The organism is Nonomuraea sp. NPDC050404 (genome assembly GCF_040655495.1).
In the GTDB taxonomy this organism is placed as follows: domain Bacteria; phylum Actinomycetota; class Actinomycetes; order Streptosporangiales; family Streptosporangiaceae; genus Nonomuraea.
Map to the genome: position 1 here is coordinate 57377 of NZ_JBFAKB010000001.1, position 227113 is coordinate 284489.

Genomic DNA, 227113 nt, shown 5'->3' on the forward strand with positions numbered 1-227113 from the left:
GCGCGACAGCTCGGAGACCGAGGCGCGGCTGGTGCGGCTGGCCGACGGCGACGGGCTCGCCGAACTCCAGGTGGGGCCGCTGTCGGAGCAGGATTCCGCGTCCTTGCTCGACGAGAGCGCCCCCCGGCTGGATCGGCGGCTGCGCGCCAGGATCCTGGCAGAGGCGGCCGGTAACCCGCTCGCCCTCCATGAGCTGGCCGCGACCGTCGCGCGGTCAGGTGAGACCGGGCTGCTGTCGGGCTCGCTGCCGCTGACCACGCGCCTGGAACGGTCGTTCGGCCGGTCCATCGCCGAGATGCCCGCGCCGACCCGCGCGCTGCTGCTGGTGACCGCGTTCGACGACGATGGCCGGCTCGACCAGGTGCTCGCCGCCGCGACCGAGACGGCCGGCGTCCCGGTGACCGTCGAGCACGCGGAACCGGCCGTGGCCGCCCACCTGGTGGACGTCGACGACGGCTTTCTCATCCGCTTCCGCCACCCGTTGATGCGCTCCGCGCTGAAGCAGGAGGCGACGCTGTCCCAGCGCCAGCAGGTCCACGCCGCGCTGGCCCGCGCGGTGAGCGATCCGGAACGCGCGGTACGCCACCGCGCCGCGGCCGTCGTCGGCACCGACGAGCACGTGGCCGCCGACCTCGCCGGGCTCGCCGATCGATTACTCAAACAGGGCGCGGCGGGAGCGGCGGCCCCCCTGTGGGTGCAGGCGGCCCGGCTCACCGGCGACGCCCGCCTGCGCGCGAGCCTGCTGCTCCGGGCGCTGGAGGCGACGCTGGAGGTCGCCGACCACGAGCAGGCGGCCCAGATTCTGCGGGACATCGCCGCCCGCGACCTGCCCGCCGAGGACCAGACGATGTTGCAGTGGCTGCAGGAGGTGGCCGGCGGCGGCTGGTCCGGCGCCACGCGACTGCTCGGCCACGTCACCGCCGCCGAACAACTCCGCCGGGCCGGCCACGACGAGCGGGCCCTGTACGTCGTGCACCGCGTCGCCGTGCGCAGCTACTACTCCAGCCCCGGCCGGGACGTGCGAGAAGCGATGATCGGGCTGCTCGACCGGCTCGACCTGCCTGCGCTGACCCCCCGGCTGGTCGCCACGCTCGGCCTGATCGCGCCGGTCGAACGCAGCGCCCAGGTCATCGAACGGCTGGAAGCCATGCAGGGCGGCCCCGGCCTCAACGGCATGGACCTGACGGAGCTGGCGGCCGGCGCGGTCGCCGCGGGCGCGCTCGGCCCGGCCACCAGGCTGGCCGCCGACGCCGCGGCCGCCAACCGCCGGCAAGGCAATCTCGTCTCCCTCACCTGGGCGCTCGCCTACCAGGCCTGGTGCGCCGTCCAGCTCGGCAACCCCTCCCTGGGCCGGGTCGCGGCGGCCGAGGCGCACGAACTCGCCGTCGAGACCCGGCAGCTCAACTACGTCTATCCCAACATGCTCAACCACGGGCACGCGGAGGCCCTGCGCGGCGACTGCGAGGCCGCGCGCGCCATGGCCGAGGAGTGCGAGCGGAACCTGCTGTCCAAGGGCGCGCACACCATGCTCGCCCTGGTGCAGGTGGTCCGCGGTGTCGCCGCGCTGGCCGAGGGCCGGTACGCCGAGGCCCATGACGAACTGGACCAGATCTTCCGGCCGTCCGCGGCCGAATACCATCCGTTCGTACGGTTCTCCGTCATCGCCCACCTCGCGGAAGCCGGCCTGCACTGCGACCGCCGTGACCTGGTCGCGGCCCGCATCCGCGAGCTGACACCCTTCGACGAGGCAGGCGCGCAGCCGGTGCTGCGCGTGGCCCTGCGTTGCGCACGGGCCCTGGTGGCAGAGCAGGAGGAGGCCGAGGCGGAGCTGCGGACGGCACTGGAGAGCGACCTGTCCGCATGGCCCTTCGAACGAGCGCGCCTCCAACTCGTTTACGGCACCGTGCTCCGCCGCCGGCGACAGCCGGCCGCCGCCCGGCCGGTGCTGCGTGCCGCCGCGGGCACCTTCGACGCGCTCGGCGCCCGTCCCTGGGTCGAGCGCGCCCATCGTGAGCTGCGGGCCTCCGGCGAGACCCGGCGCGGCGTGCCGTTCGGCATCGACCATCTCACCCCGCAGGAGTTGCAGGTCGCGCGGCTGGTGGCGCAGGGGCTGAGCAACCGGGAGATCGGCGAAAGGCTCTTCCTGTCGCCGCGGACGATCGGCTCCCACCTGTACCGCATCTACCCGAAGGCGGGTGTCGGCTCCCGCACCGAGCTGGCGACCGTGATGTCCGGCAGTTACCTCGTCTGACGTCAGTCGCCTACCGTCGATCTGGAGGCAGCCATGGACATCGCGGTCTGGAGGCAGCTATGGACATCGCGGTCTGGCTGAGCGGCCTGATGGCTCTGGCGGGAGTCGGGCTGGGCGGTCTGCTGGCGTCCCGGGCGCAGGAACGGGCCTGGAAACGCGAGGAACAACGACGCTGGCGGGACGCGCGCCGCACGGCGTACGGGGAGTTCGTGGCCGCGGTCAGGGAGTATCGGTCATTCGTCTCGCGGCCGGACGCGCGGGTCGAGGTGTGGCTGCGCCCGGACGGGACACGTCTCATCCCCGCCATAGGGCCGGAGGGCGCTGAGCACCAGACGAAGATGGAGGCGTCCTTCACCGCTGTCCAGATGGTCGCCCGAGACCAGGAGACCGTGAACAAGGCCCATTACCTCGCCGGCCTCGCACGCCGGGTGGCGGTCGCTCGTGCCGTCCACCGGCCCGGTCAGGTGCCGGGCGATCTGGATGAGAGCCTCTTCACCGCGGAGCACGACTTCCTCAACTCCGCGCGCCGCGACCTCGGCCTCCTCGACATGGACGAAGTGCCCTTCCCCGAGGCTCTCTCGGCCATCGACGACACCTTGAGGGAGGCGTACCGGCGTCAGGCCCGGCCGTGATGGCGGCGGATGTGCGCGGTGAAGGCCCGCGGGTGATCGCGCAGAAACTCCGCGGTGGACGGCGCTTTGATGTCGCCGTTCTCGTCGAACGGTTCGTTCGTGTGCCGGATGTAGGGCTCGGGCTGGCCGAGTACGGGTGAGTTGGTGAAGGCCAGGACCCGGCCACGGCCGTCGCGGAGCCCGGTGCCGCGAAGGAAGAGGACAGCGCTCGGGGGGAGGTCGCCCGCGTACCCGTAGAGCGGCGGCCATATCCGAAGGCGACGCCTGACCAGTGTCTTTGCGCGGATCCACGCTGTGTGGTTTCCGGCTTCAGCGGTTACGGACGTCGTTCTGGTCGATCGCGGAACACACGCGCTCGCCAATGGCGGTCAACTGACGCTGCTGGGCAGGGGTGAGCGCGTCGAAGACGAGCCGACGTGCGGTGGCGACGTGGCCCGGCGCGGTGCGGGCCATCTTCTTCCGGCCGGCCGGTGTCAGCGACGCGAAGCTGTAGCGGCTGTCGTCCGGATCGGGGATGCGCTCGATCCAGCCCTTGTCGTTCAGGCGGCGCAGCAGGTGGGAGAGGCGGGAGAGAGAGCTACCGACGGCGGTGGCGAGGTCTCTGGGGCGCAGGGTGCACTCGGGCGCCATGCCGAGGACGGCCATGACGTGGTACTCGAAATGAGTCATTCCGGCGTCGCGCTGCAGTTGGCTGTCGAGGGCGGCGGGCAGGCGGCTGGCGAGGGTCACGAGCGCGTGCCAGGTGCGCGTTTCGCCTTCGTCCAGCCACTGCGGCTCAGTTGCGTCCATGACTCGATTCTATCCGCGTACGCCGAGGCGAAGGCCACCAAGCAGGTTGTCTCTTCAAGCTCATCAGGTTGACGCTTCAATCTGGAGCTGCCTATCATCAGCTTGAACATTCAAGCTGTTGGAGGGTTCGCTTCAGCACCGGGACCACCCGGAAATCCGGTGATCTCCGGGTGAGGTGCCGGCCACGGCTCTGGGCCGAACACCGCCAACGCGATCAGCCACATGGACAACTCACTTGAGGAGCTCGTATGTACGTCGTTACCGGAGCCACCGGAAACATCGGACGCCCCCTGGTCCGGCTGCTGACCGAGGCGGGTGCGGAGGTCACCGCGGTGAGCCGGAACATCACCGAAGCGCCCGCAGGAGCCCGTGCCGTACGGGCCGACCTGACCGACCCCGCCGCGCTGAAGGCGGCCTTCAGCGCGGCCGATGCCGTGTTCCTCATGGCCGCGGGCGACCTGCTCACCCAGGAGGCGAAGCTCGGCGAACTCGTCGGGGCGGCCGGCGGCACGGGCCGGATCGTCGCGCTGTCTTCCCAGGCGGTCATCACCCGGCCGGACTCGCCGTACCACGGCGGGTTGGTCTCCGGGTTCGAGCGCGCCATCAGGGCATCGGGCGCCGAGTGGACGCTCCTCCGGCCGGGCGGATTCGCGACCAACACCCTCTCCTGGGCCGAGCCGATCCGCGCCGACCGCACGCTGTTCGCACCGTTCGGCGACGTGGGCATGCCGATCATCGACCCGGCCGACATCGCCTCGGTCGCCGCCGCGGCGATGCTCGAGCCCGGTCACGGAGGCCAGAGCTACGAGCTCACCGGACCCGAGCAGGTGTCGCCGCGGATGATGGCCGCGGCCATCGGCGCCGCGATCGGCGAGCCGGTCGAGTTCGTCGAGCAAACCAGGCAGGAGGCGCGGACCCAGATGATGACCTTCATGCCCGGGCCCGTCGCGGACGCCACCCTGGACATCCTCGGCAAGCCCACGCCGCGCGAGCAGCAGGTGAGCCGGGACGTGGCACGCGTGCTCGGCCGTTCCCCCGGCACATTCGCCAGTTGGGCCCAGCGCAACGCGGACGCCTTCCGATGACCGGTCCAGGCGAAACCCGCCGGCCACAAGCATGCCGGATCGCGGCGCCGATCGGAACACGTACCGTGCCCCGCCGAAGCCCGGCGTCCATGCGTACGCCTTGAGGAAGCCGTACGACAGCAAGGCCGTCGAAGGACTGCTGTTGCGTCGTCCGGGGCCTGGCGACGGCGGCGAGCGGGTCCCGCTGGGTGAGCGGGCCGGGTGAGACCGGCTCGGGGCTGTTGAAGTGCGGGCGGCTGGCGCGGGACGCCCCGGGCACGGTGGCGGCGGAGCGTGGCACCACGCCTGCCTGCGCGGCGCATCGTGGGCCCCATGACGACGAACGTGCCGCCGCAGCAGGCTGCCGCCGGACGCGGGCAAACTGGGGAGGGCGACCGCGACCCGATTGGACAGTCCTGGCGCGATGAGCTGCGGCCCTGGCCGATCTGGCGAGAACGATCCTCGCCACCCTGGAGTGACAAGTGAAGAGCTCACCCGCCCCCAGCAGGGCGGGTGGGCTCATGCGTGGCGCGCGGCGCCGCGTTCGCAGGAGCGACGGCTCAGCGCATGCCGTCGGCCAGCACCTGGTCGACGTGGTCCGGCATCTCCCCCGTCGCGGCCGCGATCAGCGGCACCAGGCCGCTCACTGCGGAGATGTGCTGCCCGTACGGCGGGCCGAACCCCACGTGCGGGGCGTCGGCGACCGGATCGTCGGGCAGATCGTTGCGCCACAGCTGCGCCCACCAGCTGCCCGTGCCCTCATCCCATCCCCACACGCTGCGGTTCTCCCAGCCAGGCAGGAGGAATCCGAAGGGGCCGGGGTTGTTCACGCTCGACGTCCTTTCGCCAGAGGGTGCCTGTGCCCGAGCCGGTGAACCAGCGTTCTCAGCGAGAGGTCTCTTGCGCTCCGACGGCACCCGCTGCCGGATGTCTTCTTCGAGGTTGCCCATCGCCATGCGGAAGATCTCCGACTGCCCGGCGCCGATGAACGACAGGTGTCCGAAGACCTCGAGCACCACCAGGCCGTGCAGGTGCCCCCACGCGCTGATGAACAGCGCGGCCGCCGGGGCGGGAAGGACCCCGAGCTCCTCATGCCCGGGCAGGCTCTCCAGGAGCCGGCGCAGTGCGGGGCTGAGCTCGGGCGCGTCGGCGCGGGCCAGCTGGTCGGCGGTGTAGCCGTCGAACAGGGCGCGGTGGAACACGGCGCTGATCCGTCGCGCCGCAGACGTGGTGGGGCCGTTCGGGGCAGCCCGGTAGCTCGGCAGCGGCGTCCCGTAGATGAGGTGGAACAGCTGGACGTTCTCCAGTGCCCACCCGCGGTAGCCCTCGGCGGCGACGAGCAGGGCGGTTGATCCCCGGCCGTGCCCGGCGCCGGCCTCGGCGGCCGCGGCGAGCTCCTCGTACGCCTCCACGATCAGCGGCGTCAGCAGGTCGCTCTTGCTGGGGAAGTAGTGATACAGCGCCTGCACCGTCATGTTCAGCTCGCGGGCGACGGCACGCAGAGACAGGGCGGCGGCGCCCTGGGCGGCCACATGCCGCCGAGCCGTCGCCAGGATCTCGGCCATCGCCACGGCGCGGCGCCGCTCGCGCACCGATCGCTGGCTTGTCACGCCCGCGCCTCCTCCTTGACGGTGTCAAGAAAACCTAGCACTGCTACGGCCGGGACAGTCGCTCGTAGCCTGGCGTGGCCATCACCGACCGATCCTATCCGGGGCGTTCCCACCACGCCCAAGCGCTCGGCGGCGCGGCCACGCACGCCGACCGCATCGGTCGTCCATTCCGTACGGGCGAATTCGACGACGCGGTCAGCCGAGAAACCCACAAGGGAGACAACGAAAGTGTTCCGAAACAATCAGATGAGCCGACTTCACCGGAGCCGGCGATGGACGCTTGCCGTCGCCGTGGCTGCCACAGCGACGGTCACAGTGGCAGCCACTGTGGCGACACCCGCAGCCGCGGTAGTGGCGCCGGCCGGGCGGCAGCACTCAACGCACCAGATCAGGTGGAAGGCCTGCACCGATCCCGTCTTCGCCGGCAAGCAGTGCGGCACGATGCGAGTTCCCGTGGACTGGTCGCGGCCTCGCGGCGCTCACCTCACGCTCGCGCTGGTCCGCCAGCCCGCGCTCGACCCCGCACACCGCATCGGCACGCTGCTGATCAACAACGGGCGCGGCCTGTCGGCGATCGAGCAGTTCCGGTACGCCCTCGAAGGAGTGACACAGATCGGTGGGGCGATGCCCCGGCGCTTCGACCTCGTCGCCGTCGACACCCGCGGCGCCGGGCACAGCACGCCCATCCGCTGCGCGCAATCGCTGAAGCCCGCCGGCATCAGCTACTTTCCCGAGAGCAAGGCAGCCTTCGACAAGCTGGTCGCCCATAACCGCACGCTCGGGCGAGACTGCGTGCGCCGCAACGGTTCCCTGGTAGCGCACATGGACCAGGCCGGCACCGCCCGCGACCTCGACGCCGTACGGGTCGCGCTCGGCGAGCGGCAGCTCAACTGGTACGGGATCGAATACAGCGATCTGCTCGGCCGCACCTACGCCAAACTCTTCCCCGGCCGCTTACGGACCATGGTCCTCGACACCGCCATCGACGACACGGTGCCGCCCGCGGACCGGGCACTCCAGGAAGCGGGTGCCGCGGAGGATGCCTTCAACCGGTTCGCTGACTGGTGCGCCACCTCGCAAGACTGCGTCCTGCGAGGGCAGGACGTGGCGGCCAGGTACGACGCGCTCGTTGACCGTGCGAACCGCCGGCCCATCCCCGCGGGAGCCGTGCGCCACCCCATGACCGGCGAGGACATCCAAGAGGCCACTCAGCCGCTCCTCCCGGTTGTCCAGATCGGCTGGCCGCGGCTCGCCGCAGCGATCCTCCAGGCGGAGTCCGGGGACGCCACCCTGTTCGCCACCGCCGGTGACCGGACGGCGCTCGATCCCGTGCACGCGCGGGCGCAGGCGTGCGCGGACGACCCGAGGCAGATCCGCTCGTTCGATCAATTGTCCCGGATGCAGCGACGGCTCGTCGAAAGGTCCCCGCATCTGGGTGGAGCAGTCTCCTCCGCCATCGCCCTGTCCGGCTGCATCGGCTGGCCGGTCCCGCCCCAGCCGGTGCCTGCCGGCAAGCCGGTAGGGGGCGCGCCACCCACGCTGATCGTGCAGTCCACGCACCAGGCCTTCGCACCGCACGCGGCGGGGTACGCCCTGGCACGCCAATTGCCCGGCAGCGTGGTCCTCAGTCGTGAGGGCGACGACTACAGCATGTTCGCGATCTCGCAGTGCGTCCGGGACGCGACCAATCGCTACCTGACCGAACGCGCCCTGCCTGCCCGGAACACCATCTGCACAGACTGATCTCCCCCACCCATGGCTTCCCGGCGAGCGACCTGGTCGCGGCGGCGATCCAGCCCGCCGGCTGGCCTGACCAGGCCCCAGTTGCCCACCGAAGACCCGGGCAACTGGGCCACGCACGCGAGGGCGTATCCGCTGGAGCGCCTGCCGGCGGACATGCGGGCCCCACGCCGTGGTGCACGAGCCCCGCCCGCGCTGACCTGGCTGGCCGACGGCACGGATGCGGCGGTGTAGCGGCGACTGCTCAAGTGGGAGGACCAGGTAGATCGTCAGGCTGGGCGCGCCCTGTCCCAAAAGGCGTCCCGAAACAAGCGCGCACCGCATCCCTTTTCGGGACTAGTTTCGGGACGGCTTCAAGAATCGTTTCCCGGCGCCACCGAGCGCGTCCTGATAGTGAGCGTTTTCGGGACGGCTCTCGAAGCGCCGCAGAGTGTCGGTGGCGTCGGATACCGTGCCGGTGCCCCGTCTGACCGGCCCAAGATTGGGGGCTCGATCGAAACGCCTCAACGAGGTCGTTGCAGACTTGACTCGGCGGCGATAGCACATCGACCCGCAGCCCGATGAGTCCAGGACCTCCGGCGCATCCCTCACGGGGTCCCGCCCGCACGCCCGCGCTCGGCCCCGGCCCCGCGCCGGTTCCCGGCGAGATCGGTAGCGTGGTCAGCGCGGTCGGCAACGGCACGATCCCGCTCTGCGCGCGGAACTACGCGACGCTGGGCAATTCCTTGCAGGTAACTGGTGTCGCTCCTCTTCTGTATAACCTCTGCTAGGCAAGTTGCGGACACGCTGACGGGGGTGGCCCAAGTGTCGGCCGGCGGGTGTCTCTGGCCCGTGATAAGCGTCGATCGCGGGACAAGGTCACCTCAAACGGCAGGAGGGCCCTTGTTGCTCGCTGGTATCGCTATTGGCTGCCAGTCCCGAGGCCGGGCACACTGCCGAGCTCACCGTCGCTGAAGTACCGGATTACGAAGTGCGACATCCACTGGGGAGGCGTGGCGATATCCAGGCCCAGAACGGTCTGACCAACCTTTGGCGTCCAACGGCCGGTGTCTGCGCGGGCCTGCTGGGCGTGCTCACCCCCAGGTCCCCCAGCCGCTGATGCGCCTGTTCATTTTCATGGAACGCAGGTTCCACCATGAAACCCCCTCACCATGTACAGGTCCTCACGCGCGGATTTTCCGTTTGAGCTGGCAGATCATCTGCCGATATGTAGCCTGACTACAGGTATTAACGCCATTAACGGTCTGGGCCGCCACCCAGCCATCACCGTGCGCGCGACCACGGATTGCCCGGTGATGCGACTGGGAATGGCGCTCGGCGCGATCGTCCCCGTCGTTTGGATCAGAACGGGACAGCGACTGCACCCCCGCACGACGAAGCCGGAAGACCCGCCGTACCCGTCAGGGACCCTGCGGTCTCGGCGCGTCCGGCCGGGGCATCCGACCGTACGGCCTTGCAGGCCGACGGCATTGGGCCGCTGCCCGCTCAGTCATGCGTTGTGGGGCGAGGGGATCACCGTCGTGAGCCCGCATGCGCGTGAAGCCGCGTTGAAGCCGCGGCCGTGTTCGACTGCCAGCCTGCGGACATCCCGGATGGGAGAGACCATGCGCTCAACGCGTTCCCCGCAACGGCCCGCCACGCCCCGATCGCGCCCGCTCCGACTGTTCCTGGGCCGACCGTGCCTGGCACTGGCCGCGCTCGCCGTGCTGGCCGCGAGCATGCTGCTCGCCGGTGCGCCGGCCGGTGCCGTCGCCGCCGGCCGCACCCTCTACGTCACCAACGGCGACTCCAACGACATCTCGCTGTTCCGGCTCGGCTCGACGGGAAAGCCGGTGCTCGAACCGCCGCTCATGCCGACCGGGCAGCAGCCGCGCCAGCTCCAGTTCTCCGGCGACGGCCGCACCGCCTACGTCGCCACGGCGCTGGACGACAGCGTCCACCAGTACCGCGTCGGCGACGACGGCAGGCTCACCGTGCTCGCGCCTCCCGTCCGTACGGGCGACTTCCCGTTCGGCAGCCTCGTCGCGACGTCGGGCAGGACCTTCTACACCGCCAACACCGCTGACGGCACCGTGTCGGCGTTCTCAATCGGCCTCGACGGCCGCCTGAACGAACTCGGCGAACCGGTCGCCACCGGCGAGAACAGCCCGCGCGGCCTCGCCATGACCCCCGGCGGCCGTTTCCTGTACGTCAGCCACGGCCGCCCGGCGATCACCGAGGATGACGTTGAGCCGCCCGGCCTCGTCGTCATCTTCGCGGTGGGTCCGAAGGGCGAGCTGAGCAGGGTCGGCAAGCCCGTGGAGGTCGAGCGGGGCGGGCTCGGCATGTCGGTCACCCCTGACGGGCGTTTCCTCTACGTGGCCTGCGAGGTGCTGACGAGCGTGTCGGATCGCCAGCTCTTCGGCTTCGCCATCGGCGCGGACGGCTCGCTCACGCCCGTGCCGGGCTCGCCGTACCGTGCGCCCGACGTGCCCATCAGCACGGCCGTCACCCACGACGGCAAGCACCTCTACGTCACCAGCGGTGGCCTGAACGCCAACCCCGACATCGCCACCAAGGTGTGGGGCTTCGCCATCGCCGCCGACGGCTCACTGGAGCCGGTGCCCCATGCCCCGTTCGAGGCGGGACGCGGCCCGGTCGGCATCGCGCTGGGCCCCGACGGGCGGCGGGCCTACGTCAGCACGCTGCGCTCGGAACTGCTCACGTTCGCCGTCGAGGCGAACGGCGACCTGACGCTGATCCACGGCCCGATCAAGACCGCCGGCCTGCGGCCGCTGTTCCAGTCCGTGGCCATCGGTGGGCTCGGGCCACACTGACACGTGATGCCGGTGTCGAGTCCTCCGAGGTGTTGTCCCGGTTCCGGAACGACGTCTATGCCTGCCTCAGGGCGCGGGCCGATGCGTTGTTCGAGCTGGCTGATGCGGTGTTGTGCGAGCCTGGGACCGGTGCACTCGCAGGTGGGCCCGTCCTTGTCGCCGGAGTACCGGCGCGGGCATGGCGCCTTGTACAGCGGGCTCAACCACGGCCGGATCGACGTGGAAACGACTGCGGCAGGTGCCGGCCGGACTACCGTTACCGCGCTGACCGGACTGGCGGATCGTGCTGGCGGTGGAGGTGTCTCCGTGGCTGCGCACAGACGCGCCCTGCTCGGCCGAGCGACTGTTGTGCCACGTGTACGGCCGGGCCAAAAGCGCCTCGCAGTTCATCCCGGGCTGGCCGTACTCCTTCGTCGCGGCGCCGGAGATGGGCCGCACCTCGTGGACGGCACCGCTGGATACGGTGCGGCTGAGGCCAGCCGATGATGCCACCGCCGTCACCGCCGCCCAGCTCCGGGGAGCCATCGAGCGGCTGATCGCGGCGGGGCAATGGCACAGCGGGGACACCGCCATCTGGAGCTGGGAGCCGCCGTCCCCGGTGGTGCGCCGCAGTGAGTCACCGGCGGGCGCGGGTGTCTGCGCGCCCCGCCGGGCGGGGGTGTCAGCAGCAGGCCTACCCCTGGGTCTGCCCAGCGCCCTGGGCCGCCTCGGCCAGGTCCGGCCCCGCGGTTGACGCTGCGGTCGTCGCGTCGTCCGCCGAGGGCGTGGCGCAGCAGATGGAGTCGGGCTGCTTGGTCAGGGTGTCGGCGTCGGCCTTGACCACGTATACCTCCCATGGCTCGGCGCCCGGGCCGTGCACCCACACCTTGTCCTGCAGCGCGTAGCAGCAGGAGGTGTCGTTCTCCTCGAAGGTGGCCAGCCCGGCGTCCTTCAGCCGCTGGGTGGCGGCGGTGACCTGGGCGGTGTCCTCGACCTCGACGCCGAGGTGGTCGATGCGGGTGTCCTCGCCGGCCTCGCCCTCGATGAGGACAAGCTTGAGCGGGGGCTCGGCGATGGCGAAGTTGGCGTAGCCGGGGCGGCGCTTGGCCGGTTCGGCGCCGAACAGCTTGGAGTAGAAGGCGATCGAGCCTTCCAGGTCGGCGACGCGGAGGGCGAGCTGAACACGGGACATGACGATCTCCCATCACATTGTTTCGACAAACATCTAAGCAGTGCCGAGTTTGCGCCACTGCTTAGGAATCTGTCAAATTAGATGCATGTCGAAGCGAGAGTTGCCGGTGCTGCCCTCCGGGTGCTGCGCGCCGCTGGTCGCCGAGCCGGTGGGCGAGGCGGAGGCGGCCGAACTGGCACGGGTGTTCAAGGCGCTGGGCGATCCGATCCGGGTACGGCTGCTGTCGCTGGTCGGCGCGCACCAGGGCGGCCTGCACGAGGGCGAGGGGGTGTGCGTGTGCGACCTGACCGTCGCCTTCACGGTGACCGCGCCCACGATCTCGCACCACCTGAAGGTGCTGCGCGAGGCCGGGCTGATCGACAGCCGGCGGCGCGGCACCTGGGTCTACTACTGGATCATCCCGGCCGCGCTCAAGCGCCTGACCGGCGTGCTCGCCCTGCCCGAGACGCTCGCCGCGGGCCCCGGGTGAGCCCGACCCCCGCGAAGAACCCGGTGAGCCTGACCCGCCGGGCGCTGGCCGAGCTGGTCGGCACCGCCGCCCTGGTGACCGTGGTGGTTGGCTCCGGCATCATGGCGGCCGAGCTGTCGCCCGACGCCGGCGTGCGACTACTGGCCAACAGCCTGGCCACCACGGCGGGCCTGGCCGTGCTCATCACCGTCCTCGGACCGGTGTCCGGCGCGCACTTCAACCCGCTCGTCTCCCTCGCGGCCTGGCTGCTGACCCGCCGGCACGCGGTGGCCGCCGTGCGCGGCCGGGACCTGGCCGCCTACCTGCCCGCCCAGGCGGGCGGAGCCGTCGCCGGAGCCATGCTGGCCAACGCGATGTACGCGCTGCCCGCCCTGCAACTCTCAGCCCAGGACCGCTCGGCGCCGCACCTGCTGCTGGGCGAGATGGTGGCCAGCGCCGGACTCATCGTGGTCATCTTCGCCCTGGCCCGGCAGGGCCGCGACGCGCTGACGCCGGTCGCGGTCGGCGGCTACATCGGCGCCGCCTACTGGTTCACCTCCAGCACCAGTTTCGCCAACCCCGCCGTCACCCTCGGCCGGGCCGTCACCGACACCTTCGCCGGAATCGCCCCCGCCTCGGTGCCCGGCTTCGTCGCCGCCCAGCTCGCCGGGGCGGCACTCGGCGGCCTGCTCCTGACCGCCCTGTTCCCGAACACCCCGCGGCCCGCCCCTGACGCCGTACGCCCGGCGGTCACCGCCGACCTGCCCCGATAGGAGAACACATGTCCGACCAGCCCGCCCCACCGCAGGTGCCGGCGCTGCCGCAGGTGTTGTTCGTGTGCGTGCACAACGCCGGCCGCTCCCAGATGGCCGCCGCCTTCCTCACCCACCTGGCCGGCGACCGCATCCGCGTGCGCTCGGCCGGATCCGCGCCCGCCGACCAGGTGAACCCCGCCGTGGTGACGGCGATGGCCGAGGCCGGCATCGACCTCACCGGCGAGATCCCCAAGGTGCTCACCGCCGACGCCGTCGCCGCCAGCGACGTGGTCATCACCATGGGCTGCGGCGACGCCTGCCCCGTCGTCCCCGGCAAACGCTATGAGGACTGGGTGCTGGACGACCCGGCCGGGCAAGGCGTCGAGGCCGTACGACCGATCCGGGACGCGATCGAGACCCGCGTGCGCGCCCTGATCGACGACCTCACCACCACGCCCGCAACGACCAGGTGAGCAACCCCGCGCACAACGACGTGACCACGCGCGGGCCCCTGATCGCGCCCATGACGGCCGAGCACGCCGAGCAGGTGCCGGCCATCTGCCAGCTCGGCATCGACGAGGGCCAGGCCACCTTCGAGACCACCGCCCCGACCTGGCCGCAGTTCGACGCGGCCAAGCTGCCCGGCCACCGCCACGTCGCCCTCGACGGCGCATCGGGCCGGGTCCTCGGCTGGGTCGCCACCTCGGCCGTCTCAGCGTGCGCCTGCTACGCCGGGGTGGCCGAGCGCTCGATCCACATCCACCCCGGCGCTACTGCAGGCGCTGATCGCCTCCACTGAAGCCGCGGGCATCTGGGCCATCCAGTCCGGGATCTTTCCCGAGAACACCGCCAGCCTGGCCCTGTACGTCCGCGCCGGGTTCCGGACGATCGGCCTGCGTGAGCGCATCGGAACCCGTTCGGGGTGCGGTACATCGCCCTGCTGGCCTGCTGGGCAGTAGGTATGCCTTGTCGTCCTCAAGATCAACTGATGACGGTGGGGCTGCTCTGGAACATGCCGAGCAGGTCCGTTACGGTCGAACAGACTGCGGCCATGGTGCTCACAAGTCCCACGGATGGAAGACGCCGTCTGAAGCTTTGGCAGTCAGCCCGCGTCCGCCCCGGACGCCGCTCACGTACACGACTCCAACGCTCGGCGGACGTCACTGGCCGTGCGGAGGAATCACCCGCAGGAACGCCGCGAGGGCCGGGGCCTCGCAAAGGGGTCCGGCCCTCGCGGGCGCGCTTCAGGCGATCAGGTTGACAAAGTGCCGGTCGCTGTCGCCCAGGTCGACGAGCCGGGTGCCGACGCTGCGGGACGGGGTCACCCCGATGCCTATGCAGGAGTCGAAGGCATGGTTGACGACCATGATGTAGTTGCTGTCGCTGGTCCATACCGCGCCGTTGGCGGCTTCGGCGTAGAAGGTCGCGTAACGGTTGCCGGTGTTGAGGACGTGGACCTCCCCGCCGGGGTCTATGCACCACCAGCCGCGGGTGCCCCACTGTCCGTAGTTCCGGCAACCGTCGGGGCTGAAGAACATGATGGCGATGCAGATCTTGGAGGTGTATCTGTTACGGAAGTGCAGTTGCATCGGTTACTGCCGCCCCTCGTCTTCGGCGAACCGCTGGGCGAGCGGCCGCGTGTCACCGTCTCCTCGTCCTGCGGGCGGCAGGGCCGCCGTCCTGCCCGGAATCTCCGCGGCCTCGGGGGGTGTCGCGGCGGCGACTCCGGGGGACTCGGAGCTCTCCCTCACGGTGGCGCCCGGGTCCGCAGTGGGGGCCGTAGTGGGGGTGGTGGTCGGGGCTGAAGACGGGGCGGGGGTCGAGAGGTCGAAGGCGGACGTCGTGGCGGGCGGCGGTTCAGGGACGGTTGTGGCCATACTGCGGCACCCTTTCAGCGCTCAGCGGAGATGAAGGAACGCCTGCGGTCGTCCTCGTGCCAGCGACGGCCGCGAGCCAGGAATAGCACTCTCAGTATTCAACGCGGCACAGATCGCCATCAAGCGAGTTTCGGGCCGGCCCCTGCATAGCTCCAAGAGAGTGGCTCTCTGTACGATCTCAAGGACTTCAGCCCCCTGCACTGTGCGACTACGTGGTCAATGGCCGGTGATGGTCCACGGGATCTCCCGGTTGTCCAGCCGGTCGGGGTCGAGTGCGCCCTGCGCGCAGCGGCGGCCCTGGTCGCGCAGCGAGTTCGTGACCGAGGTGATGCCGATCCGCCGGCCGGCCGGTGAGGCGTCCCAGCCGAGGTAGGCGGCCTGCGGGCAGGTCTCCCTGAGTGCCTGGTGGGCGCCCAGGGCGAGCTCGTCGCTCATGGCGATGACGAGCGCGCCGGGGGCGAGCCCAGGGGCGAGGTCGCGCGCCGCCGCGGCGCCGTCCTGCTGGGTGTTGCGGGCCACGACGACGACCGGGGTGCCGGCCCAGCTCAGCCCGGCCCGCTCGATCGCGGTGCGGTAGCCGCGCAGGCGCGCGTCGGTGACGGGGAACGGCACATGGGGCGGCAGGCCGGCGCCGGTCGTGACCATGCGGCTTCGGTCGCGGTCGAGCGGGAAGGAGATCACCACCGGCGTACGGCCCTCGCGCAGCCCATGGGAGGCGACGGCGAGGGCGGCCCCGTAGTCGTCCTGGGTGACGCACGCCAGCCCCTGGCGCCCCGGCCCGCCCTGGATGACGGCGGGGCGGGGGTCCTCGGCGACCGCGGCCAGCACCGGATCGTCCGCGGCGGTGGTCCACAGCACGAAGCCGTCCACCGCCGCCGACAGCACCCGGCCCGCGTCGGCGGCGTCTCCTCGCGTGGGGATGAACGTCAGGCCCCGGCCCTGCTCGACGCAGACCTCCGCGACCCCGGCCAGGAACCGCGCCGCCGCCGGGTCGTCGAAGGCGTAGGCCAGGTGTTCGCTGAAGACGACCCCGAGCTGGTGCGTCCGGCCGGATTTCAGCGCGCGGCCCACGGCGTCGGGACGGTAGCCCAGCTCGTCGGCCGCGCGCCGCACGCGGTCGCGGGTGGCGGCCGCGACCCGGGCGGGCCGGGTGAAGGCGTAGGAGGCGGTCATGGGCGACACCCCCGCACGGGCCGCCACGTCCTTCAACGTCACGCGTCTGCGGTTGTTCGGCACGGGACCATCCTATTTGTGTAGCGTTACACAAATGTCGACAGTGATCATTCGTCCCGCGCGGACGCTGCGTGCCGCCCCGTTCCTGGCCTTCGCCGGCTTCGGCGCCTTCTGGGGGGTGTGGGGCGCCGGCCTGCCCCTGCTGCGCGCCCAGGCCGGGGTGAGCGACGCACGGTTCGGCGTCGCGCTGCTGCTCGTGGGCCTCGGAGCGCTGCCCGCCATGCTGCTGACCGGGCGGCTCGTCGACGCGCTCGGGCTGCGGGTCGCCGGGGTGCTGCTCGTGCTGCTGGGTGCCCTGGGCGTCGTGCTGTCCCTCGCGTCGGTGAGCTATGCCGGGTTGTGCGCGGGCATTCTCGCGGTGGGAGCCGGTTCGGGAGCGGCCGATGTGGCGATCAACACGCTGGCGGCGACGGTCGAGAAGCGGACCGGACGGCCCGTGGTGGCCCGGTCGCACGCGGCGTTCTCCGCCACGGTCGCGGTCGCCAGCCTGGGCGCGGGGGCGCTCACCACGATGGCGGGCGGCCTGCTGGTGATCTTCACCGCCGCCGCCGTGATCGTGATGGCGCTCGGCCTGGCGGTCATCGCCGCGACCCGCTCGACCGCAGCCCAGACAACCGCCCCGGAAGCCGCTCAGGAAACCGCCCGGGAAGTCGCCCGGGAAGTCGCCCGGGAAACCGCCCGGGAAGTCGCCCGGAAAACCGCCCGGGAAGCCGCGCAGGAAACCGCCCGGGAAGTCGTCCGGGAAGTCGTCCGGGAAGCCGCTCAGGAAACCGCCGGAGCAGGAAGCCGGGATGTGCCGGCGCGTCGCGCCGGTCGGGTGCCGTGGCGGGTCGCCCTGCTGGTCATCGGCATGATCGGCGCGCTGGCGTTCGCGGCCGAGAACGCGTACCAGACCTGGGCCGCCGTCCTGCTGACCGACGCGTTCACCGCCGCGCCCGCGCTGGCCGCCGTCGCGCCCGCCGCGTTCGCCACGACCTCCGCCCTGGCCCGCCTCACCTTCGCCACGGCCACGTTGCGCCACCCGGTCGCCACGCTGGTCGCGGGCGGTGTCATCGCCACGGCCGGCGGCGTCCTGACCGCGTCCGCGGTCACTCTGCCGCTCGCCCTGACGGGCATCGTCGCGGCGGCCGTAGGCACCTCGGCGCTCTACCCCACCCTCCTGTCGTACGGGTTGCGCCCCGTCCCCGACGCCTCACGGGGACGGGCCACCTCCACCATCTCCACGGTCGCCTACCTCGGCTACCTCGCGGGACCGGCGTACTTCGGCCTGCTCGCCGACGCCATGGGCGTGCAGCGGGCGTTCACCGGTGTCGCCGCGTTGACCGCCCTGTTTCTGGCGACGCTCCCGGTGCTGGCGGCGTTGAAGTCCCAGAGTCGGTGAGGGGGTCAGCGGGCGGCCGGGGTGCCGTTGCCCGCCGAACGGATTCCCGCGCCGACGCGTACCGCGTAGTAGTTGGAGCGGAACCGGTCGAAGATCGTGTTGTCCCCCAGTTGCCCGTGTGAGCGCGGCCAGGGCCACCGGATGAGACGGTCGCTACGGAGTGGGCCGTACCACCGGTGACAGGAGGCCGTGCGGGAGCCAGCCGCCGGCGAATTGGCCATTGTCGATCTGCACCCAGTCGCCGGAGCAGCCTTTGAGGCCGGCGGGGAACCCGGTGGCGTGTTGCGGGGGATCCGCCGATGGGCGGCCCCGTACGTCAGGTGACGGTGATGGTCATCCCGTCGGTCGCGGTGTAGCCGGAGGCGTCCGGGTCGTCCTCGCAGTAGCCCATGACTTCGTGAGTGCCCTTGGGCGTGGCGGCGGCCACTGTCCGTGTCACCGTGGCCGTGCCGTCGGTCAGCGTCACCTCGCCGCCGCCGAAGGAGGTCGGCCCGTCGATGATCCCCCTGGCGGTCGTGGACGCGCACGTCAAGGTGATCGTCACGGGCTGGCCTCCCTTGACGTCGAGGGGCGTCACGTCGATCTCGCCTTGTGCGTGTGCGATGGGCGAACCGGCCGCAGCCGCGAGAACGCCTGCGCTGAGCGCCGTCACCAGCACCGCGATCACTCGCGTGTACATTCGGACCTCCCTCGTTGCCCGCCGTGCCCGGTGCGGTGCCGCAGCCCGGCCTCGGCGGTGGCCTTGACGAACCCGGCGGGCCGCCGATCGCCCGCCGGCCCCCTTGACGCACTCGATGACGTCCGCCGATTCCGCCGTGGCGCTGCTGCCGGTGGTCAGGGCGCAGGCCGAGAAGGAACGACAGACGACGGAGTCCATGCGAGCATCTCCGAGCGTGCGGACTTTTCCTGCTCCGTCCAGGATGACCGCACCGGCCGGGGGCACGGGCAATGACGACACGAGGTCCTGCCCAAAGAGCCTTTGACAGCGGCTGGCAACGGCGATCCAAACCACAAATGTGGCCAGGCAAGGACAGGAACAAGACGGTGCACGCACGCCGGCCGGAGGCATCGCCGGGAGCTCCATGGTGCGCGCGATGGGCATCATCACCGCCCGGGGGCTCGTGCGAGTCCTTCTACACCAAGCTGTCCGGGGTGCGGGCCTGGGACTCGTCCATCACCATGCCTGTGCACTGACGGCCGCAGGACGTGCCGGCGATGCCCAAGGGTGAGGAGCTCTGGTATCGCCAGCCGATGGTCAAGGGCGCGCAAGGATGGGGGCGTCGCCCGACGCGGGTTCCCGCAGCGCGTCGGCTCGGGCGCGGGCGCGTTCGATGTCGGGGACGTGGCTCTCGGCCCATTCCCGGACGGCACGCAGGGGTGTCAGCAGTGACCGGCCGAGGCCGGTGAGGGCGTACTCGACATGCGGAGGGTTCGCCGGAGTCTCCGTGCGGGAGACCAGGCCGTCGTACTCCATCGCGCGGAGCGTCTCGGTGAGCGCCTTCGGTGTGATCCCCCGGATGCGCGCCTTGAGCTCGGTGAATCGCATCGGCCCGTTGTCCAGCGCGTTGACGATGAACACGGTCCAGCGCGCCCCGATCCGGTGCAGAACGGTGCGACTGGGGCAGGTCGCGGCCATGACGTTGTACGCCTTACCCATGCACGACTCCCGGTAGCGTTGTAGATACCGGTATAGAATCTATACCGTCCCGGGTTGTGTCCATTCCCGATTGCACATCGAAAGCTCGGCACGGCCGTTTCGTCGCGGCGATCATCATCGACTCGATCGGCACCGGTGTCTTCGTCCCCGTTTCCCTGCTGTACTTCCTGGCCACGACGCCGCTGACGCTGGTGCAGGTCGGCGCGGCACTGACGACGGCCGGGCTGCTGGCGCTCCCGGCGGGCCCTCTGGCCGGAGGACTGGTCGACCGGTACGGCGCCAAACCGGTGCTGCAGGCGGCGAACCTGGCCCAGGCGCTCGGCTTCGCCGGCTATCTCCTCGTTGACCAGACATGGCAGATCGCCATCTGCGCCTGGCTGAACAGTGCCGGGCGGGCAGTGTCCTTCAGCTGCTACGGCGCGATCGTCACGGCGCTGGCCGCGCCCGGCCGGCGCGAGCGCTGGTTCGGCCTTCTGGGGTCGGTACGCAACCTCGGCTACGCACTCGGCGGCCTCCTCTCCGCCGTCGCGGTCGGTTTCGGCACGCACGGCATCTACGCCGGGATCGTGCTCGTCAACGCCCTGTCCTATGTCGCCGCCTTCGTTCTGATGCGCGCCGTGCCGAACGTCCGCGCCGAGGCGGGCCAGGACGCCGCCGGAGGCTGGGGGCACGTGCTCCGGGACCGGCGGTACCTGTCGCTGGTCGCGCATCAACTGTGCTTCGCGATCTCCCTGTTCGCCCTCAACGTCGCGATACCGGTCTACGCCGTGGAGGTGCTGGGACTGCCCGGCTGGACCGCCGGCGCGGCCTTCACGCTCAACACCCTGATGGTCGGCTTCGGCCAGGGCGTCGTCCTCAGGTGGCTGAGCGGGCGGATCCGCAGCCGCGTCCTCGTCGCCGGACACGCCTGCTTCGCGGCCGGCTACCTCCTGTTCCTCGCCGCCGACCACGTGGCCGCGCTCGCCCTCGCGGTCGGCATCGTGCTGCTCGGTGCAGGCAGCTACACCTTCGGTGAGATCCTCGGCGGCCCCATCACGTCGACCGTCGCCGCGGAGAGCGCCCCAGACGCTCTCCGCGGCCGGTACCTGGCCCTCAACCAGCTCGCCGTGACCGTCGCGGGAGCGGTCGCTCCGGCCGCGCTGTCCGGGTTACTGTCCGCCGGGGCAGCCACGATCTGGCTGACCCTGGCCGGCGTCAGCGCCCTCGGAGCCATGCTCGCCACCGCGATCGGCAGAGTGGTGCCGGCGGCGCGGAGCCGCATCGGAGCTTCCTAAAGACGGGCCCACGACCAGCGGGCGGGCTTCACTTGGAGTCGATCCGGCCCATCGGGGTGGCCCTGTCCGACAACGCCTCCCGCGCCGCCGCCCAGCCAAGGAGTGCCCGGCGGCGGCGATGCGGCTGCGGTCGAGCCGCCCGCTGAGACCGGGTACGGCGGCTTCCACAGATCGAGCTGGTCGAGAACGCGCTTCATTCATGTCCTCGACGCGGTAGCGCCAGACCCGGCGTGCGCGGGGATCGTCCGGGGCGAGGCTCACCCTTCTGGAGTCGAGGTGGGTGGGCTGGATCACCACGAAGCCGTGCGCGGCCCAGAAATCGCTCAGGGGGCCGTAGCCGTCCAGCGACGAGCCGTACCCGTGCGAGAAGAGGATGATCGGCAGGTCGCGCCCGGTCGCCGGCACGGACACCCTCACCCGCAGCGCCCGCCACCGCCATCCCCGCGGGCCGGTCCCCCGCGGGGCTGCCGGTGGGAGTGCAGCTCATCGGCCCGATGTTCGAGGACCGCACGCCCCTGCGGCCGGCCGAACTGCTCAAGCGGAAGGTTGGCGGCTTCCACGTACCGAAATAAAGCCATAGTGCCGGGCGTGCAGATCAGTCTCCTGCCCGCACAACGGTGCCGGCCGTTCCGGGCTCCTGTGCGGGCAGCCCGCGCAGCAGTACGTCGAGGAAGAGGTCGAAGCGGGGTGCGTCGGGGCCGAGGTCGTGGCCCATCTGCTGGGCCCCGAGCCACTGCACGACGCCCAACCCGAAGATGTGCCAGCTCTGCACGGCCAGGTCGTCGGAGACTCCGGCGAGCTTGAACGCCGACACGACGCAGTCGCGCAGCCGGCTGAAGGCGTGCGGGTTGTGGCGGTGCGGCATCGCCACGTGGGCCGCGTAGCCGGGTACGGCGAGAAACTGGTCGTGCATCCTCCAGGCGAGCTCCGACAGCCACTCGCGCCAGGTGCCGGCGGTGGGCCCGGCCGTGGGGAGGATGCGTTCGACGACGACCTCGCTGACGAGGTCGAGGAGCTCGTCACGGTTGCCGACCCACCGGTAGAGGGCCGAGTGGGAGACGCCGAGCCGCTCCGCGATGTCGCGCATGGTCACGGTCCGCAGGTCGCAGCCGAGCGCGGCCTCCACGATCTGCTCGCGGCTCAGTCGCGCGGGGCGGCCGAGCTTGGGTGTCCTCGCCTTCACGGAGCCAGTCTATGGGCCGTCCAAGCCAACTTAGTGACCAATGGTCTTAAATGAGTTAGGCTCCCCTTGCTTATCACAGAGGAGGCAGGAGTGAGTCGAACCATCGAGCCCGCGTTCGCGCCATGGCCGTCGGTAGTCCTTGACGTATCACCCTTCGCGGCCGTGCTCACGACGCCCGAGGGCGGGCCGCGTAAGGCGCCGGACAGCAAGGAGGGACACTGATGTGGGTCGCCGCCGCCCTGACCGCCGCGGCCATGTTCGTCACACGCAAGCTCCGGCGAGACGGCGCGCGCCGGCCCGCCGCAGGCGGAACGCCGGTGCTGCTGCTCGCGGCCTGCGGCGTGGCGGTCGCGCAGACGATCGTGCTCGCCGCGCTGACGGTGTTCGCCGGTGAACTCGACGTGTCCGCGACGGGTGCCACCTGGCTCCTGACCGCCTTCATGCTCGCCTCCGCGGTGGCGACGCCGGTGGCGGGGCGGCTCGGTGACCAGTTCGGCCACCGTCGTGTCCTCCTCATCGGGCTCGCGCTACTGCTGGCCGGCTCGGTGGTGGCCGCGGTGAGCACCTCGCTGGGCTCCTACCCCGGGGTCCTGACGGGCCGGGTGCTGCAGGGGCTCTCCGGCGGGGTCTTCCCCTGCGCCTTCGGGCTGGCCCGGCAGACCGTTCCCGCCGAGCGACTGGGAGGCGTCGTCGCGGCGCTCAGCGCGATGTTCGGCTTCGGCGGGGCGCTCGGCATGGTCGCCGCCGGTCCGCTCGTCGATGTCACCGGTCCCGCGTCGCTCTTCTGGCTCGTCGCCGTGCTGGCCCTGCTCGCCCTGGCCGGGGTGGTCCGCGTGCCGTCGCCGGTCACGTCCGCCGCCCGGCCCGGCCGGGTCGATCTGGCGGGTGCGGTCCTGCTCACGGGCGCGCTGGTCGCCCTTCTGCTCGCTGTCAGCCAGGGCCGCGCATGGGGGTGGTCGTCGCCGGGCATCCTCACGCTGTTCGTCGCCGCGGTCGTGTTCGCCGCCGCGTTCGGGCTGGTCGAGCGACGCGTCGCGGCACCGCTGGTCGACCTGCGGCTCCTGGTCGGGCCGCGGCTGCTCACCACGAACATCGCCACGCTGGTCGTGGCCGTGGGGATGTTCGCGGCGGTCACCCTCCTTCCGTTGTTCGTCCAGACACCCACAACTCTCGGGTACGGCTTCGGCTACTCCCCCGCCCAGACCGGGCTCGTGATGGTCCCGATGGCCGTCTGCATGCTCATCGCGGCGCCGCTCGCAGCGCGGATCACCCGTTCCTTGGGCGCGAAGGCCGCTTTCCGGGCGGGCGCGGTCCTGGCGGCGGTCGCGCTGGGAGGGCTGGGCGTGTCACATGAGCACATCGCGGAGCTGCTCATCTGGTGCGCTCTTCTGGGTCTGGCCTACGGTCTTGCCTTCGCCTCGCTCGGCGGCCTGGTCGTCGGGGCCATCGGCCAGGAGGCGACCGGCGCGGCCACGGGGATCAACACCATCCTGCGCACCGTCGGCGGCGCCGTCGGCTCTGTGCTCGCGGCCGTGATCGTGTCATCGGCGGCCGTCCCCGGACAGCCGCCGGCGGAATGGGGATACACCGCCGCGTTCGTCGTCTCCGGCGCGATCGCACTCTGCGCAGCCGCCGTGACCGCCACTCGTCGTGCCGGCGACGCACAGCCCGGGCGCCGTACGCGGCGACGGTCAGCGGCTCAGCCGGAAAATGATCGGCTGTAGTTCGCGGTTGGCCGTGACGCCACCCGAGGAGGTGAGACCCACGAACGTTGTTTCGATGTGGGTGCTCCCCCTTCCCGTCACGGTCGGGCGATTGACGTAGGTGTCGCCGGGAGTGCCACGCCGACCAGGCACTCCCGAAAGGCAACACCTCTGTGCACGCTCAGGGTCGCGCGCCCTTCATGTTCGACGTGATCATCGTCGCCGCGTCAGCACCAGGAGCACTGCGATCCATGACGGCGCCGGCCAACTTGGCCAGATCACCCGCCGTAGACCAGAAAGCACCGCCCGCCCCCGCATTGCCATGATCACGCCACGGATCCATGCCCGGACCATTCCGCGCCCAGCCCGCGGCATGACGAGCCGGAAGATCCTCCTCAGGGCGCAGAACGGCGGTCGATGTCATCCCCAGCGGATCCAGCGGACCCCTGCGAAGAAGATCGGGATACGTCGTACCAGAACGCTCGGCCAACGCCAGACCCAGCACAGCCATACCCAGATCCGAGTACGCGCCCTCACCCCGGCCCTCCGACCCGACCGCCGCCGCATCGGCCACCACCTCACCAGGCCCGGCCTCACCGTACGGACTACGACCGGTGTAGGAACTCAGCAGAACACCGGCCAGAAGCGACGGCGTCATACGCTGACGCGGGGTCAGGAGTGCCGCCAGGAAGAGGCGGTCTTCGGGGGTGAATCTCACCCCGTCCCCGAGAACTTCCCGGGGGCCAGTTCCTTCAGATATTCATATGAGGCACGCCAGTCATCTCGTGCGGGAACAGTGGCCGCGGCGGCGGCCCGCGCGCGACCGATCGTCCGCTCGGAACGAGCGCCACCAGCAGCGCTCCGCCGGCAAAGGCCCTACGGCTGACAACCATGGAGAGAATCCTTACAAGAGTGCATGGACAGGGGACTGCATCGCGCGGTTGCCGCCGAGGCCCCGTCTATCGGGCGGCGGAGAGCAGGGACAGGGCCTTGGCCATCGCCGGGTCGCGGCGCTGGCGCAGGTCCTTCGCGGTCAGCGGCAGGTAGTGGTCGGGTGCCACGCCGATGCCGTTGATCAGTTCGCGGTTGGGGCCCACCTGGTAGGCCGCGGGTAGAGACAGCGTGCTGCCGTCGTCGAGGGTGAACATGCGGGCGGGTCCCGACACCATGCCCGACGTACGCGACCCGATCAGCGGCCCGACCTTGAGGTCCTTGACCGCGGCGGAGAAGGCGTCGCAGGCCGAGGCGCAGATGCCGTCGATGAGCACGGCCAGGGGCAGGCCGAGCAGCGGGACCGCGTCGTCGGTGCGGTTGGGGGAACACGTGTCGTCGGGGGCGCAGTCGTAACTGTGCACCTTGCCGTGGACGAGGCTGCTGAGCAGCTTGACGACCTCGGCGGACGAGCCGCCGTTGGTGCCGCGCAGGTCCAGGACGAGGCCACGCAGTGCCTTGTCCTCGCGCAGTCCGGCGATGGCGGCCAGGACCTGGTCCGCGGTCCCGGGCTGGAAGCCGGTGAGTTTGATCGCGGCCACGTCGCCGTCGAGCCGGCGGGCCGTCACGGGCGGCGTCGTGGGCGTGAACACCTTCGGGCGCAGCGTCGTCTTCCTGACGCGGCCGGTGGAGGGGTCGAGCAGCGTCAGCCGCACCGCATTCGGCCGGTCAGTGGAGTATTCGGGGTTGAGCAGGTTCATGACGCCGCTGGACAAGACACCGTCCACGAAGACGGGCGCGCCGTTGACGGACTGCACGATCTCGCCCGGACGGATCCGGGCGGCGGCGGCCGGGCCTCCCTGCACGGCGTTGACGAACAACGGAGCCATCGCCTTCTGCGGTGCCCGGTAGGTGATCGAATAGCCGGGTGAGGTGGTGAAGCCGAGCCCGTAGGTCTCACCCGGCCCACCGGGTGGTCGCGCCCGGCGGCCCCACCGCGAATGGTTGTCGTGCAGGCTGCCCACCATGGCCTTGATCGTCGCCCCGGCCACGGCCTGCCGCAGCGCGGAGTCGTCCGGCAGTTCGGCCACCACCCGCTCGTACACGGCCGCGAATGCGTCCAGGTCGGTCATGCGGTCCCCTGCCAGCGGCGGCATCGCGGCGTCGGGCCGGTCGGCGCCGCGACGGTTCAGCTCCTCGGTGAGCCCGGCGAACCCGGCCGCGAGCACCACCCGGTGGTCGAGCCGCTCACGGCCGTAGAAGCCGGTGAAGATGCAGGCGTACGCCTGCTTGATGGTGCTCAGGCCGGTGGCGACGGGTCGGCTTGGCTTGGCGTCGCACACGGCCGCCTGGCTGCCCGTGGCGGTCCCGGTCCGGGAGGCTGCCCCGATCCGCCCGTTCACCGCGGCGCAGGACGTCGCCAGTGTCAGGACGCCGGTGCAGGCCAGCGCGGTCAGCAGTGAACGCTTCACGTTGACGGTTTCCCTCACTCGTGGACGCAGGTCGCGTTGATGGACGGCACCGGTTGTCAGCTGGGGCAGAGCATGGTTGCGGCGGCCTTGTTCATGGCGTCGTTGACGGGCATGGCCCGCTGGTTGTCGATCTTCAACGTGGTGGACACCGCGAACTGGAGCCGGCCATCGGATGAGGTGTAAGTCACGGCCAGGAAACCAGGGCCGCTGCCCGCAGCCGCCGCGACCGTTCCGCCACACAGATCGGGCCGCGGCTGTCCCGCCGCTCTTTGCAGGTCCGCCGGCAGCAACCGGCCCTGGTTGAGCGCCCGGTAGAAGGCGCTGAGGTCGTGGGAGGTGGAGACGACCCCTCCGGCCGCGCCGCCGAAGCTCGCGTTCTGCCGGTCGATGTCACGCGGCCTGCCCTTGTCGTCGGGGTAGTAGCCGTGCCCGTGCGGGCCCTTGATCCCCTGAGGGGGCTTGGTGGTCAGATAGGTGTGCTTCATCCCCAGAGGCCGGAAAAGACGCCGGTCCAGCTCGGCGGACAGGCTGCGGCCGGTCACCTTTTCGGCGATCAGGCCGAGGAGGACGTAGTTGGTGTTGGAGTAGGCGAATCCCGCGCCCGGCTCCCCCGTGCGAGAGACCTTGCGCGACGCCTTCACCAGATCGATCGGGGAATAGTAGGTCGTGAAGTCGAAGGGGTCGGCGAACTTCCCGGAGGCGAAGAAGTCAGGGACGCCGGAGCTGTGGCGGAGCAACTGCTGGACGGTGATCTCGCCGGCCCGCTCGACCAGATCTTGCCGCGCCACCTGCGGCAGAACGTCGGCCAGCTGGTCATCCAGACTGAGCTTGCCCTCCTTGACCAACTGCAGCACCACCGTGGCCGTCATCAGCTTGGTCTGGGATCCGACCCGGTAACGGGAAGCGGGGGGAATGCGCCCGCCCTTGCCGCCGAGCAGGCGCGTTCCCGCGCTCCCCTTGTCCACCCGCTTGCCGTCGACGTACACCTCGCCGATGGCGCCCACCACCCCGTCGGTCTTGGCCAGGCTTTCGATCGCCTGCTGGACGTTTCCCAGCCGGGCCTGGTCGGCTGCGAGTGCGGGTGCGTGGAGACCCAACGCCAGCATGACGGAGGCCAGCCCGGTCGTGCCGGCCGTTCGTGCACGGCTCATTTCCTGTGATCCTCTCTACGGAAACTTCGAGGGTGATCACATCTACCGGCCGGCACATATCGGCAGGCGATCGCCGGACCATATGCGGTCCATATGCGGACGTTGCGATACTTCCCGGATGCGTGTGCTCCTGGTCGAAGACGAGCAGCCCCTGGCCGGTTACATCCAGGCCGGGCTGCGCAAGCACGGCTTCACCGTCGACGTCGCCCTGGACGGCCGGAGCGCCCTGGACAAGTGCGAGATCACCCCGTACGAGGTGGTGGTCCTGGACCGCGACCTGCCCGTCGTGCACGGCGATACGGTGTGCCGCCGGCTTGCCCAGCGGGGCGGGTCGCGGGTGCTGATGCTGACCGCGTCCGACGCCGTGCAGGACCGGGTCGGCGGGCTGATGCTGGGCGCCGACGACTACCTGGGCAAGCCGTTCGCCTTCTCCGAGCTGGTCGCCCGCGTGCACGCCCTGATACGGCGCAGCGCTCCGGCCCGCCCACCGGTGCTGCGCGCCGGCGACGTGATGCTGGATCCGGCCCGGCGCGGCGCCGAGCGGGACGGCCGGCTGCTGCGCCTGACCCCCAAGGAGTTCGGCGTGCTGGAGCAGCTGCTGGCCGCCGGCGGCGACGTGGTCAGCGCGGAAACGCTCCTGGAGCGGGTATGGGACGAGCACGCCGACCCGTTCACCAACGCGGTGCGGATCACCGTCGGCACGCTGCGCCGCAAGCTCGGCGACCCGCCGCTGATCGAGACCGTCATCGGCGCCGGCTACCGGATCGGCCCGTGAGGCTGACGGCCCGAGCCCGGCTCGCCCTGCTGCAGACCGTCCTGGTGCTGGCTGCCGGGGCCGCGCTGACCGGTCTCACCTATCTGCTGATGCGGCGCCGCGCGTACTTCACCCGGCTGGACCCGACCGGCCCGGACCCCTCGGGCGTACCCTCGCCGATGCCGGCACCGTCCGAGGACCTGCGAGCCTTCGCCGACCGGGTGCAGACCGACACCCTGTCCGCGCTGCTGTCCCAGGCCGGTTTGGCGCTCATCGTGGTGACCGCGCTGGCCGCCGCGCTGAGCTGGCTGGTGGCCGGACGAGTGCTGCGGCCGATCCGCGTCATCTCCGCCACGGCCCAGCGGCTGTCGGCCGAGAATCTCACCGAGCGGGTCCCCGTCACCACACCCGCCGACGAGTTGTCGGCACTGGCCGGCACGGTCAACGACATGCTGGACCGCATCCAGCACGGCGTCGCCGAGCGCGACCGGATCCTGGACAGCCAGCGGCTGTTCACCGCCAACGCCGCCCACGAGCTGCGCACCCCGCTGACCACCGCGCGCACCGCCATCGACGTCACCCTGGACGGACACCCAAGCCGCGCCGACCTGCTCACCATGGCCGGCGATGTGCGCGACGCCGTCGCCCACATGCAGCGCGTCCTGAACGGGCTGCTGCTGCTGGCCCGCAGCCAAGCCGGGTCCGGCGCGCGTGAGACGGCCGACCTGGCCGCCATCGCGGCAGCCGCCCTCGACACAGTCGAGGGGCGGGCGGCAACCGCAGGCATAGCCATACGCTCCGGGCTGCGGCCCGCACCGGTCACCGGCGAGCCCGTCCTGCTGGAACGGGTGATCGGCAACCTGGTCGACAACGCGCTCCGCCACAACCACGCCGACGGGCACCTCATCGTCGATACGTACACAGCGGGCGCACGCGCCGTCCTGCGGATCTGCAACACCGGCCGCGAGATCATACCCGAGGAGGCGCAGGCGTTGCTGGAGCCGTTCGTGCACGGGCAGGGCAGCCGCATCCGAACCGACGGCCAGGGACTGGGCCTGGGACTGTCCATCGTGCGCGCTATCACCCTCGCCCACGGAGGACACATCGCGATCACGGCCCGCCCAGGTGGCGGCCTCGACATCACCATCGACCTCCCGGCGCAACTCAAGCGACCACAGAGCGGCCGGCACGACGACACACTGCGGTCACCGCTTACATTCGGAATCCACCATGCGCGCGGCACCACCAAGGAGCCGTCCCGCTGAAATGAACGCACCCGGCGCCTACGGGTCATCACCGGTCGAAGGAACGCAGCGGCCGGTCACCGTTCCCCCAGCCTCGTTGCAGCGGCTGAGCCCCAAGCCTGAAGTGATCCCTGCTCACGGCGTCTCTGTCATCACGCAGCTTTACTTTGCTGCTGGTGACGCCGACCCGAGTGGGGAGCTCAGAAGGCCCAGAGTTCACGCGAACTGAAGGTTCTTCAGCGGGAACTCACGTGGCTTCGGCATCTCAAGGCCTGTTTGCCTCGTGGGTTCAGCGCATTGAACGTCGCAAAGAGTGTCAGCGGAGAGCGGCTTCGACCGCGTCCGGCAGAGCAGTGTCGGTGATGACCAGGTCGTCGCCCAGGTTGAGAATGCGCACCTCACCGTGATCGAGTTCGAGCCGCAGGCCGATCTCGGTCTCGATCCGGTGGTCGATGATGCGGTGAACGGCTCGGATTGACTGGCCGATGAATCGGCTCATCAGAAAGTTCTCTGCGGCGGGACCGACGGTGACCTGGCCGTACTCGTCCATGTCATAGGAGTCGTGTGGTTGATCGAGCGTCAGCTCGAGCGAGGCGTCGGGGGCGGTGTGGAAGCGGACCGGACCGAGATCGCTCAGGTGTAACCACATGTGCACCAGCGAGGCTTGATCATCGCTGGGATGGGTGTGCCAGGACGTCGTCACCTGGAGCAGCCTTTTGCTGACGAACTCATCCGCGGGGATCACGACGCCTATGGTGTCACGGTGGCCGCAGACGCCTCCCGCGAGGAACTTCTGCTCCGAGGTGTCACCCTGTCTATTTTCCGGCTGCGGTAGTTGAGATAGCCTTGTGATCATCTCGCTGACTATCGCTCGGTTATCGAGGTCGCCGGTGCCGGTCACCACTACATCGGGCAGCCGAGCACCACGCTCGCGCGCACCATGATCCCCTGGATGAAGATCTTCATCGACAACGACACTCGCTACAGCCAGTTCCTGTGTCCGTCGACAATCGGAGCGGCATCTCGCAGTACCGCAATGGCTGCCCGTTGATCTGACCGTCACAGTGCCGCGCCTCACCCTCTGGGAGGCGCGGTGCTGTCCCGAATGGTGAGCGTCGTGGCGATCTCCAGACCGACCTGAGCCGGCTGCTCGCCCCTCCCCAGTGCCAGCGCCAACTCCGTGGCGGCCACGGCCATCTCCGTCAGCGGCTGGTGGACGGTGGTCATGGGCGGGTCGACCCATGCCACGACTGGCAGGTCGTCGAAGCCCACCACGCTCAGGTCGCCCGGGATGCGCAGGCCGAGCTCGCGGGCCGCCTTGTAGACCCCCAGCGCCTGCAGGTCGTTGGCGGCGAAGATGGCGGTGGGGCGGTCGGGGCGGGCCAGCAGTTCCAGGGCCGCGATGCAGCCGTCCTCGCGAGTGAGCGGGGCGTGGACGATCAGTTCGTGGTTCACGGACAGGCCCGCCGCTTCCAGCGCCGAGCCGTAGCCCGCCTGCCGGGCCCGGAAGCACGACACGTCTTTCGGGCCGCCGATCATGGCGATGCGCCGGTGTCCCAGCTCGATGAGGTGGTGTGTGGCGGAGCGGCCTCCGCGCCAGTTGGTGGCACCGACGAAGGGCACGTCGTCGGGCAACTCGGCGGTCGGGTCGAAGACGACGAACGGAATGCCTTTGGCTCTGAGCTGGTCACGCTCGGCCTCCGAGAGCTGGGCCACCGACAGCACGCAGTTGGGGCGCCGCTCCGTCACGTCGCCCACGGTGCGGCCGGGAGCGTCGTGGAGACCGAACTCCGAGACCATGACCCCGACGCGGTTCTTGCGAGCCACCCGCTCGACGCCCCGGATGATCTCCACCGCCCACATGCTCTCCAGCTCGCGGAACACGAGCTCCACGGTGTTGTTACGGCTACCGGGGGGCTTGCGGTAGCCGTACCTGTTGATCAGTTCCTCGATGCGGGCTCTGGTGTCGTCGGACACTCCCGACCTGCCGTTGAGCACCTTGGACACGGTGGGAATGGACACGCCCGCCGACTCCGCGATGTACGCGATGGTGACCGGCCCCTGTACGTCGTCCTGGCTGTTGTCCGCCGGCACCGCCGATAGGTTGTCCGCCACGGCCGCCTTCCCCTGTCACCATCTCGTTGCCGCCCAAGGTACAGAAGGCCATCCGGCCCATTTCATACTGGCAGATTCGCCGGCCAGCCCGTGAATCATGATCGTCGCGGTGCCCTGCCGCCCGAGGAGTTCCGGACGACGAGTCTCGGCGGGATCAGTGTGGCTCCGGTAGTCGGGTGACCGGACAGTTGCGCCATGGCCAGCCGGATGGCGCCGCGACCCATCTCGTCGGCTGGGATCGGCACGCTGCTGAGGGGCGGCGAGCAGCCCAGCGCCACCTGATCGGGACAGATGGCGACGACCGAGACGTCCCGTTCGCAGTGCCGGAGCAGGTTCGTCAGCGGACCGGCGGCCTCCTCGTTCTGGACGGCGAACCCGCTGGTCCTGGGCCGTTCGTCGAGGATACGGGCGAGCGTTGCCACGACCGAGTCGAAGGTTCCGTCGCACGGCCGATGCGTGGCGCGCAGGCCGCGCTCGCGCGCGCGGCTCAGGAAGCCGCTGAGCGTGCGGGCGGCGAATCCGATGTACCGGCGGTAGACGCTGTGGCTGACGCCGATCAGCGCCACGTCGTCGTGGCCGAGGTCGGCCAGGTGGTCCGCGCAGAGCGCGCCGGCCGCCTCGAAGTCCAGGTCGATGCAGGCCAGCTCGCCGGGCTCGGCGGGGAGCCCGACGGCCACGGCGGGCATGGCCAGCTCACGCAGTATCGGGATGCGCTCGTCGTGGAGTTCGACGTCCATGAGCACCGCGGCGTCGGCAAGGCCGCTGGCCGCGACCCGCCGCACGCCGTCCGTTCCCTCGTCCCCGGTCAGCAGCAGGATGTCCTCGCCGTACGTGCGCGCGGCAGTGGTCATGGCCATCAGGATTTCCATGATCACCGGCACGTACATGCCGGGGCGCAGGGGCACCATGACGGCGATGACGTTCGAGCGGTTCGACGCCAGGGACCTCGCGCCGGCATGCGGGTGGTAACCGAGGTCGGCGACGGCCCGCATGACGCGTTCCCTGGTCGGCCCGGAGATCCGGCGTTTGCCGCTGAGCGCGTACGAGACGGTGCTGGTGGACACGCCGGCGCGGGCGGCCACGTCCGCGATCGTCACCACCGGGCCGCAGGCGCCTCCCTTAGCCCTTGATGGCACCCGTGAGCGCTCCCTTGGCGAAGTGCTTCTGCATGAAGGGGTAGACGATCATGATGGGGATCAGGGTGAGGACGACCACCGCCATCTGCAGGGCCAGCGGCGCCGGCTGCGCGTGACCGGCCACGTCGTGCGCGGCGGGGGCGCCGGGCATGAAGGCGCCCTGGTTGACGTATTCGTACAGCACGTACTGGATGGGCCATTTGCTCTCGTTGGCGGGCATGTAGAGCATCACGTTGAACCAGCTGTTCCAGTAGCCGACGCCGTAGAACAGGGTCATGACGGCGGTGACCGCCTTGGACGTGGGCAGGACGACCGACCAGAGGATGCGCCAGTCGCCCGCGCCGTCGATCCTGGCGGCGTCGATCAGGTCGCGGGCCGTGCTCATGTAGAACGCCCTGATGATCAGGATGTTGAACACCGACACGGCACTGGGCAGGATCAGCGCCCAGTACTGCTCATAGCCGTTGAAGAGGTTGGCGACCACGATGAACGTGGGGATCAGGCCGCCGCCGAAGAACATGGTGACGATGAAGGTCAGCAGGATCGTGCGGTGGCCGAGCGAGTTCTGCCGCGACAGGCCGTACGCGCAGAGCACGGACACGACCATGGAAACGGCCGTGCCGGCGAGTGTGACCCCGAGGGCGATGATCATGGCTCTGGTCACCACGCCGCCGCTCAGCATCTCGCTGTAGGCCTGGAGGGTCAGCCCGTGGGCAGGAAAGATGACGATGCCGCCGGCCTCGTTGATGGAGGCCTGGGTGGAGAAGCTGGTGATGATCACGCAATAGAGGGGAATCAGGATCAGCAGCAGCACGACGGCCAGGCTGCCGCCCTTGCCGAGTTGCCCGAGGAAGGTGGGTTTCTCCTCCCACACCGGGCGGGCGGATGTGGTGGTCACTTGCTCCTCCTGTACAGGCCGTCCTCGCCGAGCGCGTGTGCCACCTTGTTGGCGGCGAGGATGAGGATCAGTGACACGACGCCCTTGAAGAGCCCGGCCGCCGCGCCGACTCCGTAGTTGTTGCCCACGACGCCGTAGTAGTACGAGTACGTGTCCAGCACCTCGGACACGCCGGCGCCGACGGCGTTGCGCTGGATGAGGAACTGCTCGAATCCGACGCTGAGCGCGTTGCCGAGGCGCAGCACCAGCATCAGCACGATGACGCCGCGCATGCCGGGCAGCGTGATGTGCCACATGCGGCGCCAGCGGCCGGCGCCGTCGGCCGCGGCGGCCTCGTACAGGCTGGGGTTGATCCCGGCGATGGCGGCCAGGAAGACGATGATCCCCCAGCCGGCCTCCTTCCATACCGCCTGCGCGGTGACCAGGTACTTGAAGGTGTCCGGGTTCGTCATGACGTCCCAGGTGCCCAGGTCGTTGATGCGCAGGAAGTGGTTGAGCACGCCGGCGCCGCCGAGCATCTCCTGGAACAGGGTGATGACGAGCACCCAGGAGAAGAAGTGCGGCAGGTAGACGACCGCCTGGAAGAACGAGCGGACCTTGGAGCTGAGCACCGAGTTCAGCATGATCGCCAGGGCGATCGGGACCGGGAAGTAGAGCGCGAGCTGGACGAAGCTCAGGAGCAGGGTGTTCTCGAGAGCGTGCCAGAAGTTCGCGTCCCTGAAGAGCTGCCGGAAGTTGTCCAGGCCGGCCCAGGGGCTGGCGAAGAAGCCGGAGATGTAGTCGTAGTACTGGAACGCCGTGACCGTGCCGAACATCGGCAGGTAGTTGAAGGCGATGATCAGAGCCAGGGCGGGCAGTGTCATGATGATCAGCGACTTGTCGTGGCGCAGCCGGACGCGCCAGGTCATTCTTCGCCGTACGTCGTCGCCCGCCTCGGCCTTGACGTTCCTGGTGATCGTGGCTGTCACTGGCCGGTGCCGTACTTGTCGAGGACGTTGGTCTGGTACCAGGCGACGAGCTGGTCGCCGCCGGCCGCCTTCCAGGTCTTGACGGTCTCCTTGAAGTCGGCGACCGTCTTGGTCCCGCAGGTCACCTGGGTGATGATGTCGTTGACCTGCTGTGCGGTGGAGACGCTCGCGAAGCGGCTCGGCACCGTCACGTTCATGTTCCAGAACACCGGCTTGGCGGCGTACTTGGCCGCGTCCGCCGACCAGGCGCAGTACGCCTCGGTGATGGCGTTGTGGCCGGGGTTGCTCACGATGCTCTCGGGGGCACACAGGAACTGGTAGGTGACCTGGCTGGCTTCCTTGCGGCCCTTCTCGGTGTATTCGGGGCCGTTGTCTCCCCTCTTCCAGTGCTCTCCTTCGACCCCGTAGTTGAGCAGCGTGTACTCGTAGGTGCCGAACGGGGCGGCCAGGAAGTCCGCGAGGCGCAGGCACTCCTCGATCTGCTTCTGGGAGAGGCTCTTGTTCAGGTAGCTGATCTGGCTGGTGGCCGGGCCGAGCCAGATGACGGGCGTGGAGCCGTCGGCGGAGAAGAGCTTGAACGCGCCGCGGACATAGGCGGCGTCGGCGGCCGTGCCCGCCTGGGCGTCCATGACGTTCCAGCCGCCGGTGCCACCGGGCTGGACCAGCTCCTTGCCGCTGTAGAAACGCTGCGTCGCGCTGCTGGTGTCGTTGGCCAGCGCGTCGGGATGCATGTATCCGGACTTGGCGAGCTTGTACGCGAACTCGAGCGCCGCCTGCGTCTGGGGCGAGTCGTAGCCACTGCGGAGCTTGCCGCCTTCGACATAGAAGCCGGACGGTACCTTGAACATCTGCTGGATCATCAGCCAGAGGTTGTCGAAGGCCCCACACGTTGGACTTCTCCGCGGTCAGCTCGGCACCCAGGCTGTACAGGTCGTCGGCCGACTTGACCTCGTCGGCGTTGATGCCCCGCCTGTCGAAGACGTCCTTGCGGTAGTAGAGGACGCCGGCGAACGCCTGTTGAGTCGCGAACGAAGGTATGCCGTAGAGCTTGCCTTCCCACGCGCCGGCCTCCCAGCCGCCGGCGGGGATGGCGGCGAGGTTGGGATATTTCCGGATGTTGGCGCCCGACAGGTACGGCGTCAGGTCGGCGAACCTCTTGGCGGCCAGTTCACCGGTGTTGAAGGTGGCGTTCCACCAGGTGGGGAGCTGGATCCAGTCCGGCAGCCGGTCGCCTGCGACCAGGGTCGGGATGGTGGTGGCGTACGTGTTGCCGTTGGCCGGGCTCACGACGAGCTCCGCTCCGAGCGCCTTGTTGACCGCCTGGTAATAGTCGTTGCCGGAGCGGGGGATCGAGCCCCAAAGCGGCGTGATCGCCTTGTAGGTCCCGCCGGCCCCGGGGGTCTGCCGTACGGTCTTGACCAGCTCGGCCGGGTAGCTCAGGTAGCCGGGGGTGGTTCTGGCACCGGCGGCGCCCCGGACGCCCGGGAGATCCGGCTTCACTCCACCGGTCGAGGGCACGTACTCGGGCAGCGCCGCCGCCAGGCCCTTCTTGTCGCTGACACCCCCGGCGGTGCCGGAGCCGCCGCACGCCGCGAGCAGGGGCGTGGCCAACGCCGCGGCGCCCAGCGTAGCCGAGTCGCGCAAGAATCCTCTGCGGCTGAGCCCCGTGGAGTCATTCCCCATCGGATGAGCCTTTCTTGTCGAAACTTTCGCACAGTGGCAGCCGATCGCGAAGGGCCGTGTCGGCACGACGAACCGCCTCAGATGGGCCGCGGCCTGGCAGGAGGGGCGGCGTGGCTGTCGAAGCGCTTGAATGTTGCCGAGAGGTTAAGCACGCCGCCCGGCACGACGCAATACTCTGCGCGAGAAACATAAACGAGAAAGCAAGGAAACTTTCTCTTGACAGGGCAACCATTGCGTGCGAGCTTCGAAACGCTTCGCCGACTCGCCCTCCGCGGGCCGCGTCGTGCAGGCTCTCAGGCGAGCGGCCGCCGGCCTCCCTTGAGGTGCCGTCCACGGGCCACCGTCATGCCCGGACCAGCATCACCGCCGGGCTGCCCGAACACCTGTCCGGCGTCCACGAGCCGCACGTGATCATGACCGGCGAGCGGCGGCCGCGGACGCCGTCCCGCACCGCCCGAACCCCAACCGAAAGGATGCGGATGAGTGCTGTCCACGCGGCGGCCATGACGAACCCGGTGATCCCGGGCTTCCACCCCGATCCGACGATCTGCCGCGCAGGAGAGGATTACTACCTGGCGTGCTCCAGCTTCGCGTACTTCCCGGGCGTCCCGATCTTCCACAGCCGCGACCTGGTGAACTGGACCCAGATCGGCAACGCGCTGGAGCGGCCGAGCCAGTTGCGCCTGCCGCTCACCGGCTCGTTCTCCGGCGGCGTCTACGCCCCCACCCTGCGCCACCACGACGGGCGGTTCTGGCTGATCACCACGAACGTCGACGACGGCGGAACCCTGCTCTTCACCGCGAAGGACCCTGCCGGCCCCTGGTCGGACCCCATCCGGGTCCCGGGGGTGACCGGCATCGATCCTGACCTGGCCTGGGACGACGACGGCACCTGCTGGTGCACCTACGCCGGGATCCGGCAGGTACGCCTCGATCCGGAGACCGGCCACACCTTCGGCGAGCCGCGACGGCTCTGGTCGGGCACCCCCGGAGCACTCGCCCCGGAAGGACCGCGTCTGTACCGGATCGGCGGCTTCTGGTACCTGCTCATCGCGGAGGGCGGGACCGAACGAGGCCACAGCGTCTCCGTCGCCCGCGGCCCGAGCCCGCGGGGCCCGTTCGAGCCGTGTCCCGCCAACCCGATCCTCACGCACCGCGGCACCGACCGGCCCATCCAGAACACCGGCCACGGCGACCTCGTGGAGGGCCCCGACGGATCCTGGTGGATGGTGCTGCTGGGTGTCCGGCCACGCGGTGGAACGCCCGGCTGGCACGTACTCGGCAGGGAGACGTTCCTGGCGCCGGTGCGCTGGGAGGACGGCTGGCCCGTCATCGGCGAGGTGACGCCCGCCCTCGACGTCCCCTGGCCGCCGCACCCGGTGCCCGCGCCGCCCGTACGAGATGACTTCGACCAGGAGGAGTTGCACCCGCGCTGGCTGTCACTGCGCAACCGCCACCCGGAAGAGTGCACCACCGCGGAGCGGCCCGGCTGGCTCACCCTGCACGCCCGCGGCGGCTCGCTAGAGGAGCCCGACGTCACCTTCATGGGACGGCGCCAGCAGCACCTCTCGTGCCGGACCCGCACGCTGGTCGACCCCGCCGATGGGATCGGCGGGCTCTGCGTACTCCAGGACGAACGCCACCACTACGAGATCGAGGCCACCGGAACGGAGGTCCGCGTCACGGCCAGGGTCGGATCGCTGCACACGACGCCGGCCACGCGCGTGGTCGCCCCCGGCCCGGTGATCCTGCGCATCGACGCCCTGGCGAACAAGGGCGGCGGCGACGCGCGGGCCGAGCCGGACATCCTGGAGCTCGGCGTGGAGGACGAGGACGGCGCCTTCACGGTCCTCGCCATGCTCGACGGCCGATACCTGTCCACCGAGGTGGCGGGGGGCTTCACCGGCAGAGTGATCGGCATGTACGCGACCGCCGGCACCGTGCGCTTCGACTGGCTCGACTACGAGCCCGCCGACTGACGGACCAGGACGACCATCCTGAAACTTTCACGCCCGAGGCCAGGTCGGTTCCGTGTCCGGTGCCCGCTCGTTGACGGGCTCGATCCTCCTCATTACGCTCCGCTCGAAACTATCGGGACACAATTCGAGAAAGTTTCTCCATGCGCAGGCTCTTACTCAAGCGTGTCATCGGGATGATCTCCGTCCTGGTCCTCACCGCCGGCCTGACGGGCACGGCGCCGGCCTCCGCCGCCGCGACGGCCACCGTCTCGATCGACGCCGCTCAGCGGCTGGCCACCATCCACGACCTCGGCGTCGGCATGAACGTCGCGGTATGGGACGGCCGCATGAACGATCCAGTGACATCCACGCTGCTGAAGGACGCCGGCGTGACGGCCGTCCGCTACCCGGGCGGCAGCTACGCCGACGGCTACCACTGGCAGACGCACACCACGGAAGGCGGCTGGTACATGGCCGCCAACACCGAGTTCGACAAGTACGTCGCCACCACCCGAGCGGCAGGCGCCCAGCCGATCGTCACCGCCAACTACGGCTCGGGCACACCGCAGGAGGCCGCCGGCTGGGTCCGGTACGCCAACGTCACCAAGGGATACGGCATCAAGTACTGGGAAGTCGGCAACGAGGTGTACGGCAACGGCCACTACGGCGCCGAATGGGAGCTCGACAAGCACGAGAGCAAGAGCCCCACCACCTACGCCACCAACCTCCTGCAGTACGTGACCGCGATGAAGGCGGTGGATCCCACCATCAAGATCGGCGCGGTGCTGACCACCCCCGGCAACTGGCCGGACGGCATCGTCGGGCCCGGCGACACGCAGGACTGGAACAACACCGTCATGTCCATCGCCGGCTCGCGCATCGACTTCGTGATCGTGCACCACTACCCGTACAGCACCAACGAGGGCGAACTGCTCACCAAGCCGCAGGCCGAGATCGCCACCATGACGCGGGCGCTGCGCGACCTCATCAACCGCTACGCCGGCGCCAACGCCCCCAACGTCGGCATCGCCGTCACCGAGGAGAGCTCCAACTACGCGCTGAACACCTCGCCCTCCGGGCTGTACGCCCCGGACGCCTACCTGACCTGGATGGAGAACGGCGCGTTCAACATCGACTGGTGGAACCTGCGCAACGGCACCGACTGCCAGAACGTCAGAACCATCCAGGGCGCGACCGACTACAACGACGGTGGCATCGTCTCCAGCGGCGAGACCTGCGAACCGCCGGCCAACACACCGTTCCCGCCGTACTACGGCCTCCAGATGATCACCAAGCTCGGTGGCCCCGGCGACGCGCTGATCCGGGCGGCCTCGTCCGGCTCGCTGCTGTCCGCGCACGCGGTCAAGCGCGCCAACGGTGACGTGAACGTCATGCTGATCAACAAGGATCCGGACAACGAGGTCACGGTGGACCTCTCCTACAGCGGGTTCACGCCGTCGTCGGCGACGCCGACTGTGTACTCGTACCGCAAGAACGCCTCGTCGATCGGCTCGGCGGCCACCGGCAGCGCCACCACGCAGACCGTTCCGGCCTACTCCATCGTGGTCGTCCAACTCCGCCCGGGCAGCGGCGGCGGCACCGCCGCCTGCCGGGTCGACTACACCAAGAGCCAGTGGCAGGGAGGGATGACCGCGAACGTGACGATCAGGAACACCGGCACCAGCCCGGTCAACGGATGGCGGCTGTCCTTCGGCTTTCCTGGTGACACCAGGGTGACCAACGCCTGGAACGCGAGCGTGGCCCAGACGGGCGTGGAGGTGACCGCCACCAACGCGTCGTACAACGGCACCATCCCGCCGGGCGGTTCGCAATCCTTCGGCTTCCAGGGGACCTGGACCCGCGACAACGCGAACCCGACCGGCTTCGCTCTCAACGGATCCGCCTGCCGGACCGGCTGATCCGGCCGCTGTCCGGAGCGCCCGCGAGGCGACCGCACCAGACCGGTGACGGCCTCCTCCCCATCGCGGAGACCGCCGGGCCACCCGCGGCGACCTGACGGAACCCGTCTTCGACGAGATCGAGAACGGGTTGGGTCGCGGCGGGGCCCGGCAGCACCGCGTGGGAGTTGTTCTGCCGGGTTCGCCCGGAGCCCGATCTCCGGGACCGCAGGCAGAGATCAGGTGTGCTGTCCCACCGGCATAAGGATCTTCGCGTCCGGGCCCCGCTCCACCACCGGCTGATCGATCACGCTGAGGACTCCCGGTGATCGCGGAGGAACCGCAACGTGGACCGGTGCGGCCGGGTGCGGTCGTGACGCGCCCACCACCGCCATCACGATCGAAAGTCCGCTTCCCAGCCTTCCAGATCCGCGGAGAAGCCAGGCTATTGTCTGAGACCACGCAGGCGACCGCCGCGAACATCGCGAACGGCCCCCAGGGCACGGTCAAACCATGCCGCGCACGTCGATCATGGATGTTCCCCCTTCAGGTCGAGTACTTTGATCATCCCGTCCGGACCGGAAGCACACCCAATGAGAGGACAGAATTCGTGAGTGAGTGGCAGCTTGCCGAGACCTTCCGCAGCACGTCGGGAGAGGTCCGCTGGGGCAGTCTCGGGCGAACCGGCCAGGATCCGGTCGTGCTCCTGCACGGCACGCCCTTCTCCTCCTACGTCTGGCGCGCCGTCGCCCGCGCGCTCTCCCCCCACCACCAGGTGTTCGTCTGGGACATGCCCGGCTACGGAGCCTCGGAGATGTCCGCCGGGCAGGATGTCTCCCTGGCCGCCCAGGGCAAGGTCTTCACCGAGCTCCTGGCGCACTGGGGTCTCGTGGAACCGCTGGTGGTCGCCCACGACTTCGGCGGTGCCGTCTCCTTGCGCGCGCATCTGCTGCACGGCGCCCGCTACCGCGCGCTCGCCCTGGTCGACCCGGTCGCGCTGGCCCCGTGGGGTTCGCCGTTCTTCCGGCTCGTCGGCGAGCACTCCGACGTCTTCGACCAGTTGCCGCCCGCACTGCACCAAGCCCTGGTACGCGAGTACGTGAGCTCCGCCAGCAGCCCCGGCCTGCACCCTGCCGTCCTCGACCGGCTCGTCCAGCCCTGGCTCGGCAACCCCGGCCAGGCCGCCTTCTACCGGCAGATCGCCCAGGCCGACCAGCGCCACACCGATGAGGTACAGGTGCGCTACGGCGAGATCGCCATCCCGACGCTGGTGTGCTGGGGCCAGGACGACACCTGGATCCCAGCGGCGAAGGGAAACGAGCTCGCCGCCCTGATACCGGGCGCCCGGCTGGAGCCGATCGCCAACGCGGGCCACCTCGTCCAGGAGGACGCACCCGCCGAACTCACCGCCGCCCTCATGACCTTTCTGCGGCGGCAACGTTCGGCGGACTGACGGCGCGACATCGTGGAAGTCCTGCCGGAGCATCGTGTGCTGCAGTGCCTCGCCACTGCCCTGACCCGAACTTCGGCACTTCACGGCGCACCGCGAAAAGAGCTACACCATCGCCAATAACGGCGCACTACCGTGATGGCGCATTCTCCGGCCCTGACACTAGGAGGCCCGTGTGGTGGACCGAGGTGGAATGCTGGACGAGATCCGAGCCGCACTGTCCCATGCCTCGGTGCCCGAGATCCGCCGTCGCACCGCCCATCTGTGGCTCGAACTGGGAGACCGGCCCGACGAGCTGTTCGACATCCTCCTCCAGCTCTGGCACCGGTCTCCGGGCGACGGCGGGCGCGAGGTCCGAATGGGCATTGCCCTGTTGCTCGGGGCGGTAGGGACGAGGTCCGGTGCGGCACTCGATGTCCTGGCCACCGCCTGCGCCGACGACCCGGATTGGCGCGTACAGGAGGCACTGGCCAAGGGCCTCGACTGGCACTGCGCGCTACGCGGCTGGCAGGAATGCCTGCCTCTTCTCCAAGGCTGGCTCACCCACCGGCATCCCAACGTCCGGAAGGCGGCAGCAGATCCTGAGCGCACTGCGAGCGTGATCCGTCAGGGTCCAACTGCTTCCGCCCGGCGCATGTCGGTGTCAGCTGAGATCCGTACGCCAACAGAGCGAGCCGCGTTCCAGGTGACCGTGAGGGCTGTCGTAGCCGAACGGCCCGGTCGCGCTCCGCCGCCAGTGCTGGCCGGTCAGCCGGCGCCAGGTCCGCATCGGGAAATGATCATAGGCGGGGGTGCCGGCGCGCGCCCCCGTGGAACGCCCGAGGAGACGCGCTGCTCGCCCCGTCGATCACCCGCAAGCTCATCAACAGGTACGTCACCCAGCCGCGCAGCACCGGCGCAGGCGCGGGCCTGAAAGACCTGACCAACCGCGAACGCGAGGCCGTCACGCTGGTCGCGCGGGGCCTGTCCAACGACCAGATCGCCGACCGCATGGTGATCACCCCGCTGACCGCGAAGACCCACATCAACCGGGCCATGACCAAGCTGCACGCCCGCGACCGCGCCCAACTCGTCGTCCTCGCCTACGAATCCGGCCTGGTAACCCCGCGCAACTCCTGACATCTCCTTTGGGTGCGGCTCCACACCTAGATGAAATGTGCTGAATCTAGGCCGCTGCCCGATCTAGGGTGCGGGCATGTCGTACGTGTTGCGCGGTGTTGTCGGTGACTTCGACCATCTCCGGTTCCTGTCGGATGATGTGCCGCGGGCTGTGGTGGTGCCGCTTCGGCAACGCTTTGGGCTGCTGCCGATTACCGACGAGGTTTTCAACGAGCTGACCGACGTACGGCGGGGGGACGGGCCATTCAGGTTTATGTCCCCGGCGTTCGCCGAGAGGTTGGAGGACTGGTCACGTGGCGGCCGAGTCGCTTACGCGGAGGCGGACTTCTGGGGTGGTGACGGCAGCCAGACCGCTGCCCTGTGGGAGAACGGCCGTCAGACCTGGGGGCCCGAGCACGCCTGGATCCTTGCGACTGCGGGACCGTGCGGGGACTGGCCGATCAACGCCATGCTCGCGCGCCTCGGAGCGGTCGGAACGGATGCGCTGGACCTCTTCGACGCGGTCGGCTTCGGGCAGGAGCGCGACATGGAGGGGTGGCGCTGGGCGGGCGTGCGTGCCCTGGACGCCGCCGACTACGACGCCTGGGAGGCGGCGCGCCGTGCGAAGGAGGATGCCGATGCCCGCGCCGCCGCCGAACGCGACCGATACGTCAGGCGTGACGATGTCCCCGTCGTACTCGACGGCAGGGCGGTGATGGAGGTGCTCGGCATCCCGTCGTCCCCGCTGGTGGGGGCCGCGATCCGACATCTTCAGGAGGTTCACCTGGAACGCGGCTTCCTCACCCCCGACGAGGCCGCCACCGAGCTTCGCCGCTGGGCCCAGAGCCTGTGAAGTGCTCGACGAGGTCAGAGCAGCCGGGTGTTGATACCCACGGTGAACGCAGTGGCGCTGGCGTCCCCCATCGTGATCAAACAGTCACAACGACAAACGCCCAGCTCAACCAGTCACTACAGAAGAGCTGCACCCGCAGCGTCCCAGTCCTGCCCGATCAGCACATATGCCCGCCGGGGCGAGCATGCGCCGTGCCTCGCCGGCCCCGCGGGTGGGGTCGTCCAGGACGTGGTTGCCTTCTCCTCCTACCTGAGTCCACCGAGACGGACGGCGTCCCTGATCTCGCTGAGTTTCGCGGTCGTCGCCGGGGTCCACTCTTGCGCCTGCACCCCAAGACGGAGGGCATCCTCGATCTCGCTGAGTTTCGCGGAGGACAGGACACCCGCTTGCTCGATCAGGTCGTCCCGGGACACCGTGGTCAGCCACGTGCACGGAGTAATGCCCGGACGAGGGAACGCCATCCGCAGCACGCCTTCAAAGGGCAGTCCGTCCACGGCTCCTACCGCCACTTCGACGCCCAGACCACTGATGTCGACGCCCGCCGGCTCGACGACCTGCATCGCCCGGATCCCGGACGCGTCCTCTCCCGACAGCAGGACGACCGGCCGCCGCTCATCGAATGCGACCCACCAGACTTCTCCACGTTGCACATGTCCTCCTCACACAGGGCGGCAGCCAGGTCATGCCTCTTCGGTGGCACCGCCGCGGTGTCGGCGATGCGGGCGATCTGTTCGGCCGATTCCTACGCGTTCGGGGAGGACGTATTGGCAAGGGCAGCCATTCGGTCGTCGCCGGTCGCTTGTTGCTCGGCATCGTCCCCGAACTCGATGCCGCCGGCCAGCCAGCCGCCATCGATGGTGAACACGCTGCCCGTGATGTACGACGCGCTCTCACCGGCCAGGAACGCGACCAGGTTGGCGACCTCCTCGCTGCGCCCCGGCCGGCGCAGCGGAAATCGGCCGGCGACGTCGAGCTCTTCGCCCAGTCTCCGGGTGAGATCGTTGCTGGTGATGTATCCCGGGCAGATGGCGTTGACCCGGATACCGACCGGCCCCAGTTCCAGGGCGGCCGACTTGACCAATCCGAGCACACCGTGCTTCGAGGCCGCGTACGCCGCCGACATCCGAACACCGGTGAGCCCGGCAGCCGAGGAGGTGACCACGACCGAGCCACCACTCGCGTCGCGCATCGCCCGGCCCGCCGCCTGCAAACCGAGCAGCACACCACGCAGGTTCACCGCCATGGCGCGGTCCCACTCCTCCAGCGGGCAGTCCAGCACACCGGCCCAGTGCCCCGCCGCGGCGTCGGAGATCTCCAACACGGGCGGCAGAACTCCAAGATCACCAACCAGGTTGGTACTGACGACGCCGCACGTGACCTTGTCACGTGAAGAGCGGGAAGCCCTCCTTGCGCTTGCCTGAGGAGAAGCTGCGGTCGGAGAGCATGGCGCGGCCTTCCTCATGCCCGGACCCCCACCACGCCTCGCCGCCGTTGGCCAGGCGGATCTGGCTGAGTTGTGCCGGTCGTTCAAGGTCAGCACGCGTTCTGGATGTCGCGCCGACCGCCGGCCTCGCCTCGGGCCTATGCGGTGGCACCGGGCAATGGACACACCGGCGGTGGTCACCAGGCGACGGGGCCGAGGCGATCGATGAAGATGCCGGTCGGTCCGTCGGCGTCGCTCAGCGCGAGTTTGACGATCGGATCGGTGCCCTCGGTGACCGTCAGTTGGCCGGTGTGATTGTTCATGTCGGTGGCGGTGAATTTGTGGTTGGCGACTTCTCCGGGAGTGATGCAGTTGAACTTGACCTGCGGGATCGCCTGGGCATACCGGATGGTGATCATGTTCAGCGCCGCTTTGGACGAGGTGTAGGCGAGCTCGTGCATTTTCGAGACGGCCTGCTGTGGATCGGTCACGACCGCGAAGGAACCGCCGGCGCTCGACACCATCACCACCCGCGGATGGTCCGCCGCCTGCAGCAGGGGAAGGAACGCGTGTGTGACCCTGACCGGTCCGTACACGTTGGTGTCGTAGACGGAATGAATCTCCTCAACCGTCGTGTCAACGGGCGCGATGAGCTTTCCCGGCGCACCGGCGTTGTTGATCAGCACATCCAGCCGATCGGTGTGCTTGCGGACGAGCCGGACGGCGGCTGTCACCGACTCGTCCGAGGTCACGTCCAGCGGGACCATGACCACGTTCGCACCGCCATCGCTCAGCTTGCCGGCAGCCGCCCGTCCCCGCCCTTCGTCACGCGAGCCGAGAAAGATCGTCCAGCCCTGCTCGCCGAGCCGCCGGGCCGTTTCGAAACCGAGTCCTTTGTTGCCTCCGGTGATCAACACCGAGGTCTGTTCCGAGTTCATCATGCCCTCTAAGACGAGATGCCCCGGTCGGCTGTGACACGGTGTGAGCGGCCTCACGGCCGAGAGCGTCACGTTCCTATCCGGCGGTGCTGCCGGCCGCACCGATGAGGCTCAGGCGGCCAGGTGCCCGGAGTGCTCGCGTCCGCTACCAAGAGGGCGTCATGGCTGTGATGGTCGCGGTCATGTCCGCCCTGAGCCGGTCGCGCTGTGGCCGGTGTTTCGTGCTGAACTGCCGAAGTCGTGGTCGACCTGCACTGACGGTTGCCAGTGGTGGGAGTGGTCTCGGCGCAGGATCAGCTTGACCGGGGCCCAGGTGCCGGTCATCGGGCTGGCTCACTCTGGTAGTGCCAGAGGAACGGCTCCTCCAGCGTAAGGTGGCCGGCTGGTGAGCGAGCGGACACCCGAGGCAGTGAGCGCAGCGCCTTGTCCAGCCCGTCGGCCTCGACCTCGAAGGTGACACGGTTGCCGTTGACGCGCAGGCCGCTCAGGCCGTTGGGCGGGCCGGCCGGTTCAGCCGTGATCGAGGTGCGGGTCAGGTGGCGGAGCTGTGAGAGCGTGCCCGGCTTGACGGTACGGCCGTCGCGGATGGTCCTCACCCGGTCGCCCAGCTTCTCGACCTCGGCCAGGATGTGGCTGGACAGCAGCACCGGACGGCCCTGGGGCCACAGCCTCGGCGACGCACTCGGTGAAGACGGCCTCCATCAGCGGGTCCAGGCCGGAGGGGCTCGTCCAGGAGCAGCAGTTCCATGTCGGCGGCCAGGGCCGCCTTCTGCCGGTTGACCTTGGAGTAGGGCAGAGGGTGACATCGCCGGGCACGTTGGCCAGGCGGCGGTGCAACCATGCGGCATCCTGCCAGGAGTCGCCGTCGAGCAGGCGCACGTTTCCCACGTCCGCACGCAGTAAGCCGAACGTTTTCGTCTGGTCGGACACGGAATCACGATGTTCATGGGCAGCATGTAGCGAGCTGTGAATATCATCTGATGGCGATATCTGTGCGCCGCTACACATTCTTGACGGCGTTTGCGAATCTCCTACGGCCGCCGTTCCTTTCGGGATGTGCGAGTTCTTTCGCGATGCTCACGTTCTTTCCATGGTGCTCAAGTTAGGAAGACACCGGCCGTCCCCGGCCGGTCTCGCGTTCGGCCGCCTGGAGCCGCCGCCACTTCGCCATCGACTGCGCGATTTCCTCTCGCAGGAATGCGAAGAACCGGCCGGTCTCCTCCAGTCGCTGCCCGGCGAGGGAGTCGAGGCCCAGGACTTCGACGCCCTCGTCGGCACCGGCCTGCACCCGGACCAGCACCGGGTCGGACTGACTGACGAAGTGACTCCAGGTGTGCTCGTGTATCCGGCAGAAATCGTGCCGGGCGCCGGGCTCGCGGCCGCGTTCGACCAGTCGTACCTGCACGAGGTATTTGACCGCCCCCGAGATCGCCGACGCGCCGGTGCCCAGTTGCTCGGCGAGTTCGGCGGCCGTGAGCTTGCCGGAGTCCGTGACCAGCAGCGCGGCGTACACGCGCGCGGCCATCCGAGGCATGCCGGATTCGACCATGATCTGCGCGAACCGTTCCCGGAAAGCGGCGATGACACCCTCGTCCGTTCGCGTCACCCGAGCTCCCTTCATCGTTGTGGAGTCACCAGTTTAAGATTAACCACAAACTTCACGAAATTCGTGAAATATGAGTAGCATCTCAACTGTGGATGACACCGGACTCATCGGAGTGCAGAAGACTCTCAGCCCCGTCCTCAGAGCCAAGGCACTGGACAACCGCCTGCCCGATCCGATCCTCGGCGACGAACACGCCGAGCGGACGATGCGCGGCCTCGATCCCGACTACGACAAGCGCAGATTCGGCACCAGCCAGATGGGTCTCGCCGCCGTGGTGCGCGCCAAGGCCCACGACGACTGGGCCCGGAACTTCCTCGCCCACCACCCCGACGCGGTGGTACTGCACCTGGGCTGCGGCCTCGACGCCCGGGCGTACCGGATCGACCCGCCCGCCACTGCCGACTGGTACGACCTGGACTACCCGTCCGTCATCGAACTACGGCGACAGCTCCTGCCACCACGCGAGCACTACACCCTGGTCAGCTCCAGCGTCACCGACCTGACCTGGCTCGACCGCATCCCTCGCGGCCGGCCGGTGCTGATGGTCGCTGAGGGACTGGTGCCCTACCTGACCGAGCCGGACGCCCGGCGGCTGCTGACCGGTGTCGTCGACGCCTTCCCCAGCGGTCAGATCCAGCTCGACACGGTCGCGGTATGGGCGTGGCGAACCTCGAAATGGGATCCCACGCTGCGCAGGTACGGCACCCGGTTCCGCTGCGGCTTCAACGAGCCGGCCGCGCTGGCACATTGGCATCCGCGGCTCGAGTACGTCGATGAGGCGCCGATGAACGACTCACCGGTGCTCATGGCCAAGGCGCCCGCGAACGTGCGCCGCATATACCGCCTCATGAACCTGCTGCCAGGCATGAAACGGTCCACCCGCATCGTGCGCTTCCGGTTCTGACTCGCGGTCCGGGCAACTACGATCCGTTCGCCCGCACAGTCCGGGAAACCACGATCCGTTCGCCACAGACGCTTCCGCCGGATGCCCGGGAGGCGCCTCGCCGGTGGCGCGATCCTCACACCTCCATGTGGGAGCCCATGATGACCGTCCGGTCGCGGGGCAGGCCGAAGTGCGTCGGCGGCGATGAAGGAGGGGCGATGAACAGTCGCTTGCGCCACGGCGCCATCGTCGGTGCCTCCCCTCGCCGCAGTTCGACCTTCGACCGGAAAAGGAGGCCTGATCGAGCCGCAACCGCCCCTCGGTCGTGGCTGGGTCGAGCATCGACAACGCACCGGGCACGTCCGGGGGATCCATGTAGCCGAACCGGGCCGCGACGTGGATGATCCCGTCGTCGGCGTGGCCGATGATCTCGTCAGGCACGTCAAGCATGGTGGGGCGAGGGCTTGCCGATGGAGGACGTGACCGGGTGCTGAACTCCTCATGAACACTTCGCCTGTCTCGATGGACATATCAGGAGATAGTGAGAATTGGGGGCATGGCCGTCTTAGAGCGCCTGGCGGAGCTGGTCCAGTCTCTCGGAGGAGTCAACCAAGTCCTCTTCGCGATCGCCCTCCTGCTCGTCGCACCATTCGTCGATCGACTGGTGGTGCGGCGCAAGCGGATCAGCTTCCGCGTGCTGTACAACTCCAAGATCGGCCTGGGGCCCGAGAGCTACGAGCCCGCCGAGACCGACCCGCCGCAACTACGACGCCTGACCATGCTGCTGGAGCGGATGAGCATCGTGGTCATCCGGATCCGCAACAGCGGCAGCTACGACATCGACGCGGGCGACTTCGACCGCGCGCTGTCCTTCACCTTCGGCGACCGGGTGGTGTGGAACGCCCGCGTGTCGGAGGCCAGCACCGATGCGTTGCGCACCCAGCTGCGCAACGGGCTGCGCTTCTTCACCACCGGCAGGCAGCCCTCGCCCGACAGCCTGCAGACGGTACGCGGACGGCTCGGGGAGCGGATGGCGCGCTGGCTGCTCGGCGGCCAGACCCAGCATGACGCCGCCGAGCCGACCTGGCACGGCGTCCGGATGGGGGAGATGGCACTCAAGCGGGGCGAGCACGCCAAGCTCGTCGTGGTGTTGCGCGAGACGGGCCCGGCCGGAGGCGAGATCACCAAGGTCGTCGAGCACGCCGGCAAGCTCAAGGACACCGGCATGATCAAGGACGAGGGCCACGCGCGACGCATCACGCTGCCGCGGGTCAGCGGCGCGCTGGTCATCGTGCTCAGCGTCCTGCTGGCGCTCAGCCGGCTCGCCGAAGCCCCGGACCCTACGGTGGCCTGCGCGCCGGGGACACTGACCGTCGAGGGGTCGACCGTGTTCATGAAGGTCATCGAGTCGGCCCGCGCCGCATACACCAAGAACTGTAAGGATGCGGAGATTAAGACCAACGCGAACGGCTCGCTCGACGGCGTCGGCAAGGTCGCCCAATCCACGAACGGCAACCTTCTGGCGGTGTCGGACGGCCACAGGGGCGATAAATTCGACCGTCTGCACACGCAGAAGCTGGCGATCGTCGTCTTCCACGTGGTGGTCCACCGCAGCGTGGGCGTCTACTCGCTGAGCCTTGAGCAGCTGAGCAAGATCAACAGCGGCGAGTTCAACGACTGGCAGCAGATCCGTCGCGGCGCATCGCTGCCGATCAAGATCGTCAGCCGCGACGCCCAGTCCGGGACCCGGAAACTCTACGAAGAACTCGTGCTGGGCACCGGCGAGACCCAGTTGACCTCCACCGACTGCGCGGCCAAGGACCGCGTCCCCGCCGCGCGGGTCATCCGCTGCGAGGTCAGTGACAACGACGAGGCAATCCAGCAGATCAGCACCACTCCCGGGGCGATCGGCTACTCTGACGCCCAGTCACTGGCCAAGGCCCGCCGCGAGGGCCGTGTCACCGCGCTCACCCTGGACGGCCGCGCCTTCGACGCCGCCACCGCCGTCGAGTCCGGCTATCCCTTCTGGACCGTTGAGTATGTCTACGCCAGGGCCGAACCGGCGTCCGGCTCCCTGGCCGCGAACTTCCTGGCCTTCCTGCGAGAGCGCCACCTGCGGGAGTCCGGCTTCCTCCCGTGCGACACCGTCGAAACCCAGCCCCTGTGCGACCTGCGATGAGTCGTACAGTTCGCGTTCAAGCAGGCTGCCTCAAGGGCCCGGACCCCGCCCGCGCCGCACGGAGCGGCTGGAGGTGGTCGAGGAGTGCGGCGCGGTGAGGTTTTCGCGGTTCCTGGAGCGGGGCCACGGTGCGTCGGTGATCCGTCAGGCCGCCCAGATCAGGGGCCGGATCCCGGTCTCGCAGCGGCCGGGGCCCCTGCGACTGCCGTACTTGATCGTCTTACGCGTATTCGGCTGGATCGCGCTACTCCGCCGATCACAGGCGTCCAAAGACGTAGAGATTCTGGTACTACGGCATCAACTGGCTGTGCTCCGGCTGTGGATGCCAAGAACTCGGCCGCCCTAAGCGACCTGCGTGTACTCGTGGATCAGCCCGCCGAGGCGATCACGTCGGATGACCTCGATTTCGTCCTCGACCGGGTCGGGAAGGGCTCGTAGCGGAGCGGCCTGGCCCAGGGAACGATGTGGGCGATGCTCATTGAAATGGGTCTCGTAGATCGCCAGCACGCGTCGTAAGTGGCAGGCATTGATGATCAGGATCCGGTCGAGTGTAGAGCTCCTTGTCCAGGATGCGAATACCCTCGGGTTCGGGACGGAAGCCGATGCCGCCAACGTAGAACGCGTTGGGCACGCGCGGCGCCGTTGTCGTCGGTGACGACGGGCGGGGCCCCTTCCCGGTCGGCATCCCGCAAGGGCATCCCGGAGATCGGGCTCCCGTCGCCGGCGTCGGTCAATATCAGGCGAATGTTCCAGGGCATCGAATCTCAAGCCTCTCCGCTCGCCGACCATCCCTCCGGGGAAGCCGGTCACCGCCGCCGCTTCAGATCACACTCCCCATGCTCTTGCACCGCGAATGCATCAATCCCGGGCGAGCCAGGACCCGCGATGCCCATGGGTGGCCTGGTTACCTGGGACGTAAGCTGACGATCACCACGGTCCGAGGAAGCGGAATCTCCGGCATCACCGTGCAGTGGAGCGGCCGGCCTGCGCCGGCCCCAGGCACCCCGTCCTGACCCCGGCTTGGCTCGCCACCGGCAGGCACGCGCGCGCCGCGACCGTGCCGTCAGGGTGAAGCTTCATCAGCGGTTTTGCCGCCGACCGTCCAGGCAGTGCCGTGGTAGGCGTGCACGCCGGTGATCGCGGCCGGCAGCGAGGTGCACACGACGCGGCCCCTGCCGGTACGCTCGCGCTGCCGCAGCCGCCGTCGCCTCCTCCGACTGCCGCAAGGTGAACTCGACCTTCTCCCCGGTCTGCAGGCTGTAGGTACGCCATGCCTTCACGCCTTACGTACCTGACAAGATCATACGACTCTGACCTGCGAGAAGAGGTCGACAACCCAAGATAACCATCGGAGGTCATCGACGGCTTGCAGGGATGCCCTGCAGGATCGGGACGGTCCGTTTCACGGGGTTGTTCCTGGAGAATCCGGTGGTTATGTGCCGCGACCGGTCGTGGACTATGACTCGTCCGCCAAGGACTCTTCGGACAACTCGGACGCGCGGCCAGTATCAGAAACGGATTCAACGCCTCTGAGAAAGGATCACCCCGGACACGGAGGCAAGTTACCGACGTGCGGAAACGTCGCCAATATCACGGCGTCGGGGACTCGCTTGGGCCGATCCCGGACGTGATCGGTCGGGCGAGGGCAGAGCGGCTGTCACAGACCGGGCTGCTGTCCGGTCGTAGGGGATGACCGGACAGCGTACCCATGGCGCCCGTCCGTGTCTTCGGTCGACGCTCTTCACGAGGAGAACACCATGAACCTGGCACACTCCGACGCCCTGGGGCACGACGAAATGGTCCCGTCCCGCTATGCGTTGAACGTCGGCGACATCGACGTCACGGTGATCAGCGACGGGACACTGCAGATAGACGCCAAAACGTTGGCGACCAACGCCGCCAAGGACGACCTGTCGGCCTGGCTCAGCGACAATTTCCTGTCGGAGATGCTCGTCTATCCACTGAATGTGGCCGTCGTGCGCAGCGGCGGCCGGACCATCCTCGTCGATTCCGGGCTGGGGACGGAGTTCCCGGGGTTCCCACGGGCCGGGCAGCTGGCCATGCGGCTGGACGCGGCCGGAATCGATCCCGCATCCGTGACCGACGTGGTGCTCACCCACCTGCACATGGACCACATCGGCGGGCTGCTCGTCGAAGGGCTGAGGGGCCGGCTGCGCACGGACCTGCGGGTTCACCTGGCATCCGCCGAGGCCGAGTTCTGGGAAGCGCCCGACTTCTCCCGCACCGCCATGCCGGAACCGGTGCCGCAGGTGCTTCGTTCGGCCGCCTCAAAGTTCCTGGAGATGTATCGCGGTCAGTTGAAGCCGTTCGAGAACGAGCACGAGGTGGCGCCAGGAGTGACAATCACTCGTACCGGTGGCCACACTCCCGGTCACAGCATCGTCCGTCTGGAGTCCGGCGATGATCGGCTGACGTTCGCCGGCGATGCGGTGTTCCAGTGCGGGTTCGACAAACCCGGCTGGTACAACGGCTTCGAACATGACCCCGAGGAATCGGCCCGCGTCCGGATCCGGCTCCTGACGGAGATGGCGGCGAGCGGCGAGCAATTGCTGGCGGCTCACCTGCCGTTCCCGTCCGTCTGCCACGTGGCGGTCGCCGACAACGCGTTCCGTTTCGTGCCTACCGTCTGGGATTACTGACCGCCGCCGGTCGGAGCCGACGCGTGAACGTCCGGCCGCGATATGCGGCCCTGCTTCTCAGGTGAACAGGGTGGAGCGGTGCCCACTTCCCATCGCCGTGGGCACCGCTCCGGGACACACCGAACCGAAATCAGGGTTGCCCCGCCATCGTTGATTTCCGTTTGCACGCTCCACCCTCCGAGGGCGCTTCCCACAGCCGATCTCGCGCTCCTGGCCGCCGCCAGTGTCATCAGCCTGAAATTCGCCGCCAATACTTAGAGTGGGAATCGAGGATCTCCTCGGCGGTCCTGGTCCAGACGAACGGTTTCGGGTCGGCGTTCCAGCGGTCCATCCAGGCGCGGAAGTCGTGCTCCAGCGCTGGGACGCTCTTGTGCACTCCTCGATGGATGAGCTGCGGTAAGGCGAAATCCTCTTCCTGGGCATGATCGGCCCTGTCCCCCGGCGCTTCCCCACGCCGACCGCCGGATCGTCAGGTCCGAATCCGGGCAGCAACTTGAAGGTCTGGCCAGGCGGTGTTTCGGGATTCAGACTCGGGCCATGATGGGTCGTAGGAGGATTCCGGCCGGGCCTGAGGTGTGGGTTGGGTGCCGGGAGATGATCCCGGCTGGGAGCGTGCTCGCGTTCCTGGCCGAGCACCGGCGGGTGTTGTTCCCGTCGCAGGCGTTCGCGTACCTGTACGCACCGGCGAAACGGTCCCTGACCGCCTACGACCGTTAATCCTCGTTCACCTCAGCGATCTAGCTTCTGTCATGCATGGCGGCGAACCGCTCCGCCGTCGGCGCCCGTTCGGGATCGGTGAGCCACTGTGAGGCGAGCCCGACGAGCAGGGCGAGGTAGTGCGAGCCGACCGCATGCACCTCTTCCGGGTCGCTGCCCGGCCCGAGCCCCGCAAACGCTTGCGCCAGCGACGCCCGCGCGGACTCCTGCCCGCTCGCGATCATCGCTCGGATCTCACCGTCCTGCCGGGCGGACGCGACGGACTCGAAGTTGACGAACCACAGCGCCCGATTGGTCCGGATCGACTCGATGATCCGCCCCCACAGCGCCTGCTGATCCTCCGGCTCGCCGCGCTTTCCGAGCACCGCGAACAGCAGCTCCCCCCACTCGGTGTTCAGGTCGCGCAGCGTCTTGGTGAGGAGCTGCTCCTTCGACCCGAAGTGGTAGTTGATCGACGCCTGGTTGGCCCCCGACGCCGCGACCAGGTCCCGCACGGTGGTGTGCGCGTACCCCTTCGTCAGCAGGCAGTCGCGCGCTGCCGACAGCAATTTGTCCTTGGCACTCATCTGCCCTACCGTATCAAATAATCATTCGTATGAAACGAACGTTTAAAACGATCCTTTGAGGAGCTCTTCATGTACGCGCCACCCGTGCTGCGCATCCGCGACCTCCGCTGCGAGTACCCGGGAGAAGCCGGCCCGGTTCACGCCCTGCGCGGCATCGACCTCGACGTCCCGAGGTCGTCGTTCATCGCGATCATGGGCCCGTCCGGCTCCGGCAAGACCACCCTGTTGCACTGCGCCGCCGGCCTGCAGCGGCCGACGTCCGGCTCTGTCGAGCTCGACGGGCAGGACCTGCGCGGCCTCGACCAGGCGCAGCTCGCGCAGTTGCGAAGGCGCCGGGTCGGGTTCGTCTTCCAGTCCTTCAACCTCTTGCCCGCGCTCTCGACGGTCGACAACGTCGAGCTCCCCCTGCGCCTCGACTCGCGCAGGACGCACCCGGCTCGCACCGCCGACCTTCTCACCCGCGTCGGGCTCGGCAACCGGGGCGGCCACCGCCCCCACCAGCTCTCGGGTGGCCAGAAGCAGCGGGTCGCGGTCGCGCGGGCACTGATCACCGACCCCGAGATCGTCTTCGCCGACGAGCCCACCGGCGCCCTTGACATCCGCAGCGCCAGAGAGGTCCTGCGGCTGATGCGCGAGCTGGCGGACCGCGGCCAGACGATCATCATGGTCACGCACGACCCCGTCGCCGCCTCCTACTCCGACGCCGTGCTCTTCCTCGCCGACGGCCGCATCGTCGACAGCCTCAAGCAGCCCACCGCCCAGCAGGTGGCGGGCCGGATGGCCGTCCTGGTCGAGTCGGCGGAGCAGGCCGCCAACAGCGTGGTGACGAGCTGATGATCAAGATTGCCGTACGCTCCTTCGCGTACCACCGCACCACCGCGATCGCCACCGGCCTGGTGGCACTCGTCGGCACGATCCTCGTCACCAGCATGATGAGCCTGCTCGGCACCGGCCTGGCCGAGAGCACGGCCGCCGCCGACCGGGCGTTCCTGGTGCAGTTCCCGCTCATCATGGGCGGGTGGACGGTCGCGATCGTCCTGTTCGCCATGGTGTCAACGATCAGCGTAGCCCTCGGCGGGCGGGCCGGGGAGATCGCGGGCATCCGGCTCATCGGCGCCGCCCCCCGGCAGGTCCAGTGGATGCTCGTCGTCGAGACGGCCGCCGTCACGGCCGTCACGGCGCCGCCCGGCCTGGCCGGCGGCTACCTCGCCGGCTGGATCGTGACGGACAGCATCCAGGCCGCCGGCCTCACCGGTACCGGCTCGGTGTTCGCGCCCGGCGTGCTCCTGCCGGTGCTCGGCGTACTCGTCGTGCTGGCCGCGAGTGTGCTCGCCGCCTGGATCGGCAGCCGCTCCCTGGCCCGCCGCAGCCCGGTCGCCGACGCCACGCCGCCCGCGCGCCGCTCCCGCCCGGGACGCGGGCGCCGCGTCGCGGCGACACTCATGATCGGCGCCGGCCTGGCCTCGTCAACTGCCGTGCTCGGCATGGACCCGGCCGACGTGCTCACCACGGCGATGACCGGGCCCGGCTGCGTGCTCGTCGCCGTCGGCCTCTGCGTCCTCGCTCCCGAACTCATCGCCCTCGTGAATCGCACGTCCGTCCGCCGCGCCCACCGCGCCGCGCCCTCTCACCTGGCCGCGATCAACCTCTCCGCCGCCCCCGACCGGGTACGGCCCACCGTCACATTCCTCACCCTCTTCGTCGGCGTGGCGGCGGGCACGCTCAGCATGCAGGGCATCGAGAACGTGGCAGGCACGACGGACAGCACGGGCCAGGTCCTCGCCTCGATCAACTACTTCGTGGTGGCGTTGATCGCGGCCTTCATGGCCATCGCCCTGACCAACAACCTCGTCTCCTCCATCTCCCAGCGCCGCGCCGAGTTCGCGGTCATGTCCCTCGTCGGCTCGACCGGCGGCCAGACACACCGCATGCTGGTACGCGAGATCGGCGCGGCCACAACCATCAGCGTCATCGCCGGCAGCGTGGGCGCCTTCCTCGCCGTCCTGCCCTTCGCCATCGTCAAGACCGGCAACCCCTTGCAGGCGGCGGCCCCTCTCCCCTACGCGGTCACGATCGTGATCGGGATCGGCGTCACCCTTGGCGTCTCTTCCCTGGTTGGCAGGCACGTCATCCGCACGGCAACACCATGACACCATCACCTGCCGGCGGCGCCGGGGCCGGCGTGTCCTTCTGGCGGCCCGGCGCCGTGTCACCGGAATCCCCGCCGGCCGACCGGCGTGGTTCACGTCCGCAACGCCTGCCTGGCCCGAGAGCTTCCATCTGAGCGCTGCCGGCGCCGGCCCCCAGACCTCGCAGCGACCCATCGATGCAGGCCGCACGGGCCGAGTCACGGCCGCCGGCCCTCGAGGTAGACAGACGCCTATATGAGTCAGTCGTGGTGAAAGGTCGGGCACATGAATGCGAACCTCGCGGAGTTGCGCGCTCGCGCTACCGCACGGCGGCACCGCCGGAACGTCCGCGCGACCGTACGGCGGCGGCGCCTGACCGGCCGCGCGATCGTGAGCGCCGCCATGGCGGCGATCCTCGGCTCGCTCGCGCTGACCGGCTGCAGCGGGAACACGCCCACGCGACATACGACTACGACTACGACTACGACTACGACTACGACACCATACGAGGGCTGGTCGTCACCGCCGCGGACGACGTCGTACGCCGATGGCCGCTGGGCGGTGAGCACTACGCGACCACGATGAGCTCCGCAGTGGACGATCTCCGCCGCGGCGGTTACGACTGCGCCTATCCGCCCCAGCACAGCTGCAACCGCGTCCAGTCGAACGGCTACTTCGACGTCAGCCTTCGCGGGGACTAGATCGTCTCGGCCCGATTCGGCATCGGCACTCTGATCGAGTCAGGCCGGCAACGGCATCCGCTCGGCCAGGAGTTCCCGCGCGGTCTCACCTTCCTCACCGACGCCGTACGCGTCCCGATCACCGGACGCATCGAACAAGCCCGCCGGACGGGCACCGGTTTCACCGGCATTGTGGCAGGCGCCATCCTGGTCATCGACGCGCGTACGACCCGTGTCGACGGCGATCTCGTAGGCTCCTTCGACATCCAGATCGGCACCGCACTGGCCGCGACCCACTCCACATGACCAGCCCCGGGAGGCGTCGCGCCGGCCTGATTCTGCTGCGATCAGGAGCGTTGGCCGGGCTGGTCCACGATCTTGGCTTCCAGTTGCGCGGTCATGCCCACCGTGCCCGCCTTGAAGGTCTCCTTACTGCCGTCGGCCCACTCGTAGGTCCGGTCCTTCAGCCGTGTTGAGTTGTCGCCCAGGTAGCGGAAGGTCTCCGGGTCCAGGATCAGGTAGCTGCGTGCCTCAGCGTCGGTGAGGCTGAACGCCACGCCTCGCCGTCCGTCGGCGGCGGGCACGTCCTGGGTCACCGTGATGCCCTTGATCGTGGGCAACGCGCGGAAGAGCGCGGCCCGTACATACGGGGCGAGCCACTGCTGGGTTATGAGCTGATTGATCTCCGTGAAAAGTATCGTCGGCGGGACGTGACCGTTCAGCTCCTGCGGCCCCCGGCGGTCTTCGTCGAGGATGGCCGCCTTGATCCTGGCGATCACTCCATCCGGGGTGACAGGGGGCTTGGCCAGCTCGGCCGGGTTCATAATCGCGCTGCCCTGGAACATCAGCCTGCCGTCCTGGTACCAGGCCGACCGCTTGTGGCCGGTGGGTTCGATCCAATCGACGGTTTCCGCTCCGTGGTCGGTCCTACGCTGCGCCTGCTCCTTGGCACGAGCCGATACGGGCCTTCGCCGAGTGCTCAGGCGCGACCTTCTTGTCCGTCTCCGGCGCAGATCACAAGGGTTGCTGGGACAGATCGACCGACGTGCTGCCGGCGGTGCTGTTGTTCCTGGCCGCCGACGCTGGTGAGTCGCGAGCAAGGCCACGCCGCCGACGATGCTCAGCGGGGAACCATGGTCAAGCTCGTTCGTCTGCCGTGCCGCTGTTCTTTCTCGGTACGAGGATGATCCGTGGCCCGGCCTGTCCGTGCTGGCCCGAGCGCTGCTGAGATGAGAAACGTCAGGGAAACATGCCCCGGTGTTGGCTGGCTCCACCCGCCACGATCCACCTCCGTGAGGCGAGGACGCGATTACGACAGGGCTGTTCGGCCGCGCATGGAGATGACAAGGAGACGGTGATGTACGAGGACATCGGCAGGCGTGCATTCTTGCGGCGGGCCGGGGTGGCGACCGCGGCAGGCGTGGCTCTTCCGGCACTGGGCGTGGGGCTGAACGGTGCCGCAGCGTCCATCACCTCCGACGGCGACGCCGACCAGCTCTTCAAGGCCGGAAAGTTCGACCAGGCCGATCGCACCTATGCGCGGCAGTTGCGGCAGAACCCGGACGACGCGCACGCCATGGCGCAGCGAGGATACATCGCCCTGCTGATCAACCGGTTCGGCGCGGCCGAGAGGTTCCTGGCCGGGGCCGTCAAGCTGGATGCCGGCGACGTGGCGTCCAAGCAGCGGCTCGCGGAGTGCTACGTGCGCCAGGACCAGCACGCCCGAGCCGTCCCTCTGCTGAGGCAGACCGGCAGGAAGAGCGATGCGGCGCTCGCCGAGTGGTACTCCCATCTGAGTGGCACGCCGTGGCAGGTGCACGGCACTCAGGAGACCCGGGTCCCCATGACCGGCCTGGAGCCCCTGCCCACCGTGACGGCCTCGATCAACGGCTCGAGCCCCAAACGGTTCCTGCTCGACACCTACGCCACCCTCTCCCTGTCGGAGGAGACCGCCACCGAGGCGGGCCTGAAGGCAGTGGCCTCCCTGCCGGGACACGTCGGTCACGATCCTGTGACGCAATACCTGGGACTCCTGCCGTCGTTCCGGCTGGGGAACGTCGAACTCCGCAACCTTCCTGTCCAGTGGACGACGGGCGTGAAGATGCCCAACCTCCCGGACGGCACGCAGCCGGCAGGGGTGCTCGGCACGACCGTCTTCTATCACTTCCTGACCACCATGGACTACCCGGGCAAAGCGCTGGTGCTGCGCCGCAGGACAGAGGCGCAGCTCAGGCAATTCCGGGCGCAGGCCGCCCGCACCGCGTTCGACCGGCTGCCACTGTGGCTGGCCGGCGACCACTTCCCCTTCACTCTGGGCAGCCTGCGCGAGTACGGGCCAAGGTTCGTCAGCCTTGACACCGGCGGCCTCGGGCAGGGCTTCAGCACGACGGTCGATATCGCCGAGCGGGCCGGCATCCAGGTGGATTACGACAAGCCGCAGGGCCCGGAGGGCAGTGGGCGCTATGCCGCTACCGCCGAGAAGATCAGTCTCGGCAGGGCGGTCGGCCACGACATCCCCGGGTGGGCCGGGCCAGGAGGTCCCGGCCCAGGCCAGTCCGAGACGCTCGGGTTCGACTCCATCGCCAACGTCAGCCACGTGTTCTGCAAGCCGTTCGCCCTCACCTTCGACTACACGCACATGCACCTCTACATCACCGGTGAATCACTGTGAGTGGACGTTTGATGCAGCGGATTCCGTGTGGCCCCTAGCGTTTTCTGATGGAAGCGGCCAATCGGGACGAGGCCACCAACCGGTTGCCGGGCAAGGTCACCAGCGGCATGCCAGGTTCTCGGCGTACTGGGCCGGCGACCGAACGGCGCCTCCCCCAGGGCCGGTGTGCGACCCGCCGCGCCGGCTGATCGGCTCGATCTCCAGGGGGTGATCGCCCGGGTGCGGCTGCGTTCGTCCCTGGCTGTGCCTCTCGTGGCGATGTTCAGGCGGCCTGAGTTCGTCAGTGCGGTCAGTGGGACACGGTCCGGGACGGACGGTGATTGAGTGCCTCGGCGTCCATATCGGCCACGCGGCGGTGGGCGTCGCTCATCTGCGACAGTTCCTCCCTGGTCAGGACGGCGGTGATGTCGGTGAAGCCGTCCACGCACGGCGGTCGCACCGCTGCTACCCACAACGCTTCAGGGGCACTACAACAACATGACGACCGCTTCACTCCGTTACGACTTCATCGTGGTCGGCGGCGGCTCAGCCGGGTGTGTGCTGGCCGCGCGCCTGTCGCAGGATGCGCAGGCGCGCGTGCTGCTGCTGGAGGCCGGCGACGCGGAACCGCACCCGCTGACGGCCGTGCCGCCGGCCTGGCCCGCGCTGCAGCACACGTCGGCGGACTGGGCGGACGTCACCGTGGCGCAGCCGGCTCTAGGCGGCGCGAAGGTGGCATGGCCGCGCGGACGGGGACTGGGCGGCTCCTCCTCGATCAACGCCATGAGGTTCGCACGTGGTCACCGCTCGAGCTACGACGCATGGCCGGAGGCCGGCGCGCACGGCTGGGGATATGACGATCTGCTGCCGTACTTCATGCGCAGCGAGAATGTCACCTCGGTAGCCGATCGCGATCCCGCCGTGCGCGGCCTGAGCGGCCCCCTGCGCGTGGGACCTCCGGCGCAGTGCCACCCCTTGGCGGAGGCCGGGCTGCGGGCAACGCTCGAAACAGGTCATGCTCTGGTGCCGGACCTGGCCGCAGGACTGCGGGAAGGTTTCGGCTGGGGTGATCTGAACATTCATCATGGCAGACGGCAGGACGCCGCCGACGCCTACCTGCGGCCCGTGCTGCACCGCCCGAACCTGCACGTCGTGACCGGCGCTCCGGCGCATCGCCTCATCCTCGACGGTGAGCGCTGCATCGGAGCCGAGTACGGCCTGGACGGGCAGCGCCGTACCGCGCGATGCTCCGGCGAGGTCGTCCTGGCCTGCGGAGCCGTGGGAACGCCGCAGATGCTGATGTTGTCCGGGATCGGCCCGCAGGCGCACCTGAGGCGGCTCGGGATCGAGGTCATCGCGGACCTTCCCGGTGTGGGAGCCGGTCTGCACGACCATCCGATGACAAGCGTCCTGTACCGGGCCGCGCAACCGGTCCCGGCGTCGGTGAACAACCACGGCGAGGTGCAAGGGCTGGTCCGCAGTGCCGCCGGGCTGGCCGGACCCGATCTGCAGATCATGTTCCTGGACCTTCCGCTGCGCCGTCCCGGCCTGCCCGGCCCGGGGCAGGGTGAGGGTTACGCCATTGTCGTCGCGCTCGTGGCTCCGTTCAGCCGGGGCACGATACGCCTGGCAAGCACCGATGCGGGCGCCGCGCCGCTGATCGACCCCCGCTACATCGCCGACAGCCGGGACCTCGACGCGATGGTCACCGGTCTGCGGATCGCCCGCGAGATAGGCGCTGCCGCGGCGCTGGCTCCGTGGCGGGCGCGGGAGGAGTCACCCGTCGCCGGCGCGCCGGACGCCGAGCAGGTGCGTACGAACTGCTGGTCCTATCATCACTACGCCGGAACCTGCCGGATCGGCATGGACGAGGCCGCCGTCGTCGACACCGATCTGCGTGTACGCGGCATCGAGGGCCTGCGGATCGCCGACGCGTCCGTCATGCCCGCCCCCGTGTCCGCCGGAACCAACGCAACCGTCTACGCCATTGCCGAAAGAGCGGCACAACTGCTGCGGTCGCGTACCTGATGCTCATCCTGTGCCCCAAGGAAAAGCCGGCGGGCCTGGTGACCGGCGGCCGGTACATGCTCAACGTCACCGTTGGCGGGCCGTCCGTGGCGGTGCCGGAAGGCGTGGTGCTCACCTGGTCCTTCCTTGATCTGTCGGGAACCGAGACAGCATGGCCTCGCGGTAGGAGCGCCGGTCGTTGACGCGGGGGAAGGGCACGTCCGGCGTCTCGGCGCCGAGGAATGTGCACAGCGGCCCCCACCCCTGGGCCACCTCATAGACGAGCAGGCGGTCGGCGGGGACTGCTGCCCGCACCGCCGCGTTGTGAGCGCGAAAGGCGGCCATCATCGCCTCCGCGTCGCCGGGCTGGCAGGCGAAGTCGACCGCGGCGCGCAGATTGACCGCCTCGATGATCGGCGACTGGTCAGGGTCGGTGTAGCAGCTTGGGGAGAACGTGGCCATCACGCTGTCGTACCAGGAACGCGGGTCGCGCACGGTCAGTACGACTTTCGCCTGCGGATGGCGGAGTATCTGCCGGACCAGATTCGCGCCCGTTCATGACATCCCCCACGACGTCGACGCGGATCGCCCATCCCAGGTCAGGCCCCGTACGTGAACGCCTCTGCAAATCTGTGGAAAAAGATCACAACCTGCGGACATGGGTCGCGACAAAGTCGAAGCCATCCTGCCTACGCTGGACGACCTCAAACTCCACGCGACCGCCGATCTCCAGCGTCCGGTATCCCGGCCCAAGCACGCCGCCGCAGGACCCGTTCGACTTTCGTGAGGCGATCGGGCCCCGAGCTTCAGCCAGAAGGCCGAGCCCGGCACGGCAGCATGAACGTAAGGTGTCTTCGCAGGGGTCCTGCTCGTGCTCGGCGTCCAGGTCGATGGCCGCCCACGGACGAGGGGTACTTCACCGGTAATCGGGCGGGAAGCGCCGTGCCGTGCCGGGGCGCCCCGGCGTGATCGGGCGGGATGGGACGACGCATGCACGCCTGAGCGTTTTGCTCTACCTTCGATAATTGCGAACTCTCACCGTGCACGTCCGGATTCAGTTCCGCACAGACCGGGAGAAACTATCGTGATCCGGTTGACTTCCGCCGCCAGCAACGCCACGCCCGGCACCCTGACATCCGAGGCGCTCACCGCCTGCCGTGACTGGGCTCGCCGATTCGGCGCGGACACACCCCGCCACCTGCGCTATGCCAGCCTCGCCCCCTGGGTGCACCCCGATCTCCTCCCCGAGCGGCAGACCCTCCTGTCGAACATCTACGTCTTCTACCGCGTGTACGACGATTTCAATGACGCCTACGACACCGACTTCGCCACCAGCCGCGCGCTCGCCAACGCCATGATCGGCATCCTCGACGACCGGGACCCCACTTCCGGGGCCACCGCTGTCCGCATGTTTCACGATCTGTGGCGCCAGCACCGGGAAAGTGCCCCCGCCACCTTCCTCACCCGCACCGCCGCCCATTGGCGGGGCTATTTCGCGACCCAGACGCACTACCTCGCCATGCGCAAGCCGGACTTCCCCTGGAACCTTGAGGACTATCTGGCTCTGCGCCTCGACAACGGCGGCCTGCACCTGTCCATCAGCCAGGGCGAGCTCGCCAACGCCCGCTACATCCCCACGCACGTCTACCGGCTCTCCGCGCTCACCGCGATGCGCCGGATGGCCTCCTACTGCGTCATCCTCACGAACGACCTGTACTCCGCCATGCGGGATGCGAAGAACGACGACCACCGAAATCCCGTCGCGCAGCACATGAAGCACGCGAGGGTGAGCAGGCAGGAGGCCGAAGAGTTCGTACGCAGGCTGCTCTTCGACTACACCGACCGGCTCCACCGGCACGTCGCGCACCTGGAGCACGAGTGCGACCTGCTCGAACTCGACCCCGAGGACCGTGCCCTGGCCAGGATCGGCGCCCAGAACTGCATCAACCACGCCGCCGGCTACGAGGCCTGGGCCGCGCGCAATGAAGCCGTCATGGACACCCTTGAGGTTCGCCCCGACGTCGCCCCGCGCGCCGTCTAGCGGCGGCGGGCCATCGCCTACGGCCGGCCTACCCGGACCTTGCGGCTAGCTTCCCTTGACCTCGCCGCCCAGGGCCGCGTCGCCTTTGCTGGGAACTGCTGCGAGCTGACCGGCCCGCCTCACGAGCTCCAGCGATTGGCCCGCATCTGAACAACAAAATCTTTTTGGTGCGCGGCGGGCGACAGACGGGCATATTGGTGGATGCACGGTCAAGATTCGCTCGTTCGACAGTCATCGGAAGAGGGTCATGGCCAGAGTGCGCCAGAGGAAGAAGGGCAGCGGCAGCCGGGGCAGAGGCGGTGAGCCGCCGGAGCCGGGCCCGGGAGGCTGGAAGGCCGCGCGCACGTGGGTGGCCGGGGTGGCCAGCGCCGTGCTCATCGCGGCGGTGGGCGTGGTGTTCTCCGCTTGGTACACCGCGAGCGGGTCCGACGCCGTCGACCAGGTCGGCGGCAAGCCACCGCTGACGGTCGGGCACGTGGAGGTCGAGCTCGACGAGCGCCTGCTGGTGCTCCGGGAGCCGGTGACCGACGCCCGGGACCGGGCGATCCTGCTGGGCAAGGCGTCGAGCGACACTGATGTGGCCGCCATGCTGGCCCGCCACCACGTCGCCACGATCGGGGACATGACGGCCACCGTCGTCCTGACGGGCAACCGCAGCAGCCTGCGCATCATCGACATCGAACCGCGAATGCTCACCCGCGCGGCCCCCTCCGACGGCGCCCTCCTGGTGCCGGGCAACGCCGGGGAGACCGACACGGTGGAACTCATCGCCGACCTCGACCGGCGGCCAGTCCGATTCGCCATGAAACAGGACCCGCGCACCGCGTACTTCACGAAGAAGCAGATCGACCTGAAACGCGATGAGGCGGTCACGCTCAGCCTGTCGTTCGTCGGCGCGAAAGCGTATTACGAGTTCGATCTGGTGGCCACGGTGCTGGCCGGGGACCGCTCCGAGAAGATCGTGATCAACGGGCCGGGCGGCACGCCGTTCCGGCTGACGGGCCCGGCCGACTCCTACCGCACCGAATACCACAGATCGGGAGGCGGCATGTGGTCGCGGGTGGCTCCCGGCCCGGCTTGCACGGCCCCGGAAAAGTGCTGATCGCGCGGGCCGCCGCTGTCCTGCTGGCGGTGACGCTGCTGTTCGGCGCGACCGCCGACGCCCCCAGCGGCAGGCTCGCCCCCGTGCAGTGGCGGATGGCGTGGTCGGCGCCCACCGATGGCTATGCCGCAGGCTCGAACTCCGACTTCGACGTTCTGCCGCACAGCGCCTCCGAGCAGGTGCTGGCCATGGCGGCCGGCGACCACGGCGTGCGCGTCCACGACGCCCGCACCGGCAGGCTCGTCCGCGTCCAGCACATGTCCGGCGCCCCCGTCGCCGGAGTGTGGGTGGCGTCCGGCACCGTCGTCGTGCTCACAGGCAAGTGGGACGACGGCGAGCAGCGGTTACAGGCTTTTGACGCGGCTACGGGCGCGACGCTGTGGCTACGGGCCGTTCATCTCCTCCGCCTGGAGCACGGCCCCGGCACCGGCCACTACGTCGGGCCCCGGGTCATGGTGACCGAACGCGGCATCGTGATCGTCGAACGAACGGTCGAGCCGCTGACTCTGCTGTCCCTGGACCCGCGCTCGGGCGCTGCCGTGGCCAGGACGGTCCACCAGGGGCGCTGCGACCTGACCGCGGCCGGCGCCCGCTCGCGGCTGCTGCTGCTCGACTACTGCGCGGGCAACCGGATGCGCCTCTCCTCGGTGGACCCGTCCACGCTGCGGGCCGAATGGCGCCGCACGATGCCTTCGCCCGCCCTCACCTTTCCGACCCCGCGTCAGATCGGGGACGCGCACGCGCTCCGTCTCACCGTCAGTGGTGACGGATACGCCGCGGTCGGCGAAGGAGGCGCCACGGCCGGCGAAGGAGACACCGCGGCCGGCGACGCGTTCTACGCGCCGGATGGGCGCCGGCTGCCCACCCCGCGCGAGGCGCCGCGTGCCCCCGGCTCCCCAGGGGGCGGCCCATGGAGCGAGCCGCTCTACCTGAGTGCCGCGCCCGGGGTCTCCGACCTGTCCATCCGGTCGATGCCCGCGTTCCTGACCTCCCTCGATCCGGGCACGGGACGCCTGCACGCGCTGCCGCTCGACGTGCCGAGCAGCAGTACCACACTCGTGGGAACCGCCCCCGGCAAGGCCTTCGTGCTGCTCCCCGCCGGTCGCGTCGCCGCCTACACCTTGACCTACGGGATCCCGACCGGGCGCGAGCTGTTCGACCGTGTCCCGCCGGACGCCTGGCCGGACGCGTGCGGCCTGCTCAGCGCCGCCGACCTGCACCCCATCGCGGACGGCTACACACCCAGCCCCGCGACGCCGACCCTCTTCGGCGAACGCCTGCCCCATCCCGCCCAGTGCGACTGGATCCCGCCCACCGACGACGCCCCCGTCGTCTCCCTCGCGGTGGAGTGGGTCTCCTCCTCCAGCGCGACCGCACGGCGGATCTACGTGACCGAGACGATCTCCATCAAGGAGGGCTTGGCCCACGATGTGACCACGGAGGACCCGTACCTGCTCGACTACCTTCGACCCACCGCCACCGGCAGCCCCGGCGCGCCCGAGGCCGTCGTCAGCGTGGGACCGGTCATCGTCCGGCTCGTCTCCACCTCGCGTTCGGCCCTGCGGCTCCTGGCCCCGCTGGTCCGGGACGAGTTACTGGACCGGTACCGGCTTGCCCGCCCCGCTCCCGCCCCTCTCCCGCAGTTGCGCTGGAGCTTGCCCACCGACGGCCACCTGCAGGGCGCGCCAACGGTGAGCGGCGACGCCGTCTACGCCGCCGGCGGCGGCCGGGTCTACGCCATGGACGCCGCCACCGGCCGTCTGCGGTGGAGCCGGGCGATCGGCGACTACGTGTCCGGGCCGCTGCAGTTCGCCGGCGATCTGGTGTACGCCGACGACGGCTCCGCCGCCCTGCGCGCCCTGGACGCGCGCACAGGCCGCCCGCGGTGGCGGTACCCGGCACAGGACCTGGGGTTTCACTTCCTCACGACGCGGGGACACGTCATCCTCTGCGCCGACGGCGAGATCGTCGCCCTGGACGCCGCCACCGGCCGGCGGCTGTGGCGGTTCCGCACAGCCGGCAGTTGTGCCTGGTCCCGCCCCGTGCGGGCGGGCGGCACCGTCTATATGGGCGACCTGAGCGCCGTGCACGCGCTGGACATGGTCACCGGCCGCCCGCGGTGGAGTGTGCGGACGGGGTCCCGCGAGGGTGAGGGCACCTGGGTCGCCTCGGCCGGGGAGGTCGTCTACGTCGCGGGTGCCGACCGCAGGGTCCGCGCCCTGGACGCCGCCACCGGCGCGCAACGGTGGAGCACCCGGCTCGGAGGCGCTCTCACCGCCGCCCCGCTGCCCGCCGGCGCCACCGTCTACGTCAGAAGCGCCGATCACAACGTGCACGCGCTCGACGCCCGTACCGGCAGGACCCGATGGACCGCCCTGACCAGCGTCATCGACCCGGCCCTCGGCCTGACCGCAGGCCAGAACCACCTCTACGCGGTCACCTCCGCCGGCATCCTCAGCGCTTTCGACACCGCCACCGGCGCGGAACGGTGGAGCACGTCGTTGGGAGGCGTCATCGTCGTGGGGCCCGTCGTGCAGAAGGGCGTCGTGTACGTCTCGACCGACGGTGGCGTCGTCCACGCCCTGGACGGTGCCACCGGCGCGCGGAGATGGCGCATGAACACCGGCGACGCGCCGGGCGCCCCCATCTCCGGCAATGCCCTCACCTACGCCAACGGTCTCCTCTACACGGGCGGCGGCGGCAACGTCTACGCTCTGCGCCCCTGAGGGCCCAGCGCGGCATCGCCGTAAGACTTGTCCGTGGTGCCGCGATCGCGGGCCGGAAGCCGAACGGACGCCAGCTCGTGGCATCGGCATTCTGACGGTGGTGGGCGACTTCACCGCCAAGGCGGCCGGCCGCTCCGCGCGCTGCCGGCCCCCCGCCCAGTCTCAAAATCAAAAGTATTTTGAGACATTAGTTTTTGATACAGCGGTAGACCGTCGCCCTGGACACCTCGAACGCGGCCGCGATCTCCTCGGCCCCGTGCCCGGCCGCGTACATGTCCCGGACCCGCGCGACCTGCTCCTCCGTCAACGCGGCCGGCCGCCCGCCCTTGCGCCCCCGCGCGGGACCCCGCGGACGGACCTCACTCAGCGGCTCCCCCAGCAGCGCCCGCGCCCCGGCCAGGATGTGCCCCTTGAGCACGTCCGCCGGCACGTCGCGGAAGAGCACCACCGGATCGGCCAGCCCGGCCACCACCTGGCAGGCCCGCACCCGCTCCTCCAGCCCGCTCCCCGGCCCCGCCACCAGGTTGTTCGCCAGCGCGATCGCCGCGCGGAACCGGTCACCCACCGGCGCCTGCACCAGCAACGTCATGTCCTTGACCAGCATGGTGAGCGTCTGCCGATGGCGCAGGTGCACCTCCACGTACCCCTCGATGGCCCGCCACCGCACCTCCTCGGGCCCGCCCTGCGCCTCCGCCTCCGCCAGCGCCCCCTCCAACTCGTCGAGCAGGGGCAGCGTGAGCTGGTGGAGGATCTCCTCCTTGGAGTCGAAGTGGTAGTAGAGGGCGGCCTTGGTGATGCCCACCCGGTCGGCGATGGACTGCATGGACGTCGCCCGGTAGCCGTGGGCGGCGAACAGGGCCCGCGCGGCCGAGAGGATCCGCTGAGGGGTCATGGATCTCCTTTACCTGAGGTCAGTTCCGAGGCTAGAGTGCTTACCGGCAGTCAGTCAGTCTACGGCTCTGTTGGGGGATCCGTATGTCCGTGCAGACCAAGGTGTCGTTCGACGTCGCCGGAGTGCGCGTCACCGGCCGGCTCCACCTGCCCACCGGATCCGGCCGGGCGCCCTGCGTGGTGCTGAGCCACGGCTTCAGCGGGACGATGGACCGGCTGATCCCGTACGCGGAGCGGTTCGCCGCCGAGGGGATCGGCGCGCTGGTGTTCGACTACCGCGGCTTCGGCGAGAGCGACGGCGAGCCGCGGCAGCTACCCGACCTCGCCGGCCAGCGGGAGGACATCCGGGCCGCCGTGGCCTTCGCCCGCGCGCACGAACGCGTCGATCCCGGCAGCGTCATGTTGTGGGGCAACTCGCTCGGCGGCGCCCACGTCGTCGTCGTGGCCGCCGGCGACCCGGAGATCGCGGCGGTGTCCGCGCAGATCCCGTTCAACGGGTTCCCGAAGCAGGTGGAAGGCCGCAGCGCCACCCGCACCGCGCAACTGCTGGCCGCCATCGTCTGGGACGCGGTACGTGGCAGGCTCGGGCTGAGCCCGTACTACATCCCCATGGTGGGGCACCCGGGAGAGCTGGCCGTCACCGCCACGGACGAGGCGGAGCAGCACATCAGTACCCTGACCGGCGGCGACTCCGCGACCCTCTGGCGCAACAGCGTCGCGCCGCGCGCGCTGCTGGACATGATGCGCTACCGCCCCGCCGAGTCCGCCGCACGCCTGACCTGCCCCCTGCTGGTCTGCGCCGCCGAGGAGGACCGGGAGACGCCGCTGGAGCGGTCGCGGGAACTCGCCGACCGGGCGCCCCGAGGCGAGCTACGCGTCTACTCCGGCACCCACTTCAGCTTCTACACCGACCCTGAACTTCGCGAACGCGTCGTCACCGACCAGATCGCCTTCTTCCGCCGGGCGCTGCGCTGACCAGATCTCGATCATTTGCTGGAGTGCCATGCTGTACGGGCGTCAGGCGGAGCTGTCCGTCATCGATGAGCTCCTGGAGGGCCAGTCCGGCGCGCTGATCGTGCGAGGAGAGGCGGGCATCGGCAAGTCGGCCCTCCTGGCGTTCTCCGCGGCGCGGGCCGGCGCGCGGGTGCTGCGCGTGACCGGCGTCGAGTCCGAGTCCGACCTGCCGTTCGCCGCCCTGCACCTGCTGCTTCGTCCGGTACTCGAACACGCCGAGGCGTTGCCCCCGCAGCAGGCGGAGGCGTTGCGCGGCGCGCTCGGCCTGGGCGGCGCCACCCCGGGAGACCGCTTTCTCGTCGGACTCGCGACGCTCAGCCTGCTGGTGGAGCTGTCGGCGACGGGCCCGGTGATCTGCCTGGTCGACGACGCCCAATGGCTGGACGGCGAGTCGGCCGACGCGTTGCTGTTCGCCGCGCGCCGCCTGCACGCCGAGCCCGTCGCCGTCCTGTTCGCCGCCAGGGAGACCGGGTTCCCGGCGCAGGGGCTGCCCGAGCTGCGGCTGGGCGAGCTGGACGCCGGGTCCGCCAGAAGGCTGCTCGACGATCAGGCGGCGGACCTGCCGCCCGCCGTACGCGACCAGCTCGTGGTGGAGGCGAGGGGCAACCCGCTCGCGCTGATCGAGCTGCCCCGGATGCTCACCCCTGAGCAGCGCAAGGGTGCCCTCGTCCCGCTGTCCTTCGCCGTCGGAACGCCACAACCCACGACCGACCGGGTGCTGAACGGCTTCCGCGACCGGATCTCGGCGCTCCCGGACGCCACCCGCGCCTGCCTGCTGGTGGCGGCCCTCGACCATCACGACGGGCTGGACGCGCTCGCGCGCGCGGCCGGCCTGCTCGGCGCCTCGCTGGCCGACTTCGCCGAGGCCGAGCGGGCGGGCCTGATCCGGGTGGGCCTGGAAGGCGTCGCCTTCCACCATCCGCTGGTACGCACCGCGGTGCTGCTGAGCTGCGACATCGCCGCCCGGATGGCCGCGCACCGGGCGCTGTCGGAGGCGACGGAGGACGACCGGCGGGCCTGGCACCTGGCCGCCGTCACCCTGCGGGCCGATGAGCAGGTGGCCGCGCAGCTGGAGAGCCTGGCGCTGCGCGCACAGCGGCGCGGCGGGCAGGCGGCGGTGTCGGCGGCCTACGCGCGCGCCGCCGAGCTGTCCGCCGATCCCGGCCAGGCCGTACGCCGGTGGACCGCCGCCGCCGACGCCGCGGCCGAGGCGGGCCTGTGGCAACGCGCGGGCGAGCTGGTGGACCGGGCACGGCGCCGGGCCGGGGAGATGGCGCTGAAGGGGCCCGTTCTGGCCGAGCTCACCTACGTGCGCGCGAAGCTGGAGGTCGAGGCGGGCCGCCCGCTCCAGGCCGTCCGGCTGCTGCACGAGGTCATCGAGGCGACCGGCGACCTGCCCGCCAAGCTGTCGCTGCTCGGCATGGCCGGCTACTACACCTGGGCCGGCGCCGCCCACCCCGACCAGCTCGCGCTTGCCCGCCGTACCGTGGAGCTCTGCCCGGACGGGGAGGGGCTGCCCGCCGTGGTACGCACCATCAACCTCGCCTTCCGCCTCATCCTGGAGGGCGACAACGCGACCAAGCTCATCTACCTGATGCCGGACGAGGTCGAACGCCTGCCGCCCGAGCTGCGCTTCTTCATCATCTTCCAGGGCATGGGCCGCGCCGACAACGACAGCATGCTCGAAGACGCGACCGCGCTGGTCGAGGAATGCCGGGCCGTGGGACGGCTCGGGCGCATGCCCCAGGCCATGACGCTGCTCGCCGTCGTCCAGGCCCTCAGCGGCTCGCACCCGTCCGCACGCGCCACGGCGAGCGCTGGGCTCACCCTGGCCTCCGACGTCGGCCAGCCGATGTGGCGTGGCTACCTGGCGGGCCTGCGCGCCTGGCTGGCCGCGGTCGCCGGTGCGGAGGAGGAGTGCACGGCGATGGCCGAGCAGGCGATCCACGACGCCGAGCACCGCCGGTGGATGCCGTCGGCCTGCTGGGCCGAGTGCGCGCGCGGGATGCTCGACTTCAGCCTGGGCCGCTACGAGGCGGCGCTCGAACGGATGGAGCGCGGGATGGCGGGGCCCACCAGGCACGCCTTCCTGTGGCGGTACTCCTGGCCGGACTACGCCGAAGCCGCCGTCCGGATCGGTGAGCCGCAGCGGGTCCGCGACCAGCTCGGCCGCTTCACGGCGTGGGCCGAGGCCACCGGCCGGGCCGGGTCGATCGCCGTGTTCCACCGGGTCCGCGCGCTGCTGGCGCCCGACAGCGAGGCCGGGAAGCTGTACGAGCGGTCGCTATCCCTGCACGCCGAGGAGAGGCACCCCTTCGACGAGGCGCGCACCCGGCTGGTCTACGGGGAGTGGCTGCGCCGCAACCGACTCCGCGCCGAGGCGCGTACCCAGCTCCAGGCCGCCATGGAGGCCTTCGACCGGCTCGGCGCGATCCCCTGGTCCGCCCGCGCGGCCACCGAGCTGCGCGCCACCGGCTTCTCCCTGCCGGAGTCCGCCCGCGCGGGCGATCCGCTGGCCGTCCTGACGCCGCAGGAGCTGCAGGTGGTACGGCTGGCCGTCACCGGCGCGTCCAACCGCGAGATCGGCGCGCAACTCTTCCTGAGCCCGCGCACGGTCGCCTCCCACCTGTACAAGGCCTTCCCGAAGCTCGGCGTCGCCTCCCGTGCCGAGCTGGCACGGCTCACACTCGGCGAAAGATGATCGGCTGCGCGGCGACGCCGTTGGCCTTGAAGCTGGCCTTGAAGCTGGCCGGCAGAAGTTGGCCGGCACGAAGCCGCGGAAGGTCGGCCGGAAGATCAGACTGGGCAGGAACGTCCACCAGGGTCGGCCAGCTTGCGTGGTTGACGAGCCCGTAGCCGGCCGGCATGAGGAAACCGTCGTCCGTCGGGGGTGGCACCCGAGCCCTGATCGCCCGGCGATCATTGATCAGCTTCATGGCGCCGACACTACTTACGGGCGCTCGTCCGCCGCCTCCGTCAGGTGACTGACGCGACCGGCACGCCGATCAGTCACGTGACAGAGGCGGCCGGCACGGCGATCTACCTAGTGTTCCGGCCATGACCAAGCGACCTGAGCCCTATTCCGCGACCATCATGGCGATCCTCGCCATCGCCTTCTGCGCCTGGGCCCTGCTCACCCTCCCCCTCCAAGGCGCGATCGTCCTCGTGCTGGCCAGCGTGCTCGGGTGGAGCGGGTGGATGGCCTTCAGCTACACCCGCCCGGTGAAGTCCAGGAAGGTGATCGCCGTCTACCTGTGCGCGGTGGGCTTCCAGCTCATCCACATGGCCGAGGAGTACACCGGCGGCTTCCCGCACGAGATCGTCGAACTCTTCGACTCACCCCGCGACTGGCCGATGAACGAGTTCCTGCTCGTCTTCGTCTTCGTCTTCGGCTCGCTCTACCTCTTCGCCGGCGCCGGCGCGCTCTACCGGATCCGCGTGTCCAACTTCTTCCTGTGGTGGTACGCCCTGGGCGCGGGCCTGCTCAACGGCATCGCCCACTTCGTCTTCCCGATCATCAAGGGCGGCTACTTCCCCGGCCTGTACACCGCCGCCGGCCACCTCATCATGAGCGGCCTGCTGATCTATTTCCTCATCAGGGAGAACCGCGACCTGAAGGCCGAAGAGCAGACGGCCGTCGCCCCTGGTCGTTCGCTGGTCGGGTAGGCGTTGGCGGATCCCTGCCCCGGACGACCTCACCCCTCATGCCGGCACACGACTTATCCCGGCACACGACTTATGCCGACACACCGCTCATCCCGACACGCGACTCATCCCGACACGCGACGAACGGAGCCCATCATGTCGAAGACCGTCCTGGTAACCGGCGCTTCCACCGGGATCGGCCGCGCCACCGCCCTGCTGCTGGCCCGTGAGGGCTTCACCGTCCACGCCGGGGTCCGTAAGGACGCCGACGGTGCGGCCCTCGGGCCGGCCGTCACCCCGATCAGGCTCGACGTCACCGACGCCGGCCAGATCGCCGACGCGGCCGAGCGCCTCGGCAGGCTGGACGCCCTGGTCAACAACGCGGGCATCGGGGTGACCGGCCCGCTGGAGTTCGTCCCCCTGGACGCGCTGCGCCGGCAGTACGAGGTCAACGTGTTCGGCCAGGTGGCCGTCACCCAGGCGATGTTGCCGATGTTGCGCGCCGCCAAGGGCCGCGTCGTCACCGTCGGCTCGGTGGGCAGCTGGATCACGTTGCCTTTCGGCGGGCCGCTGTGCTCCTCAAAGCACGCCATCCGTTCCCTCAACGACGCCCTGCGCATGGAGCTCAAGCCGTACGGCGTCGCCGCCGTCCTCATCGAACCGGGCTCGATCCACACGGACGCGGTCGACAAGCTGGAGGACGAGGTCGAACCCCGTCTGGCCTCACTCGGCCCCGAGGGCAGACGGCTGTACGGCGCCGCCTACCGGACCATGGTCACCAGCGGGCTCAAGGAGGAACGCGCCGGCTCCAGTCCGGACGTGGTCGCCCGGGCGGTCCTGCACGCCCTGACCGCCCGCAGGCCCCACGCCCGCTACCCGGTCGGCAAGAAGTCCCGGCTGATGAGCACACTCGGCCGCGTCCTGCCCCAATACACCCTCGACGCCGTGCGCCTGCGCGCCCTCGGCCTGTCCTGAACCCTCGGCCTGTCCTGAATTGGAGCGTTCACCATCATGACCCACCAGCTCGCCGGAGCCGACGCCCTGACCGCGCTCGACCCCGTCTTCGCCCAGCTCGCCATCGGCGCGGGACACCACCTGTGGGACCGGCCCCACCTGACCACGCGCGAGAAGTCCTTCATCTGCCTGACCGCCGACCTGTGCCATCCCCACCTCGGCACACCGCTGGCCATGCACGTGCGGATGGCTCTGACCAACGGGGTGGAGCCCGAGGCCATCCGCGAGCTCTACCGCCACCTGGCCCCCTACGTCGGCTACCCCGTCCTGGTCAGCGCCTTCCAGCGGCTGACCGAGCTCGGGCTCCCCCCGGCGCGGGACGACAAGCCCGTCGAACTCACCCTGCTGACCGGAGCGCTGGCGCACGCCGTACGCGACCTGGAGAGGACCGACCCCGGCCTGGCCGTCTTCACCGAGGAGCAGCTGGCCCAGCGCTGGGCCCGCCCGCACCTCAGCACGCGCGAGCGGGCGATCGCCTGCCTGGTCGTGGACGTCTTCTACCAGACGCTGGACACGTCGCTACGCCTCCACGCCGAGCTCGCCCGCACCGCGGGCGCCACCGACGACACCCTTCGCGACCTCCTGCGCGGCGTAGCCGAATTCGGTCTCCCACGGGCCTGGGCCGCCGCCCGCGCCATGGGTTTCCAGCCCGTTCAGCCACCGGGATCGCATCAGTAGTACGTACGCATCAGCTCGGTGGCCCACTCCGGCTGCACCGTCTCACCCCGCGGCCCGAACTCCGCCATGTAGGGCTTGACGTCCAGGACCGGGCTTCCGCACGGCTTTTCCTCCATGTGCACCTGACTGATCACGACTGTACGGCTCCGGCGGCCCGTACGGATCCGTCAGGTAACTGAAGCTCCCGCGGGCCGTGCGGGAAGAAGCCTCAGCATCGTGATCGTCCGGCACCGCCACGCGGATCCCCGCCGGCCCGGGGCAATGTGCGACAGGTCACCGCCACACCTGTCACGCCGCCCCGTACCCGCCCGTCCTCTCGGGTGACGCCGCCCCTCCGACGACCAGAGGCCATCATGGTTCGACTTGACGAGACATCCCAGAATTTCCCCGAACCTTCCACAGGCCGCCGTCATGGGCGGCGCCGGCCGCGGTGGACGGCGCTCGTGATCGCCTTGCTGACCGCCGTGACCCTGTTCGGCGCGTACGGCTGGCAACCGACGGCGGTGGACGGGTACCGCTCACCGTACGAGAGCGACTACCTCGACACGTCCCTGGCCCGCTTCCACTACAGCAAGACGGGCAGCGGGTCACCGGTGGTCCTGGTGGCGGGCGGGGCGCAGTGGCTGTACTCCTACCGGCACACCATTCCGGCGCTGGCCCGCGAGCACACCGTCTACGCCGTCGACCTGCCCGGCCAGGGATACACCACCGTGAAGGAAGACTTCGCCTACGACATTCCCGGCATGGCACGCGCCCTCGGAACCTTCCTGGACGCGGCCGGCCTCTCCACCGTCCACCTGGTCGGGCACTCATGGGGAGGCGCCTGGTCGCTGTACTACGCCGAGCACAACCCGGCCCGCGTCGACCGGCTCGTCCTGCTCGACTCCCCCGGCCTGGACAAGCCGCTCGCCTCTCAGACGGCGCTGTTCTCCGTGCCCGTCGTGGGCGAGCTCGCGGTCAAGCTCATGGGCCGCGCCGACTTCGAGAAGAGCCTGCGCACCGCCTTCGCCCACCAGGACCGGGTCACCCCCGAGGTCGTGGACGAGACCTGGCACTGGATGTCGCGCCCGGACAGGCGGGAGGCGTTCGTCCGGCTCGTCCGGACCCAGGACTACACGGCCACCGACGCCGGCCTCGCCCGGCTTCGCGCCCGAACGCTGGTGATCTGGGGTCAAGCCGATCAGTGGCTGCCCTTCTCCTACGCGCAGGAGTACGGCAGACGCGTTCCCGGCGCCACGGTGGAGATCGTCCCCGGTGCAGGACACAATGTCCACGAAGATGCCCCCGAACAGGTAAACCCGCTACTCAGCGCCTTCCTCGGCAACTGAACGGAGCTCACCCAGCCGAATGCCCCCGGCGAGCCCGAGCCCACCGACTACTGGCATCGGGCGTTGCAGCTCGCCGAACCGCCGAGGGCCGCCTTCCAGCGCGCCGATCGCCGGCGCCGACCACTTGTTGGCCAGCAGGTCCAGCACGTCGCGGCAGGGGCAGAGCGCGGCATGGACATCGTGGTGGTCGTGCTTGCCGGATCCGCCGCTCATCACCATGGCTACCTCCATACTTCCCGGGGCGGTGGGCGTGCGCGCCACCCCGTTCCCGGTCGAGCCCGACGGCCCGGCGCTGGCCCACATCGGCGGCCTCATCGACCGGGGCGAGGTCACCGTCGAGGTCGAGGCCGTGCTGCCCCTGGAGTCGGCCGCCGAGGCACACCGGCGCGGCGAGCTGGGCCGTACCCGCGGAAAACTCGTCCTGAGCCTGCTCTGACCTCAGGCCGAGTACGGCTACGAGCCCCGGCCTCCTCGACCTGGTCGCGGCCTGGGCTCCAGAGGCATGACCTCGGCCTCGATCGCCCGCTCGACCTTCCGCTCCGCCCGAGAGTTGATCTTCGGCACCGGGCCGACAAACAGATCGACCACCAATCCGCAGTACCCGGCCCTTCTGCGGACAAGCCGGTAGACCGTGGTGCGGCTCAAGCCGAGCAGCCGCCAGCCGGCTGACCGCCTCCGCTCCCGCTGTGTCGAGTGGCCGATTGGGGCGGCCGACCGTTCATGGACGGATGGTCACAGCCCCAGCACCCCACGGGGTTCGTAGCCACACCTGCGGATGTCCGCGTTCGCGCGCGCTGCGCTCGCAGTCGGTCCGAACGGCAATGGCTCGGCCATGGTCTTCACCAGGGATCGCAACAGATCCGGGTTGCCGGCCTTGATTTGCTTCGCCGGCCACCGCGCGGGCGTCACACTGTCGTCCGCAGCCGTCGTCTCTCCCCTCCGATCTTGAGCTCGCTCCTTGAAGAAAACCAGTGGGCGCTTGTCCCCATGTCCTGGCAGAACGCCTGTGACCAGGCCGAACTCGTACGCCATCCCCGAATACACGAAGGAGTCCCGACATGCTCTCCAGCGGGATCGCTGCCCGATTCCCACGCCTTCAGAGGCGGGCCAGAAGTACACGCTCGCATGAACAGCACGAAGGCGGCGGGCAACGACGAACGCGCTGCCCCGACGGGCAGACTCCTGGATTGCTGGGCCTTTGAGCACGCGAGCTGAGGGCGGCCGGCGGCGAACGCTGCTGACCGGAGCCGTGTCCCTGGCGGCGGCCTGCCTTGCCGGCCGCTCACCGGCCGAAGCGATGAGCTCCAGTCACCCGATGGCTTCCGGGTCCCGCACAGTGCCGCCGTTTCCCGCGACGCCGAAGGCCGCCTACGAGCGGCTGATGCAGGGCAACAAACGCTGGGTGACCAATACCCTCCAGCATCCGGACCGCGATCCCACCCGCCGGGAACTGCTGGCCACCAGCCAGCAGCCCTATGGAGCGGTGCTGTCCTGCATCGATTCCCGGGTGTCACCCGAGCTGGTCTTCGACACCGGCCTGGGCGATCTGTTCGTCATGCGCAGCGGCGGCGTCGCCGTGGCCCCCGTCATCGTCGGCTCCGTCGCCTACGGGCCGATGATCAGCGGAACCCCGCTGGTCATCGTGCTCGGTCATCAGCGATGCGGCGCGATCTCGGCCGCCTACAACGCCCTGCGGGAGGACAAACCGTTGCCTGGCAGCCTCCAAGCCATCGCCGAGGCCCTGCGCCCAGCCTACGAACAGAGCACCCGGCAAAGCAGCGCCGACCCCGCCGACTCGATGGCCAGAACCCAGGTGGAGCTGATCGCGAACCTCCTGCGCGACGATCAGGACCTTGCGCCGATGGTGAGCAAGGGCACCCTGGCCGTGATCGGCGCGTACTACTCCCTCCACACCGGCCAGATCGAGATCCTGAGCGGCGCACCTGCCTGACAACGATCCGCGAGCTGTTCCGCCTATTCGCGCCGATGATCCTCGCCGACCGCGTCTCCGGCTGCTTCACCCTCAGGCAGGAAGTCCCGAAGATCCCTTGGCCACGCGGAGCCCCCTTCCTCTGGCTTGCTGCCGGTGACCGACCGCAGTTTGAGCAACTGGCCGACGTTGTTCGGTGGCAACCGGACAGACGACGGTTGGACATGCCCGGGTCGTCCCCGAAGCCGGTTGACCGGCTCGCATGCCGGGGCGCCGGTCGCCTCGTTCTGTGCATGACGGCTGTCGCCCACGGCGCCTGCCGGAACGGGCCGACGATGCCTCGGACCGCGCCACCACCCGGGACGAGGAACGATTTTTCGAGCGGACGTGTCCGGAAACGCGGCACCCGTTCGTCACTATGGTGAACCGCAATCCGTTCAAGGAGCACGCGATGAAGTACATGATGTTCGTCTGCGACGACACCCAGCCCGACACCGACACCGAAGACCTGCCGGACATCGAGGGCTGGGTGGCCGAGAACGACGCCCGCGGTCGGCGCCTGCAGGGGTCGGCACTGGCGCCGGAGTCCGCGGCGACCACCGTCGCGTACGCAACGGGGAGCTGATACTCACCGACGGCCCGTTCACCGAGACCAAGGAGGTGATCGTGGGCTTCGACCTGCTCGAATGCGCCGATCTGGACGAGGCGATCCAGGTCGCCCGCACCCACCCGATGGCCAGGCAGGGGCGGCTGGAACTGCGCCCGTTCCTGGACCTGTGAACCTCGACACCGTGACCGTGGAAAGCGTGGCCGCCGACTCGTACCCGCGCATCGTCGCCGCGCTCATCCGCATCACCGGCGACTGGACGCTGGCCGAGGACTGCGCTCAGGAGGCGCTGGTAAGTGCCGTACAGCGATGGCCGAAAGACGGCATCCCGGGCAATCCGGGCGGTTGGCTGATGACGGCGGCACGCAACCGCGCGGTCGACACGCTGCGCCGCGCATCGGTGGAGCGCCGCAAGCTGGCGGAACTGGCCGCACTCGCCGTGGCCGTCGACGACGGCCCCGAGATTGTCAGTGAGGAGGAGGTCGTGGATGATCGGCTGCGACTCGTCTTCACGTGCTGTCACCCCGCGCTGGCGCTGGAGGCGCGGGTGGCGCTGACGCTGCGGACGATCTGCGCGGTGCCGACCGCGGACATCGCCCGCGCCTTCCTGGTCACCGAGGCGACGATGACCCGCCGGTTGACCAGGGCCAAGAGCAAGATCGCCGCCGCGCGGATCCCGTACCGGGTGCCGCGCGGCCCGGCGCTGGCCGAGCGGCTGCCCGGCGTTCTGGCCGTGCTGTACCTGCTGTTCACGCAGGGCTACAACGCCGGCGGCGAACCCGCGTTCGCCGAGGAGGCCATCCGGCTGGCGCGGCTGCTGCGGCAGCTCATGCCGGGGCAGGATGAGGTGTCGGCGCTGCTGGCGCTCTTCCTCCTGCAGCACTCCCGGCGCGACGCCCGCCGCGACCTCGACGGCAACCTGCTCCCCCTCGACCGGCAGGACCGCTCTGACTGGGACCGTCCTGCGATCACCGAGGGCCTCGGCATCCTGGCCGAACTCGGCGTCCGGAGCGGGCTCGCCGGACCGTACGAGCTACAGGCCCGCATCGCCGCCTGTCACGCCACCGCGCCATCTGTTCCCGGTACGGACTGGGCGCAGATCGCTCGATGCTACGACGAACTGGCCCGCATCCACTCCACCCCCGTCGTCGAGCTCAACCGCGCCGTGGCGCACGGCTACGCGTACGGCCCGCGGGACGGCCTCGCCGTGCTGGCCGCAGCCCGTGAGGGCGGCGAACTGGACGGCCACCCGCTGGCCCTCGCCGCTGACGCCGACCTGACCGCCAAGCTCGGCGACCACCACCGCGCCGCGACCTTGTACCGCCAGGCCGCCGCCGTCGCGCACACCGACCCCGAACGCCGCGCCCTACTCGCCCGCGCCGACGAGACGACACAAACCGACGCGAGCTCCCGAGCCGACAACTCCTCCCGACAGGCGCCGTACGAGACATGAACCCGGAAACCAAGACCTTGCTCGCCTTCCACGACAACCAGCGACGGCACGTCCGTGAGATCCTCGCGGGCCTGAGCGAGGAGGACCTTCGACGCCCGGTCCTCCCCTCCGGCTGGAGCTGCCTCGGCCTCGTACGGCATCTCACCCTGGACGTCGAGCGGTTCTGGTTCGGCGCCGTCGTCGCCGGGAACCGCAAGATCATCGACGGCCGCACCTGGCTCGTCCAGACCTGACTGCGGACCGCGAGGACTGGCATGCCCGGGATGTCACGACGGGGCGTGCTGGATCGTCCTTGTGGCATGTATGTCGCCATTACGCTGCTGACGGCTACGGTCGTCGGCATGGCCGCCGTCGCCAATCTCGCCCGGCACCCCTACGGGCGGGCTCAGGCCGAAAGGCAAGGTGTTCCGGTCTCCTGGCAGGTCCCACTCGGGTTCGTGCTCGGGGCGGGTGCCGTCGGGCTGCTGGTGGGGCTGGCCGTGCCGGTGCTCGGGACCGTGGCCGCCGCCTGCCTCGTCGCCTATTTCGTGGTCGCGTTCGTCCCTGAGGTGCGGGCGCGCCCCCTGCGGCTCGGCCCGTGGGCCGTGTACTTCGTGCTGGCCGTGGCCTCGCTCGTCACGAGCCTGATCGCGCGGTGAACCACCCCCGGCCGATCAGAGCCGTGACGATTGCTGACGGTGGCTTGGACGGGCTGGGGCGATCACCATAACGCTGCTCACTCCGTCTTCAGCGGAGCGCGTCGACCGGTTCCATATGGGCGGCGCGAAGTGCGGGATAGAGTCCGGCCAGAAGGCCGACGACCGCTCCGGCCAGCGGCGCCGTCATGGCCAACGGCAGGTCGAGCACAGGTGTCCACTGCTTGGCCACCGACACACCGACGATCGCGACCACGCCGAGGCTGGCGCCGATCACCCCGCCGGTCAGCCCTGTCAGCGTCGACTCCAGCAGGAACTGGGCGGCGATGTGCCTGCGCGCGGCGCCCAGTGAGCGGCGCAGACCGATCTCGGCGACCCGCTCCATGACCGTGACCAGCGTGACGTTGGCGATGCCGACCGCGCCGACGACCAACGAGACCAGGCCGAGGATCAGGAACAGCGAGTTGACGTCGCTCTGCACACCGTCGCGCGCCCTCGTGGGCGACGGGGGCGCGATGACCTGAAGCAGGCTCTCGTTGCCGGGACTGAGCGCGAGCGGTGCCTGGCCCGCGATGAGGTCGGCGGCGCCCAGGCTGGTGTTGATGAGCACCCTGGTGACGTCCTTGATCCCGAACTGCCTGCCGATCGTCGGCGGGACCATGACCGCATTGCTGAGGTCGCGCTCCCTCTTCATCGCGCCGAGGATGCCGATGACGGTGTAGGCATGCTTGCCGAGGAAAATGGCCGGGGCACGCTCCAGCCGCGTGATGCCGAGTATCTCGGCCGCGTGCTCACCGACGACGACTACCTTGTCCTTGCGCGCGAGGTGTCCGGCATCGAAGAAGCGGCCCTCGATCATGCTTCCCTTGACCGCCTGGGGCAGGCTGGGGCTGGAGGCGACCACCGTGAGGGTCCGGTCGGTCACTCTCGCAGGGTCTACGATCTTGTTGGAACGCACGCTCAGGTTGGCGCTCTGCTTGCTTTCGGCGACGGCGGCCGCCGAGGTCACTCCTCGCAGCCTGACCACCTGGTCGATGGCATCCCATGGGACGATGGCCGTGCGATCCTCGGGGACCTCCACCGTGATCGTGGTGGCGGTCAGCTCGTCGAACCTGCCGACGATCTGGTTGCCCGCCGTGGCGGCGATCCCGAGTGTGACGACCAGTGTGGTGATGCCGAGTACGGTTCCCAGGGTGGTGAGCGCCGTCCTGACCGGGCGGGCCAGCATGCCGGCCACGGCCTCGTTCACCAGGTCACGAAGGTCCACTACTCCTCCGTCAGGATGCCGTCGGTGATCCGCACCCTGCGTTCGGCCCGGCCGCTGACCTCGGCCTCGTGAGTGATCACCACGATGGTCAACCCCTGGTCGCGCAGGTCGTCGAAGAGGGAGAGGATCGCGTCGGTGTTCTGGCTGTCGAGGTTGCCCGTGGGCTCGTCACACAGCAGCAGCGAAGGGCTGCCCATGAGCGCCCTGGCGATCGCCGCACGCTGCCGCTCCCCGCCCGACAGCCGGTCGGGCAGGAAGTCCACCCGGTGCGACAGACCGACACGGTCGAGCGCCGCCAGCGCTCTGGCCCTCCGGTGCTTGCGCCCGCGCTTGGTGGTGCCCTTCCGGTACACCTCGGCGAGCATCACGTTCTCCGCCACGCTGCGGTGGGACAGGAGGTGGAAGGACTGGAAGACGAAGCCGATACGGCTGCCGCGCAACCTGGTCCGCTCCCCGTCGCGCAGCGCGGTGGTCTCGATGCCATCCAACAGGTAGCTGCCCGAGCTGGGCCTGTCGAGCAGCCCGAGCACGTTGAGCAGCGTGGACTTGCCCGACCCCGAAGGGCCCATGATCGCCACGTAGTCGCTGGGGCGGACCGCGAGCGAGATCTCGGACAACGCGCGGACCGGCGGGTCGGCAGGGAACTCCTTGCTGACCGCGTCCAGGACGATGACGGGCTCAGGCACTGTTGACCACCACCCTGTCGCCCTCCTTGAGCCGGCCGGTGACCTCTACCTTGCCGTCGGCGGTCAGACCCGTGTGTACCTCGACGTCCTTGGTCTTGCCCGGCGCGTCCTCGACGCGTACCCGCGCCTTGCCGTCGGCCGAGGTGATCACCGCAGCCACCGGGACGACGAGCACCGCGCTGTCCGTCGCACCGACCGTCACCTTCGCGGTGACCGACGCGCCCGACAGCTTCCGCAGGCCCTTCTCCGACAGCGGGCTGATCAGCACCGGTTCCGAACTCATCCCGGGCGTTGTGTCGTCCTGTTTCTTCTCGCCGGTGGCCACCTTCGCCTTCTCGCCGAAGGCGATCAGCCGCGCGCGATGGGTCTTGCCCGCTTCGGTCTCGATGACCGCCTCCAGCCCTTCCTTGAGCAGGTCGGCCTCGGCGACCTCCACCGAACCCGTCACCACGAAGGACGAATTCGTCACGGTGGCGATCGCCTTGTCCACGGTCTCACCGGCCTTGACCCCGACCTTGCGCACGAGCGCGGGCAGCTTCGGCAAGAACACCAGCTCGCCCGGCGGAATCGTGGTCCCGTAGGTCCTCTTGAACTCGGCCATCAGCGCCTTGGCCGCGCTCACGTCCTTCTTGGCGTTGGCGACCTTGAGCTTGACGGGCGAGAGCCGGCGGGCCTGCCGCAACCCCTGCTCGGCGAGCGCGACAGCTTCCTTCGCGTCCCGCACGGCCTTGCCGAGCTCGGTCAGCTTCTTCTCGCGCGTCTGGAGCGCCTCCTCCTCGATCCGCTCGTAGGCGCTGTTCGCCGCCTCCAGGTCGGCCTGCGCGTTGGACACCTTCAGCTCCAGCAGGGTCGTGTCGGTGGGCTTCGGCGATGTGGGCACGGAAGCAGATGTGGGCACGGAAGCAGATGTGGGCACGGGAGCAGATGTGGGCACGGGAGCAGGGGTGACGGCGGCCGGTGTGCCGGGAGGCGTGCTCGGCTCGGATTTGTCATTCGCCGCCCTGGCCCCGGCCAGGTCCTGCTCAGCCTGCAGCAGTTTCTCCCTGGCCGCCCTGACGGCGGCGTCCGCGGCCTCGATCTTGGCGACGTCTTCGGTGGAATACCGCTGTGACTCGGCCTTTTCGAGGGCGAGCCGGGCCGCCTTCAGATCCGCCCTGGCGTTGGCGAGTTTCAGCTTCAGCGGCTGGACGTCGCTGCCCTGGTCGAGTGTCCTCTTCTCGGTGGCCAGCGTCTCCTCCGCTACCTGGATGGCCTTGCGCAGCGTGTCGAGCTGCTGCCGTGCCTCGAGTGTGGGCTGCTGGGCCTCGTAGCCCTTCTTCGCGTAGAACTTGGTGACCGCTGCGATGGTCGGCACGTCGAACACCCCCGTGATCCGCGTACCGAACCCGAGCCGACGCAGCGAGCGCTGAAGCTGCTTGACGTCGTCTCCCTTGGCGCCCGGGCTGATGGTGCGATGCATCGGCACCTTGCCCGACATAACGAACACGGGCCTGCCGTTCACCTCCATGAGGGCCCCGCCCTCGCTTACCTTGCCCGGTCGCGGGGCGCGGGTGACACGCTGGCCGGTGTCCGCGCCGCCGACGACCCCGGCCAGCGTGATCGGTTGCGGCGAGCCGTACTCGAGGGTGCCGTTGACCACGATCGTGCTGGTCAGCTTGATGCGCTCGACCGGCACAGTGACCAGCGAGGGCTTCGGCGGCTCACGGAGGGCCGCCTCGTCGGCGGGCGAGCGCAGCCTGGTGCTGACTCCCCAGCCGATACCGGCGATCACGATCACGCCGGCAACAGTGCCGATCAGCACCGTGCGGGGGGACTTCACGTCGGAACTCCTTGTATTCGGGCATGCCGAACAGAGCTCGTAGCCCTGCGGGCACGTTAGAGAAGGATGCGGTGCCTGGCGCGGAACGGCACGACGGCCGCCGCCAGCACCAGAACCACCAGCAGGGTCGCGTGCGCGACGTCCTGCCTGGTGACGTCCTCGATGCCTTCGCAAAGGGCGACGAGGGCGGGCACCGCATAGAGGCTCGCGGCGATCGCCCAGCGGGGGTCGGCCGTGAGGTGCCCGGCGACGGCGGCGCCGACCAGAAGCGTCACCTCCAGGCAGATCCTGGCCACAGCCGTCGGTGAGCCCGCGTCGATGTCGAGTGACGCGGGGACGGAACCGGCGACCAGCGGTACCGTGGCCAGCCACCACCACGAGTGGGTACGGGGCCTGCGGCGACTGGCCGCCAGGATCAGCAGGCCGCCGACGATCAGCACGTTGGAGGCCAACGGAGCGATCGGACCGCCGCTACCGTACAGCGCGGGCCCTGCCCACCACCCGTCGGGGAAGATCGGCAGCAACGTGGCGTCCAGCCACGGGCGCCCCATGGTGATCGCCGTCAACTTGACCGCGACGACCCCCGCGACGGGGAGTGCCGGCCAGACATGGCCGCGCAGGATGAGCAGCAATGCGGCAGCCGACAACGCCAGCCACAACGGGATACGACCGGCGTAGGGGATGAGCACCGCGAGGTTGAGGACGGCCAGCACCACGATGCCCTTGTGCAATCCGTCCGTCCAGGCGGCTCCCCGCGCCGCCGCGATGATGCGGGTACGGATCCCGCCCGTGATGAGAGCGAACGCCTCGCGCGCCGGAGGCAGTGCCTGCCCCGGCTTGGCACTGTCCAGCAGGATGCCGACGAGTTCCTCCAGGTAGTCGGCTCGGTAATCGTTGGGGTAGGCGCGCATCAACCAGCGATAACGTCGCTCGAGCGTGGTCATGCGAAGCTGGCTCCCAGACTGCGGGGCCTCAGGATCACGGAGGCCGCCTGCTGCATACGCCTGGCCTCGGCCCTGACCATGCCGTCGCCCTCGTCAGTGATTCTGAAGTAGCGCCGCTTGCGGCCGTTGAAGATCTCTTCACGCTCGATGGTGATGATGCCGTTGGCGGCCAGCCGGTCGAGGGCGCCGTAAAGGGTGCCGACGGGGAGCGTGATTCTGCCCTCCGAGAGGTCGACCACCTTCTTGATGATCGCGTGTCCGTGCAGCGGACCGTCCAAGAGCGCGGCGAGGACGAAGTAGGTCTGCTCGCTCAGACCGGGCGATCGCTTAGACATAACGGCAAACGTACTTCGCTCGACGAAGTATCGTCAAGCTCATGCCGGCCCCCCGTACTCCTGGTTCACCTTCGCTGAGATCTCCTCCGCTTTCGGCATGTACGCCGCGTAGAAGTCCTTGCCGCACTCAAGGTCGTCGAGCGCGACTTTGATTTCCTTGGTGAGGTACGGCCTGGCTTGTGCGGCCGTGAGCATGGGCTCGTAGAACTGGCCCTCGCCAAGCTTGCTGTCATCCACGTCGTCGGTCCTGGCCAGGTTCTCCACAATGGCGCGGACTTCGTCGTTGCCTCGCGTGGCCATGGCGGTCGGATTGGTCTTCGGCGCCCGGTAACCCTTGCCCCTCAGGCAGTCGGCCATGCTCACGGCCTTCTCCACCAGGACGGAATCGCCGTCGAGCGCGCGGCTCTTGGCCTGGGTCTTGGCCTTTTCCAACTGCTCGTAGTGGTCGACCGCCGACTTGACGACTTTGCCCGTGACCATTTTGATCGCGGCCACGTAGCAGGAGTTGTGGGCACTTGCGTACGCTTTGCGCTGCTGTTCGGACAGCGAGCTCTGGATCCGCCAGTTCGGGTTGACCTCCGGATTGTCCGGCTTGATCATCGGCGTTTCGAACTCGTTGGGGTAGATGTACACGGCGAAATGCCCGAAGCCGTACTTGGCCCGGACCGTCTTCATCGCCGCGTAGTCGCCGGCGTTGGCGGCCTTGCGCTCCGGGGTCAGCGCCTTGCCCTTCGCGACGAACGCGATGTACGTGAAACCCTTGCCCTTCATGCAGGTGGCCAGCTCCGCCTCTTTGCGCTGCTCCACTCCTTGGGGCGCGGCATTCGGCGCGGTCTCGGCCTTCGTCTCGGCGCACCCGGCGGCCAGGGCCAGGGCGAGGAAGATCGCGGCGCGCCTCATATCCCGGACTCCACGATGACGCGCGCTCGCAGCGCTGCCTGTTCACAATCGAACATGGGTTTAGAGCTCCTTGCCGCGCTCGGGTCGTTGAGCGCTGCTAATGGTTGGTTTTGGGCATGCTGTTGCCTTGGCAGAGGAATTCAGAGAAAGGCATGCTGTCTGTCATCAGGCGAGCGCCCGAGGAGATCTGCCCTACGTTGTCACAGGAATGTGCGGTGCCTCATTCCGGCGGTGAAGCACAGGAAATCCCTTGATGGATTGGCATGGAGAGAACCATACTTCGCCGCGCGATGTATGGTCAAGCGGAGCCCCTCCGAGATCTCCGCGGCGGCCGCCAATCGCGCCGGTTCCCGGTACGGGTGTCGACGACCGTGAGGACGATCCGCTGTAAGCCGGCTGCGTCGGGTTCAACGTCATCAAAGCGGCGTGGAGCGGGGTGAACCTAACCCGCGCAGAGCGTGCCCCTGAGCATGATGGTGGCCCTGTTCAGCGCGGATCATCCGTGATCCACCCGAACAGGGCGCACACCTCGTCCGTCACCTCATCGAGCGAAGCGGAGCCGTCGACCACCCGGTCGGGGTGCTCCGGCGGCTCGTACGCCTGGCCGTGCCCGGTCATGTTCGGCAGTGTGCCGGCCTTCGCCTGGGTGTAGAGGCCCTTCGGATCCCGGCGCGCGCACACCTCGGCCGGGGTGTTCACCCAGACCTCGGCGAAGTCGCCCGCCCGGAACAGGCTCCTGGCCACCGCACGGTCCGTCCGGAACGGCGAGACCAGCGCGACGATCACGATCAGCCCGGCGTCCAGCAGGATGCGGGCCAGCTCGGCGACCCGGCGCACGTTCTCCGCGCGATCGCCGGGGGTGAACCCAAGGTCCTTGTTCAGCCCGCTTCGCACGTTGTCGCCATCGAGCACGTACGTGTGCAGCCCCATGGCGTGCAGCCGCCGCTCCACCGCGTTGGCGATCGTCGACTTGCCGGCGCCCGGCAGGCCGGTCAGCCACAACACCTTGGCCTGCTGCCCCTTCAGCCGTTGCCGCGCGTCGCGATCGACGGTGTACGCGTGCGGGACGACGTTGCGCCCGCGCCGCAGCGCGTGCCGGACCATGCCGGCCGCCACGGTCTCCTTGCTGACCCGGTCCACGAGCAGGAAGCTGCCCGTGTCCCGGCACTCCCGGTAGCCGTCCAGGCAGACCGGGGTGTCGGTGGCCAGTTCGACCGTGCCGATGTCGTTGAGGCCGAGGGTACGCGCGGCGAGCTGCTTGCCGGAGACCACGTCCAGCCGGCCGCGCACGGAAGTGACCATGGCGGGCACGGTCTGCGGCCCGGCCAGCAGCAGGTATGAGCGGCCGTGTCGCAGCGGCTCCTCGGACGTCCAGACCAGCATGGCGGAGTACGCCTTCGCGGGAGCGAGAGCGCCCGGCCTGGTCAGCAGGTCTCCGCGCCGCACGTCTACGTCGTCGGCCAGCGTCACCGTCACCGGGGTCCCGGGGCATGCCTCGTCGAGCGGGCCGCCGCCGGGGCCGAGCAGCCGGTCGATCGTCGACTCGACGCCGCTGCCGGCCACCGCGACGGGATCGCCCGGCCGGACCGGGGCGCCTGCCACCGTACCCGCGAAACCGCGGAAGTCGTCCGCCCGGATCACGTACTGGACGGGCAGCCGGTATTCGGCCGGTGTCCGGGCCCGGCCGGACGGTTCCCAGGCCGTGAGCGCGCCGAGCAGGGTCGGCCCGTCGTACCAGGGCAGATTCGGCGATGGCTCGACGACGTTGTCACCGCTGAGCGCGCTGGCCGGGATCACGTCCGCCGCCATGTCGAGGCCGGTCGCCGCCGCCAGCACCTCGCCCGCGAGCTTGTCGAACACCGCCTGGTCGTAGTCCACCGCGTCGAGCTTGTTGACCACCGCGATGACGGCCCGCACGCCCATCAGCGCGCAGATCGTCAAGTGCCGGTGGGTCTGCTCGCGGACCCCTTTGCCGGCGTCCACGAGGAGCACGGCGACGTCCGCGGTGGACGCCGCGACCGCCATGTTGCGGGTGTACTGCTCGTGCCCGGGGGCGTCGGCGATGACGACCCGGCGCCCGGACGGCAGGTCCAGGAAGCGGTGGGCGACGTCGATGGTGATGCCCTGCTCGTGCTCTGCCTCCAGTCCGTCGGTCAGCAGCGAGTAGTCCACCGCCCCGGCCGCGATCGTGGAACCGCCTCGCCTGGTCCGCCGCGCATAGTCGAGCTGATCCTCCGTGGCGCCGCCGGTGCCGGCGAGCAGCCGGCCGATCAGGGTGGACTTGCCGTCGTCGACCGAGCCGCACGCGATCACTCGAAGCATCGAGATCATCAGAAGTACCCCTCCGACTTCTTGCTCTCAATGGATGTGCCGCCCTCACCGTCGATGAGCCGGCCGGCGCGTTCGGACCTGCGGTCGAGCCGCATCTCGTCGATGACCTCGTCGACGTTCTCGGCCTTCGACTCGATGGCCGAGGTCAGCGGGTAGCAGCCGAGGGTGCGGAACCGCACGCGGCGCGGCCGCGGCCGCTCGCCGGGCGACAGCGGTAGACGGTCGTCGTCCACCATGATCAACGAGCCGTCGCGCTCGACGACCGGGCGTGGCGCGGAAAAGTACAGCGGCACGACCGGGATGTCCTCCCGCCTGATGTAGCGCCAGACGTCCAGCTCCGTCCAGTTCGACAGCGGGAACGCCCGCATCGACTGGCCGTCGGCCAGTTCGGTGTTCGCCCACCACCAGAACTCCGGACGCTGCGAGCGCGGCTCCCAGCGATGGCCGGGCTCACGGAGGGAGAAGATCCTCTCCTTGGCGCGCGACCGTTCCTCGTCGCGCCGCGCGCCGCCGATCGCCGCGTCGAATCCGCCGTCATCGAGCGCCTGGCGCAGAGTGACGGTCTTCATGATCCGCGTGTACTCGTGCGCGCCGTGGGTGAACGGCGTCGCCCGCTCCGGGTTGGTGTGCACCCGCAGGTCGAGCCCCAGCCGCCGGGCCGTATCGTCCCTGAAGGCGATCATCTCGCGGAACTTCCAGCCGGTGTCGATGTGCACCACGGGGAACGGCATCCGGCCGGGCGCGAACGCCTTGATCGCCAGATGCAGCAGCACCGAGGAGTCCTTGCCGATCGAGTAGAGCAACACCGGCCGGCGAAACGCGCCGGCGACCTCGCGCAGTATGTGGATCGCCTCGGCTTCGAGTATGTCCAGGACGTCTTCTTCGGCCACGTCACGGCCCTCCGTCGTCGTCGTCGCTCGCCAAGAAATGTGGCTCGGCCACAGCACCTTGGCTGCCGTGCTGCCCCCAAGTAACCTATAAAAACACCATAACGGTTATTTTCCGGGTGAGTAGTCATGCCATCCGGGGAAGAGGAGAACGCCCAAGCCTTCCAACCAGATTGGCGGTGCGGCGATGAACGCTCGCGGCAAGCAGAAAGCGTCCGGGTCCCTGACGGTCAAAGAGCTGTCCAAGAAGACCTGGAGCGACTTCGAGGCGGTTCTCGGAAACAACGGAGGTGCCCGCGGCTGCTGGTGCATGCACTGGCGCCTGTCCATCGCGGAGTGGATGGAGGGAAAGGGTGAGGGGAACAAGAAGGCCATGAACCGCCTCGCCCAGCGCGAACCGGCGCCCGGCGTCGTCGTCTACCAGGACGATACGCCGGTGGCATGGTGCTCGGCCGGGCCACGTTCCTCGTTCCCGAGGTTGGAGCGCTCGCCGCTCCTCGCGAGCATCGACGACGAGCCGGTCTGCGCGATCGCGTGCGTCTTCGTCCACAAGAAGCATCGTGGCTCCGGGCTGCTGCCGGCCCTTCTCGAGGCCGTCTGCGACTATGCGGCGTCCGCGGGTTACACGACCGCCGAGGGCTACCCGGTCGAGCCCGCCGCCGGGAAACGCGCGGGCGCGGACACGGCCATGACGGGAATAGCCAGCGCCTTCCTCGACGCCGGATTCTCCGAGGTGGCCCGCCCCCGTAAGGATCGGCCGATCATGCGGCGGAAGCTCGGCAAATAGACGCCGGCGTCGTCAGGGCCGATCATGCGGCGGAAGCTCGGCAAATAGACGCCGGCGTCGTCAGGGCCGATCATGCGGCGGAAGCTCGGCAAATAGATGCCGGCGTCGTCAGGGCCGATCATGCGGCGGAAGCTCGGCAAATAGACGCCGGCGTCGTCAGGGCCGTTCAGCGTTGCGTCCGGCCTGACGATGCCGGCGCGCTTTCTCGCGGTTCCCGCAAATGCTCATGGTGCACCAGCGGCGACGTCCGCCGCGCGAGGAGTCCAGGAACAACCAGCCGCATCTCCCGCAGGCTCTGATCCGGTCGGGCGGAAGCGTGAACACCGCCTGGACCACCAGCAGGGACAGAGCCGCGGGAATGGCCCCCGGCGCCGACCAGTCCACCGTAAGGCGGTCGAGCGCGGCATTGATCCGCTGAACCTGGTCGGCCCGCACTCCGTTTCCGGCCCGTCGCAGAAGAGCGCCGAAAGGCGCGGCCGGCGCCGGCTGACCATGGGCGATCGCGCTGAACACGGCCCACGCCTGTTCACGGACGGCCCGAACCTCTGGGACGAGACCGCTCACGGACGCCTCCGCCAAGGGCGGGACCTCCTCGAACAGGCCCGCGGACGCGCACCACGTCACAATGTCGGCGGGTGTTCTCAGCAGTTCGCCGTCCTCCGCCGGCCGCGTGCGATCGAAGACGGTATTCGCGAGGTCCAGGACCGGATGGCCGCCGATGAAATGAGCGTCCAGCCAAAGCGTCTGAGCCTTGCCGGCAAGAGTAACCATTCTACCCAATCTAAATGGTTTCTCTTTATTTGGCCAGCAACTTAGGTCTACGTGACTTCTCCCATGAACCGTTTCCTGAGCAGGAGCGTCGCGATGATCGCCCCGACCGCGAACACGACCGAGCACCAAAGAGCCCAGCGCCAGCCCTCCAGGGTGGCGGCGGCGCCACCGGAAGCCGCGGCGAAGTGGGCGGCCACCGAGGTCACCACGCCCACGCCCACCGCCAGCCCGAGCTGCTGGGAGACGTTGATCAGCGCGCCGGCCGTGGCCTGCCGCCCCTCCTCGGCGCCGTTCGTGCCGGCGATACTCGTCGTGATCAGGGCGATGATGTGGCCGAAGGCGTTCACGGAGGTGCCGATCAGGACGAGAGCGAGCCCGTAGTCCTCCGGCAGGCCCACCATGATGAGAATGCCGGCCGTCTCGATGACGATCCCGGAAAGGAGAACCCGGTAAAGCCCGAAGCGCTCGACAAGCCGGCCCGCGTAAATTCCGGTGACGATCGCGATCGCGCCGGAGACCGAGAACATCAAGCCGGTCGGCAGCGCGCCCAGACCGAGATGGGTCTGCAGGTAGAGGGTGAGAATGAACAACATTCCACCGTAGGAGCAGATCAGCAGCACGTTGACCAGGTTGGCCGCGCCGATGGCGGCTCTGCGGAAAATGGAGATCGGCACCAGGGCGTTCTCCTTGCGGGACTCCACCCAGCAGAAAAGGGCGGCGGCAGGCACCGCGATCACGGCGGAGAGCAGAATCGGAGCCGACGTCCAGCCGTACTCCTCTCCTTCGGTGAGCGCGAACACCAGCGCGACCATGCCCAGAGTCGCCAGGGCGACGCCGGCGAGGTCGAGGTGGCGGGAGGCGTGCCGGTCCCGGCTCTCATCGAGACAGGCCCTCGCGAGCAGCCAGAAAGCCAGGACAAGGGGCACGTTGATCAGGAAGACGGAGCGCCAGCCGGCATATTCGGTGAGCACTCCCCCGAGGACCATGCCGGCCACGAATCCCGCCGACAGCGCCGACCCGTAAATGCCGAGAGCACGTTCGCGTGGCGGTCCTTCGGGAATGGCCGCCTGGAGCAGCCCCAGACCCGCAGGAGCGATGAATGCGGCGGCGACCCCCTGCAGGGCGCGGCCCGCGATGAGCGTTTCCGGCGACCAGGCCAGGCCCGCGAGGAGCGAGGCGAGCAGGAAACCGGCCAGGCTCCAGAGGAAGACGCGCTTCCTTCCGTACAGATCGGCGATCCTGCCCCCTAGGAGCAGGAAACCGCAGAAGGCGAGGGGGTAGGCGGAAAGAACCCAGGCGACGCCGCCCCCCGAGGAGAAGTCCATGGACGCGCGAATGCTCGGGGCGGCGACATTGATGATCGAATAGTCGAGAGCGACCAGGAACTGTGTGCCGCAGATGACGGCGAGTTGCCAGAACTGCCGGGATCGGAATTTACTCTCGGCCCTTTCCGCCGCGGGTGGCGATGCTTGCTTCATGGCGCATTCCTTTCGCTTCTGCCGGCGTACCCGCCGTACTGCAGGGCGGGGGGCCGGCCTGGGCGCTGGGATCTCGGTGCGGGCGCGTGGCGGTGATCTTGGTGCGTGTGGGCGTCCGTGAGCGCGCCGGAGCCGAGAAACATGCGGTGAAGGTGTGTTACGGCATGCAGGACGTCGTGCTCGGCACACGTGAGGGAGATGCGCCGGGCATGGACGGTCATGTCCCGTACGGTGACGCCGTGGATCTTGAGCGTGTCCAGCAGAAGCCGCACCTGGGGATGGTGGGTGCAGAAACCGTGGCCCACCAGCGACACTCTCGCCATGGGCCCGGACCAGTGGCGGCCGGTGAGGGCCTTGGCGGCGTGCAGGCCGGCCAGCACCTCGTCGATCCGGTCCCGGTCGGTGGCGTTCACGATGAGCCGCAGCGAACCGGCGGTGTCGCCGAGCAGGTCCACGGGCGTCATCGGATCGGCCAGCGCGGCGGCGATCGCGGTCAGGGCGGCAGGGTCGACTCCGTCGAGCCGGCAGCGGAGCTGACCGGTCCGGTGGGCCACGCCGACGGCGGTGAACCGCTCGCCGTCGAGGGGGACGGCCGGGCAGAGGCGGGTCACCCAGGTGCCGGCGGTCTCGGCCATGCTGGACCGGACGTGGAGGGGAACGCAATGGGTGCCGGCGTACTCCACGCTGGACTGGGCGAGCACCGTGGCGCCGCAGGCGGCCAGCTCGGCCATGTCCTCGTAGGAGAGGTGGTCCAGTTTGCGGGCGTCGGCGACGTGCCGCGGATCGGCCGTGAACACGCCCTCGACATCGGTGAAGATCTCGCAGGACTGGGCCCGGAGCGCCGCCGCCAGGGCGACGGCGGTGGTGTCGGAGCCGCCCCGGTCCAGGGTGGTGAGCTCGCCGCTGCCGGCGGCGATGCCCTGGAAACCGGTCACCACGGGGACGAGGCCGGTCTGGAGGCATTCACGGATGCGTACCGGATCAACGTTGACGATTCGGGCGCACCCGTGCACTCCGTCGGTGAGGATGCCGCCGTCGCGGGCGCTGAACGAGCGGGCGGGCACGCCCCGTTCGTGCAGTGCCAGGGCGAGTGCGGCGGCGGATGCCTGTTCACCGGTGCTGAGCAGGAGGTCCAGCTCCCGCTCGTGTGGCGTGTCGGTGAGGTCGCGCGCCAGGTCGAGCATGGTGTCCGTGGTCCTGCCCATCGCGGAGACCACGGCGACCACGGACCCGTCCGCGGCGGCGATGCGCTCCGCCGCGCGAGCGATCTTGTTCGGATCACCCAGTGATGTTCCGCCGTACTTGTGGATCACCAGGTCCATCGGTTCACTCCAGGGCCGAATGGTTTCTTGCGACCTGCCCGGCAGGTTTCTCGCGAACTGCCCGGCCGGTCGCCGCGCCTTCTGTCACCAGCTCTCGTGCCGTAGCTGTGACGGTGTGCCGAGTCGCCCCGATTCGACCGCCGCCCGCCGGTAGTAAAGCTGGGCGTCGTTGTCGGACCGCATGCCCGCGGCACCGTTGACCTGCATGGTGTGGGTCGTGACAGTACGGGCCAGATCCGCGGCCGCCGCCAGGTCGGCCGCCGCGTGCGCGGCCGCGTCGCGATCGTGGACCAGCAGGCGCGTCGCGTCGATGTGCATCGACAACTCGCTGAGCCGGAACGCCACGCCCTGGAATTTGCCGATGGGCTGGCCGAACTGGCGGCGCGTCCGGGCGTGCTCGACGGCGTGGTCGAGGGCCGCCTGGGCGAGACCCACCAGGTACGCCGCCTGACGCACCCGCGCGCCGGCCAGCGCCGCCGCCCAGCCGGTGCCGGCCCACGCGGCCACGGGGGTGCCGGCGAACTCGACCTCGTACGCCTCGCCCCGGCCCGTCTCCTCGTAGCGCCGCATCGTGATGGACGGATGGCCGGCGCGTACGAGCGCCAGGCGCGGTTCACCGGTGTCGCCCACGACGAAGTGGTCCACCTCCGCCGCGAAGCCGACGAAGGATCGCCGTGCGGAGATCGCACCGTCCCGCTCGGAGAGGGGCTCGGGCGCGACCGCCAGCGCCACCGGCGCCTGGCCGATGGCGTCGTTCCCGAACAGTTCGCGCGCGGTGAGCGTGTCGAGCAGCGGCCCCTGATACAGCACCGACCCGAGCAACTCGGCCAGCCGCACCGCGCCGGCGGCATCGAGCGCGCCGAGCGCACCGAGCCCGGCCAGCCCCTGCCACACCATGGCGCGGACCTCGCGACGGTCGTCGTCGCCGTCGCCGTCCTCCGCACGCGGCCGATCGGCCATCCGCCGTACCAGCGGCGCCAGGTCCTCATCGAAGAAGCCGGCGATCGTCGTGGTCTCCACTGCGTTCATGACGGCAGCCCCAATTTCGAGGTGGCGACAAAGAAGAGCATGATCTCCGAAGAGCCCTGGGCGAGCGTGAGCCCCGGAGCCTCCCGGAACGCGGCGTCGAAGACGCCGTCGGCGATCGCCGCGGGGTCGCGTGCGTCCAGCAGCGCCCGTGGCCCGAGGAGCTCGACCGCCGCCACCGACACTTCCTTGGCCGTCTCCGACGTGTACCACTTGGCGGTCGCCGAGTGCACTTCGTCGGGCCGGCCGTCGCGCAGGTTGGCCACACACCGCCAGGCCAGCAGCCGCGCCGCGCGTACCCGCGTCTCCAGTTGCACCAGCCGCTCCGCGCAGTCGGGCGGCGCGTGCTCGCGCAGCGCGGCCAGCGTGCGCTCCGCCTTGGCGGAGTGGTCCAGGCCGGTACGCTCCAGCGGCAGCACCTTGCCCAGCACCTGCCACCCATCGTCGGGCTCGCCGAGCACGTTCTCGGGCCCGACCCGGATCCCATCGAGCGTCACCAGGTCGAACCGCTCTTCGGACAGGTTCCACACCGGCTCGATGACCACGCCGATGCTCTGCAGCGGAACCAGGAACAGCGTGATCCCGGCGAAGTTCACCGGTCCGGCCGACGTGCGGGCCGCGCACAGCGCGAAATCACTGTGCTGCGCCTTCATGTTGTAGATCTTCCGGCCGGACAGGCGCCAGCCGTCGCCGTCCGGCTCGGCGCGCGTGGTCAGTGACGCCAGGTCGGATCCGACGTCCGGCTCGCTGAACAGCACGTTGGCCGTGCTCTCGCCGCGGGCCAGGCCGGGCAGGTACCGCTCCTTCTGCTCCGGTGTGCCGAACAGGTGGATGGCGTTCCCGACGATGTCGATGCCCAGCGAGTGCACGTTCTCGGGCACGCCGTGGCGGATCATCTCCTCGGTGAGAATCGCCTTCTCCACGATCGTGGCGCCCGCTCCGCCGTAACGCTCGGGCCAGTTGATCGCGAGCCAGCCGAGCTTGCCCAGCCGCCGATGCACGTCGAGCAGGCCGCTCTCCTGCCCGAACGGCATCCGCCGGGACTCCGCGATCTCCGCGCGTACCGCGTCCTCGCGCAGCAGCGCGCGGACCTCTTCCCGGAAGTCGTCCTGTTCCGGCGTGAAGGCCGGCATCATCGGGAACTCACCTCGCTCAATCTGGCGCGCATGGCCTCCGCCAGCGCCTCGATGTGTGGGGGTCGCAGCATGGTGTAGTGGTCGCCGCGTACCACCTGGATCTCGTCGGCGTAGGGCCGCCAGCGGCCGATCCTTTCCGGCCCGGAGTCCTCGGCGCACAGCAGCACCACCCGCCCGTCCACCCTGGACGGGCGGAACATCAGGAGCGCGCGGACGTTCGCGGCGAACACCGGGAACCGCTCGGCCATCTCGGCCTCGCTCGGTTCCGCGCCCATGGCCGCGACGTCGGCGGCGAACCACGTCCTCAGCTCGTCGTCGCCGGGACGGGCGGGCGCGTCCGGGATGGCGGTGTCGAGCGCCAGCGTCAGCGCGACCTCGCCGTCCTGGCGCGCCATTTCGAGTGCCACCGCACCGCCGACCGACCAGCCGCCCACCAGCAGCGGCCCATCGGGCCGAAACTCCCGGACCGCGGCCAGATAGGTGGCCGCCAGGGCGGCCAGCGGCCGTTCCCCGACAGTGCCCCCGACAGTGCCCCCGACCGTGCCACCGACCGTGCCACCGTGCAGGCCCGGATCCTCCAGTGCGTAGACGGGCTGGTCGTCGCCCAGCAGCGCGGCCAGCGCGACGTAGGGCGCCACCGAGCCGCCGGCCGCGTGCACGAGGAACAGCGGCGGCTTCGTGCCCGCCGGCCTGAGCGGCACCAGAGGCGACGCCGGCGGCCGTCCCTCCGGCGGGGCGGAGCGCAGGGCCTCCTCCCGTTTGCGCCGCAGCCGGAGGTACAGCAGCTCGCGCCGCTTCTCTTCCAGGAAGGCGGTCATCGGCCGGGCTCCTTCAGCAGCCGATCGATCTCCTCTTCCGGCAGATCGGCGACCTGCGCCTCCAGCCGCGCCACCTCGTCCTCGCCCAGCAGCGCGCGCTGCGCGTCGTCGATCTGGGCGGCGAACTGGCTGAGCAGCGGGTAGCTGAACAGCCGCCGCGGATCGAGCGTCACCTGGAAGGCGTCGCGCACCCGCGAGATCATCTGCGTCACCTGCAGGGAGTTGCCGCCGAGGACGAAGAAGTTGTCCTGCGCGCCGACGCTGCCGGGGTCGAGGCTCAGCAGGCTCTGCCAGATCTCGGCCACCCGGCGCTGCGTCCCGGTCGTCAGCTCGACCTGTCCCGCGCCGCCGTCGGGGCGCGGATCGGGCAACCGCGCGTGGTCCATCTTTCCGGTCGAGGTCAGCGGGAGCCGCTCCAGCCGGACGTAGTCGGTGGGCACCATGTGCAGGGGCAGCAGCCCGCTCAGGTGTTCGCGCAGCTCGTCCTGCTCGAACTCGCCGACCACGTACGCGGCCAGCCAGGCCGCGGGCGTGCCCGCGTCGCGTATGGTCACGACGCACTGCCGCACCCCGGCGAAACTCTCGATGGCGTGCTCGATCTCGCCGAGCTCCACGCGCAGCCCGCGCAGCTTCACCTGGCGGTCGACCCGGCCCAGGAACTCCAGATTGCCGTCGGCGTTCCAGCGCACCAGGTCGCCGGTGGCGTACATGCGCTCGCCCGGCGTGACGGCGAACGGGTCGGGCAGGAACTTCTCGGCGGTCTGGTCGGGCCGGCCGAGGTAGCCGATGGCCAGACCGGCGCCCGCCATGTACAGCTCGCCGGGAATGCCGACCGGCACCGGACGCAGCGCCTTGTCCAGCACGTACGCCCGCTGGTTGGCCATCGCCCGGCCGATGGGCGGCGGCCCGTCCAACGGCTCCGGCGGGCACAGGTAGTCCACGCACGTGACCGTGACCTCCGTCGGCCCGTATCCGTTGTGGAACTCGCGCCCCGGCTTGCTCCACCGGTTGACCAGGTCGGCGCCGAACGGCTCCATGCCGATGAAGCACACCCGCAGATCGTCCAGCGCGGAGGGATCGAGCAGCCCCAGCACCGCGGGCGGAATGTCCACCATCGTCACCCGCTCGCCGGCCAGCAGCCGCTGCAGCGCCTCCGGGTCGAGCAGTTCGGAGCGCGGCGCGCCCACGATGGTCCCGCCGGCGGTCAGCGTCGAGAACACGTCGGACACGCTCACGTCGAAGGCGGGGTTGGAGAACTGCAGGATCCGGTCGTCCGGCGTCACCGAGAACATCCGCTGGAAGGTGGTGCAGAAGTTCACCACGGCCCGGTGGGGGACCATGACGCCCTTGGGGGTTCCGGTCGAGCCCGAGGTGTAGATGACGTACGCCGTGTCCTCCTGCGCGACCTGCACCGAAGGACCCGAGGCCGGCCGCCCGTCGAGCGCGTCCGTGTCCAGCAGGATCCGTCCCACCTCCGCGGGCACGCGGTCGGCGAGATCCGACGTCGTCACCACCGCCGCCACGTCGGCGTCCTCCAGCTGGTACGCCAGCCGCTCGGGCGGGTACTGCGGGTCGAGCGGCAGCCAGGCCCCGCCCGCCTTGAGCACGCCGAGTTCGGCGGCCGGCAGGTCGAAGCCGCGTTCGAGCAGGACGCCGACCACGCGCCCCGGCGCCACCTTGAACTCCTCGACGAGCGCGTGCGCCAGCCGGCCGGACCGCTCATCCAATTGCCGGTAGGTCAGGTCCGCTCCGGCGAAACGCATCGCGACCGCGTCGGGCCTGTCCGCCACGCGCGCCGCGAACAGCTCGTGCAGCAGCCGCCCGTCGAGCTCACCGGCCGGGGGATTCCATTCGGTGAGCACGTGCAGGTATTCGTCGTTGGGCATGATGTCCAGCGCGTCCACCCGGGCGTCCGGCCTGGACAGCGCGTCGGACATGACCGTGGCGAAGTGTTCCACCAGCTGTTCGACCCGCTCGTGGTCGAACAGCTCGGAGGAGTACTCGATCCACACGCCCAGCCCGCCGTCCGGCAGGTCGTTGATCTGGAACGTGATGTCGAAGCGGGTCGTGCCCGGCTGCGGGGTGAGCATCTCGACCTCGACGCCGGGCAGGCGCCAGCGCGCGATCATCGGCTCGGGAAGCAGCGTGAACAGGTGCGCGACCAGCGGGTTGCGCCCGGGCAGCCGCTCCGGCTTGAGCTCCTCCACCAGGCGGCCGAACGGCACGTCCTGGTGGGCCATCGCCTCCAGGATGTTGTCGTTGGCGGCCTGCACCAGGTCACGGAACACGGGATTCCCGTCGAGGTCGCCGCGGACCGCCACCGTGTTGGCGAAGAATCCCATCATGGGCTCGGTCTCCGAACGTGTCCGCCCGGACAGGACAGAACCGAGCCCGATGTCGTTCTGGCCGGTGTAGCGGTTCAGCACGACTTGGTACCCGGCCATCGTCAGGGCGAGCAGGGAGACGCCCTCGGCCCGGGCCAGTTCGCGGATCTTCCGCGCGAGATCGTCGGGCAAGCGGGCCTCGTGGATACGGCCCGCCCCGGTGGGCGCCGACGGGCGCTGCCGGTCGGTGCGCCACTCCAGCGGCTCCATTCCGTCCAGCGCGGAGTGCCAGTAGCCGATCTGCTTGGCCGGCTCCTCGCTGAGCAGCCAGAGCCGCTGCCACGCCGCGAAGTCGGCGGGCTGCAGGGCCAACTCGGGGAACTCCGCGCCGCCCGGGTCGCTGTAGCGGGCGGTCAGCTCCTCGGCGAACTGGCGCGAGGACCATCCGTCGATGACGATGTGATGCCAGACGATGGACAGCACGTGGTCATCGGGGCCCAGGCGCAGCAGGGCGAACCGGTACGGCGGGTGGTTGCGCAGGTCGAACTCCTCCCGCACCTGCCCGTCGATCCAGTCCTGCACCGACTCCTCGGTCCCGTCGCTCACCGGCAGGTCCCACGTCTCGGGCGGCGGATCGACCCGCTGGAAGGGCACGCCGTGCTCGTCGCCGAACCGGGTGCGCAGGCTCTCGTGCCGCGCGACTATCCCGCGCAGCGCCTCGGACAGCGCGCCCACGTCGAGCGGGCCGCGCAGGCGCATCGCGAACGGCACGTTGTAGACCGGTGCGCCCGCGACCATCTGGTGCAGGAACCACAGGAAGCGCTGCTGCTCGGCGATGGCCATCTTGTCCGTACGCGGGACGGCGACGATCCGCTCCCGTTCGGCCTTCTCCGCCACCCGCTGGCGGACCTTCCGCTCCAGCAGGGCGCGCCGGATATCGGCGACATTTCTGTTATCGGGGGTGGACATGATCTCGCTCTCCTCCTTCACCGTCGCACGCTCAGCGGACGCAGATCGGTCCACACCCGAGCGACATGTTCCAGGCATTCGTCCTTGCCGCCCTCGACGCCGGCCGCGCGCCAGCCGGTCGGAATCTCCCGGCCGGCGGGCCAGATCGAGTACTGCTCCTCGTGGTTGATGACCACGGTGAATCGCTCTTCCATGGCGTCTACCTCTCCTGTGGTACGAAGGCGTGAATGTCGGTCAGCTCACCGAGATAGCGGTCGAGCGCCTTGAGCCCGTCCGCCGCCGGCGGCGACAGCGAGCCCGCGTGCCGGCTGAACCGCCGGGTGTCGAAGAGCCGGGAGCCGTCGGTGAACAACCGGTCGAACGCGACCGGCGCCGCGTCACGGCCGTCGACCGCGGGCGGCAGCAGCGCGCACAGCCCGGCGAGCCTTTCGTCGGGCCCGGCCATGTCCCGCAGCCGGTCGCGGAATTGCGTGTAGCCGGCCCGGTCGAGCCCGCACCGGTCGGCGAGCACGCCGAACGCGTCGGCGAAGCGCAGCCTGGCCGGCCACAGCACGTGCATCGCGCCGTCGGGCACCTTGAGGTCGCCGGTCGCGGCGCGGGCCACGAATCGGCCGACCACGTCCACCGGCGTCACGTCGGTCACGGCCTCGGTCGGGAACACGCAGCCGGTGCGGGCGCACGCGTACAGCAGGTTGTGCGCCAGCGAATCCGGGTTGGCCACGCCGACCGCGCGGTGCGGCCAGACCTCGCCGAGCCGGTACACCACCGAGCTGACGCCCTGCCGGTGCGCGTCGGCGAGCAGGCTCTCCGCGACGTACTTCGATCGGTTGTAGCCGTCCGCGGCGACCTGCTCCGTCTCCGGGATCTGGTCCTCGGTGATGCGCGGCGTGCCCGGCCCGGCGGGCGGGAAGATGCTCAAGGTGGACAGGGTGTGCACGCGGGCGCCGCCCGAGGCCAGTTTGATGAGCTCCTGTACGCCGAGCACGTTGGCGGGGCGGTGGTCCAGATAGTCGGACAGGAAGTTCACCGCGCCGGCGGCGTTGACGACACCGGACACGGCCGACGCGATCTCGTCGAATCGCCACTGCGGCAGGCCGAGCAGTTCACTGCCCAGGTCGCCGGGGACCGCCTCGACCCGTCCCGTTTTGAGCGCCATGGACAGGTGTTGTCCGGCGGACGTCAGCCCGTACTGGTCGAGGGCCTCGATCAGCCGCCGGGCTCCGTCCGCGGGGTCGGAGCACCGTACCAGGCAGATCAGGCCGACGTTGGAGCACATCAGCAGTTCGGCGAAGATGTGCGCCCCGACGAAGCCGGTCGCGCCGGTGAGCAGCAGGGTCTGCGGCGGGCGCCATGCCAGGTCGTGCTTGATATAGGCCAGTTCGGCGCTGTCGTCGTCGACGTCCTCGGTCAGCCGCTGCGCCTGTTCGCGCACGGTGGAGGCGACGAGCAGGTCTCTGGGACGTACCGGCCTGCCCAGCCGTTCGCCGACGGCGGCGGTGAGCCGGTAGGCGATCAGCGACGTGCCTCCGTAGGCGGCGAACGGGACGACCACGGAGACCTGTTCCAGTTCGAGCACCTCGCGCCACGCCGAACAGAGCAGTTCCTCCATCGGATTGGCCGGTGGCTCGACCTCCTCCCGGCGGGGCTCCCGTACCGTCTCGGCCGCGATGAGCGCGGCCAGGGCCTTGCGGTCCGTCTTTCCGTTGTGGTTGAGGGGGAGCGCGCCGAGCACCGCGATCTGATGCGGGACCTGCTCGGCCGGCAGCTTCTCCGCCGCGTACGCGCGCAGCCGCTCCGGGCTCGGCTGGTCGTCGGGTGATCGCGGCGTGACGCAACAGACCAAGGTGGACTCGGGGGGCTCGCCGAGCACGACCGCCACCGCGCTGCCGACGAGTGGATGGTCGGCCACGGCGGATGCGACGTCGCCGAGCTCCACCCGTACCCCATTGAGCTTGACCTGTTCGTCGAGCCGGCCGATGAAGTACAGCAGGCCGTCCTCGCCGACCCGGGCCAGATCGCCGGTTCGATAGAGCTCGTCGCCGGGGATCTGCGGGAAGGGGTTGGCCACCAGCACCCGCGCGGTGCGCTCGGGGTCGTTGAGGTAGCCCCCTCCGACGCACTCGCCGCCGAGATACAGCTCGCCGGGCGTGTTCACCGGGACGGGTCCGAGGTCGTCGTCGAGCACGATCGCGGCCGTGTTGTCGATGGCGCGCCCGATGGGGATCCGGTCGGTGTCGGCGTCCGTGATCTCGTGGAACACCGACCCGATCGAACATTCCGTCGGCCCGAACGTGTTGGTCACCTTGAGGTGGGGCAGCAACGCACGGAGCCGGTGCACCGGGCCGGGGCCGGCCGCCTCCCCGCCGATCAACATGCGCCGCAGGCAGGACGTCGCGTCGCGCAGGTCCTCGCGCGCCTCCAGCAGCGACACGAACGCCTCAAGCACGGACGGCACGAAGTCGGTCATCGTGACGCCGTAGCGGCCGATGGTCATCGCGGTCTGTTCGAGGTCGAGGATCCCGTCGCGGTGCGGCAGCACGACCTGCCCACCGGACACCAGCGGCCACAACACCTGCCACATCGAGGAGTCGAACGTGGACCGGCTGTTCTGCAGCGTCACGTGATCGGCCCCGTCACCGAACCGGCGCGACATCGTGGTCAGCCTGTTGACCAGGCCGCGGTGGTGGTTGAGCGCGCACTTGGGCGTGCCGGTCGAGCCGGAGGTGTAAAAGCCATAGATCAGGTCTTCCGGCCCGGGGTCACGGTCCTTGAGCGGAGGAGTCCGCTCCGCCGGCCCCGCGCAGTCGACGATGACGGTGGGGAGAGCCGGCTCCAACTGGGCGGCGATCGCGCCGGTCGCCGCCGACGCCACGATGGCAGGCGGCGACAGGTCGGCCAGGATCCCGCTGAGACGGTCGATCGGCCACGCCGGATCCAGCGGTACGAACGCCGAGCCCGTCTTCATCACCCCGAAGAGCGATGCCGGAAATTCGGGCCCGTCCGCTATGAGTACGGGAATCAATTGTCGCGTCAGTACACCGTTGCCGATCAGTCGATGGGCCGTGACATCGGCCACGGCATCGAGATCGGCATAGCTCATCGTCGTGTCCCGGTGGCGGAGGGCGGGGCGGTCAGGTGCGGCCTCCTTCTGTTCGCGGAACAGATCAAGGACCGTACTTCGCCGGGGGAACGCGTGGCGCGGACCCAGAGCTAAGTCAATGGCGGGGGGAAAGTGTTCGCTCAGGTGCGTCTGCTGATGGCGTGACATCGTGCTCCCGTAGTTTCGACCGGCAACTATTCAGGTTGAGAAGTTTCAGGCAGCCGGGATCGGGCCTCGGCGATTGATGACTGTGTGACAAACGCGAAGTCAGGGCTCCGGCGAATGGATGTTCCGCTGCGGTCGCAGGTTCCCGGACGCCCGCTGACTCAGCCGCCGTGTTCCTCCCTTCTTTGTCGGCCGCGTCATATTGGCTAACCGATATCTCGCGTCTTACGGGTTACTTCCATCCTGGAACACGTCCTCAGGATCCGCAACCCCAGGTGGCGCCGCGGTCGCCGTGCAGATCTCCGCTTCAGGCACTATGGCCTGCGCGAATAAGGCCGCAAATTCTTGGGGAAGGAGCGAGTGGCATACCCGCCTTACCCCTGCGAACGCCCGTCAATCCACGGACGCGAGTGGAGCGGGAAATGATCACCGCGCGCCTTGGCGAATGAGGAAGGGAATATTTCCGGATGGGCCACATCGGCTCTTACCAGCATGAACAAGAGCGGCGGAATTCGATTCCGAGATCATTTACGCGTCTGATGTGAGGAAGCGCCATCCGTGGGTAGGGCGGGCGGTCGGTTTATTAAACCCGGCAACGCATCCCGTCCACATCGTTAGGGGAAGGTCGTGCGGAAAGCCCATGACAGCGCACGTGTCGGAGTATTCCAATCGGGCGGACTTTCCGCCCTGGCCGTCGGAGTCTGGCTTCATGAAATGTCCACTCCGGCGCGGCACTATATCGCCGACATCGGCCAGGCGGATCCCGCGAAGGTGGCCGCACTCGCTTCTTCGCTGCGCCGATTCGGGGACAAGGCCGTCGTCCTGGATTTGCGATCATCCATGGCCGCGGTGGCATCGGATCTGCTTCGGTATCGCGCCCGCCACGACGGCGGCTACTGGAACACGACCGGTGCGGCGCGCTTCGTGCTCGTCAGCGAGGTCGCGCCGGTGATGCGGGCGGACGGCTGCGGGGGGTTCGCGCACGGCTGTGTCGGCGGCGGCAACGACCAGCGCCGCTTCGCGCGTTACGCCGCCCAGGTCGCACCGGAACTGCCCATCATCGAGCCGTGGACGAACGCCAAGGCGCTTGAGCGATTCCCCGATCGCGCGGCCATGCTCGCGGCCGTCGCCGGGCACGGGCTGCCCCTCGACCCGGGCAGCGGCGCCGAACGGTCCAGCGACGCCGGCCTCGCCGGCGTCTCGCACGAGTCGGCCGAACTGGAAGACCTCGAAACGCCGGTCACCCGGCTTGATCCACGGTGGAGCACGTGGCCCGAGCATGCCCCGGACAAGCCCGAGACCGTCGTCGTCACCTTCCGCGACGGACGGGTCGCCGACGTCAACGGCAGCGGACCCGACCCGGTCGAGTGGATGGCGCTGGTCAACGAGATCGGCGCGCAGCATGGCGTGTGGCTCCGCGACGTGGTCGAGCGGCGCATCATCGGCACGGTCTGCCGGGGCGTCTACGAGGCGCCCGGGCTGGAACTGCTCGACCACGCGTGGACCCGCCTCCTGCAGGCCGGCCTCGACGCGGCCGGCCGCGAACTCTACGACCGGCTGGCCGCCGTACTGGGTGCCGCGATGTACGAGGCGCGCTGGCTGGAGCCGGCCGCGCGGGCGGCGCGGGAGGGGATCGACCGGCTGGTCGGCGAGATCTGCGGCAGCGTGCGGTTGTCCGTCCATCGGGGCGTCGTCAGAGGCGAGGCAATGAAAATCGACGGTGGCGTGGTGCGGCAGACCCGGTTCGGCTCGGGCGGGAACCGCTGGAGCGAGGCGGCCGCCGTACAGACAGGAAAGGAGCAAAACGATGCGTGAGCGTCGGTTCGGCCGGCTGGGCTGGCAGGTCGGGGACGTCGGCTACGGGATGTGGGGAATAGCCGGCGGCGAGGGCGGATGGACGGGAGTCGACGACGAGAGCGGCGACACCGCGCTGGACGAGGCCGTACGGCTCGGGTGTGATTTCTTCGACACCGCCTGGATCTACGGCCGCGGACACAGCGAGAGAATGCTCGGGCGGCTGGTCGAGCGGCACCCGGACCGCCGCCTTCACCTCGCGACCAAGCCCCCGCCCAAGGACCGCACCTGGCCGTCCACCCGCGACTCCAAACTGGCCGACGTGTACCCACCTGATCACCTATGGGAGTACCTGTACCGCAGCCTCGAAGGGCTGGGCCGGCCGGCTGTGGACCTGTTCCAGTTCCACGTCTGGGAGGACGCCTGGGCGGACGACGCGACCTGGCAGGACGCCATCGCCGAGATGAAGGAACGCGGGCTGATCAAGGGCGTCGGGATCAGCGTCAACCGATGGGAGCCCTGGAACGTCCTGCGGACCCTGAGCACCGGACTGATCGACTCGGTGCAGGTCATCTACAACATCTTCGACCAGGCCCCCGAGGACGAACTGTTCCCGGCCTGCCGTGAGCTGGACGTCGCGGTGATCGCACGGGTGCCCTTCGACGAGGGCACGCTCACCGGCACCCTCACCCGCGACAGCCGCTGGCCCGAAGGCGACTGGCGCAACACCTACTTCGTCCCCGAGAACCTCATCGCGAGCGTGGAGCGCGCAGAACGCCTGGCGACGATCGTGCCCGAGGGCATGACCATGCCGGAACTCGCCCTGCGGTTCATCCGCCAGAACCCCGATGTCGCCACCGTCATCCCCGGCATGCGCACCCTCAAGCATGTCCGCGCCAACCTCGGCACCAGCGACGCCGAGCCACTGAGCGACGAACTGATGGCACGATTGCGCGAACATCGCTGGGACCGCCGGCCCACCGCGTGGTCGCAATGAGCGCCGCGCCGAAGCCCATCATGCTGTGGGCGGTGCCTCGATCGCGGTCCACGGCGTTCCTGCGCATCATGCTCGAACGCGGCGATCTCGAGGTGGCCCACGAGCCGTTCTCGTACCTGCAGACGGACGGCCACTTCGAACTCGCGGGCAGACGCGCCACGTCGCCGGCCGAACTGCTCGGCACGATAATCGAGGTCAACGCCGTCGAGCGCCGGGTGTTCGCCAAAGAGACCTCCGACTACACCTACACCCCGCTGCTCGAAGACGAGCGGCTGTTCAGCGACGTCATCAACACCTTCATGATCCGGGAGCCGCAGGGCGCGATCTCCTCGCACTACGCGATGAACCCTCAGGCCACCCTGGACGAGTACGGCTTCGAATACCTGCACACCATTTTCGACGCCGTAAGGTCGGCCACCGGCAGGGTCCCGCTGGTGATCGATGGCGACGATCTCGTGGCCGATCCGGAGCCGACGATCCAGGCTTACTGCGCACAGGTCGGGCTCGACTTCAAGGCCGAGGCGCTGCGCTGGGATCCCGGTGAGCGGGAAAACTGGCACAACACGACCCGGTGGCACGCGGAGGTGGCCGAGAGCAGCGGGCTCGTGGCCAAGGCGCCTCCCGAGCAGCGTGAGACGCCCGGCACGAACGCGCATTTGCGCCGCGTCGCCGAGCACCACCAGCCGTTCTACGACGCGCTCGCCCGCCACCGTCTCGCCGGCTGATTCTTCCGCTTACGGGCTGTTTCGGCCCTGCGAGACCGCCTCAGCCATGTACGCGGCGGCACTTGGCCGAGTCGAAGCCGTCTTCCGTTTCGCCGGGCGCCAGCGGCCGGCGCCGGCGCAGCGGGGAGACCAGATGGCGGCTGGTCCGTCATCCATAACACGGCGCTACGGGGGTCAATGGTAGGTCCGGTGGGCGCGAGCGCGGTCTACGGTGGCGGCAGGACTGCCTTTGGAGGTCCGCATGAAGCCTGCCCGCCTGGCCGCCATGATGGTGGCCGCCATGATCGTCGTCACCGGCGCGCCCGCTCCCGTCTCGGCCGTCTCCGTCCCGGCCGCCTCCGTCCCGGCCGCCTCCGTCCCGGCTGCCTCCGTCTTGGTGGCATCCGGCGTCATCCGGGGTGGTGACGCCTTCGTCGTCAGGAACAAGGGGCGGTGCATCGTCGGGTTCACCGTACGGCGCGGCGCCACCGGCGGGTTCGTCACCGCCGGGTCGTGCGGGCAGCGCGGAGACGTCGCCCTGACGGGCTACGGCGGCACCCCGATCGGCGTCTTCGAGGCGTCCTCCTACCCGGGCAACGACTTCGCGTGGGTGTCCCTGTACCCCGGCTGGACACCGCGCGGCGTCGTGGCGGGCCTCAACGTCGAACGCCCGGTGCGCGGCGCGACGGCCGCACCGATCGGGGCGCCCGTCTGTCAGGGCAGCCCGGTCACCGGCTGGCGGTGCGGCGTCATTCAGCAGCGCAACGCCACCATCACCCACCCCGGCGGCACCATCACCGGACTGGTACGCACCAGCGTGTGCGCCGAGCCGGGCACGTCGGGCGCACCGTTCCTCGCCGGCGACCAGGCCCAGGGCCTGACCTCCGGCGCATCCGGCGCGTCCTGCATCACCAGCGGCATCACGTACTTCCAGCCGATCCAGGAAGCCCTGTCGGCCTTCGGGCTCACCCTGGTCACAAGCTGAGCCAGATCCGGCGCGACCATCGGCTGGATCCTGCCGCATCTGCACGACCCCGACGGGCACGAGGTGCGCTTCTACACCACCGAGCACCACACCGAACCCGCCCCGCGGGGAATGCGGGTGAACAACCCGCGCGAGAGCGCCGAAGCGCGCCAAGCCGCACGGTAACAAGGCGACGAGCAGCGGTGAGGAGCCTCGCCTCACCGCTGCCGCCCACGCCCATGGCGGGCATCGCCAGATCATCATGATCGCCGCACTGAACGACGCCTGCCGCGCCGCTCCGGACCCCGACCGAGGGCGGATCCGGCAGAGTGTTGCCGGCCGGGTGCGTGCGCCGGGTCGATACGCAGCGCGGTGCTGTCGCTGGTGCGCCACATGACCTCGCGTGCCATCGAACCTCGTCGACTGGCGGATGCTCGCGAAGGTCCTCGGCTAGGGCCTGACCTGCAAATTCGCCGATCTCGGACCGCGCGGGCGGCAAAGCCCACCCATCCTGTCGTCGCTTCGGGACGACCCGCCGGAGGGGTGGGAGACCCGCCAGTTTGAGACCGTCCTTCTGACGGCTGACGACCCTCCCCATCCTTGATTCGACACCCCTTCCGAGCTGCGAGAAACTCCTCGCGATGACGCAACGAACCGATACTCCCCCCATCTGGGACGAGCGCACGCAGCCGGCCACCTTCCCGGACCACACTCGCGGCAACGGCTTGGACGTAGGAGCAACGCATGTCACTGGTGGGTAGGGAGGTCGAGCAAGCGCGGATTCAACGCCTGCTGACAGATGCGCGCCACGAACGCAGCGGCGCGCTGGCTTTACGGGGCGCGGCGGGCATCGGGAAATCGGTTCTCCTCGACCATGCCGTGTCGATGGCCGAAGCCGAGGGCGGCATGCGCGTGGTCCGCGGAGCAGGGGTCGAGTCCGACTCCGAGCTGGCGTACGGCGGCCTGCACCAGCTCTTGTTCCCGCACGTGGATCGGTTGGACGCCATCCCCGCTCCCCAGGCCAGGGCGCTGCGTTGCGCCTTCGGCCTGTCGGAGGGGGACGAGGCCAACCGGTTCCTGATCTCCGCCGGCACCCTGTCGTTGCTCGCCGATCTGGCCGATGGTGGCCCGCTGCTGTGCGTGGTCGATGACCTGCAATGGCTCGACCAGGGTTCGGTGGAGGCGCTGCTGTTCGCGGCCCGCCGCTTCGTGGCCGATCCGATCGCGATGCTTTTCGCGGTACGCGAGACCTCGATGCCGTTCGAGATCGCAGGCGTCGAGGTCGTGGACCTGACCGGCCTCGCCGCGCCCGATGCCGCCCGGCTGCTCGGCGACCACGCACCGGAACTCATCGAACCGGTGCGGGCCCGGGTCCTCGCGGAGTCCGGCGGCAATCCCCTGGCGATCATCGAGCTCGGGTCGTCGCGGCTCGCGGCGAACGAGGCCGACGAGTCCAGTCCGGCCGAGCAGGTCGGCCCGCTGCCGGTGACCCGCCGCGTACAGGAGACCTTCCGCCACCAGATCGCGGGGCTTCCCGACCCCGCCCAACGCGCGCTGCTGGTGGCGGCGGCCGACCTGGCGGCGCCGCTCACGACGGTCCTGCACGTGATCGAATCCCTCGGTGGCACCGCCGGCGACCTGGCGCCCGCCGAACGCGACCGCCTCGTCTGGATCGACAGCCGGATCACCTTCCGGCACCCCTTGGTACGGGCGGCCGCCTACCAGGACGCGCCACTGCACCGGCGGATCGAGGTGCATCGCGCGTACGCAGAGGCGCTGCGCGCGGACGCCGACGCCGACCGCCGGGCCTGGCACCTCGCCGCCGCCACCACCGCCCCCGACGAGGCCGTGGCCGCCGAACTGGAAGGGGCGGCGGAGCGGGCCTGGCACCGAGGCGGCGCGATGGCGATGTCGGCCGCCTACGACCGGGCCGGCCGCCTCAGCGCCGACCGGGAGCTGAAGGCCCGGCGGATCGCCCGCGCCAGCCAGGCCGCGTTCGACGCCGGCAAGGCCGACCGCGCCGCCCGGCTGGCGGCAGAAGCGCTCTCGCTCACCACCGACCCCGGCGTCCGCGCCGCGGCCATCTACACCCGCGGCGCCGTCGAGTACGAACGCACCTCGCCACGGGCCGATGCGGAGCTGACGCTCGAAGCCGCCGCGCTGGTGTGCGACACCGATCCGGAGCGCGCCGCGCTCACCCTGTACGAGGCCGCGCACGCCGCCCGGCACGGAGCGGCGCACGACCTCCTGCAACGTGCGGCGGAGCTGATGCGCGGGTTCACCCCGCCGAAGGATTGGGCGCCCGTCGTCGCCGCCCTGCTCGGGTGGGCGGAACTCTTCGCCGGACGCCCGGAGCTGGCCGTCGGCCCGATGCGCGATCTTCACACCGCCACCCGCGGCGGCGGGAACGACCTGACCCATCGCATCACGGTCGGGTTCGGCGGGCTCATGATCGCGGACGACGACAACGTCATCGCCGAGACCGAGGACATGCTGGCCGAGGTGCGAGCCGGCGGCGCGCTGGGGTGGGTCCCGTACACCCTGAACGTGCTCGCGGTGGCGCGGCTGCTCCGCGGCGAGTTCGCGGACGCCCGCGCGTGCGTGGCGGAGGGCGCGTCCGTGAGCGAGGAACTCGGGAACACGACCGAGAGGCTGGCACACCGGTCGGTGGAGGTGTGGTTGCACGCCGTGTCGGGTGACGAGGCACGCTGCCGGGCTCTCGCCGAGGAGGTGCTGCCGCGGGCCCGGGCCCGGCACCGGGTCAATGCCGAGATCGCGGCCTGGGGTCTGGGCATGCTCGACCTCTCCGCCCGGCGGTTCGGGGGGGCATTCGAGCAGCTCGAAAGCGTGTATCGGGGGCCCGCGAGCCGCGACCTCCTGATCAGGGCGGTGCCGGATCTGGTGGAAGCGGCCGTGCGCGGCGGCATGCCGGATCGCGCCCACGGACCGCTGGCGGCGTTCTGCCACTGGGCCGAGCACGTCGACCGCCCGGTCGCCACCGGGCTCGCGCTACGCAGCCGGGCCCTGCTGGCCGGCGACGACGACGCCGAGGCGCTGTACACCGAGGCGCTGCGACTCCACGAGCGGCAGGGCGGCCCCTATGAGCGCGCCCGTACCCAGCTGGTCTACGGCGAGTGGTTGCGCCGCCGGCGCCGCCGTACCGAGGCCCGCGCCCATCTCGCGGCGGCGGTGTCCGCGTTCGAGCGCCTCGGCGCGGGCCTCTGGGCCGAGCGTGCGCGCGGCGAACTGGCCGCCTTCGGCGAGCGGGGCGACGAGCCCACGCGCGGCGGCCCGCTCACCCTGCTGACCCCGCAGGAACTGCAGGTCGTACGGCTGGCCGCCACCGGTCACACCAACAAGGAGATCGCCGCACAGCTCTTCCTCAGCCCACGGACCGTCGGCCACCACCTCTACAAGGCGTACCCGAAGCTCGGCGTCACCGGCCGCGCCGAACTGACCGACCTCGTCGAGCCCGCTGCCGGCGAGCCCTAGATACAACCATGGCCCAAGAGGCCCGAGTCCGTACGCCCGCGGGGTGTTGTGGCCGACGCCAGTCATCGGTTTCCCGGACGCCGGTAACGATGACCGATGCCTCACTGAGCAGCCCCCTCCTAGTGTTCAGACAGCGGTCAACGGCCGCAACGCTCGAACCATCAAGAACATGACGAGGAGACAACCATGAAGAAGTACTTTCTGAGCCTCCCCCACGACTCCGCCGAGGAGCCGACGATGGAGGGCATGGACCCCGCGGAGCTGGCGGAGATGATAGCCGCGGTCGACGCGTTCAACACCGGTCTTCAGGAGGCGGGCGCGTTCGTGACCGCCGGAGGTCTGCAGCCGCCGTCGAGCGCGACCACGGTGGACTACTCCGGTGACAGCCCCGTACTCACACCTGGCCCCTCCATTGAGGCCAAGGAGTACCTCGGCGGCTTCTGGATCATTGAGGCCGAGAACGACGACGTCGCGATCGAATGGACCAAGCAGGCCTCGCGGGCGCTGCGCAGCAGGGTTGAGGTACGGCCCTTCCAGGAGGAACCCGCTGCCTGACGTTCCGACCGGCATGGGCGCGCTCGGTGCGCCATCGGCGTCAATGAACAGTTGCCGATACGCGGTCACCGAGCCGCCCCGGAGGACCGCCGCGCCATCATGGTGCGGATCGCCACGGTGAGTAGTGCGGTGCCGGGGACCCTGATGGTCGGCCCGGCCCAGGTGGTGTTCACGCGGCTCGGCCTGCACCCGCCGGCGGGGCCGCTACTGGTCGACATGACCGCGGTGGTGTCAACCGGGATCCCACGGGCGGCGCACCGGACGCAGCGCCAAAAGGCCACTCTCGGAGCACAGTCGATGATCTGGTGGGAAGAGGAGTTCTGCACCCGGCTCGCCGAGGCGGGTCGCCAGGTCGTGCGTTACGACCACCGCGACACCGGCCGGTCGACCAGCTCACCGCCCGGACGGCCGTCGTACACCGCCCACGATCTGACCCCCGACCCACTGCGGATCCTGGACGCCCTGGGAGTGGGCCGCGCGCACTTGGTCGGGCTGTCGATGGGAGGCGGCATCGCCCTCGAACACGCCGAACGGGTGAGCACCTTGTGCCTGGCCTCGACCAGCCCCGCCGTCCCGGCCGAGCACGATCGCCGAGCCCTCGCCGCCGAGATCCCCGGCGCGTACCTGGTCCCCCTCCCAGGAGCCGGGCATCAGCAACCGCCACGAGAACTCTGGGACCTGGCCATCGCGGCAATCGTCGAGCACACCGCAAAAGGCTGAAGCCCGACAGCAGGCGACATGACGAGGTCTCCGCGGCCAGAGAGGGCAACGAACGATGAGTACATTCGCGCTCATTCACGGCGCCGGCGTAGGCGGAGGCTGGTACTGGCACCTCGTAGAGGCCGAGCTCCAATCCCTCGGACACACCACTTTCGCCCCCACGCTGTGGACCGGCGACGACACGGAGACCTTGGACGACTACGCCGACACCGTCGTCAACACGATCGACACCCAGGATGCGCTCTTCGTCGTCGCGCATTCGTTCGGTGGATTCACCGCACCCCTGGTCGCCGAACGTGTCCCCACCGCCGGACTCATCTACGTCACCGCCATGATCCCCCGGCCCGGCGAATCGCCGTCCGACTGGTGGAGCAACACCGGGCACTCGGAGGCCGTTCGCATCCAGGCCGCCGAAGACGGTGGCCTCACCGGCTCCTCCGACCCGTACATCGGCTACTTCCACGATGTACCCAAGCCGCTGGCCGACCAGGTGTCACACAGGGAACCGCCCCCGCCCTCCAACTCCGCCTACTACGAGCCCTGGCCCCTCGGCACCCTTCCGGCCACGCCGTCGCGCTACATCCTCTGCACTGAGGACCGGCTGTTCCCCGCGGCATTCCAGCGCCGGCTCGTACGTGAACGCCTCGGTATCACTCCCGACGAGATCGTAAGCGGCCACTGCCCCGCCCTCAGCTGCCCCGCAGAGCTCGCAGCGATGCTCAACACGTTCACACGAGCGCCGGCCTGCGCCAGGCAGGAAGACCCGCATGTCCATTGACGACACCCACCGCTACCTTTCTGGACGGGGCGGCGGCTCATTGCCGGTTTCCTGTATCTCGCTGGCCCCGTTCACCGGACGACGTCATGAGGCCGGCGATCGCGGTGTGGACCAACGTCTTCTCCTCGCCGGTCAGATCCATGGGGCGGTGCGTGAAGGCATTGTCCGTGTGGGCGTGGGCCTGTAGCCCCGACTCCCTGGCTCCGGCGAGCAGGAGGTCGGTGAAGGCGAGCAGCAGGGAGGCCGACTCGGTGGCGGAGTCCACGTCCTGATGCTTGTCGAACTCCGCAGCGAGCGCACGCAGACCTTCCGCGAGGTCCGCCTCCGGCACGGTGAGGGCTCCGGCGACCCGGCGCGCCTGCTCGGCTGACCGGTCCTCCCAGTTCGACCAGTGCCAGCCAGGCCACCCGTGCCCCTCGTTCCGCAGGGCACCGCGCAACGTGGCGGAGGTCCAGACGCCGGCGGTGTGGTCATCAAGGTCGAGGTGGACACCGGCGACGACCTTGCCGGGGCAGGAAGTGATCGTCGGCCAGGCGGATCGGTGGTCGTCCAGGCTGCTCGCCCCGCTGCGGATGACCGATTCGGCCGAATCGACGAGGTGCGCCCGTGTCCGACCTTGGTGGATCACGCGGGGGCAGCCATTCTCCGTAGAGCCACCGGGAGCGGGCATAGGTGATCATGGCCCACCCGATCGCCTCACGGTACAGGGCATCGACGGCCGGTTCGATTCGGACGGTTCAAAGGAATTATGCCGCATCTCCGGGCAAAACCGCTGATCAGGGGCCCAGAAAGAACGTCAAAAAGGCTTCACGTGAGCGGCGGATCCAGCATCCTAAGCATGACCGGAACCTGCCCCGCGCAGAGCCCCCACTCTGTCTGGTCCCCCTTTCCTTGAAGAGGTCTCCGTGACTCGGTATGCCATCGACCGTGCCCACAACACGCTCATCGCCCAGTGGAGCACCGGCATGGGCGACACCGCCACCCTCGTGACCCGGCTCACCCACGACCAACTCCCCCACGACACCCGCAAGCTCGCCGCCGAGCTCACCCACCTGTCAGGTCTCTGCTGGCGCTCCTACACCCACCCCGCCAGCGCCGCCGATCGGCACGGCCCCCACAGCCCCGGCCGGCACCGGCAGCAAGAACGCGACGCTTTCGACAAGGTCCTCCCGGCCCTGATCGCCACCGCGTCACCCACCAACCGGCCGATCACCACCAAGATCGAGCAGGCCGCCCAAGCCATCGCCCGTACCCTGCGCAAGCTCGACGCCTCCCAGCTCACCACGCACGTCACCACCGACGTCGCCGCCGAACTGGCCGCCATCGAACAGGCCGAACGCGGCGACCTGTCCGAACGCGCCCAGCAAGCCGTCACCCTCAGCCGAGAAGACGCCTCCCCCCTCCAGATCTCCCAGGCCGACCGCCTGCTGCGCGACAACCCCTCCGGCAACCAGGCCCTGTTCACCGAGGTCGATCCCACCGCAGCCGCCATCGCCGCCGCCCACTGGTACCACGCCGCCGTCACCGTCACCGCCCGGCACACCGGCCTGCACCCGATCCAGGTCGTCGGCAGCGCCGAGCAACCCGACAAACCCCTCGCCATCGAGAGTCTCACCGACGTCGCCACCGCCATCGACTCCGGCGCCCGCGCCCGGCACGTGGTCATGCCCCTGATCCGCAACGCGCTGCACATCGCGGACGGCTACCTGCGCGGCATCCTCGACGTACAACATCGCATCACCGCCGCACAGGAGTTCATCCAAGCCGCCCGGCCCGGCATCGAATTCGGCCCTGACACCATCCACCTGCCGCTCACCTCACTCAACCCCGCCCGCCCCGCCCCCGACCTCCTCGACAACCTGCTGTACGGCATCCAAACCTGCTGGCACCTCTACCAGCATCACAGCAACCGCTGGTCTCCCAATCCCGCCGACCTCGAAGCCGCACGCCAGGACCAGCTCCGCCAGGCATACCTCAGCATGATCCGGGAAGAAGCAGCCACCCGCAGCGAACGACTGCTGTGACCCCCAATCGCACACCTCCCGGTCGAACGGCCTATCACCATGGCGTTCCATGACATTGCCTGCTCCAGATACGCAACGATCTGGAGCAGGCAATGCCCTACACCCATAGGCACAGCAACCTCGCGGCCCAAACGCCAGCCCATCCGCGCCACGGCTCATCGCCACTCGTGTTGCTCGCCGGCGCGGACTTCGGCGATCCAGTTGTCCAGCCGGTACAGCAGGGTGGAGCCGCCACCGGGCAGCCCGTCCACCGGGCGATCGGCCAGGTGTCGCCGGTGATAGCCGTGCATCTTACCCGTGGACATCCCGCACGACGGGCAGCGCACCGGGCCGGCTCGCGTGCGGGCAGTCACCAGGATCTGGCCGTCCTGACGATCTACCTGCTCGATCTCCACCGCGGCCAAGTGCGGGAAGAGCACGTTCACCATGTCACGGTCGCACACCGTTCACGGCCCCATCCAGAACAGCGGAGTGTGGATGGATCAACACATTCCATCACTACAGGGATCTTGGCCGGGCCCCTGAAGAGTCTGCCCAGTGGAGTTAACGACTGGGCGTTCGGTGACTCCTTCTTCTTGTCCGAGAAAGGAGAGAACCGATGAACCTGATGATCGTGGGTGTGCTGGCGAGCATGGCCGGGGGCCTGCTGACGCTGCTGACCACATGGGTGCGCGAACGCCACCGGCAGGGGCGGGTGACAGCGGTCCTTCCGCATCTGCCGTGCGGCAGCGTCTACATCGACGGCGTGACCGGGGTGCGGATCGAGACCGGTTCACCAGCAAAGCCCTCCTCAGCGGAGACGCGTGAGGAATGATGTGGACGACACCCGACTACGCAGGAGACGACCTCCGTGACGCGGCCTCTTCCCCGGCTGCCCGCCGACGACGACGGCGAAGCCTTCGCGGGGTGGTACCGCCGGGAATTTCCCGACCTGTTGTTGTTCGCCTGCCGGCTCGGCGCGAGGTGGCAGGAGGCCTTCGATCTGGCTCAGGAAGCCTGCGCCAAGGCCTATCCCCGCTGGTCGGAGATCGGCAATCCGGGCGCGTACATACGGGTCTCCATCAGGAACGGCTACTACAGGAGAACCTCCCACGATCACGAAGTGGTGTTGAGCCCGGACCTGGCCGAACCCGGCAACGGCACGGACGCCGCGCTGCTGGAGGTCGAGTTCCACGATCAGGAACGCAGGATCTTCGCCGCCGTCCGGGGCCTTCCTCCGGTCCAACGGGAAGTCATCGCCTGGACCATCGACGGGTACACCCCGACGGAGATCGCCGAGTTGCTCGACAAGAATCCAACGGCTGTCCGGGGCAACCTGCACAAGGCACGCGCATCACTCAGAAAATCACTCGCCGGGCTAGGAGGGGATAGTGTCTGATCAGGATCGTCCCCAGCCGGACATCATCAGGCTGCTGACCGAGTCGCACGAACGCGCCCGCGCGGCTGTCGCGAAGGCGGTGGACGTCGAGGCCGGCCTGCGGGAGATCACGCGGCCGGATCCGGTGCACACGCCGAAGGGCAAGCCGACCGTGCTGGTGGTCGAAGACGAGTCGTCTTTGAGCGATGCGCTCACGTATGCCCTCGGCAGGAGCGGCTTCGATGTCGTGGGAGTCGCCGTCGAGGGGCGGGAGGCCGTCGAACTAGTCCGGCAGACGCGACCGGACGTGGTCACCATGGACCTCATGCTGCCGGGGATGGACGGCTACACCGCCACCGAGATCATCACCCAGGAGCATCCGTCGACGCGCATCGTCATGCTCACCGCGAGAGACTCACGCGTGGACCTGTTCCGCGGTCTGTCCTCGGGCGCCGTGGGCTTCGTCACCAAGCCGTTCAGCCTGGACGAGCTGATCGCGACCATTCGCGAAGCCCTCGACGGCGGATATCCCATCGCCGCACCGATCATGGCGTCGATGCCTCCGCCCGGCAGGTCGGCCGACGCCCGTGTCCCTTCGATCAGCCTCTTCACCGAGCTCGAAGCCAGGGTGATGAGGCTCCTCGCCGACAACCTGTCCATCGCCGAGATCGCGAAGGCCACCGGCTTCTCCGTTCGCGAGATCACCGAACTCCAGACGCTCATCATCGAGAAGATCAAGCTGCGCAACGCCATCCAGACCCACAACCCTCCACCGCTCCCATGACCGGCGCCCGCCTGTAACCGTCCTGTAGCGACGCTGCCGGCCATTTCCAGCGGACGGCCCAGATCGACCAGAGCCTCTGCCAACTCGACCCGCGGAGCCGCGTCAATGTGCTCTGCACCGGCGCAAATCATGGCCTGTTGGCCCGGGTGCTTCCCCGCTCCGAAGACGGTGTGAACAGGGAGGCCAATCGAACTCGGGCGGGTGCTCGCCGACGGCAGCCGAGGGTTGCCTGATGTGATCACAAGGAGGGGTACGGCGAGCCCCGGCCGCGTGGCCGGATGTGCCGGCTACCTGGTCCGGTGCGTGCCGTGGCAGGCGGCGCCTACGGTGGGCGAGTCAGGATCCGAAGGTGTCGATGACATCGTCCCCGTACGGGTTCCGCGCGGTCCCGGTGGTGCGTGGCGCCTTGATGGTTGCCTTCACGGGCCAGCTGAAGCGGGTGGCCACCGCAACCTTCTGCATGGGGTAGCCCTCGCCGGGCCGCCAGACCGCCTGGACGACGACCGGCTTGCCGGTCAGGTCCGTCGCGATCCCCCAGTGCACGATGACGCGGCCGTACTTGGGGGCGAGCCGCCCGCCGAGCATCTGCCTGAACGGCTTGGACACCTTGAACAGCTGACCGAAGGTGATCGTGCCCCGGTAGCTCCACGCCTTGACGGCGCGGTCGTCGGCGTCATGGACGGTGGAGCCGGGCTTGCTGCTGGACGCGGAGGCGACCAGAGCCTTGAGCGTCCCGAGGTCGAAGGCGTCGATGATCTGGTCGCCGTACAACGCCGCGCCGCCCGGCGCTTTGCCGAGCCTCACCCACGACTTGCCGCCGTACGCCGGACCCGCCCCGTACAGCACGCCGCCGACGCCGCGCACCCGGTGCGGCGCCGAGCCGACCTTGGCCAGTTCGGCCGCCTGCCGGTCGCCGGCCGCCCCGGTGGGGGCGCCCCGGGCGGGGCTGGTCGGCCAGGCCTGCCAGTCCCAGCCGGTTGAACCGCGCGATCCAGCGGCGCACCGTGCCCGGGTCGTAGCCGAGCAGGTCAGCGATCTGCGCTGCCGGCAGTCCGTGCAGCGACAACAGCACCATTACCGCCCGTGTCGCCTGCCGCCAGCGGCCCCGCAAGGCCGTCTGCAGGTCCTCGATGGAGGCGGCCGAGGTGGCCGCTAGACGTACGGGCCATTCCTTGTCCTGCCGGTGTCCGGCATCACCACTTGTTGCTCAGGAGCCGGCACGATCTGGCGACACGTCCTCGTCGTCCGGCACACCGATGTTCTGGGCGGCAGTCAGAAGCCACTTCCCGTCCTCCTTAGCCATGATCCACAGCGGTGAGCCCACGTCCGCCCCCTCGGGTGTGTGGTACACCTGACGCAGCTTGACGGCGACCACGTCGGGGCGGATGAACAGCACGTGTTCCAGCTCGAACGTGACGGTGAGGCCTTGCATCCCACCGGGAAGCACCTGATGGGTGAATGCCGAGATCGCGTCGAGGCCGAAGAGTCGCTTGCCACCACCCGTCGTCCAGATCGCATCGGCCCGGAACAGACGGAGGAACTCGTCGGGAAGCTCGTTGTTCTGAGCGTGTTCTACCGTGGCGATCACCTGCTTGATCGCTTCGATCTCGGCCTCTCGGGCCGGTGCATCAATGTTTGTGCTCATGAACCGCATTCTGTTGCCTCAACCATGCTTGAGGTCAATGCGCTCGCGCCGCCGCCCGGCCGGACATCGCCCGAGCGGTGCTCGCCGGCATGGACGTCGCGGCCGTACTCGCGCAGAGTCGTAGCTCACGAACGGGCCGGGCTCCATCTTGGTGTCAAAACGCTCGGGCAGGCAGGGGAAGCACCTTTATTCATACGCCCGGTCGTGTCGTTGGAGCCGGTGGCGGCCGGGGCGCCGGACTTTAGCAGAAGGACCTCTCCTTGCCGATCACCCGGTACGGGCAGTCGGCCTGCTCCAGTAGATGCAGTACGGCCGCCTTGTTCTCCGCCGTGATGTCCTCGATCATGCTGGCCGGAGGATAGAAGGGGTTGTGCTCCTTGACCACACCGGACTTGCCTGCCCCCATTTCCAGGGCGAAGGCGAAGATCTTCTGATTGCCCCACAGCCAGTCGATCATCCCGCCGGCCGGTGGAGGACTGCCCTCGGGAACAAGGCTTGACGCCCGCCGATAGCTGACCTTGCCGGCGGAATAACGGTCGGCCAATTGCTGGCCGAGCCGGTCGAAGACCTGTCGTTGATCCAGGGTCATCTGGCCGTCCCGCTCGTTCTTGGTGTATCCATACGGCGACAGCACGGCGCTGAGGAAGGAGTGCCAATCCACGGCCATCGTGATTCGCTGCCGGTCTTTGTTGCGCCGTGCCACGAAATCCCGCGCGGCCCTTGTCTCCGGAGCGGAAAACGCCGCTGGACCCCGGTAGGTCTCCGATTCCTTCCGTATATCCGAACCGGTCGTATTCCACTGGTAGCCCCAGTTCCTGTTCAGATCGGTCCCCACCGGGTCGTCGGAGGGATTCAGCGTGGAGCGGGCGCCTGTATTGGGTTGCCGGTTCTTCCTCGACTCCCGGTAGACCGGCTTGCCGTCCAGCATGCCGGAGCGGTCCCACACCCCGCCGTCGGGATTGAGATCAGGCACGATCCATACCACGCGGGTGTCCAGCAGCCTGGTGATCGTTTTTTGCTCGTCAGTACAGCGGCCGCCCTTGCAGTAATTACGGGTGAAGAGGTCCAGCAAGTAGCGGGCCATATCCAGCGTGACGACCTCTCGCGCATGCTGATGATGCACGAAGAGCACCTCGGGCTTGGGCCGACTCTTGGCCACGTCGCTCTTGGCCACGTCGCTCTTGGCCACGTCGCTCTTGGCCACGTCGCCGGTGATCTTCACGGCGATCAGGTTGCGCTTTTCATGAGACTTTCCGATCAACTGCTTGCGCACCAGATTGGGATACGTCCGCACGAGATTGTTCACCTGCGCCATCAGTGACTCATAGGTGGCATGGCCGGGCTCGACCTCATCGGGCACGGCCCGTGAGCGCACGCCGAACCCCAGGTCAGCGAGTTGTTCAGCCTGTGTGGCGGTCGCCATGACGGTCAGGTAGCCCAGGTCGCCCCCCGTGATCGTGGCGCCCGCGGCCGTCACCCGGCCAACGTCGGCCCGCGACGTCGGGCCGTAGACGAAATACTCCGTCTTGAGATCGGGGTCGGGCGTCTCCTCGTCCGCGGCCGGAACGGAGGCGGTGTCCTCGGGGGCAGACTCCTCTGGCAGCGGACGTTCGCTGCCATCGTCTACGGGCTCCTCGTCCTTGATCGGCTCAGGTTCGTCGTCCTGCTCTTCCGGTATCAGGTCCGGCAGGGCTTGATCGGTGCCGGCGTCCTCCTCGCAGAGGAGCAGAGCTTCCGTGTCACACAAATCTGCGACAGCCGGGCCGACTGTCATGTAGCCGCCGACCACGGCGGCGAGCACGGCGGAGGCTGCTAAGACGCGACGGCCCCTCGACCGGGATTCCTGGCTCATGTTTCTCCTTCGAGGCGGGGATGTCCCTACCTGTGTAGGGCCCAGCCTGTTGACCAGCCAGGTAAGGGCAGGTGACCACTGTTGACCAATGCCACTCGGCCCACGGTCAGGTGCGCCCCCGCTGTGTGACGGCTCGCGCTCGAATCATTCCGCGCGCCCACCCTCTTCATCTTCTCCGGCACGCCTCGGTCACGGCTCTTGACGAGGCCGGATGCCCTCGATCGCGATGTCCAGCAGGCGGCCCGCCTGCTCCCCGTCAGCGTGGTGCACGGCGGCCAGCGAGATGGCGGCCACGAGCGCGAGGAGGTCCTCGGCGCGGATGCCGGGGCGCACCGCATCCGTCCGCTGCGCCCGCCGGAGGAGTTCGCGGGCCGCGTGGATGATCATTACCTGGCAGCCGTGGTCCTCCTCCAGCAGGTCGGCGTCCTGGCCGTCGTGCAGGATCGAGGCGGCCAGGCCGCGGCTGCTCACCGCGTAGTCGTTGAGGTCGCGCAGCCAGGCGAAGAGCGCGGGGCCGGGCTCGTTCTCCCGCGCGCGTACCTCCGCCTTGGCGCACAACGTCTCGACGTGGTCGTGGGCGACGGCTTCGATCAGGACCCGGCGGGAGGGGAAGTGCCGGTGCAGGGTCGCCGATCCCACGCCGGCCCGGCGGGCGATCTCCTCCAGCGAGGCGCCGACACCCTGATCCGCGAACACCTCCCTGGCCGCACCGACGACCAGGTCGTAGTTGCGGCGAGCGTCCGCACGCAGCGGCCGTCGCCCGGGGGCGTGCCCCATCGTGACCTCCTTTTGACAACTGGGGTGGCTCTCCAGTTACTCTATCGAACGCCAAACGGAAGCCCACCCCACTTAATTTCGGAGCTGAGCATGCGCGCCGTCCAATACCACCGTTTCGGCCCTCCCGAGGTGCTGCGCGTCGAGGAGGTGCCCATCCCCCGGCCCGGCCCGGGACAGGTGCTCATCGAAGTGCGCGCCGCGAGCGTGGACGCCGGCGAACTCGCCATCCGCGCGGGCCGGCTGCGCGCCCTCATCCGCCCCCGCTTCCCCCGGGGCCTCGGCGGCGACTTCACCGGCCGCGTCGAAGCCCTCGGCCCCGGAGTCCACGCCTGGCAGACAGGCCAGGAGGTATGGGGGCTCATGCCACACTTCGCCTCCGGCGCCATCGCCGAATACGTCACCGTCCCCGAACAGAAACTCGCCCCGGCGCCGAAGAACCTCGACCTGCTGGACGCCGCCGCCCTGCCCGCATCGGGCACCACCGCCCTGACCGCCCTCACCGACAAGGCCAACCTCCGCACCGGCGAACGACTCCTGGTCCGCGGCGCCGCAGGCGGCGTCGGCAGCCTCACCGTACAACTCGGCAAGGCCCTCGGCGCCCACGTCACCGCGCTCGCCGGCGCCCGCAACCTCGACTGGGTCACCGACCTCGGCGCCGACACCGCCCTCGACTACCGCACCACCCGGCCACAAGACCTCGGCCGCTTCGACGTGATCATCGACGTCGTGGGCACCGACCTCGCCGCCTACCGCGCCCGCCTCACACCCGCCGGCCGCATGGTCGCCCTCGCCTTCGACCAGAAACGCATCCTGACCTCCATCGCCGCCACCGGACTCCGCGCCGCCCTGTCACCCCGGCGGCTGAAGCTCTTCAGCAACAACCCCTCCCCCGCCCGGATCGCCGAACTCACCACCGCCGCCGAGGCCGGCAACGTCCGCCCCGCGATCGACACCATCTACCCGATGAGCGACATCGCGGAGGTCCACCGACGCCTCGAAGCGGGCGGCGTACGCGGAAAGTACGTCATCGACCTGCACCGCTGACCCTCGGGAAAGAGCACGCACGACGAGGCGATTCCCTCGCGCGCGCTCTGTCCCGGCCCAGCATTTCCCTCAGAGAATCGATCATGATTGTACGAGCCGGTCCATGGGCTGACCCCACTGGTCGGTCTGGCGGCCGAGCGGATCCTGCTCGCCGACAAGGTCGCCGCGGCCAAATTCGGCACGAACACGCCGATCGAGGACCCGGTACGGGAAAAGCAGGTGCTGGATCGGGCGGCGGTGCTCGCCGGCGAGGCGGGCATCGACGTACCCGACACCGTGACGTTCTTCCGAGCACAGACCGAAATGAGCAAGGTCGTACAGAAGGGCCTGTACGACCGCTGGACCCGGCATCCGGAACTGGCACCGACCGAACGCCCCGACCTCGCCACCGAGGTACGCCCCCAACTGGACCGGATCACCACCCAGTTCATCGACCAACTGGCGGCCACCACAGGCGTGCGCGGCCCGACCGCGCGGTGCAAAACCGCCCTGGCCATCTCCACCATCAAGACCGACCACCGCTACCGGCTCGACCGGCTGCACAAGCGCGCCCTGAAGGGTGCGGTCAAGCCGCTGTGCGGGTGATCGTCCGGCACGTCTGATGGTCACACGGCGCCGGCGGGTGTTTGACTCCCAACGCCAGGGCTGCACATGAGGTGGTCCATCGCGTCATTGATCAGCTTCTCGATCGGGAGGGCGTGCTCGTTTGGGGCCCAGAACGTGGTGAACAGCACCATGCCGCGGCGGCCGTCCTCGGTGAAGCCGCTGTGGGCGGTGTGGCCGGGGGTGTTGCCGGCGTGGCCCCAGTACGGGCCGCAGGGAGACCGGAACCGAGCGATTCCCAGGCCGTAGGACGCGCCGGGGAAGACGGGGTCCCATTCGGGAGCGGGGACGGTCTCCTTCATCGCGGCGAGCTGGGCGGGCGCGAGGAGTTCGCCCCCGAGCAACGCCTGCCAGAACCGTACGAGGTCGGCGGCCGTGGTGATGAGATCGCCCGCGGCGTCGAAGGGGGTGGGGTTCACCTCGGTCGTCTCGACCGGCTCGGTGCTGTCGGGGAACTCGGTGTAGCCCTTCGGGTGCGGCTCCGGAAGCCGGGGATCATCCCCCGGGGAGAAGGTGTGATCGAGTCCGAGGGGACGGATGATGCGATCCGTCACCACCTGCGATCGCTCGGGCCCGGTGACCTTCTTGATGATCATTCCGAGGAGGACGTAGTTGGTGTTGGAGTAGTTCCAGCGCCGGTCGCCTGGTTCCGGCACCCAGTTGGGCTCGTGCCGCATGGCGATGGCGACGAGTTCCTCCGGGGTGTAGGAGTCGTGGCGGTGCTCCCGGAAGTCCTTCGCCGACCAGATCGGCACGTCGTACATGTATTCGCGCAGCCCGCTCGTCTGCTGGAGCAGCCGCCTGATGGTGATCTTGGTGCCGTCGTTGCCGTTGCCCCGGACCACTCCGGGAAGCCAGTCCTCGACCAGGTCATCGAGCGCGAGCAGCCCCTCGCCCACGAGCTGGAGTACGGCGGCTGCGGTGAACGTCTTACCGGTGCTGCCCATCCGGAAGTAGCTGTCGTAGGCGATCGGCCGCTCGGAGTCGAGCTCGGCCACGCCGTACCGGACGGTCAGCAGTTCCCGTCCGGTGTGCGCGGCGGCGAGCAGCCCGGGGACACCCTTCTCGTGGATGGCCTTCAGGTCGGCCTCGAGCACCGATCGGTCGTACGTCTTCGATGTCGCTGAGTTCGTCATGGATCCGATGCTCGGACCCTGACGCAGGGTCAAGGTCAAGGGCGTTGCGCGGATCGAGCGGCCATCAGCCTCCGCAGCCGCGCCCAGGATGGCGAGGATCCGAACGCGTTGGAGTTCATCAGGGCGGCCAGACCCTCCGGTGCCACATCTCCCCGCGGGTTGCGGCCGTCCCAGGCCATGATCGCTTCGGCCAGTTCCGGGAGTCGCGGATCGTCGGCCGGCCAGTCCCACGCCTGGTCCAAAGCGAGGTAGAGCCGGACGAGCTCAGGATCCTCCAATGCGGCGTTCTTGGTGGCCGCCCACTCCAGCACCTGGTCGGGCGCCAGCGCGGTGATCATGATCCAGGAGTCACGCTCGATGCCGTTCATCCGCTCGCTCACCCCGAGGGCCCGCTGCCGGTCGAGGAGCGCGATCACCTCCGGCGGCAGGAACAGCCGATCACCGGCGACCAGCTCGGCCAGCCGGGCGCGGTGATCCTCCAGTTCGGCGACCTTGGCCGCCATCTGCCGGTCGATCTCCGCGATCTCGGCGGCGAACTCGTCCTGGCCGGCGGCGAGCAATTGTTCGACCCGCGCGAGCGGCACGCCCGCGGCCACCAACGTCTTGATCCGGATCAAACCGACCACGGCTCGCGGGCCGTAGCGGCGGTAACCCGAGGCATCGCGTTCGGGCTCGAGGAGCAGGCCACGCTGGTGGTAATGCCGGATGGCACGGATGGTCACGCCCACCCGTGCGGCCAGCTGCCCGATCGTCAGCAATCCCGCCCCTCCCAGCACACGCGCTCTGGTTCAAGATTTCGAGCCTAGCGTTCTGTACGGCCGGCGCCGGACGCACGACGCCCCCGGGCGTCTACCCCTCCCGGCCTCTTTCGGCAATTCGGCCAGACAGCATCCTGCATGTGGGCCAGGACCGAAACCGTGCAGTTCCGCGGCTGGCGTAAGGGTGGTCGATCAGGAGAACACCTCCCGCACCTCCTGGGGCGAGCAGGCGAGAGCGGCCTCGTCGGGGTCGGCGCCCGTGACGTGAGGCAGGTGCACCACGATGTCGTACGCCTCCAGCGCGCTCACCGGCGAGTAGTACGCGCCGAGGCCGGCGCGTTGCACGGTGGCGCCCCGGACGGCGTCGGCGTCGGCGGGTGACAGCCGCCGTAGGTCGGTGGCGAAGGGGCCGTCGTGGCTGGCGTGCATGAGGGCGTCGAGGCTGCCGGGCTCCGGGGCCGGCATCGGTGCGAAGAGTTCGCCGGTCATGAAAGCGGCGGCGTCGGAGTTGAGCATGTGTCCGGTGCCCGAGGTGACGCCGATGACCAGGTAGTCTCCGCCCAGCCGGTCGGCCAGGTGCATGCCCATCGGGGTCGCCGGGTCCATGCCGGGGAGCACCACAGGCCCGCGCTGGACGTGGCCGTTGTGGGCGGCCAGGACGATCCGATCCTGGCGGCGCAGGATCCATTCGACGGTGTCGGCGATCTCGGCGTCGCGGTTGTACATCACGCTCCGCTGGTCGCCGCCGGTCATGCCGCGGATGACCGACTCCAGGGTGAGCACGTGGCGCATGGATCGCAGCGCGAACTCGTACTCCTCGGTGGTGGTGCGCCGGAGGTATTCCAATCGTCGGCCCCGCATGCGGGCGGCGAAGCCGGCCAGGCCCGCCGTCAGGGCGTCCTTGGACGCGGGTGGGAGCTGGGCGTAGACGGCCATGGCCGTGGGGGCGGCGAACGGGGAGGTCGCCGCGAAGGCCGAGGCCGTCTTCCGGATGGCCGGGTCGGGCTGGAAATCGGGGTCGGCGTGGGCGAGGTAGGCAAGGACGGCGTCCAGGGCGGGGATCAGGGAGGCGTTCTGGCCGCCCAGGTCTATGCCGTAGAAGCGCAAGGGGCTCTCGGCGGTGGCGTTGTGCCGGCGCATCCACTCCAGGTGGGCGCCCATCTGCTGCCAGAGGCCCATCAGCGAGGTCAGCCCGTTCGCCATGATCTCGCCGAGCCCGCCCTCGCCGCCGCCGCCACGGACCCAGTCGTCCGTACGCCGGCCCTCGGTGAAGCCGGTCTCCATCGCGTAGGCGTCGAATCCGTGCCGTTCGGTCAGGTAGCGCAGGAGGCGGTGGCGTAGTTCGTAGGTTTCGCGGTTGTAGTGCGCGCTCTCGCCGATCGCCACCACCCGTGCGTCACCGATCGCGTCGTCCAGCCATGCCAGGTCGTCCGGGGCGGCTCCCGGGTCCAGCGTGCGCAGGGGAATCACCGCCTCGTCGCTGAGCCGTGCCGCTGACGGGGCCGTGTGCGTGGTCATGACTCACCCTCCCAATGTTCCCAATTTCAGGAACAGTACCATTTATGGGAATATTGACGGGTGGACACGCTTGAACTGATCTTGCATCCCGTCCGGCTGCGCATCATGTGGGCGCTGTCGGGCGGGCGTACCCGCACCACGTCCGACCTGTGCGAGAGCCTGCCCGACGTGCCCAAGACCACCCTGTACCGGCACGTCGGCCTGCTCGCCGACGCCGGTCTGCTGGAGGTCGCCGACGAGCAGCGGGTACGCGGGATGATCGAGCGCCACTACCGCTTGCGGCAGGACGCCACCCGCATCGATCCCGGCACGGCCAAGGCGATGTCACTTGAGGATCACCGTCACGGTTTCGCGGCGGCCATGGCGGCGCTGCTCGCCGAGTTCAACGCCTATCTTGATCGGCCGGGCGCCGATCCGGCGGCGGATCGGGTGGGGTACCGGCAGGGCACGTTGTGGCTCAGCTCGGCGGAGATGGAGGAAGTCGCGGGTGAGTTGGTTGAGGTGTTCAGGGCACGGGCCGGGAACGGGCCCGCGCCGGGGCGTCGACCGCATGTGATCAGCGCGATCTTCTTTCCGACGGAAGAGCGGGAGCAGAGCGACGGAACCCCGTGAACTCGGACGGCTGTGGCCCGGACCGGCAAGGTTCCAGTGGCGAACAGACCTGCCGCAGCGTCGTGTCAGCACGGCGACGGCCCGGTGTCAGGGCGACCGGCGATGGTGGGCGCCATGAACATTTCGGAGCTTGCGGCCCAGGGGCCGCGCGGAACGTACACAGAAAAGACCGGGCTCAACGGCGTCAAGGTCTTCGGACGCTTGGGAGTCACCACGGCGCTGGCCGCCGCGCTGCTGGGCGGGGTGGCCACGACCGGGGCGAAGGCCGCCACCGACGGGCAGGATCGTCCGGAGCTGCAGAAGGCCATGCAGGCGTTCGTCGACGCCGGTTTCGCCGGGATGCAGCTGCGCGTCAACGATGAGCGGGGCGAGTGGGTCGGCAGCGCCGGGGTGCGCAAGCTGGGCACCGGCGCCAAGCCGCCGACGAACGGGCACTTCCGCGTCGGCAGCACCACCAAGAGCTTCACCGCGGCCCTGGTGCTGAAGCTGGTGGACGACGGCACGGTCAAGCTGGACGCCCCGGTGGCCGACTACCTGCCCCAGTACAAGCTGGACCGGCAGATCACCGTGCGCATGTTGCTGCAGCACACCACCGGGCTGTTCGACTACACCTACGACTTCGACCCCGACGGGACACCGGTGTCGTTGATCCCCGTGCAGGGCAAGGAGTGGGTGGACAAGCGGTTCCACACCTACACCGACGACGAGCTCGTACGACTGTCGTTGTCCAGGCCGGCGAAGTATGTGCCGGGGACGAGCTGGAGCTACGGCAACATCAACTACGTGCTGGCCAAACTGCTGATCGAGCAGGTCACCGGCCATTCCTACGCCACGGAGATGAAGCGGCGGATCCTGGGACCGCTCAAGCTGGCGCACACCGTGGTGCCGGGCGCCCGCTCGGGGATGCCCGCGCCGTACGCCCACGCCTACTACCGCTACGAGAACGCGCCCGGCCAGTGGAAGGTGATCGACGTGACCCGTCAGAACCCCTCGTGGATCTCGGGCGCGGGTGAGATGATCTCGACCACCGAGGACCTGCACACGTACTTCTCCGCGCTCAATGACGGCACGCTCCTGCCGGCCGACCTGCTGGCCGAGATGCGCAAGCCGCACCCCGGCAGCGCCGGCCTCTACGGCAGCTACGGCCTGGGGACCTACGTGCAGGACACCGGGGCGGGTTGTGACGGCATCGTCCTCAACCACAACGGCAGCAACAACGGCTACGGGGCGCCGATGTACAGCACCCCCGACGGCAAGAAGACCATGACCGCCTCGATCACCAGCGGCGACGCCGTCATGGACGTGGCAACGGAGTTCCCCAAGGCGTTGAACGCCCTCGTCACGACGGTGTTCTGCGACGGGCAGGCCAAGCCGGCTCAGTAGACGGGATTCACCCGCGCGCCGAACCCGTTGAGCGCCGCCAGGCGGGCCGGTCGGTGGCCCAGTGGCGCACCATGCCGGCCTGCGGACGGTACGACGCGGCCTGGAAACGGGAACGGGCGATCACCGTCCATCACCCCGGCGCTGCCGTTCGCGGACGTGGCGGAGCAGGCCGATCAGCCAGCGGTCCACCTCACTGGGCCAGTCCGTACGCAGGACCTCCTCGTGGCTCATCCGGAAGCGTCCGACGGCGTCGGACGAACCGCGATCGGTGTGCTGATCCGCTTTCAACACTACGTCCAGGCCGTCCGGGTCCGGCACGAACACCAGCTCCACCTCGTGCACGGGCCCGGCCTGATGGATGGGCGGATAGAACTCGATCTCCTGGTAGAACGGCAGGTCCTGACGCGCTCCGTTCAGCCGGCCCTCCTTCAGGGCGGTGCTCTTGAAAGGGAAACCGAGCTGGGCGAACGCCCGCAGCACGCGTAACTGCGAGGGCAGCGGCTTGACGGTGACCATGACCGGGTCACCCCGGTCGAGCGCCGCGCCGCCGGCCACCTCGGTCCGTACGCCCAGCGCCAGTCCGGACAGCCGCCGCCCGCCGATCTCACTGATCGGCGTCTCCCACGGCACCTTGACCTCAAACTCCAGCACCCGTTCCGCGCCCCGGCGCAGGGTGGCCGGGCCGGAGACCTGAGCGCGCGAGAACTCCTCCAATTCGGCCGTTCCCTGTGCCCGTGGCAGCCGTTCGACCAGGCCAACAGCGACGCCGTCAACGTCGACATCGACGTCTCCGCCCCGGAGCCGTATTTCGCCGGACAACGTATCCCCGGGCTGCGCCCGTGGCGCGGCCAGCTGAAACCCGATCGACGGCGCGTCGATACCGAAAGCACTGAGCATCCGCCTGAAGGTCACGGGTCGTTCCTCGCCTGTCGCCGCCGAGCCACTTGCCCGGGTGAACGACCGGGCCGCGAACAGGGTTCCGGCAGCAGTCAACCGGCGTCCACCCGCGCGGCCAGGCCGGCGAGCAGGCTTTGCAGCCCGTACTCGAAAGGATCTCCAGACCGGGAAGCGGTGGCCGAGCCGATGCGGGCCCGCAGCCGGGGAAATGCCTGGGCGATCTCCAGCACCTCGGCCGTCGCCTCCCGGAGCTCCTTGTCGGCATCGACGCCGTCCCGCCGCAGCTGCGCCCGCCAGGCCGCCTGCGCCGCCTCGCCCTGCGCCGCTCCGATCACGAACATGAGCACGGCCGCGGCCGCCTGATCGGCCTGGTCCTCGGTGAACCCGGCCGACTCGTAGACCGTCAGCGACTGCTCATCGAAGCGAGCCTTGTTGGGGCCGTAAATGAGATGCGTGCTCATCGCCGGAATCAGCCAGAAATGCCGGACCACCATCGCATGCGCTCCGCGCGCCAGCGACGCCGCGGCCTCCCGCCAGCCGACCGCGATCAGGTCGGGCTGCGGGATCTCACCGAACACGTGGTCGGCTGCCAGCACGACCAGCTTGTCCTTGCTCTTCACGTGGTAGTACATCGCCGACGCGGCCGATCCGAGGTGAGCGCCCAGACGGCGCATGTTCAGCCCGTTCACGCCCTCGGTGTCGAGCACTTCGACGGCGGCCTGGACGATCTGCTCCTTGGTCAGCATGCCGGCCAGCCTAGCCGGGGGTTGAACTTAGTTCAAAGCATGGGTTAGCGTTTTGAACTAAGTTCAACACCGCCCCGAGAAGGAGTTCGCCATGCTCATCGCTGCCGCCCTGCAGTTCCTGCTGGCGCTGACGTACCTGCTCGTCCCGCTCGCCGGCCATCGGTACGGCGCCGCCGCCCAGCGAGCGGCCGAGGCCGAGATCCGGCGCCAAGGCCACGAAACCGCCACACTGGCCAAGCACGGCCTCAACTTCACCGCGAGCACCGGCAGCGTGCTGGTCTCCGTGGCGATCGCCCTGATCCTGGCCACACTCGCCGTGCTCAACCTCGGCAACCAGTCGCTGCTCACCTGGGTCCTCCAGCCCGTCCTGCTGATCGCCGGCGGCTTCATCACCACCGCCCAGGTCTTCGTCGTCCGGTACGTGGAGGCCGCCCTCCGCAAGTCCGGCACCACGAACATCGACGCCAAAGCCCTGATCGGGGCCGCGGCAGCGACCTTCCCCCGCTGGTTCCGTCCGCTGGTGGTGACGCGGTTCCTCCTCACGACCGCCGGCTCGCTGGCCATCCTGGTTCTACTGGCTGCTTCCTGAGACACAGAAGCTTCTGTGGCAGCCGGGCGCGCTCGCCGGTGCCGATCAGACTTCCCGTCTCACCATTGACCAGATACAGTTATTTTAGTTCATACTGAAACAGCTGTAGGAAGGGTTGAGGCGGCATGACGGAGCAGGATCCGCTGCTGGAGTGGGTGGAGCGGGTGGCCATGTATCTGGCCCGCGACGGGGTCCCGCCGATCGCCGGGCGGGTGCTGGGCTGGCTGATGGTGTGCGATCCGCCGGAGCAGTCCGCGGGGCAGATCAGCCAGGCCATCGGCGCCAGCCGCGCCTCGCTGACCTCCAACCTGCGACTGCTGTCCAGCATGGGGTTCCTCACCTGGCGTACCCGGCCGGGCGAGCGCACCGTCTACTACCGCATGGCCGAGGACGCCTGGGCAGTCGTGGTGCGTCAGCAGATCGCCGGCCTCACCTCGTTCCTCGGCATCACCCGCGACGGCCTGGACCTGGTCGGCCCGGACGACGATCGGGCCGGACGCATCCGCCAGGCACACACGACCTTCGAGTGGATGGCCAAGGTGTTCCGGAACACGCCTCTTCCCGGGCAGGACGCATGAGCGGGCACGCGATCGTGGTGGGCGGCGGCATCGGCGGGCTGGCCGCCGCCCTGGCGCTGCACCGGATCGGCTGGCGGGCCACCGTGCTGGAACGCGCCTCCGCGCTGGGTGAGATCGGCGCGGGCATGTCGCAGGCTCCGAACGCGATGCGGGCCCTCGACGAACTCGGCGTCGGCGAGCAGGCGCGCGCCAAGGGGGTGCCTTCCTATTCGGCCGGCAACCTGCGCCTGCCTGACGGCCGTTATCTGCAGCGCGCCCGCCCGGGCGACGTGACGCCGCTGCTCGCCTTCCACCGTGCCGATCTGCACGGGGTGCTGCTGGAGGCGGTGCCCGCCGGCTGGGTCCGCACCGGCGCGGAGGTCACCGGTCTGCGCCGGGACGAGCACGGCGTCACGGTCACCTGGGACGGCGGCGCGGCGAGCGCGGATCTGGTGATCGGCGCGGACGGCATCCACAGCACCGTACGCCGCGTGTGGTGGCCGGACGCGTCTCTCCCGCGCTTCCTGGGCCGCACCGCCTGGCTCGGCGTCACCGACACCAGCGCAATTCCCGGCGGCTCCGAGGGCTCGCCCGGCACCATCACGACGCCACCCGACGGGCTGGCCGGCAGCGTCACGATGGGGCCCGGGGGCTACTTCCTCATCCACCCGATCAGCCGTTGCCGCACGTACTGGGCCTTCGTCACCACCGCCGACCGGCCGGGCCTCCGCTACGAGCAGGAGAAGGGCGAGGTGGCCCGCCGCCTGGCGACCTGGCACCACCCGATCCCGGACCTGATCGAGGCCACCCCGGACGAGGCCGTGATCCACATCGACATCCGGGACCTGGACCCGCTGCCCACCTACGTCCGTGACCGGGTGGCGCTGCTCGGTGACGCCGCCCACGCGATGAGCCCCGACCGCGGCCAGGGTGCCGGGCAGTCCATCGAGGACGCGGTCGTGCTCGCCGCCGTCCTCAACACCGAACCGGGCATCGAGGCCGCGCTGGCTCGCTACGACGCCGAGCGCCGTCCCCGTACGCAGGCCACCGCGCGGGGCGCTCGCGCGGACGGGCGCCGTACCACGTCCGCGGCGGCGTACCGGACTCTGGTCACCATGATCCGGCTCATACCCGCACCGCTGTGGCGTAAAGGGATAGCGGCCGAGGGCAACGCCACCTGGCGGTGGCGGCCGCCGCGCCTGCCGGAGCCGACCCCCCGCTCCTGATGAACGCCTTGTCACAGAGGTCCGGGACGAAGGGGAAGGTCATTCGCGTCGGCGGATTCTACGTGTGACGCTGCCGTACCAGGCCGGGACCTCGCGCTCCTCGTCGAACCAGCGGGCCACCACGATGTCGGTGGAGGAGTGCAGCAGGATCGACAGCACGATGGTCACGGCGACGAACTGGAACACCGGCTCGGCGGCGGCGATGCCGGAGCCGAGCACCAGCAGTCCATAGACGACGGAGGCGAATCCCTTGGGCCCGAACCAGGCCACCGCCGCCTGCTCGCGCACGGACAACCCCGAGCGCAGGAACGACAGCCAGATCGCGATCGGCCGGGCCACGATCAGCGCGAGCACCGCGAACAGCCAGCCCTGCCAGCCGACCGCGCCGAGCAGGGCAGGGGTGATGAGCGCGCCGAAGACCAGCAGGGCGGCGAGCTTGAACAGCTCCGCGATCAGCTCGCCGAAGTGCTCGAACGACTCGCGCTGCCGTGGCCCGAAGGTCGCCACCGTGATGCCCGCCGAGAACGCGGCCAGGAACAGGTTGCCGTGCGTCGCCTTGCCAACGGCGAGCACGAGCAGGCCGATGGCCAGGGCGTTGAGCGGCTCGTACTGAGTCGAGGCGGAGAACCAGCGGGTCTGCTCCAGCTTGATCGCCACCCACGGGATGGCGACTCCGATGGCGATGCCGAGCCCGAGCTCCAGACCCAGCTCGCCCAGGTGCAGGTCGTCGGATCCGGCCGCAACCGCGAGCAGGAGGATGACGAACGGCAGCGCCAGGCCGTCGTTGACGCCGGATTCGACGTTGAGCAGTTGCCGCAGCCGGGGCGGCACCTTCTCGTTGCCGACCAGCGCGGCGGCGAACACCGGATCGGTCGGCGCGAGGATCGCGCCGATCAGCAGCGCCTCGATCCAGCCCAGCCCGAGCAGGTAGTGCGCCCCGACGGCGGTGATGACCAGGGTCAGTGGCAGGCCCCAGCCGAGCGCCCGGCCGGGCAGCCGCCAGGCGCTGCGCAGTTCGGTCCAGCCGACCCGCATTCCGTCGGTGAACAGCACGGTGAACAGCGCCAGCTCGGCCAGCGTGGCCACCAGGTCGTCGCCGGGCCGCAAAGAGACGACGCCGAGCACGCCATCGCCCAGCACGAACCCCGCCACCAGGAACAGCGCGGCGGTGGACAGAATGGTGCGGTGGGCCAGGCTGGACAGCAGCACGGCCAGCAGCAGCACGCACGCGAACGCGGTCAGCAGCACACCCATCAGGGGCGCCGCGAGGGGGTCGTCATGGAACGGCCTTCCCGTCGGATCTGCTTGCACGATCTTGCCGACCAGACTTCCCGGCGCTCCACGCCCACCATAACAGGGGCGCTGTCAAGGCGAGAGACGCATTCTTGATGGGCGCCCCGCCTTCAGATCACGACGTGAACGCCGGCGAGCAGGCTGCCCCGGCCTATGCGATCTTGACGCCTCTTGATAGGTTTCCTACAGGTGCGCCGGGAAGTCTGGTCGGCAAGTCCTTTCCCGTTGGCCTGCGAAGGATGTGCCGGTGCGCGCCCGTGATCTGATGGTCGGCTTTCCCACCGTCTCCCTTGACGCCCCCGTGGCCGAGGCCGCGCGGTCGCCGGCCGCGGTGACGGTGCGGGTGCTGCCGGAGCGAGTGCTGCCGGAGCGAGTGCTGCCGGAGCGGGTGCTCGCGGCGTGAGCGTGTTGTCCTGGGTGAGCGTGGCGGTGTTCCTGGCCGCGTACGCGCTGATCGCCACCGAGAAGGTGCACCGTGTGGCCGCCGCCCTCGGCGGCGCCGGCATCATGCTGGCCATCCACGCCACCGGCGCCGAGGCGGCGTTCTTCTCCGAGCACGCCGGCATCGACTGGAACGTCATCTTCCTGCTGCTCGGCATGATGATCATCGTCGGCGTGCTGAAACAGACCGGCGTCTTCGAGTACCTGGCCATCTGGGCCGCCAAACGCGCCCGCGGCAGGCCGTTCCGGCTGATGGTGCTGCTGGTGCTGATCACCGCGGGCGCGTCGGCGCTGCTCGACAACGTCACCACCGTGCTGCTCATCGCGCCGGTGACGTTCCTGGTGTGCGAACGGCTCGCGGTCAACCCGATCCCCTTCCTCATCGCCGAGGCCATGGCGTCCAACATCGGCGGCGCCGCCACCCTGATCGGCGACCCGCCGAACATCATCATCGCCAGCCGCAGCGGCCTGAGCTTCAACGACTTCCTCATCCACATGGCGCCGATGGTCATCGTGCTGATGGCGGTGTTCGTCGGCCTGTGCCACCTGATGTTCGGCCGGGCGTTCCGGTACGACCCCGAACGGGCGGCCGAGGTCATGGCGCTGAACGAGCGCGAGGCCATCGCCGACCGCCGGCTGCTGTGGCAGTCGCTGGTCGTGCTGGCGCTGGTGCTGGCCGCGTTCGTGCTGCACCCGGTGCTGCACTACGAACCCTCGGTGGTCGCGCTGCTGGGCGCGGGCGTGCTGGTGGCCGCCACCCGGGTGACCACCGAGCAGGCCATCGCCGAGGTGGAGTGGCCCACGCTGGTGTTCTTCGCCGGCCTGTTCGTCATGGTCGGCGCCCTGGTGGAGACCGGCGTGATCGGCGAGCTGTCGCGGGCCGCCGTCGCCGCCACCGACGGACAGCTCGAAGTGACCACGATGGGGGTGCTCGGCATCTCGGCCGTCCTGTCCGCCGTCGTGGACAACATCCCCTACGTCGCCACGATGAGCCCGATCGTGGAGCAGCTCGTGCAGGCGGGCGGGAACGGCTCGGCGCAGGTGTTGTGGTGGGCGCTGGCCTTCGGCGCCGACCTGGGCGGCAACGCCACCGCCGTCGGCGCCGCCGCCAACGTGGTCGTGCTCGGCATCGCCGCCCGCAACGGCACGCCGATCAGCTTCTGGCAGTTCACCAAGTACGGTCTGATCGTCACCGTGGTCACGGTGGTACTCGTCGCCCCATACCTGTGGCTGCGCTACCTCATGTGACCGGGGACGACGGCCGGCGTTCCAACCGATGCCCCGGCGGCCGGGTGCGGCCAGTCCTACGGCGGTAAGCGCCAGGGCGGCGGGGTCTGGCTTGGCGCACTCTGGATTTGTTCGGATCTATCCGAACAATCCGATAGAGTCGATTTGTGAGCGTTGATGAGTTCGTGGAGGACGCGGGGCTCTTCTACGAGCGGCTCGGGCTGAGCCGCACGTCGGGCCGCGTCATGGGATGGCTGCTGACCGCCAGCCCCTCAGGCGCCTCAGGCGCCTCAGGCGCCTCAGGCGCCTCAGGCGCCTCAGGCGCCGACGCGCCGGAGCTGGCCGAGGCGCTGGCCGTGGCCAAGAGCAGCATGAGCGTCGCGCTGCGGCAGCTGGAGCAGGCGGGCCTCATCGAGCGGTTCCGGGTACGCGGCGGGCGGCGCGACCGCTACCGGCTGGCCGAGGACGTCTTCGCCCGCGCCTTCCGCGCGAAGATGAGCGAGTTCGAGAGCTTCCGGGCCCTGGCCGAGCAGGGGCTGCGCGCGGTGGGCGACGACCCGGAGCGCCGCCGGCGACTGGAACTCATGCGCGACATGTACGCCTTCATGATGGACCGCTTCCCCCGCCTGCTGGATGAGTGGGACGAACTCAAGGACCAGCGATGAAACCCTTACTGATCACCGTGGGCAGCCGCGGAGACGTCCAGCCCTACCTCGCCCTGGCCCACGGGCTGCTGGCCGCCGGGCACCGGCCCCTCCTGGCCGCACCCCGGCGCTTCGAGCCGCTCGCCACTGCCCGCGGAGTGGACTTCGCGCCGCTGAACGACGAGATGCTCGCGCTGCAGGACAAGGTTCAGGGGCAGGGCGTACGCGCCGCCATGACCGCCGCCCGCTCGGTCAAACCGATGCTCCGCCGCCTGCTGGACGACCAGGCCAAGCTCACCCACCACAAGGCCGACATGGTGATTTATCACCCCAAGTCCCTCGGCGGCCCCCACCTCGCCGAAAAGCTCGGCGTTCCGGCCCTGGCCGGGCTGCTGCTCCCGCTCTACCTGCCCACCGCCGCATTCCCCTCCCCCATCCTGCCGGTACGGGTGCCGCGCGCGCTCAACCGGGCGAGCTGGCGCATCTCCTCCGCCGTCGAGGCCCCCTACCGGGGCACGGTGCGGGACTGGCGGGCGGGGACCCTCGGCCTGCGCAGGGCGTTCCGGCCGGTGGCCGACCTGATCGAGGCGGGCGGCGTACTGCACGCCTGGAGCCCGCACCTGCTGCCGGCCCCCGCCGACTGGCCCGCCCAGGCGCGTCCCACCGGTTTCTGGACGATGCCCGCCGTCGACTGGACACCACCCGAACGACTGGCCCGCTTCCTGGACGACGGCGACCCGCCGATCTACGTCGGCTTCGGCAGCTCCCACAGCGGCGACCCGGAGTCACTGACCGCCACGGTCCTGGAGGCCGTCCGGCTGACCGGGCGGCGCGCCGTCCTGGCCACCGGCTGGGGTGCGCTGCGGCCGGGCACGGAGCCGGACGGCGTCCTGGTCATCGAGGAGGCTCCGCACGAGTGGCTGCTGCCGCGGACCGCGATCGCCGTGCACCACGGCGGCATCGGCACGGTGGCCGCCGCGCTGCGCGCCGGCGTTCCCCAGGTGGTCCGCCCGTTCGTCGGCGACCAGCCGTTCTGGGCCCGGCGCCTGCACCACCTCGGCGTCGCACCGGCCCCCGTCACCGGCCGCCTCACGCCCGACCGGCTGGCCGCCACGATCGAGGAGGCGGCCACGCTGGCACCGGCCGCCCACACTCTCGCCGCGGAAGTCCGCGCCGAGGACGGCGTCGCCACCACCGTCACCCGCATCACCCACGCGGACACAGCCCAGCCATAATGCCGGCCTCCGGCGCTTGGGATCGTTGCGACCCGCAGTGCCGGAGGACGAATCGACTCCGCCCCGAGGCAAGACGCTCAGCCCACGATGTCGATCGTACGCCCTGCTCCAGCCACCGCCCGGTGGTCTCGACGGTCTCATCGAACGGGGCGGCGGCCTCCGGGGTGCCGTCAAGGGAGGCTCGCGCCAGGTATTGGCGTACGCCGACGCCCGCCTCCAGGAGGACTCCCAACCCGGCCGCGTCGTCCAGCGCCTCGATGCCGCGCCGCCGCGCATCCCAATGGTCAGCCACCGGACAGGTACGGCACCCGTCAAGAAATGTCTGGCGGGGTGGTTCCGGCGCTGTTAACGTCGATCCTGGAGCGCCGGGAAGTCTGGTCGGCAACGTCATATCGGTTTCCGGCTTCAGGAGGCGCTCCATGGCGAGCAGTCCTGCCGTCCTCATCAGTGGCCTGACCAAGCGTTACGGCAAGGTCCGTGCGCTGGACGGGCTCGACCTGACCGTACGCACCGGCGAGGTGCACGGCTTCCTCGGCCCGAACGGCTCGGGCAAGACCACCACGTTGCGCATCCTGCTCGGGCTGCTGCGCGCCGACGCCGGGCACGCCGAACTGCTCGGCGGCGACCCGTGGCGGGACGCGGTCGAGCTGCACCGGCGGCTGGCGTACGTGCCGGGCGATGTCGTCCTGTGGCCCACGTTGTCCGGCGGCGAGGCCATCGACCTGCTCGGACGGTTGCGCGGCGGCCTCGACCCGCGCCGCAGGGCCGCCCTGCTGGACCGCTTCGACCTCGACCCCACCCGCAAGGGCCGCGCCTACTCCAAGGGCAACCGCCAGAAGGTGGCCCTGATCGCCGCCCTGTCATCCGACGTCGAACTGCTGCTGCTCGACGAGCCGACCTCCGGCCTGGACCCGCTCATGGAGGCGGCCTTCCGCCTGACCATCGCCGAGGAACGCGCCAAGGGCCGCACGGTCCTGCTGTCCAGCCATCTGCTGTCCGAGGTCGAGGCCCTGTGCGACCAGGTCACCATCATCCGGGACGGCCGCGCGGTCGAGACGGGCACGCTGGCCCGGCTGCGCCACCTGACCCGCACCTCCATCACCGCCGAACTGGACCGGATCCCCGGCGGCCGGGTCTTGGAAGGGCTGACGGGCGTGCACGACCTGGCCATCGACGGCGCCCGCATCAGCTTCCAGATCGACACCGACCAGCTCCAGAACGTCCTGCGTCTGCTGACCGACGCCGGCGTACGCGACCTGACCTGCCGTCCGGCCACCCTCGAAGAGCTGTTCCTGCGTCACTACCAGGTCGCGCCGTGACCGGCACCCTGACCCTGCTGCGGCTGGCGCTGCACCGCGACCGCGCCCTGCTGCCCGCCTGGATCGCCGTCATCACCGTCCTCATCGCCGCCAGTGCCTCGGCCATCGCCGAGCTGTACCCGCAGGCCGCCGAGCGCATCGCCCTCGGCGTGACCATCGGCTCCACCCCCGCCCTTCAGGCACTGACCGGCCCGGTCTTCGATTCCACGTCGGTCGGCGGGCTGACGGCCTGGCGCACCACCACGATGGCCGCGGTGCTGGCCGCGCTGATGAGCATCCTCGTGGTGACCCGGCACACCCGCGCCGAGGAGGAGGCCGGCCGGAGCGAGCTCATCGGCGCCTGCCCGGTCGGCCATCAGGCGATCCCCGCCTCGGCGGTGCTCGTCGCAGCGGGCGCGAACCTGCTGATCGGCACGCTGATCACGATCGGGCTGGCCGGGCAGGGCCTGCCGGTGGCGGGCGCGCTCGCCTTCGGCCTGGCGGTGGCCGGGACCGGGTGGGCGTTCACCGGCGTCGCGGTGTTCGCCGGCCAGCTGACCGCGCACGCCCGCACCGCCAACGCCATCGCGGTCGCCACGCTGGGCGCGGCCTTCCTGCTGCGCGCCCTCGGTGACGCGGCCCGGATCGAGCCGCTGTCGTGGTTGTCGCCGCTCGGCTGGGCGCAGCGCGTACGGGCCTTCGCCGGCGAGCGCTGGTGGGTGCTCGTCCTGTTCGCCGTGACCGGACTGGCCCTGGTCGGGGCGGCGGCCCTGCTGTCCGGGAGGCGCGACCTCGGCACCGGGCTGCTCGCGCCGCGATCGGGGCCGCGTGAGGCCGCCGCCTCCCTCGCCGGGCCGTTCGCGCTGGGCCTGCGGCTGCAACGGGGCAGCCTGGTGGGGTGGAGTGTGGCGTTCGCGATCGTGGGGTCGCTGTTCGGCGTGCTGGCCCGCAGCGTCGGCGACCTCGTACGCGACAACCCCCGGCTGGCCGAACTGCTGTCACTGATCGGCGGCGGTCCGAGCATGCTGACCGACACGTTCCTGGCGGCCGAGATGGGGCTGCTCGGCCTGGTCGCGGGCGGCTACGCCGTCCAGGCCACGTTGCGGCTGCAAGGCGAGGAGTCGGCGCTGCGGGCCGAGCCCGTGCTGGCCACGGCCGTGCCCCGCCGGCGCTGGGCGGCCAGTCACCTGGCCGTGGCGCTGGCCGGCAGCGCCACGATCCTCGCCGCGGGCGGACTGGCCGCCGGACTCGCGCACGGCCTGCGGATCGGCGAACCGGTCAAGCAGGCCGGGCGGCTGCTGGGCGCGGCCCTCGTCCAGGTGCCCGCCACGTGGACCTTGGCCGGGATCGCGATTCTGCTGTTCGGGCTGGCGCCCAGGCTGACCGCGCTCGCCTGGGCGGCGCTGCTCACCTTCGCCCTGCTCGCCCAGCTCGGCGAACTGCTGCGACTGGACGACCGGATCCGCAACCTGTCTCCCTTCGCCCATGTGCCCCAGCCCCTGACCGGACCGGTGGACGCGGGCCCGCTGCTGTGGCTCTGCGCCCTGACCGCGACGCTCGCCCTGACGGGCATCGCCGCCTTCCAGCGCCGTGACCTGCAAGGGAGCTGACGATGCTGCTGCTCTGCGCGCTGGGACCGCTCGTGCTCACGTACGCCGCGTGCTCGGCTCGGCACGGCTGGGCCCAGCGCATCCGCGGCCAACGGCTCAGCGGGCGACCTGGTCTTGCTGCCACTGCTCCATGACCTGTCCGAGGCTCGCGTTCACCAGGAGCAGGAACTCGGCGGCGTCGCCGAAGCGGGCGCCGGCCGGGGTCGCTGTCCCGAGGACCTGCGCCGCGCGCTGCGATGCCTCGGCCAGGGTCTCGTTCATCTGCAGGGCCGCGAGGGTGGAGCGGACCCAGAGGTCGTCGTCGACGACATAGCGTTCGCGGCGCCCGCCGGGCGTTCGTTCCCGTTTGAGGAGTCCCTGCTGTTCCAGGAGGGCGACGGTCTGCGAGATCGACGCGGGGCTGACGCGCAGCCGCTGGACCAGGTCGGCGGCGGTGAGGACACCTGAGTCGGTGACGTGCAGGCAAGCCAGCACCCTGGCCGCCATCCGGGGCATGCCCTGCTGTTCCAGGAGTGTGGCGAAGGTTTGGGTGATGTCCTGGACCGCCTGGGGGTCGCGTCCGTGGCTGCTGTCGCCGATCGGCGGCGCCGCGGGCTTGGCCTGCCGGCGCCGGCGGGCACGCTGCCGGGTGGCCTCCTGCGCCCGCTGGGCCCGGTAGTCGTCGGGGCCGCCGTTGCGGGCGACCTCCCGCATGATGGTCGAGCCGGGCCGTCCGAGACGGCGGCCGATCTCGGTGTATCCGAGCCCCTCGGCCAGCCCCGCAGCGATGTGCTGTCGATCCTCGTCGGTGAGTCTGTCTCCGGGCATCGGTGCTCGTCTCCCATTTGCCGGCGCGCGCGGGCTCCGGTGCCCGCCCTCCCGTCGCACAGTATGCAATCACTCGAAGTTCATTGCAACACAAGCCTTGATCATCCATTGCAATCAGCGCCATTTTCATTGCAATTTCGTCTTTGAACAGGCTTGTTTGCCTTCAATCTATGTTGACTCATTTATGAATGCAATGTACCGTCGCAGATGTTCAGCGATGCATGAACGAATGGCTTCAGAAACTGTCTGTAAGGAGATTCATGATGGGAATTGACGGCAAGGGCTTCACCGACGCGGGGCTGCGCCGGCTGCGTGAGGTGCTGGCACGGCATGTCGAGTCCCGGAAGATCCCCGGGCTGGTCGCCCTGGTCAGCCGGGGCGGGCAGACGCACGTGGAGACGATCGGCACGATGCGCCACGACGGCGGCGAGCCGATGAGCAGGGACACGATCTTCCGGATGGCCTCGACGTCCAAGCCGGTCGCCGCGTCGGCGACGATGGTCCTGGTGGATGAGTGCCGGCTGCGGCTGGACGACGCGGTGGAGCGGTGGCTGCCCGAGCTGGCCGACCGTCAGGTGCTCAACCGGCCCGACGGCCCGCTGGACGACACCGTGCCCGCGCGGCGGCCGATCACCGTACGGGACCTGCTGACCTCCACGACCGGTCTCGGACTGGACCTGGCGGCGAAGACCTCCCCGATCATGGGGGCGCTCTTCGAGCGGGGGGTCTACGGCCAGGAGGACGGCTGGCTGCTGCCGGGCGCGGACCCGGATGAGTGGATGCGCCGCCTGGGCACGCTCCCGCTGATGTACCAGCCCGGCGAGCGGTGGGTGTACAACCTCAGCGACGACCTGCTCGGCGTGCTGGTCGCCCGGGTCACCGGCCGGCCGTTCGAGACGTTCCTGCGCGAGCGCGTCTTCGAGCCGCTGGGCATGACCGACACCGGCTTCCACGTGCCCGCCGACAAGATCCACCGGTTCCCGCCGCTGTACGCCCCCGACTGGCAGACCGGCGCGTTCAACGTCGAGGACCCGGCCGAAGGCGGGCACCACAGCAGACCCCCGGCGTTCCCGTCCAGCGGCGGCGGGCTCGACTCCACCGCCGACGACTACCACGCCTACTTCCGCATGCTCCTCAACGGCGGCACGCACGACGGCCGGCGCATCCTGTCCCGGCCCGCCGTCGAGCTGATGACCACCAACCAGCTCCAGCCCGCGCAGCAGGCCGCCCGGCAGACCTGGGCCCGCGACAACGTCCACGTGGGCTACGGCCTCGGGCAGCACGGCAGCTGGGGCTTCGGCATGGCGGTGCGCACCTACCGCGGCGACTACGCGCCCATCGGCCAGTTCGGCTGGGACGGCGGATCCGGCACCACCACCTACGCCGACCCCGCCAACGACCTCGTCGGCATCCTGCTCACCCAGGTCGGCATGTCCACCCCCGACTCCGCGAACGCCATCAACGACTTCTGGACCACCCTCTACCAGGCGCTCGACGACTGACTCACTCCGACCAGGCTCCAGCCCGGCATCCGGCGGACCCGGCGTCACCGCCGCGCTCCGGTGGAGGCGGGAATGCTCGCGCCGACCGTGAAGCCGCCGTGGCCGTCGTCTCCCGCGTTGAAGGTGCCGCCGAGCAGGGTCACCCGGCGTTTCAGCCCGGTCAGGCCCATCCCGGTGCCGGCGCTGGTCAGCGCCGGGTCGGCGGCGCGCAGGGGCGGCGCGTTACGCACCTCGACCTCGGCCCGGTCGCCGGGATAGACGACGGTGACGGTGACCGGTGCGCCGGGGGCGTGCTTGCGGGCGTTGGTCAGCGACTCCTGCACCACCCGGTAAACGGCGCGGGCCACGACCGCGGGCACCGTGGCGGGATCGCCTTCGACGTTCAGGACCGCGCGGTCGGCGGCCGCCAGCGCCGCGAGGTCGCCGCCGGTGTCGTCATCGGGACGCTCGGCGGGCACCGGCCGGGCTCCTGTGGTCGTGACCCGCATGAGGTCGCGCAGCTCGGTGAGGGTACGCGTGCCGGCCCGCCGGATCTGCTCCGCCGCGGTACGGGCGTCGGAGTCGGCCGTGGTGACCCGCAGGGCGTCGGCGTGCAGGACGATCTCGGTGACGTGGTGGGTCACGATGTCGTGCAGGTCGGCCGCCAGGCGTTGCCGTTCGGCGCGTTCGGCCCGCTCGGCCAGCAGGGCGCGCTCGGAGTCGGCCAGTTCGGCTCGCTCGCGCAGCGACCGTACCAGCTCGCTTCTGACTTTCAGGTACAGGACGCCCAGGGCGGGGAGCGCGGTGGCCGACAGCGCCACGTACAACGAACCCCATGAGGGTGCCCAGATCGGGACGGCGGGCAGCGCCAGGACCGCGGCGAAGGCGAACGCCTGCCGCCAGGGCAGCACGAAGACGAGGAACGACACCACGAGCGGGGCCGCCACGGGCGCGAGCCGCGGCGCCATCACCTCGGGCGCCAGCGTGCCGCCGAGCGAGAGCGCCGTCGTGACCGCGACGGCCAGCGCTCCCACCGTGCGCGGGAAGCGGACCACCAGCGGCAGGGACGCGTCCAGCAGGAGGTTCGCGGCAAGCTCGGCGGCCGATCCGGGTCCGCGCGAGTGGGTGCCCGCCAGGTGCAGGACGATCTGGATGGCGGCGCACAACACGGCCGCGCCGAAGGCGGCCATGACCGTGATTCTGCGGTCGCCGGCGGTGAGTTCCGGCCGGGGGAAGCGTCGCGGTGCGTGCACGGTGGGGACCTCGGGAGGCGGGTCGGGCTCAGCGGGGCTCGTCGAGGAGTCCTGCTTGGTGGGCGAGCAGGGCGGCCTGGGTGCGGTGGGTGAGGCCGAGCTTGGCCAGCAGGCGGGAGACGTAGCTGCGGACGGTCGTCTCCGACAGGAACAGCCGCTGCGCGATCTCGGGGTTGGTGAGCCCCTCGCCGAGGCATGTGAGCACCTCGCGTTCGCGCCCGGCCAGCTCGGCCACCCGTGCCCGCGCGGTGTCGCGCCGTTCATCGCCTCGGGACGACTGCGCGAGCAGGCTTCGTGCCGCGCTCGGCGACATCACCACGTTGCCGTCGGCCGCCACCTTGACGAGGTTGATCAGGTCCTCGGCCGGGGTGGCCTTCACCAGGAATCCGGCGGCCCCCGCCGCCAGGGCGGCGAGCACGTCCTCGTCGGAGTCGAACGTCGTCAGCGCGACGACCGCGGGCGGCGCGGCCAGCGCCACGATCTCCTTCGTCGCGGTGATCCCGTCCACGCCGGGCATCCGCAGGTCCATCAGAACCACGTCCGGCCGCCGGCGCAGGACCTCCTCGACCGCTTCCGCTCCGTCGCGCGCCTCGCCCGCCACCTCGATCTCCGTACTGGAGCCGAGGATGGCCTTCAGATGCCGGCGGACCATCGGGTCGTCGTCGGCAAGCAGAACCCTGATCACGTGCGCCAAGTCTGACACAGCGCGCCGGTGCCCGGCCCGCGCGGGGCCGGGCACCGGCGCCTGGTCAGCCCGCGAGCCCGCGCCAGAAGGCGCACCGGTGCTCATCGCCGAGGTCGACCGGGCCGATGCCGCCCTGCCCCGCGGGCTTCAGGCTGAGCGCCGCCTGACCGGACGGTGTGAAGGCACGCCAGGCGGGTGCGCCGGCGGCCCGGGGCTTCCCGGTGTGGGCGAAGGACGTCCAGTAGCCGATCATCTGCCCGGCCAGCCGCCACTGCGCGGAGGTGAGCCCGTCCCAGGGCTTGCCGTCCAGGTCGAACAGGTACGGCAGGTCGCTGGCGTGCTGAGCGCCCAGCGGGAAGTCGGAGGGGGTGCCGAAGAGGTTCGGGGCCTTGGCGTCGGCGAACTCGTAGGCGTACACCGTGGTGCGGGCGGCCATCGCCTCGTCGCCCTCCAAGGTCGGGCAGGACCAGCCGCGGTCGCTGCTCACCGTCGCCCAGGCCTGGCCGGGCGAGGTGAAGTCGGTCAGCGGATATTCCCGCAGCACCTTGCCGGCCTGCTCGCCGAACGCGTCCTTCATCAGCCGCGGATAGTTCTCGGCGGTCACCGGGAACCCGGCCTGTGCGGCGCCGGCGACGTAGCCGGTGCTCTCACTCCTGGTGGCGCCGATGATCACCGGCACCCGCAGGAACTTACCCGTGCGCAGCGCCCGCCCCGGCTCCAGCGGCAGCAGCGGCGTGCCATGGGCGAGGTTGCTGCCGAAGCTCTCGTTGACCTTCAGCAGCTCGGAGACCGGCTTGGCCCGCAGGCAATCCAGCTCCTTGCCCGCCGCACAGCCGAGCTGCCCGGCCGCGGTCAGGCCGGCCTCCTGGCTGCTCTTCAGCGAAGGGGACACGCTCAGCGGACCCATGTCCGGGACCGGGATGTAGATGCCGGCCGGCCAGTTGAGCGTGCATGTCCCCGACTGCATGACGGCCTTGTCGACCAGGCCGCGCGTGGCCGGGGAGGTGAGCAGCGCGCAGGTGCTGATCCCGCCGGCGGACTGGCCGAACAACGTCACGTTGCCCGGGTCGCCGCCGAAGGCCGCGGCGTTGCGCCGCACCCATTTCAGCGCTTCGAGCTGGTCGGCCATCCCGAACGTGCCCGAGCCCGGCAGTCCCGGCAGCGCGAGGTAGCCGAACGCCCCGAGCCGGTAGTTGGGCCTCACCACGATCACGTCACCCTGGTCCGCCATCCGCCGGGCGCCGTACATGCTGCCTGAGCCGTCGAGGAAGCCGCCCCCGTGCAGCCACACCATCACCGGCAGCCGCTCGCGCGACGGCTTGGCCGGCGCGGTGACGTCGAGGAACAGGCAGTCCTCCCCGCCGACCTGCTTGCCCTTTTCCAGTTGCGTACATGGTCTGCCGGGCTTGGTGGCGTCGGCCACCCCACGCCACGGTACGACCCGCACCGGCTCCTTCCACCGCAACTCCCCCACCGGCGGCTGCGCGAAGCGGATCCCCGAGTACATCCTGACCGTGCCGTCGTCGGTGCCCCGGATCCGGCCCGAGTCCAGCTTCACGACCGGCGGCCGCGGCTCCGCTTGTGGCCGCGCGGCGGCCTCGGTGACGCACGCGGTCATCGTCAGGCAGGCGCCGGCGACCAGGGCGAGCATCCGCCGGATCGACGGTCTCGCCGTTGACATTCTTGCCATCATGCGGCCAGCTTCTTCTCAGTCCCGATCTCGCCGCGACGTGCGAACGTTGCGAACCGGCGATCGGTTGTTGCACGTGGGGCGACCAAAGACCCCCGGGCATGGGCGGTGGCGGGCACCCCTCCGTGGGAGTCGGCCATGAAGCTCAGCCGTTCCGCACCGAGGACCTCGCGCCGCGGGTCGGTGAGGTCGGGCGTGGCACGCTTGGGGCGTGGCCGTGCCGGCGGCGGTAGTAGTGCAGGGTCACCAGGGCGAGCAGGGGGCTCCAGGCGGCCAGCGGCCAGTACGTGACGTGGAAGATCACCGTCTGCCAGTGATCGCACCGTTCGCGCCACCGGCACCCTTCACCGGCAGCGGGGACGTGACATTGATGATCCTGTTCGGTGGGTTCGCCTTCGGCGGGCTCGGGGGCGCGCTGCTCGTGGGCGCGTGGTCCTATGGGCGGCGCGTGTCCATCCTGCGGCGAGCGGCTCTACGCCGCCGCCTCGGGCAAGCCGGTGGGTGAGTCGTTCGGCGGCACCGGCCAGGGCATCACCCTGACCGACGCGGTCTTCACGCGGGACGGCCGCTCGATCGCCGTCATGGACTCGGGCGGGCGCATGACCGTCTACGACGTGGCCACGCACCGCCGGACCGGGGAGGCGATCAGGGGCACCATCGGCGGGAACGCGGTCAGGTCGCCCCGCGAGGACGTCGTCGCGGCGAGCACCAGGGACGGCCGGGTGCAGCTCTTCGACCTGGCGCGGAAGGCGTCGCTGGGTGTGCTGGCCGACGGCAACCGGGACGGCGTGCAGGCCCTGGCCTTCGCCGCCGACGGCTCGAAGGTGCTGGTGCTGGACGCCGCGGGGACGCTGCACGAGCGACTCGTCGAGCCGGGCGCGGTGTCGGCGGCGGTGTGCGCACGCGCCGGAGCTCCGCTGAGCAGGACGGAGTAGGCGCGTTACATTACGGGCGCCCCATACCGCGCGACCTGCCCTTGACGCCTCCGTCACGTCGCCTGCCCGGCCTGCCGCTGACGCATGCCCCGGCCGACCCCGCCCAGGAAGCGTGGCTGCTGATCGCAGAGGTGTCGGCACTGCGCACCGGCCGGTGGATGACGACGGCCGCGGAACTCGGGCTGACCGCGGTGCAGGCGCGGGCGCTGGTCGCGGTGGATCCACACGCCCCGGACGGTGGCAGGCATCCCCTGGCCCACGGTGCTCGGCTCGATCTGCTCAGCCGGCCGTGTCGGCTGCCCCGGTCTGCCCGCCGCAGAACGCCGCCCTGACGAGCCCGTCCAGCAATGTCGGATAAGTGGTGAAGTCGAATTCGGCGTCGCCGGCGGTCAGCGAGGCCGTGAGGGTCCTGCCGCCGTCGGGCGTGCTGTACATCAGCGCCGCGTAGCCCCCCGGCGGGTTGCCGTTGTGGTTGAGAACGGTGCCGCAGGCCGGGCCGAGGTCCTGCACGAACACCCCGAGACCGTAGCGGCCGTAGAGGGGGTCGCTCTTCGCGTGCGGCTCGCGCATCTCGGCCAGCAGCCCGGCGGGCAGGAGCCTGCCGCCGTTCAGCGCGGAGAAGAACGTGTGCAGATCCTGGGTCGTCGAGATCATGTCACCGGCGCCGGCCACCAGGGACAGGTTCTGGCGGGAGACGTCGGCCACCTTCCACTGGCCCGCGTCGTCCTGATAGCGGAAGTAGCCGTGGGCGTACGGACTGGGCAGCCGCGTCCGATCGCCCGGCACCACGGTGCCCTTCAGGTCAAGCGGCCCCACGATCCGCCGCTTCAGCTCCGCGTCGAACGAGTGGCCGGTGACCTTCTCGATCAGCAGTCTGGCCAGCGTGTAGTTGGTGTTGGAGTAGCTCCAGTCCGTCCCCGGCGCGAAGTTCGCCGGCCTGGACAACGCGAACCGCACCAGCTCCTGCGGCCGGTAGGAGCGGAACCGGTTGTCCAGCCACTCCTTGCCCGTCGCGGGAAGCCCCGGAACCCATGCCCCGGCGGAGTCGCGGTCGCCGGTGTAGTTGAACAGACCGCTGGTGTGCTGCAGCAGCATCCGCACCGTGATCCGCCGGTCCAGCCCGAACTCGGGCAGGTAGCCGGCCACCGGGTCATCCAGCTTGATCTTGCCCTTGGCCACCAGCTGCAACACCACAGTCGCGTGGAAGGTCTTGGTGACGCTGCCCACCCAGAAATGCCCGTTCGCCGGCGGCTTCGCGCTGCTGCCCAGCTTGCGCGCCCCGGCGCTGCCGGCCCACTCGCCCCGCTCGTCGTGCACGCGCACCTGCACCCCGAGGAAACCGGCATCGACGAACCCTTGGATGGCCTTCTGCAGCTCCGGGCGTTCCTGCCCGGCGGCGGCCCTGGGCACGGCCACGCTGCTGTCCGCAGCGGCCCCGGCGGGTGTGAGCGACCCGGCCAGCAGCGCGGACGCCAGCGCCGTGACCGCCGCGCGCCGGAAGACCCTGTTGCTCTGGACGGTGTGGAGAGATTGACCCATGACCATTCCTCATTACGCGATAGTACGTGTCTCGTGCAGCTCGAAAGCTACGTTGCATTCAGACCATCGTCAATCCACAGAAGACCGCTTGCCCAGGTAAAAGGCGATAAATTGGAGCAATGACGCTGCTCTCAAACGCAACACCATGTTGCAATGAATGGCGGCTAAGGCAACACTGGCGGCATGCCAGGAGGACGATTGACCCAGCAGGATCGCCAGCGCATCGCGGCCGGACTCGCCGACGGACTCTCCTACCGCCAGATCGCCAGGCGGCTCGACCGGCCGGCCTCGACCATCACCCGGGAGATCGCCCGCAACGGCGGCCCCGCCGGCTACCGGCCGCAGCAGGCCTACCAAGCGACGCTCCGGCGCGCACGGCGCGGCACACCGGCGCCCCCGCCCGCCTCCACACCGCCGGTCGCCGCGATGGAACAGGAGATCATCGAGATGGCGGTCAGGGCGGGGATGCCGAGGACGGCCGCGCGCGTGCACCACGACCTGGCGCTGTCCGAGGACGGCAGGCGCACCGCGGCCGAACTGACCCGCAGACTGAACGTCAGCGCCGCCTCCGTCTCCGTGGCCGTGAACAACCTGGTCCAGGCGGGGTACGCGCGGCGCGAGCGCGATCCGCGGGGCCGGCGTGACATCTACGTGATCGACGACGACGCCTGGTACCGCTCCGTCCTGATCAGCAGGCACCAGACCCTTGAGACGGTACGGGCCACGATGTCGCTGGCCGAGGCCCACGGACTCGACGGCCCCGTCGGGCAACGGCTGGCCAAGACGGCGGCGTTCCTGGAACGCGTCAGCCTCGACATGATCGAGTCCGCCGACCGCTGGCGCCACCTCCTGACGCCCTCCGACCCCACCGAGGGCCGTTCTTGATACGGCCTCCAGCTGACGGGATCCCGTCCGATCATCTGAATCGGACGGGATCCCGTGTTTTCCGAGCCATCTCCGTGGACGCCGGATGTTCATGCACCAGGCCGCTTGCCCGGGCTCGGTCCGGCAACCACGAGCAGGCTGTGGGCGACTACACGGCGGTCGTCACCATTGAGCCGAGCGAGTCACGCGCCTGTTTCGAGGGCGCTGCCCTCCATCGGCACGTCGGGCGTTTGACCGAGGCACCCAACGACTACGACCGGGCCGCCCGGACGGCCCCCGCCCGTGGACGTCGAAGAACTGGACGGGGGCGTCCAGGTCTCCGTCCTGGTCGTCCGCCGCATCGCGGAACGCTCCCCTCTCGGCCGGCCCGGAGCCGGCCGCGACCGCGGCTGACAGGGCCGCCTTGACGGCCGGAAGGTCGTTGTCCTCGGCCTGGAGCCGGTCGCGCAGGGATCCCAGTACGTGAAATCTCATCATTTTCCCCCTCTTGTTGCGCTGGAGATCTAAGGTCTAAGGCGGCCCAGGGATGTCCGAAATAGCCCTCCGTGGGTTCACGGACAAAGCGGCGAAGACTCCGGACAACAAGAGGTGAGTGCACATTGGGGCGGCCCGAGCAGCCGGTAGATCCGTTGGCCGGTCCGGTCGAAAGGCTCGCCTGGGATTTACGCCGGCTCAGGGACGAGGCCGGTCGACCGAGCTACCGCGTACTCGCGGAGCGCGCGCATTTCTCGCGGAGCACCCTCGCCGAGGCGGCCACCGGGACGCGGCTGCCCACTCTTGAGGCGACACTGGCGTACGCCGTCGCCTGCGGTGGCGACCCCGCCGAATGGGAGCGGAAGTGGCAGCTGGTCGCGGCCGAACTCGAACGCTCGCAGCGCCGTTGCCCTTATCCCGGGCTGCTTCCGCTGGACGTCGACGCCGCCGACCTGTTCTTCGGCCGGGACGACCTTCTCGAGGTCCTGCTGAAGGCCGTGAAGCAGGGACCGCTGACGGTGGTCCGCGGGGCGACCGGCAGCGGCAAGTCCTCGTTGCTGCGGGCCGGGCTGGCCGCGCGGCTGAGCGCCGACGGAACCACCGTCAGGCTGCTCACTCCGGGCGCGCACCCCCTGTCCCGGTTGCACGCCTCCGACGCCCCCAACGCCGACGACGCCGACGTGGTGATCATCGACCAGTTCGAGGAGACGTTCACGCTCTGCGCCGACGAGCAGGAACGCGCCGGCTTCCTCGACGCGCTGAGCGAACTCGTCAGCGGTCAGGAGGGCCCGGCGCTGGTGATCGGGATCCGCACCGACTTCTACGAGCGCTGCATGTCGCATCCCGGCCTGGCCGCGTCCCTCCTCGACAGCGTTCACCTGCCGGTCGGCCCCATGTCCGAGCAGGAGCTGCGCGCCATCATCACCGAACCCGCCGCCCGGGCGGGACTGAGCGTGGACCCGGATCTGGTGGTCACCGTGGTGGCCGAGGCCGCCGAGCAGAAGGGGGCGCTCCCGATGGTCGCGCACGCGCTGCGCGAAACGTGGAGCAGGCAGCAGGGAGACACGCTGGAGCTGGCGGACTACCTGGCCGTGGGCGGCGTGTCCGGCGCGATCGCGCGGACCGCCGAGCACCTGTACGCCGACCTGGAAGCCGACCAGCAGCAGTTGCTCCGCGCCGTGCTGCTGCGCCTCGTCGCCCTGGGCTCGGGCGGCTCCGACACCCGCCGCGGTCTCGACCGGGACGAGCTCGCCGGCATCGGACCCGCCGGCGAACTGGACGCGGTCCTCGACAGGCTCGCCGCCGCCAGGCTCGTCGTCGTGGACCAGGACCTGGTCGACATCGCGCACGAAGCGCTCCTCACCGGCTGGCCCCGGCTGCGGGAATGGCTCACCGCCGACCGCGAGATCCTGCTGCGGCACCAGCGGCTCACGTCCGACGCCGCCGAGTGGGACCGCAACGGGCGCGGCGAGGACTACCTGTACCGCGGCACCCGCCTCGCCCACTGGGACGGCGAGGCGAGCTTCGTACCGCTGAACGAGCTGGAGCGCACGTTCCTGGCGGCCTGCCACTCGAGCGCGGCCGAGCGCGACCGGGCCCGCCGCCGGACCCGTCTCGCCTTCCGCGGGCTGCCGGTCGCCGCCGCCGCGGTCATCGTGCTGGCCGCGCTCGTCCTGGTCCAGGTGGCCAACAGGGACGTCGAGCGCGACCGCGCCACCTCGGTACGGCTGGCCGCGGAAGCACGCCGCCAGCTCCAGCAGGACCCGGCGCTGGCGTTGCTGCTGGCGATCGAGGCGTACGAGGCGGAGCCCACTCCGGAGGCCGACCTCGTGCTCCGCCAGGCCACCGCGGACTCCCGGCTGCGCGGCTCCACCCCGGCCGGCCTGCGCAGGGTCGCAGGGGCGACGGCCACCCCGGACGGCCGGAAGATCGCGATCTGGGGCGCCGGGGCGGGCCCGGCGAGCCTGGAGATCTGGAGTCTGGACGGCGCCGCGCCGCGCCGGGCCGGCCATGCGCTCCAGGCGGACAAAACGGACGGCATCCTGAGCGCCGCGTTCAGCCAGGACGGCCGGCGGCTCGTCACCGGAGGCTCCGGAGGAGAACTGGTGCGGTGGGACCTGGAGTCGGACGGCCCGCCGGTGGTTCTGGGGACCGTTGACGGCAGCGTCCACGGCGTCAGCGTCAGCCGGGACGGCACGGTGGCGAGCGCGCACAAGGACGGCGTGCGCATCTGGAAGCCGGGAGACTCCGAGCCCGTCAAGCTCAGTGTCCCCGGCCGCGCGGTCATGAGCGTCTCGTTCAGCCCCACCGGCCGGCTGCTGGCCACCGGGGGCCACGGGTCGCCGCTGCGGCTGTGGGACATGACCGGGGACCGGCCCGTCCCGCAGCGCACGGCCGCGCGCGGCGAGCCGGAGCAGGTGGCCGTCAGCCCGGGCGGCCCCTGGGTCGCGACCGTCGAAGGCGACGTTCCCCGTGTCTGGGACGCGACGGAGGAGCCGGCCGGCGACTGGATCCCGCAGATCGAGCTGACCGGCCACGCCCCGAAGCTGAACGGCCTGGTGTTCACGGCGGACGGGGATCGCATCGCGACCTACGGCGCCGACGGCGTGATCCGCGTCTGGACGACGGGCAGCGACGCCGACCCGCTGGTGTTGCGCAGCCCGAAGGGGAACCCGCTCGGAGCGGCGTTCACCCCCGATGGGAGGTCATTGGTCAGCGTCGACGCGGACGGCGCCCTGCGGACGTGGGACGTCACGGCGGGCGACCCGTCACCGAGCCAGGGCAGGCCCGTGGCGCTCAGCGCCGACACCAGCACGGTGGCGGTCAGCGCGGGGCCGGACTCACTCATCACCCCGCGGGACGTCCGCATCAAGACATGGCGCGGTACGACCTCCGCCGAGGTGCACGGCCCGCGCGATGCCGGTTACCGCGTCGCGCTGAGCCCCGACGGCCGGCGGATGGCGGGCGTCGGCCGGTCCGGGACCCTGAGCCTGTGGGACCTCACCACCGCCGGCGCGCCGGTCACCGCACCCGCGCCCTTCCGCGGCCTCCCGCTGGGCCTGGAGTTCAGCGCCGACGGAAAGCGGATCGTGGCGGGCGCCTTCGACACCGAACCGCAGGTGTGGCAGATCTCCCCGTCCGGCGGGCTGACGGCGCTCACCGGCTGGCAGGCCCGGCCCACGGGCCGCGCCGACGGCGACGTGGCACTCAGCCCGGACGGCGGGAAGCTGGCCGATGCCCGTGACGACCACACCGTCGTCGTCTGGGACCTGACCGACAAGAGCGAGCCGAAGATCCTTCGCGGCCATGTGGAGGACATCACGGGCCTCGCCTTCAGCCCGGACGGGCTGCGGCTGGCCGCCGCCGCCGCGGACGGCGCCATCCGGCTCTGGGACATCGAAGGTCAGGGCGAGCCCGTGGCCGTGCTGCACGGCGCCGAGAACACCGTCCGAAAGGTGCGGTTCAGCCCTGACGGCGCCTGGCTGGTCACCAACGAACCCGCGGGCCACCTGCGGCTCTGGCGGGCGACAGGCGGCGGCGAACCGCTGGAGTTGACCGGCTGGGGCGCGAGCGGCAATCTCGCGTCGTTCAGCCCCGACGGCAGGCGGATCGTCAGGGGATTGAGCCCGCAGATCTTCCTCGGCCGCTCGCTGACGACCGGTCTTGGGCTCAGCCTCGTCCGGACCCGCTCCTGCGAGGTGTGCGGCCCGGCCGAGACGGTGCTCGAACTGGCCAGATCGCGCCGTACCCGCGAGATGACCGCGGAAGAACGCCGCAGCCATCTCGGCCCGAACCCCTGACCTGCACCGTTGCCCCATTCCGGCCGTCTGCCGAGCGAAGCAGGCGGCGCAGGTCGCGAAGCCGTTGCACCGGGTCGGGCCTAGCGGGCTCCCGCGCTCAAGTGCTTGACGGGCTCGGGAGCTTGAGGGAGGTCCTGGGCGAGCAGGACCTCCAGCTCCTCCTCGGTGAGGAGATGGAGGTCACACAGAATCCGGGCCGACTGGTGCCAGCGCTGCCGCGCCTCGTCCCGCCGTCCCAGATCGTGCAGGGTGTCGCCGAGCCCCCACAGCGTGCCGGCTTCCAGCGCGCGGGCACCGGCCCTGTGGTGCAGGTGGGCCGCCCTCCTGTAGCCGGCCTCGGCCTCGGCGAGCCTGCCGGCGCGCCGGTAGGCATCGGCCAGCGTGTCGGTCGCCGTACCCTCGCCGTAGGGATTGTCGAACTCCGCCCAGATCTCCAGGCTTCGCCGGCCGGCGTCGATCGCGTCGTCCAGCCGGCCCATTCTGATCAGCACCGCGGCCCGGCCGTTGAGGATCATCGCCTGGTAGTCGCGCAGGCCACTGGCCGTCGCTGCCGCCGTCGCCTCGTCCTGGGCGGCGAGCGCGTCGTCGAACCGCCCCAGCTTGCCGTAGGTCGTGCCGAGATTGTGCAGGGCGCCCGCCTTGCGCAGGGGCAGACCCGCACGATCCCAGCACGCGAGGGCACGTTCGAACTGCTCGACCGCGGGCTCGAAGCGACCCTGGTTCTTGTGGATGATGCCCAGATGGTTGTGCCCGCGGGCCTGGGCCGCCCAGTCACCGGTCCTGGCGGCCACCCGCAAGGCGTGGTGATGGATCTCGGTCAGATCGGCGAGCCAGCCCCGGTGACTGAAGGGTCTGTTGAGACTGACGGCGAGGCCTTCCACCGTGCCGAAATCGTCGCCGCGGCCGGTGGCCTGCCGGGCGACGGCGATGAGGTTGTCGCGCTCCAGCTCGATCCAGTCGATCGCCTCCTGCGGTGTGTCCAGGCGAAGGCCCGGCTGGTCGGCGCGGAGATCTCTGACGATGGGCGAGGTGGGATCGAGCAGCAGGCTGGCCGTTCTGGCCGTGGCGAGGTAATGGTGCAACGCGCGGCGGGTCGCGGCCACCCGATCGTTCTCCTGGATGATGCCGTCCGCTTGTTCGCGGGCGTAGAGGCGTACGAGGTCGTGCATCCGGTAGCGGCCCGGCCCCGCCGATTCGAGCAGCCGGGCATCCAGGAGGCGGTCCAGCGCGTCCGCCACCATGTGCTCGGGCCGATCGGCCAGGGTGGTGGTGGCCGCCGGGGTGTGGGTGGGCGTGTCGAGCAGGCCGAGCAGGGCGAACAGGTGGGCGGCGTCCTGGCCGGCGGGCTCCTCCTTGAGGTGATGGAGACTGACGGCGATGCCGGCGCGTACGGCCAGGTCGGCATGCTCCAGCGTGTCCAGGCGGCGGGTGGCGTCGGCGAGCCGGTCGGCGAGGTAGGACAACGTCCAGTCGGGGCGGGCGGCCAGACGTGCCGCCGCGATGCGCAGGGCGAGGGGCAGACCCCCGCAGAGCCGGACGATCCGCCCGGCGGCCTCCGGCTCGGCGTGAACCCGGCCGGGGCCGGCGATCCGGGCCAGCAGCGCGGTGGAGTCGGACGGGTCGAGCTCGGGCAGGTTCAGCTGGCTCGTACCGTCGAGTGAGGTGAGAACCTGACGGCTGGTGATGACGACCGCGCACCCCGGCCCGGCGGGAATGAGCGGGCGGATCTGGCGGGTGTCGAAGGCGTTGTCGAGGATGAGCAGCACCTGCCGCGCCGAGGTGAGGGATCGGTAGCGGGCCGCCGCCTCGTCCACCGTGGTCGGCACGGCGGAGCCGTCCAGGCCGAGCGAGCGTAAGAGGCGGCCGAGCGCCTCAAGCGGCGACAGCGGCCGGAGCCCTTCGGTGGCGCCGTGCAGGTCGATGTAGAGAACACCGTCGGCGTAGCGGTCGGCGACGGCGTGCGCCAGGTGTACGGCAAGCGCGGATTTGCCGATCCCGCCGGGACCGCCGATGGCGACGATCGCCGGCGTACCGGCTTCCGGGGTGGTGAGGGCCTTGTCGAGCCAGGCGAGCTCGACATCGCGGGCGGTGAAGGCGCGGGTGTCGGCGGGCAGCTCGGCAGGGGCGACGGCCTCGCCCAGCGTGGCATCCTGCGCCGGAGAGGTCAGGTCGAGGACGGGATCGTGAGCGAGCACCGCCTGCTGGAGCCGGCGCAGCTCGGCACTCGGCTCGATGCCGAGCTCCTGGATCATGACGCGGCGGGTCTCCTGGTAGACCGCGAGCGCTTCCGACGACCGTCCGGCGCGATACAGCGCCAGCATCAGCTGCGCGTGCGGCCTTTCCCGCAGCGGGTGCGCCTCGATGTGGCCGGTCAGATCCGGGATCACCGCATGGTGATCACCCGCCGCCATCCGCAGATCGACGTGATCCTCCAGAGCGGCGAGACGTTCCTCCGTCAGACGGATGGCCTCGATCTGGGCCCACTCCGCCGACATGCCCGCCAGGGCCTCTCCCCGCCACAGGGCCAGAGCCTGCCGGAACGACCTGTCCGCCGCGACGATCTCTCCCTTGGCCCGGCCGGCACGCGCTTCGCGCACCAGCCTCATGAACAGGTGGGCATCGACGTGATCAGGCGGCAGGTCCAGGCAGTATCCACCCGGCGCGGTCACGATGACCTCGTCGAGCGCCCGAGGCGCGAGGAACTCGCGCAGCTTCGACACCACGATGTGGAGCTGCTTCGGCGCCGTCGCCGCCCGGCTCTCCCCCCACACGTCCGTGAGGAGCTGGTCAGTCGTGACCACCCGGCCGGCGCTCGACGCCAGCCGGGTCAGCAGGCCGACCCGGCGGCTGCCGGTCAGCGGCAACACGTCGCCGCCTGCCGTCAGCTCCCACGGGCCCAAGATCTTGATCCCCAGTCCCATCGCACAACCCTCCGTAGGCAGGACCAGCCTTTCATCGGTCATTGACCGTTACCTGTGGGAGGGCCTCCTTGGTGATCTCCTGAGCGGTAGGTGATGAATTTACCGGATTTTTCATCCGTAGGTTCCGGGTTCGAGCCCCGGGAGCCCCACCACTCTGACCTGCGGGTCCACCCATCCCGTCCGCCCGGCGGGGAGACCGGGCGATCCCCGGCAACGCCTGATGACCGGCGGTGGCCGGCCGGTCATCAGGCCGGGCGTCAACTCGCCCGCAGGAAGGCCGGGAGAACCGTTCCCTCAGCCACCCCCGCCGCCGCCACCGGGCGCGCCTCCGGTGACCGCCTGTACTTCCCGCCCGCTCAGCTCCTGCAGCGCCACGCCATCGCCGTTGCCGAGGATGACACCGACCCAGCCGGTGTACGGGTAGATGTTCCAGCTGGCGCCGACACCAGGGTTGGCGCCGGCGCGCCCGTGCACCCACTGACCGCTGACGATGCGGACCGGCATCTGGTAAGCCCCGAACGACTGCGGCATGTGAGGGGACTTGGCCGCGGTGAGCACGTCGGCGTAGGGCCGTTCCAGCACCGTGCCGTCGCTCAGCGCACGCGCGAACCGGACCAGATCCGGTGCGGTGGCGAAGCCGCCGTCCCCGGGGGCGTCGATGAAGCCGCGGCCCGGGTTCTTGCCCGGCGTGGACGGGTTCGAGCTGCTCTTGTCCAGGTTGCGGACCGCGTCCACCACGCTGCCGTCGGCCAACGTCATGTACGGGTGCGCGATATGCGCATCGGTGAGCCACTGCGGCCTGGTGAAGAACGCCGAGCCGGTCATGCCGCAGCGCTTGAAGATGTTCTCCTCGACGTAGTCCCAGTACGTCTTGCCGGTCACCGCCTGCACGATCAGCGCCGGGATGACGATCTCGGCGCCGGCGTGGCCGGTGGGGGTGCCGACGGGTGCCGCCAGCTTGGAATGGCGGGCCCACTGCCCGTAGAACTCCTGCACCTCCTCCCTGCTCTGGAAGATGCGTTGCACGTCCTCATCCGGGCTCTCCATCCCGGAGATGTTGGCGAGCATGTGGTGGATGGTCACCTGCTCGGCGATGTCCTTGGTGAAGCCCGTCAGGTACGTGCCGACCGTGTCCGACAACTTCAGCTTGCCCTGCTGCGCCAGCTGCAAGACGGCCACCGCCTGGAACGGCTTGCCCGCCGAGCTGAGGCTGAACGCGATGTCCTCGCTGTTGGCGATCCCCTTCTCCTTGTCGGCCATGCCATAGCTGCGCGACAACACCGTCCGGCCCTTGTGCGACAGCAGCACCACGCCGGAGAACTTGCCCGCGGCGGCCAGCTGCGCCACGTATTTGTCGTAGGCCCCGCCGGGCAGAGTGTCCGGCGGGATGTCGGAGTCCGTGTCACCGCCGCCGGCTCTCGCCGTGACCGCGGCGCCCAGCATCGGCACGGTCGCGGCGGCACCGGCCGCCACGGCGGCGCCCCGCAACAGCGAACGCCGGTCCCATACTCCGTCAAAAGCCACGTCTTCTCCCTTTCGTGATCGCCTTCACGGCGACTTTCCGTCCAGCGGACGGTCGCGGCGCCTCAGACCTGCTCGGCTTGCCCTGCCTGATGAGGGCGACGCCGGAGCCATCCCGGCATGAACCCGATGCGGGCGGCCGGATCGGCAACCCTGAAGCCGGTCCCGCCCACCTGGCCGGCCGGCGCGTCCTGCCTCGGCCGGCTCGTCCCGATCAACAACACTCGCGGCACGCCCCGGGGCTCGCCGCGCGCTCCGTAACCCGTCCGCTTGTCAGCCCGTCCACTGTCGACCGGCTTTGTTTCCGCCACGTCCGCGCCATGTCTTGGTTGTGTCTCAGTTGCGCGCCGGCCGGCTGATCCTCGCGACCCGCGCGCACCCTGCACAGGCGGTGTCCTGCTTACGGATCATGTTGCGACAAGCCGTCCGCCGTGGACGTATCGCGGGCATATCGAAAACCCCATACGTCACGGCAACAGTCATCCGTCTTCAGTGGAGCCATGGACCACAGCGCATCACTGCCGGCACGGGCGCGTCGTAGGCGCGGGATCGTGCTCGTCAGTCCGTCGATCTCCGGCGACTCGCCTGCCCAGTCGAAACGTCGCCGATGAGGCCGAGCCGCCGACTCCCACGGCCGCCCTTCGAGGAGCAGACAGAGCGAGGAGACCTTGGCGTGGATCCCCTGGTGGAGATCGCCATCCCCGTCTACAACGAGAAACACGTGCTGGCGCACAGTGTGCGCCGCTTGCACCGCTATCTGGAGGAGACCTTCCCCTATCGGTTCCAGATCACGATCGCCGACAACGCCAGCATCGACGGGACCTGGCAGGCGGCGCTGGAGCTGGAGGCCGCGCTGCCACACGTACGGGCGGTGCGACTGGAGCAGAAGGGCCGGGGACGTGCGCTGCGGCATGTGTGGAGCCGCAGCGACGCCGACGTGGTCGCCTACATGGACGTGGACCTGTCCACCGACCTGGACGCGTTCCTGCCGCTCGTGGCGCCGCTGATCTCCGGGCACAGCGATCTGGCGATCGGGTCCCGGCTGACCCGCGGGTCGGCGGTGGTGCGCGGCCCGAAACGGGAGCTGATCTCCCGCTGTTACAACGTGTTGCTGCGTACGACGCTGGCGGCCCGCTTCACCGACGCCCAATGCGGCTTCAAGGCCGCCCGGACCGTGGTCGCGCGGGCGTTGCTGCCGTCGGTGCAGGACGAGAAGTGGTTCTTCGACACCGAGTTGCTGCTGCTGGCCGAGTGCAACGGGCTGCGCATCCACGAGGTGCCGGTGGACTGGGTCGACGACCCCGACAGCCGCGTGGACGTGCTGCAGACCGCGCTGGACGACCTGAAGGGCATGGCCCGGGTGGCGCGTCGCATGCTGACGGGCGCGTTCCGCGCCCCGGTGGAGGGCCGGCCGCGCCCGCGACTGCCGGCGGGGATGGCCCGGCAACTGCCGGCCTTCGCGATCATCGGCGTGTTCAGCACGATCGCCCAGCTCGTGTTGTTCGTGCTGCTGCGCACGGTGATGGGGCCGCTGTGGGCGAACGCGGCCTCGCTGGTGATCACCACCATCGGCAACACCGCCGCCAACCGCCGCTTCACCTTCGGCGTGACCGGGCCGGAGCGGGCGTTCCGGCAGCAGCTTGAGGGCGGTGTGGCGTTCCTGCTCGGGCTGGCGCTGAGCACCGGCGGCCTGGCGCTGCTCCACGCGCTGGCGCCAGAGGCGTCACGTGCCGTCGAGATCGCCGCGTTGGTGACCGCCAACGGGGTCGCGACGCTGGTGCGGTTCATGCTGATGCGCGTCTGGATCTTCCATCCGCGGCGCCTGGGCCGCCGGCCGGCGCCGGCCGAGGCGAGCCTCTACTCGGGCAGAAAAGACGAGGTTCGATGACCACCTCCGCACATCAGTCGCCAACGCTCCCCGATCCGACAGGCAACAGGACTCGCGGGAGCCACCGCCTGCGTGCCGGAGTCGGGCGGCTGGTCTTGGGCGGGCCTGACGATCCACGCTGGTCGCGTCCCGCGCTGTGGGGCGTGCTGCTGGCGGCCTTCGTGCTGTACGCGTGGAACCTGTCCGCGGCCGGCCACGCCAACTCCTACTACTCGGCGGCGGTCATGAGCGGCACCGAGAGCTGGAAGGCGTTCTTCTTCGGCTCGCTGGACTCGGAGTCGTTCATCACCGTGGACAAGCCCCCGATGGCGCTGTGGGCGATGGGCCTGTTCGCCCGCGTCCTGGGATTCGGGACGTGGAGCCTGATGTTGCCGCAGGTGCTGGCCGGGGTGGCCGCCGTCGCGGTGCTGCACGCCACGGTGCGGCGCGCGGCCGGGCCCCCGGCGGCGCTGATCGCCGCCGGGGTGCTGGCGCTGACGCCGATCACGGTCGCCATCAACCGCGAGAACGCCCCCGACCCGTTGCTGGTGCTGTTCCTGGTGCTGGCCGCGTGGGCGTGCCAGCGCGCGATCGAGACGGGACGCCTGAGCTGGCTGCTGGCCTCGGCGGTGTTCGTGGGGTGCGGGTTCAACACCAAGATGCTGCAGGCGTTCGTGGTCGTCCCGGCACTGGCGCCGGCCTATCTGGTGGCGGCCGGGCCGGACGTGCGGCGCCGGCTCCGGCAACTGCCGGCGGCCGGTGCGGCGCTGGCGGCGTCGAGTTGCTGGTGGATGGTGGTGGTCGACCTGATCCCGTCCGGGAGCCGCCCGTTCATCGGCGGCAGCACGGACGGAACCGTGTGGGACGTGGTCATCGGCTTCAACGGCCTGGGCCGGATCTTCGGTGAGGGAGGGAGTTCCGGCGGCGGCGGTTACGGCGGGGGCAGCGGTGGTTTCGGTGGCGCGGCGGGCGCGGGACGGTTGTTCAACGACATCGTCGGCGGCCAGATCTCCTGGCTGCTGCCGTTCGCGGTGCTCGCGCTGGTGGCGGGGCTGGTGCTGCTGCGGAAGCGGCCGCGCACCGATTTGGCGCGGGCCGCACTGGTGCTGTGGGGCGGCTGGCTGGCCGTGCATTGTCTGGTGTTCAGCTTCGCCGGGGGCGTGTTCCACCCGTACTACACCACGGCACTGGCCCCCGCGATCGCCGCACTGGCCGGCTCGGGCGGGGTGCTGCTGTACGGCGCGTACCGGCGGTCGGTCCGCTGGTCGTGGGTGCTGCCGGTGGGCGTGGCGGCCACGGGCGCGTGGTCGTTCGTGCTGCTGAACCGCACTCCCGAGTGGAATCCGTGGCTGCCCTGGGTGGTCGTGGCGGCGACCGTGGTGGCGGTGCCGGCGCTGGTGGCCGCAAGACTGCCGTGGCGGCGCGGCCGTGGGATCGCCGTCGCGTCGGTGGCGTTCACGCTGGTCGCGGCTCTGGCTGGCCCGGGAGCGTACGCGTCGGCGACCGCGTTCGGCGGTGCGGATCACTCGTACGGCAACGCGCTGGCGGGGCCGTCCACGGAGCAGGGCCGGAACGGTCAGGCCCCTGGAATGCGGCAGGCGGGGGGCGGCGGCGTGCGCGTGGTCGGCGGGCCGGCCGCTGAGTTGAGCCCCGAGCTGATCGGCTACCTGCGGCGGAACCGGGGCGACGCGCGCTGGCTGGTCGCGGTGTCGGCTGCCCAGCAGGCCGCGGGCATCATCTTGTCGACCGGCGAGCCGGTGATCGCGATGGGCGGCTTCACCGGGCAGGACCCGGCGATGACGGTGGCCAAACTGCGGGAGCACATCAAGAACGGCGAGCTGCGCCACATCCTGCTCAACGCGTCGGCCACGGGTCCGGCCGGTCCCCGCAAGGGTGCGATCTCGGCTGTCGCGGAGTGGGTGCGGCAGAACGGCACCCTGATCGACGCCGGCGAGTACGGGGGTTCCGGCGGGTCCGCCTCGAAGGGCGCCGGGCAGCAGCTGTACCGGTTGGGCTGAGGAGCATCCATGGCGGAATTGACGCGAATCCTGTCCGTTGCCCGGCTGCGTGCCAGATCCGGCGGGGGTGACCCGGCCTGGGCCCGGCCCGCGCTTGCGGTACTGCTGGCAGGCACGGCCGGGCTGTACATGTGGGGACTGGGCGCCTCGGAGTGGGCGAACTCGTTCTACTCGGCCGCGGCGCAGGCCGGGGCGAGTAGCTGGAAGGCGTTCTTCTTCGGCTCCTCCGACGCGGCGAACGCCATCACCGTGGACAAGACACCCGCCGCGTTGTGGCCGATGGCGCTCTCCGCGCGGTTGTTCGGGGTGAACTCGTGGAGCATCCTGCTGCCGCAGGCGGTGATGGGCGTGGCGACGGTGGCGACCGTGTACGCGGCCGTGCGGCGCGCGCTGGCCGGCACCGTGCCCGCGCGTGTCGAGGCGGGCGCAGGGCTGCTGGCCGGTGCGGTGCTGGCGTTGACGCCGGTGGCCACGCTGATGTTCCGGTTCAACAACCCGGACGCCTTGCTGGTGCTGATGCTCACGATGGCGGCGTACGCGCTGGTGCGCGCCCAGGCGGAGGCGAGTACCCGATGGCTGGTGGTGTGCGGGGCGTGCGTGGGGGCGGGGTTCCTGGCCAAGATGATGCAGGCGTTCCTGGTCCTGCCCGCCTTCGGGTTGGTGTACCTGCTGGCCGCGCCGACGCCGCTGCGGCGCAGGATCTGGCAGCTGGCCCTGGCCGCGGCGGCGATGGTGGCGGCCGCCGGCTGGTGGGTGGCCATCGTCGCGCTGGTGCCGGCCGGCGCTCGTCCCTACATCGGCGGGTCACAGGGCAACAGCGTCCTGGAACTGGCCTTGGGCTACAACGGGCTGGGCCGGCTCAATGGCGAGGAGGTGGGAGGGCTGGGCAACACCAACGACGACGCCGGGTGGGGCCGCATGTTCGGCCACGCCAACGGCGGCCAGATCTCCTGGCTGCTGCCGGCCGCGCTTGTCCTGCTGATCATCGCATCGTGGATGCTGCGGCGTGCGTCGCGTACCGACAGGGTGCGCGCCTCGCTGGGACTGTGGGGTGGGTGGCTGCTGGTCACCGGCGTGGTGTTCAGCCTGATGCAGGGCATCTTCCACCAGTACTACACCGTGGCGCTGGCCCCGGCGCTCGCCGCTCTGGTCGGGTTGGGAACCGGCCTGCTGTGGCCGCGGCGGCGCACGGTGGCGGGCGCGGCCACGCTGGCGGCGGTCGTGGCGGTCACGGCGGCGTGGTCCTGCGCGCTGCTGCGGCGCACCCCCGATTGGCATCCGTGGCTGGGCCCGGTCGTTGTCGTGGGTGGCCTGGTCGCGGCCGGGGTGCTGTTGAGAGCCGCCTACCTGCCGGCACGTGCGGTCGCGGCGGCGGCCACGGCGGCTGTGCTGGTGTCGCTGGCGGGGCCGGCCGCGTACGCACAGGAGACGGTAGCCTCCCCGCGCAGCGGGGTGATCGTGACCGCCGGGCCCACCGTCGCTTCAGGCGCCGGTCTGATGCGGACGGGAACGGGCCGGGGGAAACAACAAGGTGGCACGGCGCGACCCGGTCCCGTGGGCAGTGACGGCGAGGGCGTCCCACAAGGCCGCAAGGTCGTCCTCATGCGCTCCTCGCCTCCCCCCAACGCTGAACTGGTGGCGCTGCTGAACACGGACGCTGGCTCCTACCGGTGGCCCGCCGCGACGTTGACGTCCCTCAACGCCGCGGTGTACCAGCTGGCCACCCGAACGCCGGTGATGGCGATCGGCGGCTTCAACGGCACCGACCCGGCTCCCACACTGGAGCTGTTCCAGAGGTATGTGGCCCAGAAGCAGATCCACTACTTCGTGGACGGCGGCGGGATGGGCTCCGCCGGCAACGGCCGTCCCCATGGCGGCAGCGATGCCGCCCAGCGGATCGCCGAGTGGGTGAAGACCCACTTCACCGTCCGCACCGTCGGTACCGCCAAGGTCTACGACCTCACGACACCCGCCTGATGCCGCGATGGAGGGAACACGCCGGGGGCGAGGTCGGTGGCATACGTTGGCGATATGCCGTGCCGCCTAGGTTTACGTCATGCGCGTACTGATCGTGGAGGACGAGCCCTACCTGGCCGAAGCAGTCCGTGACGGCCTCCGGCTGGAGGCGATCGCCGCCGACATCGCCGGCGACGGCGACGCCGCCCTGGAACTGCTCAGCGTCAACTCCTACGACCTCGCGGTTCTCGACCGTGACATCCCCGGCCCTTCCGGCGACGAGGTCGCCTGCCGGATCGTCGCCTCCGGCAGCGGCATCCCCATCCTCATGCTCACCGCCGCCGACCGGATCGACGACAAGGCCTCCGGGTTCGAGCTCGGGGCCGACGACTATCTCACCAAACCGTTCGAGCTTCGAGAGCTCGTCCTGCGGCTGAGGGCGCTGGACCGCAGGCGGGCGTACGCCCGCCCCCCGGTCATCGAGATCGGGGGCCTGCGGCTGGACACCTTCCGCCGGGAGGTCTTCCGCGACGGGCGCTATGTGGCGCTCACCCGCAAGCAGTTCGCCGTGCTCAACGTCCTCGTCGCCGCCGAGGGCGGTGTCGTCAGCGCCGAAGAGCTACTGGAGCGGGCCTGGGACGCCAACGCCGACCCCTTCACCAACGCCGTCCGCATCACCGTCTCCGCCCTGCGCAAACGACTCGGCGAACCCTGGCTCATCGCCACGGTGCCCGGCGTGGGCTACCGAATCGACAGCGGCATGGACCCCGTCCACCCTGACCGCACCCGTGGATAGACGCCCAGGGCTCAGTGCCCGTCTGAAACTCACCATCAGCTACGCCGGATTCCTCCTTCTCGCCGGTGCGCTCCTGCTGGCCGTGGTGTGGGTGTTCCTGCTGCGCTACGTACCCGACCGGGTCAGCATCATGGCCCCCATATACGTGCCCAACCGCACTGACCTCCTGCACCTCTTCCTCCCCGCCGCGGCCGTGGCACTGACCTTCCTCCTGGTGTTCGGCCTCATGGGAGGATGGGTGCTCGCCGGCCGGATGCTCGCACCACTGACCCGGATCGCGGACGCGGCGCGGCTGGCCGCCAACGGATCGCTCTCCCACCGGATCCGGCTACCGGGCAGCGAGGACGAGTTCCGCGAACTGGCCGACGTGTTCGACGCCATGCTCGAACAACTCGAATCCCACGTCGGCCGGCATCAACGGTTCGCCGCCAACGCCTCCCACGAACTACGCACCCCGCTGGCGATCTCGCGGGCACTCCTCGACGTCGCCCGCAACGACCCCCCGCAGGGCCAGGCCGAACTCATCGAACGCCTCAGCTCCGTCAACACGCGGGCGATCGATCTCACCGAGGCCCTCCTGCTGCTCAGCCGCAGCGACCGAGGCAGCTTCAATCCCGAGCCCGTCGACCTGTCCCTCATGGCCGAAGAAGCCGCGGAAACGTTGCTTCCCCTCGCGGAGAGGCGCCAGATCGCGCTCGAGGTCACCGGCGGGAAGGCATGGTCCACCGGATCCGCGGCGCTCCTGCTGCGGATGGTGAGCAACCTCGTCCAGAACGCCATCGTCCACAACCTCCCCAGCAGGGGCACCGTCACGGTCCACACCGAATCGCGGCGCGACGCGAGCGTGCTGCGGGTCGAGAACACCGGCCATCGGATCCCGGCGGAACTCGTACCGACGCTCACCGAACCCTTCCAACGCGGAACCCAACGCGCACGCATCGACGACCACGCGGGCGTCGGCCTCGGGCTGGCCATCGTGCACAGCATCGTCCGGGCACACGACGGGACACTCGACCTCACGCCCCGCCCCACCGGTGGGCTCCTCGTCACGATCCGGCTTCCCCGCACCGCGCAAGCATCGCCCCGAACGGCTGGCGGCGTCGCCGCCACCAGCGCGCCGTCTTGCTGAACGGTCGTTTGAGCAAGGCGGCGCGGCCTGAGCACGGTCCCCGGCGTCTACACCCTGGTCGCGTCAATCCGATCCCGTTCGTGAGAGAGGGTGACCGCGCAAGACGCGGCCCGGCCCACGGCACGGGCAGGGGAGACAGGCGATGAATGAGCGCGAGGAACTGGCCGCGCTGCTGCCGCCGCTGCGGCACGAGCTGCCCGAGGGCCGCAGACGAGCACTCAGGGAGCAGGTCATGAGGCAGATCACCACCCACGAACGATCGACGCGACGCCGCAGGAGAGGTACCACGGTGGCCCTACTGATCGCCGGTCCGGACGCTGCCTTCCGACACCGAGTTGCGGAACCTACACGCTCTCGGGATGACTACGCAGGCTTCTGGCAGCCGTGCATCATTTGGCGGGGCACAGCACGGCTTCGGCCGCTGTTTTCGTGAGTTCTCTGATCGCGGCGTTGTCCGGGTTGGTCAGCGTGGCGGACACGGCGAACTGCACGCGCCCGTCGGTCGTCGTGAACGTGATGGCGTGGAAGCCGGGCGCGCCCCCCGTGGCACCGGAGATCTCGAGCCCGCTGCCCGCGCAGGGCCGATCGGCTCCGGGCGAACCCCCGCCCAGGATGGAGCGCCTCAACTCCCGCATCTCCGCCGACAGCAGGTCGCCCCGGGCGAAGGCGCTCTGAAAGGCGCTGATGTCGCGCGTGGTCGAGACGACGCCGCCGGCCGCCCACAGCACGCTCGCGTTCAACCGGTCGACATCGCGGAGCCTGCCCTGCTCGTCGGGATGGTATCCGTGCCCGTGCGGGCCCCGGATGCCCTCGGGGGGCTTGGTGGGCAGGTAGCTGCGGCTCATGTCCAGCGGCCCGAAGATCCGCCGGTCGAGCTCGTCGGCCAGGGTCCGTCCGGTCAGTCTCTCGATGATCATGCCGAGCAGGATGTAGTTGGTGTTGGAGTAGCTGAACGCCTGGCCCGGCTCCTGCTCGCGCTCAAGGGCGCGCGACAGCTTCACCAGGTCGGCCGGGCGGTAGTAGGTCGTGAAGTCGAAAGGGGACGGTGTGCCGGTGCCGCCGAGGTAGTTGGGGATGCCGGAGGTGTGCGCGAGCAGCTGCCGGACGGTGATCTGATCGGCCAGCTCCACCAGATCCCGTTCGGCCGTCTCCGGCAGGACCTCGCTCAGCTTGTCGTCCACGCCGAGCTTGTTCTCGCCGATGAGCTGCAGTACGACGGTGGCGACCATCTGCTTGGTCTGGGAGCCGACACGGTAGCGGGAGTCGGCGGGGATCTTGCCACCGCCAGTCAGCAGGCGGGTTCCGGCCGAGCCCTGGTCGATCCGTTCGCCGTCGACATAGACCGCGCCGATGGCGCCCACCACCAGCTCGGACCCGGCCAGCTCGGACAGCGCCTCCTGCACATCGCCGTAGCGGGCGTCGGCGGCGGCGGGAACGGCGCTGAGGGTCAGCATGGCGCAGGCCAGGCCGGCGACGCGCGCCGCGAATGAGTGATGCACGACGAACTCCTTGGTGTCGGTCGGCGCGGTGCGAGAGCCCCGAGGGCGGTTGCGCACCGCGATGCGTTGCCGGTCTTTCTAGGCGGGTCAACGTTTCTTCGCTGTTTCGCGGCAGACCCGGCGGCCACGCGGAAACGACCGGCTGATAGACCTGTCGGCATCGACTCGGCCTCTGCGCGATCCGCAAGGAGAGGAACGCATCGTGAATCTTGTGAAGGCCGCCGACGACCTCAGCGCCTTTCAGCGGGCGCTGGACACGTACAAGTTGCTGACGAACGAGGAGCTGGCGGCGCTCAACGCCGGCCGGTCACCCATGGATCCCCGCTCACCCAGCCTCAAGGTGTGCGAGGGTCAGGCCGAGTACAGCGCCGTCAAGGGCAGCTCGCCCGGCTTCAACACCCTCACCTTCGGCTCGCGGGACGGGCGGGTCCAGCTCGTCATGTCCCTCACCCTGGCCACCGTCCACCGCGATCCCGCCATCGACGCACTCGCCGCCAAGGCCGGGGACGCCATCCTCTGCCCCCAGCAGTGACGCAGGGTGAACTGGTGGCGACATGCCGGGAATGACGGCAGTCTTCAGGCGGGACGGGCGCGGGTCGCAAGGAAGACGAGCGTGTCCGCCAGCAGCCCGCTCTGCCGTTCGCAACTGCTCTCGTCGTTGGTCTCGGCCAGTTCCAGGACCAGGCCGTCCATGCGATGGATGAGGAATCGGGCCAGGTCGTGGATGGGGATCGCCGGTTCGATGCCGTCCTCGCGGGCGGCGGCGGCCAGGTTGTCCTGGATGAGGCCGCCGCCGAGTGGTCCGTTGACCATCGCCCAGATGTTGCCGTTGTCCGGCTGCGGAATCACGCTCTTCCTGTTGCGGATGACCCACAGCGTCAGTTCCATGAGCGCGAGATGCAGCCCGAGATGGTCGCGAACCCACCGCCAGTACGTGGCGACGATCGATCGCAGGGTCGCCTCAAGGCCCTCGCCGGGGTCGAGATTGCCGAACGCGGTCTCCATCGTGGTGCGGGCCCGTTCGAGGATGAGCATGTTCATCTCGTTCTTGCTGCGGAAACAGTAGTGGATCGTACCCAGCGGCGCCTGGGCCTTCTCGGCGATACGGCGGGTGGTGGCCCGCGCGAGCCCCTCGGTGGCGATCACTTCGATGGCCGCGTCGATGATGAGGCGTCGCCGTTCGTCGGCCGCCAGGTATGCCACGATCACTGCTCCAAAGTCGAGGACTACTCGACGATAAAGGAGCGGAGGAGCGCCATGAGCCGCTCGCCCTCGCTGCCGGGGATCATGTGCCCGGAGTGCTCGAAGATCTCATAACCGGCCAGTACGGACGGGGGCAGGCTGTCCGCGATCTCCTGGGCCGACGCCAGCGGGGTGATCGGGTCGCGGGAGCCTGCCAGGATCAGGGTCGGGCAGCGGACGGCGGCGAGCGCGGGCCGCAGATCGAACGGCCGGCCGGACAGGAAGCTCAGGGTGAGTCCGATGTTGGGGATCATCCGGCTCATCATCTGTATGTCGGCTGCGCTGGGAAAGGACGGGCCGGGGCTGTACAGCGGCGCGCAGTGCCGCCCATAGGCCGCGAACGCCTCCATGGTGCCTTCGGTGAGCAGGGCCTTGGCCGCCATCGCCGCCTCTTCCCCGCCTTCGGCGCGGAAGCTTTCGACGATCAGGTCCCGGTCCCATCGTGCGACGGTGCTCTGCAGGATCAGTTTCGCGGGGTGGTCGGGGTAGCGGGAGGCGTAGTTCATGGCGACGGTGCCGCCGAAGGACCAGCCCAGGACGATCGGCTTGGTGATGCCGAGGGTCTCGCAGAGGGCGTGGACGTCGTCGGCCCACTGGTCGAGGTTCCAGGTCGCGGGGTCGGAATCTTGGCTGCGTCCGTTGCCGCGCTGGTCGACGTAGACGATCTGGGCCACGTCGGCGAGCCGGCCGTAGTCCGGTTTGAAGATCGAGTGGTCATGGCCGGGGCCGCCGTGGAGCAGCAGGAGAGTCGGTGCCTCCCGCATGGTGTCTCCGTCCGGCACGAGGCCGGGGCCTTCGATGTCGATGTACAACGACGTGCCGTTCACCAATACGCGCATGGGCATCTCCCGAATATGGACACTTGACCAACTTCGTTGATCAGTGTGGTCCGCCCCCTCGGCCGTTGTCAAAGCGGCGGGGACCGCGCGGGGCGCGGATGGCGACGCGCATCCGGCACCCGCCAATTCCGCCCTGGACCCCGATAAGATCATCCAGGTCTGCCCCCCGCGACAGATGGATGGCCCATGAGACGGTATGCGAGCACGAAGGCCCTCGCGGCCCTCACTGCCCTGGTCCTGACCTTCCTCCTCACACCCATCACCCAGGCGGCGCGGGCCGCCGACGCCACCACCGCGAAATCCGCCGGCCGCAAGTACGCGCTGGTGTCGCAGGGCACCGGCAAGTACGTCACCGCGCAGCTCGGCCTCACCGGCAACCAGTACGGCAGGCTGCGCGCCACGGCCGACCGCGTCGGCTCCTGGGAGACGTTCACCCTGCACACCGACACACGCGGCGCGAGCACCGCACTCCGCCTGGAGGCCAACGGCCGCTACGTCTCAGCCGAGTTCGCCGACGGCGGCACCCGCAAGGGCATGCTGCGCGCCCGCCAGGACGGCTCGATCGGCTCCTGGGAGAGGTTCACTCTCGTGCCGGCGGGACAGGGCACGTACGCGCTCAAATACACCCACGAGGGTGCGACGCGCTACGTCTCCGCCGAGGTCAACGCCACCGGCGAGGACCAGGGGCTGCTGCGCGCCCGGGCCACCGGCATCGGCGCCTGGGAGCGCTTCTCCCTCCGTGAACTGCCGAACGCGGCGACGACCACGCCCGCCGCCGCACAGGCCCGCGACCTCAAGGTCATGTCCTGGAACGTCTGCGCCAACAACGGCGACTGCCCCATGTACGCCACGACCGAATCCGAATTCGCCGCCACCGTCACCGCCGCCGCGGACGCCGCCGGCCGACCTCAAGTGATCTTCCTCCAGGAGTTCTGCGAGAAGCTGGCCAAACCCCTGGAACTGGCGCTGGAGGCCAGGCCGGGGTCCGGCGGCTGGGACGTGCGCTTCGCCCCCATCCAGCACGAAGTCACCGGCACCGGCCTCCCGGCACGCAAGACCTGCGCCAAGAACCGCGGCGCGTACGGCGTCGCACTGGCGGTACCGGACGAGAACACCTGGTACGAGGCCGTCGAACTGCCGTCCCCGCCCGGCAAGGAACAGCGCACCGCGCTCTGCGCCACCGTGGAGTCCTGGGCCGTCATCGCCTGCACCGCCCACTTCAGCACCGGCGGAACCGGCTACGACGACCCCGGCAGGACCTACCAGGTACGCCAGGTCGCAGCCCTGACGGACGCTCTCGCGGCACGGCCGGGCTTCCGGCCGATCTTCGGCGGCGACCTCAACGCCACCCCCGCCGTCACCCCGCAGACGGGCGGCGCCCCGGTGCTGAACGGCTTCTACGAGCGTCACACGGAATGCGACCAGGGAACGGACCGGCCCACCAAGGACGACCTCAAACTCGACTACCTGTTCGCTCCGCGGAACGCGTCGTGGACGTCGTGCGCCATCGCGACCTCGACCGGCCCCTCCGACCACCACGCGATCTGGGGCACAGTCCACCTCCCCGCGTCCTGACCCGCACCGCCCTTGCGTTCCTGACCGGCACCCAGTCCGCCGCCGACGTCCATTGCCCAGTTCGGCCAGGTCGGCGGCCAGGTCGGCGAGCCAGGAGGACAGCGGTCCCGCGCAGTCGTAGCGGAAGGCGGCGGTGGCGGCGAAGACCTGGAGGTCGCCGGTGTAGCCGAGGCGTTCGCCGCGTTGGGGCAGTCGGTGGGCAGGTCCACGTAGTTGCCCCGATCGGCGACGCCGCCTGGTGCGTCACTCTGTACGCGGGCATGGGCGCCTCCAGCGGCATCGCCGGAGCCGACCTGCTGGGCACCATGGTGCAGCGCCATCCCGCCGATCTGCCCGCCGCGCCGGCCGCCTGGGAGCGGAAGATGCGGCCGTTCATCCACACCGAGCAGGACAGCGCCCTCCTCATGCGCAAGATCTTCACCCCGCACGACCGCAGGGAACACCTCACGCGCGGCGCGATGCTGCGTATCATGCATGCCCCGGTCCTCGGCCCCGCGATGAGAAAGATCATGAAGGGGCCGGACATGAGCAACAAGGAACTGGACGTCGCCGCCGCCTGAGACGTCCCGACGAACGAAAGAGGCCCGATCCCGGTGCACCAGCTGGTCGAACACCACTCGCGCAAGGCCGCCCGCATCCTGGACAGCGCCCGCGAGCTGGTGCTCGACCACGGCGCCGCCAAGGTCACGGTGTCGGAGATCAGCCGCGCGGCAGGCGTCGGCAAGGGCACCGTCTACCTGTACTGGCCGAGCAAGGAAGACCTCATCCGCGGCCTGTTCGCCCGTGACCTGTTCACGATCCTGGAGACGGGCATCGCCCGTGTCACCACCGACCCGGCCACCGTGCAGCCCCGCCACCTGGCCACGCTGTTGCTGCGCACCACGCACCGGCTCCCGCTGGCCCAACGCCTGCAACGCGGTGACGCGGACCTGCTGCGGATCCTCATGCAGGACGCCGGCGACCGTGATCTGTTCGCCCGCACCCAACCGGCCGCCATGTGCCGGCAGGTCATGCCGATCCTGCGCCGGCACGGCCTGATCCGCCACGACCGGCCCCTGCCCGACCAGGTCTACGCTCTGCACGCCGTGCTCACCGGGTTCTTCGCCGCCGTCTCCGCCCCGGCCTCCGCGCCGCCCGCCGACGACCCGTACACGGTGCTCGCCGACACCGTCGCCCTGCTGCTCGAACCGTCCGGCCCGCCCGCCGAAGCCGCCCTCGCCGCGGCAGCGGATCAGACCCTCGCCGTCCTGCGGGAGACCCGGGACGCGATCCTGGACTACATCGACCGCAGCCAGTCCCCCGACCGCTGATCCGCCTGCCCACGCCGCCGGGTGTTTCGGCCCGGATCCTTCTGTCAGGAGGAAGTCATATTCGGCGTGGTACGGCTCCGTCCTGCCAGCGGTAGAGGTCGCGCAGCAGGGAAATCTCGGCGCCGTGATGGATCAGCTCCCTGTTGACGTGCAGGACGATGCCCTCCATGGGAAACTGCTCGGGACCCACCGTGGGCGGATTCTCCAGGTCAGCGTCCGAGAGTTCGCGGACCCCCGCGTTCCATCTCCCATACATCTCATCGAGCTGTTTCAGCGCCTCGTCAGCGGTCCCCGCGTAGGCGAATGTCTGGGAGTCCACGTCCTGGCCGCCGAAGTGCCATCCGACCCGATAGCCCAGGCACGAGACGATGATGTGCGCCAGCCGCCAGGCGATCGTGGTCACCGGCGCCGGCACCGGGTCAGGGGACGCGAAATCCACCGTCCACTCCCCCGAACCCGCCGGCATCGGTGCGGCCGAGGTGCCACGTGGGCGGATGCTCCAGCAGCCGCGCACCGGCTCCCAGAAGTACTCCTCATCGGTAAGACCGTCCAGCCGCGGCCGCAGGTTCTTGCGCCAGTGCCGGTCCAGCTGATCCGCGAGTCGCTCGCTTCTTGTCATTTCCGCACGCTACAGACAACGGGGACCTGGCTGCGCGGCTTCCCAACTCTTGAGAGAAGAACTCGAATACATGAAACTTGACCGCTGCGGCGCGTGAGCATGTTGGAAAGGGGCGCGCCGTAGACCATCAGGAGGTCTGGCTTCGTTATCGGGTTTCGGGGGAGCCGGGCCGGTCGAGCTCCAGTACGGCAGGGCAGGTTCCTGGCAACGGAACGCGGAGTGGGTGTTTCCGAGCGCGCCGATCGGGATGGTCCCGCTGAACGCCGGCGTCATGAGGCCGGCGCGGTCCAGGGGCCGGTGATCTGACGTCCCTCAAGGTGCTCGGCGAACTCCAGATCCGAAGCTCCGGAGAAGTCGACGCTGATCACCGTGACGTCGAGGCGGTGCGGATCGCCGGCCCCAGGACCGATGCGCTGTCCAGGCCCCCGCTGGAGATCGCCCCGGAGGGCAGAGCCGTCTGGACGCGCTTGCACGTCCCCGGTCTGGTCCATGCCGTTGAAACGAGCCACAGGACGACGGTGGTGTCGCCCGTCGTCAGCAGGGCCCTGCCGGCGCCGTCCCCCGGCAGCAGCGGGCGTACCTGCCCCTCCGAGGCGGCGTTGTCCAGCACGACGAGAACGCGCCGGTCCCGTAGCAGCGACCGGTACGTCGAGGCGCGCCCGGAGACGTCGTGCGGGATCCGCTGTTCGGCGACGCCGAGTGCCCGGAGCAGCCTGGCCAGCGCCTCGTCGGCGGCGAGGGGCTGCGGGGAGATGCCGAACAGGTCGATGAAGTACGTCCCGTCAGGGAAGTTCGCCCGCAAGGCGTGCGCGGCCCGTACGGCAAGCGTGGTCTTGCCCAGCCCGGCGGGGCCCGTGATGAGCCCGGTGCCTGCCGGGGAAGCGTGCAGGAGGTCGTCCGTCCAGGCCAGCTCGGCGGAACGGCCGGTGAAGTCATCAACGGGGCTGGGCAGCTCGCACAGGCCGGCCGGACGCCACCAGTGATCGCGCAGGCGCCCCTCCCGCGCCGTCTCGACCAGCTCCTTACGGGCCGCCTCGTCCAGATCGAGCGCGTCCGCCAGAGCGGTCACGGTACGGTGCTGCGGCCCCTTGCTGCGGCCGCGCTCCATGTCCGACAAGGTCCGGGCGCTGACTCCGGACGCCTCGGCGAGTTGCTCCAGCGTCAGGCGGGCCGCGTGCCGATGGCGGCGCAGCAGGTCCGCGAAGCTGGGCGAGGCTGTGATGGGGGGCTCTCCTCGTCAGGTCATGCCGCAGCGGCCCGGGGCGGTGCCGCGTCTCCACTGTAGTCATCCGTGCCGGGATTTCGATCTTGAAGGGGTACGTGACATCAGCAAGGTGCGGGAGTAAGCCGGGGGTTCGATCCCTGGCCCGGCACGGCGAAGCGGCAGACGGGAAGCTGACCGAGAAAGGCAAGGAGCAGGCCCGGCTGCCGGGTCGGAGGCTGATGAACGTGCCTCTCACCGCCGTTCATCACAACCCGCTGCGCCGTGCCGGCGAGACCGCGCAGTTGGTCGGCCGGGAACCCGACGGGATACCCGCGCACGAATGCGAGCTCGCGGGTGACTACGTCCCCTACTTCCCGGCGCGGTCGGAGCTGCCGGAGGACAACGCGGACTTCCTGCTCGGTTGGCTGAGCGACGTCACGCCGGAGGAGCGCGAGCAGGGCCCGGAGCCGGCCCGTCGAGCTCTGGACTAGCGCCCCATACCGGGCGGGCGGGAGCACCTCCCAGGCTGCTCAGGTGGAGACCCGATGTGCCGCGATCACGAGCAGGACGATCGCCCCGGCCACCATGATCGCATCGCTGGTCAGGCTGAAGCTGAATGGCGGGACCGTTGATCACCGATGAGGGCCAGCAGCGCCGTGTGAGTCTCATCGTCGGCTGCTACGACCAGCCCGCCCGTGCCGGTGTGCGGCGGATGGCCGTCGATGCCGGTCACCACGCATCCGGCGGCCCGGCACAGCGCGATGCCGGCGGCGAAGTGCACGCTGTCACGCAGTTGGCCGTCGGTGACGTAGGCCGCTCGCCGACCGGCGGCAACCCAGGCCACCGCCAAGGAGGTGGAGACGACACGCGGGCGGAACCGCTCGGCGAACCCGGGGCCGGCCAGTAGAGCGGCAGCGCGAAACTCAGGCGCGTTCGGGAACGGCGGGTCAAGATTCACGTCTACCAGCCCGGAGGCCGGCGACGGCTTGAGCGGCTCGTCCACGCCATCTCGGCGGACGTGTGCGTCGGCACCGTCGGTCCAGAACACCTCACCGGAGAACGGGTCGGCCACGGCGGCCACAGTGACACCCGAACCCACACGCAGAGCTACGTTCACCCCGACCAGCATGTTCCGCACGGCGTAATTCAGCGTGCCGCACAACGGGTCCACCAGCCACATCCGCTCGGCCTCCGCCGATCCCGTACGCCCACTCTCCTCGCCGGTCACGGCATCGCCGGGCCGGGCGTCACGAATGACGTCGAAGATGGCCTTCTCGGCCTCTATATCGGCTTCCGTGGCGAAGTCACCGCCGGTTTTTTCCAAGCGGGCGAGCGACGCGCCGAACATCGTACGCACGACCGCTGCTCCTGCTTGCGCCGCCGAACGGGCCACATCAACGTCGGGAATCAGCATGGATCGCAGGATAGAGCAGACAGATCGACCGTCACGATGCGATCAACCCGGTCCAGCATAACGTGGGTGGCCCCGGCGACCAACTGCCGGCGGGTGAGCCCGGCCAGGACGCGCTTCCGTCAGCGCCATCCGGACTCGCTCAACTATGTGGTCCAGGGCAGAGTGATTGTTTGTCGCCGGCCGGGTGCGGTGCCGCTTCGTCGGCTGGCGGGTGCCGCAGAACGTGCTGGGCTGATGGATCCCAGTCCTGCGAAGACATCCACTACCGCGCAGAGATCAGCTCGGCTACTGTCGCCCCCAGCCGGATAACCCGGTCTCCGGCCAACCGGCACGGGTTCACTCTCAAGGATCGGGATTCGAAATGCGTGACCAGCGGGCTGCGGGAGAGGTCGTCACCGAGACGTTCGATTACGACGGTGGTCGGCAGGTCACGGTGTACATTCCGGCGGATCCGCCCGAGGCCGTCGTGTTCGCTGGTGACGGTCAGATGATCTCGCAATGGGGTGGAGACCTTGAGGCGGCCGGCGTACCGTCCACGATGATCGTCGGGGTGCACCGCTCGGCCGATGAGACGCTGCGGCTCCATGAGTACTCACCGGGCTTTGACCAGGAACGGTTCGCGGCACACGAGCGGTTCTTTGTTGAGGATGTCCGCCGATGGGTGTCGGCGCGATTCGGAGTTGTGCTGCCCGCCGAGCGCAACGCGGTGTTCGGGGTTTCGGCGGGTGGAGAGTTGGCGCTCGCGATGGGGGTTCGGCATCCGGACGTGTACGGTGCGGTCTTCTGTGCCTCGCCGGGCGCGGGTTATCGGCCGCCGGCTGTGATGCCGGGTTCGGTTCCGCGCGCGTACCTTGTTGCCGGCACGCTGGAGCCGTTCTTTCTTGAGAACGCGGCCCGGTGGGCGGGTGCGCTGCGCGATGCTGGTGCGGACGTTGTCATGACGGAGCGGGCCGGGTCGCATGGGGGTGCGTTCTGGCGTGAGGAGTTTCCGTTGATGGTGGCGTGGGCGTTTGGGCCGGGAAGCGGCGCGATGGCCGAAGGCTGATGATCGCCCGCCGAGCGCTCCTTCGCCGCTGCCGAGCACCCGGTAGGTAGGGTGCCGGCCGGGGCGCAGGATGTCAGTGGTGCATGGCACTGTGGCGTCCATGAATGTGAGTGTGCGTGAAGCAGTCCGCGATGCCGGACGAGCTGACAGTCCAGGACGGTGCGCCTGCCGGTGATCACATCCCTCACGAATGCCGGCCATGGGCGATCGGGACGAGGACGTGGGGATTCTTGCCCTGTGTCAGCAGAGCACCGTCCTTGAACGCCGGCCAGACCACGATGTGGAGAGGCTATCCCTGCTTCTGGGTGATCTTGCTTGGGCCGGCGGGCTCGTCGATCTCCCATGGCCGGGGCCACTGGCCGGAGGGCGGTGGCGGGCCGGCGATGCCGAGATCGCGGCGGGCGCTGGCATAGAAGGCGTCGCGGGCGCGGCTCATCGCGCCCACGGCGCTGATCCAGCCATCGGGGTCGCTGCGCATGCCCTTGGCATAGAGCTCAACGTTCCAGACCGCTTCGTGCCAGGTACGGGCCGCGGCCACGGTCGCCGCGTCGCCCACCAGCAGTACCGACTCCCACTCGGCGGCCCGCTTGGTCTCGGCCTCGTCGAGCTGAGCGAGCCCCTCCTCGATGCCTATCGGGTTGCCGGTGCGGGGTAAACCGCGGGCAGCGCCGAGACGCTGGGCGAGGTGGATCTGGATCTTCAGGAGGTGGGCATAGCGGGCGTAGCTCTGGAAGCGTTCGGTGTCCCAACGCTCGGTTCTCGCGCGGCGCCAGCGGCCGCGTTCGGTGAGGCTGGAGGCGGCGTAGGAGCCGACCGCACCGACGACCACGCCCAAGAGGGCGGGTAGCTGGTCAACGAAGGACATCGTTCCCCCTGCGATCATGCAAAGCGATCCCGGCCGTCCGTATGCCCAGTGCCGCCTGAGCGAGGCCCGACGTCAGCGAAGGTGAGGAACCGGTGGATACTCGTGGACACTCGCTCCAATCACTGGCTGATCATGAGCCTACCCGGCCCCGGACGGGAGCACGCGCAGGGAAAACCGCGAAGCTGCTCGGCGCTGCGCGGTATCCCCCGCCCCCGCCCGGCCAAGACACCGACCCGTGGTAGACGGTCTACGTGAGCACCTGCCGGAACCGGCTGCGGTCAGGTGGGCTCAAGGCGCAGGTCAGGCTGCTCGGTAGAGGCGCAGGTAGTCGAAGTCGGCGTTGACGGCCGGCTGTGCTCCTCCGTGGGCGATCAGACCGATGCGCACCGCCGTGTCCTTGGGGAAGGTCCACACGCCGCCCCAGGTCCAGGTCCTGCCGTCGCGGCTGGAGCCGGCGCGGAACTCGTGCTCGCCGTTGACCGGGTCCACGTGGTGCGCCAGCCGCAGCCAGGTGGTCCTGGCAGGAGGGCCGACGATGTTGCCGCCGTAGGACAGGCGGTCGGCGAAGGTCAGTTCGCGGCCGTACTCGACCTGGCGGGTGTTCCAGATGGCGACCTGGGACAGGCGGGCGAAGTCGTCGTCGGAGGCGTAGGCGACCAGCCCGGCCTGCTGGTGGTTGCGCACGGTGTCCTCGCCGAGGTCGAGCGTGACCTTGGTCTCCACGACGTAGTCGCCCTCGGGGGCCGAGCGCAGCAGCGCCGACGCCTTGTTGCCGGTCCCGACCAGGTCGGCGCCCTGGACGGGCCAGCGCAGCACGCCCTCCTCGGTCCTGGCCGCGGCGTCCTGCCGTACCCAGGTCCAGCCGGGGCCGAGCGGCCCGTTGAACTCGTCGGCGTCCAGCAGCCTGCCCGCGCGCGGCGTCGGCGCCGCCTTGGTGACGGCCTTGAACAGCGGGGCGGCGGAGACGTTGTCGAAGTCCGCTCCCCCGTCGGCGACCAGGGCGATCGGGCCGGACGCGCGGCCGGTGACGGTGAGGCTCGCCTGCGGGTCACGCAGCCGGGCCTCGGTCACCTCGGCGGTGATCGTCCGTCCCTTGACGGTGACGGCCAGGTTGTGCCAGGTCGTGACCCCTCCGGGCAGCGCCACCGTACGGGACGTGCCGCCCGAGGTGAGCGTCAGCCCGTCCGGCGAAACGACCGCGGTGGTGCCGCCGATGCGGATTCCGGCGCTCTTGTCCGTTCTGAGGTCGGTCTCGACGCGGACGTCCCCGCCGAGCGATCTGCGGCTGATGAGCGTGCCCTGACCACGGAGATGCCCATCCCGTACGCTCCAGCCGCCCGTGTTCCGCCAGCCCGACAGATCACCCGCGAACCGATCGTCCACGACCCCGCGGGTCACCGGCGTCTCCCGCGAGCGCTCGGAAGGCCCGGCCCCCGCGCGCACGACCGGCCAGCCGTCGATCCAGTCCAGCCGGTCCAGCAGCATGGGCCGCTCGTTGATCCCGTACGGCTCGTCCAGGAACGGGTCGTTTCGGTCGATGGCGTGGTAGAGCATCCAGTCCTGACCGGAAAGGTCGGTGAGCTGGGCGTGGTGGCCGACGCCGATGAAGCGGTTGCCGTTCTGGTCCAGGACGGGGGTGCCGCCGGCGCGTGAGGCCAGCAGCGGCACGCCGTCGCGGTCGACGAACGGCCCGAGCGGGCTCGTCGAGCGCCCGGCCCGCACCGAGTAGCCGGTGGTCGGCCCGGCGCAGCAGTTCGCCGAGGAGCCGAGCAGGTAGTAGTAGCCGTCGCGGCGCACCACGTACGCGCCCTCGAACTTGTTGTCGATCGCGACCTGCTGCGGCTGCCCGGTGGCGCGCAGCCCGTCGGCGGACAACTCGGTCACCCACAGGCCGCCGAAGAACCCGCCGAAGTACAGGTACTTGCGCCCGTCCACGTCGGTGAACTGCGAGGGGTCGATCGTGTTCCAGTACGAGTCACCCGAGGGCCGCGGGGCGACGACGGGGGCGTCGATGTGTGTCCACGGCCCGGCCGGGGTGGGCGCGGTGGCGGCGCCGATTGAGTAGTCCCAGTTGGCGGGGGTGGTGGCGGTGTTGGTGACGGTGAAGTACATGACGTACCGGCCGTCGAGGTAACGGATGTCCGGCGCCCAGAGCAGGCTGTCCGGCGCCGCGTACGGCGGCATGTCGCCCGGCCCGAACGCGTCGCCCACGTAGGTCCAGTTGACCAGGTCGCCGGAGCGGGCGATCGGCAGCCTGTGCTGGACCTTCTCGCCTTCGCGCAGCGGGTCCGACGTGCCGTAGGAGTACCAGTAGCCGTCCTGTCCCCTGATCACCGCCGGGTCGGCGAAGGTGTCGGAGAAGGAGCCGGACACCGGATTGGTGAACAGGGAGAGGATCAGCGTGGCGATGACAGCCAAGTGCATGTGTCAGCCTTTCAGGCCGCTACGGGAGATGCCTTCGATGACGTACCGCTGGGTGAGACTGAAGAGGATCAGGACGGGCACGCTGGCCAGCACCGCGCCCGCCATGATCACCGGATAGTGGATCGTGTACGCGCCCTGCAGGATCGACAGGCCCGGCGGCAGCGTGAAGTACTCGGGGCTGAAGATCACGTAGATCGGCCAGATGAAGTCGTTCCAGTTGGACAGGAAGCTCAGCACGGCCAGCGTGGCCAGCGCGGGCCGCGAGAGCGGCAGCGTGATCCGCCAGAAGATGTGCCAGTGGTTGGCGCCCTCCATCAGCGCGGCCTCGTCCAGCTCGCGCGGCAGCCCGAGGAAGAACTGCCGCAGGAAGAACACCCCGAACGCGCCCGCCGCGCCGGGCACGATGAGCGCCGTCAGGCTGTCCAGCCAGCCGAGCCGGTCGACGATCAGGAACTGCGGGATGAGGAAGACGAACCCCGGCACCAGCAGCGTGCCGACGATCATCGCGAACATCAGTTGTTTGCCGCGGAACTCCAGCCTGGCCAGCGCGTACGCGGCCAGCGACGCCACCGCGAGCACCAGCAGCATGTGCGCCGTGGCGGCGATGAGGCTGTTGGCGAACCAGCGCAGCACCGGCGTGTCCGTGGTGCCCTCGAAGACCGTCCCGTACGCGGTCGTGGTCGGCTCGGCGGGCAGCAGCGTGGGCGGCACCCGGGTGGCCTCGGTCTGCGACTTGAACGACACGCCCAGCGCCCACACCAGCGGGCCCACGAACAACACGGCGAGGGCCAGCAGGCCCGTGTAGCGCTTCATGACCGGCTCCGGAACAGCCGGAAGTTGACCACGCTGATCAGGATGAGCAGCAGCGTGAGCAGGTAGCTCATGGCCGACGCGCTGCCCATCTTGTACTCCCTGAGCCCCTGCTGGAGCATATACATGATCGCGGTCCGCGTCTCCCCGCCCGGCGACCCCTGGGTCAGCAGGTACGACTGCCCGAACATGTTCGCCGAGGCCAGGATCGTGGTCGTCACCACGAACAGCGCGACGGGCCGCAACCCCGGCAGTGTGACGTGGGCGAACTCGCCCCACCGCCCCGCGCCGTCCACCTTCGCCGCGTCGTACAACTCGCGCGGGATGTCCTGCATCCCGGCCAGGTAGATCACCGCGTTGAACCCGAGCGTCCACCAGACCGTCACCCCGACCAGCGCGATCCAGGCCCACGGCGTCGCGGTGGTCCAGGGGATCGGCGTGCCGAGAATCCAGTCGACCAGGCCCAGGTTCGGGTCGAGCAGCAGCCGCCACATCAGGCACACCACCGCCACGCCCAGCACGAACGGCGCAAAGAACAGCCCCCGGAACAACGTCCTGCCCCGGAAGGGCCGGTTGAGCAGCAGCGCCACCCCGAGCGGCAACACGACCAGGAACGGCACGCTGAACACCGTGAAGATCCCGGTCGCCCGCATCGACATCCAGAAGTCGCCGTGGACGGGCGACTGCCCGTCGAACAGCGCCGCGTAGTTGTCCAGGCCGACGAACGGCTTGCCCTCCAGCAGGTAGTCCCAGTCGTGCAGGCTCACCCAGATCCCGAACAGGGCCGGGGCCAGCACGAACACGAGGAACAGGATCAGGTACGGCGCCAGGAACAGGTACGGCGTGGCCTTGCCCGACCGGGGAACGCGCACCTCCCGGCCCGGTGTCAGCCGCGCCGCCCCTTTCACCGAGGTCGCGACCATCAGGCGCCGTACTTCTTCCGGTTGGCCTCAAGGATCTTGTCGGCCTTGGCCGCGGCCTCCGTGAGCGCGTCCTTGGGGCTCTTCTTGAGCAGGATCGCCGAGTTGATCGCCTGGTCGACGACCGCGGAGGCGTCGCCGATGCCCGCCACCGACGGCAGGAAGTACAGGTAGTCGATCTGCGTGCCGATCGTGGCCTGCTCCTTCAGCGCCGCGAACTCCGCGCCCTCGCGGATCGACTTGCGGGCCGGCACCTGGCCGCCCTTGGCCCACTCCAGCGAGTGGCCGCTGATCCAGTTGATGAACACCTTGGCCGCGGTCAGCTTGTTCTGGTCGGGTGTGCGCTGCTTGAACACCACGAACTGGTGCGAGCCCGCCCACGCCGCCGGTTCCGGGCCGATCTGCGGAAGCGGCGCGACACCCCACTCCAGGTCCTTGATCTCCTTGAGCGTGTTGATGGACCAGATGCCGTTCCAGTTGAACGCGGCCTTGCCGTTCTGCAGGGCGATGAAGTCGGCGTCCTGGCCGACGTTCTTGGGGCTGTAGCCCTTGTTGACGAGGTCGACGAGCCAGGTCAGGGCCTGTACGCCGGGCTCCTCGGCGAAGCGCGAGACGCCGGCGTCGTCGGCGAAGAGCTGCCCGCCGTGCTGGCAGAGCAGCGTCCCGAACTGCATGCTTCCGGTGAACGGGAACGGCGTGGCCCAGTGCCCCTGGATGCCCGCCTTCTTCAGCTCCTCCAGCGCCGCCATGTACTCCGCGACGGTCTTGGGCGGTTGCTCCGGGTCGAGCCCGGCCTTCTTCATGACCGCTTTGTTGTAGAACATGCCGAGCGGGTGCACATCGAGCGGGATCGAGTAGCGCGCCCCCTTGTAGACGCCGGCCTTCCAGACCGGCGGGGAGAAGTCGGCCTCGGTGAGGCTGAGCGCGTTGGCCACGTCGTCGAGGGGCAGGACCACCTGCCGCGCCGCGTTGGTGGCGACGCTGTCCACGTGCATGATGCCGAGATCAGGGCCTTGACCCGCGGAGACGGCCGCGGGAACCTTCGCGTAGTAGTCGGCCCACTGGTAGACGTTCATCGACACCTTGATGTTCTGGTGCTCGGCGTTGAACTGGTCCACCAGCTTCTTCATGACCGGGCCGTCGCCGCCGGTGAAGCCGTTCCAGAATTTCAGCGCGACCGAGGGACCGGTGTACGCGGTTGGGGCCGCGGTGGTGGCCGGCGCCTGCGCCTGCCTGGGCCCGCCTCCTCCGCCGCAACCCGCGGTGCCGAGGGCCAGCGCGCCGAGCCCCAGACCCAGTAAGCGCCGCCTGGAGAGATTGTCGAGGGACATGCCAGATCACTCCTGCCCATGAGGTTACGGACGTTTTACATCGTTGGTTGCAACGATGTAAATCGTCTGGCGCCCGTTCGTTACATCGTTGTAAACTCGGGTTCCATCGCGAAGGGGGCATGGTGCGGCCGAGGCTGAAGGATGTCGCCGAACTGGCCGGGGTGTCCATCAAGACCGTGTCCAACGTGGTCAACGACTTTCCGCACGTCAGCGACGCGACGCGGGCCCGGGTGGAGGCGGCGATAGCCGAGCTCTCCTACCGGCCGAACCTGTCGGCGCGCAACCTGCGCGCGGGCCGCTCCGGCGTGATCGCGCTGGCGGTCCCCGACCTGCACAACCCCTACTTCGCCGAACTGGCCACGAACATCATCGAGGCGGCCGACCGGCAGGGCTGGACCGTGCTCATCGACCAGACCCAGGGCGACCGGGCCAAGGAACGCGTGGTGGTCTCCGGGATCCGCGACCACCTCATCGACGGGTTGTTGTTCAGCCCGCTCGCGCTCACGGGCAAGGATCTGGCCGGGCGCGACAGGCGTACGCCGATGGTGCTGCTCGGGGAGCGCATCGGAACGGGCCGCTCACCCTACGATCACGTCGGCATCGACAACGTGGCCGCCGCGCGGGAGGCCACCCTGCATCTGGCCGGGCGCGGCGGGCGCAGGATCGCCGCCATCGGCGTGCAGCGCACGGCCGCCGCCGTGACGGGCCGCCTGCGCCTGAAGGGCTACCGGCAGGCGCTCGCCGAGGCCGGCATCCCCGCCGACCCGTCACTGGTCGCGCCCGTCACACGCTGGGAACGCGCCGACGGCGCCGAGGCCATGAGCCATCTGCTCGACTCCGGCGCGCCGGACGCGGTCTTCTGCTTCAACGACACACTCGCGCTGGGCGCCCTGCGGACGCTGCTCAAGCGCGGGTACGAGGTGCCGGGCGACGTATCGGTGATCGGGTTCGACGACATCCAGGACGGCCGGTTCGCCACTCCCACATTGTCGACCGTGGCGCCGGACAAGGCGCTGATCGCGCAGTCGGCGGTGGAATTGCTGGCCGAGGGGCTGAATGGCGGGACGGACCTCGCGCACGAGGTGTGCGTGCCGCATCGGCTGGCATTTCGGGAGAGCACGGGCTTTTCCCAGGAATGACCATTCCGGCACTCGGGACATGGGCCAGGCGCCCCCGCGCCCGGCCGGAAACAATTACCGGTAGAAGGTCTTGTTCCCCTTGGACACCCAGGTGCCGCGCTCGCCCCAGTAGGTCCTGACGTGAATGACGATTCTGGTGCCCTCGGGCAGCTCGCGGCCGGCCACGATCCCGCAGGAGGAGCCGGGGTCACCGTAGTAGTTGTTCTTGTCCGACCAGAAGAGGTTCGTGGTCACCTGACGGGCGCCCCCGGTGTCGAAGGCGCGCACGCAGAGCGTGTTGGAGCTGTCGGTGTAGGTGATGGTCCCGTCGCCGACATTCCAGCTGTAGTTGGCCGCGGACGCGGGCTGCGTGAGAACGACGCTCGCGGTCACGACGCCGAGGCTCACCGCGGCGAATTTGGATAGCTTCTTCATGGACTTCCTGCCCTTTCCGCACAGATCATTCTGATGGCGGATCCTTTCGCACGCCGGCAGCACCTTGGAATACGCCGGGAATATCGTGTGGTAGCCGCGCTTTCCCCGGCCCGACCGTCCGCGAGCCCGGACGCGGTGACGACCCAGGGCGCTGACGCTCTCGAACGCGACGCTGCCCGAACGTGCGGCACCGGGGAAGATACATCGGATGTGGTCATCCGACCATCAGGCCCTGTACAGTCGGCCGCGCCCGTAGGACGATGGTCGCGGCAGCCTCTATGCGTGAGCTTCTCCGCCGACCGGCCGACCTGGCGAATATTCGCAGGTCAAGGCCATCATTAAGGGCTGTCTTGTGCGCGCCGGCGAGCTTGGGCCGAGGCACGATCCGGCGGCGGCCGAGACCCCCGCGACGCCGGGGATCCCCGTGTGCGCCAGATCACCACGGTCGGCCGTACGGCGAGCAGTCATCGGATATTTCCTGACGCGATCCCGTTGACATTACGGAATGCAACGGCCTAATTTCGAACAAATCACTGGGCCCCGAGCTACTGACTGGAGCTGCGATGGGCAGGCGGATACATGGCGGTCGGAGATCATTGGCGATCGCGGCGGCGATGGTCATGGCGGGTGGCTTGACGGCGGGTTGCGGCGGTGGCGGCCAGGAGTCGGCGGGCGGCAGCAAGGCGGGCGACGTCGTCACCCTCACCTGGTCGATGTGGGCGTCCGGAACCGAGGACCGGAACGCCTGGCAGAAGGTGGCCGACCAGGTCACCCAGAAATACCCGAACATCAAGATCACACTTGAGACGTCACCGTTCAACGACTACTTCACCAAACTCGGCACCCGGCTGGCCGGCGGCAGCGCCGCGTGCATCGTCTCCATGCAGAGCCTGCGTACGGGCGGCTACGTCAGCGGCATGCGTCCCCTTGACGACCTGATCAAGAAGAACAACCTGGACACCGCCGACTTCGACTCCTCGATCATGGCCGGGCTGGCGTCGGGCGGCAAACAGTATGCGCTGCCCTACGACCTCGGGTCGCTGATCATCACCTACAACAAGGACCTGTTCAAGGCGGCCGGCGTGCCGGCGCCGAAGGTCGGCTGGAGCGTGGCCGAATTCGAGGCGGCCGCCAAGAAGCTGACCACCGGCGGCAAGCACGGGTTCGTGGCCTACCCCTCGGCCCTGGGCATGTTCTCGATGATCATGTCCAAGACGGGCGCGGCGGAGCCGATGGACGCCTCCGGCAAGCTCACCCTCACCTCTGAGCCGATGAAGACCGGCTTCCAGTGGTACGCGGACCTGGTCGCCAAGCAGGGGGTGGCGCCCAAGGTGCCCGGCGTGAACAACAACTGGGCCGAGACCCAGTTCCTCAGCGGCGCCGTGGCGATGTCGGTGAACGGCCCCTGGTCCGTCCTGGAGCTCAAGGCGCAGGCCAAGTTCGACGTGGGGCTGGCCACCATCCCCGCCGGCCCCGACGGGACCAAGAGCTACTCGGCCGGTTCCGGCTTCGGCATCTCCCAGTCCTGCCCGTACCCGGACGAGGCGTTCCAGGCCGTCAGCACGATGACCAGCGCCGAGGTGCTCGGGCAACTCGCCTCGGTCGGGCGCGCCTATCCGGCGCGCAAGTCCGAACAGGACAAGTGGTACGACAACGCCTTCGAGGGCGCCAAGCCCGTCATCGACGCCGCCAACGCCTCCGCGAAGCCGTTCAGGGCGACCCGCAACTGGGATCCGGTGGAGAAGCTGCTGGCCCAGTACGGGATCCAGGCCTTCAACGGGCAGTCCACGGCGGCCGACGTACTCAGCCAGGTGCAGCAGCAGGCACCGGCGTAGGGGGCGGCGTGCACGACGATGTCAGACCCCGGCGGCTGCGCCGCGACGGGCGGGCCGCGGCCTTCTTCGCCGGGCCCAGCCTGATCGGGTTGACCCTGTTCACCCTCTTCCCGATCGTGTTGTCCCTGGTGATGGCCTTCTTCCAGTGGCCCGCGGTAGGTGAGCGCACCTTCACCGGGCTGCAGAACTTCGCGACGTTGTTCACCGATCCCGTGTTCGTGCGGGCGCTGCTCAACACGTTGCTGTTCGTGGTCCTCTACCTGCCGCTCAACCTCATCGTGTCGGTGGGGCTGGCGGTGTGGATCGGACCGCGGATCAAGGGCCGCAAGGTGCTGCGGGTGGTGTTCTTCCTGCCCGTGGTCACGCCGATGGTGGCCAACGCGATCGTCTGGCGGATGATCTACCAGCCGAACGGGCTCATCGACGGCTCGTTGTACGCCGCCACCGGCGTGCACGCGCCGAACTTCCTCGGCGAGCAGGGCTGGGCCATGTTCGCCGTCGTCGCGATGAGCGTGTGGCAGGGATTCGGCTACAACATGCTGGTCTTCTCGGCCGCGCTGGACGCCATCCCGCGGCACCTCCTGGAGGCGGCGCAGATCGACGGCGCGGGACCGTGGCGGCAGTTCTTCCGCATCATGCTGCCGATGATCTCCCCGGCGCTGTTCTTCGCCTCGACCATGACGCTCATCACCTCCTTCCAGGTCTTCACCCAGCCGTTCCTGATGACCGGCGGAGGGCCCGGCATGGACACCCAGACGCTCATGATGTTCGTCTACGACAAGGGGTTCTCGATCTATCAGTTCGGGCTCGCGTCCGCCGGGGCCTGGATCGTGTTCGTGCTGATCCTGGGCGTGACCGCGGTGCAGTTCGCCGGCCAGCGCAGGTGGGTGAACTACGATGTCTGATCACGTGTCTGATCACGCGGTCCGGCGCGTCAAGCTGGTCATCTCGCACATCGCGCTCTACCTGGTGGCCGCCGCGTTCCTGGCGCCGCTGGTGTACATGGTGGCCACGTCGTTCAAGCGCGCCGACGAGGTGTTCGGGTCGCCGCCGAGCCTGTTCGGATCGGTGTTCCGGTGGGAGAACTACAGCGAGGCGCTGGCCTACCTGCCGTTCGGGCGGTTCGTGCTCAACGGGCTCGCCGTGGCCGTCGTCGGCACCGTCGTGGTGCTGGTGTCGTCGGCCATGTCGGCGTACGCCTTCTCGCGGCTGCGCTGGCGCGGTCGCAACGGCGTGTTCCTGGTCTTCCTGGCCACGCTGATGATCCCCCAGGAAGTCCTGGTCGTGCCGATGTTCATCCTGATGCGCTGGTTCGGCTGGGTGGACTCCTTCCAGGCGCTGATCTTTCCCTGGGCGTTCACCGCGTTCGGCACGTTCATGTTGCGCCAGTTCTTCCTGACCATCCCGGAAGAGATCTCCGAGAGCGCCCGCATCGACGGCGCGGGGTCGGTGCGGATCTTCACCAGCATCCTGATGCCGCTGGTCAGGCCCGCGCTCGCGGTGCTGGCGGTCTTCACGTTCATCGGCTACTGGAACAGTTTCCTGTGGCCGCTGATCATCATCAACTCGGTGGACGAGTTCGGCACCGTGCCGCTGGGCCTGCAACTCTTCTTCGGTCAGCAGGGCAGCCAGTGGAACCTCGTCATGGCCGCCTCCGTGATCTCCATGGCGCCCAGCGCGGCGCTGCTCATCATCCTGCAGAAACATCTCATCCGCGGGATCGCGACCAGCGGCCTCGGCGGCCGGTGAGAGGTCATGGTCGGACGACGCCGCCGAAGACCTCGTCGCGGACGGTGGCCAGGGCGAGGTCCATCGCGCCGGCGAGCACCGGGTTGCCCGCGAGGGCCGACAGGCGTACCCGGGGGTGGGAGTGGGTGAGCGCGTACAACTCCCGCTCGACCAGGTCGCGCAGGTGCTCGCCGCCCGCGGACATCAGCCCGCCGGCGAGCACGATGAGGCCGGGATCGACGACCGACGCGATGGCCGCCAGGCCCACGGCGAGCCGGGCGGCCACCAGCCGGAGCCCGGCGGCCGCCTCCTCGGCCGGCCGCCCCGCGCCCTGCGTGGCGAGGGTGGCCGCGGCCGTCACCGCCTGCCGGAAGTCGGGCGCGTCCACCCCGTAGGTACGCAGCAGGTCGAGCACCGCGGGGCCGCCGACCAGGGCCTGGTAGCCGTGGCGGCCGAAGCGGCCGGCATCGCGGGCCGTCGCCGCGCCGGGGGTGGGCATGTAGCCGACCTCGCCCGCGCCGCCGAAGAAGCCCCGGTGCAGCCGCCCGCCGATCACCAGGGCCGACCCCAGCCCCTCGTCGGCCCACAGCAGCACGAAGTCGGGGCAGCCGGCCGCCGCGCCTCGCGCCTGCTCGGCCAGCGCGACCAGGTTGACGTCGTTCTCCACGGCGACGGCCGTGCCGAGCCCGGCGCTCAGTGCGGGCAGCAGGCCGGGAATCCGCCAGCCGGGCAGATCCTCGTCGGTGGCGTAGCACAGGGCGCCGGTGGTGGGATCGACGGCGCCCTGCACGCCGATCACCACCCTGCGCAGCGGTCCCGGCGCCCCGGCCCCGGCGATGGCCGCCCGGAGCCGGTCGATCAGCGGGCCTGGCGGGCCGCCGGGGGCGGGGAGCGTGTGCTCGCCGCGGATCTCGCCGGTGATGTCGGCCACCTGGACGCCGATCTGGTCCTGCGTGACGTCGAGGGCGGCTACGTACGCGGCGGCCGGGTTGATCCGGTAGGTCTCCGCCGTACGGCCGGGCTGCCCCGCCCTGACCCCGTCGCCGACCACCAGGCCCGCCTCCTGGAGGCGGGCCAGCAGCTGGAACGCCGTCGGCTTGGACAGGCCGGTCAGCTCGCCGATCTCGGGACGCGTCAGCGGGCCACGCTCCAGCAGGACCCGCAGGGCGGTGCGATCGTTGATCGCCCGCATCAGGCTCGGCGTCCCGGGAAGGGGGGTCTCCGTCCCGGGCTGGGGGGTCTTCACGTCACCTCCGCGACAGCGCTCACCGCGACATCAGGGTCAGAGCGTACAGGGCGACGGCCGCGAAGTCGTCGGCCGGCTCGGACGCCTGCCAGGAACGGACGTCGTCCACGAAGCGGCTGCCCCGCCCGGTGAACTCCTCGTACCGGTCCACCCCGCCGGGCGGGCACGGCGGCATCTCCTCGAAGTGGCCGCCGAGGCCGCCCTCGAACAACCCGGCGCTGTTGGGGCCGTTCACCACCGCGCCCGTGGCGGGCCTGCCGGTGATGTTGGCGACCTGGTGGTGCGGGCAGGCGATCGAGTTCTGGCCGGCCCCGGCGACGAACGAGACGCCCCACGGGTTCGCGCCCAGCGCCCAGTTCCGCTGGCCGGTGCCGAAGGCGTCGTAGGAGCGGTCGCCGGTCACCGACCGGTACAGCCGCGAGGTGGCGGCCAGGCCGAAGGCGTGCGGCACCGAGTCGAACTCGTCGTACTTCGCCCCGGCGCGGAAGGGGTCGGCGGCGGCGCGCCGGTTGCCGATCTCCAGTTGCGCGCGCAGCCCGGCGACCAGGTCGGTCTCGGACACGGCATGGCCGCCCGTCCCCGCTCGGCGCATCGCCTTGATGAGGTCGGTGTGCGCGAGTGCGCTCACGTCGTACAGGTTGAACGTGTCGCCGCCCTCCTCCTTCAGGTACTCGGCGGCCCAGTGCGCGGCCTGGGCCAGCCACCGGCCGGCGCGCGGGTCGCCGAGGCGCTGCGCGGCCAGGGCGAGTTGCGCGCCGCCCAGTTCCATGTCGTCGCGCCAGACGCTCTCGGGGTAGAAGGCGTGCGGGAGCGAGGTCACGAGCTGCCCGACGCCGGTGGTCTTCGCCATGGCGTAGACGGAGGCGGCCTTGTCCAGCAGTTTCGCGGCCCGCGCGCGGGACGGCTCCAGCTGGGCGGCGAGCGCGAACGCGGCGGCGGTGCGGCCGGCCAGGTTCGGGCTGATCGGCTCGCCGGGGTCGGCGGCGCGGAACACCGGCCGGTGCCGGATGAACTGGCGTCCGTCGCCCGTGTCGCCGTCGTCGGCCTGCGGCAGCCGCCAGATGTCGTGGTCACCGTAGAAGGTGCCCGCTTCGTCGCCCGCGCCGATGCCGACCTGGATGTAGAGCGTCCTGGTCCGCTCGTCCCACATCTTGTCGAGGTATCGCAGGCCGTGGGCGGCCTCGTCGCGCAAATTCGGGACGGGCGCGCCGTCCCGTTCCGCGGCCCACAGCAGGGTGTCCACGTAGGACAGGATGTGGGTGAACTTGAGGTAGTCGCCCGCGTCGAACCAGCCGCCCTCGACGTCCACCGGGCCGCCGATCCTGGTCAGGCCGCCCTTGATCTGGTCGGTGTCCGGACCGGTGAACTCGGGCCAGGCATAGACCGAGGCGGCCCGGTCGTTCAGGTGGCTCGGACCACCCCTGGTCGCCGCGCCGTCGCGCTGGAGGCCGAAGAAGTCCACCACCTTGCGCGCGGGGGCGGCCGGCAGTCCGGCGGGGGTCACCTCGAAAGTCGGCGAGGTCACCGCGCCCGCCTTGATCCGGTAGTTGCCCGGTGTACGCAGCCGGGTCAGGTCCAGGTCGTAGACGTGCGGGTAGCGGGCGTTCCAGGTGCCGAGATCGCGGCCCGCCTTGCCCGCGAGGACCTCCCGGCCACGGCCGTCGACCACGCTGAAGCGGCCGGCGGCGCCGGAGGTCATCAGGTAGGCGTGCTTGGTCTCGGCGGACGCGAAGCCCACCTGGTCCACCCGGATGAAGCCGGGCGCGGCCGAGTCGGCCAGGGCCACGTTCCCCGTGGTCAGCAGCGCCAGCGTCAGGGCGGCCGGGATCAACCTTTTCATGCGCTCCTCCTGAAGTGGTCACGTACGCGGGCTCGGGCGCTGTCCGCCGCGCCGAGCAGGTCCAGGCCGGCCAGGGCGGCGCCCGCCACGGGAGGCAGGGCGGCGACGACCAGGCCGGCGCGCGGCGCCACCGCGGCGAGGGCGGCCTCGATCAGGCCGAGCATCGTGGGATCCCCGGCGGTGAGCACTCCCCCGCCGAGGACGACCTCGACCGAGGTGGACAGCAGGTCCAGGCGGCGCAGGCAGACCTCGGCCATCACGGCGACCTCCGCCGCCTGCCGTTCGACCAGGGCGGACGCCGCGGCGTCCCCCTCGGCGGCGACCGCGAACAGGCCAGGCACCAGTTCGTGCAGCCGGGCCCGGTCCACCTCGCCGGCGTGCAGGGCGAGGATCAGCTCCGTCACGCCGGCCACGCCGAAGTGCGACTTCACCAGCCCGGTCAGCGCGGTCGCCGGGCCGCGTCCGTCCTCGGCCCGCGCGGCGTGCCAGAGGATCTCGTCGGCGAGTTCCTCTCCCCCGCCCCAGTCGCCGCTCATCCTGCCGAGCGCGGGGAAACGCGCGGTCTGCCCGGTGGGCGAGACGCCGGCCGCGTTCATGCCCGCCCCGCACACCACGGCGACGCCCCACGGCCTGGACGCGCCCGCGCGCAACACGGCGAAGGTGTCGTTGGCCACGGACACCTCCTTGGCGCAGCCGCGCGCGGCGAGTTCCGCGCGCAGCGCCGCCTCCTCTTCGGGGAAGTCGGCCCCGGCCAGGTAGGCGGCCATCACGTCGGCGCAGGGCGGGGCCGCGCCGCCGAGCAGCGTACCCGCCGCCCGTGCCACGACGTCCGCCGCCGCGCTCACCCCGACGCTGTGCGGGACGAACGGCCCGGCGGCGCCGGTGGCGATCACCTCGCCGTCCTCGGTCACCAGCGCGAGGTGGGTCTTGCTGTTGCCCCCGTCCACCGCGAGTACGGTCCTCACCCGGCGACCGCCCAGGGCAGATGCGGGCGGTTGGCCTCGATGAGCAGCCCGGCGAGCTCCCCGGCCAGGTGCTCCTGGCCGACCAGGGGATGCGCGAGCAGCGCGTCGCGGACCCGGTCCGCCCCGCCGTGCACGGCCGCCAGAAGCGCCAGCTCTTCGTACGCCGACACGTGCGCGATCAGCCCGGCGTAGAGCGGCTCGACGGGCTCGACCGGCAGCGGCGCCGCCCCGGCCGCGCTGATCCGGGCGGGGACCTCGATGACCGCGTCGCGGGACAGGAAGGGCAGGGTGCCGTTGTTGCGCGTGTTGACGATCTGGACGTCGCCCCGGTCACCGGCCAGCGAGGCGATCAGCGCGACCGCCGCCTCGGAGTAGTACGCGCCGCCGCGCCTGGCGAGCAGTTCGGGCTTGGTGTCCACCGCCGGATCGGCGTAGAGCCCGAGCAGTTCGGTCTCCATCGCCGCGACCTCGGCCGCGCGGGACGGCGAGACCTGCTGCTCGGCCACGACGAGATCGTGGGCGTAGAAGTAACGCAGGTAGTAGGACGGCACCGCGCCCAGCCGCTCGACCAGCTCGGTCGGCAGCCCGAGGTCGGCGGCGATCTCCTTGCCGTGCCCGGCGATCAGCCGGGGCAGCACGTCCACGCCGTCCAGGTGGACCGAGCGTTCCCAGCTCAGATGGTTGAGCCCGACGTGACCGAGTGACAGCCTCGCCGGCTCGACGCCGAGGTGGGCGGCGAACCGGCGCTGGAAGCCGATCGCCACGTTGCACAGGCCGATCGCCCGGTGCCCAGCGTCGAGCAGCGCCCTGGTCACGATGCCCACCGGGTTGGTGAAGTCGATGATCCAGGCGCCGGGCGCGAGCCGCCGTACCGTGTCGGCTATCTCCAGGACCACCGGGACCGTGCGCAGCGCCTTGGCGAGCCCGCCGGCGCCGGTGGTCTCCTGGCCGACGCAGCCGCAGCGCAGGGGCAGCGTCTCATCCACCTCGCGGGCGGCCTGCCCGCCCACGCGCAGTTGCAGCAGGACGGCGTCCGCGCCCGCCACCCCCTCGGCCAGGTCGGCCGTCGCGGTGACGACCGCCGGGTGCCCGGCGCGGGCGAGCATCCGGCGCGCCATACCCGCGACCGGCCGCCTGCGGTCGCCCGCCGGGTCCACCAGCGCGATCTCGGTCAGCGGCAGCTCCTCGCGCAGCCGCGCGAACCCGTCGATCAGCTCGGGCGTGTACGTCGAGCCGCCCCCGATCACGGCGAGTTTCACCCTTTCACCCCCGTGAGAGTCACGCCCTCGATGAAGACCCGCTGGGCGAGGAAGAAGACGATGATCACCGGCGCGGTCACCAGCAGGGTGGCCGCCATGGTGAGGTTCCACTGCACGCTGTGCAGGGCCTTGAAGGTGGCCAGCCCGAGCGACAACGTCCAGCCCTCCTGGTCGACCCCGGCGTAGAGCAGCGGGCCGTAGTAGTCGTTCCAGCAGTAGAAGAAGGAGAACAGCGCGACCGCCGCGATCGCCGGCCTGGCCATCGGGAGGATGACGGTGAACAGGATGCGCACGTCGGAGCAGCCGTCCACACGCGCGGCGTCGGTGTAGTCGCGCGGGATGGTGATCAGGAACTGGCGCAGCAGGAAGATCGAGAACGCGTCGCCGAAGAGCATCGGGACGATCAGCGGCCAGAGTGAGTCGGTGAGGTCGAACCGGGCCCAGATCAGGTAGATCGGCACCGCGACGACCTGCGGCGGCAGCATCATGGTGCTGATCACCACCAGGAAGGCGAGCTTCCTGCCACGGAACCGGAAGCGGGCCAGGGCGTAGGCCGCCGGGATCGACGACACCAGCATGAACACCGTCGCCAGGCCGGCGTACACGAACGTGTTGAACGTCCAGGTGAGCAGCTGCGACCGGGCGAGGACGACCCCGAAGTTGGCCCAGTTCCAGGTCCGCGGCCACAGGTCGCTGGTCAGCGCCTGCTCGTCGGTCATCAGGGCGGTCAGCGCCACGAAGACGACCGGGCCGAGGAACATGATCGCCAGCGCGACGGCTATCGCGTGCCGGGCGATCCACATCAGGCCGCGCCGGCGCCGCCGTACAGTGGGCATGGTCCTGGCGGTACGGGGGCGCGCGGTGACGGTGGCGGTCACGCGTCCACCTCCGCCCGGCCGAACCGGCGCAGCAGGATCAGTGTGAAGAGCATCGACACGGCGAACAGCAGCAGCGCGTGCACGCAGGCGAGCCCCATCGACCAGTCGCGGAACCCGGTGTGGAACAGGTGCTGGGGCAGGGTGAGCAGTGAGCCGTCCGGGTAGCCGGGGGTGAAGGTGCTGCCCGCCGAGTCGGTCGCGCCCGAGGCGACCCGGGAGGCGATCATGGCCTGGGCGAAGTACTGCACGGCGTAGATCACCCCGGTGATCGCGGAGAACATCAGCACCGGCGAGATCGTCGGCAGCGTGACGCTGCGGAACTGCCGCCAGGCGCCCGCGCCGTCGATCGCGGCCGCCTCGTACAGGTGCCTGGGCACGTCGAGCAGCGCGGCCAGGAAGATCATCATGGTGTTGCCCACGCCCCAGACGGCGAGCAGGGTGAGGCTGGGCTTGGCCCAGGCCGCGCTGCCGAACCAGTCGGGGCCGGTGATGCCGACCAGGGCGAGGAGCTGGTTGACGGGGCCCGTCGCCGGGTTGAGCAGGTAGACGAAGGCGACCGTGCCCGCCACGGCCGGCACCAGCGAGGGCAGGTAGAAGATCGTCCGCAGCACGCCGGCGCCTGACTTGATCTTGGTGAGCAGCTGGGCCACGCCGAGCGCGAACAACACTTGCGCCGGGACCATGAAGGCCACCAGCCACAGGGTGTTCCTGGCCGACTGGTACACGCGCTCGTCGGCGAAGGCGTAGCGCCAGTTGTCCAGCCCGATGAACTCCAGGGTGAACAGGTCGTAGCGGTGGAAGGAGAAGTAGACCGTCGCCAGCAGCGGGTAGCAGAAGAAGACCAGCACCCCGGCGATCCACGGGGCCAGCCAGACGAGGGCGCGGGCGCCCTCGCTGCGCCGCCAGTGCGGCGGCGCGGCGTGGGTGGAGGCCATCGTCAGCCTCCGGAGAGCTTCAGCTTGTCGTTGATCCGCTTGTCCACGCCGGTCAGCCCGGCCTGGAGGTCCTTGACCGCCCCCTTCTCCCACTGGATGAGGAAGGTGGAGAAGGCATCCTGGTTGAAGACGCTGTTGACGCTGGCCGGCAGGGTCGAGGTCTTCGGGTGAGCGAAGATGTCCAGAAAAGTCGCGAAATTATCGTCTTTGGCCAGCTTCGGGGACTCCATGGCGGCCTTGGTGGTGGGCACGTTGCGCAGCGCGTTCGACAGCGTCACCAGCGAGTCGGTGTCGGTGGTGAGGTGCTTGATCAGCTCCCAGGCGTGCTGCGGGTGCTTGGCGCCCTTGGGCACCCCGATCACCGTGCCGGCGGTGAAGCCGCTGCCGTACAGGTCGGGCTTGTCGTCGGCGACGGGCAGCGGCGCAGTGCCGTAGTCCATCGACTTCGCCTTGGGGTCGGCGGCGATCATGGCGTTGCGCCACTCGCCGTCCACGGCCATCGCGACCTTGCCCTCGAAGAAGGGGTGCTCGGAGCCCCACTCGTCGCCCAGGCCCTTGCGGAACTTCTCCAGGTTGGCGTAGCCGTACCAGTCGACGAGTTCCTTCTGCCAGGTCAGCAGCTGCTTCCAGGCCGGGTCGGAGCCGATGGCCGAGGTGCCGTCCTGGTTATACCACTTGGCGCCGACCATCGGGCCGAGGTGGGAGGGGGAGTTCTCGTAGTACTGGAAGCTGGGGATGAAGCCGGCGACCTTGATGGTGCCGTCCGGGTCGCGGACGGTGAGTTTCTTGGTCAGCTCGGTCAGCTCGCTCAGCGTTTTGGGCGGCTCGTTGCCCTTCATCAGGGCCTTGTTGTAGTAGAGGCCGTAGGCGTCGGCCAGCAGCGGCATCGTGCACCGCCTGCCCTCGAACTCGGTGTAGGAGCGCGACGCCTCGGGCAGCACGCTCAGGTCGATGCCGTCCAGCCCGATGACCTGGGTGAGGTCCTGGAAGGCGCCCGACCTGCACCACTGGGCGACGTTGTCGGTGGTGAACGAGGCGGCCACGTCGGGGGCCTTGCCGCCGCGGATGGCCGCGGTGATCTGGTCGTCCTGTACGGCCTTCTTCGCGTTCACCTTGATCTGCGGGTGTTTGCCGGTGAAGCCCGCGATCGCCGCCTCGAACGCGTTGGTCTCGGCGTCGGTGGAGAAGCCGTGCCACAACTCCAGCGTGGCGGCGGGCAGGGCGGCGGCCGCCGGTTCGCTGCCGGTCGTGGTGGGGCGGGCGCCGAGCGAGGGCGCCTGTTCGCCCGCGGTGCAGGCGGTCAGCGACAGGGCCAGTAACGCGGCCGCCGCGAGGGGGACGAAGCGCACGAGATTTCTCCTATGCCCGCGAAGTTAGTAACTCTTCCTAACTTTGAAGGGACCATAAATTCTCATTTCCAGCGGGTCAAGGGACGACATCAACTCGTGACCGGGTGGGGTTGGGCAGTAATCCTGACTAACGACGGCTCGGCGATCGCCGACTTGGCAACCTCGCCGCGGGTTCACGGAGGTCGCGCGCCCGCGAAAGGGACCGCCCGATCATGCGCCGATCTGCCGGCCCCGGGTCAGCGCGCGGCCACCTGGCGATGGCGGCTCGCCTTTTCCCGGTTCCCGCAGGTGCTCATGCTGCACCATCGACGGCGCCCGCCCCGGGAGGAGTCCAGGAACAACCAGCCGCAGCGCGCGCACGTACGGACCCGCCCGGCGGGCAGCGTGAACGCGGCATGCACCGACAGCAGCGACAACGCCGCCGGTATCGCTCCCGGGGCGGCCCAGTCGGCGACGATGCCGTCCAGACGGGCATCGACCTCGCGCAGGAGACCCGTGCGCAGGCCCGTCCCGCTCCGCTCCAGCAGCGCGCCGAGCGAGGCGCCGGCCATGGCCTGCCCACGTGACACGGCGTCGAACACCGCCCAGGTGTGCTCGCGAACGGATCGCACCTGAGCCGCCAGATCATGCGCGGACCCAGCCGGTGCCTCCTCGACGAGCCCGACGGACTCGCACCAGGTCAGCACATCGGCCGGGGTCTTCAACAGCTCGTTGTCCGGCACCGGGCGAGCCCGGTTGAACACCGTGTTCGTCAGGTCCAGCGCAGGATGGCCGCCGATGAAGTGCGCGTCCTGCCACGGTGCACGCGCTCGGGGTTCGGGCCAAGTAACCATTGAAAGCAGTGTATCTGGTTCCCCTGGAGAGCAGAAACTTAACATCATCTTCTTCGCAATTTACTGACCGTCATATCTGAAACTTTCACTGGAACACGCTGTGCGGCACGCTTCCCGTGGAGGCGAAACTCCAGGCGCGGAGGCGTTCCGACGGTGACGCGCGAGCCGGCCGGTGACGCCCTCATTGACGCCGGGCGGGACCGTCGGATGTACTCCGCCACGACGCACCGGGCGAAAATTAGGCCATCCGGCTCCGCAAGATCGAATGTTAACGCTAACAAATTTACGGCGCGAATGACGACCTCTGGAGGTTCCGGTGAGACGCGTGCTCGCGATTCTCTCGTCCGTGCTGCTCATGAGCGTGTCACTCATACCCTCGGCCACGGCCACGACGGTCGCCGGCAACAGCGTTTACAACAACCCGGTGGTCTGGCAGGACTTCGCCGACGGCGACATCATCCGGGTGGGCGACGCCTACTACTACTCGGCCTCGACCATGCACTACTCGCCGGGCGCGCCCATCCTGCGTTCGTACAACCTCGTCGACTGGGAGTACGCCGGCCACTCGGTGCCGCGCCTCGACTTCGGCTCCGGCGCCTACGACCTCAGCGGCGGCCGGGCGTACGTGAAGGGCATCTGGGCCTCGACCCTGAATCACCGGCCGAGCAACAACACCTACTACTGGATCGGCTGCGTCGAGTTCAACCGCACCTACGTCTACACCGCCTCCGCCGTGGACGGCACGTGGAGCAAACGCGCGCAGATCCCCCACTGCTACTACGACGCCGGCCTGCTGATCGACAACAACGACACCATGTACGTGGCTTACGGCAACGGCACCATCAGCGTCGCCCAGCTCTCGCCCGACGGGTTCGGCCAGGTCCGCGCCCAGCAGGTGTTCCAGACGCCGAGCAGCGTGGGCACCCTGGAGGGCGCCCGCTTCTACAAGCGGGGCGGCTACTACTACATCTGGCTCACCCGCCCCGCCAACGGCCAGTACGTGCTCCGCTCCACCTCGCCGTGGGGCCCGTACGAGATGCGCCGGGTCCTGCTCGACCTGCCCGGCCCCATCTCCGGCGGCGGCGTCCCCCACCAGGGCGGCCTCGTGCAGACGCAGAACGGCGACTGGTACTACATGTCGTTCGTCGACGCCTACCCCGGCGGACGCGTCCCCGCGCTCGCGCCGATCACCTGGACCGGCGACTGGCCGGTCCTGCAGACCGTCAACGGCGGCTGGGGCGTCACCTACCCGAGGCCGAACATCCAGACCGGCCGCACCGTCACACCCATGACCGGCCCCGACACCTTCACCACCGGCAGTCTCGGCCACCGCTGGGAATGGAACCACAACCCCGACGCCAGCCGCTTCTCCACCGGCAACGGCCTGCGTCTGCGGACCGCGACCGTCACCGGCGACCTCTACAACGCCCGTAACACCCTCACCCACCGCATCCAGGGCCCGTCGTCCACGGCGACGATCGAACTCGACTACACGCAGATGGCCAACGGCGACCGTACCGGCCTGGCCATGCTGCGCGACCAGTCGGCCTGGATCGGCGTCAAACGCGACAACGGCGCCCACCGGGTCGTGATGACCAACGGGCTGAGCATGAACGGCTCCTGGCAGACCACCGGCACCGGCGTCGAGGCGGCGAGCGCGACCATCTCGGGCGGCCGGATCTGGTTGCGGGTCAACGCCGACATCCGGCCCGGCTCCGGCCGGCAGGCCCGCTTCTCCTACAGCACCGACGGCACCACGTTCGTCGGCCTCGGCCCGGCCTTCACCCTGAACAACGCCTGGCAGTTCTTCATGGGCTACCGCTTCGGCATCTTCAACCACGCCACCCAGGCCCTCGGCGGCGCGGTGACCGTGCGCCGCTTCGACCTCACCACCCCCTGACCGAAAGGCACAGACGTGACCTTCAGACCCCTGGCCGTCGTGGCCATCCTGCTGGCGAGCCTGTTCGTCGCCGTCCAGCCCGCCGGCGCGGCCACCGTCGACACCAACGCCTGGTACGTCCTGGTGAACCGCAACAGCGGCAAGGCCCTGGACGTCTACAACCTGTCCACCGCCGACGGCGGCCGCATCACCCAGTGGACCCGCAACAACGGCAACCAGCAGCAGTGGCAGTTCGTCGACTCCGGCGGCGGCTACTACCGGCTGAAGTCCCGCCACTCCGGCAAGGTGCTGGACGTCTACAACTTCTCCACCGCCAACGGCGGCTCCATCGTGCAGTGGGCCGACGGCAACGGCGCCAACCAGCAGTGGCGCCTGGCCGACTCGGCGGGCGGCTACGTGCGGCTCATCTCGCGCCACAGCAACAAGGCCCTGGAGGTCCAGGGCGCCTCCACCGCCGACGGCGCGAACATCGTCCAGTACGACGACTGGGGCGGCAACAACCAGCAGTGGCAACTCGTCCAGGTCGGCGGCGGCAACCCCGGCCAGTGCGATCTTCCGTCGAGCTACCGCTGGACCTCGACCGGTGTGCTGGCGACCCCGAGGTCGGGCTGGGTCTCGCTCAAGGACTTCACCGTCGCCCCCTACAATGGCCGGCACCTCGTGTACGCCACCACCCACGACACCGGCACCCGATGGGGCTCGATGAACTTCAGCCTCTTCAGTAACTGGTCGGAGATGGCCTCGGCCGGCCAGAACGCGATGTCCAACTCCACGGTCGCGCCCACCCTGTTCTACTTCGCCCCGAAGAACATCTGGGTGCTGGCCTACCAGTGGGGCGGCACCTCCTTCTCGTACCGCACCTCCAGCGACCCGGCCAACCCCAACGGCTGGTCGGCCCAGCAGACGCTGTTCACCGGCAGCATCTCCGACTCCGGCACCGGCCCCATCGACCAGACGCTCATCGGCGACGGCAGCAACATGTACCTGTTCTTCGCCGGTGACAACGGCAGGATCTACCGGGCGAGCATGCCCATCGGCAACTTCCCCGGCAACTTCGGCTCGACCTCGACCGTCATCATGAGCGACACCAGGAACAACCTGTTCGAGGCCGTCCAGGTCTACAAGCTGCAGAACCAGAACAAGTACCTCATGATCGTCGAGGCGATCGGCGCGCAGGGCCGCTACTTCCGCTCCTTCACCGCCACCAGCCTCAACGGCTCCTGGACCCCCCAGGCCGCCACGGAATCCAACCCCTTCGCCGGCAAGGCCAACAGCGGCGCCACCTGGACCAACGACATCAGCCACGGCGAACTCATCCGTACCAGCGCCGACCAGACCTTCACCGTCGACCCCTGCAACCTCCAACTCCTCTACCAGGGACGCAGCCCCAGCTCCGGCGGCGACTACGGCCTCCTGCCCTACCGCCCCGGCCTGCTCACCCTGCAACGCTGACCACCTCGCTCCCGGCCCGCGATCCGGCCGCGCCCACTCCTGCGTCCATCAGGTCTTGGCCGGCCGGAAGGCGAGCAAGGCCAGGACGACGAGTGCGGCGAAGCCGGGTCGCGGCGCGGCCTCGTACATGGGCGCCCTAAGGACTGCGCGGACAGGGCAAACGAGGCGGCGCCGCCACCTTTGCCCTGGGGCGCTGGCGGCGGCGAGCGGATTCGCCCTCGGCCGAACTGGAGATCGCGCCGACCCTCACCATCCGCCAGAGCACGGCACAGCTGAGCACCCCAAGGCGGGCCGGACGGCGCGAACTCAACGAAGGTGATGCCGGTGGAGGCGCTGCCCTTTCGCTCGGGCGCTGTACTTCAGATCTCGTATGGTGAGGACCTTCGTAGGGCTCATCCAGCCCTGTGAGGGCTTGTGCAGCGCCCAGCCGTCGCCGAGGGTGATCGCGGCGTGCTGCACGGCTCCTCCCCCGGCGCTCCGCCAGACCAGGACGGTCCCCGCCTCGTCGTCGTGCCCTCCCTTCGCGGTGCGCTCCGCGAGCCAGTCCTCGAACGGTTCGCGGAGCATCCACGCGTCCTCCGCGCCGTCGACACCGCACGCCGCCATCACCGTGCCGAAGCAGTTGGGGCCGCTTCGGCCGGGAAAGGTGCCGGCGAGGCGGCGCGCCTTCGGGATCGTGGAGCTGACGGCATCCCAAGTAGCGGCGGGGACATCCCCATGACGGCTGGGACGCCGTCCCTTCTCGACGTACTTGACGACCGCCTCTACCTCACGGCCGCGAATGGAGGAGGGCCAATGGCGCGGCGCGGACTGACTCCGCCTGACCGAGGCCGGCAACCGTCGCGCCTCGGTCTCCGACAGCCACACGAGCGCTCCCCGGTCCAGGCCGTAGAGGCAGAAAGTGTCCCTGACCTCGGGCGTCAGCCGGTTGCGATCATCTTCCAGATTTAACGCGGCGGCGAGATCCGGCGGGATCAAGAAGGGCTGTTCCTGTGGCGCGAACCATCCGAGCCAGCGGTCGAGCAAATCGTCGGAAACCTCGATCCCCAGCACGAGCATGAGATCACCCTAGGCCGAGGCCGGACCGCGGAAGGAACAACCCGACGCGGCACCGCGATTTGGTCAAGAGGAATCTGCTGGTCGGCGGTGCGGCGGGCACCTCCAGACACCTACGCTCTGCGCCGAGCCGGGCTTCGTCGCAGCGGGGTGGTGACGGTGGCCCTCGGTTCGTCAGTGCCGGGGTTGCGGTTGCGGCAGGGGGTGGCGCGCAACCGGCGATGGTCCCGCCGACCGACGAGGAACTGGCGGAGTCCTGCTGGACACCTGGATCCGAACGCGGTGGGCCACGCACCAGAGGCACGCGACCGATGAGGAGCCGACCATGAACCCCACCTCCCGCCTCTCCCGGCACGGGCGCCCGCTGGCGATCGCAGGCGGCCGGCGTCGAGCAGATCCCGTTCAAGCACGACGGCTTCCGTCCGCGGGGCCTACGAGCCGCCCGTCACTTGGTGAGGACGGGATGAAGAGGCGATTTCGAGCACGCGAAAGGGCGCCCCCATCGCGGGAGCGCCCTCTGCACGGAGCTGGTCAGTGGTTCTTGACCGACACCTGCTGGGTCGCGGGACGGTCGTCCTTCTCGGCCCAGGCGCCGGAGGAGAAGGCCACCGGGTAGTTCTTCTTGCCGACGCCGTCGCCCCACTTGGTGACCACGTACTCGACCTTGATGTGGCCCGCGCCACCGGCACCGTCCACACCCAGGGTGTCGGAGTTGAACGAGCCGCCGGTCAGCTCGGCGAAGGTCTTGGCGTCCAGGTCCAGCATGACGCCGCGGCTGGAGGGGTCGCCGGGCCCGCGGTCACCCACGAAGAACGGCATCTTCTTACCCTTGTAGACCACGTAGCCCTCGGTCATGAGCGGCCAGCTCGGGCTGGCGGCCAGACCCTTCTGCATGGGCTTGCCCGCGGCCGGCAGACCGGTGTCACCGGCGCGGCCGGAGGAGTCGTCCCAGAAGTAGGACGCCGTGGTGGCACCCTTCAGCACGCCCTGCTGGTCGGTTTCCGCGGTGTCGGCGTGAACCGCGGTGGAGCCGACGGTCAGGGCCGTGACGGCGGAGGCGGCTAGCATGGCAATGGAACGCAGGCGAGCAGACATGTAAAATTCAGGTCCTTTGTTAGGGGACGGGAACAATGCGCTCGCTTTGACCGAACGTAGCCGGGCAACACGCCATACGGACGCTACGTGGAGCGCGCGGTGAATCCACGGATCTGGATTCGGGAAACCGGCAGGCCCTGTCTTCCTCGAAGGAAAGGCGCAGGTCACTGCCCGGTAACGACTACTAAGCTACCTATCGATATAGCCAAAGGCAAACGAAATGCCATGAATCCGGCAAAGATCTACCTTGCCAGGTAAAGCGATTAGTGAACGTCTTTCCGGAGAATGCGCGAAACCCCTATGGCCACGGGGATGACGATCCAGACCATCGCGGAAGTGAGCAGCCGGGCGGCGTCGGCGCCGGTCATGCTGCCGTCCGCCAGCGCCTCGCCGGCGGCGCCGGGGGCGAGCCAGTCGGCCATGGTCCGGCCCGCCGTGCCGAGTTGCCCGGCGAAGCTCAACGCCATGGGCGCGACCAGGTAGATCACGATCGCCGCGGGCGCGTTCAGCAGCATCATGCCCAGGGCGAGCCCCTGCGCGGACGTCAGGACCATCGTCGCGACCCAGCCCAGGACCGGGGCGGGTGCCAGCCCCCACGTGGCCTGCACGCCCTGCACGGAGGCCGCGACGGCCGTCACGGGCACGGCCACCAGCAGCGCGAGCAGGCAGGCCGCCACGGCCGCGACCAGCACGGGCACGCACTTGGCCGCCAGAACCCGCCCCCGCCGGGGTTCCAGCGTGAACGTGGTCAGCGCGGTCCGGTGGCTCCACTCGCCGGTGATGGTGAGGATGCCGAGCACGGGCAGCAGCACCCCCAGCACGATCGTCACCGTCCCCGCCAGCGTGAACAGGTCCGCCGTGCCCTGGACGGCGAGGCCGCGGCCCACGAGGAGCACGAGCGTCAGCAGGACCAGGATCCCCGTCAGGATCCGGCTGGTGCGCGTGTCCAGCAGTTTGCGGGTCTCGACCCGCAGGAGCGTGCCGAACGGGGTCCGGCCGCGGACGTTCTCGACGGTCATCTGAGGCTCCAGGCGGTCGTTGGGTCGCATGAGACAGCGGGTGCGTGGGTGGTCATGCCGGGCTCCGGTCGGCGTGGGAGGTGAGGTCGAGGAAGGTCTGTTCAAGGGTGCGGCCCCGCCCGAGTTCGGCGAGCGTGCCCTGGGCCAGCACCCGGCCCGCGCCGATCATCACGATGAGATCGGCCACCTGTTCCACCTCATGCAGCAGGTGTGAGCTGAGCAGCACCGCGCATCCCGACTCGGCCAGGCCCCGCAGCAGGCCGCGCATCCACTGGATGCCCTGCGGGTCGAGGCCGTTGGCCGGTTCGTCGAGGATGAGCGCCCTGGGGTTGCCGAGCAGCGCGTGGCCGATGCCGAGGCGCTGCCGCATGCCCAGCGAGTAGCCGCCGACGGCCCGTCCGGCCTCCTTGCCGTTCAGCCCGACCAGCTCCAGCACCTCCTCGACGCGCGACCTGGGCAGGCCGAGCATCATGACCCCCAGCGTCAGCACCTCCCGCCCGGTGCGGCCGGGGTGCTGGGCGCCGGCGTCGAGCAGCGTGCCGACCTCGAAGCCGGGACGTTCCAGCGCCGTGTACGGCCTGCCGAACACGGTGGCCGAGCCCGAGGTCGGCCGGGACAGCCCCGCCAGGATGCGCATGGCCGTCGACTTGCCTGCCCCGTTGGGCCCGAGGAACCCGGTGACGGTGCCGGGACGGACGGTGAAGGACACGTCGTCCAGAGCCCTCACCTCGTTGTACGCCTTGGTGACGCGGTGAAATTCGATCACGCGTCAAGTCCATCGGAGCACGGCGTCACCGCTCATCGGACCTGGGTCCAGAGTCGCCGTCGTCAGGGCTAGCATCCGCCGCCGCCCGGGCGACCCAGGGACGCTCAGGACTAGACCCGGGTACGCACGGATATGGACCTGGGGTGCTAAAGGCCAGGCCAAGCCGTCCCTAAGCTGGGTAGCGTGCACGACCACCCTGACGAGCGGCAACCGGCCGGCAGCCCGCGAACCTCTCCCGAACTGCTGGGCAACGTGCTCATCTACCTGATCGCCGCCGCACCCCTCTGCCTGTCGGTCCTCATCCTGGTGTCCCGCTCCGACAACCTGACCTACGACGCGGCCTTCTACCTGTACCAGTTCACCGACATCGCCCTCGGCGCGGCCGGTCTGGTGGCGCTGCGATGGCGGCGCCGGTGGCCCTTGGCGGTGGCGCTGCTCACGGGCCTGCCCACCCTCCACTTCTCCGCCGTCACCGGCCCGGCGATCGTCGCGTTCACCTCACTGGCGAAATATCGCCGCCGACGGCAGGTGATACCGGTCGCGGTCGCGCTCTGGCTCTGCATCGTCATCTCGACCCGGTGGCAGGACGGCTGGGAGCTGACCGTCGGCTACGGCGTCATCGGGGCCATCCTGCTCACCGCGCTGACCGTCTTCGGCCTGTACCTGCGCGGGCGCGGCGAACTGGCCAGCGCGCAGCGGGCCGCGGAGCGGCAGGCGCAGGCGCAGCGCGTCGAGCAGGCCAAGCTGGCCGAGCGGCTCAAGATCGCGCAGGAGATGCACGACGTGCTGGCGCACCGGATCTCCCTGCTGGCGATGCTCGCGGGCGGCCTGGCCTACCGCAAGGACCTGACGCCCGAGCAGACCCGCGAGACCGCGCTGGCGATCCAGGAGAACGCCCACCAGTCGCTCAACGAGTTGCGCGCGGTGCTGGGCACACTGCGGCGCGAGGACGGCGGCCTGGAGGCGCCCCAGCCGACGCTGGCCCACCTGGACGCCCTGTTCGAGGAGGTACGCGCGGCGGGCCAGCGGGTCGAGGTGGAGGACGCCCTCGCCGACAGGGAGCTGCTGCCGGCGCAGACGGGGCGGCACGCGTACCGGATCGTGCAGGAGGCGCTCACCAACGCGCGTAAGCACGCGCCGGGCAGTTCGGTGCGGGCGGAGCTGGGCGGGCGGCCGGGGGCCGGGCTGCGGATCCGGGTGAGCAACCCGGCCCCGTACGGCGTGCGCGGGCCCGGCGGGCGGCTGGGGCTGGTCGGGCTGGCCGAGCGCACCCGGATGGCGGGCGGTACGATCACCCACGACCTGAAGGATGGGCGTTTTGTCCTGGATGCCCTGCTGCCGTGGGAGGCTTGATCCGTGATCAGAGTGGTGATCGTGGACGACGACCCGATGGTACGCACGGGGCTGCGCCTCATTCTCGGCGGCGAGCCCGACCTTGACCTGGCGGGCGAGGCGGGCGACGGGAAGCAGGCCATGACCGTGATCCGCGACCTGCGGCCCGACGTGGTGCTGATGGACATCCGGATGCCCGAGCAGGACGGCCTGACCACCACCGAGCTGCTGCTGAGCCGCCGTGATCCGCCGCGCATCCTGGTGCTGACCACGTTCGACGCCGACGACATGGTACTGCGGGCGCTGCAGCTCGGCGCGGACGGCTTCCTGCTGAAGGACACGCCGCCGCCGAAGATGATCGAGGCGGTGCGGGCGGTGGCCAAGGGCGAGCCGGTGCTGTCGCCGACCGTCGCGCAGCAGGTGATCGCGGCGGCCACCGGCCGCTACGAGCCGCGCCGGCCCGAGGCCGCGCGTGACCTGGCCACGCTCACCGAACGCGAGCGCGAGGTCGCGATCGAGGTGGCCAGGGGCAGCTCGAACGCCGAGATCGCCAAGGACCTGTCGGTGAGCGTGGCGACCGTGAAGGCCAACGTCACCCGGATCTTCGCCAAGCTCGGCACCGACAACCGGGTCCTGGTGGCCATGAAGGTACGAGACGCGGGCCTGCTCTGACGACCCCGCCCGGACGCGCCCGTTCCGACGCCTCCGCCCGAACGCCCCCGCCCTGCTGCCTCAGCCCTGCCGCCCCCGGCCTGACGCTCTCGGCCTTAAGGACGCCTCGCCCAGACACCCCCGGCCTGACGCCCCCGGCCTGACGCCCCCGGCCCGACGCTCTCGGCCTGACGCTCTCGGCCTGACGCCCCCATCCAGACGCCTCGCCCGGACGCCCCGTTTCTGGCGCCTACGTGTGCGTGTGCTGGGTGGTGCTGTCGCGGATGACCAGGGTGGTGGCGAGTTCGATGCGGGTGCCGGCGGGGCCTCTGGGGTGGGTTAGTTCCTCGTACACGAGCCGTACCGCCTCGTTGGCCATGTCGTCGAGCGGTTGCCGCACGGTCGTGAGGGGCGGTGAGAGCATCTCGCACAGCAGGGAGTCGTCGAATCCCACGACGGACAGGTCGTCGGGTACGCGCAGGCCGCGTTCGGTGGCCGCCTGGTAGACGCCGGCGGCCTCCAGGTCGTTGCCGGCGAAGACGGCGGTCGGCGGGTCGGCGCGGTCGAGCAGTTCGCCGGCCAGCTTCTTGCCGCCGCCGACCAGGAAGTCGCCGTAGCGGGTCAGTGCCGGGTCGGAGTCGATGCCGAAGGTACGGTGCGCGGCCAGGTAACCCTCATACCGGTCGAGCGTGCACTGGGTGTCGAGCGGCCCGCCGATGAAGCCGATCCTGGAGTGCCCGAGTTCGAGCAGGTGGGTGGTGGCCATGACGCCGCCCAGCCAGTTGGTGGCGCCGACCGTGGACAGGCGCGGGTCGCGCTGCCCGACCGGGTCGAGCAGGACGAGGGGCACGTGCAGCAGTTCCTCGATGGCGGCGATCTCGCGCTGGTCGGCCCGGGAGAGCACCAGCACGACGCCGTCGGTGTTGCGCTTGCGTACCATCCCGATCCAGCGCCGCAGCTCGAAGTCGGGCCGCGCGGAGGAGGTCACGACGAGCGAGAACCCCCAGCGGGCCGCCGCCTTCTCCGCGCCGCTGATGAGCACCTGCGCCCATGGGGAGCCGAGCCCGTCGATGAGCAGGTCCACGACGCCGACGCGGGGCGTGCTGGGCGGGCGCGGGGCCTCGTACCCGGCGGTCCTGACGGCCTCCAGGACCTTGTCCCTGGTGGCGGCGGAGACGTGTTTCTTGCCGCTGAGCACCTTGGACACCGTGGGCACCGACACTCCGGCGGCTGCCGCGACGTCGGCCAGCGTGGCACGGGGCACAGTACCTCCCGTTTGCCGTGGCGCCGCCATCCAGCGACACCGGCGGATGAAACTTTCGGAAAACCGCCTGAAATTGGAAGACGCCCTGACCTGGGCGATTCAGGGCGTGATCGGATCTGGGTCAGTCTGTTGACAGGGCCGACGGCGGGAGCCTACCGTAACTGATCGGCAATGTCACGGTAACCTTTCGGAAAGTTTGCCAGAAACTTTCTGGGATGTCCACATGCGACATGCGGACGCGGCAGGCCATTCGACAAGACACTCAGCTGAACGAACGAGGATGTATGCCTGCACCTGTTGAGCAGCCCGAACTCGACGAACGCCGGTCGCGCCGGGTCGAGGAGCTGCTGGCGGAGATGTCGCTCGGCGAGAAGCTCGCGCAGCTCGTCGGCGTGTGGCTGAACGTCAACCGCGAGGAGGGCGTGGTCGCCCCGCTGCAGGATTCGATGCAGGGCGAGGACGTGCAGTTCGAGGCGTTCGCCCGCGACGGCGTGGGCCAGATCACCCGCCCCTTCGGTACTCGTCCCGTCGATCCGGAATGGGCGCGCTCGGCGCTGGCCGGCCGGCAGAAGTGGCTGCGCGAGAACACCCGGCTCGGCATCCCCGCGCTCGCGCACGAGGAGTGCCTGACGGGGCTGGCGGCGTGGCGGGCCACGACCTACCCCGTGCCGCCGGCGTGGGGCGCCTCGTTCGACCCCGGCCTGGTCGAGGAGATGGGTGTCAGGATCGGGGCGAGCATGCGCTCGCTCGGCGTGCACCAGGGGCTGGCGCCCGTGCTCGACGTGATCCGCGACCAGCGGTGGGGGCGGGTGGAGGAGTGCGTGTCGGAGGACCCGTACGAGGTCGCCACCATCTGCGCCGCCTACGTGCGCGGCGTGCAGTCCACGGGCGTGATCGCCACCCTGAAGCACTTCGTCGGATACTCCAACTCCCGAGCGGGACGCAACCTCGCCCCCGTGCACGCGGGCGCCCGTGAGGTGGCCGACACGCTGCTGTTCCCCTTCGAGGTGGCGGTGCGCGACGCGGGCGCCGGCTCGGTCATGAACTCCTACGCCGAGATCGACGGCATCCCGATCGCCGCCGACGCCCACTACCTCACCGAGGTCCTGCGCGAGCGGTGGGGCTTCGAGGGTACGGTCGTGGCCGACTACTTCGCCGTGGCCTTCCTGCACACCCTGCATGCGGTGGCCGCCGACGCGGGGGACGCCGCCGTGCAGGCCCTGACGGCGGGCATCGACGTGGAACTGCCGACCGGGGTGGCCTACCTGGAGCCGCTCAAGGAGGCGGTCGCCGCCGGGCGGATCGAGGAGTCGCTGGTCGACCGGGCGCTGCGCCGCGTCCTGACGCAGAAGGCGCGGCTCGGCCTGCTCGACGACGACTACGACCCCGAGCCGTACGGCCCCGTGGACCTCGACGACCCCGCCTCGCGCGACCTGGCGCGGCGGCTGGCCGAGGAGTCGGTCATCCTGCTGACCAACAACGGCGTGCTGCCGCTCGGCGACACCTCGGGGAAGATCGCGGTCGTCGGGCCGAACGCCGACGACGTGGCCGCCCTGTTCGGCTGCTACTCCTTCGTCCAGCACGTGCTGCCGCACTTCCCCGGCGTCGAGACCGGCATTGCCGCGCCCACGCTGCTGCGGGCGCTGCGCGAGGAGCTGCCGCAGGCGCGGATCGAGGCGCTGCGCGGCACGGGCGTGGACGACGGCGACCGCTCGGAGATCGCCGAAGCCGCCCGCCTGGCCGCCGAATCGGACGTGGCCATCGTCGTGCTGGGCGACCGGTCGGGGCTGTTCGGACGGGGCACCTCCGGTGAGGGCTGCGACGTGGAGAGCCTGGACCTGCCGGGCGCGCAGCTCGAACTGGCGCGGGCGGTGCTGGACACGGGCACGCCGACCGTGGTGGTACTGATGACGGGCCGCGCGTACGCGCTGCCGGACCTCATCGCGGGCGCCGCCGCCGTCGTACAGGCGTACTTCCCCGGCGAGGAGGGCGGGGGCGCAATCGCCCGCGTGCTCAGCGGCGCGGTGAACCCGTCGGGCCGGCTGCCGATGAGCATGCCGCGCGCCACCGCCGGCCAGCCCTACAGCTACCTGCACCCGAAGCTGGGCGGGGCCGGTTCGGTCAGCAACCTCGACCCCGCTCCCGTGTTGTCCTTCGGCCACGGGCTGAGCTACACCCGCTTCGACTACGCGGGCTTCGCCGCCGACGAGCTGGTCGCGGCCGGGGAGCCGATCCGGTGCTCGGTGACGGTGCGCAACACCGGTGAGCGGGCGGGCGCGGAGGTGGTGCAGGTGTACGCGAGCGACCGGATCGCCTCGGTCACCCGGCCGCTGGCCCAGCTCGTCGGGTACGCCCGGGTCGAGCTGGCCCCGGGCCGGAGCGCGCGGGTCGCCTTCGACGTGCCGGCGCGGCTGCTGTCGTTCACCGGCAGGGACGGGCGGCGCGTGGTCGAGCCCGGCGAGGTCGGCCTGTCCGTGCGCCGCTCGGTCGCGGACGTGATCGAGGAGCGCACGGTCGTGCTGACCGGCGGCGTGTACGCGTTCACCGGCGACGAACGGCGGCTGACCGGCGTGTCGGTCGAGCCCACAGCTTGAGAACACACAATTACGGGAGTACCTGACATGTCACGCATGGAGAACTTCAGACGCCGCCTGGGCGGTCTGGCCTATGGCGGGGACTACAACCCCGAGCAGTGGGACCCCTCCGTCTGGCGCGAGGACGTCCGGCTCATGCGCGAAGCCGGCGTCAACACCGTCAGCCTGGGCGTCTTCGCGTGGGCCTCGCTCGAACCCGAGCCCGGCACGTACGAGTTCGGCTGGATGGACGAGATCATGGATCTCCTCCACGAGAACGGCATCAGCGTCAACCTGGCCACCCCCACCGCCGCGCCGCCGGTCTGGCTCTCACACCTGCATCCCGAGGTGTTCCCGATCAGGGAGGACGGCCAGCCGTTCGGTTTCGGCAACCGGCTGCACTACGACCCGTCCTCGCCGATCTACCGCAAGTACGCGGCCGAGATCACCACCAAACTGGCCGAGCGCTACTCCTTCCACCCCGCGCTGGCGATGTGGCACATCAGCAACGAGTACGGGCCCACGTCGTTCGGCGAGCCCGCCTCCGTCGCCTTCCGCCGCTGGCTGCAGCGCAGGTACGGCACGCTCGACCGGCTGAACGAGGCGTGGACGACCCGCTTCTGGGGTCAGGTCTACACCGACTGGGAGCAGATCGACGTCCCGCACATCCCGCGTACCTGGATGAACCCCACCCGCCGCCTCGACTTCAAGCGCTTCACCTCCGACGCGCTGCTGGAGTGCTACATCGCCGAGCGGGACATCGTGCGCTCCTTCCGCGACGACCTCCCGGTCATGACCAACTTCATGCGCTTCTACCGGCACGCCGACTACTGGAAGTGGGCGCCGGAGGAGGACGCCGCCGCGCTCGACATCTACCCGAACCCGGCCGACGCCGACTCCCACGTCTCGGCGGCCTTCAACTACGACCTGTTCCGCTCGCTCAAGGGCGGCCGGCCGTGGATGCTGATGGAGCAGTCCAGCAGCGCGGTCAGCCAGTGGCGGCTCAACATCGTCAAGGAGCCGGGGCGGATGCGGCTCGGCTCGCTGCAGGCGCTCTCCCGGGCGGCCGACTCGGTGATGTTCTTCCAGTGGCGGGCCAGCCTCGGCGGGCAGGAGCGTTTCCACTCGGCGATGTTGCCGCACTCCGGGCCGGACTCGCGCACCTTCAGGGAGATCACCGACCTCGGCCGGGAGGTCAGGCTGCTCGCCCCGGTGGCCGGTACGACCTCGCGCTCGGACATCGCGATCATGTTCGACTGGGACGGCTGGTGGGGGCTGGAGGAGGTCTTCGGCCTGCCGCGCAGCGACTTCAGCTACACCGACACGGTCATGCGGCACTACACGCCCCTGTGGGAGCGGCACCACGCCGTGGACGTGGTGTCCCACGCTTCTTCGCTGGACGGGTACAAGGTGCTCATCGTGCCGAACGCGTACCTGATCGATGACGAGGCCGTGGCGCGCATCCACCGGTTCGCCCAGGACGGCGGCACCGTGATCATGTCCTTCTTCTCCGGCGTCGTGGACGCCGACAACCGGGTGCGGCCCGGCGGCTATCCGGGGGCGTTCCGCGAGCTCATCGGGGCGAAGATCGACGAGTACTGGCCGGCGCGCCCGGACGAGGAGTTCGCCGTGGAGTTCGCCGGCGGGCGCCGCGCGACCGCCACCTGGTGGCGCGACGACCTGCACCTGGAGACGGGCAAGGCGCTGGCGACGTACGCGGACGGGCTGCTCGCCGGGCGGGCCGCCGTGGTCGAGAACGCCTATGGCGCCGGGCGTGTCGTGTACTTCGCGACCCTGCTGGAGCAGGAGGCGTTCGACGAGACCGTGGCTCAGGTCGTGGCGGAGGCGGGGGTGCGCTCGCGCTTCGAGGGGGTGCCGGCGCACGTGGAGTGCTCGGTGCGCGGTGACTCCGAGCACGACTTCGTGTTCCTGCTCAACCACAGCTCGCGGGAGAGCGCGTCGGTTCCCCTGGACGGGGCGGGAACGGACCTGCTCACCGGGCAGGCGGTGACGGGCGAGGTCACGCTGGCGCCGCTCGGCGCGGCGGTGGTGCGGATCGCCCGCACGTAACCTGCCGGCGGGCGCCGGGGTGCCCCGGCGCCCGCTTCGGTCACGGCAATCGGGACAGGATGAACTCCTCGTACCCGTCGGGCACGCTCCTGCCGCCGGCCAGCATCCAGTGCACCCGGCCCGCGCCGGTCAGGGCGAGTGTCGCGCGATAGCCCAGCTCGACCTCCGCCCGGCCGAACCGTCCGCCCGCTCCGGCCAGGTAGTCCGCTACCGGGTCGGTGAACGTGCTGAGCGCGAGCGCGGCCAGGTCCGCGCCGACGGGGCCGGCGCCCAGCGTGGCCCAGTCGAGCAGCACGGTCGTGCCGGAGGAGGCGACGATGTTCCCGGCCGAGAGGTCTCCGTGCGACAGGACGACGGGCAGGCCGGCCAGCATCGCCAGGAGTTCCTCCCGTCTGTGCCACAGGGCGGTGATGCGCGGGTCGGCGTCCACCGGCGTCCAGTGGGTGGCCGCCAGGCGCTGGGCGAGCTGATGCCCGCTCAGCCACGGCACGTCCGGCACCGCCGTGGCCGCCTGCCACGTGCCCAGCCTGCGGGCCGCCACGTGCGGCGACTCGGGCCCGCCCGCGACGTCCGCCAGGTACAGCACGTCGTCCACGACCGCGTGGCAGCGCGGTGCTGTCAGCTCGGGGCCGGCGGGCAGCAGGCCGCTCGCGTAGGCCAGGGGCTCGCGCCGCCAGTACGCCCAGTGGCGGGGATCGTTCGCATACGGGGCGTGGCGGCCAGTGGTCAGCGGGCGGATCCGCTTACGGACGAGACTGAACGGCACCTGCTCGCCTTCGTACAGCGCGAGCCCGGTCAGCCGGGTCAGCACGCCGGTCGCCGCGCCGCTGCTGCCGTTGATCGGCTCCGCGCCGCAGCTCAGCACGGAACCGCCCGGCCGGCCGAGCACCGACTCCAGCACCGATTCCGGCAATCCCTCCTCAGCCTCGCTCATCCCGTCGCGGTCCCGTCGGCGTGGGCGAGGGCGACCTCGATCGCGGGGCGGTGGGCCGCGAGCTGGTCGCGGGTCCATCCGGCGGGGCCGTGCAGCGTCTCGTGGGTGACGATGCGGTAGATGAGCGCACGTATGAGCATCTGGCCCCATTCCGGCAGGTGCGCCCAGCGGGCGGCCAGCGCGGGCGTGGCGCCGTACCAGCACAGGGCGTCGGCGACCGCGACCGCCGCCGCCCACGACGGGGGCCGCCAGTAGACGGGCCAGTCGATGATCGCCGGAGGCAGGCCGTCGGCGAACAGCACGTTGCCTCCCAGCCCCGCGTCACCCAGCCGCCGCCCGCGCCCTCGACGGGACGGGCGACCCGGAAGTGGGGCGAACTCGGCGGTCACGACGCCCCAGGAGAATCGCCGGGCCCGGCCGACGTCCCGGGCCAGGTCGACGTCACCGGCCCGGCGTCGGACCCGGTGGGCGGGGTTGTGAGCCAGGTGTTCACGCCGGCCCGGAGTTCGGCTTTCAGGGTGGGTGGGGCGAAGGAGGCGTCGATCGAGGCGGTGGCCAGGTCGGCCAGGTCCGCGTCCCCGTACCCGAAGACGTCGCGCAGCCGGGCGTACTCGTCCGCCAGCGCCGTCTCCCCATCGGTGTTGATCGTCACGGTCAGCCCCGCCGCGCGCAGCCGGGGCAGCGGGTGTTCGGCCAGCGACGGCACGAGCCCGAGCAGCACGTTCGAGGACGGGCAGACCTCAAGCGGGAGCCCGAGCTCGCGCACCTCGGCCACCAGCGCGTCGTCGTCGAGCACCCGGATGCCGTGCCCGAGCCGCTCGGTGTGCCCCAGGGTGATCGCCTCCCGGATGCTGTCCGCCCCGGCCGACTCCCCCGCGTGGTGCACCAGGTGCAGCCCGGCGTCCCTGGCCGCGTCGCACACCGGTGCGAACGGCGCCAGCGGATGGCTCTCGTCACCCGCCAGCCCGATCCCGATCACCTGCTCGTGGCGGATGGCCAGCTCGTACGTCCGCCACATCCGCTCCACCGGCCGCCGCCTGGAGTGGTCGAGCAACACCCGGCACTCGATCCCGTACCGGTCCCGCCCCTCGGCCAGCCCGTCGAGCACGGCCTTCAGCGGCATCTCCGGATCCCCCACCCGCTCCCCGTGCGCGGCAGCGGTGAACATGACCTCGACGTAACGGGTGCCCTGGGCGGCCTCGTCCGCGCAGAACTCCACCGCCACCCGGCGGAATCGCTCGGGCGTGATCAGCAGCGCGCGCACCTTGGCCCGCTGGTCGCCGAACTCCCTGAAGGTCCGGAAGGCGCCTGCCGGCTCGGCCGGGCCGCCCCACTCGCGCACGGTGGCCGGCCGTACGGTGCTCTCCAGGTGAACGTGCAGGTGGGCCTTGGGCAGTGACCGTGGATCTCTCACGTGCCACGAGGATATCGGCCCGCCCGGATCGCGGGCATCCGGTTATTCGGGCAGGCGCTTGGTCAGGCGCAGTTTGGACTGCTTGTGGGGCAGCCGTTCCCAGTCGTCCATGAACGTCGCGTCGAATCCGTGCTCCCCGGCCAGCGCCCTGAGCGTCTCGGTGCGGTAGTAGAAGTCCTCGCGCAGCACCTGGTGCTCCTTGCCCTCGGTACGGTCGAAGGTGAAGTCGAACCAGGCGCCCGGCTTCATGACCCTGCCCACGTGGGCGAAGCACTCCTCGATCACGTTCAGCGGTGAGTGCGAGAAGACGCTGTGCGCGTGCACGACGTCGAAGTGCGCGTCGGGCAGGAAGGTGAAGCGCAGGTCGCGTACGGGGGTCAGGTACGGCAGCTTGTCCGCCAGCCGGTGCTCGGCGAGCGTGTGCTGGGCGGCCATGAGGATGTCGGGCGAGATGTCGATGCCGTAGTAGTTGCCGGTGTGCAGGTAGTCGATGAACAGGTGACCGGCGCGCAGGTTGCCGCAGCCGATCTCCAGCATCCGGCACTCCGGCTTCAGCCCGTGCTCGACCAGGTAGTCGAACTGCATGCGGCCCAGTGTCAGCCACCGCCTGTGGTTGTGCGAGCCGACGGCGCCCTCGGGATCCCGGGCGGTGTCGGACTTCATGACAGCGCGGTAGTAGGAGACGTGGTCGCGCGTGCGCAGCCTGAACCAGGTGTCGCGGGCCAGCCGCCGGACGTGGGGAACGATCCGGTGCGGATTCTTGATGGCGTATGTCGCTTGGTGAACGAGACTTGAACGGGAGCGTTTCACGCTTCGGAATGTAGGTCAGCCATCCCCGTATCCATAGGACGGTGGCGACACTTTTGATTTCCCGTTTGCGCTGCTTTCCAGTCCGCACCTCATTCGGGCCCCGCCGGGCGCCGTCAGCTCAGGTAGTCGCGCAGCGCCAGGGATCGGGACGGGTGGCGCAGTTTGGACATCGTCTTGGCCTCGATCTGCCGGATCCGCTCCCTGGTCACCCCGTAGATGCGGCCGATCTCGTCCAAGGTCATCGGCTTGCCGTCCGACAGGCCGTACCGCATGGTGATCACGCCCGCCTCGCGCTCGGAGAGCTGGTCGAGCAGGGCGTGCAGTTGCTGCTGGAGCAGCGTGAAGGAGACCGCGTCGGCCGGTGAGATGGCCTCGGTGTCCTCGATCAGGTCGCCGAACTCGCTGTCGCCCTCCTCCCCCAGCGGCGTGTGCAGGGAGATCGGCTCGCGGCCGTAGCCCTGGACCTCGACCACGCGGTCGATCTCCAGCTCGCTCTCCTTGGCGATCTCCTCGGGGGTGGGCTCGCGGCCGAGGTCGCTCTGCAGCCGGCGCTGCACCCGGGCGACCTTGTTGATCAGCTCCACCATGTGTACGGGAATGCGGATCGTCCTGGCCTGGTCGGCCATCGCCCGGGTGATCGCCTGCTTGATCCACCAGGTCGCGTACGTGGAGAACTTGTAGCCGAGCCGGTAGTCGAACTTCTCGATCGTCCGGATCAGGCCCAGGTTGCCCTCCTGGATGAGGTCCAGGAAGAGCATGCCGCGCCCGGTGTAGCGCTTGGCGATGGAGACCACCAGCCGCAGGTTGGCCTCCAGCATGCGGCGCTTGGCGCGCAGGCCGTCGTCGGCGATCCACTCCAGTTCGGCGCGCAACTCGCCGGACAACCCCGGCTCGGTGTCGAGCCGTTCCCTGGCGAACAGCCCGGCCTCGATGCGCTTGGCCAGGTCGATCTCCTGCTCGGCGGTGAGCAGGGGCACGCGGCCGATCTCCTTGAGGTATGCCTTGACCGAGTCGGCGCCGACGACGGTGGCGCCGTCGGCGACGTTTTCGTCCAGTTCGAGAACCTCTGCTGCTTGGGACAAGACACTCTCCTCGCTCGCTTTGGATGATGGACGGCGGCCCAATCTTAGGTCGCACCTAACTTTAGGTCGCCTCTGTCGAAGAGGCAACCTAAAATAAGGTCGAACCTAAAATTTTGTGGGAGACTACGGCCATGAGCACCGACACCTTGGGATTGAGGGAACAGAAGAAGCGAGAGACCAGGCAGGCCATCTCTGACCACGCTACCCAACTGTTCCTGGAACGGGGCTTCGACCACACGACGATCGCCGACATCGCCGCCGCCTCCCGGGTGGCCAAGATGACCGTGACCAACTACTTCCCGCGTAAGGAGGACCTGGCGCTCGACCACCACGAGGAGTTCGCGCAGGGCCTGGCGCGGGCGGTCGCGCGGCGCCCGGCCGGGGAGCCGGCGCTGGGCGCGGTGCGCCGGGAGTACATGACGGCGCTGGAGCGGCGGGATCCGGTCATCGGCTTCACCGGACGGGACTTCGCCCGGATGATCGCCGCCAGCCCGACCCTGGTCGCCCGCCTGCGTGACCTGCACGACCAGCGCGAGGAGGCGCTCGCCCGCCAGCTCGCGGCGGAGGCGCCGGCGGACCCGGTGGCGGCGCGTGCCGTGGCGGCGCAGCTCGGTGCGGCAGACCGGCTCCTGTTCCGCGAACTGCAGGCCCGCATGCTGGCCGGCGACCCCCCGGACGACGACGCCATCGCCGCCGCGCTCACCCAGATCGCGCGTCAGATCTTCGACCTCCTCGAACCGTCCATCGGCACATACCCCCTCCCCTGACCGCTCCATTCCTTAAAGTCCCACATGCCGCCGACAATTCCGCCGGACGGAGAGGTGGAGGGGATCATTGCGGCACGTTTACGTCAGCGTTGCGTAGTTCCTCCAGGGCCGCCCGCAGGTCTCCGGCCAGCTCCCACGCGTCCGGCACCATCTGCCGGTCGGTGACGATGCCGATGTCCAGCGAGCCGTCGTAGGAGAAGGCCGTCATGTTCACCCCGCCGCTCACCTCGGTGATGACCGAGACGGGATAGTGCGACAGCAGCCGCGCGCCGCACACGTACAGGGGGAACTGAGGGCCCGGCACGTTCGAGATGATCACGTTGATCGGCGGCGCGGACTGTCCGACCAGCGCGAACGCCGAGCGCGAGGCCAGGCCCATGAGCGCGGCCGGCATCGACTCGCTGAACTCGCGCAACCACCGCGCGGGCGCCAGCGAGAACCTGTCCTTGATCCGGTGCATGGCGTGCCGCACCGCGTGCAGCCGCGCGACGGGGTCGGCCACGTGCACGGCCAGCGGCGCCGTCATGATCGTCACCTGGTTGCCCGGACCCTCCTCGCCCGCGGCCCGCAACGAGAACGGCACCCCCGCCACCAGCGGCTGGCGCGGCACTCCCCCGTGCGCCTCCAGCCACCTGCGCAGCGCGCCCGCGCACACGGCCATGACGACGTCGTTGACCGTGACCCCGTGCGTCTTGCGCACCTGCTTGATCTCCTCCAGCGGCAACGACACGAACGCGAAGCGCCGATGCCCCGACAGCGGGCCGCTGAACGGCGTCTTCGGCGCGGGCAGCGCGGGCAGATCCGGCGCCCGGCCGCTGCCGGCCAGCCGCCTGGCCACGCCGGAGACGAACGTGGTGCCCGGGATCCAGGACACGACGGGGATCTCGTCCAGGTGCGGGATGGCGCGGGCGGCGAAGCGTACGACGTGTGCCGGGTTGCCCGCCAGCCGGACCAGCCCGCGCGCCAGCATGCCGACAGGTCCCGGCGGGGCCGCGTCCCGCTCGGGCGGCGCTTGGGGCGGCGGCGCGGGCTCGGGCGCGAGGTCGAGCAGCGCGGCCAGCACGTCGGCGCCGCCGATCCCGTCCACGGCCGCGTGGTGGATCTTCGTGTAGAGGCCCATCCGGCCGCCGGCCAGCCCGTGGATCAGGTAGATCTCCCACAGCGGGCGGCCCCGGTCGAGCCTGCGGGCGTGCAGGCGGGAGACCTGGTCGGCGAGCTGCCGGTCGTCGCCGGGCGGCGGCAGCCCGATCTCGCGTACGTGGTAGTCGAGGTCGAGATCGTCCTCCTGCATCCAGTACGGATGGTCGAGCCCCAGCGGCACGGGTGCCAGCCTGCGCCGCAGCGCGGGCACGTACGGCAGCTTGCGTTCGAGCAGGGCCTGCAGGTCGGCCCGGTTGAGGTCGCCTTCCAGCACGGCCAGTCCCGCGATGTTGGCGATGTTCGTGGCGGTCTCGAAATGCAGGAACTGCGCGTCCAGAGCGGTCAACTGTGGCATCGTCTCACCTCCGAAACCCATCCCTACCGAAACCAATCAGACCGGATCCGCCGCTTCAAGGGTCAGGGCGGTGGCGTCCGGTTCGGCGAAGGCCAGCAGCCGCAGTCCCTCCTCCTCCAGCGGAGCCAGATCGGGCTTGCCGAACGGGCTGACCAGCAGCCTGGCCTTCTTGCCCGAGCGCTTGATCTGCCACGTGCCCGCCGCGAACCCGTCCACCAGGTAGACGGCCCGCACCCGCAGGTTCCTGGTGGTCACCCGGCTCTTGTGCTCCTCGGCCAGCACCCGGGTCCTGTCGGCGTGGCCGAGGATCAGCGTGTCGAAGTCGGGCAGGAAGCGTACGGGCGCGGGCACGTCCCCGCCCGGCCGCGGCGCGCCCGGCAGGTCGAACAGCTCGCGCCCGGCGGGGCCCGTCACCCGCTCCAGGTCCATGCCCGCCATCACCTTCCCGATCCCGCCAAGACCCGACCAGGTCTGCACGTCGGCGGGGGTGGCCGGGCCGAACGCGGCCAGGTACCGCTCGACCAGCGCGGGCACGTCCACCGGCGCGGGCTCGATGCCGGGCGGCCCGAACACCGGCTCGCGCGGGAAGCTCCACCGGTCCTGCGTCGGCTCGACGACGAGCGGGGTGAGCATGCGCACGGCGTACCCGAGCGCCCTGTCGTACGCTCCGGGGAACTCCTCCATCAGCCTCGGCCGCAGTTCGTTGAACGTCATGGGCCCCTCCGCCAGCAGCCGGTCGGCGGCGGCCACGACGGCGTCGAAGTCGATCCCGTCGAACCGGCGCGCCGCCGAGGCCAGCACGGGGGCCACGACCGGCCGGAAGGCCGCGAAGTCCGCGGCCGTGACCAGGTGCAGCGTGGCCCGCCACAGGGTGGCCCTGACCAGCGTGCGCGCGTGCAGCGCGGCGTGCAGGTCATCGCGCTCGAACCCGTCCAGCCGCGCGTGCACCCCGAGGTACGGCGGCCGCGGCTCCTGCGCCTGCAACCCGGCCAGCCGGTGCACGATGTCGGCCGCGTCGCCCTGGTGACGGGAGAGAAGGTGCTGGCGGGCCAGGGTGGCACGGTTGAGGTCGCGAAGGCTGAGCATCTACATATCATGCCTTTCCCCATTAAAGAGGTACGAGCCACGTACCCAGCTCTTGCCGACGGACACGCCTACCTCGACGGCGCGGCCGGCACGCAGACCCCCCGGCCTGTGATCGACGCCATCGCCACCGCCTACCGGACGGGGATCGGCAACGTCGGCGGCGCCTTCCCCGCCAGCCACCGCTCCGACGCCATCGTGGCGGCCTGCCGCGCCGCCGTGGCCGACCTGGTCGGCGGGCATCCGGACGGCGTGATCCTCGGCCCGAACATGACCACCCTCACCTACCGCCTGTCCAGGGCCCTGACCGGCCCAGGCGACGAGGTGGTGCTCTCCCGGCTGGACCACGACGCCAACGTGCGCCCCTGGACGCAGACGGGCGCCACCGTCCGCTGGGCCGAGGTGGACCCGGTCACCGGCGAGCTGCCGGTCGAGCAGTACGCCGGCCTGATCAACGAGCGCACCAGGGTGGTCGCGGTCACGGCGGCGAGCAACGTGCTCGGCACCCGTCCCGACGTGCCCGCCATCGCCGAGCTGGCGCACCGGGCGGGTGCGCTGATGTACGTGGACGGCGTGCACGCCACCCCGCACGGCCCCGTGGACATGCGCACGCTGGGCGCCGACTTCTACGCCACGAGCGCGTACAAGTGGTCGGGACCGCACATCGGCGCGGTGGTCGCCGACCCTGCGCTGCTGGAGGACATCCAGCCGGACAAGCTGGCCTCCTCGCCCGGCACGGTGCCCGAGCGGTTCGAGACGGGCACTGCGGCCTTCGCCGACCTCGACGGGGTGACCGCGGCCGTGGACCACCTGGCCGCCATGGTGCCGGGCACCGGCAACCGCCGCGAGCGCCTGCTCACCTCGATGGCCGCCGCCGAGGAGCACGAGCTGGCGCTGTTCGGGGTGCTGCTGGCGGGGCTGGAGGGAATGCCGCACGTCACCGTGTACGGCAAACCGGCCAGGCGCACCGCCACCGCCTACTTCAACGTGGCCGGGCATGCCCCGCGCCAGGTGGCCGAGCGGCTGGCCAAGCTGGGCGTCAACGTGTGGAACGGGCACAACTACGCCTGGGAGCTGACCGGCACGCTCGGCATCCGGGACTCGGGCGGCGCGGTGCGCGCGGGCCTGGTCCACTACAACGACCGCTCCGACGTGGACCGGCTCCTGGACGGGGTGGCGCGGCTGGGTTAGCGGCTGGGCCAGTGGTCAGCGGCCCGGCAGGCTGACCGTGCGGCAGGCCAGGTGCAGGGCCAGGCGCTCGTCGCGGTGGCCGAGGTCCACGCCCAGCAGCCGTTCCACCCGATCGACGCGCGCCGCCACGGTGTTGCGGTGCACTCCGAGCACCGCGGCGGTCTCCGCGATCGACGACTCCGCGTCCAGGTACGCCGACAGCGTATGGACGAGGTCTCCCGGCTGGTCGCGCAGAGGCGCCAGCAGCGCGCGGGCGGCGGGCTCGAAGGTGTCGGTCCTGGTCCACTCCAGCAGGAGCTGTGCCATGCCGAGCTGGTCCACCTGCAGGAAGAAGCCCGCCTCCGGCCGCGTAGCGGCGAGCCTGGCCGCGTCCGTGGCCTCCGCCACCGTGCCGGCCAGCCCTTCGGGCCAGGGGTGCGGCCGGCCGACGCCCATGTGGTCGGCGATCGAGCCGCGCAGCCTGCGGTGGGCGGCGCGCAGCCGGGCCGCGAGAGTGCGCACCCGCGCCGGGGTGGGCTCCTGGGCGAACGTGGTCCACCCCGTCCAGCCGTCGCCGTGCTCCACGACCACGGCCTCGATGCCCTCCGCACCCAGCGCGCGGGAGATCTCGGCGGTGTGGGGCACGAGGTCGAGCGTGGCCACGGCGCCGGTACGCAGGCCGATGCGCAGGCCGACGTGCCAGCCGCCGAGCTGCCATCCGGCGTCGGCGACCCGCCTGCGCAGCTGCGCAGAGGGCTCGCCGTCCAGCCGCAGCAGGTCGCCCAGCAGCGCGGTGCGGGCCCGCGCGTCGCGTTCCAGCTCCAGGCGCTGGGTGAGCAGCCACCGCTGCACCGCGGCCGCCGCCACGGCCAGGGCGGGCGGCACGATCTCGGCCCGCTCGGCCGCCGTCCCGCGCAGCTCCGCCACCAGCCAGAACGTCGGCCGCGCCGACTGCGGCAGGCGCGCGGGACGAGCCAGGAGCACCCCGTCGGCCAGCCCGACCCGCTGCGGTACGAACTCATCCACCCGCACCGCGCCGCCCGCGCCCGTCTCTCCGGCCAGCGGCTGCCCCCGGTCGTCCAGCAGCGCCACCGGCACGCCGAGCAGGTCGCCGAGTCTGCTCATGACATCTTCTGGCGTGCGGGTACGGTCGTCGAACGCCTGGTGGGCGGCCAGCACGAGCCGCGCGCGGTCGATCTCAGGCTCGGCCAGCAACATGCGGGCCGTGACGACCAGGTCCAGCGGGTCACCGCCTGCGGCGCCGAGCAACGGCAACCCAAGCCGGTCAGCCAGCAACAACGTCGCCCGCGACACCCCCGGGGAAGCGGCCGAACCCGACCGGCCCGGCACACCCGAGGACGCGAGCGAACCCGATCGGCCCGGCACCCCCGGGGAGGCAGGCGAAGCCGATCGGTCCGGCGCACCCGAGGGCACGAGCACGCCCGCGCCGCCCGCGTCCACCACCCTGCGCAGCAGCGCATCCACGCGCCAGTCCGCGGGCTCCGGCGGCCGGGTGACTATGACCAGCTCACCGGCGGCGACGGGATGGCCCGCACCGGGGTCGGCGAGCGGGCGGACCGCGTACACCGGCGCGTCGAGCCCGGCCGCGCCCGCGAGCACCCGCACCTCGCCGCTCCACTCGGGAAGCGCCAGCAGCCTGCGCACACTCGTCATCGCCCCACCCCCGGCAACCCGCCCACCTCCGGCAACGCGCCCGCCCCCGGCTTCGTGAGGCCAGGGGCCGCGTGGTCCGGCTCCAGCAGCACCGGGTCGGAGTCCAGGCCGTAGGCGCGGGGCGCGAGGACGGCGAGTCTGCGCGGATCGGTCCAGAACGCCGCGATCGCCACCTGCAGCACCACGACCTCCATCCCCACCCGCACGGTGTCCCCCGCGATCGGCACCCCGGTCCGGCGATCCAGCACCGCGATCACATCGGGCGTGGACGCCACCACCAGCCCGTCCCGCAGGGCGAGCAGGTATTCGTTCTCCATCTCCAGCCGCAACAGCTCACCCGCCACATGCCCGGCCAGCGTCACGCTGCCCCGCGCGAACCCCGGCCGGCCGTGCAGCTCGGGACCGGGCCGCCGGGTCACCTCGACCACCCGCCCCACGGACAACACCCGCCCTCCAGCGGCCGCGGCCAGCCGGTCGGGGTCCGGGGACTCGCCCAGGTCGAGCAGCCGCCGCCCCAGCCGTACCGCGCCGGACACCGAGCCGATCACGCAGCAGGCGGCCAGCTCGCGCGCCGTGACCGGCGCGAGGGCCAGCGCCGCCCAGCCGCCCGCGCTGAGCAGGAACGTACGGGCGGTCCGCTCCAGGTCGGCGGGCGAACCGGTGCCCTGCACGAGCACCTGCCCGCTCGGCTCGGCCAGCGCGGCGGGCGTGAGCACACGGCCTGCGGCGGCCAGGGAGAGCTGGTTCAGCCGCGGCAGCCCGCGCCCCGACAGGTCGGCGTCCACGGCGCACAGACCGAAGTCGCAGGCGGCGACCAGCGGCAGGACCCCGTTCAGCCCGCCGATCTCGATGGAGATGAGCGCGTCGGCCCGCTCGCCCGTCCAGCGCTGGATGGCCTCCACGGCCGCGGCCACCTCCTGGCCGCCGGGCAGTTTCTCGGCAAAGACGGCGGTCGCGCCGACCACGCCCACCGGCACGACGCGTGCGTCCGGCGGCAGTCCGGCGAGCGGGCGCACGCCGACGTCGAGGCCGTCGGCCAGCCGCCGCCGCAGCAGGGTGGCCGCGGTCCGGCTGTCACCGCCGCCTCCGGAGCCGAGCACGGTCACGCCCCGCTCCAGGGCGGCCACGTCCGGCAGGTCGATCCGCAACATGCACTCAGCTTGCCGTACGCTGCGCCAGGCGAGCGGATTGACCCTCGCGCCGCCGTGCCGCATGACGAGGGGTTCGCCCGGGTGCGGGCGGGCGGCTCGTTTCTGAGGCGCGGGCCCCCGCGTTCTGGGTTCTGGCCGATCCCGAAGGCAACGAGGTGTGTGTGAGCGCCTGGCAGGGCCGCGGCTGAGGGTTCCTAGACGGCGGGGAGCTGGCGGCGGAACGCGCGGATGTCATCCAGCAGCAGGTCGGGGGCTTGCAGGGAGGCGAAGTGGCCGCCGCGGTCGTACGTGGTCCACCGTACGATGTCGTGGCTCTTCTCGGCGAGCGCGCGGATCGTGCCGTCACCGGGGAAGACCGCCACCGCGGTGGGCACGCCGGACCGCTCGCCGCCGTAGAAGGCGTCTCCGGCCTCCTTGTAGAGCCTGGCCGACGAACCCGCCGTCCGGGTGAGCCAGTAGATCGTCACGTTCGTGAGGATCGCGTCCCGGTCGATGGCGGTCTGCTGCGTGCGGGCCGGGTCGTAGTCGACGAACCACTCCAGGTTCCAGGCGAGCAGGCCGAGCGGGGAGTCGGTCAGGGCGTAGGCGAGGGTCTGCGGCCTGGTGGACTGGATGGTGGCGTAGCCCGAACGTTCCTGCCACTCCTCGTCGGCGGCGCGCAGCTGCTCCGCCGCCTGCTCGCCGAGCCCCGCCGCGGGGTCGCCGCTGCTCCAGTCGGCCGCGGTCACCAGGGCGTTGACGTGCACGCCGATGACGTTGCCCGGCGCGATTCTGGCCATTTCCGGCGCGATCAGGCCGCCGAAGTCGCCGCCCTGCACCAGGTAGCGCCCGTACCCGAACCTGCTCATCAGCTCGGCCCAGGCCCCGGCGATCCGCGTGATGCCCCAGCCCCGTTCCCTGGTCGGCCCGGAGAGGCCGAACCCGGGCAGCGCGGGGATCACGACGTGGAAGGCGGGCGCGTCGCCGTTTCCGTGCGCTCCCGGGTCGGTCAGCGGGCCGACCAGGTCGAGGAAGTCGGCGACGGTGCTGGGCCAGCCGTGCAGCAGGATCAGGGGCGTGGCGTCCTGGCGTGGTGAGCGGGCGTGCAGGAAGTACACGTGCTGCCCGTCGATCTCCGTGGTGAACTGCGGGAAGGTGTTGTGGCGGCGTTCGTGCGCCCGCCAGTCATAGCCGTCCCGCCAGTACGTGGCCAGTTCGCCCAGGTAGCCGGCGGCGACGCCGTAGTCCCAGCCCACGCCGGGCAACTCGTCCGGCCAGCGGGCCGATCGCAGCCGCTGGTTGAGGTCGTCCAGCTCGGACTGCGGGATGTCGAGGTGGAAGGGTGTGATGTCGTGGCTCATGCAGCGCACGCTAGGTCCTATTCAGGCTGGTTCCCGTCCTGAATTGCGCCCATGGAACGGTGTGGAACGCGGTGGCACGCCTCCCGGGTGTAGGCGCATCGATCGAAATCCGGGAGATCTCATGACGTACCCGACCAAGAAGCTGCTGGCCGCGCTGGCGGGGGCGGCGCTGGCCTGTACCGGCGTCGTCGCGGCGGTCGCGCTGCCCGCCTCCGCCGCCAGCGCGTCCGTGCAGAGCGCCGCGCTGTTCAGCGGGATGGGCAAGGGCCTGGACGAGGGCACCGCGCTCGCCAACGCCGAGACGGCCGCCAGGCAGAGCGCGCTGGCGCACGGGTTCGCCTCGTGCGCCGTGTTCGAGTCGGTGAGCTGGCAGAACTCGGGGTCGCCCGCGTGGTTCGCGGTGGTCACGGTCCGCTGCGAGGAGGCCGGTCGCTGACGCGCTGACACGTTTACACGCCGACCCGCCGGTCATGCGAGGCGGTCTCGGCTCCTAAGATCCAAGGTGTGGCCAAGTACTTCGACCTGCATCCCGACAATCCCCAGCCCCGCCTGATCGGTCAGGTGGTCGAGATTTTGCGCTCGGACGGGCTGATCGCCTACCCGACGGACTCGTGTTACGCGCTGGGCTGCCGGGTGGGCAACAAGGAGGGCATCGACCGGATCAGGGAGATCCGCAGCCTCGACAGCGACCATCACTTCACCCTGATCTGCAGGGACTTCG

General features: G+C 70.0%; 207 protein-coding genes and 9 pseudogenes (2 of these 216 cut by a window edge). 103 read left to right on the forward strand and 113 right to left on the reverse strand.

Annotation, left to right across the window (positions count from 1 at the left end):
• A protein-coding gene (locus AB0I81_RS00250; protein WP_360647336.1) for a LuxR C-terminal-related transcriptional regulator crosses the window boundary here: on the forward strand, positions 1–2251 show its 3' portion. It extends 455 nt beyond the left edge of the window; only the last 2251 of its 2706 coding nucleotides appear in the window; the start codon falls outside the window, past its left edge; it ends in the stop codon at positions 2249–2251.
• 59 nt (positions 2252–2310) lie between these two features.
• Complete coding sequence (locus AB0I81_RS00255) at positions 2311–2883, forward strand: hypothetical protein (RefSeq protein ID WP_360647339.1); 573 nt, start codon at positions 2311–2313, stop codon at positions 2881–2883.
• Between the two features lie 309 nt (positions 2884–3192).
• On the opposite strand, the gene AB0I81_RS00260 is transcribed toward AB0I81_RS00255, so the two are convergent.
• Positions 3193–3672 carry a MarR family winged helix-turn-helix transcriptional regulator gene (locus AB0I81_RS00260; RefSeq protein ID WP_360647342.1) on the reverse strand — a complete coding sequence of 160 codons (480 nt, stop codon included), beginning with the start codon at positions 3670–3672 and terminating at the stop codon, positions 3193–3195.
• A 248-nt stretch (positions 3673–3920) separates the two neighbouring features.
• On the opposite strand from AB0I81_RS00260, the gene AB0I81_RS00265 reads away from it, so the two are divergent.
• A complete protein-coding gene (locus tag AB0I81_RS00265; RefSeq protein ID WP_360647345.1) occupies positions 3921–4757 on the forward strand; it encodes an NAD(P)H-binding protein in 837 nt (278 codons plus the stop codon).
• A gap of 539 nt (positions 4758–5296) precedes the next feature.
• Here the strand turns inward: AB0I81_RS00265 and AB0I81_RS00270 are convergent.
• A complete protein-coding gene (locus AB0I81_RS00270) occupies positions 5297–6346 on the reverse strand; it encodes a TetR/AcrR family transcriptional regulator (RefSeq protein ID WP_360647348.1) in 1050 nt (349 codons plus the stop codon).
• A 327-nt stretch (positions 6347–6673) separates the two neighbouring features.
• Between AB0I81_RS00270 and AB0I81_RS00275 the strand changes: the two genes are divergently transcribed.
• From AB0I81_RS00275 to AB0I81_RS00290, 4 genes are all read left to right on the forward strand, one after another.
• Positions 6674–8089 (forward strand): alpha/beta fold hydrolase, encoded by a 1416-nt coding sequence (locus AB0I81_RS00275; protein WP_360647351.1) that lies wholly within the window; start codon positions 6674–6676, stop codon positions 8087–8089.
• A gap of 81 nt (positions 8090–8170) precedes the next feature.
• Positions 8171–8320 carry a hypothetical protein gene (locus AB0I81_RS00280; RefSeq protein WP_360647354.1) on the forward strand — a complete coding sequence of 50 codons (150 nt, stop codon included), beginning with the start codon at positions 8171–8173 and terminating at the stop codon, positions 8318–8320.
• Between the two features lie 1370 nt (positions 8321–9690).
• Positions 9691–10902 (forward strand): beta-propeller fold lactonase family protein, encoded by a 1212-nt coding sequence (locus AB0I81_RS00285; RefSeq protein ID WP_360647357.1) that lies wholly within the window; start codon positions 9691–9693, stop codon positions 10900–10902.
• A gap of 292 nt (positions 10903–11194) precedes the next feature.
• Positions 11195–11635 (forward strand): transposase, encoded by a 441-nt coding sequence (locus AB0I81_RS00290; protein WP_360647360.1) that lies wholly within the window; start codon positions 11195–11197, stop codon positions 11633–11635.
• Here the strand turns inward: AB0I81_RS00290 and AB0I81_RS00295 are convergent.
• A complete protein-coding gene (locus tag AB0I81_RS00295; RefSeq protein WP_360647363.1) occupies positions 11576–12073 on the reverse strand; it encodes an ArsI/CadI family heavy metal resistance metalloenzyme in 498 nt (165 codons plus the stop codon). The two genes, AB0I81_RS00290 and AB0I81_RS00295, sit on opposite strands and share 60 nt — an antisense overlap.
• 85 nt (positions 12074–12158) lie before the next feature.
• Between AB0I81_RS00295 and AB0I81_RS00300 the strand changes: the two genes are divergently transcribed.
• From AB0I81_RS00300 to AB0I81_RS00315, 4 genes are read left to right on the forward strand one after another with little or no spacing between them, the layout of a single operon-like run.
• Positions 12159–12542: a metalloregulator ArsR/SmtB family transcription factor gene (locus AB0I81_RS00300; RefSeq protein WP_360647366.1), complete on the forward strand. Its 384-nt coding sequence runs from the start codon at positions 12159–12161 to the stop codon at positions 12540–12542.
• Positions 12539–13294, forward strand: coding sequence for an aquaporin (locus tag AB0I81_RS00305; protein ID WP_360647369.1), 756 nt, complete (start codon positions 12539–12541; stop codon positions 13292–13294). Before AB0I81_RS00300 ends, AB0I81_RS00305 begins: the two co-directional genes overlap by 4 nt.
• 8 nt (positions 13295–13302) lie before the next feature.
• Positions 13303–13749 (forward strand): arsenate reductase ArsC, encoded by a 447-nt coding sequence (locus tag AB0I81_RS00310; protein ID WP_360647372.1) that lies wholly within the window; start codon positions 13303–13305, stop codon positions 13747–13749.
• Positions 13746–14075 carry a hypothetical protein gene (locus AB0I81_RS00315; RefSeq protein ID WP_360647375.1) on the forward strand — a complete coding sequence of 110 codons (330 nt, stop codon included), beginning with the start codon at positions 13746–13748 and terminating at the stop codon, positions 14073–14075. The genes AB0I81_RS00310 and AB0I81_RS00315 overlap by 4 nt, the downstream gene beginning before the upstream one ends.
• Before the next feature lie 445 nt (positions 14076–14520).
• Here AB0I81_RS00315 and AB0I81_RS00320 read toward each other — a convergent pair whose 3' ends face one another.
• The 3 genes from AB0I81_RS00320 to AB0I81_RS00330 all read right to left on the reverse strand — a co-directional run bounded on the left by AB0I81_RS00320 (position 14521) and on the right by AB0I81_RS00330 (position 16389).
• Positions 14521–14865 carry a hypothetical protein gene (locus AB0I81_RS00320; protein WP_360647378.1) on the reverse strand — a complete coding sequence of 115 codons (345 nt, stop codon included), beginning with the start codon at positions 14863–14865 and terminating at the stop codon, positions 14521–14523.
• A gap of 3 nt (positions 14866–14868) precedes the next feature.
• Positions 14869–15153 (reverse strand): hypothetical protein, encoded by a 285-nt coding sequence (locus tag AB0I81_RS00325; protein WP_360647381.1) that lies wholly within the window; start codon positions 15151–15153, stop codon positions 14869–14871.
• A 216-nt stretch (positions 15154–15369) separates the two neighbouring features.
• Entirely contained in the window at positions 15370–16389 is a 1020-nt protein-coding gene (locus AB0I81_RS00330) for a LacI family DNA-binding transcriptional regulator (protein WP_360647384.1), read from the reverse strand.
• Between the two features lie 31 nt (positions 16390–16420).
• Between AB0I81_RS00330 and AB0I81_RS00335 the strand changes: the two genes are divergently transcribed.
• Positions 16421–17767 (forward strand): MFS transporter, encoded by a 1347-nt coding sequence (locus AB0I81_RS00335; protein ID WP_360647387.1) that lies wholly within the window; start codon positions 16421–16423, stop codon positions 17765–17767.
• A 5-nt stretch (positions 17768–17772) separates the two neighbouring features.
• Here AB0I81_RS00335 and AB0I81_RS00340 read toward each other — a convergent pair whose 3' ends face one another.
• The 3 genes from AB0I81_RS00340 to AB0I81_RS00350 all read right to left on the reverse strand — a co-directional run bounded on the left by AB0I81_RS00340 (position 17773) and on the right by AB0I81_RS00350 (position 19424).
• Positions 17773–17988, reverse strand: a complete 216-nt coding sequence (locus AB0I81_RS00340) for a hypothetical protein (protein ID WP_360647390.1) — start codon at positions 17986–17988, stop codon at positions 17773–17775.
• A gap of 95 nt (positions 17989–18083) precedes the next feature.
• Positions 18084–18446, reverse strand: a complete 363-nt coding sequence (locus AB0I81_RS00345) for a hypothetical protein (RefSeq protein WP_360647393.1) — start codon at positions 18444–18446, stop codon at positions 18084–18086.
• Positions 18447–19022: 576 nt separating this feature from the next.
• Entirely contained in the window at positions 19023–19424 is a 402-nt protein-coding gene (locus AB0I81_RS00350) for a helix-turn-helix domain-containing protein (protein WP_360647396.1), read from the reverse strand.
• A gap of 56 nt (positions 19425–19480) precedes the next feature.
• Here AB0I81_RS00350 and AB0I81_RS00355 point away from each other — a divergent pair, with 56 nt between their 5' ends.
• Positions 19481–20698, forward strand: coding sequence for an MFS transporter (locus AB0I81_RS00355; protein WP_360647399.1), 1218 nt, complete (start codon positions 19481–19483; stop codon positions 20696–20698).
• Between the two features lie 90 nt (positions 20699–20788).
• Here the strand turns inward: AB0I81_RS00355 and AB0I81_RS00360 are convergent.
• Positions 20789–21121, reverse strand: a pseudogene (locus AB0I81_RS00360) (chlorophyllase); the annotation flags it as partial.
• Between the two features lie 172 nt (positions 21122–21293).
• Positions 21294–21881 carry a TetR/AcrR family transcriptional regulator gene (locus AB0I81_RS00365; protein WP_360647402.1) on the reverse strand — a complete coding sequence of 196 codons (588 nt, stop codon included), beginning with the start codon at positions 21879–21881 and terminating at the stop codon, positions 21294–21296.
• 221 nt (positions 21882–22102) lie between these two features.
• Here AB0I81_RS00365 and AB0I81_RS00370 point away from each other — a divergent pair, with 221 nt between their 5' ends.
• Complete coding sequence (locus tag AB0I81_RS00370) at positions 22103–23605, forward strand: MFS transporter (protein ID WP_360647405.1); 1503 nt, start codon at positions 22103–22105, stop codon at positions 23603–23605.
• Between the two features lie 160 nt (positions 23606–23765).
• Here AB0I81_RS00370 and AB0I81_RS00375 read toward each other — a convergent pair whose 3' ends face one another.
• The 3 genes from AB0I81_RS00375 to AB0I81_RS00385 form a co-directional block, all read right to left on the reverse strand.
• On the reverse strand, positions 23766–24302 hold the full coding sequence (locus AB0I81_RS00375; RefSeq protein ID WP_360647408.1) for a serine hydrolase domain-containing protein: 537 nt from the start codon (positions 24300–24302) through the stop codon (positions 23766–23768).
• A 241-nt stretch (positions 24303–24543) separates the two neighbouring features.
• Complete coding sequence (locus tag AB0I81_RS00380) at positions 24544–25986, reverse strand: S41 family peptidase (protein ID WP_360647410.1); 1443 nt, start codon at positions 25984–25986, stop codon at positions 24544–24546.
• A 56-nt stretch (positions 25987–26042) separates the two neighbouring features.
• Positions 26043–27137 (reverse strand): serine hydrolase domain-containing protein, encoded by a 1095-nt coding sequence (locus AB0I81_RS00385; RefSeq protein WP_360647413.1) that lies wholly within the window; start codon positions 27135–27137, stop codon positions 26043–26045.
• A gap of 118 nt (positions 27138–27255) precedes the next feature.
• Here AB0I81_RS00385 and AB0I81_RS00390 point away from each other — a divergent pair, with 118 nt between their 5' ends.
• Together AB0I81_RS00390 and AB0I81_RS00395 are read left to right on the forward strand one after the other, a co-directional pair.
• Positions 27256–27912, forward strand: coding sequence for a response regulator transcription factor (locus tag AB0I81_RS00390; RefSeq protein ID WP_360647416.1), 657 nt, complete (start codon positions 27256–27258; stop codon positions 27910–27912).
• Positions 27909–29156, forward strand: coding sequence for a HAMP domain-containing sensor histidine kinase (locus tag AB0I81_RS00395; protein WP_360647419.1), 1248 nt, complete (start codon positions 27909–27911; stop codon positions 29154–29156). The genes AB0I81_RS00390 and AB0I81_RS00395 overlap by 4 nt, the downstream gene beginning before the upstream one ends.
• A gap of 295 nt (positions 29157–29451) precedes the next feature.
• Here AB0I81_RS00395 and AB0I81_RS00400 read toward each other — a convergent pair whose 3' ends face one another.
• The 7 genes and pseudogenes from AB0I81_RS00400 to AB0I81_RS00430 form a co-directional block, all read right to left on the reverse strand.
• Entirely contained in the window at positions 29452–30036 is a 585-nt protein-coding gene (locus tag AB0I81_RS00400) for a hypothetical protein (RefSeq protein ID WP_360647422.1), read from the reverse strand.
• A 173-nt stretch (positions 30037–30209) separates the two neighbouring features.
• Positions 30210–31250, reverse strand: a complete 1041-nt coding sequence (locus tag AB0I81_RS00405; RefSeq protein WP_360647425.1) for a LacI family DNA-binding transcriptional regulator — start codon at positions 31248–31250, stop codon at positions 30210–30212.
• A gap of 95 nt (positions 31251–31345) precedes the next feature.
• Entirely contained in the window at positions 31346–32350 is a 1005-nt protein-coding gene (locus AB0I81_RS00410) for a LacI family DNA-binding transcriptional regulator (protein WP_360647428.1), read from the reverse strand.
• A gap of 19 nt (positions 32351–32369) precedes the next feature.
• Positions 32370–33284, reverse strand: a complete 915-nt coding sequence (locus AB0I81_RS00415; RefSeq protein ID WP_360647431.1) for a carbohydrate ABC transporter permease — start codon at positions 33282–33284, stop codon at positions 32370–32372.
• Positions 33281–34252, reverse strand: a complete 972-nt coding sequence (locus AB0I81_RS00420; protein ID WP_360650133.1) for an ABC transporter permease subunit — start codon at positions 34250–34252, stop codon at positions 33281–33283. The genes AB0I81_RS00415 and AB0I81_RS00420 overlap by 4 nt, the downstream gene beginning before the upstream one ends.
• A complete protein-coding gene (locus AB0I81_RS00425) occupies positions 34249–35100 on the reverse strand; it encodes a hypothetical protein (protein ID WP_360650226.1) in 852 nt (283 codons plus the stop codon). Before AB0I81_RS00425 ends, AB0I81_RS00420 begins: the two co-directional genes overlap by 4 nt.
• Before the next feature lie 58 nt (positions 35101–35158).
• Positions 35159–35935, reverse strand: a pseudogene (locus AB0I81_RS00430) (extracellular solute-binding protein); the annotation flags it as partial.
• 479 nt (positions 35936–36414) lie between these two features.
• On the opposite strand from AB0I81_RS00430, the gene AB0I81_RS00435 reads away from it, so the two are divergent.
• The 4 genes and pseudogenes from AB0I81_RS00435 to AB0I81_RS00450 all read left to right on the forward strand — a co-directional run.
• Positions 36415–37914, forward strand: coding sequence for a glycoside hydrolase family 43 protein (locus AB0I81_RS00435; protein ID WP_360647435.1), 1500 nt, complete (start codon positions 36415–36417; stop codon positions 37912–37914).
• 140 nt (positions 37915–38054) lie between these two features.
• A complete protein-coding gene (locus AB0I81_RS00440) occupies positions 38055–39812 on the forward strand; it encodes a cellulose binding domain-containing protein (protein WP_360647438.1) in 1758 nt (585 codons plus the stop codon).
• A gap of 589 nt (positions 39813–40401) precedes the next feature.
• Positions 40402–41244, forward strand: coding sequence for an alpha/beta hydrolase (locus tag AB0I81_RS00445; RefSeq protein ID WP_360647440.1), 843 nt, complete (start codon positions 40402–40404; stop codon positions 41242–41244).
• A 190-nt stretch (positions 41245–41434) separates the two neighbouring features.
• A pseudogene (locus tag AB0I81_RS00450) lies at positions 41435–41710 on the forward strand (HEAT repeat domain-containing protein); the annotation flags it as partial.
• Positions 41711–41884: 174 nt separating this feature from the next.
• On the opposite strand, the gene AB0I81_RS00455 reads toward AB0I81_RS00450, so the two are convergent.
• The gene (locus tag AB0I81_RS00455) at positions 41885–42010 is read right to left on the reverse strand and encodes a hypothetical protein (protein ID WP_360650229.1); all 126 of its coding nucleotides are present in this window, start codon (positions 42008–42010) and stop codon (positions 41885–41887) included.
• Positions 42011–42057: 47 nt separating this feature from the next.
• Between AB0I81_RS00455 and AB0I81_RS00460 the strand changes: the two are divergent.
• Both AB0I81_RS00460 and AB0I81_RS00465 read left to right on the forward strand, forming a co-directional pair.
• Positions 42058–42360 (forward strand): annotated as a pseudogene (locus tag AB0I81_RS00460) (LuxR C-terminal-related transcriptional regulator); the annotation flags it as partial.
• A gap of 76 nt (positions 42361–42436) precedes the next feature.
• Positions 42437–43192: a hypothetical protein gene (locus AB0I81_RS00465; protein WP_360647444.1), complete on the forward strand. Its 756-nt coding sequence runs from the start codon at positions 42437–42439 to the stop codon at positions 43190–43192.
• Positions 43193–43437: 245 nt separating this feature from the next.
• Here AB0I81_RS00465 and AB0I81_RS00470 read toward each other — a convergent pair whose 3' ends face one another.
• The 5 genes and pseudogenes from AB0I81_RS00470 to AB0I81_RS00490 all read right to left on the reverse strand — a co-directional run bounded on the left by AB0I81_RS00470 (position 43438) and on the right by AB0I81_RS00490 (position 47159).
• Positions 43438–43842, reverse strand: coding sequence for a type II toxin-antitoxin system PemK/MazF family toxin (locus AB0I81_RS00470; RefSeq protein WP_360647446.1), 405 nt, complete (start codon positions 43840–43842; stop codon positions 43438–43440).
• Positions 43843–43934: 92 nt separating this feature from the next.
• Positions 43935–44510, reverse strand: coding sequence for an SDR family oxidoreductase (locus AB0I81_RS00475; RefSeq protein WP_360647449.1), 576 nt, complete (start codon positions 44508–44510; stop codon positions 43935–43937).
• A gap of 302 nt (positions 44511–44812) precedes the next feature.
• Entirely contained in the window at positions 44813–45556 is a 744-nt protein-coding gene (locus AB0I81_RS00480; protein ID WP_360647452.1) for an SDR family oxidoreductase, read from the reverse strand.
• A gap of 317 nt (positions 45557–45873) precedes the next feature.
• A pseudogene (locus tag AB0I81_RS00485) lies at positions 45874–46459 on the reverse strand (ABC transporter ATP-binding protein); the annotation flags it as partial.
• A 196-nt stretch (positions 46460–46655) separates the two neighbouring features.
• Positions 46656–47159 carry a MarR family transcriptional regulator gene (locus AB0I81_RS00490; protein WP_360647455.1) on the reverse strand — a complete coding sequence of 168 codons (504 nt, stop codon included), beginning with the start codon at positions 47157–47159 and terminating at the stop codon, positions 46656–46658.
• A gap of 88 nt (positions 47160–47247) precedes the next feature.
• Here AB0I81_RS00490 and AB0I81_RS00495 point away from each other — a divergent pair, with 88 nt between their 5' ends.
• Together AB0I81_RS00495 and AB0I81_RS00500 are read left to right on the forward strand one after the other, a co-directional pair.
• Positions 47248–48063 (forward strand): class I SAM-dependent methyltransferase, encoded by an 816-nt coding sequence (locus AB0I81_RS00495; RefSeq protein WP_360647458.1) that lies wholly within the window; start codon positions 47248–47250, stop codon positions 48061–48063.
• A 535-nt stretch (positions 48064–48598) separates the two neighbouring features.
• On the forward strand, positions 48599–50221 hold the full coding sequence (locus tag AB0I81_RS00500; protein ID WP_360647461.1) for a substrate-binding domain-containing protein: 1623 nt from the start codon (positions 48599–48601) through the stop codon (positions 50219–50221).
• Positions 50222–50563: 342 nt separating this feature from the next.
• On the opposite strand, the gene AB0I81_RS00505 is transcribed toward AB0I81_RS00500, so the two are convergent.
• Positions 50564–50728: a hypothetical protein gene (locus AB0I81_RS00505; RefSeq protein WP_360647464.1), complete on the reverse strand. Its 165-nt coding sequence runs from the start codon at positions 50726–50728 to the stop codon at positions 50564–50566.
• A gap of 1310 nt (positions 50729–52038) precedes the next feature.
• On the opposite strand from AB0I81_RS00505, the gene AB0I81_RS00510 reads away from it, so the two are divergent.
• Positions 52039–52881, forward strand: coding sequence for an MBL fold metallo-hydrolase (locus AB0I81_RS00510; protein WP_360647467.1), 843 nt, complete (start codon positions 52039–52041; stop codon positions 52879–52881).
• A gap of 229 nt (positions 52882–53110) precedes the next feature.
• Here AB0I81_RS00510 and AB0I81_RS00515 read toward each other — a convergent pair whose 3' ends face one another.
• Positions 53111–53257 (reverse strand): hypothetical protein, encoded by a 147-nt coding sequence (locus tag AB0I81_RS00515; protein ID WP_360647470.1) that lies wholly within the window; start codon positions 53255–53257, stop codon positions 53111–53113.
• Positions 53258–53475: 218 nt separating this feature from the next.
• On the opposite strand from AB0I81_RS00515, the gene AB0I81_RS00520 reads away from it, so the two are divergent.
• A complete protein-coding gene (locus AB0I81_RS00520) occupies positions 53476–53598 on the forward strand; it encodes a hypothetical protein (RefSeq protein WP_360647473.1) in 123 nt (40 codons plus the stop codon).
• Positions 53599–53618: 20 nt separating this feature from the next.
• On the opposite strand, the gene AB0I81_RS00525 is transcribed toward AB0I81_RS00520, so the two are convergent.
• Positions 53619–54164, reverse strand: coding sequence for a TetR/AcrR family transcriptional regulator (locus AB0I81_RS00525; protein ID WP_360647476.1), 546 nt, complete (start codon positions 54162–54164; stop codon positions 53619–53621).
• 69 nt (positions 54165–54233) lie between these two features.
• Between AB0I81_RS00525 and AB0I81_RS00530 the strand changes: the two genes are divergently transcribed.
• The 3 genes from AB0I81_RS00530 (at position 54234) to AB0I81_RS00540 (ending at position 56994) form a co-directional block, all read left to right on the forward strand.
• Positions 54234–54998: an ABC transporter ATP-binding protein gene (locus tag AB0I81_RS00530; RefSeq protein ID WP_360647480.1), complete on the forward strand. Its 765-nt coding sequence runs from the start codon at positions 54234–54236 to the stop codon at positions 54996–54998.
• Positions 54998–56314 (forward strand): FtsX-like permease family protein, encoded by a 1317-nt coding sequence (locus AB0I81_RS00535; protein ID WP_360647483.1) that lies wholly within the window; start codon positions 54998–55000, stop codon positions 56312–56314. The genes AB0I81_RS00530 and AB0I81_RS00535 overlap by 1 nt, the downstream gene beginning before the upstream one ends.
• Positions 56315–56559: 245 nt before the next feature.
• Complete coding sequence (locus AB0I81_RS00540) at positions 56560–56994, forward strand: hypothetical protein (RefSeq protein ID WP_360647486.1); 435 nt, start codon at positions 56560–56562, stop codon at positions 56992–56994.
• A gap of 39 nt (positions 56995–57033) precedes the next feature.
• Here AB0I81_RS00540 and AB0I81_RS00545 read toward each other — a convergent pair whose 3' ends face one another.
• Together AB0I81_RS00545 and AB0I81_RS00550 are read right to left on the reverse strand one after the other, a co-directional pair.
• Positions 57034–57270, reverse strand: coding sequence for a hypothetical protein (locus tag AB0I81_RS00545; protein WP_360647489.1), 237 nt, complete (start codon positions 57268–57270; stop codon positions 57034–57036).
• Positions 57271–57320: 50 nt separating this feature from the next.
• The gene (locus AB0I81_RS00550; RefSeq protein WP_360647492.1) at positions 57321–57818 is read right to left on the reverse strand and encodes a hypothetical protein; all 498 of its coding nucleotides are present in this window, start codon (positions 57816–57818) and stop codon (positions 57321–57323) included.
• Positions 57819–58330: 512 nt separating this feature from the next.
• Between AB0I81_RS00550 and AB0I81_RS00555 the strand changes: the two genes are divergently transcribed.
• Complete coding sequence (locus AB0I81_RS00555) at positions 58331–59644, forward strand: aspartyl protease family protein (RefSeq protein WP_360647495.1); 1314 nt, start codon at positions 58331–58333, stop codon at positions 59642–59644.
• Between the two features lie 289 nt (positions 59645–59933).
• On the opposite strand, the gene AB0I81_RS00560 is transcribed toward AB0I81_RS00555, so the two are convergent.
• Positions 59934–60083, reverse strand: a complete 150-nt coding sequence (locus AB0I81_RS00560; protein ID WP_360647498.1) for a hypothetical protein — start codon at positions 60081–60083, stop codon at positions 59934–59936.
• A 38-nt stretch (positions 60084–60121) separates the two neighbouring features.
• Between AB0I81_RS00560 and AB0I81_RS00565 the strand changes: the two genes are divergently transcribed.
• A complete protein-coding gene (locus tag AB0I81_RS00565; RefSeq protein ID WP_360647501.1) occupies positions 60122–61651 on the forward strand; it encodes a GMC family oxidoreductase N-terminal domain-containing protein in 1530 nt (509 codons plus the stop codon).
• Positions 61652–61762: 111 nt separating this feature from the next.
• Here AB0I81_RS00565 and AB0I81_RS00570 read toward each other — a convergent pair whose 3' ends face one another.
• Positions 61763–62173, reverse strand: a complete 411-nt coding sequence (locus tag AB0I81_RS00570; protein ID WP_360650136.1) for a sulfotransferase family protein — start codon at positions 62171–62173, stop codon at positions 61763–61765.
• 541 nt (positions 62174–62714) lie between these two features.
• Between AB0I81_RS00570 and AB0I81_RS00575 the strand changes: the two genes are divergently transcribed.
• The 3 genes from AB0I81_RS00575 to AB0I81_RS00585 all read left to right on the forward strand — a co-directional run bounded on the left by AB0I81_RS00575 (position 62715) and on the right by AB0I81_RS00585 (position 67499).
• Positions 62715–63671, forward strand: coding sequence for a terpene synthase family protein (locus AB0I81_RS00575; RefSeq protein ID WP_360647504.1), 957 nt, complete (start codon positions 62715–62717; stop codon positions 63669–63671).
• Between the two features lie 247 nt (positions 63672–63918).
• A complete protein-coding gene (locus AB0I81_RS00580; RefSeq protein WP_360647507.1) occupies positions 63919–64773 on the forward strand; it encodes a hypothetical protein in 855 nt (284 codons plus the stop codon).
• Positions 64767–67499 carry a PQQ-binding-like beta-propeller repeat protein gene (locus AB0I81_RS00585; RefSeq protein WP_360647508.1) on the forward strand — a complete coding sequence of 911 codons (2733 nt, stop codon included), beginning with the start codon at positions 64767–64769 and terminating at the stop codon, positions 67497–67499. The genes AB0I81_RS00580 and AB0I81_RS00585 overlap by 7 nt, the downstream gene beginning before the upstream one ends.
• Positions 67500–67686: 187 nt before the next feature.
• Here the strand turns inward: AB0I81_RS00585 and AB0I81_RS00590 are convergent, their stop codons facing one another.
• Positions 67687–68391, reverse strand: coding sequence for a TetR family transcriptional regulator (locus AB0I81_RS00590; protein WP_360647512.1), 705 nt, complete (start codon positions 68389–68391; stop codon positions 67687–67689).
• 83 nt (positions 68392–68474) lie between these two features.
• On the opposite strand from AB0I81_RS00590, the gene AB0I81_RS00595 reads away from it, so the two are divergent.
• Positions 68475–69365, forward strand: a complete 891-nt coding sequence (locus AB0I81_RS00595) for an alpha/beta fold hydrolase (RefSeq protein WP_360647515.1) — start codon at positions 68475–68477, stop codon at positions 69363–69365.
• Positions 69366–69393: 28 nt separating this feature from the next.
• Positions 69394–72105, forward strand: a complete 2712-nt coding sequence (locus AB0I81_RS00600; protein ID WP_360647519.1) for a LuxR C-terminal-related transcriptional regulator — start codon at positions 69394–69396, stop codon at positions 72103–72105.
• Here the strand turns inward: AB0I81_RS00600 and AB0I81_RS00605 are convergent.
• Positions 72086–72340 carry a hypothetical protein gene (locus tag AB0I81_RS00605; protein ID WP_360647522.1) on the reverse strand — a complete coding sequence of 85 codons (255 nt, stop codon included), beginning with the start codon at positions 72338–72340 and terminating at the stop codon, positions 72086–72088. The two genes, AB0I81_RS00600 and AB0I81_RS00605, sit on opposite strands and share 20 nt — an antisense overlap.
• Before the next feature lie 121 nt (positions 72341–72461).
• Here AB0I81_RS00605 and AB0I81_RS00610 point away from each other — a divergent pair, with 121 nt between their 5' ends.
• From AB0I81_RS00610 to AB0I81_RS00620, 3 genes are all read left to right on the forward strand, one after another.
• A complete protein-coding gene (locus AB0I81_RS00610; RefSeq protein WP_360647525.1) occupies positions 72462–73070 on the forward strand; it encodes an HXXEE domain-containing protein in 609 nt (202 codons plus the stop codon).
• Positions 73071–73205: 135 nt separating this feature from the next.
• The gene (locus tag AB0I81_RS00615; protein WP_360647528.1) at positions 73206–74024 is read left to right on the forward strand and encodes an SDR family oxidoreductase; all 819 of its coding nucleotides are present in this window, start codon (positions 73206–73208) and stop codon (positions 74022–74024) included.
• Positions 74025–74060: 36 nt separating this feature from the next.
• Positions 74061–74741: a carboxymuconolactone decarboxylase family protein gene (locus AB0I81_RS00620; RefSeq protein ID WP_360647531.1), complete on the forward strand. Its 681-nt coding sequence runs from the start codon at positions 74061–74063 to the stop codon at positions 74739–74741.
• Here AB0I81_RS00620 and AB0I81_RS00625 read toward each other — a convergent pair.
• On the reverse strand, positions 74735–74857 hold the full coding sequence (locus tag AB0I81_RS00625) for a hypothetical protein (protein WP_360647534.1): 123 nt from the start codon (positions 74855–74857) through the stop codon (positions 74735–74737). The genes AB0I81_RS00620 and AB0I81_RS00625 overlap by 7 nt on opposite strands.
• Positions 74858–75184: 327 nt before the next feature.
• Between AB0I81_RS00625 and AB0I81_RS00630 the strand changes: the two genes are divergently transcribed.
• The gene (locus AB0I81_RS00630) at positions 75185–76069 is read left to right on the forward strand and encodes an alpha/beta fold hydrolase (protein ID WP_360647537.1); all 885 of its coding nucleotides are present in this window, start codon (positions 75185–75187) and stop codon (positions 76067–76069) included.
• Here the strand turns inward: AB0I81_RS00630 and AB0I81_RS00635 are convergent.
• The gene (locus tag AB0I81_RS00635) at positions 76043–76288 is read right to left on the reverse strand and encodes a hypothetical protein (RefSeq protein ID WP_360647540.1); all 246 of its coding nucleotides are present in this window, start codon (positions 76286–76288) and stop codon (positions 76043–76045) included. The genes AB0I81_RS00630 and AB0I81_RS00635 overlap by 27 nt on opposite strands.
• On the opposite strand from AB0I81_RS00635, the gene AB0I81_RS00640 reads away from it, so the two are divergent.
• Positions 76287–76505 (forward strand): zinc-binding dehydrogenase, encoded by a 219-nt coding sequence (locus AB0I81_RS00640; RefSeq protein WP_360647543.1) that lies wholly within the window; start codon positions 76287–76289, stop codon positions 76503–76505. The genes AB0I81_RS00635 and AB0I81_RS00640 overlap by 2 nt on opposite strands.
• 296 nt (positions 76506–76801) lie before the next feature.
• Here the strand turns inward: AB0I81_RS00640 and AB0I81_RS00645 are convergent, their stop codons facing one another.
• Positions 76802–77101: a hypothetical protein gene (locus tag AB0I81_RS00645; protein ID WP_360647546.1), complete on the reverse strand. Its 300-nt coding sequence runs from the start codon at positions 77099–77101 to the stop codon at positions 76802–76804.
• A gap of 217 nt (positions 77102–77318) precedes the next feature.
• Between AB0I81_RS00645 and AB0I81_RS00650 the strand changes: the two genes are divergently transcribed.
• The 6 genes from AB0I81_RS00650 (at position 77319) to AB0I81_RS00675 (ending at position 80697) form a co-directional block, all read left to right on the forward strand.
• On the forward strand, positions 77319–78020 hold the full coding sequence (locus tag AB0I81_RS00650) for a carbonic anhydrase (protein WP_360647549.1): 702 nt from the start codon (positions 77319–77321) through the stop codon (positions 78018–78020).
• Between the two features lie 430 nt (positions 78021–78450).
• Entirely contained in the window at positions 78451–78624 is a 174-nt protein-coding gene (locus tag AB0I81_RS00655; protein WP_360650232.1) for a hypothetical protein, read from the forward strand.
• Positions 78624–78779, forward strand: coding sequence for a YciI family protein (locus AB0I81_RS00660; protein WP_360650139.1), 156 nt, complete (start codon positions 78624–78626; stop codon positions 78777–78779). Before AB0I81_RS00655 ends, AB0I81_RS00660 begins: the two co-directional genes overlap by 1 nt.
• Positions 78780–78790: 11 nt before the next feature.
• The gene (locus AB0I81_RS00665) at positions 78791–80059 is read left to right on the forward strand and encodes a sigma-70 family RNA polymerase sigma factor (protein ID WP_360647552.1); all 1269 of its coding nucleotides are present in this window, start codon (positions 78791–78793) and stop codon (positions 80057–80059) included.
• Positions 80056–80292, forward strand: coding sequence for a DUF664 domain-containing protein (locus tag AB0I81_RS00670; RefSeq protein ID WP_360647555.1), 237 nt, complete (start codon positions 80056–80058; stop codon positions 80290–80292). Before AB0I81_RS00665 ends, AB0I81_RS00670 begins: the two co-directional genes overlap by 4 nt.
• A 66-nt stretch (positions 80293–80358) precedes the next feature.
• Positions 80359–80697, forward strand: coding sequence for a DoxX family protein (locus tag AB0I81_RS00675; protein ID WP_360647558.1), 339 nt, complete (start codon positions 80359–80361; stop codon positions 80695–80697).
• Between the two features lie 88 nt (positions 80698–80785).
• Here the strand turns inward: AB0I81_RS00675 and AB0I81_RS00680 are convergent, their stop codons facing one another.
• From AB0I81_RS00680 to cysD, 8 genes are all read right to left on the reverse strand, one after another.
• Positions 80786–81961, reverse strand: coding sequence for an ABC transporter permease (locus AB0I81_RS00680; protein ID WP_360647561.1), 1176 nt, complete (start codon positions 81959–81961; stop codon positions 80786–80788).
• Entirely contained in the window at positions 81961–82647 is a 687-nt protein-coding gene (locus AB0I81_RS00685; RefSeq protein ID WP_360647564.1) for an ABC transporter ATP-binding protein, read from the reverse strand. The genes AB0I81_RS00680 and AB0I81_RS00685 overlap by 1 nt, the downstream gene beginning before the upstream one ends.
• Positions 82640–84466 carry a peptidoglycan-binding protein gene (locus AB0I81_RS00690; RefSeq protein ID WP_360647567.1) on the reverse strand — a complete coding sequence of 609 codons (1827 nt, stop codon included), beginning with the start codon at positions 84464–84466 and terminating at the stop codon, positions 82640–82642. Before AB0I81_RS00690 ends, AB0I81_RS00685 begins: the two co-directional genes overlap by 8 nt.
• A gap of 56 nt (positions 84467–84522) precedes the next feature.
• Complete coding sequence (locus AB0I81_RS00695) at positions 84523–85410, reverse strand: hypothetical protein (protein ID WP_360647570.1); 888 nt, start codon at positions 85408–85410, stop codon at positions 84523–84525.
• A complete protein-coding gene (locus tag AB0I81_RS00700; protein WP_360647573.1) occupies positions 85407–85745 on the reverse strand; it encodes a PadR family transcriptional regulator in 339 nt (112 codons plus the stop codon). The genes AB0I81_RS00695 and AB0I81_RS00700 overlap by 4 nt, the downstream gene beginning before the upstream one ends.
• A 39-nt stretch (positions 85746–85784) precedes the next feature.
• Positions 85785–86645: a hypothetical protein gene (locus AB0I81_RS00705; protein WP_360647576.1), complete on the reverse strand. Its 861-nt coding sequence runs from the start codon at positions 86643–86645 to the stop codon at positions 85785–85787.
• A gap of 486 nt (positions 86646–87131) precedes the next feature.
• Entirely contained in the window at positions 87132–88967 is a 1836-nt protein-coding gene (cysC, locus tag AB0I81_RS00710; protein WP_360647579.1) for an adenylyl-sulfate kinase, read from the reverse strand.
• Positions 88968–88975: 8 nt separating this feature from the next.
• On the reverse strand, positions 88976–89905 hold the full coding sequence (gene cysD, locus AB0I81_RS00715) for a sulfate adenylyltransferase subunit CysD (RefSeq protein WP_360650141.1): 930 nt from the start codon (positions 89903–89905) through the stop codon (positions 88976–88978).
• A 145-nt stretch (positions 89906–90050) separates the two neighbouring features.
• Between cysD and AB0I81_RS00720 the strand changes: the two genes are divergently transcribed.
• Positions 90051–90650: a GNAT family N-acetyltransferase gene (locus AB0I81_RS00720; protein ID WP_360647582.1), complete on the forward strand. Its 600-nt coding sequence runs from the start codon at positions 90051–90053 to the stop codon at positions 90648–90650.
• 156 nt (positions 90651–90806) lie between these two features.
• Here AB0I81_RS00720 and AB0I81_RS00725 read toward each other — a convergent pair whose 3' ends face one another.
• The 9 genes from AB0I81_RS00725 to AB0I81_RS00765 all read right to left on the reverse strand — a co-directional run bounded on the left by AB0I81_RS00725 (position 90807) and on the right by AB0I81_RS00765 (position 103762).
• On the reverse strand, positions 90807–91421 hold the full coding sequence (locus tag AB0I81_RS00725) for an ABATE domain-containing protein (RefSeq protein WP_360647585.1): 615 nt from the start codon (positions 91419–91421) through the stop codon (positions 90807–90809).
• 47 nt (positions 91422–91468) lie between these two features.
• Entirely contained in the window at positions 91469–92899 is a 1431-nt protein-coding gene (locus tag AB0I81_RS00730; protein ID WP_360647588.1) for an MFS transporter, read from the reverse strand.
• Entirely contained in the window at positions 92896–94221 is a 1326-nt protein-coding gene (locus AB0I81_RS00735; RefSeq protein ID WP_360647591.1) for an aspartate kinase, read from the reverse strand. Before AB0I81_RS00735 ends, AB0I81_RS00730 begins: the two co-directional genes overlap by 4 nt.
• Before the next feature lie 84 nt (positions 94222–94305).
• Positions 94306–95250, reverse strand: coding sequence for an acyl-CoA dehydrogenase family protein (locus AB0I81_RS00740; protein ID WP_360647594.1), 945 nt, complete (start codon positions 95248–95250; stop codon positions 94306–94308).
• Entirely contained in the window at positions 95247–96383 is a 1137-nt protein-coding gene (locus AB0I81_RS00745) for an acyl-CoA dehydrogenase family protein (protein ID WP_360647597.1), read from the reverse strand. The genes AB0I81_RS00740 and AB0I81_RS00745 overlap by 4 nt, the downstream gene beginning before the upstream one ends.
• Complete coding sequence (locus tag AB0I81_RS00750; RefSeq protein ID WP_360647600.1) at positions 96380–97201, reverse strand: thioesterase domain-containing protein; 822 nt, start codon at positions 97199–97201, stop codon at positions 96380–96382. The genes AB0I81_RS00745 and AB0I81_RS00750 overlap by 4 nt, the downstream gene beginning before the upstream one ends.
• Positions 97198–100494 carry an amino acid adenylation domain-containing protein gene (locus AB0I81_RS00755; RefSeq protein ID WP_360647603.1) on the reverse strand — a complete coding sequence of 1099 codons (3297 nt, stop codon included), beginning with the start codon at positions 100492–100494 and terminating at the stop codon, positions 97198–97200. The genes AB0I81_RS00750 and AB0I81_RS00755 overlap by 4 nt, the downstream gene beginning before the upstream one ends.
• A gap of 17 nt (positions 100495–100511) precedes the next feature.
• Entirely contained in the window at positions 100512–100688 is a 177-nt protein-coding gene (locus tag AB0I81_RS00760) for an MbtH family NRPS accessory protein (RefSeq protein ID WP_360647606.1), read from the reverse strand.
• Positions 100689–100693: 5 nt separating this feature from the next.
• The gene (locus AB0I81_RS00765) at positions 100694–103762 is read right to left on the reverse strand and encodes an amino acid adenylation domain-containing protein (protein WP_360647609.1); all 3069 of its coding nucleotides are present in this window, start codon (positions 103760–103762) and stop codon (positions 100694–100696) included.
• A 624-nt stretch (positions 103763–104386) separates the two neighbouring features.
• Between AB0I81_RS00765 and AB0I81_RS00770 the strand changes: the two genes are divergently transcribed.
• The 8 genes from AB0I81_RS00770 to AB0I81_RS00805 all read left to right on the forward strand — a co-directional run bounded on the left by AB0I81_RS00770 (position 104387) and on the right by AB0I81_RS00805 (position 113763).
• A complete protein-coding gene (locus tag AB0I81_RS00770) occupies positions 104387–105574 on the forward strand; it encodes an argininosuccinate synthase domain-containing protein (protein ID WP_360647612.1) in 1188 nt (395 codons plus the stop codon).
• Positions 105567–106550: an aldo/keto reductase gene (locus AB0I81_RS00775; protein WP_360647615.1), complete on the forward strand. Its 984-nt coding sequence runs from the start codon at positions 105567–105569 to the stop codon at positions 106548–106550. The genes AB0I81_RS00770 and AB0I81_RS00775 overlap by 8 nt, the downstream gene beginning before the upstream one ends.
• Positions 106551–106570: 20 nt before the next feature.
• Positions 106571–107275 carry a sulfotransferase family protein gene (locus AB0I81_RS00780; RefSeq protein ID WP_360650144.1) on the forward strand — a complete coding sequence of 235 codons (705 nt, stop codon included), beginning with the start codon at positions 106571–106573 and terminating at the stop codon, positions 107273–107275.
• Positions 107276–107516: 241 nt separating this feature from the next.
• Complete coding sequence (locus tag AB0I81_RS00785) at positions 107517–108239, forward strand: S1 family peptidase (RefSeq protein WP_360647618.1); 723 nt, start codon at positions 107517–107519, stop codon at positions 108237–108239.
• A gap of 723 nt (positions 108240–108962) precedes the next feature.
• Entirely contained in the window at positions 108963–111710 is a 2748-nt protein-coding gene (locus AB0I81_RS00790; protein WP_360647621.1) for an AAA family ATPase, read from the forward strand.
• A gap of 186 nt (positions 111711–111896) precedes the next feature.
• Positions 111897–112265 carry a YciI family protein gene (locus AB0I81_RS00795; RefSeq protein ID WP_360647624.1) on the forward strand — a complete coding sequence of 123 codons (369 nt, stop codon included), beginning with the start codon at positions 111897–111899 and terminating at the stop codon, positions 112263–112265.
• Between the two features lie 117 nt (positions 112266–112382).
• Positions 112383–112985 carry an alpha/beta fold hydrolase gene (locus AB0I81_RS00800; RefSeq protein ID WP_360647626.1) on the forward strand — a complete coding sequence of 201 codons (603 nt, stop codon included), beginning with the start codon at positions 112383–112385 and terminating at the stop codon, positions 112983–112985.
• 55 nt (positions 112986–113040) lie between these two features.
• Positions 113041–113763: an alpha/beta hydrolase gene (locus tag AB0I81_RS00805; protein WP_360647629.1), complete on the forward strand. Its 723-nt coding sequence runs from the start codon at positions 113041–113043 to the stop codon at positions 113761–113763.
• Between the two features lie 37 nt (positions 113764–113800).
• On the opposite strand, the gene AB0I81_RS00810 is transcribed toward AB0I81_RS00805, so the two are convergent.
• Positions 113801–114391: a hypothetical protein gene (locus AB0I81_RS00810; RefSeq protein ID WP_360647632.1), complete on the reverse strand. Its 591-nt coding sequence runs from the start codon at positions 114389–114391 to the stop codon at positions 113801–113803.
• A 277-nt stretch (positions 114392–114668) separates the two neighbouring features.
• On the opposite strand from AB0I81_RS00810, the gene AB0I81_RS00815 reads away from it, so the two are divergent.
• On the forward strand, positions 114669–115787 hold the full coding sequence (locus AB0I81_RS00815) for a hypothetical protein (protein ID WP_360647635.1): 1119 nt from the start codon (positions 114669–114671) through the stop codon (positions 115785–115787).
• 155 nt (positions 115788–115942) lie between these two features.
• Here the strand turns inward: AB0I81_RS00815 and AB0I81_RS00820 are convergent, their stop codons facing one another.
• The gene (locus AB0I81_RS00820) at positions 115943–116215 is read right to left on the reverse strand and encodes a hypothetical protein (RefSeq protein ID WP_360647638.1); all 273 of its coding nucleotides are present in this window, start codon (positions 116213–116215) and stop codon (positions 115943–115945) included.
• Positions 116216–116385: 170 nt separating this feature from the next.
• Here AB0I81_RS00820 and AB0I81_RS00825 point away from each other — a divergent pair, with 170 nt between their 5' ends.
• From AB0I81_RS00825 to AB0I81_RS00835, 3 genes are read left to right on the forward strand one after another with little or no spacing between them, the layout of a single operon-like run.
• Positions 116386–116601 (forward strand): hypothetical protein, encoded by a 216-nt coding sequence (locus AB0I81_RS00825; RefSeq protein WP_360647640.1) that lies wholly within the window; start codon positions 116386–116388, stop codon positions 116599–116601.
• Between the two features lie 36 nt (positions 116602–116637).
• Positions 116638–117165, forward strand: coding sequence for a sigma-70 family RNA polymerase sigma factor (locus tag AB0I81_RS00830; protein WP_360647643.1), 528 nt, complete (start codon positions 116638–116640; stop codon positions 117163–117165).
• Positions 117158–117928: a response regulator transcription factor gene (locus AB0I81_RS00835; protein ID WP_360647646.1), complete on the forward strand. Its 771-nt coding sequence runs from the start codon at positions 117158–117160 to the stop codon at positions 117926–117928. Before AB0I81_RS00830 ends, AB0I81_RS00835 begins: the two co-directional genes overlap by 8 nt.
• A 336-nt stretch (positions 117929–118264) precedes the next feature.
• On the opposite strand, the gene AB0I81_RS00840 is transcribed toward AB0I81_RS00835, so the two are convergent.
• The 5 genes and pseudogenes from AB0I81_RS00840 to AB0I81_RS00860 all read right to left on the reverse strand — a co-directional run bounded on the left by AB0I81_RS00840 (position 118265) and on the right by AB0I81_RS00860 (position 122202).
• Positions 118265–118792 carry a hypothetical protein gene (locus AB0I81_RS00840; RefSeq protein WP_360647649.1) on the reverse strand — a complete coding sequence of 176 codons (528 nt, stop codon included), beginning with the start codon at positions 118790–118792 and terminating at the stop codon, positions 118265–118267.
• 46 nt (positions 118793–118838) lie between these two features.
• Positions 118839–119060 (reverse strand): annotated as a pseudogene (locus AB0I81_RS00845) (helix-turn-helix domain-containing protein); the annotation flags it as partial.
• A gap of 75 nt (positions 119061–119135) precedes the next feature.
• On the reverse strand, positions 119136–119573 hold the full coding sequence (locus tag AB0I81_RS00850; RefSeq protein WP_360647652.1) for an SgcJ/EcaC family oxidoreductase: 438 nt from the start codon (positions 119571–119573) through the stop codon (positions 119136–119138).
• Positions 119574–119814: 241 nt separating this feature from the next.
• A complete protein-coding gene (locus AB0I81_RS00855; RefSeq protein WP_360647655.1) occupies positions 119815–121425 on the reverse strand; it encodes a M14 family zinc carboxypeptidase in 1611 nt (536 codons plus the stop codon).
• A 189-nt stretch (positions 121426–121614) separates the two neighbouring features.
• Entirely contained in the window at positions 121615–122202 is a 588-nt protein-coding gene (locus tag AB0I81_RS00860; protein ID WP_360647658.1) for a helix-turn-helix domain-containing protein, read from the reverse strand.
• Positions 122203–122292: 90 nt separating this feature from the next.
• Here AB0I81_RS00860 and AB0I81_RS00865 point away from each other — a divergent pair, with 90 nt between their 5' ends.
• On the forward strand, positions 122293–123246 hold the full coding sequence (locus AB0I81_RS00865; RefSeq protein WP_360647661.1) for an NAD(P)-dependent alcohol dehydrogenase: 954 nt from the start codon (positions 122293–122295) through the stop codon (positions 123244–123246).
• An 87-nt stretch (positions 123247–123333) separates the two neighbouring features.
• A complete protein-coding gene (aroQ, locus tag AB0I81_RS00870; RefSeq protein ID WP_360647664.1) occupies positions 123334–123831 on the forward strand; it encodes a gamma subclass chorismate mutase AroQ in 498 nt (165 codons plus the stop codon).
• Positions 123832–123851: 20 nt separating this feature from the next.
• Here aroQ and AB0I81_RS00875 read toward each other — a convergent pair whose 3' ends face one another.
• The 3 genes from AB0I81_RS00875 to AB0I81_RS00885 all read right to left on the reverse strand — a co-directional run bounded on the left by AB0I81_RS00875 (position 123852) and on the right by AB0I81_RS00885 (position 127261).
• Positions 123852–124985 carry a serine hydrolase domain-containing protein gene (locus AB0I81_RS00875; RefSeq protein ID WP_360647667.1) on the reverse strand — a complete coding sequence of 378 codons (1134 nt, stop codon included), beginning with the start codon at positions 124983–124985 and terminating at the stop codon, positions 123852–123854.
• Positions 124986–125020: 35 nt separating this feature from the next.
• Positions 125021–125743 carry a MerR family transcriptional regulator gene (locus AB0I81_RS00880; protein ID WP_360647670.1) on the reverse strand — a complete coding sequence of 241 codons (723 nt, stop codon included), beginning with the start codon at positions 125741–125743 and terminating at the stop codon, positions 125021–125023.
• Positions 125744–125935: 192 nt separating this feature from the next.
• On the reverse strand, positions 125936–127261 hold the full coding sequence (locus AB0I81_RS00885; protein ID WP_360647673.1) for an erythromycin esterase family protein: 1326 nt from the start codon (positions 127259–127261) through the stop codon (positions 125936–125938).
• A gap of 60 nt (positions 127262–127321) precedes the next feature.
• On the opposite strand from AB0I81_RS00885, the gene AB0I81_RS00890 reads away from it, so the two are divergent.
• Both AB0I81_RS00890 and AB0I81_RS00895 read left to right on the forward strand, forming a co-directional pair.
• Positions 127322–127873: a helix-turn-helix domain-containing protein gene (locus AB0I81_RS00890; RefSeq protein ID WP_360647676.1), complete on the forward strand. Its 552-nt coding sequence runs from the start codon at positions 127322–127324 to the stop codon at positions 127871–127873.
• Positions 127874–127987: 114 nt separating this feature from the next.
• Positions 127988–129256, forward strand: coding sequence for a serine hydrolase domain-containing protein (locus tag AB0I81_RS00895; RefSeq protein ID WP_360647679.1), 1269 nt, complete (start codon positions 127988–127990; stop codon positions 129254–129256).
• A 120-nt stretch (positions 129257–129376) separates the two neighbouring features.
• Here AB0I81_RS00895 and AB0I81_RS00900 read toward each other — a convergent pair whose 3' ends face one another.
• Both AB0I81_RS00900 and AB0I81_RS00905 read right to left on the reverse strand, forming a co-directional pair.
• Entirely contained in the window at positions 129377–130168 is a 792-nt protein-coding gene (locus AB0I81_RS00900) for a sporulation protein (RefSeq protein WP_360647682.1), read from the reverse strand.
• 77 nt (positions 130169–130245) lie between these two features.
• Positions 130246–130899: a TetR/AcrR family transcriptional regulator C-terminal domain-containing protein gene (locus AB0I81_RS00905; RefSeq protein WP_360647686.1), complete on the reverse strand. Its 654-nt coding sequence runs from the start codon at positions 130897–130899 to the stop codon at positions 130246–130248.
• A gap of 91 nt (positions 130900–130990) precedes the next feature.
• Between AB0I81_RS00905 and AB0I81_RS00910 the strand changes: the two genes are divergently transcribed.
• The 3 genes from AB0I81_RS00910 (at position 130991) to AB0I81_RS00920 (ending at position 133271) form a co-directional block, all read left to right on the forward strand.
• On the forward strand, positions 130991–131488 hold the full coding sequence (locus AB0I81_RS00910) for a hypothetical protein (protein ID WP_360647689.1): 498 nt from the start codon (positions 130991–130993) through the stop codon (positions 131486–131488).
• 125 nt (positions 131489–131613) lie between these two features.
• On the forward strand, positions 131614–132066 hold the full coding sequence (locus tag AB0I81_RS00915) for a transcriptional regulator (protein ID WP_360647692.1): 453 nt from the start codon (positions 131614–131616) through the stop codon (positions 132064–132066).
• Positions 132063–133271 (forward strand): FAD-dependent monooxygenase, encoded by a 1209-nt coding sequence (locus AB0I81_RS00920; RefSeq protein ID WP_360647695.1) that lies wholly within the window; start codon positions 132063–132065, stop codon positions 133269–133271. Before AB0I81_RS00915 ends, AB0I81_RS00920 begins: the two co-directional genes overlap by 4 nt.
• Before the next feature lie 39 nt (positions 133272–133310).
• Here the strand turns inward: AB0I81_RS00920 and AB0I81_RS00925 are convergent, their stop codons facing one another.
• Complete coding sequence (locus tag AB0I81_RS00925) at positions 133311–134525, reverse strand: cation:proton antiporter (RefSeq protein ID WP_360647698.1); 1215 nt, start codon at positions 134523–134525, stop codon at positions 133311–133313.
• A gap of 286 nt (positions 134526–134811) precedes the next feature.
• Here AB0I81_RS00925 and AB0I81_RS00930 point away from each other — a divergent pair, with 286 nt between their 5' ends.
• The 6 genes from AB0I81_RS00930 to AB0I81_RS00955 all read left to right on the forward strand — a co-directional run bounded on the left by AB0I81_RS00930 (position 134812) and on the right by AB0I81_RS00955 (position 141019).
• Positions 134812–134967, forward strand: coding sequence for a hypothetical protein (locus tag AB0I81_RS00930; RefSeq protein WP_360647701.1), 156 nt, complete (start codon positions 134812–134814; stop codon positions 134965–134967).
• Complete coding sequence (locus AB0I81_RS00935; protein WP_360647704.1) at positions 134964–136253, forward strand: ArsB/NhaD family transporter; 1290 nt, start codon at positions 134964–134966, stop codon at positions 136251–136253. The genes AB0I81_RS00930 and AB0I81_RS00935 overlap by 4 nt, the downstream gene beginning before the upstream one ends.
• A 146-nt stretch (positions 136254–136399) precedes the next feature.
• Entirely contained in the window at positions 136400–136897 is a 498-nt protein-coding gene (locus AB0I81_RS00940) for a MarR family transcriptional regulator (protein ID WP_360647707.1), read from the forward strand.
• A complete protein-coding gene (locus tag AB0I81_RS00945; protein ID WP_360647710.1) occupies positions 136894–138111 on the forward strand; it encodes a glycosyltransferase in 1218 nt (405 codons plus the stop codon). Before AB0I81_RS00940 ends, AB0I81_RS00945 begins: the two co-directional genes overlap by 4 nt.
• Before the next feature lie 419 nt (positions 138112–138530).
• Complete coding sequence (locus AB0I81_RS00950; protein WP_360647713.1) at positions 138531–139430, forward strand: ABC transporter ATP-binding protein; 900 nt, start codon at positions 138531–138533, stop codon at positions 139428–139430.
• Positions 139427–141019: an ABC transporter permease gene (locus AB0I81_RS00955; RefSeq protein WP_360647716.1), complete on the forward strand. Its 1593-nt coding sequence runs from the start codon at positions 139427–139429 to the stop codon at positions 141017–141019. The genes AB0I81_RS00950 and AB0I81_RS00955 overlap by 4 nt, the downstream gene beginning before the upstream one ends.
• 96 nt (positions 141020–141115) lie before the next feature.
• On the opposite strand, the gene AB0I81_RS00960 is transcribed toward AB0I81_RS00955, so the two are convergent.
• Positions 141116–141826 (reverse strand): MarR family transcriptional regulator, encoded by a 711-nt coding sequence (locus AB0I81_RS00960; RefSeq protein WP_360647719.1) that lies wholly within the window; start codon positions 141824–141826, stop codon positions 141116–141118.
• A gap of 260 nt (positions 141827–142086) precedes the next feature.
• Here AB0I81_RS00960 and AB0I81_RS00965 point away from each other — a divergent pair, with 260 nt between their 5' ends.
• Positions 142087–143328, forward strand: a complete 1242-nt coding sequence (locus tag AB0I81_RS00965) for a serine hydrolase domain-containing protein (RefSeq protein WP_360647722.1) — start codon at positions 142087–142089, stop codon at positions 143326–143328.
• Positions 143329–143372: 44 nt separating this feature from the next.
• Here AB0I81_RS00965 and AB0I81_RS00970 read toward each other — a convergent pair whose 3' ends face one another.
• From AB0I81_RS00970 to AB0I81_RS00985, 4 genes are all read right to left on the reverse strand, one after another.
• Positions 143373–144560: an ATP-binding protein gene (locus AB0I81_RS00970; RefSeq protein ID WP_360647725.1), complete on the reverse strand. Its 1188-nt coding sequence runs from the start codon at positions 144558–144560 to the stop codon at positions 143373–143375.
• Positions 144561–144588: 28 nt separating this feature from the next.
• Positions 144589–145245: a response regulator transcription factor gene (locus tag AB0I81_RS00975; RefSeq protein ID WP_360647728.1), complete on the reverse strand. Its 657-nt coding sequence runs from the start codon at positions 145243–145245 to the stop codon at positions 144589–144591.
• A 64-nt stretch (positions 145246–145309) separates the two neighbouring features.
• Complete coding sequence (locus AB0I81_RS00980) at positions 145310–146926, reverse strand: carboxylesterase family protein (RefSeq protein WP_360647731.1); 1617 nt, start codon at positions 146924–146926, stop codon at positions 145310–145312.
• Between the two features lie 154 nt (positions 146927–147080).
• Complete coding sequence (locus AB0I81_RS00985; protein ID WP_360647734.1) at positions 147081–147239, reverse strand: hypothetical protein; 159 nt, start codon at positions 147237–147239, stop codon at positions 147081–147083.
• Positions 147240–147318: 79 nt separating this feature from the next.
• Between AB0I81_RS00985 and AB0I81_RS00990 the strand changes: the two genes are divergently transcribed.
• Positions 147319–147870, forward strand: a complete 552-nt coding sequence (locus AB0I81_RS00990; protein ID WP_360647737.1) for a WD40 repeat domain-containing protein — start codon at positions 147319–147321, stop codon at positions 147868–147870.
• Positions 147871–148149: 279 nt separating this feature from the next.
• Here the strand turns inward: AB0I81_RS00990 and AB0I81_RS00995 are convergent, their stop codons facing one another.
• Complete coding sequence (locus tag AB0I81_RS00995) at positions 148150–149409, reverse strand: serine hydrolase domain-containing protein (RefSeq protein ID WP_360647740.1); 1260 nt, start codon at positions 149407–149409, stop codon at positions 148150–148152.
• A 198-nt stretch (positions 149410–149607) separates the two neighbouring features.
• On the opposite strand from AB0I81_RS00995, the gene AB0I81_RS01000 reads away from it, so the two are divergent.
• Positions 149608–150294: a helix-turn-helix domain-containing protein gene (locus AB0I81_RS01000; RefSeq protein ID WP_360647743.1), complete on the forward strand. Its 687-nt coding sequence runs from the start codon at positions 149608–149610 to the stop codon at positions 150292–150294.
• Between the two features lie 629 nt (positions 150295–150923).
• Positions 150924–154568, forward strand: coding sequence for a hypothetical protein (locus tag AB0I81_RS01005; RefSeq protein WP_360647746.1), 3645 nt, complete (start codon positions 150924–150926; stop codon positions 154566–154568).
• 80 nt (positions 154569–154648) lie between these two features.
• Here AB0I81_RS01005 and AB0I81_RS01010 read toward each other — a convergent pair whose 3' ends face one another.
• Both AB0I81_RS01010 and AB0I81_RS01015 read right to left on the reverse strand, forming a co-directional pair.
• Entirely contained in the window at positions 154649–157489 is a 2841-nt protein-coding gene (locus AB0I81_RS01010) for a BTAD domain-containing putative transcriptional regulator (protein WP_360647749.1), read from the reverse strand.
• Between the two features lie 294 nt (positions 157490–157783).
• Positions 157784–159013: a serine hydrolase domain-containing protein gene (locus tag AB0I81_RS01015; protein WP_360647752.1), complete on the reverse strand. Its 1230-nt coding sequence runs from the start codon at positions 159011–159013 to the stop codon at positions 157784–157786.
• A gap of 670 nt (positions 159014–159683) precedes the next feature.
• On the opposite strand from AB0I81_RS01015, the gene AB0I81_RS01020 reads away from it, so the two are divergent.
• The 5 genes from AB0I81_RS01020 (at position 159684) to AB0I81_RS01040 (ending at position 166776) form a co-directional block, all read left to right on the forward strand.
• Positions 159684–160898, forward strand: a complete 1215-nt coding sequence (locus AB0I81_RS01020; protein ID WP_360647755.1) for a bifunctional glycosyltransferase family 2/GtrA family protein — start codon at positions 159684–159686, stop codon at positions 160896–160898.
• 95 nt (positions 160899–160993) lie between these two features.
• Positions 160994–162895 carry a glycosyltransferase family 39 protein gene (locus AB0I81_RS01025; protein ID WP_360647758.1) on the forward strand — a complete coding sequence of 634 codons (1902 nt, stop codon included), beginning with the start codon at positions 160994–160996 and terminating at the stop codon, positions 162893–162895.
• Between the two features lie 9 nt (positions 162896–162904).
• Positions 162905–164872 carry a glycosyltransferase family 39 protein gene (locus tag AB0I81_RS01030; protein WP_360647761.1) on the forward strand — a complete coding sequence of 656 codons (1968 nt, stop codon included), beginning with the start codon at positions 162905–162907 and terminating at the stop codon, positions 164870–164872.
• A 79-nt stretch (positions 164873–164951) separates the two neighbouring features.
• On the forward strand, positions 164952–165647 hold the full coding sequence (locus tag AB0I81_RS01035) for a response regulator transcription factor (protein ID WP_360647764.1): 696 nt from the start codon (positions 164952–164954) through the stop codon (positions 165645–165647).
• On the forward strand, positions 165640–166776 hold the full coding sequence (locus tag AB0I81_RS01040) for a HAMP domain-containing sensor histidine kinase (RefSeq protein ID WP_360647767.1): 1137 nt from the start codon (positions 165640–165642) through the stop codon (positions 166774–166776). Before AB0I81_RS01035 ends, AB0I81_RS01040 begins: the two co-directional genes overlap by 8 nt.
• Before the next feature lie 389 nt (positions 166777–167165).
• Here the strand turns inward: AB0I81_RS01040 and AB0I81_RS01045 are convergent, their stop codons facing one another.
• Positions 167166–168275 carry a serine hydrolase domain-containing protein gene (locus AB0I81_RS01045; RefSeq protein WP_360647770.1) on the reverse strand — a complete coding sequence of 370 codons (1110 nt, stop codon included), beginning with the start codon at positions 168273–168275 and terminating at the stop codon, positions 167166–167168.
• Positions 168276–168477: 202 nt separating this feature from the next.
• On the opposite strand from AB0I81_RS01045, the gene AB0I81_RS01050 reads away from it, so the two are divergent.
• A complete protein-coding gene (locus AB0I81_RS01050; protein WP_360647773.1) occupies positions 168478–168807 on the forward strand; it encodes a hypothetical protein in 330 nt (109 codons plus the stop codon).
• A 44-nt stretch (positions 168808–168851) separates the two neighbouring features.
• Here the strand turns inward: AB0I81_RS01050 and AB0I81_RS01055 are convergent, their stop codons facing one another.
• Both AB0I81_RS01055 and AB0I81_RS01060 read right to left on the reverse strand, forming a co-directional pair.
• Complete coding sequence (locus tag AB0I81_RS01055) at positions 168852–169478, reverse strand: TetR family transcriptional regulator (RefSeq protein WP_360647777.1); 627 nt, start codon at positions 169476–169478, stop codon at positions 168852–168854.
• A 23-nt stretch (positions 169479–169501) separates the two neighbouring features.
• Complete coding sequence (locus AB0I81_RS01060) at positions 169502–170356, reverse strand: alpha/beta hydrolase (RefSeq protein ID WP_360647780.1); 855 nt, start codon at positions 170354–170356, stop codon at positions 169502–169504.
• Positions 170357–170542: 186 nt separating this feature from the next.
• Here AB0I81_RS01060 and AB0I81_RS01065 point away from each other — a divergent pair, with 186 nt between their 5' ends.
• A complete protein-coding gene (locus AB0I81_RS01065) occupies positions 170543–171931 on the forward strand; it encodes an endonuclease/exonuclease/phosphatase family protein (RefSeq protein ID WP_360647783.1) in 1389 nt (462 codons plus the stop codon).
• A gap of 120 nt (positions 171932–172051) precedes the next feature.
• Here AB0I81_RS01065 and AB0I81_RS01070 read toward each other — a convergent pair.
• Positions 172052–172123, reverse strand: a pseudogene (locus tag AB0I81_RS01070) (hypothetical protein); the annotation flags it as partial.
• Positions 172124–172191: 68 nt separating this feature from the next.
• Here AB0I81_RS01070 and AB0I81_RS01075 point away from each other — a divergent pair.
• Both AB0I81_RS01075 and AB0I81_RS01080 read left to right on the forward strand, forming a co-directional pair.
• Positions 172192–172491, forward strand: a complete 300-nt coding sequence (locus AB0I81_RS01075) for a hypothetical protein (RefSeq protein ID WP_360647786.1) — start codon at positions 172192–172194, stop codon at positions 172489–172491.
• A gap of 33 nt (positions 172492–172524) precedes the next feature.
• Entirely contained in the window at positions 172525–173241 is a 717-nt protein-coding gene (locus tag AB0I81_RS01080; RefSeq protein ID WP_360647789.1) for a helix-turn-helix domain-containing protein, read from the forward strand.
• A gap of 55 nt (positions 173242–173296) precedes the next feature.
• Here AB0I81_RS01080 and AB0I81_RS01085 read toward each other — a convergent pair whose 3' ends face one another.
• Both AB0I81_RS01085 and AB0I81_RS01090 read right to left on the reverse strand, forming a co-directional pair.
• Positions 173297–173860 (reverse strand): DinB family protein, encoded by a 564-nt coding sequence (locus tag AB0I81_RS01085; RefSeq protein WP_360647792.1) that lies wholly within the window; start codon positions 173858–173860, stop codon positions 173297–173299.
• A gap of 364 nt (positions 173861–174224) precedes the next feature.
• Positions 174225–175082 (reverse strand): helix-turn-helix domain-containing protein, encoded by an 858-nt coding sequence (locus AB0I81_RS01090; protein WP_360650147.1) that lies wholly within the window; start codon positions 175080–175082, stop codon positions 174225–174227.
• A gap of 98 nt (positions 175083–175180) precedes the next feature.
• On the opposite strand from AB0I81_RS01090, the gene AB0I81_RS01095 reads away from it, so the two are divergent.
• On the forward strand, positions 175181–175555 hold the full coding sequence (locus AB0I81_RS01095; RefSeq protein WP_360647795.1) for a histidine phosphatase family protein: 375 nt from the start codon (positions 175181–175183) through the stop codon (positions 175553–175555).
• Between the two features lie 110 nt (positions 175556–175665).
• Here the strand turns inward: AB0I81_RS01095 and AB0I81_RS01100 are convergent, their stop codons facing one another.
• Positions 175666–176478 carry an inositol monophosphatase family protein gene (locus tag AB0I81_RS01100; RefSeq protein WP_360647798.1) on the reverse strand — a complete coding sequence of 271 codons (813 nt, stop codon included), beginning with the start codon at positions 176476–176478 and terminating at the stop codon, positions 175666–175668.
• A gap of 361 nt (positions 176479–176839) precedes the next feature.
• Here AB0I81_RS01100 and AB0I81_RS01105 point away from each other — a divergent pair, with 361 nt between their 5' ends.
• Positions 176840–177523 (forward strand): alpha/beta hydrolase-fold protein, encoded by a 684-nt coding sequence (locus AB0I81_RS01105; protein ID WP_360647801.1) that lies wholly within the window; start codon positions 176840–176842, stop codon positions 177521–177523.
• A 289-nt stretch (positions 177524–177812) separates the two neighbouring features.
• Here the strand turns inward: AB0I81_RS01105 and AB0I81_RS01110 are convergent, their stop codons facing one another.
• The 5 genes from AB0I81_RS01110 to AB0I81_RS01130 form a co-directional block, all read right to left on the reverse strand.
• On the reverse strand, positions 177813–178388 hold the full coding sequence (locus AB0I81_RS01110; protein WP_360647803.1) for a hypothetical protein: 576 nt from the start codon (positions 178386–178388) through the stop codon (positions 177813–177815).
• A gap of 300 nt (positions 178389–178688) precedes the next feature.
• Positions 178689–180812, reverse strand: coding sequence for a family 43 glycosylhydrolase (locus tag AB0I81_RS01115; RefSeq protein ID WP_360647806.1), 2124 nt, complete (start codon positions 180810–180812; stop codon positions 178689–178691).
• A gap of 3 nt (positions 180813–180815) precedes the next feature.
• Entirely contained in the window at positions 180816–181625 is an 810-nt protein-coding gene (locus AB0I81_RS01120; protein WP_360647809.1) for a carbohydrate ABC transporter permease, read from the reverse strand.
• The gene (locus AB0I81_RS01125) at positions 181622–182545 is read right to left on the reverse strand and encodes a sugar ABC transporter permease (RefSeq protein WP_360647812.1); all 924 of its coding nucleotides are present in this window, start codon (positions 182543–182545) and stop codon (positions 181622–181624) included. Before AB0I81_RS01125 ends, AB0I81_RS01120 begins: the two co-directional genes overlap by 4 nt.
• Positions 182545–183873, reverse strand: a complete 1329-nt coding sequence (locus tag AB0I81_RS01130; protein ID WP_360647815.1) for an ABC transporter substrate-binding protein — start codon at positions 183871–183873, stop codon at positions 182545–182547. Before AB0I81_RS01130 ends, AB0I81_RS01125 begins: the two co-directional genes overlap by 1 nt.
• 119 nt (positions 183874–183992) lie before the next feature.
• On the opposite strand from AB0I81_RS01130, the gene AB0I81_RS01135 reads away from it, so the two are divergent.
• Positions 183993–185012 (forward strand): LacI family DNA-binding transcriptional regulator, encoded by a 1020-nt coding sequence (locus tag AB0I81_RS01135; protein WP_360647818.1) that lies wholly within the window; start codon positions 183993–183995, stop codon positions 185010–185012.
• A 54-nt stretch (positions 185013–185066) separates the two neighbouring features.
• Here AB0I81_RS01135 and AB0I81_RS01140 read toward each other — a convergent pair whose 3' ends face one another.
• A complete protein-coding gene (locus AB0I81_RS01140; protein WP_360647821.1) occupies positions 185067–185426 on the reverse strand; it encodes a hypothetical protein in 360 nt (119 codons plus the stop codon).
• 596 nt (positions 185427–186022) lie between these two features.
• On the opposite strand from AB0I81_RS01140, the gene AB0I81_RS01145 reads away from it, so the two are divergent.
• Genes AB0I81_RS01145 through AB0I81_RS01155 form a run of 3 tightly spaced genes read left to right on the forward strand, consistent with a single transcriptional unit; the run spans position 186023 to position 189010 of the window.
• Positions 186023–187261, forward strand: a complete 1239-nt coding sequence (locus AB0I81_RS01145) for a sugar ABC transporter substrate-binding protein (RefSeq protein ID WP_360647824.1) — start codon at positions 186023–186025, stop codon at positions 187259–187261.
• Between the two features lie 8 nt (positions 187262–187269).
• A complete protein-coding gene (locus tag AB0I81_RS01150; protein WP_360647827.1) occupies positions 187270–188166 on the forward strand; it encodes a sugar ABC transporter permease in 897 nt (298 codons plus the stop codon).
• A gap of 4 nt (positions 188167–188170) precedes the next feature.
• Positions 188171–189010 (forward strand): carbohydrate ABC transporter permease, encoded by an 840-nt coding sequence (locus AB0I81_RS01155; RefSeq protein WP_360647830.1) that lies wholly within the window; start codon positions 188171–188173, stop codon positions 189008–189010.
• Between the two features lie 4 nt (positions 189011–189014).
• Here AB0I81_RS01155 and AB0I81_RS01160 read toward each other — a convergent pair whose 3' ends face one another.
• From AB0I81_RS01160 to AB0I81_RS01195, 8 genes are all read right to left on the reverse strand, one after another.
• Entirely contained in the window at positions 189015–190235 is a 1221-nt protein-coding gene (locus AB0I81_RS01160; protein ID WP_360647833.1) for an ROK family transcriptional regulator, read from the reverse strand.
• Between the two features lie 19 nt (positions 190236–190254).
• Positions 190255–192075, reverse strand: coding sequence for a glycoside hydrolase family 9 protein (locus tag AB0I81_RS01165; protein WP_360647836.1), 1821 nt, complete (start codon positions 192073–192075; stop codon positions 190255–190257).
• Complete coding sequence (locus AB0I81_RS01170; protein ID WP_360647839.1) at positions 192072–193040, reverse strand: BadF/BadG/BcrA/BcrD ATPase family protein; 969 nt, start codon at positions 193038–193040, stop codon at positions 192072–192074. Before AB0I81_RS01170 ends, AB0I81_RS01165 begins: the two co-directional genes overlap by 4 nt.
• Positions 193037–194299 carry a 6-phospho-beta-glucosidase gene (locus AB0I81_RS01175; protein ID WP_360647841.1) on the reverse strand — a complete coding sequence of 421 codons (1263 nt, stop codon included), beginning with the start codon at positions 194297–194299 and terminating at the stop codon, positions 193037–193039. The genes AB0I81_RS01170 and AB0I81_RS01175 overlap by 4 nt, the downstream gene beginning before the upstream one ends.
• The gene (locus AB0I81_RS01180; RefSeq protein ID WP_360647844.1) at positions 194296–195177 is read right to left on the reverse strand and encodes a carbohydrate ABC transporter permease; all 882 of its coding nucleotides are present in this window, start codon (positions 195175–195177) and stop codon (positions 194296–194298) included. The genes AB0I81_RS01175 and AB0I81_RS01180 overlap by 4 nt, the downstream gene beginning before the upstream one ends.
• Positions 195174–196112 carry a sugar ABC transporter permease gene (locus AB0I81_RS01185; protein ID WP_360647847.1) on the reverse strand — a complete coding sequence of 313 codons (939 nt, stop codon included), beginning with the start codon at positions 196110–196112 and terminating at the stop codon, positions 195174–195176. Before AB0I81_RS01185 ends, AB0I81_RS01180 begins: the two co-directional genes overlap by 4 nt.
• A gap of 2 nt (positions 196113–196114) precedes the next feature.
• Positions 196115–197461 (reverse strand): extracellular solute-binding protein, encoded by a 1347-nt coding sequence (locus AB0I81_RS01190; protein WP_360647849.1) that lies wholly within the window; start codon positions 197459–197461, stop codon positions 196115–196117.
• Positions 197462–197697: 236 nt separating this feature from the next.
• On the reverse strand, positions 197698–198294 hold the full coding sequence (locus tag AB0I81_RS01195; protein ID WP_360647852.1) for a CGNR zinc finger domain-containing protein: 597 nt from the start codon (positions 198292–198294) through the stop codon (positions 197698–197700).
• Between the two features lie 316 nt (positions 198295–198610).
• On the opposite strand from AB0I81_RS01195, the gene AB0I81_RS01200 reads away from it, so the two are divergent.
• Positions 198611–200194, forward strand: a complete 1584-nt coding sequence (locus AB0I81_RS01200; protein ID WP_360647855.1) for a glycoside hydrolase 43 family protein — start codon at positions 198611–198613, stop codon at positions 200192–200194.
• 15 nt (positions 200195–200209) lie between these two features.
• Entirely contained in the window at positions 200210–201646 is a 1437-nt protein-coding gene (locus AB0I81_RS01205; RefSeq protein WP_360647858.1) for a non-reducing end alpha-L-arabinofuranosidase family hydrolase, read from the forward strand.
• A 306-nt stretch (positions 201647–201952) separates the two neighbouring features.
• On the opposite strand, the gene AB0I81_RS01210 is transcribed toward AB0I81_RS01205, so the two are convergent.
• The 4 genes from AB0I81_RS01210 to AB0I81_RS01225 form a co-directional block, all read right to left on the reverse strand.
• Entirely contained in the window at positions 201953–202705 is a 753-nt protein-coding gene (locus tag AB0I81_RS01210; protein WP_360647861.1) for a hypothetical protein, read from the reverse strand.
• 528 nt (positions 202706–203233) lie between these two features.
• Positions 203234–203770, reverse strand: a complete 537-nt coding sequence (locus AB0I81_RS01215; protein WP_360647864.1) for a hypothetical protein — start codon at positions 203768–203770, stop codon at positions 203234–203236.
• 290 nt (positions 203771–204060) lie between these two features.
• The gene (locus tag AB0I81_RS01220; protein ID WP_360647867.1) at positions 204061–204816 is read right to left on the reverse strand and encodes a hypothetical protein; all 756 of its coding nucleotides are present in this window, start codon (positions 204814–204816) and stop codon (positions 204061–204063) included.
• Between the two features lie 52 nt (positions 204817–204868).
• Complete coding sequence (locus AB0I81_RS01225) at positions 204869–205582, reverse strand: ATP-binding cassette domain-containing protein (protein WP_360647870.1); 714 nt, start codon at positions 205580–205582, stop codon at positions 204869–204871.
• A 183-nt stretch (positions 205583–205765) separates the two neighbouring features.
• Here AB0I81_RS01225 and AB0I81_RS01230 point away from each other — a divergent pair, with 183 nt between their 5' ends.
• Both AB0I81_RS01230 and AB0I81_RS01235 read left to right on the forward strand, forming a co-directional pair.
• On the forward strand, positions 205766–206935 hold the full coding sequence (locus tag AB0I81_RS01230) for a histidine kinase (protein ID WP_360647873.1): 1170 nt from the start codon (positions 205766–205768) through the stop codon (positions 206933–206935).
• 3 nt (positions 206936–206938) lie between these two features.
• On the forward strand, positions 206939–207586 hold the full coding sequence (locus AB0I81_RS01235) for a response regulator transcription factor (protein ID WP_360647876.1): 648 nt from the start codon (positions 206939–206941) through the stop codon (positions 207584–207586).
• A 229-nt stretch (positions 207587–207815) separates the two neighbouring features.
• Here the strand turns inward: AB0I81_RS01235 and AB0I81_RS01240 are convergent, their stop codons facing one another.
• Complete coding sequence (locus tag AB0I81_RS01240) at positions 207816–208829, reverse strand: LacI family DNA-binding transcriptional regulator (RefSeq protein WP_360647879.1); 1014 nt, start codon at positions 208827–208829, stop codon at positions 207816–207818.
• Positions 208830–209113: 284 nt separating this feature from the next.
• Between AB0I81_RS01240 and AB0I81_RS01245 the strand changes: the two genes are divergently transcribed.
• Both AB0I81_RS01245 and AB0I81_RS01250 read left to right on the forward strand, forming a co-directional pair.
• The gene (locus AB0I81_RS01245; protein WP_360647882.1) at positions 209114–211423 is read left to right on the forward strand and encodes a glycoside hydrolase family 3 N-terminal domain-containing protein; all 2310 of its coding nucleotides are present in this window, start codon (positions 209114–209116) and stop codon (positions 211421–211423) included.
• Between the two features lie 36 nt (positions 211424–211459).
• Complete coding sequence (locus AB0I81_RS01250) at positions 211460–213472, forward strand: beta-galactosidase (RefSeq protein WP_360647885.1); 2013 nt, start codon at positions 211460–211462, stop codon at positions 213470–213472.
• Positions 213473–213512: 40 nt separating this feature from the next.
• On the opposite strand, the gene AB0I81_RS01255 is transcribed toward AB0I81_RS01250, so the two are convergent.
• From AB0I81_RS01255 to AB0I81_RS01275, 5 genes and pseudogenes are all read right to left on the reverse strand, one after another.
• The gene (locus tag AB0I81_RS01255; RefSeq protein ID WP_360647888.1) at positions 213513–214406 is read right to left on the reverse strand and encodes a phosphotransferase; all 894 of its coding nucleotides are present in this window, start codon (positions 214404–214406) and stop codon (positions 213513–213515) included.
• Positions 214403–214795 carry a hypothetical protein gene (locus AB0I81_RS01260; RefSeq protein WP_360647891.1) on the reverse strand — a complete coding sequence of 131 codons (393 nt, stop codon included), beginning with the start codon at positions 214793–214795 and terminating at the stop codon, positions 214403–214405. The genes AB0I81_RS01255 and AB0I81_RS01260 overlap by 4 nt, the downstream gene beginning before the upstream one ends.
• Positions 214792–215820, reverse strand: coding sequence for an adenosine deaminase family protein (locus AB0I81_RS01265; protein WP_360647894.1), 1029 nt, complete (start codon positions 215818–215820; stop codon positions 214792–214794). Before AB0I81_RS01265 ends, AB0I81_RS01260 begins: the two co-directional genes overlap by 4 nt.
• 42 nt (positions 215821–215862) lie before the next feature.
• A complete protein-coding gene (locus AB0I81_RS01270) occupies positions 215863–216630 on the reverse strand; it encodes a class I SAM-dependent methyltransferase (RefSeq protein WP_360647897.1) in 768 nt (255 codons plus the stop codon).
• Positions 216631–216743: 113 nt separating this feature from the next.
• Positions 216744–217679 (reverse strand): annotated as a pseudogene (locus AB0I81_RS01275) (RNA polymerase sigma factor); the annotation flags it as partial.
• A 164-nt stretch (positions 217680–217843) separates the two neighbouring features.
• Here AB0I81_RS01275 and AB0I81_RS01280 point away from each other — a divergent pair.
• Positions 217844–218479, forward strand: coding sequence for a TetR family transcriptional regulator (locus AB0I81_RS01280; RefSeq protein WP_360647900.1), 636 nt, complete (start codon positions 217844–217846; stop codon positions 218477–218479).
• A 64-nt stretch (positions 218480–218543) separates the two neighbouring features.
• Here the strand turns inward: AB0I81_RS01280 and AB0I81_RS01285 are convergent, their stop codons facing one another.
• Together AB0I81_RS01285 and AB0I81_RS01290 are read right to left on the reverse strand one after the other, a co-directional pair.
• The gene (locus AB0I81_RS01285; protein ID WP_360647903.1) at positions 218544–219974 is read right to left on the reverse strand and encodes a wax ester/triacylglycerol synthase family O-acyltransferase; all 1431 of its coding nucleotides are present in this window, start codon (positions 219972–219974) and stop codon (positions 218544–218546) included.
• Positions 219975–220010: 36 nt separating this feature from the next.
• Positions 220011–221060, reverse strand: a complete 1050-nt coding sequence (locus AB0I81_RS01290) for a winged helix DNA-binding domain-containing protein (RefSeq protein ID WP_360647906.1) — start codon at positions 221058–221060, stop codon at positions 220011–220013.
• Positions 221061–221069: 9 nt separating this feature from the next.
• Here AB0I81_RS01290 and AB0I81_RS01295 point away from each other — a divergent pair, with 9 nt between their 5' ends.
• A complete protein-coding gene (locus AB0I81_RS01295) occupies positions 221070–222248 on the forward strand; it encodes a cysteine desulfurase-like protein (RefSeq protein ID WP_360647909.1) in 1179 nt (392 codons plus the stop codon).
• Positions 222249–222263: 15 nt separating this feature from the next.
• On the opposite strand, the gene AB0I81_RS01300 is transcribed toward AB0I81_RS01295, so the two are convergent.
• Together AB0I81_RS01300 and AB0I81_RS01305 are read right to left on the reverse strand one after the other, a co-directional pair.
• Positions 222264–223901: a helix-turn-helix domain-containing protein gene (locus tag AB0I81_RS01300; protein WP_360647912.1), complete on the reverse strand. Its 1638-nt coding sequence runs from the start codon at positions 223899–223901 to the stop codon at positions 222264–222266.
• Entirely contained in the window at positions 223898–225052 is a 1155-nt protein-coding gene (locus AB0I81_RS01305) for a DUF917 domain-containing protein (protein WP_360647915.1), read from the reverse strand. Before AB0I81_RS01305 ends, AB0I81_RS01300 begins: the two co-directional genes overlap by 4 nt.
• Positions 225053–225147: 95 nt before the next feature.
• On the opposite strand from AB0I81_RS01305, the pseudogene AB0I81_RS01310 reads away from it, so the two are divergent.
• A pseudogene (locus AB0I81_RS01310) lies at positions 225148–225240 on the forward strand (4a-hydroxytetrahydrobiopterin dehydratase); the annotation flags it as partial.
• Between the two features lie 6 nt (positions 225241–225246).
• Here the strand turns inward: AB0I81_RS01310 and AB0I81_RS01315 are convergent.
• Positions 225247–226392, reverse strand: coding sequence for an epoxide hydrolase family protein (locus AB0I81_RS01315; RefSeq protein WP_360647918.1), 1146 nt, complete (start codon positions 226390–226392; stop codon positions 225247–225249).
• A 121-nt stretch (positions 226393–226513) separates the two neighbouring features.
• Here AB0I81_RS01315 and AB0I81_RS01320 point away from each other — a divergent pair, with 121 nt between their 5' ends.
• Positions 226514–226828 carry a hypothetical protein gene (locus tag AB0I81_RS01320; RefSeq protein ID WP_360647921.1) on the forward strand — a complete coding sequence of 105 codons (315 nt, stop codon included), beginning with the start codon at positions 226514–226516 and terminating at the stop codon, positions 226826–226828.
• Positions 226829–226896: 68 nt separating this feature from the next.
• Positions 226897–227113, forward strand: the 5' portion of a protein-coding gene (locus tag AB0I81_RS01325) for an L-threonylcarbamoyladenylate synthase (protein ID WP_360647924.1). 404 nt of this gene lie beyond the right edge of the window; 217 of the gene's 621 nt are visible here — the first part of the coding sequence; it begins with the start codon at positions 226897–226899; the stop codon falls past the right edge of the window.

Bases quoted from the DNA above. Each gene is read 5' to 3' on its own strand.
- AB0I81_RS01110 (WP_360647803.1), bottom strand. From the start codon at position 178,388: ATGTCCTTCGTTGACCAGCTACCCGCCCTCTTGGGCGTGGTCGTCGGT.
- AB0I81_RS00745 (WP_360647597.1), bottom strand. From the start codon at position 96,383: ATGATGCCGGCCTTCACGCCGGAACAGGACGACTTCCGGGAAGAGGTC.
- AB0I81_RS01285 (WP_360647903.1), bottom strand. From the start codon at position 219,974: ATGCCACAGTTGACCGCTCTGGACGCGCAGTTCCTGCATTTCGAGACC.
- AB0I81_RS00695 (WP_360647570.1), bottom strand. From the start codon at position 85,410: ATGACCACGCTCGAGCGACGTTATCGCTGGTTGATGCGCGCCTACCCC.
- AB0I81_RS00480 (WP_360647452.1), bottom strand. From the start codon at position 45,556: ATGATGAACTCGGAACAGACCTCGGTGTTGATCACCGGAGGCAACAAA.
- AB0I81_RS01100 (WP_360647798.1), bottom strand. From the start codon at position 176,478: ATGCTGATTCCCGACGTTGATGTGGCCCGTTCGGCGGCGCAAGCAGGA.
- AB0I81_RS00775 (WP_360647615.1), top strand. From the start codon at position 105,567: ATGCGTGAGCGTCGGTTCGGCCGGCTGGGCTGGCAGGTCGGGGACGTC.
- AB0I81_RS01130 (WP_360647815.1), bottom strand. From the start codon at position 183,873: ATGTCCCTCGACAATCTCTCCAGGCGGCGCTTACTGGGTCTGGGGCTC.
- AB0I81_RS00855 (WP_360647655.1), bottom strand. From the start codon at position 121,425: ATGAGCCAGGAATCCCGGTCGAGGGGCCGTCGCGTCTTAGCAGCCTCC.
- AB0I81_RS00335 (WP_360647387.1), top strand. From the start codon at position 16,421: ATGTCGACAGTGATCATTCGTCCCGCGCGGACGCTGCGTGCCGCCCCG.
- AB0I81_RS01210 (WP_360647861.1), bottom strand. From the start codon at position 202,705: ATGCTCGTGCTGGGGATCGAGGTTTCCGACGATTTGCTCGACCGCTGG.
- AB0I81_RS00285 (WP_360647357.1), top strand. From the start codon at position 9,691: ATGCGCTCAACGCGTTCCCCGCAACGGCCCGCCACGCCCCGATCGCGC.
- AB0I81_RS00550 (WP_360647492.1), bottom strand. From the start codon at position 57,818: ATGTTCCAGGGCAGCGCGATTATGAACCCGGCCGAGCTGGCCAAGCCC.
- AB0I81_RS00440 (WP_360647438.1), top strand. From the start codon at position 38,055: ATGCGCAGGCTCTTACTCAAGCGTGTCATCGGGATGATCTCCGTCCTG.
- AB0I81_RS00300 (WP_360647366.1), top strand. From the start codon at position 12,159: ATGTCGAAGCGAGAGTTGCCGGTGCTGCCCTCCGGGTGCTGCGCGCCG.
- AB0I81_RS00875 (WP_360647667.1), bottom strand. From the start codon at position 124,985: ATGACGAACTCAGCGACATCGAAGACGTACGACCGATCGGTGCTCGAG.
- AB0I81_RS00645 (WP_360647546.1), bottom strand. From the start codon at position 77,101: ATGGCGTACGAGTTCGGCCTGGTCACAGGCGTTCTGCCAGGACATGGG.
- AB0I81_RS00960 (WP_360647719.1), bottom strand. From the start codon at position 141,826: ATGCCCGGAGACAGACTCACCGACGAGGATCGACAGCACATCGCTGCG.
- AB0I81_RS01220 (WP_360647867.1), bottom strand. From the start codon at position 204,816: ATGACCGTCGAGAACGTCCGCGGCCGGACCCCGTTCGGCACGCTCCTG.
- AB0I81_RS00325 (WP_360647381.1), bottom strand. From the start codon at position 15,153: ATGGCCACAACCGTCCCTGAACCGCCGCCCGCCACGACGTCCGCCTTC.
- AB0I81_RS01185 (WP_360647847.1), bottom strand. From the start codon at position 196,112: ATGGCCTCCACCCACGCCGCGCCGCCGCACTGGCGGCGCAGCGAGGGC.
- AB0I81_RS00820 (WP_360647638.1), bottom strand. From the start codon at position 116,215: ATGGTGAACGTGCTCTTCCCGCACTTGGCCGCGGTGGAGATCGAGCAG.
- AB0I81_RS00615 (WP_360647528.1), top strand. From the start codon at position 73,206: ATGTCGAAGACCGTCCTGGTAACCGGCGCTTCCACCGGGATCGGCCGC.
- AB0I81_RS00790 (WP_360647621.1), top strand. From the start codon at position 108,963: ATGTCACTGGTGGGTAGGGAGGTCGAGCAAGCGCGGATTCAACGCCTG.
- AB0I81_RS00320 (WP_360647378.1), bottom strand. From the start codon at position 14,865: ATGCAACTGCACTTCCGTAACAGATACACCTCCAAGATCTGCATCGCC.
- AB0I81_RS00750 (WP_360647600.1), bottom strand. From the start codon at position 97,201: ATGACCGCCTTCCTGGAAGAGAAGCGGCGCGAGCTGCTGTACCTCCGG.
- AB0I81_RS01245 (WP_360647882.1), top strand. From the start codon at position 209,114: ATGCCTGCACCTGTTGAGCAGCCCGAACTCGACGAACGCCGGTCGCGC.
- AB0I81_RS00945 (WP_360647710.1), top strand. From the start codon at position 136,894: ATGAAACCCTTACTGATCACCGTGGGCAGCCGCGGAGACGTCCAGCCC.
- AB0I81_RS00735 (WP_360647591.1), bottom strand. From the start codon at position 94,221: ATGGACCTGGTGATCCACAAGTACGGCGGAACATCACTGGGTGATCCG.
- AB0I81_RS00580 (WP_360647507.1), top strand. From the start codon at position 63,919: ATGGCCAGAGTGCGCCAGAGGAAGAAGGGCAGCGGCAGCCGGGGCAGA.
- AB0I81_RS01010 (WP_360647749.1), bottom strand. From the start codon at position 157,489: ATGGGACTGGGGATCAAGATCTTGGGCCCGTGGGAGCTGACGGCAGGC.
- AB0I81_RS00595 (WP_360647515.1), top strand. From the start codon at position 68,475: ATGTCCGTGCAGACCAAGGTGTCGTTCGACGTCGCCGGAGTGCGCGTC.
- AB0I81_RS01085 (WP_360647792.1), bottom strand. From the start codon at position 173,860: ATGACAAGAAGCGAGCGACTCGCGGATCAGCTGGACCGGCACTGGCGC.
- AB0I81_RS00925 (WP_360647698.1), bottom strand. From the start codon at position 134,525: ATGGGTGTGCTGCTGACCGCGTTCGCGTGCGTGCTGCTGCTGGCCGTG.
- AB0I81_RS00915 (WP_360647692.1), top strand. From the start codon at position 131,614: ATGACGGAGCAGGATCCGCTGCTGGAGTGGGTGGAGCGGGTGGCCATG.
- AB0I81_RS00600 (WP_360647519.1), top strand. From the start codon at position 69,394: ATGCTGTACGGGCGTCAGGCGGAGCTGTCCGTCATCGATGAGCTCCTG.
- AB0I81_RS00675 (WP_360647558.1), top strand. From the start codon at position 80,359: ATGTATGTCGCCATTACGCTGCTGACGGCTACGGTCGTCGGCATGGCC.
- AB0I81_RS00670 (WP_360647555.1), top strand. From the start codon at position 80,056: ATGAACCCGGAAACCAAGACCTTGCTCGCCTTCCACGACAACCAGCGA.
- AB0I81_RS01065 (WP_360647783.1), top strand. From the start codon at position 170,543: ATGAGACGGTATGCGAGCACGAAGGCCCTCGCGGCCCTCACTGCCCTG.
- AB0I81_RS00520 (WP_360647473.1), top strand. From the start codon at position 53,476: ATGATCCCGGCTGGGAGCGTGCTCGCGTTCCTGGCCGAGCACCGGCGG.
- AB0I81_RS01140 (WP_360647821.1), bottom strand. From the start codon at position 185,426: ATGAAGAAGCTATCCAAATTCGCCGCGGTGAGCCTCGGCGTCGTGACC.
- AB0I81_RS00350 (WP_360647396.1), bottom strand. From the start codon at position 19,424: ATGGGTAAGGCGTACAACGTCATGGCCGCGACCTGCCCCAGTCGCACC.
- AB0I81_RS00740 (WP_360647594.1), bottom strand. From the start codon at position 95,250: ATGAACGCAGTGGAGACCACGACGATCGCCGGCTTCTTCGATGAGGAC.
- AB0I81_RS00895 (WP_360647679.1), top strand. From the start codon at position 127,988: ATGAACATTTCGGAGCTTGCGGCCCAGGGGCCGCGCGGAACGTACACA.
- AB0I81_RS01030 (WP_360647761.1), top strand. From the start codon at position 162,905: ATGGCGGAATTGACGCGAATCCTGTCCGTTGCCCGGCTGCGTGCCAGA.
- AB0I81_RS00610 (WP_360647525.1), top strand. From the start codon at position 72,462: ATGACCAAGCGACCTGAGCCCTATTCCGCGACCATCATGGCGATCCTC.
- AB0I81_RS01105 (WP_360647801.1), top strand. From the start codon at position 176,840: ATGCGTGACCAGCGGGCTGCGGGAGAGGTCGTCACCGAGACGTTCGAT.
- AB0I81_RS00370 (WP_360647405.1), top strand. From the start codon at position 22,103: ATGTGGGTCGCCGCCGCCCTGACCGCCGCGGCCATGTTCGTCACACGC.
- AB0I81_RS00755 (WP_360647603.1), bottom strand. From the start codon at position 100,494: ATGTCCACCCCCGATAACAGAAATGTCGCCGATATCCGGCGCGCCCTG.
- AB0I81_RS00640 (WP_360647543.1), top strand. From the start codon at position 76,287: ATGGCTACCTCCATACTTCCCGGGGCGGTGGGCGTGCGCGCCACCCCG.
- AB0I81_RS01075 (WP_360647786.1), top strand. From the start codon at position 172,192: ATGGGCGCCTCCAGCGGCATCGCCGGAGCCGACCTGCTGGGCACCATG.
- AB0I81_RS00850 (WP_360647652.1), bottom strand. From the start codon at position 119,573: ATGAGCACAAACATTGATGCACCGGCCCGAGAGGCCGAGATCGAAGCG.
- AB0I81_RS00385 (WP_360647413.1), bottom strand. From the start codon at position 27,137: ATGAGCCGTGCACGAACGGCCGGCACGACCGGGCTGGCCTCCGTCATG.
- AB0I81_RS00500 (WP_360647461.1), top strand. From the start codon at position 48,599: ATGGCCGTCTTAGAGCGCCTGGCGGAGCTGGTCCAGTCTCTCGGAGGA.
- AB0I81_RS01290 (WP_360647906.1), bottom strand. From the start codon at position 221,060: ATGCTCAGCCTTCGCGACCTCAACCGTGCCACCCTGGCCCGCCAGCAC.
- AB0I81_RS00730 (WP_360647588.1), bottom strand. From the start codon at position 92,899: ATGAAGCAAGCATCGCCACCCGCGGCGGAAAGGGCCGAGAGTAAATTC.
- AB0I81_RS00340 (WP_360647390.1), bottom strand. From the start codon at position 17,988: ATGGCCAATTCGCCGGCGGCTGGCTCCCGCACGGCCTCCTGTCACCGG.
- AB0I81_RS00425 (WP_360650226.1), bottom strand. From the start codon at position 35,100: ATGTTCAAGGTACCGTCCGGCTTCTATGTCGAAGGCGGCAAGCTCCGC.
- AB0I81_RS00725 (WP_360647585.1), bottom strand. From the start codon at position 91,421: ATGGTTACTCTTGCCGGCAAGGCTCAGACGCTTTGGCTGGACGCTCAT.
- AB0I81_RS00565 (WP_360647501.1), top strand. From the start codon at position 60,122: ATGACGACCGCTTCACTCCGTTACGACTTCATCGTGGTCGGCGGCGGC.
- AB0I81_RS01255 (WP_360647888.1), bottom strand. From the start codon at position 214,406: ATGAGCGAGGCTGAGGAGGGATTGCCGGAATCGGTGCTGGAGTCGGTG.
- AB0I81_RS00455 (WP_360650229.1), bottom strand. From the start codon at position 42,010: ATGCGGACCTGGCGCCGGCTGACCGGCCAGCACTGGCGGCGGAGCGCG.
- AB0I81_RS00795 (WP_360647624.1), top strand. From the start codon at position 111,897: ATGAAGAAGTACTTTCTGAGCCTCCCCCACGACTCCGCCGAGGAGCCG.
- AB0I81_RS01115 (WP_360647806.1), bottom strand. From the start codon at position 180,812: ATGCACTTGGCTGTCATCGCCACGCTGATCCTCTCCCTGTTCACCAAT.
- AB0I81_RS01215 (WP_360647864.1), bottom strand. From the start codon at position 203,770: ATGCTAGCCGCCTCCGCCGTCACGGCCCTGACCGTCGGCTCCACCGCG.
- AB0I81_RS00465 (WP_360647444.1), top strand. From the start codon at position 42,437: ATGTCGTACGTGTTGCGCGGTGTTGTCGGTGACTTCGACCATCTCCGG.
- AB0I81_RS00390 (WP_360647416.1), top strand. From the start codon at position 27,256: ATGCGTGTGCTCCTGGTCGAAGACGAGCAGCCCCTGGCCGGTTACATC.
- AB0I81_RS00605 (WP_360647522.1), bottom strand. From the start codon at position 72,340: ATGAAGCTGATCAATGATCGCCGGGCGATCAGGGCTCGGGTGCCACCC.
- AB0I81_RS00525 (WP_360647476.1), bottom strand. From the start codon at position 54,164: ATGAGTGCCAAGGACAAATTGCTGTCGGCAGCGCGCGACTGCCTGCTG.
- AB0I81_RS00625 (WP_360647534.1), bottom strand. From the start codon at position 74,857: ATGGAGGAAAAGCCGTGCGGAAGCCCGGTCCTGGACGTCAAGCCCTAC.
- AB0I81_RS00295 (WP_360647363.1), bottom strand. From the start codon at position 12,073: ATGTCCCGTGTTCAGCTCGCCCTCCGCGTCGCCGACCTGGAAGGCTCG.
- AB0I81_RS00825 (WP_360647640.1), top strand. From the start codon at position 116,386: ATGAACCTGATGATCGTGGGTGTGCTGGCGAGCATGGCCGGGGGCCTG.
- AB0I81_RS00805 (WP_360647629.1), top strand. From the start codon at position 113,041: ATGAGTACATTCGCGCTCATTCACGGCGCCGGCGTAGGCGGAGGCTGG.
- AB0I81_RS00620 (WP_360647531.1), top strand. From the start codon at position 74,061: ATGACCCACCAGCTCGCCGGAGCCGACGCCCTGACCGCGCTCGACCCC.
- AB0I81_RS00885 (WP_360647673.1), bottom strand. From the start codon at position 127,261: ATGACCACGCACACGGCCCCGTCAGCGGCACGGCTCAGCGACGAGGCG.
- AB0I81_RS00965 (WP_360647722.1), top strand. From the start codon at position 142,087: ATGATGGGAATTGACGGCAAGGGCTTCACCGACGCGGGGCTGCGCCGG.
- AB0I81_RS00780 (WP_360650144.1), top strand. From the start codon at position 106,571: ATGCTGTGGGCGGTGCCTCGATCGCGGTCCACGGCGTTCCTGCGCATC.
- AB0I81_RS00785 (WP_360647618.1), top strand. From the start codon at position 107,517: ATGAAGCCTGCCCGCCTGGCCGCCATGATGGTGGCCGCCATGATCGTC.
- AB0I81_RS00980 (WP_360647731.1), bottom strand. From the start codon at position 146,926: ATGTCAACGGCGAGACCGTCGATCCGGCGGATGCTCGCCCTGGTCGCC.
- AB0I81_RS00310 (WP_360647372.1), top strand. From the start codon at position 13,303: ATGTCCGACCAGCCCGCCCCACCGCAGGTGCCGGCGCTGCCGCAGGTG.
- AB0I81_RS01280 (WP_360647900.1), top strand. From the start codon at position 217,844: ATGAGCACCGACACCTTGGGATTGAGGGAACAGAAGAAGCGAGAGACC.
- AB0I81_RS00590 (WP_360647512.1), bottom strand. From the start codon at position 68,391: ATGACCCCTCAGCGGATCCTCTCGGCCGCGCGGGCCCTGTTCGCCGCC.
- AB0I81_RS01315 (WP_360647918.1), bottom strand. From the start codon at position 226,392: ATGAGCCACGACATCACACCCTTCCACCTCGACATCCCGCAGTCCGAG.
- AB0I81_RS00260 (WP_360647342.1), bottom strand. From the start codon at position 3,672: ATGGACGCAACTGAGCCGCAGTGGCTGGACGAAGGCGAAACGCGCACC.
- AB0I81_RS00655 (WP_360650232.1), top strand. From the start codon at position 78,451: ATGAAGTACATGATGTTCGTCTGCGACGACACCCAGCCCGACACCGAC.
- AB0I81_RS01035 (WP_360647764.1), top strand. From the start codon at position 164,952: ATGCGCGTACTGATCGTGGAGGACGAGCCCTACCTGGCCGAAGCAGTC.
- AB0I81_RS00995 (WP_360647740.1), bottom strand. From the start codon at position 149,409: ATGGGTCAATCTCTCCACACCGTCCAGAGCAACAGGGTCTTCCGGCGC.
- AB0I81_RS01125 (WP_360647812.1), bottom strand. From the start codon at position 182,545: ATGGTCGCGACCTCGGTGAAAGGGGCGGCGCGGCTGACACCGGGCCGG.
- AB0I81_RS01120 (WP_360647809.1), bottom strand. From the start codon at position 181,625: ATGAAGCGCTACACGGGCCTGCTGGCCCTCGCCGTGTTGTTCGTGGGC.
- AB0I81_RS00910 (WP_360647689.1), top strand. From the start codon at position 130,991: ATGCTCATCGCTGCCGCCCTGCAGTTCCTGCTGGCGCTGACGTACCTG.
- AB0I81_RS01305 (WP_360647915.1), bottom strand. From the start codon at position 225,052: ATGTTGCGGATCGACCTGCCGGACGTGGCCGCCCTGGAGCGGGGCGTG.
- AB0I81_RS01295 (WP_360647909.1), top strand. From the start codon at position 221,070: ATGCCTTTCCCCATTAAAGAGGTACGAGCCACGTACCCAGCTCTTGCC.
- AB0I81_RS00865 (WP_360647661.1), top strand. From the start codon at position 122,293: ATGCGCGCCGTCCAATACCACCGTTTCGGCCCTCCCGAGGTGCTGCGC.
- AB0I81_RS00265 (WP_360647345.1), top strand. From the start codon at position 3,921: ATGTACGTCGTTACCGGAGCCACCGGAAACATCGGACGCCCCCTGGTC.
- AB0I81_RS00535 (WP_360647483.1), top strand. From the start codon at position 54,998: ATGATCAAGATTGCCGTACGCTCCTTCGCGTACCACCGCACCACCGCG.
- AB0I81_RS00860 (WP_360647658.1), bottom strand. From the start codon at position 122,202: ATGGGGCACGCCCCCGGGCGACGGCCGCTGCGTGCGGACGCTCGCCGC.
- AB0I81_RS00905 (WP_360647686.1), bottom strand. From the start codon at position 130,899: ATGCTGACCAAGGAGCAGATCGTCCAGGCCGCCGTCGAAGTGCTCGAC.
- AB0I81_RS01135 (WP_360647818.1), top strand. From the start codon at position 183,993: ATGGTGCGGCCGAGGCTGAAGGATGTCGCCGAACTGGCCGGGGTGTCC.
- AB0I81_RS00700 (WP_360647573.1), bottom strand. From the start codon at position 85,745: ATGTCTAAGCGATCGCCCGGTCTGAGCGAGCAGACCTACTTCGTCCTC.
- AB0I81_RS01165 (WP_360647836.1), bottom strand. From the start codon at position 192,075: ATGAAAAGGTTGATCCCGGCCGCCCTGACGCTGGCGCTGCTGACCACG.
- AB0I81_RS00720 (WP_360647582.1), top strand. From the start codon at position 90,051: ATGAACGCTCGCGGCAAGCAGAAAGCGTCCGGGTCCCTGACGGTCAAA.
- AB0I81_RS00345 (WP_360647393.1), bottom strand. From the start codon at position 18,446: ATGTACACGCGAGTGATCGCGGTGCTGGTGACGGCGCTCAGCGCAGGC.
- AB0I81_RS00530 (WP_360647480.1), top strand. From the start codon at position 54,234: ATGTACGCGCCACCCGTGCTGCGCATCCGCGACCTCCGCTGCGAGTAC.
- AB0I81_RS00920 (WP_360647695.1), top strand. From the start codon at position 132,063: ATGAGCGGGCACGCGATCGTGGTGGGCGGCGGCATCGGCGGGCTGGCC.
- AB0I81_RS01195 (WP_360647852.1), bottom strand. From the start codon at position 198,294: ATGGTTACTTGGCCCGAACCCCGAGCGCGTGCACCGTGGCAGGACGCG.
- AB0I81_RS01300 (WP_360647912.1), bottom strand. From the start codon at position 223,901: ATGACGAGTGTGCGCAGGCTGCTGGCGCTTCCCGAGTGGAGCGGCGAG.
- AB0I81_RS00555 (WP_360647495.1), top strand. From the start codon at position 58,331: ATGTACGAGGACATCGGCAGGCGTGCATTCTTGCGGCGGGCCGGGGTG.
- AB0I81_RS00435 (WP_360647435.1), top strand. From the start codon at position 36,415: ATGAGTGCTGTCCACGCGGCGGCCATGACGAACCCGGTGATCCCGGGC.
- AB0I81_RS01250 (WP_360647885.1), top strand. From the start codon at position 211,460: ATGGAGAACTTCAGACGCCGCCTGGGCGGTCTGGCCTATGGCGGGGAC.
- AB0I81_RS01060 (WP_360647780.1), bottom strand. From the start codon at position 170,356: ATGCGCGTATTGGTGAACGGCACGTCGTTGTACATCGACATCGAAGGC.
- AB0I81_RS00255 (WP_360647339.1), top strand. From the start codon at position 2,311: ATGGACATCGCGGTCTGGCTGAGCGGCCTGATGGCTCTGGCGGGAGTC.
- AB0I81_RS00765 (WP_360647609.1), bottom strand. From the start codon at position 103,762: ATGTCACGCCATCAGCAGACGCACCTGAGCGAACACTTTCCCCCCGCC.
- AB0I81_RS00705 (WP_360647576.1), bottom strand. From the start codon at position 86,645: ATGAGGCGCGCCGCGATCTTCCTCGCCCTGGCCCTGGCCGCCGGGTGC.
- AB0I81_RS00760 (WP_360647606.1), bottom strand. From the start codon at position 100,688: ATGGAAGAGCGATTCACCGTGGTCATCAACCACGAGGAGCAGTACTCG.
- AB0I81_RS01320 (WP_360647921.1), top strand. From the start codon at position 226,514: ATGACGTACCCGACCAAGAAGCTGCTGGCCGCGCTGGCGGGGGCGGCG.
- AB0I81_RS00950 (WP_360647713.1), top strand. From the start codon at position 138,531: ATGGCGAGCAGTCCTGCCGTCCTCATCAGTGGCCTGACCAAGCGTTAC.
- cysC (WP_360647579.1), bottom strand. From the start codon at position 88,967: ATGCTTCGAGTGATCGCGTGCGGCTCGGTCGACGACGGCAAGTCCACC.
- AB0I81_RS00635 (WP_360647540.1), bottom strand. From the start codon at position 76,288: ATGGTGATGAGCGGCGGATCCGGCAAGCACGACCACCACGATGTCCAT.